This window comes from Halostagnicola kamekurae (assembly GCF_900116205.1).
Lineage (GTDB): Archaea > Halobacteriota > Halobacteria > Halobacteriales > Natrialbaceae > Halostagnicola > Halostagnicola kamekurae.
Window position 1 is genome coordinate 169,774 of sequence record NZ_FOZS01000003.1, and the last position, 230,686, is coordinate 400,459.

Annotated in this window: 196 protein-coding genes and 22 pseudogenes; 119 read left to right on the forward strand and 99 right to left on the reverse strand. The window is 60.1% G+C overall.

Features of this window, described 5'->3' with window-relative positions; all coding sequences use genetic code 11:
• Positions 1-191: 191 nt before the first annotated feature.
• Positions 192-959 carry an IclR family transcriptional regulator gene (locus BM348_RS14755; RefSeq protein ID WP_092905888.1) on the reverse strand — a complete coding sequence of 256 codons (768 nt, stop codon included), beginning with the start codon at positions 957-959 and terminating at the stop codon, positions 192-194.
• A gap of 350 nt (positions 960-1,309) precedes the next feature.
• Between BM348_RS14755 and BM348_RS14760 the strand changes: the two genes are divergently transcribed.
• Together BM348_RS14760 and BM348_RS14765 are read left to right on the forward strand one after the other, a co-directional pair.
• The gene (locus BM348_RS14760; protein ID WP_092905889.1) at positions 1,310-2,692 is read left to right on the forward strand and encodes an acetate--CoA ligase family protein; all 1,383 of its coding nucleotides are present in this window, start codon (positions 1,310-1,312) and stop codon (positions 2,690-2,692) included.
• Complete coding sequence (locus BM348_RS14765) at positions 2,685-3,395, forward strand: acetate--CoA ligase family protein (RefSeq protein ID WP_092905890.1); 711 nt, start codon at positions 2,685-2,687, stop codon at positions 3,393-3,395. The genes BM348_RS14760 and BM348_RS14765 overlap by 8 nt, the downstream gene beginning before the upstream one ends.
• A gap of 210 nt (positions 3,396-3,605) precedes the next feature.
• Here BM348_RS14765 and BM348_RS14770 read toward each other — a convergent pair whose 3' ends face one another.
• The 3 genes from BM348_RS14770 to BM348_RS14780 all read right to left on the reverse strand — a co-directional run bounded on the left by BM348_RS14770 (position 3,606) and on the right by BM348_RS14780 (position 6,053).
• Complete coding sequence (locus tag BM348_RS14770; protein ID WP_092906400.1) at positions 3,606-4,685, reverse strand: cupin domain-containing protein; 1,080 nt, start codon at positions 4,683-4,685, stop codon at positions 3,606-3,608.
• A 174-nt stretch (positions 4,686-4,859) separates the two neighbouring features.
• The gene (locus BM348_RS14775) at positions 4,860-5,042 is read right to left on the reverse strand and encodes a hypothetical protein (RefSeq protein ID WP_092905892.1); all 183 of its coding nucleotides are present in this window, start codon (positions 5,040-5,042) and stop codon (positions 4,860-4,862) included.
• Positions 5,043-5,177: 135 nt separating this feature from the next.
• Positions 5,178-6,053, reverse strand: a complete 876-nt coding sequence (locus BM348_RS14780) for a fumarylacetoacetate hydrolase family protein (protein ID WP_092905894.1) — start codon at positions 6,051-6,053, stop codon at positions 5,178-5,180.
• Between the two features lie 692 nt (positions 6,054-6,745).
• Here BM348_RS14780 and BM348_RS14785 point away from each other — a divergent pair.
• The gene (locus BM348_RS14785) at positions 6,746-8,248 is read left to right on the forward strand and encodes an aldehyde dehydrogenase family protein (protein WP_092905896.1); all 1,503 of its coding nucleotides are present in this window, start codon (positions 6,746-6,748) and stop codon (positions 8,246-8,248) included.
• Between the two features lie 161 nt (positions 8,249-8,409).
• Here the strand turns inward: BM348_RS14785 and BM348_RS14790 are convergent, their stop codons facing one another.
• From BM348_RS14790 to BM348_RS14810, 5 genes are all read right to left on the reverse strand, one after another.
• On the reverse strand, positions 8,410-9,780 hold the full coding sequence (locus tag BM348_RS14790; protein ID WP_092905899.1) for a CoA-binding protein: 1,371 nt from the start codon (positions 9,778-9,780) through the stop codon (positions 8,410-8,412).
• Between the two features lie 477 nt (positions 9,781-10,257).
• The gene (locus BM348_RS14795) at positions 10,258-11,235 is read right to left on the reverse strand and encodes a carbohydrate kinase family protein (protein ID WP_092905901.1); all 978 of its coding nucleotides are present in this window, start codon (positions 11,233-11,235) and stop codon (positions 10,258-10,260) included.
• Positions 11,236-11,325: 90 nt separating this feature from the next.
• Entirely contained in the window at positions 11,326-12,426 is a 1,101-nt protein-coding gene (locus BM348_RS14800; protein WP_092905903.1) for a Gfo/Idh/MocA family protein, read from the reverse strand.
• A 231-nt stretch (positions 12,427-12,657) separates the two neighbouring features.
• A complete protein-coding gene (locus BM348_RS14805) occupies positions 12,658-13,626 on the reverse strand; it encodes a sugar phosphate isomerase/epimerase family protein (protein ID WP_092905905.1) in 969 nt (322 codons plus the stop codon).
• 110 nt (positions 13,627-13,736) lie between these two features.
• Positions 13,737-14,384: a bifunctional 4-hydroxy-2-oxoglutarate aldolase/2-dehydro-3-deoxy-phosphogluconate aldolase gene (locus tag BM348_RS14810; protein WP_092905907.1), complete on the reverse strand. Its 648-nt coding sequence runs from the start codon at positions 14,382-14,384 to the stop codon at positions 13,737-13,739.
• A 200-nt stretch (positions 14,385-14,584) separates the two neighbouring features.
• On the opposite strand from BM348_RS14810, the gene BM348_RS14815 reads away from it, so the two are divergent.
• The 7 genes from BM348_RS14815 to BM348_RS14845 all read left to right on the forward strand — a co-directional run bounded on the left by BM348_RS14815 (position 14,585) and on the right by BM348_RS14845 (position 22,086).
• Positions 14,585-15,658, forward strand: a complete 1,074-nt coding sequence (locus BM348_RS14815) for a TrmB family transcriptional regulator (protein WP_092905909.1) — start codon at positions 14,585-14,587, stop codon at positions 15,656-15,658.
• A gap of 316 nt (positions 15,659-15,974) precedes the next feature.
• Positions 15,975-17,447 carry an extracellular solute-binding protein gene (locus BM348_RS14820; protein ID WP_092905912.1) on the forward strand — a complete coding sequence of 491 codons (1,473 nt, stop codon included), beginning with the start codon at positions 15,975-15,977 and terminating at the stop codon, positions 17,445-17,447.
• A gap of 2 nt (positions 17,448-17,449) precedes the next feature.
• On the forward strand, positions 17,450-18,466 hold the full coding sequence (locus BM348_RS14825) for a carbohydrate ABC transporter permease (protein ID WP_092905914.1): 1,017 nt from the start codon (positions 17,450-17,452) through the stop codon (positions 18,464-18,466).
• A 1-nt stretch (position 18,467) separates the two neighbouring features.
• A complete protein-coding gene (locus BM348_RS14830; protein WP_092905915.1) occupies positions 18,468-19,469 on the forward strand; it encodes a carbohydrate ABC transporter permease in 1,002 nt (333 codons plus the stop codon).
• Positions 19,470-19,493: 24 nt separating this feature from the next.
• A complete protein-coding gene (locus tag BM348_RS14835; RefSeq protein ID WP_092905918.1) occupies positions 19,494-20,690 on the forward strand; it encodes an ABC transporter ATP-binding protein in 1,197 nt (398 codons plus the stop codon).
• Positions 20,683-20,886 carry a hypothetical protein gene (locus BM348_RS14840; RefSeq protein WP_092905920.1) on the forward strand — a complete coding sequence of 68 codons (204 nt, stop codon included), beginning with the start codon at positions 20,683-20,685 and terminating at the stop codon, positions 20,884-20,886. Before BM348_RS14835 ends, BM348_RS14840 begins: the two co-directional genes overlap by 8 nt.
• A 90-nt stretch (positions 20,887-20,976) precedes the next feature.
• Positions 20,977-22,086 carry a Gfo/Idh/MocA family protein gene (locus BM348_RS14845; protein ID WP_092905923.1) on the forward strand — a complete coding sequence of 370 codons (1,110 nt, stop codon included), beginning with the start codon at positions 20,977-20,979 and terminating at the stop codon, positions 22,084-22,086.
• 151 nt (positions 22,087-22,237) lie between these two features.
• On the opposite strand, the gene BM348_RS14850 is transcribed toward BM348_RS14845, so the two are convergent.
• On the reverse strand, positions 22,238-22,978 hold the full coding sequence (locus BM348_RS14850) for a ThuA domain-containing protein (protein ID WP_092905925.1): 741 nt from the start codon (positions 22,976-22,978) through the stop codon (positions 22,238-22,240).
• Between the two features lie 153 nt (positions 22,979-23,131).
• Here BM348_RS14850 and BM348_RS14855 point away from each other — a divergent pair, with 153 nt between their 5' ends.
• Positions 23,132-24,133 (forward strand): Gfo/Idh/MocA family protein, encoded by a 1,002-nt coding sequence (locus BM348_RS14855; RefSeq protein WP_092905927.1) that lies wholly within the window; start codon positions 23,132-23,134, stop codon positions 24,131-24,133.
• Positions 24,134-24,817: 684 nt separating this feature from the next.
• Here BM348_RS14855 and BM348_RS14860 read toward each other — a convergent pair.
• From BM348_RS14860 to BM348_RS14890, 6 genes and pseudogenes are all read right to left on the reverse strand, one after another.
• Positions 24,818-25,140: pseudogene (locus BM348_RS14860) on the reverse strand (MATE family efflux transporter); the annotation flags it as partial.
• Positions 25,141-25,354: 214 nt separating this feature from the next.
• The gene (locus tag BM348_RS14870; RefSeq protein ID WP_092905931.1) at positions 25,355-25,711 is read right to left on the reverse strand and encodes a hypothetical protein; all 357 of its coding nucleotides are present in this window, start codon (positions 25,709-25,711) and stop codon (positions 25,355-25,357) included.
• 466 nt (positions 25,712-26,177) lie between these two features.
• Complete coding sequence (locus BM348_RS14875; RefSeq protein WP_092905932.1) at positions 26,178-26,606, reverse strand: universal stress protein; 429 nt, start codon at positions 26,604-26,606, stop codon at positions 26,178-26,180.
• Between the two features lie 223 nt (positions 26,607-26,829).
• Complete coding sequence (locus BM348_RS14880) at positions 26,830-27,873, reverse strand: zinc-dependent alcohol dehydrogenase (RefSeq protein ID WP_092905934.1); 1,044 nt, start codon at positions 27,871-27,873, stop codon at positions 26,830-26,832.
• 90 nt (positions 27,874-27,963) lie between these two features.
• On the reverse strand, positions 27,964-29,043 hold the full coding sequence (gene gfo6, locus BM348_RS14885) for a D-xylose 1-dehydrogenase Gfo6 (RefSeq protein WP_092905936.1): 1,080 nt from the start codon (positions 29,041-29,043) through the stop codon (positions 27,964-27,966).
• 743 nt (positions 29,044-29,786) lie between these two features.
• Positions 29,787-31,022 (reverse strand): mandelate racemase/muconate lactonizing enzyme family protein, encoded by a 1,236-nt coding sequence (locus tag BM348_RS14890; RefSeq protein ID WP_092905938.1) that lies wholly within the window; start codon positions 31,020-31,022, stop codon positions 29,787-29,789.
• 113 nt (positions 31,023-31,135) lie between these two features.
• On the opposite strand from BM348_RS14890, the gene BM348_RS22220 reads away from it, so the two are divergent.
• Entirely contained in the window at positions 31,136-31,522 is a 387-nt protein-coding gene (locus tag BM348_RS22220; protein ID WP_217642025.1) for a ThuA domain-containing protein, read from the forward strand.
• A gap of 49 nt (positions 31,523-31,571) precedes the next feature.
• A complete protein-coding gene (locus BM348_RS22225; protein ID WP_217642026.1) occupies positions 31,572-31,790 on the forward strand; it encodes a ThuA domain-containing protein in 219 nt (72 codons plus the stop codon).
• Between the two features lie 51 nt (positions 31,791-31,841).
• Here BM348_RS22225 and xacF read toward each other — a convergent pair whose 3' ends face one another.
• Positions 31,842-33,290, reverse strand: coding sequence for a 2,5-dioxovalerate dehydrogenase (xacF, locus tag BM348_RS14900; protein WP_092906402.1), 1,449 nt, complete (start codon positions 33,288-33,290; stop codon positions 31,842-31,844).
• Between the two features lie 232 nt (positions 33,291-33,522).
• Here xacF and BM348_RS14905 point away from each other — a divergent pair, with 232 nt between their 5' ends.
• The 6 genes and pseudogenes from BM348_RS14905 (at position 33,523) to BM348_RS22445 (ending at position 37,817) form a co-directional block, all read left to right on the forward strand.
• Positions 33,523-34,395, forward strand: a complete 873-nt coding sequence (locus BM348_RS14905) for a fumarylacetoacetate hydrolase family protein (protein ID WP_092905940.1) — start codon at positions 33,523-33,525, stop codon at positions 34,393-34,395.
• Positions 34,396-34,594: 199 nt separating this feature from the next.
• A complete protein-coding gene (locus BM348_RS14910) occupies positions 34,595-35,356 on the forward strand; it encodes an IclR family transcriptional regulator (protein WP_092905942.1) in 762 nt (253 codons plus the stop codon).
• A gap of 341 nt (positions 35,357-35,697) precedes the next feature.
• Positions 35,698-36,471 (forward strand): SDR family oxidoreductase, encoded by a 774-nt coding sequence (locus tag BM348_RS14915; RefSeq protein WP_092906404.1) that lies wholly within the window; start codon positions 35,698-35,700, stop codon positions 36,469-36,471.
• 314 nt (positions 36,472-36,785) lie between these two features.
• Positions 36,786-37,016 carry a hypothetical protein gene (locus tag BM348_RS21875; protein ID WP_245779505.1) on the forward strand — a complete coding sequence of 77 codons (231 nt, stop codon included), beginning with the start codon at positions 36,786-36,788 and terminating at the stop codon, positions 37,014-37,016.
• Positions 36,959-37,527: pseudogene (locus BM348_RS14920) on the forward strand (beta-L-arabinofuranosidase domain-containing protein); the annotation flags it as partial. The gene BM348_RS21875 and the pseudogene BM348_RS14920, both read left to right, overlap by 58 nt.
• Positions 37,527-37,817 (forward strand): family 4 glycosyl hydrolase, encoded by a 291-nt coding sequence (locus BM348_RS22445; protein ID WP_394328107.1) that lies wholly within the window; start codon positions 37,527-37,529, stop codon positions 37,815-37,817. The pseudogene BM348_RS14920 and the gene BM348_RS22445, both read left to right, overlap by 1 nt.
• Before the next feature lie 679 nt (positions 37,818-38,496).
• On the opposite strand, the gene BM348_RS14925 is transcribed toward BM348_RS22445, so the two are convergent.
• From BM348_RS14925 to BM348_RS14940, 4 genes are all read right to left on the reverse strand, one after another.
• A complete protein-coding gene (locus BM348_RS14925) occupies positions 38,497-38,871 on the reverse strand; it encodes a VOC family protein (protein WP_092905944.1) in 375 nt (124 codons plus the stop codon).
• A gap of 60 nt (positions 38,872-38,931) precedes the next feature.
• The gene (locus BM348_RS14930) at positions 38,932-40,254 is read right to left on the reverse strand and encodes a glycerate kinase type-2 family protein (RefSeq protein WP_092905946.1); all 1,323 of its coding nucleotides are present in this window, start codon (positions 40,252-40,254) and stop codon (positions 38,932-38,934) included.
• 187 nt (positions 40,255-40,441) lie between these two features.
• A complete protein-coding gene (locus tag BM348_RS14935) occupies positions 40,442-41,455 on the reverse strand; it encodes a Bug family tripartite tricarboxylate transporter substrate binding protein (RefSeq protein WP_092905948.1) in 1,014 nt (337 codons plus the stop codon).
• Between the two features lie 275 nt (positions 41,456-41,730).
• Positions 41,731-42,903, reverse strand: coding sequence for an MFS transporter (locus BM348_RS14940; protein WP_092905950.1), 1,173 nt, complete (start codon positions 42,901-42,903; stop codon positions 41,731-41,733).
• Between the two features lie 783 nt (positions 42,904-43,686).
• On the opposite strand from BM348_RS14940, the gene BM348_RS14945 reads away from it, so the two are divergent.
• The 5 genes from BM348_RS14945 (at position 43,687) to BM348_RS14960 (ending at position 49,875) form a co-directional block, all read left to right on the forward strand.
• A complete protein-coding gene (locus tag BM348_RS14945; protein ID WP_092905952.1) occupies positions 43,687-44,430 on the forward strand; it encodes a type I 3-dehydroquinate dehydratase in 744 nt (247 codons plus the stop codon).
• A gap of 1,221 nt (positions 44,431-45,651) precedes the next feature.
• Positions 45,652-46,929, forward strand: a complete 1,278-nt coding sequence (locus BM348_RS14950) for an orc1/cdc6 family replication initiation protein (RefSeq protein ID WP_092905954.1) — start codon at positions 45,652-45,654, stop codon at positions 46,927-46,929.
• Between the two features lie 294 nt (positions 46,930-47,223).
• Entirely contained in the window at positions 47,224-47,490 is a 267-nt protein-coding gene (locus tag BM348_RS20665) for a hypothetical protein (RefSeq protein WP_139231197.1), read from the forward strand.
• 326 nt (positions 47,491-47,816) lie between these two features.
• Positions 47,817-48,530: a ferredoxin--NADP reductase gene (locus BM348_RS14955; RefSeq protein ID WP_092905955.1), complete on the forward strand. Its 714-nt coding sequence runs from the start codon at positions 47,817-47,819 to the stop codon at positions 48,528-48,530.
• A gap of 343 nt (positions 48,531-48,873) precedes the next feature.
• The gene (locus BM348_RS14960; protein WP_092905957.1) at positions 48,874-49,875 is read left to right on the forward strand and encodes a calcium/sodium antiporter; all 1,002 of its coding nucleotides are present in this window, start codon (positions 48,874-48,876) and stop codon (positions 49,873-49,875) included.
• 187 nt (positions 49,876-50,062) lie between these two features.
• Here the strand turns inward: BM348_RS14960 and BM348_RS14965 are convergent, their stop codons facing one another.
• The 4 genes from BM348_RS14965 to BM348_RS14980 all read right to left on the reverse strand — a co-directional run bounded on the left by BM348_RS14965 (position 50,063) and on the right by BM348_RS14980 (position 55,172).
• Entirely contained in the window at positions 50,063-51,706 is a 1,644-nt protein-coding gene (locus BM348_RS14965) for a DUF2070 family protein (protein WP_092905959.1), read from the reverse strand.
• A 144-nt stretch (positions 51,707-51,850) separates the two neighbouring features.
• Positions 51,851-52,621, reverse strand: coding sequence for an ABC transporter permease (locus BM348_RS14970; protein WP_092905961.1), 771 nt, complete (start codon positions 52,619-52,621; stop codon positions 51,851-51,853).
• Positions 52,618-53,670, reverse strand: coding sequence for an ATP-binding cassette domain-containing protein (locus BM348_RS14975; RefSeq protein ID WP_092905963.1), 1,053 nt, complete (start codon positions 53,668-53,670; stop codon positions 52,618-52,620). The genes BM348_RS14970 and BM348_RS14975 overlap by 4 nt, the downstream gene beginning before the upstream one ends.
• Positions 53,671-53,849: 179 nt before the next feature.
• Positions 53,850-55,172, reverse strand: coding sequence for a dicarboxylate/amino acid:cation symporter (locus BM348_RS14980; protein WP_092905965.1), 1,323 nt, complete (start codon positions 55,170-55,172; stop codon positions 53,850-53,852).
• 701 nt (positions 55,173-55,873) lie between these two features.
• On the opposite strand from BM348_RS14980, the gene BM348_RS14985 reads away from it, so the two are divergent.
• The 4 genes and pseudogenes from BM348_RS14985 to BM348_RS15000 all read left to right on the forward strand — a co-directional run.
• Entirely contained in the window at positions 55,874-56,647 is a 774-nt protein-coding gene (locus BM348_RS14985; protein WP_092905967.1) for an IclR family transcriptional regulator, read from the forward strand.
• Positions 56,648-56,929: 282 nt separating this feature from the next.
• On the forward strand, positions 56,930-58,063 hold the full coding sequence (locus BM348_RS14990) for an amidohydrolase family protein (protein WP_092905969.1): 1,134 nt from the start codon (positions 56,930-56,932) through the stop codon (positions 58,061-58,063).
• Positions 58,064-58,067: 4 nt separating this feature from the next.
• Positions 58,068-58,433, forward strand: a complete 366-nt coding sequence (locus BM348_RS14995; protein ID WP_092905971.1) for a Rieske (2Fe-2S) protein — start codon at positions 58,068-58,070, stop codon at positions 58,431-58,433.
• 580 nt (positions 58,434-59,013) lie between these two features.
• A pseudogene (locus BM348_RS15000) lies at positions 59,014-59,327 on the forward strand (enolase C-terminal domain-like protein); the annotation flags it as partial.
• A gap of 726 nt (positions 59,328-60,053) precedes the next feature.
• Here BM348_RS15000 and BM348_RS15005 read toward each other — a convergent pair.
• A complete protein-coding gene (locus tag BM348_RS15005) occupies positions 60,054-61,430 on the reverse strand; it encodes a hemolysin family protein (RefSeq protein WP_092905973.1) in 1,377 nt (458 codons plus the stop codon).
• Between the two features lie 128 nt (positions 61,431-61,558).
• Between BM348_RS15005 and BM348_RS15010 the strand changes: the two genes are divergently transcribed.
• Positions 61,559-61,831 (forward strand): family 4 glycosyl hydrolase, encoded by a 273-nt coding sequence (locus tag BM348_RS15010; protein ID WP_139231198.1) that lies wholly within the window; start codon positions 61,559-61,561, stop codon positions 61,829-61,831.
• Here BM348_RS15010 and BM348_RS21880 read toward each other — a convergent pair.
• A pseudogene (locus tag BM348_RS21880) lies at positions 61,714-62,169 on the reverse strand (family 78 glycoside hydrolase catalytic domain); the annotation flags it as partial. The gene BM348_RS15010 and the pseudogene BM348_RS21880 overlap by 118 nt on opposite strands.
• Before the next feature lie 155 nt (positions 62,170-62,324).
• Positions 62,325-63,815 (reverse strand): annotated as a pseudogene (locus tag BM348_RS22300) (family 78 glycoside hydrolase catalytic domain); the annotation flags it as partial.
• Between the two features lie 608 nt (positions 63,816-64,423).
• Between BM348_RS22300 and rdfA the strand changes: the two are divergent.
• Together rdfA and BM348_RS15025 are read left to right on the forward strand one after the other, a co-directional pair.
• Positions 64,424-65,062, forward strand: coding sequence for a rod-determining factor RdfA (gene rdfA, locus BM348_RS15020; protein ID WP_092905976.1), 639 nt, complete (start codon positions 64,424-64,426; stop codon positions 65,060-65,062).
• Between the two features lie 102 nt (positions 65,063-65,164).
• Positions 65,165-67,135, forward strand: a complete 1,971-nt coding sequence (locus BM348_RS15025) for an archaea-specific SMC-related protein (protein ID WP_092905978.1) — start codon at positions 65,165-65,167, stop codon at positions 67,133-67,135.
• A gap of 323 nt (positions 67,136-67,458) precedes the next feature.
• Here BM348_RS15025 and BM348_RS15030 read toward each other — a convergent pair whose 3' ends face one another.
• Positions 67,459-67,752, reverse strand: a complete 294-nt coding sequence (locus BM348_RS15030; RefSeq protein WP_245779502.1) for an IclR family transcriptional regulator — start codon at positions 67,750-67,752, stop codon at positions 67,459-67,461.
• Positions 67,753-67,769: 17 nt separating this feature from the next.
• Here BM348_RS15030 and BM348_RS15035 point away from each other — a divergent pair.
• Positions 67,770-68,335, forward strand: a pseudogene (locus BM348_RS15035) (IS6 family transposase); the annotation flags it as partial.
• 507 nt (positions 68,336-68,842) lie between these two features.
• Here BM348_RS15035 and BM348_RS15040 read toward each other — a convergent pair.
• Entirely contained in the window at positions 68,843-69,118 is a 276-nt protein-coding gene (locus BM348_RS15040) for a DUF7513 family protein (RefSeq protein WP_092905980.1), read from the reverse strand.
• Positions 69,115-70,686, reverse strand: a complete 1,572-nt coding sequence (locus tag BM348_RS15045) for a Na+/H+ antiporter NhaC family protein (protein ID WP_092905982.1) — start codon at positions 70,684-70,686, stop codon at positions 69,115-69,117. Before BM348_RS15045 ends, BM348_RS15040 begins: the two co-directional genes overlap by 4 nt.
• A 259-nt stretch (positions 70,687-70,945) precedes the next feature.
• On the opposite strand from BM348_RS15045, the gene BM348_RS15050 reads away from it, so the two are divergent.
• Complete coding sequence (locus BM348_RS15050) at positions 70,946-72,010, forward strand: pyridoxal-phosphate-dependent aminotransferase family protein (RefSeq protein WP_092905984.1); 1,065 nt, start codon at positions 70,946-70,948, stop codon at positions 72,008-72,010.
• A gap of 32 nt (positions 72,011-72,042) precedes the next feature.
• On the opposite strand, the gene BM348_RS15055 is transcribed toward BM348_RS15050, so the two are convergent.
• A complete protein-coding gene (locus tag BM348_RS15055) occupies positions 72,043-73,152 on the reverse strand; it encodes an NADH:flavin oxidoreductase/NADH oxidase (protein WP_092905986.1) in 1,110 nt (369 codons plus the stop codon).
• 99 nt (positions 73,153-73,251) lie between these two features.
• Here BM348_RS15055 and BM348_RS15060 point away from each other — a divergent pair, with 99 nt between their 5' ends.
• From BM348_RS15060 to ppk1, 3 genes are all read left to right on the forward strand, one after another.
• Entirely contained in the window at positions 73,252-74,067 is an 816-nt protein-coding gene (locus BM348_RS15060; RefSeq protein WP_092905988.1) for a BtpA/SgcQ family protein, read from the forward strand.
• A gap of 139 nt (positions 74,068-74,206) precedes the next feature.
• On the forward strand, positions 74,207-74,896 hold the full coding sequence (locus BM348_RS15065; RefSeq protein WP_092905990.1) for a metallophosphoesterase family protein: 690 nt from the start codon (positions 74,207-74,209) through the stop codon (positions 74,894-74,896).
• Positions 74,893-77,490, forward strand: coding sequence for a polyphosphate kinase 1 (ppk1, locus tag BM348_RS15070; protein ID WP_245779479.1), 2,598 nt, complete (start codon positions 74,893-74,895; stop codon positions 77,488-77,490). The genes BM348_RS15065 and ppk1 overlap by 4 nt, the downstream gene beginning before the upstream one ends.
• Before the next feature lie 67 nt (positions 77,491-77,557).
• Here ppk1 and BM348_RS15075 read toward each other — a convergent pair whose 3' ends face one another.
• On the reverse strand, positions 77,558-78,520 hold the full coding sequence (locus tag BM348_RS15075) for a diacylglycerol/lipid kinase family protein (protein ID WP_092905992.1): 963 nt from the start codon (positions 78,518-78,520) through the stop codon (positions 77,558-77,560).
• Between the two features lie 53 nt (positions 78,521-78,573).
• Between BM348_RS15075 and BM348_RS15080 the strand changes: the two genes are divergently transcribed.
• Positions 78,574-79,287 (forward strand): PHP domain-containing protein, encoded by a 714-nt coding sequence (locus tag BM348_RS15080; protein WP_092905994.1) that lies wholly within the window; start codon positions 78,574-78,576, stop codon positions 79,285-79,287.
• A 62-nt stretch (positions 79,288-79,349) separates the two neighbouring features.
• Here BM348_RS15080 and BM348_RS15085 read toward each other — a convergent pair whose 3' ends face one another.
• Positions 79,350-79,841 (reverse strand): universal stress protein, encoded by a 492-nt coding sequence (locus tag BM348_RS15085; protein ID WP_092905996.1) that lies wholly within the window; start codon positions 79,839-79,841, stop codon positions 79,350-79,352.
• A 615-nt stretch (positions 79,842-80,456) separates the two neighbouring features.
• On the opposite strand from BM348_RS15085, the gene BM348_RS15090 reads away from it, so the two are divergent.
• The 5 genes from BM348_RS15090 (at position 80,457) to BM348_RS15110 (ending at position 85,746) form a co-directional block, all read left to right on the forward strand.
• A complete protein-coding gene (locus tag BM348_RS15090; RefSeq protein WP_092905998.1) occupies positions 80,457-81,218 on the forward strand; it encodes an enoyl-CoA hydratase/isomerase family protein in 762 nt (253 codons plus the stop codon).
• Positions 81,219-81,361: 143 nt separating this feature from the next.
• On the forward strand, positions 81,362-81,859 hold the full coding sequence (locus tag BM348_RS15095) for a hypothetical protein (RefSeq protein ID WP_092906000.1): 498 nt from the start codon (positions 81,362-81,364) through the stop codon (positions 81,857-81,859).
• Positions 81,856-83,373, forward strand: a complete 1,518-nt coding sequence (locus tag BM348_RS15100) for a UbiD family decarboxylase (RefSeq protein WP_092906002.1) — start codon at positions 81,856-81,858, stop codon at positions 83,371-83,373. Before BM348_RS15095 ends, BM348_RS15100 begins: the two co-directional genes overlap by 4 nt.
• A complete protein-coding gene (locus tag BM348_RS15105) occupies positions 83,370-84,797 on the forward strand; it encodes a UbiD family decarboxylase (RefSeq protein ID WP_092906004.1) in 1,428 nt (475 codons plus the stop codon). The genes BM348_RS15100 and BM348_RS15105 overlap by 4 nt, the downstream gene beginning before the upstream one ends.
• Positions 84,790-85,746: an MBL fold metallo-hydrolase gene (locus tag BM348_RS15110; protein ID WP_092906006.1), complete on the forward strand. Its 957-nt coding sequence runs from the start codon at positions 84,790-84,792 to the stop codon at positions 85,744-85,746. Before BM348_RS15105 ends, BM348_RS15110 begins: the two co-directional genes overlap by 8 nt.
• Before the next feature lie 34 nt (positions 85,747-85,780).
• On the opposite strand, the gene BM348_RS15115 is transcribed toward BM348_RS15110, so the two are convergent.
• From BM348_RS15115 to BM348_RS15140, 7 genes are all read right to left on the reverse strand, one after another.
• Entirely contained in the window at positions 85,781-86,632 is an 852-nt protein-coding gene (locus BM348_RS15115; protein WP_092906408.1) for an acyl-CoA thioesterase, read from the reverse strand.
• 195 nt (positions 86,633-86,827) lie between these two features.
• A complete protein-coding gene (locus BM348_RS15120) occupies positions 86,828-87,670 on the reverse strand; it encodes an enoyl-CoA hydratase/isomerase family protein (RefSeq protein WP_092906008.1) in 843 nt (280 codons plus the stop codon).
• A gap of 120 nt (positions 87,671-87,790) precedes the next feature.
• Positions 87,791-87,967 carry a PaaD-like zinc ribbon domain-containing protein gene (locus BM348_RS21435; protein WP_175507204.1) on the reverse strand — a complete coding sequence of 59 codons (177 nt, stop codon included), beginning with the start codon at positions 87,965-87,967 and terminating at the stop codon, positions 87,791-87,793.
• Positions 87,968-87,972: 5 nt separating this feature from the next.
• On the reverse strand, positions 87,973-88,737 hold the full coding sequence (locus BM348_RS15125) for a Phenylacetic acid catabolic protein (protein ID WP_092906010.1): 765 nt from the start codon (positions 88,735-88,737) through the stop codon (positions 87,973-87,975).
• Positions 88,730-88,939, reverse strand: a complete 210-nt coding sequence (locus BM348_RS15130) for a phenylacetic acid degradation PaaB family protein (RefSeq protein ID WP_092906012.1) — start codon at positions 88,937-88,939, stop codon at positions 88,730-88,732. The genes BM348_RS15125 and BM348_RS15130 overlap by 8 nt, the downstream gene beginning before the upstream one ends.
• 6 nt (positions 88,940-88,945) lie before the next feature.
• Positions 88,946-89,341 carry a metal-sulfur cluster assembly factor gene (locus tag BM348_RS15135; RefSeq protein ID WP_092906014.1) on the reverse strand — a complete coding sequence of 132 codons (396 nt, stop codon included), beginning with the start codon at positions 89,339-89,341 and terminating at the stop codon, positions 88,946-88,948.
• A gap of 2 nt (positions 89,342-89,343) precedes the next feature.
• A complete protein-coding gene (locus BM348_RS15140; RefSeq protein WP_092906016.1) occupies positions 89,344-90,264 on the reverse strand; it encodes a Phenylacetic acid catabolic protein in 921 nt (306 codons plus the stop codon).
• A gap of 241 nt (positions 90,265-90,505) precedes the next feature.
• Between BM348_RS15140 and BM348_RS15145 the strand changes: the two genes are divergently transcribed.
• Positions 90,506-91,003 carry a GNAT family N-acetyltransferase gene (locus BM348_RS15145; protein WP_092906018.1) on the forward strand — a complete coding sequence of 166 codons (498 nt, stop codon included), beginning with the start codon at positions 90,506-90,508 and terminating at the stop codon, positions 91,001-91,003.
• Between the two features lie 3 nt (positions 91,004-91,006).
• Complete coding sequence (locus BM348_RS15150) at positions 91,007-91,291, forward strand: 2Fe-2S iron-sulfur cluster-binding protein (RefSeq protein ID WP_092906020.1); 285 nt, start codon at positions 91,007-91,009, stop codon at positions 91,289-91,291.
• 827 nt (positions 91,292-92,118) lie between these two features.
• On the opposite strand, the gene BM348_RS15155 is transcribed toward BM348_RS15150, so the two are convergent.
• The 3 genes from BM348_RS15155 to BM348_RS15165 form a co-directional block, all read right to left on the reverse strand.
• A complete protein-coding gene (locus BM348_RS15155) occupies positions 92,119-93,771 on the reverse strand; it encodes an acyl-CoA synthetase (protein ID WP_092906022.1) in 1,653 nt (550 codons plus the stop codon).
• Positions 93,772-93,858: 87 nt separating this feature from the next.
• Positions 93,859-94,632 carry a CoA-transferase subunit beta gene (locus BM348_RS15160; RefSeq protein WP_092906024.1) on the reverse strand — a complete coding sequence of 258 codons (774 nt, stop codon included), beginning with the start codon at positions 94,630-94,632 and terminating at the stop codon, positions 93,859-93,861.
• On the reverse strand, positions 94,622-95,515 hold the full coding sequence (locus BM348_RS15165) for a CoA transferase subunit A (protein WP_092906026.1): 894 nt from the start codon (positions 95,513-95,515) through the stop codon (positions 94,622-94,624). Before BM348_RS15165 ends, BM348_RS15160 begins: the two co-directional genes overlap by 11 nt.
• A 110-nt stretch (positions 95,516-95,625) precedes the next feature.
• Between BM348_RS15165 and BM348_RS15170 the strand changes: the two genes are divergently transcribed.
• Genes BM348_RS15170 through BM348_RS15200 form a run of 7 tightly spaced genes read left to right on the forward strand, consistent with a single transcriptional unit; the run spans position 95,626 to position 101,843 of the window.
• Complete coding sequence (locus BM348_RS15170) at positions 95,626-96,888, forward strand: ABC transporter substrate-binding protein (protein WP_092906028.1); 1,263 nt, start codon at positions 95,626-95,628, stop codon at positions 96,886-96,888.
• A gap of 36 nt (positions 96,889-96,924) precedes the next feature.
• Positions 96,925-97,848, forward strand: a complete 924-nt coding sequence (locus BM348_RS15175; protein ID WP_245779480.1) for a branched-chain amino acid ABC transporter permease — start codon at positions 96,925-96,927, stop codon at positions 97,846-97,848.
• Positions 97,849-98,928, forward strand: a complete 1,080-nt coding sequence (locus tag BM348_RS15180; protein ID WP_092906030.1) for a branched-chain amino acid ABC transporter permease — start codon at positions 97,849-97,851, stop codon at positions 98,926-98,928.
• 2 nt (positions 98,929-98,930) lie between these two features.
• A complete protein-coding gene (locus BM348_RS15185) occupies positions 98,931-99,731 on the forward strand; it encodes an ABC transporter ATP-binding protein (RefSeq protein ID WP_092906032.1) in 801 nt (266 codons plus the stop codon).
• Positions 99,715-100,482, forward strand: a complete 768-nt coding sequence (locus BM348_RS15190; protein ID WP_175507205.1) for an ABC transporter ATP-binding protein — start codon at positions 99,715-99,717, stop codon at positions 100,480-100,482. The genes BM348_RS15185 and BM348_RS15190 overlap by 17 nt, the downstream gene beginning before the upstream one ends.
• 25 nt (positions 100,483-100,507) lie before the next feature.
• Positions 100,508-101,317, forward strand: a complete 810-nt coding sequence (locus BM348_RS15195) for an enoyl-CoA hydratase/isomerase family protein (RefSeq protein WP_092906036.1) — start codon at positions 100,508-100,510, stop codon at positions 101,315-101,317.
• Positions 101,318-101,369: 52 nt separating this feature from the next.
• A complete protein-coding gene (locus BM348_RS15200) occupies positions 101,370-101,843 on the forward strand; it encodes a VOC family protein (RefSeq protein ID WP_092906038.1) in 474 nt (157 codons plus the stop codon).
• 137 nt (positions 101,844-101,980) lie between these two features.
• Here BM348_RS15200 and BM348_RS15205 read toward each other — a convergent pair whose 3' ends face one another.
• The 5 genes from BM348_RS15205 to BM348_RS15225 form a co-directional block, all read right to left on the reverse strand.
• Positions 101,981-103,573, reverse strand: a complete 1,593-nt coding sequence (locus BM348_RS15205; protein ID WP_092906041.1) for a long-chain-fatty-acid--CoA ligase — start codon at positions 103,571-103,573, stop codon at positions 101,981-101,983.
• Between the two features lie 276 nt (positions 103,574-103,849).
• Positions 103,850-104,656 carry an enoyl-CoA hydratase/isomerase family protein gene (locus tag BM348_RS15210; protein ID WP_175507206.1) on the reverse strand — a complete coding sequence of 269 codons (807 nt, stop codon included), beginning with the start codon at positions 104,654-104,656 and terminating at the stop codon, positions 103,850-103,852.
• Positions 104,649-105,539, reverse strand: a complete 891-nt coding sequence (locus BM348_RS15215; RefSeq protein ID WP_092906045.1) for a 3-hydroxyacyl-CoA dehydrogenase family protein — start codon at positions 105,537-105,539, stop codon at positions 104,649-104,651. Before BM348_RS15215 ends, BM348_RS15210 begins: the two co-directional genes overlap by 8 nt.
• A 38-nt stretch (positions 105,540-105,577) precedes the next feature.
• Positions 105,578-106,993 (reverse strand): zinc ribbon domain-containing protein, encoded by a 1,416-nt coding sequence (locus BM348_RS15220; RefSeq protein WP_092906047.1) that lies wholly within the window; start codon positions 106,991-106,993, stop codon positions 105,578-105,580.
• A complete protein-coding gene (locus tag BM348_RS15225) occupies positions 106,990-108,168 on the reverse strand; it encodes a thiolase domain-containing protein (protein WP_092906412.1) in 1,179 nt (392 codons plus the stop codon). Before BM348_RS15225 ends, BM348_RS15220 begins: the two co-directional genes overlap by 4 nt.
• Before the next feature lie 208 nt (positions 108,169-108,376).
• Here BM348_RS15225 and BM348_RS15230 point away from each other — a divergent pair, with 208 nt between their 5' ends.
• Positions 108,377-109,828 (forward strand): aldehyde dehydrogenase family protein, encoded by a 1,452-nt coding sequence (locus BM348_RS15230; RefSeq protein WP_092906048.1) that lies wholly within the window; start codon positions 108,377-108,379, stop codon positions 109,826-109,828.
• 111 nt (positions 109,829-109,939) lie between these two features.
• Positions 109,940-111,100: an acyl-CoA dehydrogenase family protein gene (locus BM348_RS15235; RefSeq protein ID WP_092906050.1), complete on the forward strand. Its 1,161-nt coding sequence runs from the start codon at positions 109,940-109,942 to the stop codon at positions 111,098-111,100.
• A 397-nt stretch (positions 111,101-111,497) separates the two neighbouring features.
• Here BM348_RS15235 and BM348_RS15240 read toward each other — a convergent pair whose 3' ends face one another.
• A complete protein-coding gene (locus BM348_RS15240) occupies positions 111,498-112,826 on the reverse strand; it encodes a methyl-accepting chemotaxis protein (protein WP_092906052.1) in 1,329 nt (442 codons plus the stop codon).
• 575 nt (positions 112,827-113,401) lie between these two features.
• Here BM348_RS15240 and BM348_RS15245 point away from each other — a divergent pair.
• Positions 113,402-114,679, forward strand: coding sequence for a sodium:calcium antiporter (locus BM348_RS15245; protein ID WP_217642027.1), 1,278 nt, complete (start codon positions 113,402-113,404; stop codon positions 114,677-114,679).
• 70 nt (positions 114,680-114,749) lie between these two features.
• Here BM348_RS15245 and BM348_RS15250 read toward each other — a convergent pair whose 3' ends face one another.
• Positions 114,750-116,294 (reverse strand): TrkH family potassium uptake protein, encoded by a 1,545-nt coding sequence (locus BM348_RS15250; RefSeq protein ID WP_092906054.1) that lies wholly within the window; start codon positions 116,292-116,294, stop codon positions 114,750-114,752.
• Positions 116,294-117,625: a Trk system potassium transporter TrkA gene (trkA, locus tag BM348_RS15255; RefSeq protein ID WP_092906416.1), complete on the reverse strand. Its 1,332-nt coding sequence runs from the start codon at positions 117,623-117,625 to the stop codon at positions 116,294-116,296. The genes BM348_RS15250 and trkA overlap by 1 nt, the downstream gene beginning before the upstream one ends.
• A 600-nt stretch (positions 117,626-118,225) precedes the next feature.
• Here trkA and BM348_RS15260 point away from each other — a divergent pair.
• Entirely contained in the window at positions 118,226-118,471 is a 246-nt protein-coding gene (locus tag BM348_RS15260) for a PRC-barrel domain-containing protein (RefSeq protein ID WP_092906056.1), read from the forward strand.
• A 154-nt stretch (positions 118,472-118,625) separates the two neighbouring features.
• Positions 118,626-119,054 carry a TRAM domain-containing protein gene (locus BM348_RS15265; RefSeq protein WP_092906058.1) on the forward strand — a complete coding sequence of 143 codons (429 nt, stop codon included), beginning with the start codon at positions 118,626-118,628 and terminating at the stop codon, positions 119,052-119,054.
• Between the two features lie 611 nt (positions 119,055-119,665).
• On the opposite strand, the gene BM348_RS15270 is transcribed toward BM348_RS15265, so the two are convergent.
• Complete coding sequence (locus BM348_RS15270) at positions 119,666-120,430, reverse strand: IclR family transcriptional regulator (RefSeq protein WP_092906060.1); 765 nt, start codon at positions 120,428-120,430, stop codon at positions 119,666-119,668.
• Between the two features lie 270 nt (positions 120,431-120,700).
• Here BM348_RS15270 and BM348_RS15275 point away from each other — a divergent pair, with 270 nt between their 5' ends.
• Positions 120,701-121,846: an XdhC family protein gene (locus tag BM348_RS15275; RefSeq protein WP_092906062.1), complete on the forward strand. Its 1,146-nt coding sequence runs from the start codon at positions 120,701-120,703 to the stop codon at positions 121,844-121,846.
• On the opposite strand, the gene BM348_RS15280 is transcribed toward BM348_RS15275, so the two are convergent.
• Positions 121,816-122,427, reverse strand: a complete 612-nt coding sequence (locus BM348_RS15280; protein WP_092906064.1) for a nucleotidyltransferase family protein — start codon at positions 122,425-122,427, stop codon at positions 121,816-121,818. The two genes, BM348_RS15275 and BM348_RS15280, sit on opposite strands and share 31 nt — an antisense overlap.
• 2 nt (positions 122,428-122,429) lie before the next feature.
• Positions 122,430-123,860, reverse strand: coding sequence for a dihydroorotase (locus BM348_RS15285; protein WP_092906066.1), 1,431 nt, complete (start codon positions 123,858-123,860; stop codon positions 122,430-122,432).
• Positions 123,861-124,055: 195 nt separating this feature from the next.
• Here BM348_RS15285 and BM348_RS15290 point away from each other — a divergent pair, with 195 nt between their 5' ends.
• Both BM348_RS15290 and BM348_RS15295 read left to right on the forward strand, forming a co-directional pair.
• The gene (locus tag BM348_RS15290; RefSeq protein WP_092906068.1) at positions 124,056-124,562 is read left to right on the forward strand and encodes a (2Fe-2S)-binding protein; all 507 of its coding nucleotides are present in this window, start codon (positions 124,056-124,058) and stop codon (positions 124,560-124,562) included.
• A gap of 2 nt (positions 124,563-124,564) precedes the next feature.
• On the forward strand, positions 124,565-127,042 hold the full coding sequence (locus BM348_RS15295; RefSeq protein WP_092906071.1) for a xanthine dehydrogenase family protein molybdopterin-binding subunit: 2,478 nt from the start codon (positions 124,565-124,567) through the stop codon (positions 127,040-127,042).
• 207 nt (positions 127,043-127,249) lie between these two features.
• On the opposite strand, the gene BM348_RS15300 is transcribed toward BM348_RS15295, so the two are convergent.
• On the reverse strand, positions 127,250-127,741 hold the full coding sequence (locus tag BM348_RS15300) for a CoxG family protein (RefSeq protein ID WP_092906418.1): 492 nt from the start codon (positions 127,739-127,741) through the stop codon (positions 127,250-127,252).
• 78 nt (positions 127,742-127,819) lie between these two features.
• Positions 127,820-128,719 carry an FAD binding domain-containing protein gene (locus BM348_RS15305; protein WP_092906073.1) on the reverse strand — a complete coding sequence of 300 codons (900 nt, stop codon included), beginning with the start codon at positions 128,717-128,719 and terminating at the stop codon, positions 127,820-127,822.
• A 375-nt stretch (positions 128,720-129,094) separates the two neighbouring features.
• Here BM348_RS15305 and BM348_RS15310 point away from each other — a divergent pair, with 375 nt between their 5' ends.
• Positions 129,095-129,853: a cyclase family protein gene (locus tag BM348_RS15310; RefSeq protein ID WP_092906421.1), complete on the forward strand. Its 759-nt coding sequence runs from the start codon at positions 129,095-129,097 to the stop codon at positions 129,851-129,853.
• A gap of 59 nt (positions 129,854-129,912) precedes the next feature.
• Here the strand turns inward: BM348_RS15310 and BM348_RS15315 are convergent, their stop codons facing one another.
• Positions 129,913-131,211: a cytosine deaminase gene (locus tag BM348_RS15315; RefSeq protein ID WP_092906075.1), complete on the reverse strand. Its 1,299-nt coding sequence runs from the start codon at positions 131,209-131,211 to the stop codon at positions 129,913-129,915.
• A 153-nt stretch (positions 131,212-131,364) separates the two neighbouring features.
• Here BM348_RS15315 and codB point away from each other — a divergent pair, with 153 nt between their 5' ends.
• Positions 131,365-132,753: a cytosine permease gene (codB, locus tag BM348_RS15320; protein WP_092906077.1), complete on the forward strand. Its 1,389-nt coding sequence runs from the start codon at positions 131,365-131,367 to the stop codon at positions 132,751-132,753.
• 47 nt (positions 132,754-132,800) lie between these two features.
• On the opposite strand, the gene BM348_RS15325 is transcribed toward codB, so the two are convergent.
• Positions 132,801-133,226: a universal stress protein gene (locus tag BM348_RS15325; protein ID WP_092906079.1), complete on the reverse strand. Its 426-nt coding sequence runs from the start codon at positions 133,224-133,226 to the stop codon at positions 132,801-132,803.
• A 118-nt stretch (positions 133,227-133,344) separates the two neighbouring features.
• Here BM348_RS15325 and BM348_RS15330 point away from each other — a divergent pair, with 118 nt between their 5' ends.
• Complete coding sequence (locus BM348_RS15330; protein ID WP_217642028.1) at positions 133,345-134,388, forward strand: alcohol dehydrogenase catalytic domain-containing protein; 1,044 nt, start codon at positions 133,345-133,347, stop codon at positions 134,386-134,388.
• Between the two features lie 27 nt (positions 134,389-134,415).
• On the opposite strand, the gene BM348_RS15335 is transcribed toward BM348_RS15330, so the two are convergent.
• On the reverse strand, positions 134,416-135,783 hold the full coding sequence (locus tag BM348_RS15335; protein ID WP_092906425.1) for a uracil-xanthine permease family protein: 1,368 nt from the start codon (positions 135,781-135,783) through the stop codon (positions 134,416-134,418).
• A gap of 122 nt (positions 135,784-135,905) precedes the next feature.
• On the opposite strand from BM348_RS15335, the gene BM348_RS15340 reads away from it, so the two are divergent.
• A complete protein-coding gene (locus BM348_RS15340) occupies positions 135,906-137,069 on the forward strand; it encodes an MFS transporter (protein WP_092906081.1) in 1,164 nt (387 codons plus the stop codon).
• A 74-nt stretch (positions 137,070-137,143) separates the two neighbouring features.
• On the opposite strand, the gene BM348_RS15345 is transcribed toward BM348_RS15340, so the two are convergent.
• On the reverse strand, positions 137,144-139,030 hold the full coding sequence (locus BM348_RS15345; RefSeq protein ID WP_092906083.1) for a CocE/NonD family hydrolase: 1,887 nt from the start codon (positions 139,028-139,030) through the stop codon (positions 137,144-137,146).
• 438 nt (positions 139,031-139,468) lie between these two features.
• Between BM348_RS15345 and BM348_RS15350 the strand changes: the two genes are divergently transcribed.
• From BM348_RS15350 to BM348_RS15375, 6 genes are all read left to right on the forward strand, one after another.
• The gene (locus tag BM348_RS15350; RefSeq protein WP_092906084.1) at positions 139,469-141,040 is read left to right on the forward strand and encodes a uracil-xanthine permease family protein; all 1,572 of its coding nucleotides are present in this window, start codon (positions 139,469-139,471) and stop codon (positions 141,038-141,040) included.
• Positions 141,041-141,122: 82 nt separating this feature from the next.
• Positions 141,123-141,596, forward strand: coding sequence for a hypothetical protein (locus BM348_RS15355; RefSeq protein ID WP_092906086.1), 474 nt, complete (start codon positions 141,123-141,125; stop codon positions 141,594-141,596).
• Positions 141,597-141,640: 44 nt separating this feature from the next.
• Complete coding sequence (locus BM348_RS15360) at positions 141,641-142,852, forward strand: molybdopterin molybdotransferase MoeA (RefSeq protein WP_092906088.1); 1,212 nt, start codon at positions 141,641-141,643, stop codon at positions 142,850-142,852.
• 133 nt (positions 142,853-142,985) lie between these two features.
• The gene (locus BM348_RS15365; protein WP_092906090.1) at positions 142,986-144,191 is read left to right on the forward strand and encodes a CaiB/BaiF CoA transferase family protein; all 1,206 of its coding nucleotides are present in this window, start codon (positions 142,986-142,988) and stop codon (positions 144,189-144,191) included.
• Positions 144,192-144,195: 4 nt separating this feature from the next.
• On the forward strand, positions 144,196-145,335 hold the full coding sequence (locus BM348_RS15370) for a thiolase family protein (protein ID WP_092906092.1): 1,140 nt from the start codon (positions 144,196-144,198) through the stop codon (positions 145,333-145,335).
• A complete protein-coding gene (locus BM348_RS15375) occupies positions 145,332-145,694 on the forward strand; it encodes a Zn-ribbon domain-containing OB-fold protein (RefSeq protein ID WP_092906094.1) in 363 nt (120 codons plus the stop codon). The genes BM348_RS15370 and BM348_RS15375 overlap by 4 nt, the downstream gene beginning before the upstream one ends.
• Before the next feature lie 378 nt (positions 145,695-146,072).
• Here the strand turns inward: BM348_RS15375 and BM348_RS15380 are convergent, their stop codons facing one another.
• From BM348_RS15380 to BM348_RS15390, 3 genes and pseudogenes are all read right to left on the reverse strand, one after another.
• Positions 146,073-146,369 carry a MarR family transcriptional regulator gene (locus BM348_RS15380; protein WP_394328106.1) on the reverse strand — a complete coding sequence of 99 codons (297 nt, stop codon included), beginning with the start codon at positions 146,367-146,369 and terminating at the stop codon, positions 146,073-146,075.
• A 775-nt stretch (positions 146,370-147,144) separates the two neighbouring features.
• A pseudogene (locus tag BM348_RS15385) lies at positions 147,145-147,624 on the reverse strand (fumarylacetoacetate hydrolase family protein); the annotation flags it as partial.
• A gap of 258 nt (positions 147,625-147,882) precedes the next feature.
• Entirely contained in the window at positions 147,883-148,725 is an 843-nt protein-coding gene (locus tag BM348_RS15390) for a universal stress protein (RefSeq protein ID WP_245779482.1), read from the reverse strand.
• 796 nt (positions 148,726-149,521) lie between these two features.
• On the opposite strand from BM348_RS15390, the gene BM348_RS15395 reads away from it, so the two are divergent.
• Complete coding sequence (locus BM348_RS15395) at positions 149,522-149,806, forward strand: hypothetical protein (protein WP_092906098.1); 285 nt, start codon at positions 149,522-149,524, stop codon at positions 149,804-149,806.
• 97 nt (positions 149,807-149,903) lie between these two features.
• On the opposite strand, the gene BM348_RS15400 is transcribed toward BM348_RS15395, so the two are convergent.
• Together BM348_RS15400 and BM348_RS15405 are read right to left on the reverse strand one after the other, a co-directional pair.
• Positions 149,904-150,920 (reverse strand): lysylphosphatidylglycerol synthase transmembrane domain-containing protein, encoded by a 1,017-nt coding sequence (locus tag BM348_RS15400; protein WP_092906100.1) that lies wholly within the window; start codon positions 150,918-150,920, stop codon positions 149,904-149,906.
• A gap of 210 nt (positions 150,921-151,130) precedes the next feature.
• On the reverse strand, positions 151,131-151,688 hold the full coding sequence (locus tag BM348_RS15405; protein WP_092906429.1) for a class I SAM-dependent methyltransferase: 558 nt from the start codon (positions 151,686-151,688) through the stop codon (positions 151,131-151,133).
• A 1,878-nt stretch (positions 151,689-153,566) separates the two neighbouring features.
• Between BM348_RS15405 and BM348_RS15415 the strand changes: the two genes are divergently transcribed.
• The 6 genes from BM348_RS15415 to BM348_RS15445 all read left to right on the forward strand — a co-directional run bounded on the left by BM348_RS15415 (position 153,567) and on the right by BM348_RS15445 (position 161,434).
• The gene (locus BM348_RS15415) at positions 153,567-155,747 is read left to right on the forward strand and encodes a PQQ-dependent sugar dehydrogenase (protein ID WP_092906431.1); all 2,181 of its coding nucleotides are present in this window, start codon (positions 153,567-153,569) and stop codon (positions 155,745-155,747) included.
• A 382-nt stretch (positions 155,748-156,129) separates the two neighbouring features.
• Entirely contained in the window at positions 156,130-156,690 is a 561-nt protein-coding gene (locus BM348_RS15420) for a YqaA family protein (protein ID WP_175507207.1), read from the forward strand.
• 420 nt (positions 156,691-157,110) lie between these two features.
• Positions 157,111-157,656, forward strand: a complete 546-nt coding sequence (locus BM348_RS15425) for a DUF7344 domain-containing protein (protein WP_139231199.1) — start codon at positions 157,111-157,113, stop codon at positions 157,654-157,656.
• Positions 157,657-158,129: 473 nt separating this feature from the next.
• The gene (locus tag BM348_RS15430) at positions 158,130-158,534 is read left to right on the forward strand and encodes a cupredoxin domain-containing protein (protein ID WP_245779483.1); all 405 of its coding nucleotides are present in this window, start codon (positions 158,130-158,132) and stop codon (positions 158,532-158,534) included.
• 534 nt (positions 158,535-159,068) lie between these two features.
• Positions 159,069-159,599, forward strand: coding sequence for a pyridoxamine 5'-phosphate oxidase family protein (locus BM348_RS15440; protein WP_245779484.1), 531 nt, complete (start codon positions 159,069-159,071; stop codon positions 159,597-159,599).
• 749 nt (positions 159,600-160,348) lie between these two features.
• The gene (locus BM348_RS15445; RefSeq protein WP_092906110.1) at positions 160,349-161,434 is read left to right on the forward strand and encodes an NAD(P)/FAD-dependent oxidoreductase; all 1,086 of its coding nucleotides are present in this window, start codon (positions 160,349-160,351) and stop codon (positions 161,432-161,434) included.
• Between the two features lie 457 nt (positions 161,435-161,891).
• Here BM348_RS15445 and BM348_RS15450 read toward each other — a convergent pair whose 3' ends face one another.
• Positions 161,892-163,577: an NADH-quinone oxidoreductase subunit D gene (locus BM348_RS15450; RefSeq protein WP_092906112.1), complete on the reverse strand. Its 1,686-nt coding sequence runs from the start codon at positions 163,575-163,577 to the stop codon at positions 161,892-161,894.
• Positions 163,578-163,863: 286 nt separating this feature from the next.
• Here BM348_RS15450 and BM348_RS15455 point away from each other — a divergent pair, with 286 nt between their 5' ends.
• From BM348_RS15455 to BM348_RS21900, 7 genes and pseudogenes are all read left to right on the forward strand, one after another.
• Positions 163,864-166,092 (forward strand): PAS domain-containing sensor histidine kinase, encoded by a 2,229-nt coding sequence (locus tag BM348_RS15455; RefSeq protein ID WP_175507208.1) that lies wholly within the window; start codon positions 163,864-163,866, stop codon positions 166,090-166,092.
• Between the two features lie 412 nt (positions 166,093-166,504).
• Positions 166,505-166,660, forward strand: a pseudogene (locus tag BM348_RS21895) (DNA-binding protein); the annotation flags it as partial.
• 300 nt (positions 166,661-166,960) lie between these two features.
• Complete coding sequence (locus BM348_RS15460) at positions 166,961-168,103, forward strand: extracellular solute-binding protein (protein ID WP_092906437.1); 1,143 nt, start codon at positions 166,961-166,963, stop codon at positions 168,101-168,103.
• Between the two features lie 6 nt (positions 168,104-168,109).
• Positions 168,110-169,033 (forward strand): ABC transporter permease, encoded by a 924-nt coding sequence (locus BM348_RS15465; RefSeq protein ID WP_092906116.1) that lies wholly within the window; start codon positions 168,110-168,112, stop codon positions 169,031-169,033.
• 1 nt (position 169,034) lies between these two features.
• Positions 169,035-170,000: an ABC transporter permease gene (locus BM348_RS15470; RefSeq protein WP_092906118.1), complete on the forward strand. Its 966-nt coding sequence runs from the start codon at positions 169,035-169,037 to the stop codon at positions 169,998-170,000.
• A 141-nt stretch (positions 170,001-170,141) separates the two neighbouring features.
• Entirely contained in the window at positions 170,142-171,164 is a 1,023-nt protein-coding gene (locus BM348_RS15475; RefSeq protein WP_092906120.1) for an ABC transporter ATP-binding protein, read from the forward strand.
• A gap of 63 nt (positions 171,165-171,227) precedes the next feature.
• Positions 171,228-171,471: pseudogene (locus tag BM348_RS21900) on the forward strand (transcription initiation factor IIB family protein); the annotation flags it as partial.
• A gap of 183 nt (positions 171,472-171,654) precedes the next feature.
• Here the strand turns inward: BM348_RS21900 and BM348_RS15480 are convergent.
• Together BM348_RS15480 and BM348_RS21440 are read right to left on the reverse strand one after the other, a co-directional pair.
• A complete protein-coding gene (locus tag BM348_RS15480) occupies positions 171,655-172,281 on the reverse strand; it encodes an OsmC family protein (RefSeq protein WP_092906122.1) in 627 nt (208 codons plus the stop codon).
• Between the two features lie 142 nt (positions 172,282-172,423).
• On the reverse strand, positions 172,424-172,594 hold the full coding sequence (locus tag BM348_RS21440; RefSeq protein WP_175507209.1) for a DUF1059 domain-containing protein: 171 nt from the start codon (positions 172,592-172,594) through the stop codon (positions 172,424-172,426).
• Between the two features lie 97 nt (positions 172,595-172,691).
• Between BM348_RS21440 and BM348_RS15490 the strand changes: the two genes are divergently transcribed.
• The gene (locus tag BM348_RS15490; protein WP_092906126.1) at positions 172,692-173,465 is read left to right on the forward strand and encodes a hypothetical protein; all 774 of its coding nucleotides are present in this window, start codon (positions 172,692-172,694) and stop codon (positions 173,463-173,465) included.
• 95 nt (positions 173,466-173,560) lie between these two features.
• On the opposite strand, the pseudogene BM348_RS22305 reads toward BM348_RS15490, so the two are convergent.
• Together BM348_RS22305 and BM348_RS15495 are read right to left on the reverse strand one after the other, a co-directional pair.
• Positions 173,561-173,937 (reverse strand): annotated as a pseudogene (locus tag BM348_RS22305) (amino acid permease); the annotation flags it as partial.
• A 259-nt stretch (positions 173,938-174,196) separates the two neighbouring features.
• The gene (locus tag BM348_RS15495; RefSeq protein WP_092906439.1) at positions 174,197-174,553 is read right to left on the reverse strand and encodes a hypothetical protein; all 357 of its coding nucleotides are present in this window, start codon (positions 174,551-174,553) and stop codon (positions 174,197-174,199) included.
• Between the two features lie 237 nt (positions 174,554-174,790).
• Between BM348_RS15495 and BM348_RS15500 the strand changes: the two genes are divergently transcribed.
• Positions 174,791-175,468: a potassium channel family protein gene (locus tag BM348_RS15500; RefSeq protein ID WP_092906128.1), complete on the forward strand. Its 678-nt coding sequence runs from the start codon at positions 174,791-174,793 to the stop codon at positions 175,466-175,468.
• Between the two features lie 127 nt (positions 175,469-175,595).
• Positions 175,596-177,146: a TrkH family potassium uptake protein gene (locus BM348_RS15505; RefSeq protein WP_092906130.1), complete on the forward strand. Its 1,551-nt coding sequence runs from the start codon at positions 175,596-175,598 to the stop codon at positions 177,144-177,146.
• Between the two features lie 573 nt (positions 177,147-177,719).
• On the opposite strand, the gene BM348_RS15515 is transcribed toward BM348_RS15505, so the two are convergent.
• Positions 177,720-177,977 (reverse strand): HalOD1 output domain-containing protein, encoded by a 258-nt coding sequence (locus BM348_RS15515; RefSeq protein WP_092906134.1) that lies wholly within the window; start codon positions 177,975-177,977, stop codon positions 177,720-177,722.
• 120 nt (positions 177,978-178,097) lie between these two features.
• Between BM348_RS15515 and BM348_RS21910 the strand changes: the two genes are divergently transcribed.
• Positions 178,098-178,358 carry a winged helix-turn-helix domain-containing protein gene (locus BM348_RS21910; protein ID WP_092906136.1) on the forward strand — a complete coding sequence of 87 codons (261 nt, stop codon included), beginning with the start codon at positions 178,098-178,100 and terminating at the stop codon, positions 178,356-178,358.
• A gap of 1,040 nt (positions 178,359-179,398) precedes the next feature.
• On the opposite strand, the gene BM348_RS15530 is transcribed toward BM348_RS21910, so the two are convergent.
• A complete protein-coding gene (locus BM348_RS15530) occupies positions 179,399-180,571 on the reverse strand; it encodes an FAD-dependent oxidoreductase (RefSeq protein WP_092906138.1) in 1,173 nt (390 codons plus the stop codon).
• 176 nt (positions 180,572-180,747) lie between these two features.
• Here BM348_RS15530 and BM348_RS15535 point away from each other — a divergent pair, with 176 nt between their 5' ends.
• Positions 180,748-181,404 carry a helix-turn-helix domain-containing protein gene (locus tag BM348_RS15535; RefSeq protein WP_092906140.1) on the forward strand — a complete coding sequence of 219 codons (657 nt, stop codon included), beginning with the start codon at positions 180,748-180,750 and terminating at the stop codon, positions 181,402-181,404.
• 21 nt (positions 181,405-181,425) lie between these two features.
• On the opposite strand, the pseudogene BM348_RS15540 reads toward BM348_RS15535, so the two are convergent.
• A pseudogene (locus BM348_RS15540) lies at positions 181,426-182,104 on the reverse strand (IS6 family transposase).
• Positions 182,105-182,240: 136 nt separating this feature from the next.
• On the opposite strand from BM348_RS15540, the gene dhaK reads away from it, so the two are divergent.
• From dhaK to BM348_RS21925, 7 genes are all read left to right on the forward strand, one after another.
• Positions 182,241-183,230, forward strand: a complete 990-nt coding sequence (gene dhaK / locus BM348_RS15545) for a dihydroxyacetone kinase subunit DhaK (RefSeq protein ID WP_092906142.1) — start codon at positions 182,241-182,243, stop codon at positions 183,228-183,230.
• Between the two features lie 57 nt (positions 183,231-183,287).
• The gene (gene dhaL, locus BM348_RS15550; RefSeq protein WP_092906145.1) at positions 183,288-184,001 is read left to right on the forward strand and encodes a dihydroxyacetone kinase subunit DhaL; all 714 of its coding nucleotides are present in this window, start codon (positions 183,288-183,290) and stop codon (positions 183,999-184,001) included.
• A gap of 1 nt (position 184,002) precedes the next feature.
• The gene (gene dhaM, locus BM348_RS15555) at positions 184,003-184,389 is read left to right on the forward strand and encodes a dihydroxyacetone kinase phosphoryl donor subunit DhaM (RefSeq protein WP_092906147.1); all 387 of its coding nucleotides are present in this window, start codon (positions 184,003-184,005) and stop codon (positions 184,387-184,389) included.
• Positions 184,390-184,483: 94 nt separating this feature from the next.
• The gene (gene ptsH1, locus BM348_RS15560; RefSeq protein WP_092906149.1) at positions 184,484-184,768 is read left to right on the forward strand and encodes a phosphocarrier protein HPr; all 285 of its coding nucleotides are present in this window, start codon (positions 184,484-184,486) and stop codon (positions 184,766-184,768) included.
• The gene (locus BM348_RS21915; RefSeq protein WP_245779485.1) at positions 184,765-185,022 is read left to right on the forward strand and encodes a phosphoenolpyruvate-utilizing N-terminal domain-containing protein; all 258 of its coding nucleotides are present in this window, start codon (positions 184,765-184,767) and stop codon (positions 185,020-185,022) included. The genes ptsH1 and BM348_RS21915 overlap by 4 nt, the downstream gene beginning before the upstream one ends.
• A gap of 54 nt (positions 185,023-185,076) precedes the next feature.
• Positions 185,077-185,550 (forward strand): PEP-utilizing enzyme, encoded by a 474-nt coding sequence (locus BM348_RS21920; protein WP_245779486.1) that lies wholly within the window; start codon positions 185,077-185,079, stop codon positions 185,548-185,550.
• On the forward strand, positions 185,517-186,413 hold the full coding sequence (locus BM348_RS21925; protein ID WP_245779503.1) for a putative PEP-binding protein: 897 nt from the start codon (positions 185,517-185,519) through the stop codon (positions 186,411-186,413). The genes BM348_RS21920 and BM348_RS21925 overlap by 34 nt, the downstream gene beginning before the upstream one ends.
• A 289-nt stretch (positions 186,414-186,702) precedes the next feature.
• Here BM348_RS21925 and BM348_RS15575 read toward each other — a convergent pair.
• The 3 genes and pseudogenes from BM348_RS15575 to BM348_RS15585 form a co-directional block, all read right to left on the reverse strand.
• A pseudogene (locus tag BM348_RS15575) lies at positions 186,703-187,486 on the reverse strand (transposase).
• 522 nt (positions 187,487-188,008) lie between these two features.
• Complete coding sequence (locus BM348_RS15580; protein ID WP_092906151.1) at positions 188,009-188,644, reverse strand: IS6 family transposase; 636 nt, start codon at positions 188,642-188,644, stop codon at positions 188,009-188,011.
• A gap of 80 nt (positions 188,645-188,724) precedes the next feature.
• Positions 188,725-189,549, reverse strand: a pseudogene (locus BM348_RS15585) (IS5 family transposase).
• Positions 189,550-190,216: 667 nt separating this feature from the next.
• Here BM348_RS15585 and BM348_RS15590 point away from each other — a divergent pair.
• Together BM348_RS15590 and BM348_RS15595 are read left to right on the forward strand one after the other, a co-directional pair.
• Positions 190,217-190,423: a hypothetical protein gene (locus BM348_RS15590; RefSeq protein ID WP_139231201.1), complete on the forward strand. Its 207-nt coding sequence runs from the start codon at positions 190,217-190,219 to the stop codon at positions 190,421-190,423.
• Positions 190,424-190,591: 168 nt separating this feature from the next.
• Positions 190,592-191,682, forward strand: a pseudogene (locus BM348_RS15595) (tyrosine-type recombinase/integrase).
• A 769-nt stretch (positions 191,683-192,451) separates the two neighbouring features.
• On the opposite strand, the gene BM348_RS15600 reads toward BM348_RS15595, so the two are convergent.
• The 4 genes and pseudogenes from BM348_RS15600 to BM348_RS15615 all read right to left on the reverse strand — a co-directional run bounded on the left by BM348_RS15600 (position 192,452) and on the right by BM348_RS15615 (position 195,469).
• Positions 192,452-193,321 (reverse strand): SDR family NAD(P)-dependent oxidoreductase, encoded by an 870-nt coding sequence (locus BM348_RS15600; protein WP_092906155.1) that lies wholly within the window; start codon positions 193,319-193,321, stop codon positions 192,452-192,454.
• A 218-nt stretch (positions 193,322-193,539) separates the two neighbouring features.
• The gene (locus BM348_RS21685) at positions 193,540-193,758 is read right to left on the reverse strand and encodes a hypothetical protein (protein ID WP_092906157.1); all 219 of its coding nucleotides are present in this window, start codon (positions 193,756-193,758) and stop codon (positions 193,540-193,542) included.
• Between the two features lie 99 nt (positions 193,759-193,857).
• Positions 193,858-194,462 (reverse strand): annotated as a pseudogene (locus BM348_RS15610) (IS6 family transposase).
• 212 nt (positions 194,463-194,674) lie between these two features.
• Positions 194,675-195,469: an IclR family transcriptional regulator gene (locus BM348_RS15615; protein WP_092906159.1), complete on the reverse strand. Its 795-nt coding sequence runs from the start codon at positions 195,467-195,469 to the stop codon at positions 194,675-194,677.
• Between the two features lie 466 nt (positions 195,470-195,935).
• Between BM348_RS15615 and BM348_RS15620 the strand changes: the two genes are divergently transcribed.
• On the forward strand, positions 195,936-196,241 hold the full coding sequence (locus tag BM348_RS15620; protein WP_175507211.1) for a hypothetical protein: 306 nt from the start codon (positions 195,936-195,938) through the stop codon (positions 196,239-196,241).
• On the opposite strand, the gene BM348_RS15625 is transcribed toward BM348_RS15620, so the two are convergent.
• From BM348_RS15625 to BM348_RS15640, 4 genes and pseudogenes are all read right to left on the reverse strand, one after another.
• Positions 196,192-197,826, reverse strand: coding sequence for a long-chain fatty acid--CoA ligase (locus tag BM348_RS15625; protein WP_175507222.1), 1,635 nt, complete (start codon positions 197,824-197,826; stop codon positions 196,192-196,194). The genes BM348_RS15620 and BM348_RS15625 overlap by 50 nt on opposite strands.
• 2 nt (positions 197,827-197,828) lie before the next feature.
• Positions 197,829-198,332 (reverse strand): Zn-ribbon domain-containing OB-fold protein, encoded by a 504-nt coding sequence (locus BM348_RS15630; protein ID WP_092906163.1) that lies wholly within the window; start codon positions 198,330-198,332, stop codon positions 197,829-197,831.
• On the reverse strand, positions 198,329-199,522 hold the full coding sequence (locus BM348_RS15635) for a thiolase C-terminal domain-containing protein (protein WP_092906165.1): 1,194 nt from the start codon (positions 199,520-199,522) through the stop codon (positions 198,329-198,331). Before BM348_RS15635 ends, BM348_RS15630 begins: the two co-directional genes overlap by 4 nt.
• A pseudogene (locus BM348_RS15640) lies at positions 199,522-199,839 on the reverse strand (enoyl-CoA hydratase/isomerase family protein); the annotation flags it as partial. The pseudogene BM348_RS15640 and the gene BM348_RS15635, both read right to left, overlap by 1 nt.
• Before the next feature lie 246 nt (positions 199,840-200,085).
• Here BM348_RS15640 and BM348_RS22230 point away from each other — a divergent pair.
• From BM348_RS22230 to BM348_RS15660, 4 genes and pseudogenes are all read left to right on the forward strand, one after another.
• Positions 200,086-200,586 carry an SDR family NAD(P)-dependent oxidoreductase gene (locus BM348_RS22230; RefSeq protein WP_175507212.1) on the forward strand — a complete coding sequence of 167 codons (501 nt, stop codon included), beginning with the start codon at positions 200,086-200,088 and terminating at the stop codon, positions 200,584-200,586.
• Positions 200,562-200,990 (forward strand): SDR family NAD(P)-dependent oxidoreductase, encoded by a 429-nt coding sequence (locus BM348_RS22235; protein ID WP_175507213.1) that lies wholly within the window; start codon positions 200,562-200,564, stop codon positions 200,988-200,990. Before BM348_RS22230 ends, BM348_RS22235 begins: the two co-directional genes overlap by 25 nt.
• 203 nt (positions 200,991-201,193) lie before the next feature.
• The gene (locus BM348_RS15655; RefSeq protein ID WP_092906443.1) at positions 201,194-202,207 is read left to right on the forward strand and encodes an ABC transporter substrate-binding protein; all 1,014 of its coding nucleotides are present in this window, start codon (positions 201,194-201,196) and stop codon (positions 202,205-202,207) included.
• Positions 202,208-202,605: 398 nt separating this feature from the next.
• A pseudogene (locus BM348_RS15660) lies at positions 202,606-203,085 on the forward strand (ISH3 family transposase); the annotation flags it as partial.
• Positions 203,086-203,146: 61 nt separating this feature from the next.
• Here BM348_RS15660 and BM348_RS15665 read toward each other — a convergent pair.
• Positions 203,147-203,623, reverse strand: a pseudogene (locus BM348_RS15665) (transposase); the annotation flags it as partial.
• A gap of 69 nt (positions 203,624-203,692) precedes the next feature.
• Between BM348_RS15665 and BM348_RS15670 the strand changes: the two are divergent.
• Positions 203,693-204,523: pseudogene (locus BM348_RS15670) on the forward strand (IS5 family transposase).
• A 23-nt stretch (positions 204,524-204,546) separates the two neighbouring features.
• Here the strand turns inward: BM348_RS15670 and BM348_RS20685 are convergent.
• Positions 204,547-204,702: pseudogene (locus BM348_RS20685) on the reverse strand (IS1/IS1595 family N-terminal zinc-binding domain-containing protein); the annotation flags it as partial.
• A 211-nt stretch (positions 204,703-204,913) separates the two neighbouring features.
• On the opposite strand from BM348_RS20685, the gene BM348_RS15680 reads away from it, so the two are divergent.
• From BM348_RS15680 to BM348_RS15710, 8 genes are all read left to right on the forward strand, one after another.
• The gene (locus BM348_RS15680) at positions 204,914-205,693 is read left to right on the forward strand and encodes an SDR family NAD(P)-dependent oxidoreductase (RefSeq protein ID WP_092906171.1); all 780 of its coding nucleotides are present in this window, start codon (positions 204,914-204,916) and stop codon (positions 205,691-205,693) included.
• Positions 205,694-206,053: 360 nt separating this feature from the next.
• Positions 206,054-206,239: a hypothetical protein gene (locus tag BM348_RS20690; protein ID WP_139231202.1), complete on the forward strand. Its 186-nt coding sequence runs from the start codon at positions 206,054-206,056 to the stop codon at positions 206,237-206,239.
• A gap of 119 nt (positions 206,240-206,358) precedes the next feature.
• Positions 206,359-207,192 carry an ABC transporter ATP-binding protein gene (locus BM348_RS15685; RefSeq protein ID WP_245779487.1) on the forward strand — a complete coding sequence of 278 codons (834 nt, stop codon included), beginning with the start codon at positions 206,359-206,361 and terminating at the stop codon, positions 207,190-207,192.
• Between the two features lie 2 nt (positions 207,193-207,194).
• Positions 207,195-207,995: an ABC transporter permease gene (locus tag BM348_RS15690; protein ID WP_092906173.1), complete on the forward strand. Its 801-nt coding sequence runs from the start codon at positions 207,195-207,197 to the stop codon at positions 207,993-207,995.
• Entirely contained in the window at positions 207,986-208,765 is a 780-nt protein-coding gene (locus BM348_RS15695; protein WP_092906175.1) for an ABC transporter permease, read from the forward strand. The genes BM348_RS15690 and BM348_RS15695 overlap by 10 nt, the downstream gene beginning before the upstream one ends.
• 104 nt (positions 208,766-208,869) lie before the next feature.
• The gene (locus BM348_RS15700; protein ID WP_092906177.1) at positions 208,870-209,361 is read left to right on the forward strand and encodes a universal stress protein; all 492 of its coding nucleotides are present in this window, start codon (positions 208,870-208,872) and stop codon (positions 209,359-209,361) included.
• Positions 209,362-209,399: 38 nt separating this feature from the next.
• Positions 209,400-209,906: an LUD domain-containing protein gene (locus BM348_RS15705; protein WP_092906179.1), complete on the forward strand. Its 507-nt coding sequence runs from the start codon at positions 209,400-209,402 to the stop codon at positions 209,904-209,906.
• A complete protein-coding gene (locus tag BM348_RS15710) occupies positions 209,903-212,101 on the forward strand; it encodes an LUD domain-containing protein (RefSeq protein ID WP_092906181.1) in 2,199 nt (732 codons plus the stop codon). Before BM348_RS15705 ends, BM348_RS15710 begins: the two co-directional genes overlap by 4 nt.
• A 46-nt stretch (positions 212,102-212,147) precedes the next feature.
• Here BM348_RS15710 and BM348_RS15715 read toward each other — a convergent pair whose 3' ends face one another.
• The gene (locus BM348_RS15715; protein WP_245779488.1) at positions 212,148-213,212 is read right to left on the reverse strand and encodes a zinc-dependent alcohol dehydrogenase; all 1,065 of its coding nucleotides are present in this window, start codon (positions 213,210-213,212) and stop codon (positions 212,148-212,150) included.
• Between the two features lie 178 nt (positions 213,213-213,390).
• Entirely contained in the window at positions 213,391-214,362 is a 972-nt protein-coding gene (locus BM348_RS15720) for a quinone oxidoreductase family protein (RefSeq protein WP_092906183.1), read from the reverse strand.
• 116 nt (positions 214,363-214,478) lie between these two features.
• Here BM348_RS15720 and BM348_RS15725 point away from each other — a divergent pair, with 116 nt between their 5' ends.
• Positions 214,479-215,006, forward strand: a complete 528-nt coding sequence (locus tag BM348_RS15725; RefSeq protein WP_092906185.1) for a VOC family protein — start codon at positions 214,479-214,481, stop codon at positions 215,004-215,006.
• A 569-nt stretch (positions 215,007-215,575) separates the two neighbouring features.
• On the opposite strand, the gene BM348_RS15735 is transcribed toward BM348_RS15725, so the two are convergent.
• A complete protein-coding gene (locus BM348_RS15735) occupies positions 215,576-216,241 on the reverse strand; it encodes a helix-turn-helix domain-containing protein (protein WP_092906449.1) in 666 nt (221 codons plus the stop codon).
• Between the two features lie 203 nt (positions 216,242-216,444).
• On the opposite strand from BM348_RS15735, the gene BM348_RS15740 reads away from it, so the two are divergent.
• Positions 216,445-216,750, forward strand: a complete 306-nt coding sequence (locus tag BM348_RS15740; protein WP_092906189.1) for an AbrB/MazE/SpoVT family DNA-binding domain-containing protein — start codon at positions 216,445-216,447, stop codon at positions 216,748-216,750.
• Positions 216,747-217,184 (forward strand): PIN domain-containing protein, encoded by a 438-nt coding sequence (locus BM348_RS15745; protein ID WP_092906191.1) that lies wholly within the window; start codon positions 216,747-216,749, stop codon positions 217,182-217,184. The genes BM348_RS15740 and BM348_RS15745 overlap by 4 nt, the downstream gene beginning before the upstream one ends.
• Before the next feature lie 393 nt (positions 217,185-217,577).
• Here BM348_RS15745 and BM348_RS15750 read toward each other — a convergent pair whose 3' ends face one another.
• Positions 217,578-218,480 (reverse strand): DUF7351 domain-containing protein, encoded by a 903-nt coding sequence (locus BM348_RS15750; protein WP_092906193.1) that lies wholly within the window; start codon positions 218,478-218,480, stop codon positions 217,578-217,580.
• Positions 218,481-218,603: 123 nt separating this feature from the next.
• Here BM348_RS15750 and BM348_RS15755 point away from each other — a divergent pair, with 123 nt between their 5' ends.
• Positions 218,604-220,109: a M23 family metallopeptidase gene (locus BM348_RS15755; RefSeq protein WP_092906195.1), complete on the forward strand. Its 1,506-nt coding sequence runs from the start codon at positions 218,604-218,606 to the stop codon at positions 220,107-220,109.
• A 640-nt stretch (positions 220,110-220,749) separates the two neighbouring features.
• The gene (locus tag BM348_RS20695) at positions 220,750-221,001 is read left to right on the forward strand and encodes a hypothetical protein (RefSeq protein WP_139231203.1); all 252 of its coding nucleotides are present in this window, start codon (positions 220,750-220,752) and stop codon (positions 220,999-221,001) included.
• A 490-nt stretch (positions 221,002-221,491) separates the two neighbouring features.
• Here BM348_RS20695 and BM348_RS15765 read toward each other — a convergent pair whose 3' ends face one another.
• The 4 genes and pseudogenes from BM348_RS15765 to BM348_RS15780 all read right to left on the reverse strand — a co-directional run.
• Positions 221,492-222,403 (reverse strand): hypothetical protein, encoded by a 912-nt coding sequence (locus BM348_RS15765; protein WP_092906199.1) that lies wholly within the window; start codon positions 222,401-222,403, stop codon positions 221,492-221,494.
• Positions 222,404-222,751: 348 nt separating this feature from the next.
• Complete coding sequence (locus BM348_RS15770) at positions 222,752-223,300, reverse strand: ATP-binding cassette domain-containing protein (protein ID WP_175507214.1); 549 nt, start codon at positions 223,298-223,300, stop codon at positions 222,752-222,754.
• Between the two features lie 235 nt (positions 223,301-223,535).
• The gene (locus BM348_RS15775; RefSeq protein ID WP_092906203.1) at positions 223,536-224,315 is read right to left on the reverse strand and encodes a hypothetical protein; all 780 of its coding nucleotides are present in this window, start codon (positions 224,313-224,315) and stop codon (positions 223,536-223,538) included.
• A 217-nt stretch (positions 224,316-224,532) separates the two neighbouring features.
• Positions 224,533-225,004, reverse strand: a pseudogene (locus tag BM348_RS15780) (transposase); the annotation flags it as partial.
• A gap of 176 nt (positions 225,005-225,180) precedes the next feature.
• Between BM348_RS15780 and BM348_RS15785 the strand changes: the two are divergent.
• Together BM348_RS15785 and BM348_RS15790 are read left to right on the forward strand one after the other, a co-directional pair.
• A complete protein-coding gene (locus tag BM348_RS15785) occupies positions 225,181-225,546 on the forward strand; it encodes an ArsR/SmtB family transcription factor (protein ID WP_092906205.1) in 366 nt (121 codons plus the stop codon).
• A gap of 185 nt (positions 225,547-225,731) precedes the next feature.
• Complete coding sequence (locus BM348_RS15790) at positions 225,732-226,034, forward strand: ArsR/SmtB family transcription factor (RefSeq protein ID WP_245779489.1); 303 nt, start codon at positions 225,732-225,734, stop codon at positions 226,032-226,034.
• Positions 226,035-226,129: 95 nt separating this feature from the next.
• Here the strand turns inward: BM348_RS15790 and BM348_RS15795 are convergent.
• Positions 226,130-226,501 (reverse strand): annotated as a pseudogene (locus tag BM348_RS15795) (transposase); the annotation flags it as partial.
• Between the two features lie 222 nt (positions 226,502-226,723).
• On the opposite strand from BM348_RS15795, the gene BM348_RS15800 reads away from it, so the two are divergent.
• Entirely contained in the window at positions 226,724-227,308 is a 585-nt protein-coding gene (locus BM348_RS15800; protein WP_092906209.1) for a response regulator, read from the forward strand.
• A gap of 7 nt (positions 227,309-227,315) precedes the next feature.
• On the opposite strand, the gene BM348_RS15805 is transcribed toward BM348_RS15800, so the two are convergent.
• The 3 genes from BM348_RS15805 to BM348_RS15815 all read right to left on the reverse strand — a co-directional run bounded on the left by BM348_RS15805 (position 227,316) and on the right by BM348_RS15815 (position 230,574).
• Positions 227,316-228,938, reverse strand: a complete 1,623-nt coding sequence (locus BM348_RS15805) for a bacterio-opsin activator domain-containing protein (RefSeq protein ID WP_092906211.1) — start codon at positions 228,936-228,938, stop codon at positions 227,316-227,318.
• Positions 228,935-229,999, reverse strand: a complete 1,065-nt coding sequence (locus tag BM348_RS15810; RefSeq protein WP_245779491.1) for a sensor histidine kinase — start codon at positions 229,997-229,999, stop codon at positions 228,935-228,937. The genes BM348_RS15805 and BM348_RS15810 overlap by 4 nt, the downstream gene beginning before the upstream one ends.
• Positions 230,000-230,319: 320 nt before the next feature.
• Positions 230,320-230,574, reverse strand: coding sequence for a hypothetical protein (locus tag BM348_RS15815; RefSeq protein ID WP_217642030.1), 255 nt, complete (start codon positions 230,572-230,574; stop codon positions 230,320-230,322).
• Positions 230,575-230,686 lie beyond the last annotated feature (112 nt).

Genomic DNA, 230,686 nt, shown 5'->3' on the forward strand with positions numbered 1-230,686 from the left:
CCACTTTCTATCTATATTAATAATTTTCGTCCGCCGACGGGACATCGATCGATCGACAGTGCCGCCGGTAATCGACCAACAGTGCCGCCGGTGATCGCCCGACTATGCGAACGGGTCGGAGGTGGGAGAGCGAAACCGGATAGAACCGAACCCAAGGAGGAGAGAAACCGGATAGAATCAAATCCGAGGGATCAATCGTACGCGAGTCGGAGTTCGACGTCGTTGACCGCCTCCAGTAGCGGGTCTCGAAGCTGCGTGGCGCAGTACTCCTCGGTCAACCGACTCGCCGCACCCGCGATCGTGAGAGCACCGATGGGACGCCCCTCGAGAATAATCGGTGCCGCCATCGCGTGGACGCCCGTAAAGTCCTCTCGCTTGTTCCAGGCGATGCCGGTCTCCCTGACCTCCTCGAGGGCCGCCTCGAGTTCCTCGCGGTCGGTAATCGTGTTCTCGGTGTGGCTCGGGAGGTCGCGCTCGACGATGAGATCGTGGACGGTGTCGTCGGGCAGGTGCGCCAGGATCGCTTTCCCGCCGGACGTGGAGTGGAGGTGTTTCCACTGGCCGACCACCGAGTGGCTGTTGAAGGTGTTGTTGTTGACCGAGCCGTAGAGAAACATGACCCGGTCGTTCTCGCGGACGACCAGCCAGACCGCTTCCGCGGTCTCTTCGGCGAGCATGTCGATGCGATCCCTGGCGGCGTGGAACACGTCGTACTGGTTTCGAACGTCGATCCCGTCGCTGAAGAACTGCAGTCCCGCCCGGTAGATCCCGTCTTCGTTGACGACGTAGCCGCGTCGTTCGAGCGCGGTGAGATGTTTGTGGACCGTGCTCTTTGCGAGGTCGAGTTCGCGGGCGATTTCGGTGACACCCGCACGCCCTCTATCCTTGATAGTTTCGACGATAGCGAACAGCGTTGCATCCGATTTGACCGATTGGCTGTTTGAACCCCCTGTTGTCATTGATGAACGGTTGCTTGGGGAGTCTAATTAAGGTTGGTCATACACTGGGAAGCGACCGACAGCTACTCCGTTCAGAGCACGGGGTGACCCGAAAGGCGACCGCACGCGGGGCGTGTCACGTTCTACTCACTTCGGGTCCCAACGACTATCGAGCGCGTTTCGGGAGCGAAGAGCGATCCGACGGACACAGGTACTCGAGTAGCTGATCGGTCGTCCGGCAAACAGTGATGTGGCGGTTATTTGACTGGTAGGCTACTCGAGGCGATAACGACGGTGTCAGACAACGAGAGGGGTCTGCGAACGTCAGATCTAATGAAAAACACTATGCTACAGAGTATACAAGTCAGTTCATGGCTCTCGATAGTTTATTCGATCCCAATGGGATCGCCGTCGTCGGTGCCTCCGCGACGGAGGGCAAGATCGGTTACGAAGCGATGCGAAACGCCGTCGAGTACGACGGACCGGTGTATCCAGTCAATCCCTCGAGTTCCGGTACCGTGTTCGATCGCGAGTTCGTCCCGTCGGTCACGGAGATCGACGGCGACGTCGATCTCGTCCTGTCCTGCGTCCCGGGCCCGGTCGTCCCGGAGGTCATCGAGGAGTGTGGCGAGGCGGGGATCGGCGCGGCGGTGATTTTCTCCGGCGGGTTCGCGGAGGCCGGCGAGGACGGCGAGCGACTCCAGAACCGACTCGTCGAAGCGGCGGCGGAGAGTGACGTGCACCTGCTCGGCCCGAACACGAGCGGGTTCTTGCGGCCGGGATCGAACCTCCGCGCGACGTTCGCCACGGGGACCGAGGACGTTCCAGCCGGAAACGTTGCGATCATCGCCCAGAGCGGCGGGATCGCGTTCGCGACCGCGTTCCGGGCGGAGAACGACGGCCGGGGCGTCTCGGCGATGGTCGGGCTCGGGAACGCCGCGAACGTCGGCTTTCGGGAGGCCGTCGAGCACTTCGACGGGGACGAGGAGACCGACGCCATCGCGTTACACGTCGAGGGGACCGACGACGCTCGAGGGTTGCTCGAGACCTGCCGGTCGGCGTCGACGCCCGTCGTCACCTACAACGTGGGCGAACAGGACGTCGGCGACTTCGCCGAGTCCCACACCGGCTCGCTCACGGGCGATCACAAACTCTACGAGGCGGGGTTCGCACAGTACGGCGTTCCCACAGTGCGGTCGGTCGGCGAGCTCGTCGACGCCGGAATCGCGCTGGCGGATTGTCCGCGACCGTCGGGACCGAACGTCGGCGTCGTGACGGCCCAGGCGGGGCCGGGTATCGCGATCACGGACCGATTGAAAGCCGCGGGGGCGACCCTTCCCTCCCTGTCCGAGGAGACGCAGGCAGTCGTCGAGGACGTCCTTCCGGGAATCACCTTCTCGGAAAATCCAGTCGACACGGGCCGCCCGATGCCCGAGTTCGGCGAGGTCGTCGAGGCGGTCGCGCGCGACGAGAACGTCGATATCGTGCTGGTCTACGAGCTGTTCGAGGCCGGGCTCGGATTCCCGACCGACACGCTCGAGGGGCTCCCGGAGGCGACCGGGAAACCGATCGTCTTCGCGACGGGCGGATCGCGACGCGCGCTCGAGCCGGAGCTCGAGACTATGAACGCCTGTGGAATTCCGACCTACACAACGCCTGAACGGGGCGCAGATGCGGTCGCGGCGCTGGTTCGGTACGCGAAGCGTAATTCGAGGCCAGCGGCGAGCGCAAGCGAGGTGAGCGACGATGAGTGATCCGCTCGAGACGGCGACGAAAGCGGGACGAACGGCGCTCACCGAATCCGAGGCGAAAGCGGTGCTTTCAGCTCGTGGAATTGCCGTTCCGGACGGCGAGACCGCTCAAACGCCGGCGGAGGCGGTGGATGCCGCGGGTCGACTCGGCTACCCCGTCGTCGTCAAGATCGAATCGCCGAGCGTCCAACACAAGAGCGACTGGGGCGGCGGTATCGGTGTCGCCCTCGGACTCGAGGACGGGGACGCCGTCGAAGCGGCTGCCGCCGAAATACTCGAGACGGCCGAGGAGCGGGGGATAGAGGCGGCAGTCAGAGTCGAGTCCGCACTCGAGGTCGACGGCGGCATCGAGGTCATCGTCGGCGGAACCCGCGACCCGTCGTTCGGACCCACCGTCCTGGTCGGACTCGGGGGCGTCGCCGTCGAAGTCCTGGAGGATACGAGCCACCGACTCGCGCCGGTGACGACCGAGGAGGCGCTGGCGATGACGCGCGAGCTCGAGGCCTCGCCACTGCTTGACGGCTACCGCGGCGAACCGGCAATCGATCGGGACGCGGTCGCCGACGCGATACAGACTGTCGGCGAGTTCCTCGTCGACGAACCTTCTGTTTCGGAGGTCGAGGTGAACCCGCTGCTGGCGCGCGGCGACGACGCGCTCGCGCTCGACGCGCTGGTAACTCTGACGCCGGACGCCCGGAGCGAGTAGGGGTCGCGGAGACGGCGCTTCAGCGGTGGGAATCGCTCGAGGGCCGGCTTGCTGTGCGAAGTGGCGTCGAAAACATGGCCGAGCGACGGGTAGCGAACCTCGAGCGACGGATAACAAGTGCCGAGTGACGGATAGCACGTACCGAGCGGCGGGTATCGAACACTGGGCGGTGGATAGAATAGCAAGTGCCGAACGGCGAACGCAGGCTGTTCAGGCCTCGGCTTCGGTGTAGAAGTTGAACGCTTCGTACACCGGTCGATCCGACATGCCGAGCAGGATCGCTTCGTCGTCTGGTTCGTGGTGGTGTTTGGTTCCCGGCGGAACGACGAAGATGTCGCGTTCACTCCACTCGAGGGCCTCGCCGTCAACGTGGGTCGCACCCTCTCCTTCGATGACGAAGAAGACCTCGGTCGCGTTGTGGAAGTGGGCGTCCGTCGGCCCCTCGTTGAGCAGTTGCGAGCGGAACGACATCGTCGGGAACAGCGGCGGCGATCCGGAGTTGGGGTTGACGTACGCCATGCTGTAGCCGTCGTAGGGGTCGGGCGTATCGTTGTCGGCCCGCTGGCGCAGCGTTTCGTGGGTTTCGCGCCACTTGAACCGATACGGGGGCGTCGGGTCGGCGGTCCCCTCGAACGGACCCGGAATGGAGTCGTCTTTCGCCGCTTCGGTGGGACGGGCCCGACCGTACTGCGAATCCCAGTACCCCTGCGTCTTGGTGACCGGCTGTCGGTCGAGTTCGTGGTTTTCGAAGACGTTCCTGGCGTTCAACGAGTCGAGAATCAGCGGCAGATCGAGCACGTCGAGCCACGTCGCGGTTTCGTCGGAGTCGTTGACGTGATCGTGCCACTCCCACTGCGGCGTCGTGATCAGGTCGTTGTCGTGCATCGGGAACTCCTCACCCGCGACGACCGTCTTCATCTCCTCGTGGCCGTCGATCGTAAACCGCAACGCGTTCGCACCGTGTCGGTGTGCAGGTGCGGTTTCGCCCGGTGAAACCGTCTGGACGCCGACGTAGATCGTGTTCGAAATCGCGTTTTCCATCCCGGTGTTGATCGGGACCGTCACGCGTCGCTGAAAGCCCGGCGGCAGGTCGTCGATCGGAATGTCGTCCTCGATGTTGTCGATTGCGGTCTGGATGTCCTCCCACTTCCAGATATCCGGCTCGAGGTCGTCGTAGACGTTGCCCATCGTATCCTCGACCTCCCAGAGCGGCCGAAGGTTCTGTTCCTCGAGATGGCTCCGGGTGCTGGAGCTCAGCTCTACCTGTTCGTCGGGCTCTTGCTGTGCCATACTAGCGTGTTGCACAAGTATCACCATAAGTGTGTTGGAGAGCCGAACGAAAGCGAACGCGACGCCGTTAGACCGTTTGACGCCGTCGACGGTCGTCCCCGAGAACACAGTTTCCGCGGTCGGCACTGTGCTACACGAGCGAGCGACGACAAGCGGAATGGCCACCGATCCGCATCAGGGGTCGGCGGCCACCTGATCGTCGAAGACCTCCTGCGTTGGGAAGACCTCGCGACAGTCTTCACACACCATCTGCCGTTGGATCGCGTATTCCCAGAGCTTGCCGCCGCAGTTCAGACAATCGAAGTGCGCTTCGACGAACGGGTCGTTTTCGGCGTAGGGGTTCTCGAACTCTGCCATAGCTAACAGTGACGGAACCAATCCATAAGAGCATTGCCCATCGAAGTATCGCGAACCGGAGCGACCGAAAACGGATCGAAAAACGATTTGGAGACTGCTCGAAAACCGCTGGAAGACCGCTCGTTTCGTCCTCGATTACTGGCCGCCCTTCTCGACGTTGACGTCGGCGAAACGAGCGTCGCGTTCGGTCACGTCGACGGTCATCGAGCCGACGTTCTCGATTTCGGCGTCGATCGTGTCGCCGTCGGCGAGCGAGCTGACACCCTCCGGGGTTCCAGTCGTGATGACGTCGCCGGCCGAGATGGTCGCGCCGAGGGAGGCGTATTCGACGACGTCCGCGCACGTGTAGACCATATCGTTAGTGTTGTCGTCCTGGCGGGTCTCGCCGTTGAGTTGGAGTTCCATATCGAGGTTCTGCGGTTCGCCGACCTCGTCCGGCGTCGCGACGCACGGGCCGATGATGGTGAACGTGTCGTAGGACTTCCGGTTCGAGCGGTCCTGATCGCCGCGAACGGAGATGTCGAGCAGGATCGTGTATCCGAAGATGTTGTCCCACGCCTCGTCGGCGTCGACGTCTTTCACGTCCGAACCCATGATGAACGCGAGTTCGATCTCGTGGTCGACCCGCCGATCCGAGAACGGCAGTTCAATTCCGTCGTCGGGGCCGGCGATGCTCGAGGGCGCTTTGAGGAAGTAGCCCTTGTCTTCGATCGAGAACCACTCGTCGGTGGTGATGTCCTTGTCGCTGATCGCCTCCTCGATGTGGTTTTCGTAGTTCAGCGGGGCGGCGATGACTTTCTTCGGGTGTTCGACCGGCGATTCGACGTGGACGTCCTCGACGGAGTGATCCGCGTCCTCGTCTGCGTACTGGCTCGCGTCGTAGTCGCCCTCGATGTATTCGATCAGCGGGTCCTCGGACTCGAGGCCGAGGCGGTCTGTCAGATCGACGATGCCCGTCTGGTCGTCAGTGAGTACTCCGAGTCGGTCGCTATCGTATCGGACGAAGTGCATACCTACATCAACCGTAGGCGGCGTTATAAAACATCTCATTTGTGGACGCGAGACCAGAACAACCCCAGTAGCGGTGGACTCGACCGGCGGTGTACTGTCGGTGTCGGCAGTTACCCGATCGAAGAACATCGCCCGAGGCCGTTCTCTGGCAAGAAACGTAGGTTGTGGGATAGTCCCGCATACATTACATGCGTAAGACTGTAACGGAAGGTGAACTAGCGGAGGAATGTCGGGTTCTGGTCGATCTCCGCAGGGGCGAACTCTGGTTCGCTATTGGCGAACTGCCGAGACGGAGTCGGCATCGACAGTGGCGGCGAGTATCGAAAACGTGTGCCACCATGACACCTCCGAACGATTCGACGTGTGACTACAGAACCGAAAGACGAGAAGTCCATTCCTGGCCAGATCTATTTGATTCGGTTGTTACAAACGTTCGTTTGTATAGCTTGTAATATAGTAGACAGCACGAAGCCGAGTGGACTCGAGTTATCGACGATATAATAGGTGAGAGAGGTGCGATACGATGGAAGAAGTAGTTCCATGCCGAACGAGTAGCGCAATTCCGACGGTAATCTTACAACGGATTCGAGACGCGAGGAGGCTCCCAGAACCCCACGCCCGCTTGCAAATAGAGAGCAACACTCATGACTGGTACCCCAAAGTTTGATTACCTTCTCGACAAATTATACCGTATGGCTCAACAGAGTCAACCAGCGTACGACGTTGCGGGGGACTGGGAGAAACTCTACATAGACGGGGAGTGGACGACCGCTGCGAGCGGGGAGACGCTCACCGTTGAGGACCCGTCGACGCGCGAGGCGATCGCGGAAGTGCCGCGAGGATCGTCCGCCGACGTCGACGCGGCCTACGAAGCCGCTGCCGACGCACAGGACGAATGGGCGGCGACGCCGCCCGCCGAACGAGAGGAACTCGTCCAGAATCTCCTCGAGGCGCTCGAGGACCACAACGACGAAATTATCGAACTACTGAGCAAGGAGGCCGGCGGGTCCGCCGTCATGGGTGGCACGTCCGCCCACCTCGCCGAGGATCAGGTAGGCGAGGCGGCGACGCTGCCCCGGCGGATGAAAGGCGAGCACGCTCACTCGAACATTCCGGGCAAGGAGAACGTCGTCGAGCGCGAGCCCAAGGGCGTCGTGACGGTGATTTCGCCGTGGAACTTCCCGCTGAACCTCTCGATGCGAGCGGTCGCGCCGGCCGTCGCCGCGGGCAACACCGTCGTCCTCAAGCCCTCGACCAACACGCCGATCGTCGGCGGACTGCTCTTCGGTCGACTGTTCGAGGAGGCCGGCTTCCCAGACGGCGTGCTCAACGTGGTCACCGGACGCGGCTCGGAGATCGGTGACGACGTGGCGAGCCACCCCGAAAGCGACGTGGTCGCGTTCACGGGATCGACACCAGTTGGACGGGGCGTCGCGGCGGCCGCGGGCGAGAACCTCGCGGTCGCGGCGATGGAACTCGGCGGCAACAACGCCCACATCGTCACCGACGAGGCCGACCTCGATATGGCGATCGACGCCGCAACGTTCGGCAGTTTCGTCCACCAGGGCCAGGTCTGCATCTCGATCAACCGCCACCTCGTCCACGAGGACGTCTACGACGAGTACGTCGAGCGCCTCACCGAGCGGGCCGAATCGCTCCCCGTCGGCTCGGCCCACGATCCCGATACGATCGTCGGCCCGATCATCGACGAGTCCCAGCGCGAGGAGATGCTCGAGTACGTCGAAGAAACCATCGACGCGGGCGCGACCCTCGAGACGGGCGGCGAAACGGTCGAACTCGACGGCGTCGACGACAGTCTCGTCGTCGCGCCGACGGTGCTCTCTGACGTGACCAACGACATGTCCGCCGCCTGCTTCGAACACTTCGGCCCGATCGCCCCCGTGATCCCGTTCTCGGACGTCGACGAGGCGATCGAGCTGGCTAACAGCACGGAGTACGGCCTCTCGGGGTCGGTCCACGCCGGCGACGTCGGCACCGGCATGGAGATCGCCCAGCGACTGGAAACCGGCATGGTCCACGTCAACGACCAGCCGATCAACGACGAAGCACACGTCCCCTTCAGCGGCACGGGCGCGTCAGGAATGGGCGGGTACAACACCGACGACTTCCTCGGCGAAGTCACCGAGAAAAAGTGGATCTCTCTCCAGCACGAACCTCGAGAGTACCCCTTCTAACGACCGGATCCGACTTTTCTTGGTTTCCAGCCGGATAGCGTCCGTTTTCCCCCGATGCGTAACAGACCAAGTATTACTGAAGAACGTCGATAGATTCACAGCAATCCGATGCAGTTCTCGAGCAGACGCGATTGCAACCCTGTGTGTTCCGGATACTAGGGCTACTGGGAAGACGTAACTGATAGATCCGACTCCTCCCGTTCCTCCGAAATCGAGTCGACGAGCGCGGCGACGGCATCCGCGCCGCGTTGTGGCGACTGGAACGTCGGCACGCCGATGTCTTCCATCGCTCGGCGCTCTTCCTCGAGCGCGTGGTTCGGACCGGCGATAGTGAAAAGCACCGGTTTGTCGATGTCGTCGGTCAGCGACTCGAGTTCCTCGACGGGGTAGCCAAGCGAGTCCTCGTAAATCTCGTAGACGATGACGATGTCGACGTTCTCGTCGCGCGCGACCGCCTCGACGACCTCGCCGAACTCGGGCATCGGACGACCCGTGTCGACTGGGTTCTCGGTGTAGGTGATCCCCTGCAGGAGGTCGTCGACGGTCTCCTGTGTCGCGTCGGTGAGGTCAGGGAACTCGATACCCTCCTGTTTGAGCGCGTCGGCGACGATGATGCCGGGTCCCGCCTGAGCCGTCACGACGCCGACGTTCTGGCCGTCGGGAACCGGCGAGTCCGCGAGTGCGCGACTCGCGTCGATGAGTTCCGTCAGCGACGAGACCATCGTCACGCCGCGAGTCGAAAGCGCTCGTTCGTACGTTTCGTTATCGTGATCGGGCGCGGCCGTGTGAGACTGGACGAACTCACCCACGTCCGATTCGCCGACCTTGAACGCGACGATGGGCGTTTCGGCGTTCTCGCAGGCCTCGAGGAAGCCCTCGAAGTCCTCGGTGCCTTCGATGTGGAGCGCGATAGCGTCGGTGTTCGGATCCGCGTCGAGTTCGGGGATCAGTTCCGCGAAGCCGGTGTTCGCGCGGTTTCCGAGCCCGAACATCGCGGAGACGCCGTAGCCTTCACGCTCGAGTTGGAACGAGGCCGTGACGCCGACGCCGCCGCTCTGGGCAAGAATGCCGACGTTTCCGGACTCAACCTCCCGGATTCGGGGGACGAACGAGCCGTAGAGATCGAGATCGGGAAGAATGTATCCGGCCGTGTTCGGTCCCAGAAGGGTGATATCGTATTCATCCGCGAGGTCGGTGATCGTCCGCTCTAGCTGTTCGCCGTCGGCGTCGACCTCGGCGAACCCGCCCGCGAAGATGACCGCCGCGCCGATCCCCGCCTCGCCACACTCCTCGATGACCTCGGGCAGCACCGGACCCGGCACGCAACACAGCGCCAGGTCGGCCTCGACGTCGTGTACCGAGTCAACGAACTCGTAGCCGTAGACGGTGCCGGAACTCGAGGGGTTGACCGGATAGACGTCGCCGTCGTAGGATTCGATGTTCGTCATGGCGTCGTTGCCGAGCTTGCCGGGCGTTTTCGATGCGCCGATGACGGCGATGCCGTCGGGGTCGAAGAGATGGGAGAGGGACATACCCGTGTATTATCGAACAATGTAATATGCATTTGGATATCGCCGCTCAATGGGAAACTATGCGTGGTATTGTATTCCAAAATCTCTTTTTTGATACTAGTTTCGTTCGAGAAACAGATAGCGTTTCGATACGATTCTCACGGCTCCGGAAGGGATGGTTGATAGTTCTTTATATCCACAACACTAAATAGCATAGTATATTATAATCACGTATGAAAGTGACTACTAGAGATTATATGTCGATTCTTATCAAATAATATCTCTGAATCAGGCTCGAATATCGTATATTATTGGATTGATGTGATTAAAGGTTGAGTAGGAAGCCAGTTTCGGTTGAATCAATCGATATAGCGGTTATCAAACAGCGAAATAGATATTTGGAACGGTTTTAATATTGTTTCTTGATTGCAATACTAGGATCAATGCTCAAGTCTGGACGATTCCTGATACCGCCCCGCATTTCCATTCAGACCAGTATCACGAAATCTCGAGCGAGGACGATTCGCCGACGATCGATTCGACGGCCTCGAGACCCGGCAGCGCCGTCATCGCGCCCCTCGCCGTCGTCGTCGTGGCCGCGACGGCGTTGGCGAACGCGAGCGTCTCCCCGAGCCCCCGCCCGTCGTTCAATCCGGCGATCGCACCGGCAACGAACGCGTCGCCGGCACCGGTCGTGTCGACCACATCGACGTCATATCCGGGATGGCTCGCCGTCCCCGACCACGGCGCGTCGGCGGCGCCAGCGGCGATTCCGACGGCACCGTCGCCTCCCTTCGTAAGCAAGACCGTGTGCGGACCAGCATCGAGCGCGTCGCGGGCAAGCGCGTTCGCGGACGATCCCGCGAAGCCGAGTCGCTCGAGTTCGTCCCGAGTCGCCTTGAGCACGTCGACGTGAGAAAGCGCGGTGTGCGTGACGTGTCTGAACGTCTCGCCGTCCGGCCACAGTTCGGGTCTCGCGTTCGGGTCGAACGAGACGGTACAGCCGGCATCGGCCGCTCGCGCGAGCAGATCGAACATTGCGTCTCGAGCCGTGCCACTCGAGAGCGCGACGCCGCCGACGTGGACCCAGTCGACCGACTCGAGCGTCGAATCGGCCACGGTTCCCGACTCGAATCGCGTGTCCGCGGTGTTCTCCCGGTGGAACGAGAAGGATCGATCGCCGATCTCGTCGTGCGTGACGAACGCGAGGGTCGTCTTCGCGTCCGGGTCCCGCTCGATCAGGTCGTGCGAGATCCCGTACGCGTCGAGCGTCGAGGCGAGGTAGTCGCCGAACGGGTCTCGAGCGAGTCGGGTCCAGAAGAGCGGGGAAACTCCCAGACGGGACAGTCCGACGGCGACGTTCGCGGGCGCACCGCCCGGTCTGCGCTCGAACCCCTCGACGTCCGTCAGCGGGCCGGGCCGCTCGGGGAGAAAGTCGATGAGCGTCTCACCGGCGACGACCACTTCGGGTGCCATGGGGGAAGTTCTCGTGGCGGCGAGAAATGCATTTCGGACGGTTTCGGAGGGACTTCGAGCCGATCTGCGACCGAAAATCGGACGCCTTCCTTACTCGAGATCGACCCACTCGCCGCGCTCGTCGCTGTCTTGGATGGCCGCGAGCACGCGCTGGGCCGACAGTCCGTCTTCGAAACTGGGCTCGTACTCCCCGCCCGCCTCGACCGCCGAGAGGAACTCGTAGTTCTCGTGGACGAAGGTGTGTTCCCAGCCGAGGACGTGGCCCGGCGGCCACCAGTGCTCGAGGTACGGGTCGTCCTCGTCGGTCACGAGCACCGTCTCGTAGCCGCGATTACCCTCGAGACAGACCTCGAGTTCATTCAGGCGCTCGAGCGAGAAGCGCAGACTCCCCGCCGAACCCTCGATTTCGATGGTGTGATCGTTCTTGTGCCCGGTCGCGTAGCGAGTCGCCTCGAGCGTTCCCATCACGCCGCCCTCGAACTCGGCCTGTGCGGAGTAGGCGTCGTCGACGGTGACGGGACGAGTTTCGTCCGATCCCTCGACGGGGCGCTCGTCGACGAACGTGCGGAGGTGGCCGCTCAGGCGAGTGATGTCGCCGACGAGGAACTGGAGCAGGTCGACGGTGTGAGCACCAAGGTCGCCGAGCGCGCCCGAACCGGCCATCTCCTCGTCGTTTCGCCAGGACCACGGCGCGTCGGGGTCGACGAGCCAATCCTGCAGATAGCGGCCTCGAACGTGGCGTATCTCGCCGAGTTCGCCGGCCTCGATCAGTTCGTTGGCGTACTGGATCGCGGGGACGAACCGGTAGTTGAAGGCACAGCCCGCGGGAACGTCCGCGTCTCGGGCGGCCTCGGCCATCGACTCGGCCCCCTCGAGGGTCGGCGCGAGCGGTTTTTCACAGAAGACGGCCGTGCCGGCCTCGAGGGCCGCGATCGAGGGCTCGGGGTGGACGTGGTTCGGCCCGAGGTTGTAGAAGGCGTCGACCTCGTCGACGACCTCCCGCCAGTCGGTCGAAATCTCTTCGAACCCGAGCTGGTCGGCCGCGTCGGACAGCGCCGCTTCGTCGCGACCGACGAGGACGCTTCGTTCGATATCCGGTGCGTCGGGGAAAAACATCGGGAGGCGCGCCAGCGCGTTCGCGTGTGCTTTGCCCATGAACCGATAGCCGAGAACGCCGACCTCGAGTGTCATATCTCGGTATTAACAACAGGCGCAATTAATGTTTTCCCCGCACTGGCAATGCCGAAAGTGCCAGATACACCATCGGGGTAGCCAGTTCGGATAGCCAGCTACGCTGTCGAACGCCGCCATGCGCTGTCGGGACGCTCAAATACGCTGTCAGGACCCCAAATACGCGGTCTGTGACGCGGCCGCGGTCGACCCGAACGGGGAGAGCGACTTCGTTTTCCGGCCAGACACTCGTTACTCGGCCCAGTAGGCTTCACCGGGCTGTTCTCTGAAGACCGCGCGCTCGAGAAACGAGATCGCTTTCTCGAGTCCCTCCCGGGAACTCGTCAGCGAGTCCTCGTGTTCGATGCTCATCGTGCCGTCGTAGCCGACCATCCGAAGCGTCGAGACGATGTCCTTCCAGTGTGTCTCGTCGTGGCCGTAGCCGACCGACCGGAAGAGCCACGATCTGTTCTCCTCGTCGTCGTAGGGCGTCGTATCGAGGACCCCTTTCTCGCGGGCCTGTTGCTCGTAGATCCGCGTGTCTTTCGCGTGAACGTGATGGATGGCGTCCCGATCCCCGAGGTACCGGATCGCGTCCGCGATCTCGATCCCTTGCCAGTAGAGATGGGAGGGATCGAAGTTCGCACCGATCCGGTCGTTCGTCGCCTCGCGGAGTCTGAGCATCCCGTGGGGTTCGTACACCAGCATGTTCGGGTGCATCTCGATGGCCACGTCGACGCCGTGATCGTCCGCGAATTCGGCGAGGTCGCGCCAGTACTCGATGGCGACCTCCCACTGGTACTCGTGGGCGTCGGCGTGCTCGGACGGCCACGGCGCCGTGATCCAGTTGGGCACCTCGTCGTCCGGCCCCCCGGCGGGAAGTCCGGAGAAACCGGTGACGGCGTCGACGTCCAGCTGCGAGGCGAGCCGGATCGCTTCGCGAAGTTCCGTATCGGCCCGGTCCCCTGTTTCCTCGTCTGGATGGAGCGGATTGTTGTGGACCGCGAGCGCGCTGATCTCCATGTCGTAGCTCTCGAGCAGTTCCCGTACCGCCGACTGCCGATCGTCGTCGTCGAGGTGGGCGGACCGGTCAAGGTGGTGGTCGCCGGGATACCCCCCGACGCCGGGTTCGATCGCGTCGACGCCGAGGTCGGAGAGATACGCCAGCGCATCCTCGAGCGACTCGTCTGCCAGCGGCGGTGTGTGGACGCCAATTTGCATACACGTCGGCAGTCGCGGGCCGCGAAAATAAATGGTGGTGTTCGTTACCACGAGTGAGAGCGACGGTTCGAAAAGCGGGCAGCGAACGAGCGGAAAGCTGCGCCCGTCGATTACCGCGCGGCTTCGACGGCGTCGACGAACTCCGCGGCGGTCTCCTGGACTTGCTCCATATCACCGGCTTCGATCGCGTCGTAGTCGACGATGGCGCTGCCGGCCCCGACCGCAAGCGCGCCCGCGTCGAAGAACTCGGCGACGTTATCGGTCGAGACGCCGCCGGTCGGAACGATCGGGAGATTGCCGAGCGGCCCCTGCAGGGCGCTGATGTGACCCGGACCGACCGTGGTGGCCGGGAACATCTTCAGGATGTCCGCGCCCGCTTCGACGGCCGTGACGGCCTCGGTCGGCGTCATGACGCCCGGGACCGAGACGACGCCGTGGCGGTTGCAGGTCGTGATGACGTCGGGATTGACGTCCGGCGCGAGGACGAACTTCGCGCCGGCGTCGATCACTGACTGGGCCGTCGGCGCGTCGAGGACCGTCCCAGCGCCGACGACCGCGTCGGTGTCCGAGAGTTCCTCGTCGACCGCGGCGATCTTCTCGCGGGCGCGGTCGCCGTCCGCGGTGACCTCGATGCCGTTGACGCCGGCGTCGTGGATGGCTCGAGCGACCGGAACGATCTGGTCGGCGTCGATGCCACGAAGGACCGCGATCACACCGCTTTCGACCAGGCGATCCGTGACGGAGTCGTGATGTGCCATAGGAGGGCGTTTGCTCTGCCGCCGGTTAAAACCTACCGAGTCGATCGCCGATCGAACCGGAAGCGGTCTCGAGACGGCCGAAATTCGGTGAACGATCGTTATCAATTCGGCGCCGAATCGACGGTGACGACGGCAGTACGACCCGGGGCCGCGTTTCGACAAGTTCAGGTAGGGAAACCGAAATAGCGTACGTAGAGAGCATGAACGGAGACCAGTTAGCCGATACGCTCGAGGATGCGGGTCTGTCCCCGTATCAGGCGGACGCGTTCGTGACCCTGCTCGAACGCGGTTCGGCCTCGGCGACCGACATCGCGAAGGCGAGTTCGGTTCCCGACGCGCGCATCTACGACGTCTTGCGCGACCTCGAGGAGGACGGCTACATCGAAACGTACGAGCAGGACAGCCTCCACGCACGCGCCCACGACCCGAGCGACGTGCTCTCGGACCTTCGGTCGCGAGCGGACCAGTTCAACACCGCCGCGGACGAGATCGAGGAGCGGTGGAGTCGCCCGGCCCTAGAAGACCACAAGGTGAGCATCGTCAAACGTCTCGATACGGTGCTCGCGCGGACCGACGAACTGATCCGATCCGCCGAAGATCAGGTGAAAATCGCGGTAACGATCGGGCAGTTCGACGAACTCGCCGATGCGCTTGCGGCAGCCTACGAGCGGGGGGTCAACGTGAAAGTCTGTCTCTCCACGATGGACGAGGAGGCGTCGCTCCCGACGGACGAGGCGTTCGAAAGGACGTGTACGGAAGCCCGGTATCGCAAACTTCCCTCGCCGTTCGTCGCGCTGATCGACCGATCGTGGGCCTGTTTTTCCCCCCACGGGCGGAGTACGGATCAGTACAGCATTATCGTCAACGACCTCACCTACGCGTACGTCTTCCACTGGTACTTTCTCACGGGGCTCTGGGAGTTCCACGAAACTGTCTACTCCGAACGGCGCGACGGGGAGCCGATTACGTACGTCGACATGCGCCAGTGCGTTAGAGACATCGAGCCGCTGCTCGAGGACGGGGCCGCGATCGAGGCGACCGTCCACGGGTTCGAAACGGACACGGGCCGCGAGGTAACTCTCGAGGGAACGGTCACAGACGCGACGTACGCGGGGATCAACGCGGCGGACGAGCGGGAAACCACCATCTCACAGCTCGCGGGGAAAGTATCGATTACGCTCGAGACAGACGGGGGCACCTACACAGTCGGCGGCTGGTCGGCGCTGCTCGAGGACATCGAGGCGACTAGAATTACGATCGGTTCGCTCGAGTAACGCGTCTCGGTGAAAACTGGTTTGAAGGCTCGAGTAACGAGTCTCGATGGCAACGGGTTTGAAGCGGCAATTCGTGAGAGCGACAGGGCGGATTTCGGGGGTATCGTTTTTCGTCCCCGCATTCGAGACGGCGGCGCTTCGAGGACGAGGCGGTTCCTCTTCGAGAATTGGACGGTCCTTTTCGAGGACGAGACGGTCCCTAATCGACGAGACGACCCACCCTCGTAAGCGGCAGTTTTGACTATCTCACCCTCATTGACTACACCCGTTGTAACTAATCCAAAATTATAAATACACACAGTCGAGACATTCGTCTATGCCTGACAACGGCTCACAGGGAACGAGAACGGACGGCGCGGGCGTGTCGCGGCGAACAGTCCTCAACGCGGTGGGCACGGCAGGGGTGACCGGCGTCTCGGTCGGGCTCGCCGGCTGCATCTACGGCGGAAGCGGCGGCGCAGACGGCGTCGTCTGGGGGTTCGACCCGGACGCCGCCGAGGCCGTCGGCGACGAGATAGTCGACCTCTGTCACGAAAACGGGTTGAGCGAGGACATCGACGTCACGCTACAGCCGGGCGACAGCGACACGGGCGCCCGTCGAGATACGTACACGAACCTGTTACAGGCCCAGGAGACGGAGCCGGATCTCTTCCTGATGGACAACGGCTGGGTCAACACGTTCATCCAGCGCGACGACATCGCCAACCTCAGCGAAGAACTCGAGCAGTCCGAACTCGACCGGATCGACGAGGAGTACTTCGAGACATTCACCGAAACCGCCCGCGACCCGGAGAGCGGTGACCTGTACGGTGTACCGCTGTTTCCGGACTACGCGACGATGCAGTACCGCAAGGATTTCGCCAGGGAGGCGGGCTACGACGACGGCGATTTCGAGGAGTGGGCGACCGAGCCGATGACCTGGTCCGAGTGGGCCGATGTCACCGAAGACATCGTGGCAAACTCCGACGCCTCCTACGGGTTGGCCACGCAGTTCGACGTCTACGAGGGGACCGCCTGCTGTTCGTGGAACGAGGTCATGACTTCCTTTGGCGGCGCGTACTTCGGCGGCGAGGAGTACCTCTTCGGTCCGGTTGGCGACCGACCGATCACGGTCGACGAACCAGAGTTCATCGACGCGCTGCGCATGATGTACACCTTCGTCGCTACCGAGCGCGACGAGCACACGCTCGAGGAGTATCCGACCGGGCTCGCGACCCCGTCGATCACGTCGTGGATCGAAGAAGACGCGAGACAGGCGATCGCGAGTGGCGAGGCGGCCATGCAGCGAAACTGGCCGTACGCGATCGTCGACACGATCGAGAGCGACGAGAACGACGTCTCCGCCGAGGATTACGGCGCGATGCCGATTCCCTACGCTGTCTCCGAGGACGAGGCCGCCCAGCCGGGGGCGGGCGGGACGACGTCGGCACTCGGCGGCTGGCACGTCGTGCTCAACCCGTACTCCGAGCGGAAAGAAGACGCCCTCGAGGTCATGCGAATGACGATGGCAGACGACTTCAATCTGGGCCTGTTCGAGCTCTGGGGGTGGATCCCACCGAAACCCGGCCTGTTCGAAACGGAGCAAGCGACGGAGATCGAACCGATCGGCGACTACATGGAGACGCTCCGAGTCGCCGGTGAGAACGCGATGCCACGCCCCGCCACGACCGAGTGGACGAACCAGTCGGGCGTCATCGCCGAGGAAGTCAACCAGGCGGTCGCAGGCGAGAAGGCTCCGGAAGACGCCGCCGCCGATCTCCAGGAGAGTCTCGAGGAAACCGAATCCTAACGATGAGTACCGAAAACAAGTCGAGCGGCCCCGCTCGAGAATCGCGGCGATCAGGGCCGCTCGTGCGAACCGTGCGGTGGATGGAGAACCTCGGCGAAACGGGGTTCGCGTACTTCCTGTTGACGCCGGTGTTTCTCGTGCTCGGCGCGGTCGCCCTGTACCCGCTCTTGCGGACGTTCGAACTCTCCCTGTACGCGAACGTCCTCAGCGACGCCGAGTTCGTCGGCCTCGAGAACTACGCGGCGCTTCTCAGCGGCGAGGCCAGCGCGGAGTTGCCGGGGACCACGACGTTCCTTCCCGAAAACGTTCGGACGAGCGCCACGTTCCCGTTCGTCCACGTCGAGGGACTCCTTCGAAGCGCGCTCGTCGTGACACTGTTGTTTACCGTCGTGAGCGTTTTGTTCGAGACCATCATCGGCTTCGGACAGGCGCTGGTGCTGGACCAGGACTTCCGCGGTCGGCGCTGGGTCCGCGCGGCGATCATCATCCCGTGGGCGATTCCGATCGTTATCCAGGGCATGATCTTCTTTCTCATGTTCGATCCGACGGCCGGCTTTCTCACCGAATACCTCGGGCCGCTCGGGATCGTCGCACAGCAAAACACCTTGAACGATCCGACGAGTTCGCTACTGATCATCACGGTAGCCGACATCTGGAAGACGACGGCGTTCATGGCCCTGCTCATACTCGCCGGTCTCCAGAGCATCGACCGGAACCTCTACGAGGTCGCGAGGGTCGCCGGCGCGAGCCGCTGGCAGCAGTTCAAGCTGATCACGCTCCCGCTCGTGTTGCCCGCACTCGGGATCGCCGTCCTCTTTCGAACGATCAACGCGATGCGAGTCTACGGCCTCATCGACTCCGTGTCGGGCTGTTCGACGGTCCCGTCGCTCTCGTGTATGGTCGTCATGACGTTCAACACCAATCGAGGACTCGCGGCGGCCATCGCGTTCGTGACCGCGGCCGTCATCGGGCTGGTCGTCACCGTCGTCATCTACCAGCAGTACAAGGAGGGGATCTGAGATGGCGACGAGCGATACGTCGTCGACAGAGCAGACCGGCGGACCGCTCGAGCGCTGGGCCCAGAGCGTCCTCACGAACAAGGACAAACGCGACCGGCTGTACAAGCTGTTGTTCTACGTCGCAGCGGGCTTTTTCCTCGTGACGACGTTGTTCCCCTTTTACTGGCTCCTCGTCCTCGCGCTGACGCCCAACAGCCGGATCATCGCCGGCGACTGGGGCGTTTCGGTCCCGTTCGTCGGGACGGAGGTGCCGCTGCCGCACCCGCAGGGGTACAACGTCGGCGCGTTCGTCGAGGTGTTCCAGCAGGTGCCGTTCCATCTCTACGTGTTCAACAGCTTCGTGCTCGCGACGGTGACGACGATCATCGTCCTGCTCATCGCGAGTCTCGCGGGCTACGTCTTCGGTCGCCTCGAGTTCCCCGGGCGGGGGCCGCTGATGCTCGCCGTGCTCGTGGTCTCGTACTTCCCACCGGCGGCGTTTCTGGTGCCGCTTTTCGACGCGTTCCTCGGGAACGCGATCACGATTCCGTTCCTCGGGATCGAACTCTTCTCGCCGCCGCGGCTGGTGAACACGCCGGGATCGATGGTACTCCCATTTAGCGCGCTGTTCATGCCGCTCGCGATTTTCATCCTCACGACGTTCTACTCACAGATCCCCGACGGACTCGAGGACGCCGCACGAGTCGAAGGGACCACTCGACTGGGTGCACTGTTTCGGGTGATCATGCCACTCTCGGCCCCCGGAATCGCGACCGCGGCAGTGTTGACGTTCATCTCGGTCTACAACGAGTACTTCTTCAGTTCGATCATGTCGCTGCAGAACGAGCCCCAGCAGTGGTCGCCGCTTGTCGGGGGGATCCTGAGCTATCAGGATCAGTATACGACGGACTTCAACCTGATGGCGGCCGCGAGCATCATCGGCGTCATCCCCGTCGTCGTCATCGTCATCCTCGCACAGGAGCGAATCGTCAGCGGCCTCACCGCAGGGGCGCTCAAAGAGTAATCGAATCATGGTACGATAGCACATATGGCACGAGTCACACTACAGGACATCACGAAACGCTACGAGGACGTCGTCGCCGTCGACGAGATGAACCTCGAGATCGAAGACGGGGAGTTCGTCTGTCTCGTCGGCCCCTCCGGCTGTGGCAAGTCGACGACGATGGAATCGATCGCCGGGTTGACCACGCCGACCGACGGCACGATTCGGATCGGCGACACGGACGTCACGTCGCTCCCGCCGAAAGACCGCGGGGTCGCGATGGTCTTCCAGAACATCGCGCTGTTTCCCCACATGGACGTCTACGACAACATCTCGTTCGGGCTTCGTCTCCGTGACTACGAGACCGAAGAGATCGACGAGCGAGTCGAGCGGGCGACCGACATCGTCCAGCTCGAGGGTATGCTCGATCGGATGCCCGAGGAGATGTCGGGCGGCCAGCGCCAGCGCGTCGCCATCGCCCGGGCGATCGTTCGGGACCCGGCCGTCTTCCTCATGGACGAACCGCTCGCGAACTTGGACGCGAAGCTGCGCGTCCACATGCGAACCGAACTCCAGCGCTTACACCAGGAACTCGATACGACGATCGTCTACGTCACCCACGATCAGGCCGAGGCGATGACGATGTCGGATCGGATCGCCGTCATCAACGGCGGCAGACTCCAGCAGATCGACCCGCCGCTGGTCTGTTACAACGAGCCCGCGAACCTGTTCGTCGCCGGCTTCATCGGCTCGCCGTCGATGAACTTCCTCGAGGGGCGACTCACCGGGACGGGACTCGAGACCGACCACTTCGACCTCCGGCTCGATCCGGATCGGCTCCCCGGCGTGACAGACGGCGACGGCGTCACGGTGGGTATCAGGCCCGAAGACGTCTCGCTCGAGCGTGCCGAGCGGTCGCCTGAGACGCAATCGGCACCAATCGACGCGACGACGGACGTTCTCGAACCGATGGGCGACGAGATATTCGTCTACCTCGACCTCGACCGGACAGACGCAGAATCGAACGACGGCGGCATGGGCGGGTCGTCGAACCAGCTCCTGGTGAGCGTCGAACCGGACCTCGAGATAGACGCGAACGAAGCCGTGACCGTCACGCTCGATCGCTCGAAGGTGCACCTGTTCGACAGCGACTCAGGCGAGGCTCTCACGCACGGCATCGAAACGCTGCCGAGAGAGCGGAGCGAAAAACGCCAACAGCCAGCGGGTGAGGCCGATGAGTAGTCTGATCCCGATATTCTACTACGGGGGATTGCTCGTCCTGTTTTTCTTCTGGATCTACGGGATCGTCTCGTTCGCACGAGACGTGAAACGGCGAGTGATCCCGGGGATCGAACAGTATCGCCGCGGGCGACGACGGCTCGCCGAGGCGGACGAACAGGACCGAGAGCGCGAAGAAAACGAACGACAGCTCTACTGAGATCATGGACCGAAAAACAGGCCACGGAGTGACGAACCGAAGATCGAACCAGCAGCGAAGCCAGACGAAATCACCGCGATCTACCGACGAATGAACACACACTTCACACAGATACGAACCGGTATAGTCGGACTCGGAAACATCGGCGAGCATCACGCCCAGCGCCTCGAGGAACTCGACGTGTCGCTGGTCGGCGGCATGGACGTCGCCGCCCCCGCACGCGAGGAGTTCGCGAACCGACACGACGCGGCCGTCTACGAGGATCACCAGCGGCTCTACGACGACTGTGACGCGGTCATCATCACCACGCCGAACAAGTTCCACGAGGAGTACGCCGTCGACGCGCTCGAGGCGGGGCTGCACGTCCTCCTCGAGAAGCCCCTGGCACACAGCCTCGAGAGCGCAGAGCGGATCGCGGCCGCCGCGGCTGACGCCGACGGCAACTGCACGATTGGGTTCAACAATCGGTTTTTGAACGCCGTCGAGGTCATCGAGAGTCGACTGGACGAGGGAGAACTGGGTGAGATTACGCACGTCGAAGCCAACTACGTCCGGCGCCGCGGGATCCCCGGCCGCGGGTCCTGGTTCACCAACGAGGCGGTCTCCGGCGGGGGATCGCTCATCGATCTAGGCGTCCACGCGATCGACCTCGCGCTCTACCTGCTGGGCTATCCGCGGGTCGACGCGGTTTCCGGCGTGACCAGGTCCGAGTTCGGCGGACGATCCGACTACGCCTACCTACAGATGTGGGGCGACGACGTCGGTCCGGACGGGTTCGACGTCGACGATTCGACGAGCGCGTTCATCCGGTGTGCGGGGAATCGGACGATCAGTCTCGAAACCGCCTGGGCGACCAACCGACCGCCGACCCACGAGTTCGTCGTCCGCGGGACCGAAGCCGCCGCGTGTTTCGACCTGCTGGAAAACGACCTCTCGTTCTACTCCGTCCGATCCGACGGGGTCGACCAGTTCGAGGATACGGCGATTCAGACGCCCGAAAACGACACGCACGCGGACGAGCAGGAGGCGTTCTTCGACGCCATCGCGGCGGGGGAACCGGTCGAAGACAACGTTGAGCAGGCCCTGACCGTCCAGCGGGTCATCGACGCCATCTACCGCTCGAGCGAGAGCGGGTTACCGGTGACGCTGACCGAACCCGAGACGGCGACTCGAGCGGAGCCGCCGTCCCAACGACGGTAATGCTGTAACTAACGATCCAAGAAAATTTGAGCGGGCCGCCGGAGATCGGAACGGTCGGCTTACACAGCTGTGGCTGTAACATTTTATGACGAGATTTAATCACTATCGGTGCTACCTTCCGGGGCAAAGATGGCCAACAGGGGAGCGGGCGTTAGTGGACCGAGCGGTCGTCAGACGTATCGATCGACTCGATCGGATCGGCGTTGCCGAACGCCGGCACCGAATCACTACCGCTATCGAGCCAGGCGACTGCGTTGCGGAGCACTCGCCTGATCTCGGGCTGGTGGTAAACGGGATAGGTCTCGTGTCCCGGCCGGAAGTAGAAGATCCGTCCCGACCCGCGCGTGTAGCAACAGCCAGAGCGGAACACCTCACCGCCCTCGAACCAGGAGTTGAACACCAGCGTGTCCGGTTGGGGGATATCGAACCGCTCGCCGTACATCTCCGCCTCGGGAACCTCGACGTACTCGTCGATGCCGTCTGCGATCGGATGGCTCGGTTCGACGACCCAGAGGCGTTCGGTCTCCGCGGCCTCGCGCCACTTCAACGAACAGGTCGTTCCCATGAGCCGCTTGAAAATCTTCGAGTAGTGGCCCGAGTGTAAGACGAGCAGTCCCATCCCATCGAGCACGCGGTCGTGGACGCGGTCGACGACCTCGTCATCGACCTCGTCGTGAGCGGCGTGACCCCACCACGTGAGCACGTCCGTCTCCTCGAGGACGGTCTCCGTGAGTCCGTGGTCCGGTTCGTCGAGCGTCGCGGTCTCGACTTCGAAGTCGTCCGCGAGCGCGTCGGCGATTACCTCGTGGATCCCGTTGGGATAGACGTCCGCGACGGCGTCGCTCTCTCGCTCGTGACGGAACTCGTTCCAGACGGTAACGCGGGTAGCCATTACGGGAATTTCGGCAACGACGGGCAAATACGTTAGGCTTTCTCTCGTGTGAGACGGCGGCCGCGCCAGATTCACGCTGACGGAAGACACGGCGCGGTCGCACCTACCGAAAGCCCCGGAATCGTTTTTCAGGCTGGATCGCGACTACTGCGTATGGCAGACCCACTCCAAACTGGAATCATCGGCACCGGCGGCTGGGGAACCCACATCGCAGAACAGTTCCACGAACACTCGGACGCCGAGGTCGTTGCGCTCGCGGACGTCTCGTCGGAGAGTCGAACCCGGGCGGGAGAGACGCTCGAGGTATCCCCGTCACACCAGTACGAGAACCACCGGTCGATGCTCGAGCGCGAGGGGCTCGATGCCGTCCAGATCAGTTCACCCCACGAGTTCCACCACGAGCAGACGATAGCGGCGCTCGAGGAGGGCGTCCACGTCTTCTGTGAAAAACCGCTCACGCCGGGGCTCGAGCGAGCGTGCGATCTGGCGCGGAGAGTCGAGGAAAGCGATCGGGTACTGATGGTCGGCTACCAGCGCCACGTCAATCCGGCCTACGTCGCGATCCGAGAGACGATCGCAGCGGGCGATCTCGAACCGAAACTCGTGACCGCGGAGTTAACCCAGGACTGGGTCGAAACCGTCGCCGACAGCTGGCGGATGGACCCCGATCTCAGCGGCGGCGGCCAGCTCTACGATAGCGGGAGCCACCTGCTCGATGCCGTCATCTGGCTGCTCGACGACGTTCCGACGCGGGTGAGCGCGGAGATGGCGTTCCACGACGAACCGCCGGTGGACGTGCAGGCGGCGCTGTCGGTTCGATTCGAGCGCGGAACCGTCGCGAACATCACCGTCTCCGGCGACTCGCCCGACGTTACGGAACGGATCGCCGTCCGCGGCGACGGCGGCCGCTGTCTGCTCGAGGGGAGCGGCTGGACAGACCGGAACGTGACGATAACCGACTCGAGCGGCGACGTTCGACGGTCGGTCGCGGCGGGACTTTCGTCCTACGACAAGGTGGACGCCTTCGTCGAGTCAGTTAGAATAGGAACGGAACCGCCCGCAACGGCGACGGACGCACTTCGTGCGACAGCGCTCACGGAGGCGGCCTACGATTCGGCACGACGGGGCGAGCGCGTCTCCGTCGAACCGAACTGAGCCGTGGACGAATCAAAAATGGAATCCCGTTATAATAGGAGTCCCGTTACACACGACATCACGAACGGGCCTCATCCACGGCATTCTACAGTCGATTTCTTATTGGAGTGCCACGGGCCGATAACCGGCCTCAATCGACAAACCAACGAGTTTCAACCGATACACCTCTCGACTATTCGAGCCAGCCAGATCGACGATACGCGGCCAGAAGAAGGGGCTCAGTACTCGATCCTCTCGAAGGCCCGTGTGTCGATTCTCGTGTCGATCGAGAGCGGATTTGCGGTATCGCGATGTCGACAAATGGTTGTGTTCGTGTCCGCTCGAGTTCGGCGAAAATTTGACGTAATACTCGGGAAAAGACTTCTGTGGTATACAGCGGGCATCGGAGCCAGCGACACCGGCGTCGGAATCCCTAAATACCGAAGCCAGAGAGTCTGTGTATGGGACGGACGAGCTACCTGTCGTGTACGCTCGAGCCGTCAGTCGGCGCCGAGCCGCGGGACGAAACCGCACTGTTTACAGCACGACGGCTTGGTACCGACCGCAACAGGTTCAGCACACTGGGGGCAGACGAATTCCATGGACGGTCTATCAATCGACAAAACCTAAAATGTTACTACGACATTTGTCGAAGTCGGTCGGCGCGAATCGCTCGGAGTAGTTGATCCTCCTCGAGCGAACCCCTCAATCGTCGGCGATGCTCGCCTCCGGTCGAAACGCCTCGCTGATGGACTTCCACTTGTTCGTTCGGAATCGCCACTAGTTGATCACCGCGGGAACGATCTTTTCGGCCACGAACGAGAGATACAGTCCCCAGTAGCCCAGGCTCGTCGTCGCGCCGAGGGGCCCGCGGCAGCGGCCGTCACGCCCTGAAAGAGGACGGCGACGCAGGCGGCGTAGACGAGGTTGGTTGCGATGGGGACGGCGGCACTCGTCGGATCGTCGGCGAACAGAGTAACGATCTGATCGGCGAACAGGGCGATCACGACGGCAGAGACCGCGTACGTGGTTCCCACCGGGCCACCTGAAGACGGGCAAGTCAGCCTCGCGCAGGAAGTCGATCACCTCCGGGTCCGCTGTTCCGACGTGATCGGTCGGAGACAATCGGACCGTATCGATCACGAGATTCGCCGTCGATTCCGTCCGCAGACTGACGGCGAAGAGCGACTTAGCCGACGCCTCGAAATCGTCGGGTAACTCGAGTTCGAAGTCGGCGCTGTCCTACGATTTATCTACGGACACCGTGGTGTCGGCGAAGGTGGTCTCGAGACGGCCCGACGAGTCGACCTCGTGTATCGAGATCGCGGCCGTCGTCGGCGTCACAGCGCGTTGCCGTGAGCGATCCCTCGAACCGACGCGTCCGGTGAGTTGGCAGCGAACACCACTGCGCGATGCTGGCGGGGGCCTCGTCCGATCGTCGATCGACTCGATCGGATCGCCGGTATCGCTCGGCGCTATCTCGAGGCGCTGTGCGCGATCGCCGGCGATTCCGACGTCGGGGCTCGTGGTGACCTCGACGCCGTCGTCACCGACCGGGAACCACCAGAGCGCAGTCGCGCGGTGGTAGGCTTCGACCATTCGATCGCCGTCGAGATAGTCCCGCTCGGACGCGTACGCACGGATTCAGTCGGACTTCGTGTCGGGATTGTGGACGGCCGGTCGCCGTCGACGGCCGGGTCTCCAACTTGAAATTTCCAGTCGACGGAGGTCGGGTTGTGCAGAATCTGGGCCGAAAACGCGTTCTTCGCGTTTCGCCTCGAGTAGAGGTATTCGCCGAACTTCCCGAACAATTTCGGATCGATCGGGTCCGCATCGTTCCCACCGGGGTCGACGAGAACCGTCGCGTCGGCGAGCGCCGAGTCGTCTATGGGGTGGTGTGTTAGCAAGTCGTCAGACGCCATACCCACCATTTTTCGTCGCCAGTGTAAATTCATCTCCCCGGGTCGAGTGTCGAATCGTGCATCGAGCGTCGAATCACCTATAGAGGGGGAATCTTCGACGGTGGCGAATCGGACACAGGCGATTTCGAACGCGAACCACACTCTCAGGGCTCGACCATCACGGTGACGACCGGACGATCGGCATCGAGCAAGACGGACTGGGTGACGCTCCCGAACAGCGCTTTCCCGACTGGCGATCGCGGTCTGCCGCCGATAACGATGTATCTGGCATCGACGGCCGCTGCTCGATCGAGGATCTCTTCTGCGGGATCTCCCACGCGCCCGACCGGTTCGTACTCGTCGATCGCATCCGCCGCGACGTCGGCGACGACTTCCTCGGCGAGTTCCTGCGCTCTGTCGTCCGAAAGCGTGTCTCGCTCGTTTAGATATTGATTGACGAGATACGCGTGGTCGTCCGCCTCGTAGACGAGGAGCACCTCGAGCGGTTCGCCGAACCGTTCGGCGAGCGTCTGGGCTTCCGAGAGGACGCTACTCGAGCCGTTTTCCCCGTCGATGGCTGCCACGATAGTCATGGAACCCGCTATCACGTCGGTGGGTAAATAGGTTCGCGGGCGATTCACCGCGTGCAATCGACAGCCGCCAGAGCTGAAACTGTATACGGAATCGGTTCTGTACCGTGAGAGCCGCCTCAAGGTCAACGGGGCTACAATCGTAACAAACGGAGTCCACGGAAAATCGAACACGAAGGCGGTCAACGTCGGTTTCAACTGCTTTTGTCCTGGGAGAGTCGGCGACTCACGCTCTGAGCGCGCTCACGTCGAAGACCGGTTTGCAGGTCTCGCCCGCGACGAACGACTCGAAGGCCTCGTCGGCCTCGAGCAGTGAATACCGGTCGTCGAGGAACGTCTCGAGGTCGACGTCGCCGGATTCGATGAGTCGCAGCGAGCGCTCGAAATCCTCCCAGGTCGAGGCGTACGAACACTGCAGATCGATCTCGGAACGAACCAGCGGCGAGTACGCCATCGTGGTCTCGCCGGTCTGGCCGATCATGACGATCTGGCCGCCCTTGCGGACTTCCTCGACCGCCATCGGCAGACCGGAAGGGTGGCCCGTCGTATCGAAGACGACGTCGTAGCCCGCGCCGTCGGTCAACTCCTCGCGAACGCCAGCGAGATCGTCGGCTTCGACGTTGAGCGTCGGGAAGCCGAGTTCCTCGGCGAGTGGAAGGCGATAACTCGTGTCGCTGCCGACGCCGGCGACGACGACGTCCCCGCCCTGCGAGTCTGCGATCTGTGCCGTCAGCAGGCCGATCGGACCGGGGCCGGCAACGAGCACGCGATCGCCCGCGCCGACGCGAGAGTTCTGGATGACCGCTCTGGCGCCGATGCTCGTCGGTTCGACCAGCGCGGCGTGTTTCGGGTCGACGCCGTCCTGAACGTGCTGTAGCGCCGTCTCCGGAACCGCGATGTAGCCGGCGTAGGCTCCGTCGTGATCGACGCCGGTGATGACCGCGTTCTGACAGACGTTCTCCTCGCCCATCTTGCACTGGTAACACTCGCCACAGCCTCGGATCGGGCGTTCGACGACCCGATCGCCCACCTGGAATTCGGTGACGCCGTCGGCGGTTTCGACGACGGTTCCGGTGTACTCGTGACCGATGATCGTCGGCAGTTCCATCCGTTCGAACGCAGACTCGAACTCGTAGATCCCCGCGTCGCTGCCACAGAGACCCGCGTAATCGACTTCGATCAGCGCCTCGCCTGGCCCCGGATCGGGACGCTCCCGTTCGACGAGTTCCATGTGGCCGTGCTCTCGGCTCGTTTTCGCAAGTCCACGCATGCAGTTGAATGCCGGGCGAGAGGATATAATTCTATTGGACTCGAGACCGGACGCCGAGTCTCACCGCGCCAGAAGCGGGTCGGAACGGCGTTACTCGATCTCGACTCGTTCGTCGCGTTCGGCCGCCCGATGGACGGCCCGAATCGTCCGCATGTCCGCGAGTCCGTGTCGACCGTCCGGGAGGATCGGCGCGTCGCCGAGGACGCGGTCGGCGAAGTAATCGAACTCCTCGCGCATCTCCTCGACGGCGCCGTAGTCGACGTCCTCGATCTCGGCGCGGAGGCTGCCCGACGAGAGGTGAAGCGTCGCCTCGCCGTGGAAGGCCGGTGCGAGTTCGATCGATCCCTCGGTACCGATGATCTTGAGCTGCGTATCCGTCTGTGCGTGCTGGCTCGTCGTACAGACCAGCGGCAGATCGCCCTCGAGCGTGAGCGTGAACGTCGCGTTCTGGTCGGGGACGTCGTCGAAAGCGTCCGCAGACGAGGACATCCGGGCGGTGACGTCGATCGGATCGCGCTCGAGCAGGAATCGGGCCGTGTTGATCGGGTAAATTCCCAGATCCATCACCGACGTTCCGTAGCCGGTGACGTCGGAATCGAGCCGCCACTGGTCCGGATCGGGGTTCATCTCGAGGATCGGCTGGGTGTTGTTCCCGTAGACGTGGGTCGGCTCCCCGATGAAGCCGTCGTCGATGAGTTCCTTCGCTCTGCGGACGGCCGGCTCGGTGTGCATCCGGTAGGCCGTCATCAGCGGAATGTCGGCCGCTTCGGCCGCCTCGACGAGTCGCTCGGCTCGTTCGACGGTGGCCTCGAGGGGTTTCTCACAGAGGACGGCCTTCCCGAGTTCGGCGGCGGTCTCGACGTACTCGAGGTGGAACGCGTTGGGGGTCCCGACGTAGACCGCGTCGTAGGCGTCAACGCCGGCCCCGTCGTGGAAGTCGTCGTAGGTGAGCCCCCGTTCGATATCGTGTTCGTCGGCCAGACGGTCTGCTTTCTCCTGTGTCGAACTGACGAGGACGGTCGTTTCGCAGTGGGACGTCTGCTCGATGGCGGGGAGAACGACATCGACCGTCCACCAGCCGAGTCCGACGAGCGCAAATCGAAGGGTGCCGTCGACCCCGGTCTCCCAGTCGCGTTCTTCGAACCGGCCAAGCACGGTATTGGTTTCCATGGGGGAGCCGTTTCGACCGAGGCAAATAAAATCGTTCGGTGTGCTCGAGACGAGTCGAGGCCGAACGGTCCGCGATTGACGTGATCGCTAGTTGGGACGGCGGCAACCGGAATACTCGAAGGAACATTCTCAGTAACGGAGGTACTGTTCTTTTTCTCAAAATTCTACTGTCGAAAAGGAGAACGAAGATAGCGTTTCGAAAAACTTCCGAGGCACTGAAAATCGTAATCGTCCGATAAAAGCAGCCATTATTTACAATCATACATTCGTAATAATTTGGCTATTACTACCGACAGCCGGTCGTAATACGATTCCACAAACCAACAGTAACTCGTTGTATAGTCCCTTTATTCGTCGATTAAGCAGTTCGAGATGACCGAAGGGGTGTCAGATAGTCAACGGCTAACGCACTAAATTCTGTATATAATTGTAGGTGTTCTGTAATAGAGAATACCGTATTCTAAACCGGAGAGGAAAATCCAGTGGAAACACGAGTGACGAGCGAAATAAGAGTGCGGTTTCGAGAACAACCACTGGGCACGCAAGTCGCGGTGAAGTGGAGCCGATGGACACTCGTGGCTATCGCTCGAGTGAACGATCACCGGTGATGACAGCGGGCCACCGCGTACTCGAGTACCCCGTGCGTGCGTGAGTCTCGCCGCGACGAACTCGAGAACGTTCGATCGAAAATCAGTGTCCGGCGGCCGGTAATCGGCGATCAGCGAACGGCGAACGGATGGGGGTTACGCCTCGTCGAAGAGGGTCTCGCCCTCGACCATGTGTTCTTCGACCGCGTCGAGATCCAGCGTCAGTCCGAGGCCGGGTTTCTCGGGCACTTCCATGCGGCCGTCCTCGATCAGTCCGTCCTCCTCGACTAAGTCTTCCCACCAGCCCAGCTGGTAGGAGTGATACTCGAGCGCGAGGGAGTTCGGAATCGCCGCGGCGACCTGCGCGGACGCCATCGTGCCGATCGGCGAAGAGACGTTGTGCATCGCCACCGGGACGTAGTACAGGTCCGCGAGGTCGGCTATCTTTCTGGTCTCGCGCATGCCGCCCACGCGCGGGAGGTCCGGCGCGATGATATCGAGCGACTGGTTTTCGATAAGTCGGCGCTGTCCGTGGGTCCGGTAGACGTTCTCGCCGACGGTGATCGGCGTCGTCGTCGACTGGGTGACCTCCTGCTGGACGTCGTGGTTCTCCGGCGGGACCGGATCCTCGAGCCACCAGACGTCGTAGGCCTCGAGTTCGCGCGCGAGCCGCTTCGCCGATCCGGCGGTGAACGACCAGTGACAGTCGAAGGCGACGTCGGCCCGATCGCCGACGCGTTCGGTGACCTCGCGGACGATCTCGACTTTGTGGTCGATCTCGGGGCCGCGCAGGTGGCGGTTCGCCCGGTCCTTCTCGTGGCCCGAGGGAACGTCAAGGTCGAACTTGATCGCGTCGTAGCCGAGTTCTTCGACGACGCGTTCGCCCTCGTCCGCACAGGCGATGGGATTCGCCTCGTCTTCGGTGTGTAAGTCACAGTAGACCCGCACCTCGTCGCGGTACTTGCCGCCGACGAGTTGGTAGGCGGGCAACTCGAGGATCTTGCCGGCTACGTCGTGCAGCGCGATTTCGATGCCCGAGATCGCCGAGATGACCTTGCCCGAAATCGAGCCCTCGCCGGACATCTTCTGGATGAGATGTTCGTACAGTCGGTCGATGTCGAGCGGGTTCTCGCCGATCAGGAACGGGGCCATCCGTTCGATGATCGCATCGTCGCCGCCGCCCCAGTACGATTCGCCCGTGCCCACGAGACCCGCGTCGGTGTAGACGCGGACGAGAATCCAGGGGTAGTTCCCGTCAACCATCGTCGTCTGCACGTCGGTTATCTCGACATCACGCGGGCCTCTGTCGGCCGAAAGGTCCATCGTCTCGGCGGACAGGTCGCGCATCGTATACTCTGCGTTCGGATCGCGTAACGTCCGGTAGTTCGGCATACGTTACCCGTTTGCCTCTCATGGTATATCACGTTTGGCATGTCGGTTACGGGACGACGAGCGGGAAGTGATAGAACAGCTACAATAGATTGTAACCCCTGCGTGAAAAGGGGATGGTAATACACGAACCCAAAACCGTAGTTCTCGGCGGGAATCGGTTCCCGTTTCATCGAATCGAGCGACTCGGACCGGTCCTCGAGCGATCGCTGCGCGACCGCGGCATCGACGCGGAGGTAACCACCGATCGCGATGTTCTGCGCGCAGAACGAATCCGCGAGTACGACGCCGTCGTGGATATCACGACCGACAGCACGCTGAACGAGTCCCAGGAGTCCGGATTACGCTCGTTCGTCGAATCCGGTGGTGGTACGTCGGTATCCACGGCGCGGCGGACCTCACGACCACCACCGACGAACGGCTCGAGGAGGCGATCTCCGGGCTCCGCGAGCTCATCGGTGGGCACTTTCTCGGCCACCCCGAACAATCTGCGTTCGGCGTGAACGTCGTCGATAGCCCCACCCGATCACCGCCGATCTGGACGGGTTTACGGTGTGGGACGAACCCTACGTGCTCGAGTACGACGACGTGCGGGTGATCGCGCGCATGGATCATCCGGAAAACGGAGATATGCCGGTCCCGTGGGCCAAGTCGTTCGCCGACGGCCGTGTGTTCTACTGCTCGCTCGGACACGACCTTCCGGGGCTCAGAAACGACGGGGTTCAGAGGCTGCTCGAGCGGGGGATCCGCTGGGCCGCGAGAAACGAGTAATCGGAAGCGAGCGGCGGCAACCAATACGAAGAAAAGCAGCGGTTGAGATCCTTAGAACGTGTCGTAGACCGTCTTCTCGATCGTGTAGAAGTCGATTCCGGCGTCGCCCTGTTCGCGCCAGGTTTCGCTCGAGGACTGCTTGAACCCGCCGAACGGAACGTGCAGTTCGAGGCCGGTCGTCTTCGCGTTGATCTTGGCGACGCCCGCCTCGACTTCGCGAACGAACCGCTCGGCTTCCGTGTGGTCGTCCGTGACGATGCTCGCCGACAGGCCGTATTGGACGTCGTTGGCCGCCTCGACGCCCGCCTCGTAATCTTCGACTTCGATCACGGCGAGGACCGGACCGAAGACTTCCTCCTGTGCGATCTGGTAGTCGTTGTCGACGTCCGAGAAGACGGTCGGTTCGACGTAGTAGCCGTCCTCGAAGCGCTCGCCGTCGGGTTGGCCGCCGCCGGTCTCGAGGGTCGCCCCCTCCTGTTCTGCGACGTCGATGTACTCGAGGGTGCCCTCGAGTTCGCTCTCGGTCACCTGCGGGCCCATCTCGTACTCGTCGCCGGGACCGATTTCTATCGACTCAGCTTCGGCGACGACGGCGTCGACGAACTCGTCGTAGACGTCCGTGTGGACGATCGCACGGGAGCAGGCCGTACAGGCTTGGCCCGTAACGCCGAACGCGCCCGAGGCGACGATTTCGGCGGCCTCCTCGACGTCTGCACTGTCGGTGACGACCGTCGGATTCTTGCCGCCGAGTTCGGTCTGGACGCGCTTGCCGTCGTCGGTGGCCTTGTCGTAGACCATGTGACCGACTTCGCCGGAGCCGGTGAAGGATACCGCGTCGACGTCGTCGTGGGTGATGATCGCGTCGCCAACCGTGCTACCCGGACCGGTGACGACGTTCGCGACGCCGTCGGGGAGGCCGGCCTCGTCGAGGGCCTTGAACAACTCGAGCGCGACGCCCGGCGCGACCGACGCGGGGTTGAGCACGACGGCGTTGCCGGTCGCCAGCGCGGGTGCGAGCTTCCAGGCGGGGATCGCGATGGGATAGTTCCACGGCGTGATCAGCGCGGTGACGCCGACCGGTTCGTCGACGGTGTAGAGGTTCGTCCGCGGCCCGCTCGCGGATTTGACCGAGCCGCCGAGATCTCGGGTCTTCTCGGCGTAGTAATAGAAGATGTCGATCGCACGCTGGACTTCGCCGCCCGCTTCAGCGTGGGTTTTGCCCTCTTCACGAGTGAGTAGTTCGGTCAGTTCGTCCTTTCGGTCGGCCAGGATCGAACCGGCTTCCCGAAGGATCGCGCCGCGTTCGGGTGCCGGGGTGTTCGCCCACTCGGACTGGGCGGCCGCGGCGGCCTCAACGGCTGCGTTCGCGTCGTCGGTGCTCGACTGCTGATAGGTCGAGACGACCTCCGCGGGTGCGGATGGATCGGTCGTCTCGAAGGTGTCCGCCGTTTCTGTGTCGGTCCACGCGCCGCCTACGTAGTTTTGATAGCGTTCAGTCACGCGTGGCTCTTCGGGTTCTTCGTATACGGTTCTTATGATTTGGACATGATTCTCCGCCTCGAGTGTGAGTGCACGGGAGCGACGCCGACTGACGTGTCTGGTCCGGTGTTCGGGGAACGAGCCGGTATCGATGCCAATCGACACGACAACCGATGACGATCGACACGGCAATCGACGGTTGAAGGCGAGCACCAGACCTATTACGGATGCGACTAAAGGATCCGATACGCACATGCGATACCACCAGCTTCGCGAGGACGGAGCACCCCGCCTCGCGGTCGAAACGGCTGACGGAGTGTACGATCTCACTGCGGCGAAGTCGCGGTTGCGCTCGTTCGACGATCTGCTGTCTGCGGCCGACATCGCCGATCAGCCGATCGACGCGATCGCGGACCGACTCCTCGCGGACGCTGCAACGCTCTCGAGGGAGACGATCGACGAGCGGCGTTCCGGACCCCCGGTTTCGGCCGACGAAATCTGGGCGGCCGGCGTTACCTACCGGATCAGCGAGAAAGCGCGCCAGGCCGAAAGCTCGAAACCGGACATGTACATCGACGTCTACGAGAACGATCGACCGGAGATCTTCTTCAAGGCGACGCCGAACCGCACCGTCGGCCCCGACGAAGCGGTCGGCATTCGCGCCGACTCGGAGTGGGACGTGCCAGAGCCCGAACTCGGCATCGTCCTCGCCCGGGGCGAGATCGTCGGCTACACGGTCGGAAACGACATGAGTAGCCGATCGATTGAAGGAGAGAATCCTCTCTACCTGCCACAGGCGAAAGTGTACGATCGATGTTGCTCAATCGGGCCGTGCGTCCGGTCGGCCGATTCGATCGACGATCCGCACGATCTCGAGATGTGGATGACGATCACGCGCGACGGGGAGGTCCGGTACGACGAGTCGACGACCACGGCGCAGATGGTCCGGTCGGTCGAGGAACTGACCGAATACTTCGTCGCGCACAACGCCGTTCCCGACGTCGCCGTGTTACTAACCGGAACGTCGCTCGTCCCACAGGAGGGGTTCACGCTCCAGAAAGGCGACGTGGTCGAAATCGGGATCGAGGAGATCGGGACGCTCACGAACACAGTCGTCGAAGTCTGAGTTCTCGGAGACCGGTTCTCGAGCACCGAACCCGTTTTCGCTCGCCGATTCCACGAGCGACGGTGTCGCCACGGCACTCGAACGCACAGCGAGTCGCGAGCGCCAGTCGTTCCACCCTGAACGAACCAGGCCTCGAGATACGAAACGTGGTTTGCTATCAGAGAACAAATTATATGTAGGTCCGGTTTGATGTGAAGGTATGGCCGAATCGAACCATCCCGTTCGCACCGTCGGCAGAACCTTCGAGATTCTCGAGGTCATTCAAGAACTCGACGGTGCTGGCGTCTCGGAGATCGCAGAACGCGTCGACATCGGCAAGAGCGGCGTCCACAATCACCTCACGACGCTGACGAACTGCGAGTACGTCGACAAGGAAGGCGACGAGTACCACATCGGACTGGCGTTTCTCGGCCTCGGTGCCTACGCCAGGAACCGAACACCGATCTACGACACCGCACAGGGGCAGGCCGACAAACTCGCAGAGGAAACCGGCGAACTCGTCAACCTGCTCGTCGAAAAGAACGGCAGAGGGATTTACCTCTATCAGGCCAAAGGCGACAACGCGGTCGAACTCGACACGCACGAGGGGAAACGCGTCCCATTGCACTGTACGGGCCTCGGTAAAGCCATCCTCGGATACCGATCCGAATCGGAGGTAGAGCAGGTCATCGAAGAACACGGCCTCCCGAGAGAGACCCCACAGACGATCACGGATCGAGACGAACTCCACGACGAACTCGAGGAGATCCGCGAAAATCGGTACGCGATCGATCGGGAGGAACGACTCAACGGTCTGCGGTGTATCGCCGCGCCGATCACCGACGACGACGACCGGAGCGTGGCGGCCATCAGCGTCTCCTGTCCGGTCCACCGCGTCGGCGACGAACGGTTCTACGAGGACCTCCCCGAGACGGTCCTGGCGGCGGCGAACGTGATCGAACTCGAGCACAACTACTCCTGAACCGGGATCCCCATCGTAGTATCCGGTCGTACCAATGGGTGCGGTATCCGGTCGTATCGACGGCGGTAGTATCCGGGTTCGGCAGCGGGTCGCTGCGAGCGCTCGAACGACGTTCTGGCCACTGTTCGATGCGATCGATCGTCGCCTCCGTATGAACCGCTACACGTGCGTCAGTCATGCACTAATTTTACTCTTCCTCATAGCGATATGAATACTTCGGATCCCGGTCACTTCGCTGATCTGACTGGCGTCGATACAACAGGCGGTGACAACCGATGGAAAACGTCGGTCGACGGCAGGCGATGGAAACGTTGATGGTACAGCGCCAAAAGCGTGCGAACATGCAGGACTATTCACACGCGCCGGTTTCGGTCGCGGACAAGCGAGCGGTCATCGTCGGTGGTACGAGCGGGCTTGGACAGGCGATCGCGGTCGGTTTCGCAGCCGACGGCGCGGATGTCATCGCGACGAGTCGCAGCCAAGACGCGGTCGACGAAACCGCATCACTGCTCGAAGAACGGGGCGCAGATACTGCACGAGTGACCTGTGACGTGCTCGATCGAGACTCGCTCGAGAACGTCCGCGATGTCGCTCGAGAGACGTTCGGCGGCATCGATATCGTCGTCGCCTCGCAGGGGGCGATCTCGAGAGAGACGGTACTTGGAATCGAAGACGACGACTGGGAGTTCGTCACGGACGTTGCACTCGACGGCGTGCGGCGCGTGACGCAAGTGTTCGCGCCCGCGATGGACGACGGCGGGTCGATCATCAACATCTCCTCGCTGGCGGCGCGGCTCTCGATGGCGAACCTCCCGGCGTACTCCGCGGCCAAAGGCGGCGTCGAAGCCTTCACTCGAGCCTCGGCCAAGGAACTCGCACCTGAAGTTCGCGTCAACGCGATCGCGCCCGGGTTTTTCATCACACCACAGAACGCGGACACCTACGCCGAGGGGACCGAAAAACGCGAGAAGATCGACGACCGCACGCCGATGGGACGAGTCGGCGAGCGCGAAGAACTGATCGGGGCGGCGATCTATCTCTCGAGCGACGCGTCGTCGTTCGTCACGGGCGAAGTGCTCACCGTCGACGGCGGGTTCGCAGATAGCGCGTTCTGACGCTTCTCGATCCTACTTGAGGTATTGTTACCGGTCGAATGTCGACCGTAGTAGCCCACTAGTTCCGTACCCGTTGCGAGGGGGTGAGAAGTGGGAAACGTTACGGCAAACCATCGTGTTGCTCTGAGCCAATGGTAGACAGTTCCCGCGTGGAGTCAGTCGACCTGACCGACTATCGATCGACGATCAGTTCTAGAACGGCTGGATCGAGATGAACCGCGAGATCACACTCGAGTACCAGTACGAGCAACTCGAGCGGCTGTCTCGAGAACTTCCGTCGTGTCGCTTCCGGTGAGTCGAACGGATTCGAAGGGATGTGGTTCGCCGGCTCGAATGCGTACAAGTGGCTCGAGGCGGCCAGTTACGTGCTCGCGGGCGGAGATGTCGATTCCGACGCTTGGCTCGACGAAAGCCGTCGGAACGAACTCCGAGAACGAGTCGACGGCGTCATCGACCTCGGCGCGGTGCTCAGGAAGGTGACGGGTACATCAATACCTATTTCACTCTCGAGGAACCCGACGAGCGCTGGACGAACCTCAACATGATGCACGAACTCTACTGTGCGGGCCACCTTATCGAGGCGGCCGTCGCCCACTTTCGTGCGACGAGCGACTCGAGGTTACTCGACGTGGCGTCGCGGTTTGCCGACCACATCGACGCGCGGGTCGACGACGAATCGACGGTGCGCCGGGCCACCAAGAGATCGAACTGGCGCTGGTGAAACTCGCACGCGTTACCGACGAGCAACGCTACCTGACTCTCACAAAAACGTTCGTCGACCGGCGCGGGCGGAACGATCGGTTCGAACGGGAGTTTGAACGCGTCGAGTCGATCGCAAGGTACGCTCCCGAAGACGGCGACATCGCGACGGACGCCCGCGGCGCGTTCTACGAAGAAGACGAATACGACGGCTCGTACGCTCAGGCCCACGAGCCGTTTCGCGAACAAGAGACGGTCGAGGGGCACGCGGTTCGGACGATGTACTACTTCTCCTGGGTCGCGGACGTCGCCGCCGAAACCGGCGACAGAGAGTTGCTCGGGCGACTCGAGACGCTCTGGGAGAACATAACCAGCAGGCGAATGTACGTGACGGGCGGGATCGGCACGAGCGAACACGGCGAGCGTCGCCGAATGAATCTGAACGTCCCGAACGACGGCAGACGTATCACAACGTCCCCGACGACGCGCTCGTCGAAGTCCCCTATCCCGCAAACAGAACGGGCGTTCGCCCATACACAATCGGATACCTCCTGTCGCAGCTGGCAGCTCTCAACCGATCGAACGTCAACGGCCAATCGCTCGCCGTCGAAGCGGTACTCGAGCGAGACGAAAAACGGCTGCGATAGGCGGTGAAACTCGATCCGCTGACGAGTGCGGTCTGTTCGCTCGAGGAGATAGACGACCTGGTAGACGAGTTACTCGAGGCGAATGCAGCGTATCTCCCAGCATATAGCTAATCGTTTTTGAGAACGGTATTGTTTTATAAAAAATTTACTGTCACTATTTCAGAGCAGAGAGTTCTCCATAGGACAACGAGTTCAGTTACGTAAATCCGAGCACGGACCCACTGAAAACGGGTCGCTCGGACGATCACACTCGCCGGATGGGTCGAGACGAACGCTCAAGAGACGAATCGAGAAGAACTTCGACGAACAATTGTCCTGCCGTATCCACGGTCTCACTAGTAGTGATAGCACTTGAACCGGGTTTTAGTTACAATCGTAGGGATGTAATTCTAACTGTCGGGCGTCGCACTGATCGTCCGGATAGCAGACTGATTGGGAAAATCACGGGAAGGCAAAGTAGATCGGCAGTCTACGGGCGACTCAGCAGAGTTACCGTTCGAGCATCACACGACCGTACCAAACAGGCGAGAAACGTCGAATAGTGTCGGAGAAAGCCATAACGGAACAGTGCGAGTGGCCATACGGAATACACCTGAGATTCGACGGCCGAGCGGTGAACGGGAATAACGAACTGGATTCGTGGGAAACTTCGAAACCGGTAAGCAAGCCGTCCGCTCGACTACGATTGTTCGACCAGTTCGATAACGTAGCCGTCCGGATCTTCGATGAACGCAACGCGCGTGTCGACTGCATCGATGGTCGTCGGTTCAGTCACCACTGGACAGTCGGTTTCGTCCACGATCCTGTCTACCTCCTCGTCGACGTTCTCGACGCCGATTGCGAGGTGATCGATTCCGGAGGGATCGATCGGCTCCTCGCGGTTCTCGTCGTAGCGAAACTGGAGTTCACCGCCCGATCCGGTTCCGACGAAGTAGTTTCTGACATCGTCGCCTGGCCGCTTGAAATCCTTCGTGTGTTCGAATCCGAGCGATTCGTAGAAGGCTTTCGTCGCCTCAAGGTCCGACACTGCCATCGCGGTATGGAGTATTCCCATACCAGTACCGAATGTAACCAATCTACTTAAATGATCGTACTGCCGGCGAGGAGAGAACGGCTATTCGGTGACGAGCATGACGCGAAGATCGTTGACGTTCGTCCCCGTCTGTCCCGTGAAAAGCAGCGCGTTTCGGTCCTCGAGGTACGTGTACGCGTCGTTGTCGGCCAGCGCCGCGTGGGCCTCGATCCGGTCCGAAACCGTCTCGCTCGTAACGAGACTGCCCGCGGAGTCGGTCGGCCCGTCGATACCGTCCGTATCGGTCGCTGCCAGGACGACGTCCGACGGTAACTCGAGGGCCGCGCTCAACGCGAACTCTTGATTCGGGCCGCCGATGCCGTCGCCCGTGATCGTCACCGTCGTTTCGCCACCAGAGATGATGGCCGCGGGAGGAGACACCGGGTTTCCGGTGCGTCGAATCTCCTCGGCGATCGCGACGTGGGTCTTGGCGGCCGACTGGGTCTCCCCGCGCACGGACGTCGAGAGAATAACGGTCTCGAAGCCGGCCTCGTCGCAGACGTCCGCTGCGGCCGACGCTGCGGTGAAATTGTCCGCGAGAACCGACACCGAGACCGACTCGAATGCCGGGTCGCCGACGATCGGCGTCTCGTCTATCTCGCCGTTCGCGCCGGCGCGCAAGTGTTCGTCGACCGAGTCTGGCACGTCGACATCGTACGTCTGGAGGCCGCTCCGGGCGTCCTCGTAGGTTGTCTGATCCGGTGAAAGGGGGCCACTTGCGACCACAGAGGGATCGCCGGAGGTCACGTCGCTGAAGACGAGTCCGACGGCCGTCGCGGGCGCGAGTTCCCGTGCGAGTTGACCGCCTTTCAACGCGGAGACGTGCTTTCTGACCGTGTTGATCGTCGCGATGGGAGCCCCACTTCGCAAGAGCGCGTCCGTGAGCTTGCGAAGGTCCGACAGCGTGATCCCATCGACGGGGGCGGCAAGGAGGGCGCTGCCACCGCCGGTTATCGGCGCGAGGACGAGGGTGTCCTCGCCGCAGTCTCGAGCCTGTTCGATGAGTCGACCCGTCCCGTCGATGTTCGATTCGGTCGGCGTCGGGTGGTCGCCCTCGACCATCTCGATCGGGCCGGCCACGGCCGGATCGTCAGTGACGACGAGTCCACCAGCGAGGTGCTCGCCGAGTTCCACCGCCAGCGCACTGGCGACACGGCCCGCTGCGTTTCCGCCGCCGAGAACGCGAACCTCGTCGTAGTTCTTGAGATCGAACCGGTCCGAAGCGATCCGAAGTGTATCGTCGTCGACCGAGACCGTCTCGGAGATCACCGTCTGGGGATGGGCGGCGGTGATCCCGGCCTCGACGGCCTCGAGTGCTCGTTCGGCGGTCGGCGTTTCGGCCCGGACACGATGACGGTCGATCACGCTTCGTCGTAGGTGACACTGTGATATAAATTCTTGTTTCGCTTCTGTATCCGAAAACGAAGTTGCCTGTAAGAGCCGAATAGACCAGCGTCGATCACAAAACGGAGAATATCGTGCCTACCGTGATGGATCGGTACCCGGCGACAAGTCGAGCGAAAGAAATCGTCGAACGGTTCGACCGCGAGCGTTAAACCTGAATATCCAGTCTCTCAACAAGAGACCCGTAATATTCGTACTGTTCGTCGAGGTACTCTCGGAACTCCGAGGGACCGCGTTCGATTTTGGTAAAGTGATTGTCGTCGAGAAACGTCGAGAACTCCTCGTCGTCATAGACGGATTCGTAGACGCCGGCGATTTCTTCCTGGCGAGCTGTGGACATCCCGCCGGATCCGAAGTGGCCGAGCCAGGAACCGATCTGGATGTCGATCCCCTCGTCGACCATCGCCGGCGTATCCGGGAACGCGTCGAGTTGCTCGTCGTGCATCACACCCAGCGCGTCGAGTTCGCCCTCCGTGACCCGCGTTCGGACCTCCGGCGCACCGACGATGGTACAGTCGACTTCCTCGTCGGCAACCGCCGTAATCGCCGGATCGGCACCGTCGTGTGGAATGTAATCAAGTTCGATGTTCGCTTCAGCAGCGAAAGCAGCGCCGGCGAGGTGCCAGGACGAGCCGTTTCCAGACTGGGCCATCGAAACCTCACCTGGGTTATCAGCGGCGTAATCGACGAACTCCCCGAGCGAAGAAAAGTCGGAGTTTTCGTGGACGACGAGTGCCGCAGGCATCTCCGTGTACTGCATGATCGGCGTGATGTCATCCGGGCTCAGATCAGCCAGATCGAGGTGCTCATATAGCGTAATTTCGGGCGCCGCGACGCCAATCGTGTGTCCGCTATTGCCAGAATTTGCTGCCTCGTTCATACCGATCGAGCCGGATTCGCCCGTCTGGTTTGCGACGTTCCACGACACGTTGGTGTATGATTCGGCAGCCTCCGCGACTGCTCGACTCGTCCGGTCGGCACCACCGTCTTGCGCCCACGGGACGATTATCTCGATCTCTCGCGACGGCCACGCACTGGCTGACCGAAGTCGATTAAGACAACCAGCAGTCAGTGCGAGCCCGGATCCGCCGAGAGCTTTGATCGCGTTCCGACGGGTCAGTACACCGTTCCCACTTATATTGATACCGTGGGCGTCTACCATTATACTAGTGAATAATAGTCTGTTATTTTAAACCTTTCGAATAGAACTACGCTGCTTCCAGCGAGAAGAACGCAAACGGACCCGGTTCGGGAGCTCACTCGAGGGCAAGAACGGAAGCGAACAAGAATACCCTCGAGAGATGCCAATGTGACAGGACCAGTGTCGACCCATTAACTGTTGACCAAATCGAAACGGTCTGAAGACCAATACGACGCGAAAGACGCCGAGATCGACAGCGGAAAACGGATTGGTCGACCAACGTGTGGGCTACCGGATCAGTATCCGAGATCGAGTACGGAATTAGCAACGAGTAGGAGACAGACCACGGCGAGCAAAACTGCCAGAAAACCGATTGAAACGCCCCACCCGAATAGATCCGCAAGCAATCCGACGACGACGGAACCCGAGGCGGCGATCGTCATGTATACCGTTCTGAAGAGCCCGAATCCGAAGCTTCGCTCGGTTTCGGAGAGCCGATCCATCAACCGAGAGAAGACTGCTGCTCCCCATCCCATCCCGATTCCGAGCAGTAACGAGCCGACGACGAGCAGTGACAGTCTAGATCCCAGAACGAGGAGTCCGAAGCCAGCGATACCCGAAACCATACAGATGCCGATCGCGGGGTCGCGTCCGAACCGATCCGAAACGGCACCGACGCCGACCTGTAACACGCCCTGTGAAAGGAAGTACAGGCCGAACAAGATCCCCGCGACGGTCTTCGACAAGTCGTGATACTGGCCCAAAAACGCTGGCAAGAACGAGGCGATAGCCTGCCAGGTGAACTCCGTGATTATCGCGATCGTCCCCGTAAAGACAATCGGTGGCCGTGAGAGCAGCGTCCGTATCGGCTCGAGTCGAAACTGTTCGCGCATCGATCTATCGGGATTCGGTGGGTCGGTGGAACGAAGACGCCAGAACGCGAGGGCGAAAACGAGAAACGCGACGATCGCTGTGAGAAAGACGGCGGAGCGCCACCCATACCGAACGGCGACCCACGAGATGAGAATCGGCGTCGCCAGTCCCGCGAGCGGCGCACCGGAGTTGTGAATCCCGATTGCAGTACCGGTATCGTCGTAAATTCGGGTCAAAAGCGTTGTCGCCACGCTGTAGTGAAGTCCGGCGACGCCGCCGAGGAGCAGGACCCCGAGAACGAAGACGCCGAATCCCGGTGCGATTACGATGACGAGCGTCGTGACACCCGTTCCCGCGACCGAGAGTAGAATAACGAGCCGTTCGCCGTATCGGTCTGCGAGTATGCCACTAGGAAACTGCGTTAGCGCGTACGTGAGCCACATACACGTCAATGCAGCACCGATTAGTGTGCGAGAGACGTCGAATTCAGCCGCAATGTCGGTAACGACTGGACTTATCGCCAGTCGGCCGAACACCGTTACGAACAGTGCCAACGTACAGACGGCGAGAACTGTCTCACGGTATTTCCATCGCATCACTTACGTGCGATTTCGTGAGCAATGAGTAAACGTTTCGGAAATCTCTCGAGTCGGCACATACCACAAATCAATAGTATCGGTTTGGAATAACAATCCACAGAATTATGGTTTTATTTGCTCTAGTTTCGGAAAATAATCGTAGTTGATGAGAACTGTTCAGTGGTATACCTCAAGATAGCGTGTTCGAACTGCAGTTTGATTTGGTCTCTGGCACAACATTAATGTGGATTATCCACAATATATTAGAAGCAGATCACGAGTTTACATCCCAGGACTCTGGAGCTATGTGACCCCTTCGGTGCTGAGGCATAGCTTATTGGAGAGAGTGAACCATCTCATTTTCCCATATCTCAATCCCTCTCGTGTGTAAAATAGATCAATACCAAATTAGTTCCGGAGTATACCGATGATATATTATATTCATTCGACATCTGTGAAGAAATAGAATCGGTGAAATGGCAACCCACCGTCCGAGCACGTGCGTATCAAGTACTACCATTGCCCTACATACTATTGATTGTCCTTCACAATATACCTATTGCAGAATATTGATATTTATCTACTCAACTGCAGTGATTCTAATCACCTACATCCCCTGACGGTTTCGCCATTCCCAGAACGTGTCGGGTCTTTATGGGATGAGAAAAGCATTCCCGAGATGGTTCCGAGGCGATCACCGGAGATGATTACTAGAATAAGTCAGACCGAACACCCGAAATTGGGCGAGGGTAATTTAAATCGAATAGGAACATTTTATACCGTCGAGTGAGAAACCGTACCATGGACCGTGAGGAGTTCGCTCTTGCAGCGACTACGAATGATCTTACACGGGAGACAGAGGCTCGAGGGACGGCAGACGTTATCGAATTTCGAATGGACAAGGCCGACGAACCGCTCGCGCAACTCGAGGACTACGACGGTGAGTTACCGATCATCGCGACAAATCGGTCGCAGTGGTTCGGCGGCAACGCGATCGACCACGGGCGACTGGATCGATTGATGGAGGCGGCACGGTCTGATGCCGTCGAAATGGTCGATATCGAACTGGAAACCGCACGTGGCAAAGAGTGGGTTCTCGAGGAGTTTCGCGAAACGGATATCGACCTGATCATCTCGTTTCACGAGTTCGAGGAAACGCCGGATCAGTCGACGCTCGATGCGATCATCGAAGAGTGCGCCCGATATGGCGATATCGCGAAAGTCGCGACGTTCGCGAACGATCAGACGGACACGCTTCGAATGCTCACTGCGATCAATTCCGCGACGGAAAACGGGATTCAGATTGCCGGGATCTCGATGGGGGAGATCGGCAGTCACGTTCGCGTCCTCGGCCCGCTGTACGGTTCGAAACTTGGATACGCGCCGCTGGAAACCGACACGAGCGAATACGCACCTGGACAGATTTCGCTCCAGCGATTGCGGTCGCTCATTGAAGCGATAAAGCAGGGCGAAGCAGCGACGCAGATCATCGACGGCGTCGACGGAAAAACACCAGCATCACACGGATTTTCTCAGACGGACTAGTTTTCGGAAGAAGGATTCAGGATCTTTAGGGAGAGTGTAGTTCAGGGCATTTTTGAAGGAAGTTCGAGGCATTTTCGGAGGAAGTTCGAGATTTTTTAGGAGAGTAGTTCGGGCTTTGTCACTCGACCGGTGTGCTTCTTTGGAACTGTTGCTCTCAGAACGAACCGGGCCCACCGCTCGCCGTCGTCAGACACCACAATGTCCGCTGTTATTACCGAAGTCGGAAGCGAAATTTCGGGCGAACCGGAAGATTTGCGAGCAAAACCTGACGGAACGACAACAGCGGACACAGTGGTGTCAATCCGACGAAGACAACAGCGGACACAGTGGTGTTCGAACGGGGGTCGAAACACGTTTGTCGTACCTCGTGAACTCGATAGAACCACGAGAGAGAACCACGAATGCGATGACGATACGCTGTTAATTCTAGACTCGGAACGGACCGTTGAACTCAGAGCGTACGACACAGCCCCTGTAATCGAAAAGAGTTACGAAAGCTAAGGTGAAAGCGAAGCCGGATTCGAACGTGAATCGATCGTCTCGATGTCGACGCGATTCTGGACATTGATCTCGAGCTGCGGACTGTCGACAGACGAAGCGGGTTGCGTACCTAGAGATATTCGGATTGTGGTTTCGAAGTCGAGGGTATTCGGATGGGAGCTTCGAAACACACCACTGTGTCCGCTGTAGTGTGCTACTCGACTTTCAGAACAGCGGACATCGTGGTGTGGTGAGAAAGTACCTATCCTCCGATAGCGAGATCCGAAACTCCCACGACGGTGGCGAAGTAGAGATACGGCTCATACGAACCGGAGAACGGAGAAACGTTCACTGATGAAAGGACTGAGACCGATTCGGATTATTCTTAGATTGTTCGGAACACACCCACCCCACTTTGTCCGCTGTTCTCTCGAAATGGAGGGGTGGGATATGAGATAGTACGCCAACAGATTCTTTCCCATCACAAGAGGATTCATTTTGCTAATACACATCTACTACCAACTGATATAGTCCTAGTACGGACTAGCTAGTTACATTAGGTTATAAATCTTCTCCTCTTAATACTACTCCGAAACTCCACACCCACTCATCTTCACCGTTACAGCGGACATCATGGGGGGTGTGTGTCCCACCGATTAATATATAAAAGATAGAACAGCGGACACTCCGGACACGGTGGTTTTATAAACCATCGTGAGAATATATCATCTAAGAAAGCGAATGGGTCTGTTCGAACGCGACACGGAAATCTACAAAAACCGGGATGCACTGCGCGAGGACTATCAGCCCGAAGAACTCGTCGGACGGGACGAAGAGATTCAGATGTACCAGGCGTCACTCCAACCTGTTATCAACGGGGAGCAACCGAATAACGTCTTTCTCTACGGAAAGACTGGTGTCGGTAAAACGGCTGCAACCCGGTATCTCCTCTCGCATCTCGAGGAAGACGCGAACCAGTACGACGACATCGATCTCCACCTGACCTTTCTCAACTGCGACGGTCTGACGTCTTCGTATCAGATCGCGACGCGGCTGGTCAACGAACTCCGCGAGGAGACGAACCAGATCAGTACGACCGGGTATCCGCGGGCGACGGTCTACGAAATGCTGTGGGACGATCTCGACTCGATCGGTGGAACGAATTTGATCGTCTTAGACGAGGTCGACCACGTCGAAGACGATTCAATTCTGTACCAACTCCCGCGAGCGCGTGCAAACAACAATCTCACCGAAGCAAAGATCGGAATCATCGGCATCTCGAACGACTTTTCGTTCCGGGACGACCTCTCGCCGAAGGTCAAAAGCTCACTCTGTGAGCAGGAGATCCACTTTCCGGCCTACGACGCCGGCGATCTTCAGAAAATCCTCGAACAGCGGGCGGAGGTCGCGTTCCACGATGGGGTCATCGACGATGCGGTGATTCCGCTGTGTGCTGCCTACGGGGCGAAAGATGCGGGTGACGCCCGCCAGTCGATCGATCTGCTGATGAAAGCGGGCGATCTGGCTCGAGAGGAAGAGGTCGCCCAGGAGCAACAAGACGAGATCGTCATCACCGAAGAACACGTCGAGGCGGGTCGACACGACCTCGAGCGTGGTCGCATCGAGGAAGGGATCAACGGATTGACCCAGCACGGCCACCTCGTCCTCTATTCGCTGTTGACGTTACATCTCCAGAACGAGACCCCGATACGATCGCGCGACGTCCGACCTCGATACACCAATTTCGCCCAGCGGGCGGGACGCGACCCGCTGGTCCCTCGTCGCATGCGCGATCACCTCTCGGAGCTCGCGATGCTCGGACTCGTGTCCGTTACGGAGCGCAACGAGGGTCGCCGCGGTGGGACGTACCGCGAGTATACCCTCGATATGGACATCGAACTGATCCTCTCTGCCCTCGACGACGTGCTCGATGACGTCGGGATACACGACTCAGTTCAACGATATTTGACCGATAGCGAGTCACCCGATGGCGACACGTCGTTGTCGGAATTTCAGTAACGGGACTCCTTCGATTTCAGCAACGAGGCTTTTTCGTCCGAAAGCTTCACACGCGAGACCGTCTCCGATCAACACCAGTATGTCCGCAGTAATTCCACGGACTGCGGTACTCCCACGGACTGCAGTAACTCCTGTGGTGGAGATATACTGTGAAACAGACAGGGTGTCATAGAACAGTTCGCATGCCCTCTCTGTGACTACTCGAGGAACGGTAAGTAGAGATGAACTACTCACTGGCCGTTGAAAGTCATACAGAGCGGACAATTTTTCACGCTCCTTCTATTTCAATCCATTATGAACCGACCATCTGTCTTTTATGGGTTTTCAGCAATTCTGGGAATAGCAATTGGTGTGGACGGCTTTATTTCGGGAACAACGGATGGTTTTGGTATTTTTGTCATGTTGGTGTGCGGTGGTGGAGCCCTGCTTGTCATCACATCACTGTACAAGACATTCTCAACTGACCCATCAGAGTTCCAAGTGCCGTTCTACGCTATTCTTGTAATGGGTCTTTGCGCCCTCATGGCCCTTCTCAGCGTCGTTCTACAGGTCGCCGGTTGAATACTCAGAGTACTCCTATCATATTGGTTTAAAAATAAAATTGTTTTTCACTTCAGGATTGCGAGTGAAGAGTTCGCAGGTATAGTGAACAGATAATTCAGTTCGGATAGGACGAAAGGAACTCCATGTAGATTGCACTATTCTTCCTCTTGAAACACATTCAATACGAACTTACCAGATCGTTAACCCTAAATCTGTTCATCTGACTCTCGTTCTGTTCCTCCGACTCTAATTTTGTCCGTCTACCGACATCTCCAAACTATGGTTGTTACTCAGTCTCATACGGGCTATTTTTCCGTCTGATCTGTGTATATCGGTGTGGTCCGATGACGCGAACCGCCACTCTCGTCGACACGTACCGCCTCGCGCCGCAAGTGAAAGGGTTTCGACTCCGTATTTCCGGTGAATCCCTCGAGTTCGATCCCGGACAACACACGACGGTCCAGTTCGAGGCCGACGGCAAGGAGGTCGTGCGGCCCTACAGTCCCACGACCCTTCCCGGCACCGACGAGTTCGCACTCGCGATCAAGCGCTACGACGACGGCCTCGCATCTTCGTACATGCATAGCCGATCTCCGGGTGACGAAATCGAAATCGGGGAGTTCGAGGGAAACCTTTCTCTCGAGGATCCGGACCGCGATATCGCCCTGCTCGCGAGCGGAACCGGTCTCACGCCGCTGCTTTCGATCCTCAGACAGTACGCGCGTGTCGGGAGCGGCGACGCACACCTCGTCTTCGGCGAGCGGACAAGTGACTCGATCTTCCATCGGAGCACGTTAGAGGAGCTCGCGGCGACGTACGCCTCCGTCGAGACGACCTACACGCTCTCGGATCCGGAGTGGGACTGGCTCGACCGGACCGGCTACGTACAGGAGCACCTCGAGGACCTCTTCGACGATTTCGAGTCCCGGGACTTCTACGTCTGTGGCGTCCCCGGTATGGTCGTCGAGACGGAAGACGAGCTCCGCGACCTCGGTACGCCGGAGGAACGGATCCACAGCGAGGGGTGGGAAGACGACGCAGTCGCTGAGGATTCGTGAACCCACTCGCCTCGAAACACATGGCGTGAACCGCCTCGGGGTCAAGTGGTTCGAGACGCCAAAGGCGTCTCGTCACTAAGCGAGATCGGAGATCCCGCGAGGTCCGCGAACCCGAAGGGTTCGCTTGATCCCGAAAGACTTCGTCTTTCGGACGACTCCGAGGCACTCGGCTTGCTCCGCCTGTAGAGGCACCGCTCCAGTAGCCAAGGTGGGCGAGATTTTATCCAATTAGATGCTGAAAACTCTACTACTGTACTTCACTGGCCACTGCACAAACATAATGCGAATTCACTGACCATTGCACAAATATGTCGAGAACTACCCTTGCTGAGTACGAGACCGGATGATAGACGGCGGACTCGTTGCACTCGTCACGTTGGCTCTGAGCATCGTGGTCCTATGGATCGGTGCGGAGGTGTTCGTGTCCCACGCGGCCAGAGTGGCGCGGCGCTTCGGCCTCTCGGAGCTGGTCGTCGGCCTCACAGTGGTCGCGATGGGAACCTCGGCACCGGAGGCTGCCGTCAGTGTCGACGCCGCGCTCGCCGGAAACGGTGACATCGCGGTAGCGAACGTCGTCGGCTCGAACCTCTTTAACATCGGAATCGTGCTCGGCGGGATCGCGGCCATCGTCGGCGTTCGAAGCTCAGCTCGGATGGTCCGCCGAGACGGAACGGCGATGGTACTTTCGACGCTGCTGCTGTTGGCGGTCCTGTGGGACCTCCGGGTTACCCGTCTCGAAGGGGTCGCCCTGCTCGTTGCGTTCGTCGGCTATATCGCAATTCTGTTCGTCCGACCGGACGAATTGGAGGAAGATCCAATAAACGAACGGGGGGAGGGTTTGATGGACGAACCGGTAGAAGATTCGACGGACGAACCCGTGGAAGATCCAATGGACGAACGCGGGGCAACGTGGCGGACGGCTCTCCTTCTCGTCGGCGGGCTCGGCACCATCGTCGTCGGTGCACACTTCCTCGTGGAATCGGCAGTGGCCGTCGCCGAGTCGGCAGGCCTCTCCGAGTGGGTCATCGGGGAAACCATCGTCGCAGTCGGTACTTCCACCCCGGAGATCGTCGCTTCCGTTGCCGCCGCCCGGAAGGGAATGGGCGATATCTCCGCCGGCAACCTCATCGGGAGTAACGTCTTCAATGCGCTGTTCGTTCTGGGCGTCACGTCGACGCTCACGCCTATCGCAATCGCAGCGACCGCCATCGGAACCACGGTCTGGCTGCTTGGTCTCTCCGTGCTCACCGCTTTGCTGCTCGGAACGGACAGGAAGTTAGGGCGACTCGAGGGAGCGACGCTCATGGCGATCAACTTGGGCCGGTGGATACTCGACGTGGTGTAGTCACGGCCCCTCCATCAACCGACGCTTCTCGACCGAACGCGTTTCCCAACGAATTCGAACCAGCCAACCCGCTAACAGCGGACGCGGTGGTGTTCGAACGCCGGCAGTGACGCCCTCGAGCCCGTTTCCAGACGGTGAGAACAGACGACGGAGTACGACCGATACCATGATAGATTGCAGGCCGTTCTCAGAACACCAGTACTATCAGTAACAGATAGAACGCCGCGAGCGAGATGAGGATGAGCCTGATGATGATGTTCACGCTGAAAACGAGACCGCTGTAATCGAGCTTGAGCAACCGCACCGGGTCGGATTGCCGGTTCGTGAGGCCGATACGCGCATTCGAGACGTTCTCGGAGGCGTTTTGAATAACCCCCTCGACCACGTCCGTTTCGACTTCGTCCATGTTCGCGAGTTCGTACACCGACGCGTGGGTATCCGTCGAGAACAAAATCACTTCGTCGAACTCGTTCTCGAGTCGCTCGCGCAGCGCTCGCAGGTCGTCGGTGACGCCGTTCGTGTCGGTTCCGAAGACGAGGGTCGTCTGGGAGTCTACTTCTTCGACCAGCGCGACGACCGGATCCCCGTCGCAGTCGACGTCGAAACCGGCCTCGTACTCGTACGTGTCGAGACCGTCGAGCGTTTCGAGGAAATCGTCGAAGTATCGCTTGAGTCGCGCGGCTTCTTCGGTTCCGTACTGGATCTCCGTATCCATCTCCGCGTGAATGTGGTGGTTGTGCATGTCCACCAGCAACACGTCATCTCTCGAGACGTCTCCCATGAAGATGCCCGGGTGATAGTCGTCTATTCCCTCGGCTTCGAAGAAGACGATCTTCGAGTCGTCGACGGTGCGCCCGTAAAAACGGACGTCGTCGTAGTCTTTCGAATACAGCCTCGAGGCGCGGGCCGTTTTCTCGGGTTCTCCGACGGCTTCTAGTATCTTCGTAGCGTCGGCTGGGTCGGCGAGGTCCTCTTTGTGCGTACAGGGGACGTGGAGGAAGAATCCGGCTCCGGTTTCGTTCAGGCTCTCGATCACTTCCTGACTGAGCTCGCCGCCGCCGAACCCGCCGAGCGGACCGGGGTGAACCCAGGGGGCGGCGAGCGTGAGCGAACGGCCGTTGTCGACTTCCAACGTCTGAACGTCGGGTTTCGAGATGTAACCCAGATCCAACGCCGATCGTTCGCCTTTCAGGAGGCTCGAGGTGAGTTCGAACGCCGAAACGTTCGCGTTGCTTCCGATCAGGTAGTCGAACACTTTCAGGACGAGAACGAGAAACGCGACGACGCCGAGCAAGACACCGAAGTGGAGGAGGATCACGGAATCTTCGATACCGACGGCTCGTCCGATGAAGACCTGAAATACGCCGATCAACAGAAGCGGCTGGAGAATCGAAACTGGAATTATCCGTTTCAATCGCTCGTGACCGACCGAGACGGTCAGTACGAGTACGTTCGTGAGACTCACCGTAATCAGCGCCAGCCAGATGATCCGCCAGGCGTTCGAGCCGGTGTCGGCACCGGAGAGGATCAGCGCATAGACGAAGACGAACAGCTGATTCGTCAGGGCGAGGAAATAACTCCAGTGACGGGGGTAGTCCGGGAGCACGTGATAGAAGAGTTCGGCGGGGACGAACGAGGGGACGAAATAGACCGAGAGCGCGATGAGCGGGATGATTCCGGGGAGCAATTCGACCGGCGCGAACGTGTTGAACGACAGGTACGTCACCGCCGCGTACACGGGACTCAAAACGACCATCGCCGCGATCTGAACGGGAAGCGGTGGGAGACTGAAGACGATGTGCTTGAAGATGTCGACGTTGTCAGCGCCCATCGTTACTCACCCATCGGCGGTGCCCTGTTTGAGGCCATCGTACTGTGACCTTCGTCCCATCGGAAGTATCTCTTTCCGTTTCAAGTGAACCCCTCGAGTCGAGTTTCGGCCGACCCTCGAGTCTCGAACCGGATCTCGACTCCTTCACACGGCTTCGACGCGCTCGAAGAGATACGTCCCGACGGCGACCATGATACCCGAAGAGAGCACGAGCGCCCCGAAGTCGAGGGCGACCGGATACGTCGAGCTACCGACCAGCACCGCGCGCAAGCCGTCGACGCCGTAGGTCAGCGGATTGGCCAGCGCGAGCACCTGAACCGGCTCGGGGAAACTCGAGATGGGGTATATCGCGCCCGAGAGGAAAAAGAGCGGGAAGATGATGAATTGAACGACGAGGCCGAATCCCTCGCTGTCGCTGAACTGAGACGCGAGCGCCACGCCGAATCCGACGAAGGTGATCGCGATCAACACGAGAAAGACGACGGCGACCGGCAACGAGAGCGGGTTCGCGATCTCGAAGCCGAGCGGTATCGAGAGCAGGAGGATGAGGGTCGCCTGCACGAGCGCTGTCGTCGACCCGCCGGCGATTCGACCGAGGACGATAGAGGTGCGGCTTATCGGTGCGACCAGGATCTCCTTGAGAAAGCCGACGTCCTGGTCCGAAAGGATCGACAGACCGGCGAACGACGCACCGAACAACATCGTGAACCCGACCATTCCGGGGACGAGAAACTGGAGGTACTCGACGTCGTCGGGGAGGCCCGGAATAGCTGCTCCGTCGAATCCGAACGCCAGGAAGACGAGAAAGAGAAACGGCATCGCGATCGAGCCAATGATCCGAGACGGCGTGCGAACGAATCGTTTGAGATCGCGCAGCCAGAGCGCGTAGATTCCAAGGGGATCGACGACGTTCATTCGTCGTTCCCTCCGTGGACCGATTCGGACCGGCCGTCTACGGCACGCTGGTGTGGAGTTCCGTCACCGGTCGGTTCGATAATCTCCTCTCCAGAACGTTCGTGGGACGCTTCACGGGAGGCGATCGTATCGCCCGTCAACGAGAGGAACACCGTTTCCAGATTCGGCCGGTGAATGTCGACGGACGTGATCTGTGCGTCGACCTCGTCGGCCAGGTGAACGAGATCCGCGATCCGGTCTTCGCCGCGTTCGACCGTGACGTTGACGCCACTTTCAGTTCTCGTGTACTCGACGGCCCACGGCCGGTCCTCGAGGCGGTCGCGGAACGCCGACACCGATCCATCGACGGCAAGCGAGACGACGCTTCCGCCGAGATCCGCCTTGAGCGCTTCGGGCGAATCGATCGCGGCGATTTCGCCGTCGTCGACGATCGCGACGCGGTCACAGAGGTGTTCTGCCTCTTCAATATAGTGGGTGGTCAGAACGATCGAGACGCCGTCGTCCGCGTTCATCCGCTGGATGTATTCCCAGGTGTCCCGTCGGGTGCGAGCGTCGAGACCGGCGGTCGGCTCGTCGAGAAAGAGCACCGCAGGTTTGTGTAACAACCCGCGGCCGATCTCGAGTCGCCGTTTCATGCCGCCGGAGTACGTCCCGACGCGATCGTCTCGGACGTCCGTGAGTCCGACGAGCTCGAGCACCTCGTCGATCCGTGCCGTCCGTTCGCGTCGCCCCATTCCGTAGAGCCGGGCGTGGAAGGCGAGGTTCTCTTCGCCGGTGAGTTCCTCGTCGAGGGTCTGTTCCTGGAAGACGACCCCGATGCTGTTGCGAACGGCCCCCATCTCCGAACTGACGTCGTAGCCGTTTACCCTTGCAGTTCCCGTAGTCGGGCCCAGGAGGGTAACGAGCACGTTAATGAGAGTCGACTTGCCCGCGCCGTTCGGCCCGAGGAGACCGAACAGCTCCCCGTCGTCGACCGTAAACGAGAGGTCGTCGACAGCTGTCACGTCTCCGAACGTTCGGGTCAACTCGTCGACTTGTATCGCAGCCATGGGCGGGAAATTACGATTAACTACTCGGTCAGGACGTAAGAAAGCATTGAACAGCCAACTCGATTCGGGCACTTTGCGATCCGCGCCGCGTGAATACGTTCGATTAACGAATGCGAATTGACTACAAACTTGGATCGACGTACGAATCGACTGCGAATACGGATCGCACGCGGGTTCGGTCAATCGTCGTTCGTGGTACTGACCGGCTCCTCGCGCAATCCGCTGGCTCCGTCAGCCCAGACGCCGGCAGTGAGGTCGATCGCATCGTTCCACTTCGCGACCACCGTGGTCACTGCGAGGTCGCCCGCGATATTGTTCATCGTTCGGAGTCGATCGAGCAGCGGATCGATACCCGCGATCATTCCGATCACCTCGAGCGGCAGTCCGGCCTGGGTCAACACCGCGGACATCATGACCAGACTCGCGCTTGGGACGCCAGCGGTGCCGATACTTGCGAGCAGCGCCGTAAGCAGGATCGTCACCTGTTCGACAAGCGTCAGGGAGACGCCTGCGATGTTCGCAGCGAAGATGGCGACGATACCGAGGTACATCGACGTTCCGTCCATGTTGACGGTCGCACCGAGCGGCAGCGAAAAGCCGTACACCCGCTCTTTGATGCGGAGGTTTTCGTCCGCGTTCGACATGGTGACCGGCAGCGTCGCCGTCGACGAACGGATGCTGAGGGCGGTGATGAGCGCCTCTTTGGTGCCTCGGATAAAATCCAGCGGGGACTCGCCAACGGCCCCGCGAACGATTACGAGGAGGTAGACGAGCGTGATCTGGATCCCGACCGCGAGGACGAGCGTCAGCGAGAGCATGAGGTACGCTTCGATAACCGCGAGGCCGATTTCGCCGAACAGGGCCGCCATCAGCGCGAACACGCCGAGAACGCCGAACTCCATCACGCCCCAGACGATTTTGAACATCACCTCCGCGCCGGCGTCGACCACGTCGAAGATAGTCTCGATCCCGTTTCGAACGGCCGAATCGGGCTCGACTTCTTCTCGAACGATCGTCATCCCGAGACCGAAGATCAGCGTGAAAAAGATGATCGAGAGGATGTTCCCCTCCGCGAGCGCAGTCATCGGGTTCGCGGGAACGATCGCGAACAACTGATCGACGATCGACGGCGTCTGTTCGGTTTCGACCGAAGTCTCTTCGATCACCATCCCGGCGCCGGGATTTATCAGGTTGCTCACGGCGAGTCCGATTCCGATCGCGATAGCGGTCGTTATCAGGTACAGAACCGTGACCTGCCCGCCGATCTTCCCGAGATTCTTCGGAGACAGCTCTCTCGTCGCCATCAACAGCGTGAACACGATGATCGGGACGATGACCATCTCGAGCAATCGGATAAACAGGTCGCCGAGAGGCTGTAGCTCCGTCGCCGCCGGACCGACGGCCAACCCGACGATCGCACCGAGAACGAACGCCGCGCCGATCCGGTAGACGATCGGTACTGACCGATATCGTCGCCACACGGACGTGAATCTCTTTGCCATCTTTCAGTATCTGTATTTTTAGAAAGCTGTATAATGTTTTCGCTCCACTATCTGTATGGAATCCGTTTTGAATTTCGTTTCGAAGACAGACGAATGGTCGATGATTCATCGGCCACTCGGCCCCAGCGGAATCACAATTATCTATACCCTCTCAAATTGACAAACCCAAATATAAATAACATTTCTTATCGTTCTGGATGAAGTGACCACGAAACTCACGCTCGAGACAAATCCGAACTATTCGGTCAGCGAGTCGCCGGTAGTCGTTCCTATTTCGCTTGAAACGTGCTGTTCGTGCTTTTTCCGCGACGAAACGTCGATCTAGAAGACGATGTGAACCGTCAGCCGACTACTGTGGTTCGTTCGAGTGATAGAGGAGAAATACGCCGCATGGACTATATACCGCCGGACAAACGACACCCGAGATGATATTGGGTGCGATCTGAACGCGCTCGCTTCGTATCTCCGAAACAGACAATCAGCGCGCGATGTGTGTGGTGATCTAATTGTAACCGAATAATTGGCTATCAGACCATATATAGAACCCATCAGATTAATATTGCATATTGCGCCCGTAGAAACATTTCCTCGATCATCTATTTTCGAGCGAATGCCGTCGGTTCCTTTCGCTCGATCGGGTCAGGTGAACGGAATCCGATCGTCTCCAAAAGAATTTAGCTGGTCGTCTGCGTTTCGAGCGTATGACACCGGGCGACGGTCCAAATCGACGGGTTAAAACGACCGATACAGTCGTCGAAATCGTCGGCACGCTCCAGTCGATGAACAGTGCGACGCTGGCCGAACTGGCCGCCGAACTGCCCTACGCGAAGAGCACCATACACAGCCACCTCGCGACCCTTGAGAGCAACGAATACGTGGTCCAACGCGAGGACGAGTACGAACTCGGTCTCAAATTTCTCGAACACGGGATGTTCGTCAAAGACACGTACCAGATCTCGCGGATCGGCGCCCCGATTCTCGAGGATCTCGCCGAGGCGACCGGTGAAGTGGCCTGGACCATCGTCGAAGAGCACGGAAAGGCGGTCTACCTCGATAAGGCGATGGGCGACAACGCGGTGCAGACCCACGCGCGGGTCGGTGGTCGGGCGCGCTTGCACCACCTCGCGACCGGCAAGCTGATTCTCGCGTACCTCCCCGACGAGCGCGTCCGGGAGATTATCGACCGGCACGGCCTTCCCGAACTGACGCCACACACGATCACGGATCCGGCGGAGCTCCGGGAAGAACTCGAGCAAATCCGCGCGGACGGCATCGCACTCAACAACAAGGAAACGATCGATGGGGTGCGAGCGATCGGTGCGCCCGTACTGAACGACGGATCGATCGCAGGTGCACTCTGCGTGTCTGGCCCCGCGAACCGGCTCACGGTCGGGCGCTGTCACGACGAGATCAAACCGAAACTGCTCGAGGCCACGAACGAACTCGAACTCACGCTTCAGTATCCGCCGAACTGAGTCGCCATCGTCGATACGTCTCACTCGAGTGCGAACGCTCCCCATCGATCCGAGCTTCATTCGGTAACTCCGAACGCAGCGACCACACTATTACATGTATACGTCTGTAACGGACAGCGGACCCGCTCGACTGGCGTCTCGTTCTGGACCAGAGACTGTTTTATTTCTCTGCTGGGATTCGGTAATTCCGACCGAGAGCGCTCAAAGCAACCAATATCTCTGCTTTTAGCGATCGTAACCAACCACAAGCTTCATTATCGACGGTTAGATATAGCGATGTGTATGGAAACATCAGTCAAGCGCTTAGACGCCGACCGAGAGGTCCCGGCGGAGGCGTTCGACGACGAGATCGTCGACGTCGACTTCCACGTCAATCCGCTCGAGGACGAACTGCTGTCCTACGTCGAGGACGACCGGGCACTCGATAAGTTGACGACAGAGTTCGGTCCGACTCCGCTGATGGGCAAGTGGGACGCCGCCTACGGCATCAAAGAAGGACAGGAGGGGCTGTTCACGCAGGGCCGCGCGAAGTACGCCGAAGATGTCCACGAGGCCTGTGAGGGACTCGCCGTCGACGAACCCATCGTCAATCCGGGGATTAACAATCTGAACCATCAGCACCATCCCGTTCTGAAGAACGCCATCGCCCAGGCTGCGAACGATTACATGCTCGATCACTTCGCGGACGAGGGCGTCTCCACCTCGATGATGATTCCGAAGTGGGACACCGAGTACGCCGTCGACGAGATCGAACGCGTCGCAGACGAGGATAACATCGTGGCGGCCTACTCGTGGTTCGATCCGAAAATACCGTGGGGCAACGAGCAGTTCGACCCCGTCTTCGAAGCCCTCGTCGAACACGACCTCCCGCTGTTGCTCCACGGCTCGCTCGCGTACTGGCCCCAGCACTCCTACATCGGCGACGACATGCTGACGTGGACCGAGGTCCTCGGCTTCGACTGGCCGATCCACGCCATGGTAAACGTGGTCAATATGATCATGCGCGGCGTCTTCGACAAGTATCCGGACCTCGACGTCGTGATTCAGGAAGGCGGACACTGGTGGGTGCCGTTCCTCCGCTACCGGATGGACGAGTTCTACGAAATGCACCCCGAAGACATCCAGATCACGCCTCGCAAGATGGAGTCGGGCGGCACGTACCTCGAGCGAACGCCCAGCGAGTACCTCCGGGACAACATCTACCTCTGCACCCAACCGTTCGCGCTGCCGCGAAACGCGGGGGCCGCCGAGAATCTCCTCGACCTTTCGATGGCCGACGACATGTTCATCTACTCGAGCGACTGGCCCCACCAGACGCTCGACCCGCCGACGTGGTTCTACACGTCGCGGGCGTTCGACGACTACACGCGAGAGCAGATCCTCAGCGGAAACGCCAACAAAATACTCGATATCTAGAAATATGACTGATACAGATAATTTCACGAAAATAGCGGAAGTCGGCGACATCCCGGTCGGCGAGGGCGAAGGGTTCGATATTGGCGGCATCGAGATCGCGGTCTTCAACACCGGCGACGAGTACTACGCGATCAGCAACCGGTGCTCCCACCAGCACGCCCCGCTGTGTAACGCGGGCGACGAGAAGATCAATGCAGAAGACACCTGGACGGGTGAACGCGGTGGCGTCGATACGGAGGCCTGTACCGTCTCCTGTCCGTGGCACCTCTGGGAGTGGGACCTCGAGACGGGCGAACACGAGGCTTCGGGCCAGCGCATCGGCACGTTCGATTGCCGCGTCGAGGAGGACGACATTCTCGTCCGGATCTGAACGATCGACGCTTCCGAACGCAGATAGCTGACGCCGAAACTAGTTTCAGAAAACTAGTACGAGGCGAAAAAAGTACAAAACATGCCATTTAAGGCGGCGTTTTTCGTGCGACATCGTCTCGGTTCGCCGACGAGTCAGGATATCGGATGGCGAGCACCTCCCCGATCCGTGTCGACGCCCCGAGAGTACCACGACGGTCGCGTCTGCTCGAAATTCGCGGGAATCGTTCGCACTCGACGCGAAGTTCGTCGAGCGATCGAATTCGTCCGTGCCGTACGCAGATATCGTCGGTATCGTTGGTGTAAGCAAACGTAACACGTGTGTACCAATCATTCGGAACCGATCAGCACACAATTGATCGGGTCGCTCGGGAAATTATACGCTCTGGGTACCTCAGGTGCTCGATATGAGATCAGATGATCGGACCGGACGGATGGAAACGGGAAACGATTGCAACTCTCTTCTCAACAACCCAACTCATTAATTGAATTAATATTGCCACTAACAACTCTATTGGACTCCCATCATAAACCGTCGTTTGTATGCGCGTTCCCCGTCGAATGGTCGATAGCAAGGGTCTGCGACCAGCGAGCGGATGTATTCCTGCTGGGATTTCAAAGAGGTCTTCGAGAACGGCTCGGTCGACGTGATCCAGTCGGATCTCAGCCACGCCGGCGGGATTACGGAGGGCAAAAAGATCGTGGCGATGGCCGAAGCCTACGACGTTGCGATGGCTCCCACTGCCCGCTCGGGCCGATCACGTTCGCGTCGTGTCTGCAGGTCGACGCCTGCTCGCACAACGCGTTAATACAGGAGCAGAGTCTCAATACCCACTACAACGAGACCAGCGACGTCCTCGACTACCTAGCCGATCCATCCGTCTTCGAATACGACGTGGACGTTGACGGTGGAAACGGACGACGAAACTCGGAACGATTGTGCTGCCAAAACCGGATGATTGTGCCGATTCGATCGAGATACTCTCCCGATACTCGCTGATCTGTCCGCTATCACCGGAAGGAAAACTTCGAGCAACGAGGGCGGTGTATGCCGGGGAACACCCGCTTTTTCTGACGCATACCGACAATTCTCGAAGAGATCCGTTCGCTGATGCTGGACAGATTAGTCCCACTCCGTACCGGATGAGGCGCTGTATTACATAAATATGTATGTAAAACAATACTGAACGTCGTATAGTATCTACTCTCACTGTCAAATTCAGTGAATAGCGATATTCTGTCGGCACTTCTCGAGCCTGTCCGGTACCACCGGATTGATTGTGCGTTAGTTTACCACGGCATGACCGAGTGGAGTACATACTGTGCCGTACCGACTCGAACAGCGCTGCTCGGCACCTGTTCCGAGGGCGGGGACGCGGGTTCGCAACCAGTATTCTCCGGCGCTCTTGGAGCCAGTCGCCTGGTTCGAAATGTTGGCGATCGGTTCGTGCTATATATCAGCTAACAGTCATGCCTGCCGAATATCGACGTTTTCGATCCGCTCGAGTAGTCGCCGTTCGAACGCACAGAGACCGAACCGTCAGGCCACCGGAATCGGGACGAGGGTATCGAATCCACACCTTCGACACTGGACGTTCGCCCCTGCAGAAACCAGTCGAGATTAGCTCTCGGCTTCGCCGCTGACCGCCTCCTGTTCCGCGTCTCCGGCCGCTTCGGAGCCGTCTCCGGTCTCGTCGTCTTCGATCTTCCGTATCCGCGATCTCGTGATTCGCGTGTTTTCGACCTGTTCGATCCGGATCTCGATATCGTCGTGGACGAACACCTCGCCGTCTTCGACCAGTCGACCCGAGCGGTTGAAGATGAAGCCGGCGATCGTTTCGAACTCCTCGCCCTCGGGGAGTTCGATGTCGAGCGCCTCGTTTACCTCGTCGATGTTGACCTCGCCGCGAACGATGACGGTGTCGTCGTCGACGAACTCGACCGGGTGTTCTTCTTCTTCCTCGAGCAGTTCGCCGACGACCGCCTCGGTGATGTCCTCCGTCGTGAGGATTCCTTCGGTCGTCCCGAACTCGTCGAGTACGACGGCGAGGTGGACACGTTCGCTTTGCATTTCCCCGAGAAGTTCGTCGACGTTCTTGGATTCGGGGACGTGGAGGGTCGGTTGGACGAGATCCGTGAGTTCGACGTCACTTCCTTCGCCGTAGAGGTGTTCGCGGACCAGATCGCGGATGGAGACGACGCCGATGACGTTGTCCAGGCTCGCCTCGTAGACGGGCAGGCGCTCGTGGCCCGACTGCACGCAGGCCTGGATCGCCTCTTCGATCGACACGCTCTTCGCGATTGCTTCGACGTCGAGTCGCGGCGTCATCACCTCCTTGGCGATCGTGTTGTTGAACCGCAGGATGCGCTGGAGCATCTCCTTTTCGCCCTCCTCGAGGACGCCTTCCCGTTCGCCGGTCTCGATGATGTCTTGAATCTCGTCGCGGCTGACGTAGGAGTCCTCGATGGACGACTGGCCGCCGGTCACGCGGTTTACCAGTCGTGTGAGATAATCGAAGACGACGACCAGCGGAAAGAGCACCGCCTGCGATACCTTCAACGGGCTCGCAGTTTTAAGCGCCCAGGATTCCGTGTTCTCGACGGCGTATGACTTCGGCCCCGATTCTCCGAACAGCAACACGACCGCAGTCACGCCGAACGTGGAGACGAGAACGGCCGGACCGGGATCGAAGTAGAACCCGACCAGCGCAGTCGCTATCGACGACATCGCGATGTTGACCAGATTGTTCCCCACGAGGATCGTCACGAGCAGGCGGTGTGGATCGGCTTTCAACTCCGCGAGCGTTTGTGCTCCCTGCGCGCCTTCTTCTTGCAACGCGTCGATTCGGTGTCTGGCGAGCGAGAACATGGCGAGTTCCGACGAGGAGAAAAACGCCGAGAGACCGAGCAACACGAGGAGGGCGACGCTGCCAATAAGGGTCAACATATCCTGGTTGACCGAGATTCCTGCGACGAGGAGGTGTTGTATTGGTGTCATCGAGTTCGTTCGTCGTAGCTACTAACGCCGGCCAATTAAACATTGCTCACGACGTGGCCGGTTGCCGAGACGGCGCTACTGGTGCTCCAACGGTAACTATTTTATGCTCCATTCTCGGTACAGAACGTATGCATCAACTCGAGGAGCGGTCCTCATCGCAGTCCCAACAGTCGGTGAAAGTCGGGTATATCGGCGACGGCAGCCTCGGCTGGGCGCACACGCTCATCAACGACCTCCTGCAGTGTGACGACCTCGTCGGGTCGGTGGCGCTTTACGACGTCGACTACGATGCCACCCAGCAGAACGCCGAACTCGCGAATGGACTCGTCGATCGACCGGAGACGATCGGCGACTGGTTCGTAACGAGACCGGTCTCGTCGTCGACGTGGCGCTGCCCGTAGGTGGCGATCGCCCACACGATGGGGGCGGCGGTCTCGAGCGTCTGCCGGTCGCCCGTAACCCGATAGTACCGCCAGACCCACTCGGGAAACGAGATCGTAAAGTCTGGAATGTCGCGCTTGCCGTCGCCGTTCGGATAGATGGCGTTGAGTCGCCCCTCGCCCGCCCAGTAGCGGTAGTGCGAGCGGGCGAACTCTTCGATCGCGCGACGACTCAGCGTTCGCTCGCGAAACGCCCGCGTCGTCGTCTGGGACATATTGTACGCGTCGAGCAGGAACTGACCCTTCTCGCGGGTCGGCGTATCGATAAACTGTTCCTGGCTGCCGTACAGCGTGGAGTGGCGCGCGAGCTCGAAGACGGCGTCGACGGTGTCGTTCGACGATTCGAACGCCGCGGCCCGCTCGTCGGGACGCTAAATCGCGTCGCCAGCAGCCGAACTTGCTCCGGCTCGAGACGCTCGCCCGGATCGTCGATCTGGAGGTATCGAAATCCGAGGACGTTGAACGGTCGGAACCGGCACTCGCCGTCGCGCTGGACGTACTCGTAGCGCATGTCCGTCCACTGGGTGCCCTCGTCCGCCGAGACGGTTCCGTCATCCTCGAGCAGATAGCCCGCCCGAAACTCGACGCGGTGGCCGTCGACCCCCTCGGTGAAGTCGACTTCGAGAAGCCCGGGGTAGACGCGTCCGAAGTCGACGACGACGGTGCCGTCCTCGAGCTGATTCATCGACGCTGGTTCGACCGACGATCGAACGACGTCGGTGGACTGGGCGACGAGTCGCGTCCACGGCTCCGTCGGGTGGGTCCCGACGACCGCCGCTCGATCCCATCCACTCGTATCGAACCCCGGCTGTGTCCATCCGATCGGAGTCCGTCGTCCGTCGGTTCGCTCGACTGGTTCGGCAATTTCGTCGTTGCGCTGCGGCGCGTCTTCGAGCCACTCGGCCTCGCGTACGCGCCAGGATTCGTCGGTGCGGATCGTCCGCTCGGTGCCGTCGGTAAACTCAACGACGAGTTGGCAGACGAACCTCGGTTGGGCGGCCGGCCGCCCCTGTCCGGCACCGCTCCAGTGGGTCAGCGCGCCGACCGCGTTCGATCCGGTCGTGGGGGCCTCGGTGAGATCGACCGTCTTGTAGTACTGAAAATCCGGATACGAAAACGCCTGGCCGCGATCGATGGGTTCCCCGTTAACCGAGAGTCCGTACTGATGGCTGGCGGAGACGGACGCTCGAGCCCGTTCTATCGAACCATTGAGGGAGAATTCTCGCCGGAGATAGGTAAAATGCGGCTGCTCGCCGGCTTCATCCGACGGATGACGAATCCAGATGGCCTCCCAGTCCGCGGGCTCGAGCAATCCCATCTCCCACCGGGCCGGCTCGCTCCACGCGCTCGGCTCGCCGGATTCGTCCCACACCCGAATCGCCCAGTGGTACTCGGCTTCCACCTTGAGCGCGGCCCGTCGTAGGATACCGACGGACGATCGGTCGATCGCTTGCCGCTGTCCCAGATGCGCCGTGTCGGTTCTCGAGACGCGCCGGCGTCGAGGTGACGAGAACCCGGAACGCGGTTCCTCGCTCGCGTGAAGTGCTGGCAGCGCCGTACTCGATTTCGGACCTCTCCGGTTCAGTCCCCTCTCTCGTCTGTACCGCCTGTCAGTTTCTTCCCCGTTCGACCGCTTCGAATGTAGCGTGTCGGATTTCGGAACGCTGTGTTTACAGATACAATCATATATTCTTACTCGCTTTGTTGTAATCGAGCTGGCGACGCGTACCGTTCGGTGAGATGCGCCGAACGGACTCGGTACCAGCGGGGAAAACGCGACCGAACCGGGTCGTCGGTTCGAACTTGCCTCGGTCGAATCGCGATTCGGACTCCCGTTCGCTACAGTGAGGCTTCCGGTGATCGATGAATACTCGAGGATGCCGTACTCGCTCGCCTCGCGATACGCCCCTCGTCCGGCCGTGTCGGCGTTCAGGTCACCACGCATGCATCGGACGGATGGGCGGCTCGTCAGGACGGTCGGTTCTCATATCGATAGTTTATATTGTGAAACCACTTTTACTGTCATATCCGATCTACGAATCGATTGGCCTGTGTCTATAGCCACTAGCGTTCGGCCCTGAAGAACGGAGTTCCGTTCGTCAGCGGACGACGACTCGAGACGGGCACGAAACGCCGTGGTTCGTCTCGCCACTACTCTCGAGAACGTCGTTTCGGCTCGTATTGGTCCCGGATCGTCCCGACGAACTCGAGCTATTTGTTTACACAAATATGCGTGTAAACTACCTCTCACGGTCAGTATCGTGTTCGTTCGCGACTGCGCGCTCACCCTTGGAGTTCTGCTAATGGGTGGCCGGTCAGAACGATCGGCGACTGGCCGCGACCAGAAACGACTGGCGGCGGGCCCCACTCAGAGACGACGCTATCCGCGCTCGCGCTCGTTCGAACGGGTCCGTCATGTAGACAATATGTAAATTATCTTTTGCACGCCGCCCGCTACGTGGAATTCTCCGGCGAATCGCGCCAGAACGCACCGCCTCCCTTGTAACCGCCGAGGCAAAACATTTTTGCCGGTGACGCCCGACTGTTCGAATAGTGACTGAATCAAACTCAGCGACGGACTCGAATCGCTCCTGTGGCTGTAAACTCGGCCGAATCAGTAACGAGTACGGACTTTCGGGACTCGACGACGAACTCGTCGCGCTCTGGACGGGTGAAGCGGACGAACAGTACAGCACGCGAAAGTTAGCGACGTACGTGAACGAACTCGTCCTCGAGGCGGCCTTCGAGGAGGCCGGCGTCACCGCCAAGGAAGGCGAAGTCGAGAATACGTATCGGCTGCTCACCGACGACGACGTGACCAGCGGGACGCAAGTCCAGACGCGCAACGAACTCGAGCGCGACGGCGTCCCCGTCGAGCAGGTCGAGTCAGACTTCATCTCCCACCAGACCGTCTACAACCACCTCACCAAGTGCCTCGAGGCGTCCCTCGAGACGCCGAGCGACGAAGAGCGTCTCGAACGGAGCCGCGAAAAACTCGGCTCGCTCCAGAACCGAACGGCCGCGGTCACTGCAGATACAGTCGCTCACCTCGAGCGAAACGATATCGTCGATATCGGCGAGTACAACGTTTCCGTTGGCATCACCGTGACGTGTGAGGATTGCTTCGAAGAGTTCACCGTCAGAGAGCTCCTCGAAAATAGATCCTGTAGTTGTGGGGGGATAGACACGTAGGGGGGACGCCGGTGGCCAGCACCCCCCTTTCGACGGTTCGAAACAGTGAGACAGGCGACTGAAGTGGTAATACCTATGTGTAAGGAGAGAGAATGATGGGGTATGGAAAGTGAACTAGAGGCGAAAAAAGAGACAGTTCCGACGACTGCGACGTTGACTGTCGACAATATCGGCGGTATCGACACTGCGGAAGTTACCTTCCAGGAGGGCGTGACCGTCCTCTCGGGGCGCAACGCCACGAACCGAACGTCGCTTCTCCAGGCGGTCATGGCCGCACTTGGCAGCGATCAGGTAAGTCTCAAAGCCGACGCCGAGGAGGGACACGCCGAACTCGAGTTCGGCGACGAACGCTACCGCCGAAAGCTCACGCGCCAGAACGGGACCATCATCACCGACGGCGATCCGTATCTCGAAGATCCGGATATCGCAGACCTATTCGCATTCTTACTCGAATCGAACGAGGCGCGTCGCGCCGTCGCGCGCGGCGACGATCTGCGCGAACTCATCATGCGGCCGGTCGATACGGCCGCCATCCAGGCCGAGATCGAACAGTGCGAGCAGCGCAAACGATCGATCGACGAGCAACTCGAGGAGTTAGACGACCTCGAACAGCGCCTGCCCGACCTCGAAGCCAAGCGCAAACGCGTCACCGACGAGATCGAGGACCTCGAGGACGAACTCGCCGAAGCACAGGCGGAACTCGACGAGGCCAACGTCGACGTCGAGGAGCGCCGGGAAGAACAGTCCGAACTCGAGACCAAACTCGACGAACTCCGCGACACCCGCTCGGAACTCGAGCGCACACGGGACCGGATCGAGACCGAACGCGAGAGCATCGACGCCCTCGAAGACGAACGCGAGGAGGTCCAGCAGAAACTCGAGTCGCTGTCGGCCGGCGACGACGCCGACGTGAGCCGCCTGGAAGCCGAAATCGAAACGCTGCAGGAAGAAAAAGCGGAGCTTTCGAAGGAGATTTCCCAGCTCCAGAGCACCATCCAGTTCAACGAACAACTGCTCGAGGAGCCCGACTCCGTGCTCGTCGACGCGAACGAGCCGGCTGACGACGCAGACGACGGGGCGATCACCGATCAGTTGCTCGAGGACTCGGAGACGGTCACCTGCTGGACCTGTGGCTCCTCGGTGGCCCGCGAGCAGATCGAGACGACGATCGAACAGCTCCGGGACGCGCGGGAAGACCGAATCCAGGAGCGCACCGAGATCAACAATGACCTCGAAGAGCGCCGGGAAACGGTCTCGACCATCAACGAGAGCCGAAGCGAGTACCAGCGGACCCAGCGTCGCCTCGACTCGATCGACGACGAGATCGACTCCCGCAGCGAGACGATCGACGATCTGACCGACGAACGGGAGACACTCACCGACGAGATCGACGAACTCGAGACCGAAATCGACGAGCTCGAGACCGAAGACTACAGCGGCGTGCTCGACCAGCACAAGGAGGTAAACCAGCTCGAGTTCAAACTCGAGCGCAAAGAGCGCGAGCGCGACGAGATCGACGACGAGATCAGCTCGATCGAAGATCGCCTCGAGAACCGCGAGGACCTCGAGGAGCGCCGCGAGGACGTCACCGACGAACTGACGGATCTGCGGACGCGGATCGAACAGATCGAGGAGAACGCGGTCGGCGCGTTCAACGAACACATGGAGAACCTGCTCGACACCCTCGAGTACGGTAACCTCGACCGAATCTGGATCGCTCGGACGACCCGGGAGGCACGCGAGGGCCGCCGGAAGGTCACGAAGTCGTCGTTCGATCTCAAAATCGTGCGCAGCACCGACAGCGGGGCGGCCTACGAGGACTCGATCGAACACCTGAGCGAGAGCGAACGCGAGGTGACCGGACTCGTCTTCGCGCTCGCGGGCTATCTCGTCCACGACGTCTACGAGACGGTGCCGTTCATGCTGCTCGATTCGCTCGAGGCGATCGACTCAGATCGGATCGCCTCGGTCCTCGAGTACTTCGAGTCCTACGTGCCCTACCTCATCGTCGCGCTGCTCGAGGAGGACGCACAGGCCGTCGAAACCGAGCACGAACGGATCTCCGAAATCTAGGGGGCCGCTCCTCCCGACTCGAGGTAGTGAACGGAAACGAGTCTCGGATCGATCAATTCCGTAGTTTGCAACCGGTTTTGTTGCTCCGGAGTTTCGATTTTCGCTCGTCTCGATACAGTCGTCTCGGTCTCCGGATCAGCCACCAGATACCGTTTTTGAGATAGTGGTTCGGCTGGATTAGTCGGTAGTTGGAGAAGTGGATAGGTGGAATAGCGGTTTCGCTAGACTGAAACCTCGTCAATCTGTTCCAGACCGTTCACGAGACCGAAACTCGAGTGCGAACCCGATCGCGCGCCGATAGCCGTCCGGTGTGAGCGGAACGACTACGAGTACGTCATGTTCACTTCGATGACGTTCGCGGTGCTGAGGACGTTCTTCGGGATTTCCGCTTTGAAGATGTCGTCGTCGAATCTGTTCGTCGGACCCGAAACGCTGATTGCGCCGATGGGGCGGTCGTTCTCGTCACAGATGGGTGCGGCAACACAGCGCATGCCGATCACGCGCTCCTCGTCGTCGATCGCGTATCCGCGCTCGCGAATCTCCTCGAGTTGGTCTTTGAGCGCACTGCGGTCTGTAATCGTCTTGTCGGTCACTTCCGGGAGACCGAGACGGTCCATGATTTCGTCGACGGTCTTCGCTTCGAGAGACACAAGCGATTCTTCGCTTGGTCGGCGTTGAACGGTCTCACCAAGAGATCTGACACTTGACACATCGGATGGCTGAAGCGTTCCAGACCCGCCGACGTCCACGAGAGCAACGGTCTCGTGGGGCCCATCAGAACGCGATGCGTTCTGAGGACGGCGAAGCCGTCGCGGGTCGCCATTGGTGAAATACCTGTCAAGATCAACGGCGACTGGTATTGGGAATATAATACAATAAACGTAGTCTCACGGCTTATTCTCGATGTCGCAGTGTATGGACGACGAGCCACCGATCCTGCCGCTGCGTTCTTGCATCGAATAACCGAGAAACACAATCTCTCCGAGGCGGTGTTTCTCGCCGATGGCTACGGCTATCTGACTGCCCTCGCTCGATTCGGATTGAGCGGTCAGCTCGACTACGGTGATCGAAACCTGATCGAAAAATGGTTTTCAGACGTTCAAGACGCGAGTTGCCCGCTTCCATAACTCGTGGGTGGGCAGTCGGGCGAGCGTCAGCGAATAGCTTGAACAGCTTGTACACTATTATACCACACAATGACCGTATTAATCATTCAACAGACAAACGCCAGCCGAGGTGCTAAACGAGACAGTGCCGAGTCGAACCTTTGCGGTTCGGTTCTGAAACTTGCCTTCACTCGTAACGGTGTCCTGACTCAGAGATGAACGTGTAATTTTCGGGGAACTGCGCGCTCGAGAGGCTTAATTCGATTCTCCGCTCTTATGAAGATGATTGTTGATGAAGACCCGTCTTGCGATTCTCAGGTCATCCGACAGGAACAAAACATGAGACAAAGCCACTCACGAGATTGATTTTGTCTTCACTTCTGGTAGTCGAATTTGTATCAACAACCTCCTATGGAAGAGCGTCGATCCGTTCTCCGCGGCCTGAATCACTGGTTCTATCGTTACACGATAGAGTAATATTATTACAGATAAAATATATGTAACTCAAATCTCCATTTAAGTCTGTCGTCCGGGCGACCAAGCGAACCAGCGCTTCGGCGATCGAGGTTTCGTGTCACCGAGGATGCGATGTCGGCGTTCGCTACTGACTGTAGGAACTCTCGCCGGCGACCTCGAGGAACTCGCCGCGACCGGTCGCGGTCGACTCGTCGAACTCGGTGACGCGTGCGCGAACGCGTTTCTCGACGGTTTCGGGGCCCGCGTCCTCGACGACGAGGTGGGTGTCGCCGACGTAGGCGTGTCCGTCCCCGTCGCCGTTCGTCTCGGCGATGAACACGGAGATCTCGTCGCCGACGTCGAACGTCGGGGTCGTGCTCCGGAACTGCCACCCCGCGAGGTACTTGCTGAGGAGACTCATACTCGAGCCACCCCCGAACTCTCGCGGTCGGTGACGTACTCGCGTCCGAAGCCTGTTATCGCCGCGACGACGAACACCGCCACGAGCACCCAACCCTGAAAGACGAACGGAACGACGTCGATCGGCGTGACGAGCATCCCCTGTTCGAGCCAATCGTAAGTAGCCGGGAGCCCCTGCATCTCCGAGTAGCCGGCCAGTACGCCGCCTGACCAGGGGAAGATGTACCCGAGCGCGGCGGTCTGGCCGTCCAGGATGTTCGCCCGCCGGTAGCCGTTGAGGTTGAACCGCTCGCCGATTTTCGCGATGTACGGTCCGATCGCGATCTCGGCGGCCGTATTGATCGTGATGATGGCGTTTATGAGCGCCGCGGAGCCGACCATCGTCAGTTCGGCGTTGCGGACGTTCGTCGCCAGGTTGTCGATCGACCACTCGAGTATGGCGTCGAACGCGCCGCCGCGGATCATGATCTGGGCCGCCGCGATGATCAACAACACGAGGATCGCGAGTTCGAAGAACCCCGACGCGCCGGCGAGCAAACTGCCGGTGACGCCGACCGAATCCGGATCGTCGACGATCGTCAGGACGGGCAGCGCCGAGAGGGGTTCGGCGGCGGGTGCGTCCGGCGGCGCGTTGAACGTCACGATTTCGCCGACCGACATCAGGCCGAGCGCGAGGTTGGCGACGATGGCGGTGACGATCCCCCAGGAGATCGCCTCGACGATGTGGCGACCCGCGACGGCGGTCCCGATGACGACGGCCATCGAGATCACGTGAACCAGACCGATGGTCTCGCTCTCTTCGGCGAGTATCGCCGTCGCGTTCATGCCGATATCGAGGCCAGCCATCGACGATCCGGCCACGAGATAGCCGACGAACGCGACGACGGCAGCGATGAGGACGTACTTGAACCGGGAGGCGACGACGCCCCCGATGTCAGAATCCTGGGTGACCGCGCTCACGATCGTCGTGTCGCTGACGGGCGCGAGGTTGTCGCCGAAGATCGCACCGGAGAGGATCGCGCCGAACGTGAGGACGGGATTCGCACCGAGCAGCAGGCCGGCGGGGAAAAACAGCGTCACGAACGCGACTGTCGCCCCGTAGCCCGTTCCGATCCCCGTGGTGAACAGGGCTGCCAGGACGAACGTCACGGCGGGGAACAACGCGCCACTGATCCCGGTGATCTCGGCGAGCCAGACCAGTCCGCCGACGAAGCCTCCGTCCTGTAACAACTGCGCGAACATCCCGGCCCAGATCCACGCGACGATGGCGGTCACGGCGACCGGCTGGGTCATCCCCTCGAAGATGGTGTTCGCGTAGGACGCCCAGTCCCCGCGAACGAAGAACATCCCGGCGATGAGCCCGATCAGGATGCCGACGATCAGTCCCCCCTCGCTCGAGACCCGCCAGAGCGCGGTCTGGAAGATCGCCCAGACGATGAAAAACGCGATCGGAAACGCGCTCATTCCGCGGCCGCCGTAGAACGAGATTCGCGGTTCGTCCTCGTCGACCCCCTGTACGAACGAGTCTTCCGGGCTCTCGGCTGGCGAATCGTCATCGGTGTTGCTCACTGGTAATCACGATTCATAAGACTGAATCGCCATTGATAAGCTTTACCGAGGCATTTATTCGCTTGGTGTGTCATTTGATCTCCTTGCGGCGGCGGTCACGTCCGCCACGGGACGCACTCGACCCGCCGCATCCGCCACTTGATACACTCGATTCGCCCATCCGTCACTGGTCGCCCTTGCTCCGTCGCGCCCCGAGCCGGAACACGACCGACCCAGCGGGACCGCAACGTGCTAAAGGGAGCGCTTCGCATGCTTCCCTATGAGATTCACGCCGGGCCCGACGACAGTCCCGCCGTCGGTCAGGGACGCGATGGCGAGCGAACAACCGAACCCAGATATCGAATCCGCGTTCGCCGATCGGTACGACGCGACCTGTCGCAAGCTCGCAGAAATCTACGGAACCGCGAACGACGTCGTCGTTCTCGGCGGGGAAGGGATCCTCGGCCTCGAGGCGGCGATCACCTCCCTGGTCGCTCCCGGGGACCGGGTGCTCTGCGTTTCGAACGGGCTCTACGGCGACGGCTTCGCGGAGTTCGTCGATGCAGCCGACGGCGACGCGACGCTCGTTTCCGCGCCGTACGACGAGGCCTACGACGTAGCCGCCGTCGAAGAAGCGCTCGAGGACGCCGCTGAAGCCGGAGAGCCCTTCGAGGTCGCGACGATGGTTCACTGCGAGACGCCGACTGGAACGCTCAACGACCTCGAGCCGGTTCTCGACCTACTCTCGAAGCACGGCGTACTGAGCGTCGTCGACGCCGTCTCGTCGCTCGGGGGCACGCCGGTTCCGAGCGATCGCATCGACGTCTGTCTCGGGGCCTCCCAGAAGTGTTTCAGCGCGCCGCCGGGGCTGACGACGGCGGCGATCAGCGACCGCGCCTGGGACCGGATGGAATCGCGTGATCCCTCGTCGCTGTACACGAACTTCCTCCCCTGGCGGGACGTCTCCGACGGCTTTCCGTACACGCACCTGAGCGCGAACGTGGCCGCGCTCGAGACCGCGCTCGATCGGATCCTCGAGGAGGGCCTCGAACGCGTCTACGAGCGCCACGAGAGAGCCGCCGAACGGTGTCGCAAGCGAGGGGCCGAACTGGGGCTGTCGTGCTACGGCGATCCCGACCGACAGTCGCCGACCGTGACGGCGTTTCACCTGCCGGGGCAAGCGAAACGGATTCAACAGCGGGTTGCGGACGAATCTGACGTTGTTCTGTCGACCGGGCTCGGCGACCTCGCCGACGACATCCTTCGTCTCGGCCACATGGGCTACAACGCCGAGGTCGACAAAGTCGATCGAGCGATGGATGCGGTCGGAGCCGCCCTCGAGTAGGCAAAATCCGGCAACTTGCGGTTCGAAGGCCGCTATTCGCTCGGCCCAGAAACGGCGCGTCGGTACTGCACCGGCCACTTCGAATCGGCGTCTTCGGCTCCGAGTTCCGCCGCCGCGTGCACGCCAAAGTACGGGTCGCGCAGGAACTCCCGACCCACCAGGACGAGATCAGCACGTTCGTTTCGAACCAGCGCGTCGGCCTGCTCGGGTTCGGTGATGCCGCCGACCGCGCCGACGGCGATCTCATCGCCCCGCTCGGATTGGATCCGCTCGGCGAGCGGGACCTGGAAGTTCGGTCCGGCGGGAGCCTCCTGATCGGGGTGGATACCGCCCGAACTCACGTCGATCAGATCGACGCCGAGCGCGGCGAGGTCGCCCGCGAGTCGAACCGAGTCCTCGAGGTCCCACGACGGCCGGCCCTCGAGCCAATCGGTGCCGGAAATCCGAACGAACAGCGGTTTCTCGTCCGGCCAGACGGTATCGACCGCCCGAACGACCTCGCGAAGAAGTCGAGTCCGGTTCTCGAAGCTCCCGCCGTACTCGTCGTCGCGGCGGTTCGTCACCGGCGAGAGGAACTCGTGGAGTAGATAGCCGTGGGCCGCGTGGATCTCCGCGATTTCGAACCCAGCCTCGAGCGAGCGCGCTGCGGCCTCGCGGTAGGCATCGATCACGCCTTCTATCGCCGCCGTGTCGGCTTTTCGCATCGCTGGCGGTTCACCGCCGAAGTCGGGATAGGCGTCGGGGGAGGGCGACAGCGTTTCCCATCCGCCGTCTTCGGGGCGGATCGGACGGTTGCCCTCCCACGGACGGGACTTGCTGGCCTTGTGGCCAGCGTGCGCGAGCTGGATCCCCGGAATAGCCCCCTGTTCGCGGATAAATTCGGTCGTCGGAGCGAGCGCGTCGGCGTGCTCGTCGCTCCAGATACCCAGATCGTGCGGGGTAATTCGGCCCCGCGGTTCGACGGCCGTGGCTTCGGTCATGACGATTCCGGCCCCGCCGACGGCGCGGCTCCCGAGGTGAACGCGGTGCCACTCGGTCGCCAGCCCGTCTGGATCACAGGAGTATTGACACATCGGCGAGACGGCGATTCGGTTCGGCAGCTGATACCCATCCAGCGAGAGCGAGCTAAAGAGATCGGTCATCGATCCCGGCTACGGACCGCCGATGAAAAACCGTCCCGGAGGAGGATGTCCTTGCTGGCGGTGAGTGAGCTTTTTACTCACGGACCCACCAGAGCCACCATGGATTTTCTCGAGCGGTTCGACGCCGATCGACCGGTACTCGGAATGGTTCACCTTCCGGCGCTCCCCGGCTCGCCGGGATTCGACGGCGATCGGGGCGCGATTCGGTCTCGAGCGCTCGCAGACGCGACGGCGCTCGAGGCGGGCGGCGTCGACGGAATCGTCCTCGAGAACTTCGGCGACACGCCGTTCTACCCCGAGGACGTTCCCGACCACGTGATCGCGGAGATGACCGCTCAGACGGCCGCGGTGACGGCCACAGTCGACGTTCCCGTTGGCGTCAACGTGCTCAGAAACGACGCCGAAGCCGCGCTATCGATCGCCGCAGCGACGGGCGCGTCGTTCGTCCGCGTCAACGTCCACGTCGGTGCGGCCGCGACCGATCAGGGCATTCTCGAGGGGAACGCTCACGAAACCGTTCGACTTCGCGAGCGGATCGACGCCGACGTATCAATCCTCGCCGACGTCCACGTCAAACACGCAACCCCCGTCAGAGAGGCGTCGATCGAACGGGTCGCACTCGAGACGGCAGAACGCGGGCTGGCGGACGGGGTCATCGTCTCCGGGGCCGGAACGGGAGCCGAAACGCGCCTCGAGGACGTCGAACGGGTCGCAGAGACACTCGGAGCGCTCGAGAGCCCCGTTCCGGTTCTCGTCGGGAGCGGCGTTACGGGCGAGACCGTCGGCGACTGTTTCGACGCTGGCGCGAGCGGCGTGATCGTCGGCACCGCGCTCAAAGAGGGGGAGGTGACGACGAACCCCGTCTCGAGGGACCGAGTCGAAGCGGTCGTCGAGGCGGCTCGAGACGGCGCATAAATTCGGATTTTCTTCTATAGGGCGTACCGGTCTCGGAACTCGTGAGTGCTATCCAGCCGTACGAAATGATATATAGCCATATCTGAGACACATATAAACGGTTTATCACCAGTTTTCTGAATTTCCGAACGAACAACACGTGACCTCAACTGTCCGTTCGTTCGACGCGGTAGCGTTCGATCATCGGCGGATCGACCTCGAGAACTACGACGACGTCTACATCGTCGGCGACGTGCACGGCTGTCTCGAGGATCTCGAGACGTTGCTTTCGATCCTCGAGCTGGGCGAACGCGACCTCGCGATCTTCGTCGGCGATCTGGTGCGGAAAGGACCCGACAGTAAGGCAGTCCTCGAGCGGATCGACGCGTCGTCGAAGTTACTGTCCGTCCGCGGGAACAACGAACAGAAACTACTCGACGGAGACAAGTCGCTCTCGGACTTCGGCGAGCGCGAGCGCCGGATCATGGAATCGTTTCCGACGGCGATTTCCTGGGCGGACGGTCTCGTCGTTCACGGCGGCGTCGACCCGACCCGAGCGATTGGTGATCACTCCAGCGAGGATGTCCTGACCATGAGAGCGCCCGACGGAGACGGGTACGACGGGCCATTTTGGTTCGAGGAGTATGACGGGCCGCCACGTATCTTCTTCGGACACACCGTTCTCAGCGAGCCATTCGAGAGCGAATCGGCGGTAGGCCTCGACACCGGCTGTGTCTACGGCGGCAGCCTGACGGCGTACGACATCGGTCGGGACCGATTCGTCACCGTCGAATCGGCGGGACACGTGAACCGATCCGACGACAAAATCGTTGCGACCGACTGCCAATGACCGACGATTCCGAGACTGATGCGGGAGCGACCGACAGCGTGGAGACGGATCAAAGCAGCTTCGGTGACTCGAGTTTGGCGGAAGACGGCGAGAACGATCCACCGCTACGTGACGAATCGGAAGAAAGCGGCGAATCCGAGGAGTTCGTATCGAGCGACGAATCGGTTGGATTCGCCGAACGTGACGGGACTGCAGGAAAGGGACCGGCGGAAAATGGAGACGGGGAGAACGACCCCGAGAGAGACGGTCGCGAGGAAGACAGGTCCGAAGAAGACGGGTTAGCCACACCCAACGCCCAGTCCTCAGCCGATGGCTCATCACCGACCGATTCTCCATCATCTGTTGATGTCCCGTCATCGGATACCCAACTCTCGCTGGGTGACGGTCCACAGTCGGTCGACACGTCGTCATCGGTCGAGTTCCGTTCGATGGTATCCCGAGATCGCGATGGTCCCGACGATGCAACAACGTTACAGCAGCCGGACCCGAGCGGGTCGAACGAGGCCGAACCGGCGATAGACCTTTCGCAGCCGACTTACTACCTTAACCGCGAACTGAGCGAACTCGCGTTTCAGCGTCGTGTGCTCGAGGAGGCACTCGACGACGACAATCCCCTGCTGGAGCGGACGAAGTTTCTCGCGATACTCACGACGAATATGGACGAGTTCTTCCGGAAACGCGTCGGTGGACTCAAACAGCAGATCGCGGCCGGGATCGAAGAGGAGACGCCCGACGGGCGAACACCCATAGAGCAGTGGGAAGACGTTCTCGAAACCGCAGGGCCGATATTCGAACGGCAGAGTCGCTGTTACCGCGAGGAGATCCGCCCGGCGCTGTCGGCGGCCGGCGTTCGAATCGTCGAGTACGACGCGCTCGAGCCGACAGAACGCGAGACCATCCGGCAGTACTTTGAGAGTTCGGTTTTGCCGACTCTGACGCCGCTGACGTTCGATCCGGCTCACCCGTTCCCGTTCATCTCGAATCAAAGCCTCTCGCTGGCTATTCTCACCCGCGAACGCCCCGGCGAGGACCCGACGTTCTCCCGGGTGAAGATCCCGCGGAACCAGGTCAGGTTGATCCCTCTCGACGACGGCGACGACGATCGGTACGTCCTCCTCGAGGACGTCGTTCGCGCAAATTTGGACCTCCTCTTTCCCGACGTGGACGTGATCGAGACGACCCTCTTTCGCGTGACGCGAAACGCCGAGGTCGGCCGCAACGAGGCGGTCGCGGAGGATCTAATCGAGATGATAGAGGAGGTCCTCGAGGAACGGCGGTTCGCCACGGCGGTTCGCCTCGAGATCGAACGCGACGCGCCCGACGAAATCCTCGAGATCCTGACTCGCGAACTCGATCTCGACGATCGGGAGGTGTTCGAACTCGGGGGACCGCTAGACTATCGGGATTTCGCGGAACTGACGGATCTCGATCGAGACGACCTCACGGTCCCGGAGTGGACGCCCCAGCCACACCCGCGACTACACGAGTGCGATGACGGCGGGAACGTCTTCGACACGATTCGGGATCGCGACGTGCTCGTTCATCACCCCTACCATTCGTTCGAGGGCACCGTCCAGCGCTTTCTCGACGAGGCGGCGAACGATCCGGACGTGCTCGCGATCAAGGCGGCGATCTACCGGACCGCAAGCGACTCGCAGGTGATCGAAAGCCTCCTCGAGGCCGCACGGAACGGCAAGCAAGTCGCGGTGATGGTGGAGCTCAAGGCCAGGTTCGACGAGAAGAACAACCTCGAGTGGGCGAAGAAACTCGAGGAGGAGGGTATCCACGTCGCGTACGGAACGATGGGGTACAAGACCCACACGAAAACGTCGCTCGTAGTTCGCGAGGAGTCCGATAGCGTTCGGCTCTACTCTCACATCGGAACCGGGAACTATCACTCGGAAACCGCAAAGCAATACGAGGACCTCGGCCTGTTCACCGCCGACCGGGACGTCGGGCAGGACCTCGTGAAACTCTTCAACTACTTTACCGGCCACTCGATGCCGCGGGAGTACCGAAAACTGCTCGTCGCGCCCGGAAACATGCGCGATCGGTTCAGGAGTCTCATCCGGGCCGAGGCCCGCCGAGCGCGGGACGGGGACGACGCTCGGATCGTCGCCAAGATGAATCGCTTGGAGGATCCGGAACTCGTCCGGGAACTCTACAGGGCGTCGATGGCTGGGGTCGACATCGATCTCATCGTCCGTGATATCTGCCGCCTTCGACCGGGGTTGGCCGACGTCAGCGAGACGATCGACGTTCACAGTATCGTCGGCCGCTTTCTCGAGCACTCCCGAATCTTCTACTTCCAGTCGGCCGAGGAAACGCAGTACTACATCGGCTCTGCGGACTGGATGGCACGCAATCTCGATACCCGAGTCGAGGCGGTCGTACCGATCGACGATCCGGGACTCCAGTCGACGCTCGAATCGGTGCTCGAGACGCTCCTGACGGACGACCAGAACCGGTGGGTGATGCAAACGGATGGAACCTACCGACGCGCCGAGACCGCTTCCGACAGCACCGGCCACGACGTTCACGAGACGTTCATGCGCAAAGCACAGGGCAAAACCCACCGTGATGATCTTCCATGACGATCATGCCGCCGGAGAACGTCGAACTCTCGAGTACATACTCGACTAACGGATCCGTCGATTTGCCCTACGACTCGAGCAGCCCGCCGCTTTCGTCGGGATCCGGCTGATACCCCTCGCCGACGGCGATCTCGAGCGCCGTGGGTTCGACGTCGAGTTCCAGGCGTTCGGTTTCGAGCATCTCCCCGTCCAGGCTGTACTCGATCGCGTGTTCCCGGTGTTCGATCGTCAGCGACGGCGTCCGCCGGCGAACGATGTGGGTGCTGTCGCGATCGAATAGCCCCTCGAGGAACGCGCCGCCGAGCAGATCGGAGATCGCCGCGTCCTCGACGATCGTGACTTCGAACAGCCCGTCCTCTACGTCGGCCTGGGCCGTTCGAGAACTGGTGAACCGTCGACAGTTACCGACGAGGACGAAAAGCGCCTCTCCCTCCCACGCGCGCTTTTGCTCGCCGTCGGATCCGTCGACCGTCTCGACTCGGAGCGGCAGCGAGTCGAACTCCCGGGCCGACTCGAGCGTGTTCTTGACGTACGCGAGCACGCCCAGCGTGCGTTTGTTCTCGGAGGAGGTATCGCGACTCGCCTCGGCCGTCACGCCGCCGACGCAGGAGTTGACGAAGGCGCAGTCGTTGGCGATCCCGAGATCGATCGTCCGGAGGCGGCCCTGGTCGATCACTTCGAAGGCGTGTTCGATCCCTTCGATGCCGACGTTCGTCGCGAAGTTGTTGCCCGTCCCCGCGGGGACGACGCCGACGGTCGTCGACTCGAGCTCACCGGCGTCGACGACGCCGTTGACGACTCCGTTGACGGTTCCGTCGCCACCCGCCGCCGCCACCAGGTCGGCGCTCGAGGCCGCCTGACGGGCGAACCGCGTCGCATCCCCGGCTTCCGACGTCGTCCGGACCTCGAATCCGTAGTCGCTCGCCAGCGCGTCGACCGTATCGACGTGGTCCTGACTGCCGCTGACGGGGTTGAGTACGAGAACGCGCTCGCTTTCCTGTCGTTCGGCGGCGGGGCGATCCGATTGCATACTCTCGGCACACCGGCCAAGCAAAAAAGAGTCTGGCCGGCGTATGCACTCGCGTGTACACCGTCGATCTCCACTCGCACACCCGATTCTTTCACGATCGTCGCACACTCGGGGACCTGTTCGACCCGTTCGGCGCGCGAATTCTCGCGAAGCTGGCCCAACGGCGCGGCCTCGACGGGCTGGCGACGACCAACCACGATTACTACACGCCGCTCGAGCCGTCCGCGGAGGTCGAACTCCTGCCCGGAATCGAGATCACGACCGATCGCGGTCACGTCCTCGTGGTTGGTCCCGACCCCCCGTCGGAAACGAAACCGGGGGAGCTGACGCCGGCGGAGGCGGTCGAGCTGGCTCACGAGCGCGACTGCGCCGCGATCGTCGCACACCCGTTTCGAAACAGTACGATCCGCGAACTCGAGGACCTCCCGTTCGACGCCATCGAGGTCAACGGCAAACACCCCCGTTCCCGACCGCTCGTCGAGGAGCTGGCGGCCGACCGCGACCTCCCGCTGGTCGGCGGCAGCGACGCCCACTACCCCTTCGAAGTCGGACGGGCGTACACCGTGGTCGAGGCGGATCGACTTACGCCCGAGTCAGTCGTCGATGCGATCCGCGACGGCCGGGTAAGCGCACGCGTCTCTCACTCACGGCTCGACCGACTCCTGCGTCGGGCCTACAGGGCGATACACCGCCGAAAGCAGGTGATAGATCCGATTACGGATCCGACGCCGGGCGTCGGATCCCCGCCGGGCGAGCGAGAGTCGTGAGGGTTCGCTACTCGAGCCGCGATGCCGACGGGTGACTCGAGTCGAGCGGAGGCCGACGGCGCTTACTCTTGGTCCCGTACGAACGTCACCGGACAGGACGCGTTGAACATCACGGACTGGACTGCACTGCCGAAGAGCGCCTTGCCCGCGGGGGATCGGCTGCGACCGCCGATTATCACCCTGTCGGCGTCGACACTCTCGGCGATGTCGACGACGCCCTCTCCGCTCGTCCCCGGCGCGGCGCGGATGTCGACGTCGATCGACGCCGCTTCGAGACGATCGGTAATCGTTCTGACGACCGACATTCTGCCTGCCAACTCGTCGGGATCGACGTGATCGCTATCCGTACCGACGACCTGTTTGATGGTTTCGTTGTGCGAATCCTTATCGAAGATGTACGCGATGGTGACCTCGAACGCCATCGACTCGCTGAGATCGGTCACGGCATCCACGAGCGCTTCGACGCGGCTGTCATCGGAAGCCCGTACCCCGAGCACGACGCTGTCGATACTGATATCCTCCGTTTCAGCTAGATTGGATGAATCTCCGTTCATGGTATCGGTACCAATCCCCTCCGGGGATAAATAGGTGTTTATGCATTTACTACTATTATAGTTATAATCCACAAGATACCGTTCGAACGAGGGAAGGCGTCGACGGACAATCGGCACCTCGAGGCGGGCACCTGATAGCGCTCGAGACCCCGAACGAACCTCGTCTTCCAGCTACGACCGATCGGAGCGCTCGCGCGAGCGCGTCCGCCACACCGAGTTGCGTACTGCATCCCGGTGGCGCGGCCATTTGCGAAGATATCAGATAAATATCTATGTCATATATATTTCTAAATTCACTAAATATAATGCAGGCATCGGTATTGGTCTCAGGAAATGAACCGTTTGAGTGGATACACACGGAGCTCTCTGGAGAGCCAATTTCTCGAGAGCATTGTGTAGACCGAGAGTCTGGACTCCAGATTTCGGGCTATAACGGGAATACAGGCGATGATTCGGTAATATGTGGATACCCTATTCCGAAAATGGATCCGTTTCCGGAATATAAGTAAAAAATTTTATTGTTGTCTACTCATGTCAAGATAATATATTAATTGTCGGCGCTTTCGGCTGGTGTCGTCTAGGAAAATTTAACAGGCGGAACGGAGTTGCAACGGTATGGACGTCGAAGACAAGAAAGGGGTTCGGACGATCACGTTCGATCGGCCCGAGTCGCTGAACGCATTCACCGCGAACGCCGCGACGGAACTGGCTGATGCCATCGAAGCCGTCGATGCGACGGACTACGAGGCAATCGTTCTCACCGGCGAGGGCGACGCGTTCAGCGCCGGCGGCGACCTCGAGGCGATGGCAGAGCGCGACGAGACGCCGAAAGAGTCCGTCGACCGCGTCACCGAGACGCTCGGTCGAGTGGTCGAAGCGGCCCTCTCCTCCGAGTTACCGATCGTCGCGAGGGTCAACGGCGACGCCGTGGGTGCCGGGCTGGCGATAACCGCCATCAGCGACTTCGCCTACGCCGTCGAATCCGCCTCCTTCAGTTGCGCGTTCGTCCGCGTCGGACTCGTTCCCGATACGGGCGGCACCTTTCTCCTCCCGGAACTCGTCGGCCTTCGGACGGCGAAACGACTGGCGATGACGGGCGAGTTCATCTCCGCGACCGAGGCCCAGCGGATCGGACTCGTCAACGAAGCCGTGCCGGCCGAGGAGTTAGACGAGACGGTCGAGGATCTCCTCGAGACGCTTCGAAAGCGCCCGTCGACGACGATCGGGCTCACGAAGCGAGCGATCCACGAGAACATGAGTCGCGGGTGGCGAGACGCGCTCACCCACGAGATCCACACGCAGTCGCTTGCTTACGGCTCGCCGGAGCACGAAGAGGGCGTTCGAGCGTTTCTGGCCGACGAAGAACCAGATTATTGAGACGAACCTCTCGTCTCCTCGGTCCGACGGTGGCCAAACGCGTTGGAACTGTTGCGTAGACGAAACCGTATCAACGATCGTATCTGTTTAAAAAAATACGTAGGGTTTTTATTTGGCTGACTTACCAACATCTGATAGCGAGCATGGCAGGGAATTACGTCACGTCGGAGAACAACTTGCCCGAGGATCCGGTGGGGGAAGAGACTACCTTACAGATAAGTGATGAACGAACGAAAGAGATCTCGAGCGTTCGCGCCAGAATAGATAAAAACCCTGATAATCTAACGGATCCGGACACGTTAACGGTCGTCAAGGGACCACACGAGAACACCGAGGAGAAGTGGTACATCGACATCATCGAAACGGACGAGGGGGAGGACATCGACCTCGAACTGCTCGAGTCGACGACCAGAGCGCTCGAGGAGGAGTCGACGGTCATCAACACGCGATCGAAAGAGGTGAAAACATTGTTACAGTATCTCACGGAGAAGGGGGAGTTTCAGTCCGTTTCCGAGGCGAGTCGGACGATCATGTTACAGCACCTTTCGGAAAACTACCCGAACCTCGTTAGCGAGTACATCGACCTGAAAGTACAATCCGAACGCACGGACCTCGCCGAGGAATTATACGACCACGAATGACGACTGCCAGTCTCCGGACGTATTTACAGACGCTCGAATCGAGGGGAGACCTCCACCGGATCGACGATTCCGTCTCGTGGAACCTCGAGGCCAGCGCCGTCACGATGGCGTCGAACAAAGAGGACAGCGCGATTCCCCTGTTCGACGACGTCGACGCCGCGCGGCTCGTGGGCGATCCGTATCGGGGGACACAGGAACGGCCGTGGGAACGCATCGCCCTGGGGCTGGGACTGCCGCCGGACCTCTCGGCTCGCGAATACTACGAAGCCGTTATCGACCGGCTGAAAGATCCGCGCGACCCGGTGACCGTTTCGACCGACGACGCGCCGTGCAAGGAGGTGGTCGTCGACGGTGATGACGTCGACCTGCTCGAATTTCCCTGGCCGTACATCCACGGCGGCGACGGCGGGCGCTACTCGAACGTCCACACGCTTATCGCGCCCGATCCCGACTCCTCGTGGGTCGACTGGTCGAACCACCGCTCGATGATACACGACGGCGAGAACGCGAGCGTCCTGTTGCTCGCCGGCGAACAGACGCCGAACCTCTACTACTACAAGTACGAGCGCCGCGACGAGCCGATGCCGGTCGCCATCGCGGTCGGCGTCGAACCCGCCGTGCAGTACACCTCCGTCATGTGGATCCCGACGGGCCGAAGCGAAGCGGAGTTCGCGGGGGGATTGAAGCAGGCACCCGTCGAACTCGTCCCCGCCGAGACGAACGACCTCATGGTGCCGGCGTCCGCCGAACTGGTAATCGAGGGCGAAATCGTCCCCAACGAACGCCGAGACGAGGGACCGTTCGGCGACTACTTCGGGTATATGCACGGCCCGCGCCGATCGATGCCGCTGTTGCGAGTATCGTCGATAACCCACCGCGAGAACCCGATTATACCCTTTTGCGTCGAAGGAACGGGCGTCGGCTACTCCGAGAACTCCACAAGTTCGATGGAAGTCGGCTGTGTCGGACCCGACGCGACGCTCGGGCTCCGAGCGGCGGGTTTCGACGTCGAGAGCTGCGTTCCCTGGAAGTCGACGCCGCGGACCGTCTACGTCATCTCGACGGAGACCACGGACGCCGGCTACCTCCACGAGCTCGCGAACTTCATCTTCACGACCTGGGGGATGCTCCACGTCGATTTCTTCGTCTTCGTCGACGGCGACGTCGACCCGCTCGATCAGCGGGCGGTGCTCGAGGCGCTGGCGCTTCATGCCGATCCGGACACCGACTTTCACCAGTTCGGCGTCGAAACGATGCCGAAGGTCCCGCTGAACATCTACCAGACCCCGAACGAGAAGGGTAACGTCCAGACCGGCACGTCGAAGGCGAAATCGGCGAAGGCGTATATCGACGCCACGCGGTCCGAGACCGACGGCGACTCGACGAGGGGGGCAGGCGGGCCGTCTCGAGGCGACGACGCAGAAGCCGAGTACCGCGCGCGGAAGATACTCGAGCGCGCGGGAGTCGATACGGGAACCGCGTCGCCGCTCGACATGGAGGGGCTCGTTCGATGACGCTTCGAACGCACCTCGAACGCCTCGCGGACGCGGGCGAGCTGGTGACCATCGACGAGCAGGTCCACTGGGACGAGACTGCGGCTGCCGTCGGACGCGAGGCGATTCGATGCGGCGGTCCCGCGACGCTTTTCGACGAAACCCCGGAAACGGTACGATTCGCGAGCGGCGTCTACGGCGGTCCGAGCCAGTTCTCGAGCCGATCACACCATCCCGGACGGCGGGTCGCACAGGCGCTCGGGCTCGGCGCCGACTGTTCGTACGTGGAGTTGCTCGAGCACCTGTCCGGGCGCGAGACGGCCTCGCTCGAGGACCGACGAACCGAGCCGGCGGCGACCGACACCGACGACTCGGGAGACGTCCACGCCCTCGGCCTGCCGACGGTCGGAACCGAGCGGTACCCGCTCGTCTCGCTCGGCCTGCTCGCCGCTGAGAACGACGGGACGACGACCTGGGTGCCCATTCGCGGACAGGCCCTCCACAACGATCGACTCCGACTGTCGGTTCCCGAGGCATTCCTCGAGTGGTCTGAGCCGGAGTCGGGGGCGAGCGTGGTTCTCGGCGCGTCGGCCTGCTCGCTCGTCGCGGCGCTACAGGGCTGGACGCAGGATCGGACCGCGCCCGCGGTCCCCGAACGCGCCGCGGGACTGGCCGACGTATCGCTGTCGACCGTCGGTTCGCGGGTTGTGCCGGCCGACGCCGAGGTCCGAATCGACGGTGCGATCCGCGTCGTCGAGGCCGCACCGCGCGGACCGAGCGCCGCCTGGGAGCTGACGTGTGACACCGCGACCGTGGAGCTTCGGGTCGACGAAATCGTCACCCGCGAGTCGCCGATCGTTTCGTTCACGCCCGCAACCGGCCCGATGACGGACGATCTGCACCTGACGAGTCTCGTCGAGGCCGCCCAGCTATACAGGCGGGTCAACAACTACTGGGGTGTCTCGCCGGTCGAGTGGATCCAACTGCCCGTCGAGGCCAGCCTCGGGCTCTGTATCGTCTCGAGCGAGATCCTCTACGCCGGGTTCGAGTGGCAACTCGCGAACACGCTCTTTTCGTTCTCGAACGTATTCGACAAGGTCGTCGTGTTAGACGAGCAGGCCGACCCGACGAACCTCGCTCGAGCGGTCAACGACATGTGGGTGAAAGCGCACCCGGCGAACGACTGGACCTTCAGCGAGCCGAACGCGCCCGCAGCGACCGCGACGCGGTATCGTCGCGACGGCGAGACCGGCGCTCGGCTCTACGTCAACGCCACGTGGGACCCGCGCTGGGACGAAGAGTACATCGCGCCACGGGTAACCTTCGAGACGACGTTCTCGGAGAACGTCCTCGAGGCCCTAGACGAGCGCTGGGAAGCGCTCGGACTGGACGAACTGCTCGGTTCGCGGGACCAGACGGCGGTTTCGGAGCACTTCCATGAGTGAACGCGTTCGGATCGACGTCGGCGAGGGCTCGCCGGAAGGCGCGAACAGCGCCTATCTGCTACCCGACCGCGGCGTCCTCATCGACCCGGGACCGCCGACCGAACGGGCGTGGTCGAACCTGCTGGCTGGCATCGCAGATGCGGCGGCGTCGATCACCGACCTCGAGCACGTCCTCGTGACCCACTGGCACGTCGATCACGCGGGTCTCGCCCCCCGAATCGCCGAGCGAGCGAACGCCGAACTACACGTCCATCGCGCGGATTCGCCCCTGATCGGCGACTACGCGAGCGAGCGAGAGCGCCGCCTCGAGCGCGACGAGCGGACGCTCGCGCGCTGGGGCGTTCCCGAAGCGAGACGAACAACTGTACTGGACGGCGACACGCCGTCGCCGCTTCCCGATTCCTTCCCCGTCAGGGCACGTGACGACGGCGACGTGATCGCCGGCGTCGAAGTGGTTCACACGCCGGGGCACACGGGCGGCCACGCGTCGTTTCGTACCGCGGACGACCTCTACCTGGGCGATCTGCTGTTGCCGACGTACACGCCGAACGTCGGCGGGAGCGACACGCGCCTATCCGATCCGCTCGCGATGTATCTCTCGTCGCTGGACCGACTCGAGGACGCGCCCGATCGCGGCCGTCCGGGTCACGGAACGACGATCGAGATCGAGGCGGCCTGCAAGGAAGTCCGCGAGCATCACCGCGAGCGCGCTCGAGCGTGCTTTCGGGCGCTCGAGCCGACGGAGAGTGCCGCGAGCACGCCGTGGGCCGTCGCACGGGAGTTGTTCGGCGAAATGTCCGGCGTCCACGCGAAGTTCGGGGCGGGCGAAGCCGCCGCCCACCTCGAGCGGTTGGCCGCGCTCGACCTCGTTCGACCACTCGAGGGAGAGCCGGTCGAATACATCCGCGCCGTCGAGTCGTACCCCGACGAGATCGATCTATCCGCGTGATCCTCGCTGTGCTCGCGGGCCCGCGGTGGACCGATCAGGCCCCCTCGAGTAACTCGAGGGTTCGTTCGTCGAACGCGGTCGGCTCGCCCGCCTCGTCGAAACAGCCGTAGTCGGTCGTTCCCCGAATACTCGTCCGGCCGTCGCTCGAGAGCGTGTGCTCGACTCGAACCGTCTCCCGGTCGACGCCGATCACGTCGCACTCGACCTCGAGCGTCGACTGGAACCGAACCGGCGACTCGAACTCCCATCGCCAGTCGCGCATCCGAAACGGAACCCGACCGTCGTACAGATCGGCGACGTCCGCGCCGCGGCGCTCGACGTGTTCTTCTATCGCGATCGTGGCGAGACGCGGGTACTCCTCGAAGTACGCGAGCGTCGCTCCCTCGGCCAGCGGACTGCGGACTCGAGTCGTCGAGGAAAACGACGGGAGTGCGTCGGAATCCGTCTGGTCTGGTTCCCGACCCGGACCGACGGGCGGCGATCGAGAGACTTCCGACTCCTCGAAGGAGGCGCGTGCGGAGTCGGGAAGCGACAGCGCGCTTCCGTCGGGACCGATCGTGACGTGGGTCATCTGTGCGGTCGCCAGTGTGGCTCCGTCGTCGTCGACGACGTCGTACGTCAACTCGACGCTCGAGTCGCCGACGTTCGTCGGGGTCGCTTCGACGCCGATCGTGTCGCCGACCGCCGGATACCGGGCGACCGACGCCGTGTTCACGACGGGCGCGTACGGGATGCCGTCTTCCTCGAGAATGCCTTCGAACGAATCGTCGGCCGCGTTCGTGATCGCCTGCGTCGATATTAGCTGCCAGTCGAACAGCGTCGAACTGCTCACGAGCGGGCCTGCGAGTTCCCCGAACTGCACTCGGTGAGAGGTAATCGTTTGCACGGTCGGGATATCGGCGAGCACCGTTAGGAACGTGCAGGATTCGGTAATTTTCACCGCATCGAAGGAAGGCGTGGGGGATCGGATCTGACGCGGTCGTTCGATTCGATCCGACCGGGTTCACGGTGAACGCTGCGCTATCGGCCGATCGCGAATAGCGAGTGAAAAACGGTATCGAAACGGGGACGGGCTACCCGATTACTCGTCGGAGCCGGGTTCTTTGTCGCCGAGTTCGACGCCGAGGAAGTCCGGTTCGCGATCGTCGAGGAAGGCGTCGACGCCCTCTTTGGCGACATCGGAGCCGAGCAGACGGTTCTGCAGTTCGCGCTCGTGGGCGAGCGCGTCCGAAAGCGGCATCTCGAGGCCCTCGTTGACCGCGAGTTTGTTGTTGCCGACGGCGACGCTCGCTTTCGAGGCGATCAGCTCCGCGAACTCGAAGGCGGCATCTTCGATCTCGTCCGGCGGGTGAATCTCGTCGAAGATGCCCTTCTCGGTCGCTTCCTCCGGCGTGAGCGTCTCGCCGGTGAGCATCATTTCGAGCGCCTCCGAGCGGTCGATGTACCGCGGGAGCAATTGGGTGCCGGCCTCGCCCGCGATGAGTCCGAGGTGGATCTCGGGCATGCCGATGTTGTAGTTCTCGTCGTTGCCGACGTACCGGAAGTCACAGGCGAGCGCGAGCTCGAGCCCGCCGCCCATGCAGTGACCGTTGACCATCGCGATGAAGATGGTGTCTGTCGTCCGCATCTTCATGATGATCTCCTTGCTCGTCTGGCTCGCGTAGCCGACCTGTCGGCCCGAATCCTCCTGGAGGACCTGGATGTCGAATCCCGTCGAGAAGAACTTGTCGTTCGCACTCCCGAAGAGAACCGCGCGGACGTCCTCGTCGAATCGAACCGCCTCGACGGCCCGCTGGAGCTCCAACAGCACGTCGATGTCGTGTGCGTTCGCCGGCGGCCGATCCAGCCGGAGTGTGCCCACGTGGTCGGTTACTTCTGTGGTGAAATACTCCAGATCCAGCTCACTGAACGGTCGGAGTTGCATACAGGACACTCATTGGCGTCCACCTATAAGTAGCTTTCTTTCCAATGTGAAATTCAATAGAATTGAAATAATAAGATAGCTGGTGCTATGGGCGCGGGCAGTCTCTTCCCGACGCGGCGGTTACCGACCGGTTTCCGGATTCGCGCCGTCGTACTTGATCCGTTCGAACATCGTGTTGCAGCCGTTGCAGTAGTACTGCGTCTTCGAGATTTCGCTGCCGAACGCGGACTCCCGCTCCGTGTCCTCGCTCCCGCAGAACGGACACAACACGGTCGAATCGGAGACGTGATCGTTCATCGTCGTCAGTTCATCGTGTACAGCTGGTTTTTCTCGCCCCGGAGCTGCTCGACGTCCGTTTGGCTGATCGAGCCGGAGTCGGACCGTCGTCGCTTCTCGTCCCAATCCTCGAGAGCGGGTTCGTCCCACTCGACGCCCTCGAGCGAGACGTCGGTCCCCTCGAACAGGCGCTGGTAGTGGTCGATGTAGGCGTCACGAATGTCAGCGACCGACCGGTCGGTGAAGCCGGCGGTGTAGACGGGATCGGCTTCCTCGTCGTACTCCGACGGGCCGATGAGCGCGAGCGCCTGCGGTAACGTCGTCTCGAGGGTTTGCTGGACCGTTTCGGGATCCTCCTCGGCGAGCGTCTCGAGGCGGGCGTCGTGGTACTCGAGGTGGAAGTACTCGTCTTCGCCCATCTTGGTGAACATGCCGTCTAGATCCTCACGGTCGATCGCATCGATGAGGTACCACGCGGCGCGATCAGCAGGCGCGATCGAGGCGACGTACTCCGTCCAGTTCCCGTCGATCCGATCGAGACAGGCGGCGTTCGCGAACTCCTCGGGATCCCGCCCACCGTTTATCCACTCGAGGTCGCGTCCCTGTCCCTCGAGTTCGCGCGCGAGTTGGCGAACGTGACCGATCTCCTCCTGTGCCGCGCTCGCCCCGCCGATGTCGTCCTCGAGCGAGGGTCCGGAGAGGCTCCACTCGGCATAGCGGTGCCCCAGGAGGAGCTTCGTGTCGGAGATCGCCTGCACGTAGTCAACCGCGGGTTCTGGCCACTCACTCACCGGCGACCACCTCGCGTTCGGGCTGTTCGCCGCTGACCTCGTGGAGGTTCTCCTCGCGGACGACGGCCAGGTAATTCCAGTCTTCTTCGTCGAAGGTGTTGTAGGCGTACATCTGTGCAAGTTTGTCGCTCTGTGCGGTGACGGTACCGATGTGGAGGGTATCGTCACCCTGGTTTATTCGTGCGAATACTTCGTACTTCATCGGTGATTAGAGGCTGATACCGGACTCGCGCATCTTTTCGCGGACCGGTTCGGTGAGCATGTCCTTCGACCAGACGGGATCCCAGACGACCTCGACGTCGACCTCGTCGACGCCGTCGGTCAGCGATAGGCAGCTCTCGATGTCGTTCTGGATCATGTCGTAGGCGGGACAGCCCATACACGGGTAGGTCATTTCGACGGAGACGGTGCCGTCGGATTCCTCGACGTCGTAGATCATCCCCATCTCTACGAGGCTGACGGGAATGTGCGGATCCGGGATTTCGTCGATCATGTCCCAGAGTTCCCGCTCGAACGGCGTCGCGTCGGCGCGTCGGTTCTCGACGAACTTGCCGGCCAGATCGGTTCCGACGGAATCCGGTGCGTTTGCGCGTGCGCTCGACATTGTTACACCTCGAGCTCCACGGTTCCGGACTGGACCATGTTCACGTACTTGTCGTTGGCGGGCCCGCGCGAGCGCCACCGGTCCATGACGTCGGACCACGAAATCGGCTCGTCGAAGCGCCACTCCTTGTTGTCGGCGTCGAACGCCACCGGGAGCTCGTATTCGAGGACGTACTCGTCGCGCTCCTCGCTGTAGTGGGCGGGAACGTCGAGGTCGAGTTCGTTCATCAGCGGGAGCGTCCGAGAGAGCCAGTCCTGACGGAGTTCGTCGTTGGACTTGCCCTTGATGCGGTACTCGAGCTGGTCGTCGTGTTTTTTCTTGTCGTCGGGCATGCCGAACCACTCGACGCCCATCGGGAACATCCAGTCGATGGCCTCCTGCAGTCGGCGTTTGGTCTTCTCGCTGTTGTTCGCCAGTCGGCGCATCCACGTCTCGCCGTGACGAAGGTGGAACTGTTCTTCCTTGCTCACCTTTGTGAGCGCGCGCTTCCAGGGTGCGTAGGAGGTGTTCTCGTGGATGTCGCTGAGGAGCACGATCCCGGCGCGGTCGAAGATGCCGTGAGCCGTGACGAGCTCGGCGAAGTTCTCGATGTGCTGGTCGAACCCGTACGTGTTACGGAACTCGTGGGGCTCTCGCTCGTAGATGAGTTCGTGTCGGTCCTCGCCGAGGTCCTCGAGCAGCCGGTAGGCGATGTGACCGTGGCCGAGTTCGTCCTGGATGACGCTGATACACGAAGCGCGCGCGTCGAGCGACGGCGCGTTGAGCGACTGGTCGTAGTAGGCCGGCGCGCTCATGAGTTCGGTGTCGCCCGAGACGAGCAGGATCTGTTTGAGGGCTTTCTTGTACCCTGCGGTCATCTCGTCGGTCGATTCGATCATCTTCCCGTTCTGGAGTTCGTCCTTGAGTTGTGATTCCGTGGGCATAGCTCGTTTCGTCCGATTAGTAGTTGTCACCCCAGGGTTATAATTGTTTTCTGTATACGTCTGGCGTATTTACCGCCCGAATTGCCGATGGTATCAGTCGGACCGTTGACTTGACTATCGGAGCGGATTTGTGTCTGGACGGTAACACTACCGTTCGACGTCAGTACTCGAGACGAGACCACCACGTTTTTCGCCGATTCGAGCAGTGCCTTTTTTGGTAGTCCAACCCAGACAGTAGGACATGTCGTACGAGATACGCCACGCGAGCGTCGACGACGGCGAGGAACTGCTCGAACTCTGGCACGGGTTCACCGAACACCTCTCGAAATACGACGAGCGGTATCAGCACAAAGAAAGCGCCAACGACCGCTGGCTCCAGTACTTCGAGAGTCAGTTGCTCGATTCGAAGTACGGGACGGTCATCGTGGCCGAACACGAGGAGACGGGCGAACTCGTCGGCGTCCTCGAGGCGCGTATCATGGGGAACCATCCGATCTTCCGCCTCCAGAACCACGGCTACATCAACGGTCACTTCGTCGCCGAGGACCACCGCGGAAACGGCATCGGATCGGCGTTGCTATCGGAAGTCCACGAGTGGTTCGCAGACTCCTCGAAGGACGTCGATTTCTACCGCGTCGATACCATCGACGGCGACGCAGACTCACAGGAGTTCTACGAATCCGAGGCGTTCGACCCGGTCGAGCATGTCTACGAGAAATCGATCGACCAGGACCACTGAACCATGGTCGAGACTTACACAGTCGAGTTCATCGATGAGGGCCAGACGATCGAGGTACCGGCCAACAAGCCGGTGCTCGAGGCGGCCGAAGAGGCCGGCCTCGCACCCCCCTACCAGTGTCGGATGGGTGTCTGTGGCGTCTGCTGTGGCATGATCGTCGAGGACGGCGAAGTCGACCAGACCGAGGGGATGTTCCTCTCCGAGAGCGAAAAGGAGGAGGGCTACGCGCTGACCTGCATCGCGAAGCCGCGATCGAACTTGCGCATTCGAACCGACGAGAGCCCCTGACGAACTCGGGCGTTCGGTTGCTATTTCTACGGTTCGAGAGAATCGATTCGAAGTGTCCGTCCAGGGGACGGCCTGCGGTCCCGGGCCGAACCGCCTTGGCCACCTTCGCGTGTGCCAGGGAGCCGAGTACACGCCGCTGTCTCGAGAACGCTGCGACGCCGAGAAACGCGCTGACCGACCTTCGCGTGCGCGTCGAGCCGGACGGACAGTTCCGCCCCGAGAACGTATACGTTAGATGTATACGCCGTTGTCTGCGGCGTACGGGACTGTTCGGTCCCTTCTGGGTTCGTAGGTGACTGTCTCTCCACCGCTCGGTATCGGGCTCGAGTATTTTACGGTAATACGAATGTAATCCATTCCGGTGTGGAAATGCAATCGTCTTCGCAGGCGATGACACTCATTCGCATGCGTCGATTAGAGTCGGTTTGGCGGCTACTATCTCGCATATACGTCCTCCGTATACGGATGACGAATACGAAAAGTCCAAGCGCCGAATACGCGAGGTGCGGGGAGCGAATACGGCGATGCATGCAGGTTGAAGAGCCGATGCGCGCCGGCCGAAACGTTCGAGCGGCGTCTCGATGCCGAAACCTATCGCTCGAGTTCCGATTCTCACCACGCACGAAGCGATCCGGACGGAGCCGGCCCGCTGGAGTCGAACTGTCGGCGGTTCACGGATGGCGTAGAATTTCTCGCGGGCGGCGAAGTCTCCGCTCGAATCACACGGATGGCTCAATCGCAGCGCGAGTTCGGACCGAAGTGTCGTCAGTTACCGCAACGGGGCGAGCAGATTCGATCGGTATCGACGTCGACGGGCGGCGGGCAGATTACTGGCGCTCACGCTCGCGAAGTTCGGTTCGGCGAATCTTCCCGGTCTCCGTGCGCGGAAGCGTCTCCATGAACTCGACCGCACGCGGGTACTTGTACGGCGCGAGCGTGTTCTTGACGTGGTTCTGAATCTCCTCGACCAGCCCGTCAGAGGCCGACGCGTCGTCGGTCAGCACGACGAACGCCTTGACGATCTCGCCGCGTTCTTCGTGGGGACTTCCGGTCACGGCGACCTCCGAGACGGCGTCGTGTTCCTCGACGACGGCCTCGACTTCGGGGCCCGGAATGTTGTATCCACTCGAGATGATGAGGTCGTCGCTGCGGGATTTGTACTCGAGGCGCCCGTCCTCGCGCTGGACGAAGATGTCGCCCGGGATCGACCACCCGTCCTCGACGGCCTCGAGTTGCTTTTCGGGCCGGTTCCAGTACTCGATTCCCGTCGGGCCGCGGACTGCGAGCAGTCCGGCTTCGCCGCGGGGTACCTCCTCGCCCGTGTCGGGATCGATGATCTTGCACTCATAGCCCGGAACCGGGAAGCCGGTCGCACTGGGATCGATGTCGCCGTCGTGGCGGTGACTGATGAAGATGTGGAGCATCTCCGTGGTTCCGATGCCGTCAAGCAGCGGGATTCCGTACTCCTCTTGGAAGTTCTCGAAGGTGGTCGGCGTCAGCGGTTCCCCCGCGCTGAGGCCGACTCGAAGCGACGAGATATCGTACTCCGACGGCCCGTCGGGATACTGTGAAAGGATCTGATTGAACCCCGTCGGGATCGAACAGAGCACCGAGACCTCGTGCTCGTCGACCGCCTCGAGGAGGTCGCCGGGCGAGGCGTCTTCGACCAGACTCGTGGTCGCGCCGAACCGGAGCGGGAACGTGACGAGGTCGCCGTAGCCGTAGGCGAACGGAAGCGGGGGGTTGCCGCCGAAGACGTCTTCTTCCGTCGGCTCCAGACAGTATCGCGCGTACGAATCCGCGGTCGCCAGGACCTGTCTGTGGGTGTGGATCGCCCCCTTCGGTCGGCCCGTCGTCCCGCTCGTATAGAGCATGAGCGCCAGGTCGTCGCGGTCGGTCTCGTACGCCTCAAGGTCCTCGCTCCCGTCGTCGAGCATGTCGTCGTAGCTACGATAGCCGTGATCGACGCCGTTTCGCTCGGCGACGACGACGGTTTCGACGGTCTCGAGTTCGGGAAGCGCGTTCTCGACTTCCTCGAGGAGGTCGTCGTAGACGACGACGGTCGTCGCCTCGGCGTTGTTGATGATGTACTCGAGTTCCTTTGCCCGAAGCAGTTTCATCGACGGCAGCGCCACGGCGCCGATCTTCTGGGCCGCGAGACAGGAGACGATCGCCTCCGGCCGGTTCGGGAACCTGACGACGACGCGGTCGCCCGGTTCGACCCCCGACTCTCGGAGCGCGTTTCCGAATCGGTTAACGCGCGACTGTAACTCCTCGTAGGTGATCTCCCGGTCTTCGAAGCGTACCGCGACGTTGTTTCCGCGTCCCTCCCGAACGTGTCGGTCGACAAGTTCGTCGACCACATTCAACTGTTGAGGGTAGTGTGCCTCCGGTACCGGGTGGATGTAATCCGGCGTGTCACCATCGTCTGGTAGATACTCCGCTGGAACAGTTTCCTGCATGTACGAGTAGTTCATCATAGCTTAAAATGATATACCTAACGGTTTTTCTCTCGAGCGATCGGTTAGAATGTATGGGACTCGGCGACCGGAAACCGATCGGTTCGATCAGGTCCAGAATCCGTCCGGGTCGAAGGTTCGGATCAGCCCGAGCTCCTCGCCCGTCGGTTCCGGCGTCGTCGTCACCGGACCCTCGCCGACGTCCGCTGCCGTCTGGACCTCCCACGGGAAATCGGCGGCGACGGCCGCTTCGTCCGCGCCCGGATGGAGACTGCGGAGGTAGAGTTCGCCGTCGTCGTCGAAGCCGAACGTCGCCTTCGAGGTGACGAGCGCGCTCGGTCCGCCGCCCGACTCCGGGTGGGTGTTCCGTCCGGACCCATCGCTCGCGTGGCCTGGGCTGGTGACGTAGTGGACCGATTCCACGAACCGGCGCGGTTCGTGGGGCATCAGCAACACGGTCCGGTCGGCGAGACAGGCGATGTCGCAGGCACCGCCGCTGCCCGGGAGACGAATCTCCTGGTCGCCGCCCTGCACCCACGTGGTGTTCAGGTTGCCGTACCGGTCGACCTCCGCACCCCCCAGAAAGCCGACGTCGACGTCGCCGCGCTGGAGGCGGGACATGATGTCGATCATCCCCGTCGTCGACACCGCCCGATTCAGGTTCGGCAGATCACACATCGTGTGGATAAACCCGTCCGCGGGCGAATCCCGTACGACGCCGCTCTCGTAGACCGCCATCGAGTTCGGTGCGTGGGTGCTCACCGCGACCTGAAACGCGATCAGCGGCAACCGCATACCGACGAACGCGGTGTCGCCGTCCTCGATCTCGCTCGCCGCCGCGCTGACCATCAGTTCTCTGTCCGTGTACTCCTCACTGGCCATACTGCACCTCCGCGGAGACTGTCGGCTCGGTGATCTCGAGATCGCGTTCCACGAGCGTCTCGTACTCGGCCCGGCCGTCGACACCGTAGACCCACTTCTCGGCCCACTCCTCGAACGCTCCCTGAGTCTTCGTCTGTTCGCTGTACTCGAGGTAGTAGTCGTTGTCCCGGTTGTAGTAGCCGGCAACTGGCGAGGGATGCGCGCCGAACGGACACTCCGCGACCGCCGTCACCGCGTCTCGAGTGATACCGACCCTGCTCGGGTCGCTCTTGATTACGTCGGGGGAAACGATCTCCTCCGCGGTGACGAGGACGTTATCCGCGGCACCGACGGCGGGGTCGGTGATGCCCGTGTTTCCCCAGAGGTGTGCGTCCCCGTCGGGGCTGGCCCGCTGGGCGTGGACGATTGCCCAGTCAGGCTCGATGGCCGGAACGAGCGCCAGCCGGTCGCCGCCGAAGGGATCTTCCCCCTCGCGAAACAGTTCGCTTCGCTCGAAAATGTCGCTCCCGAGCAGCGACTTCGTCGGCAGGTAGGGCACGCCCATCGCTCCCGCCTGCAGCGCCAGCGCGATACTGAAGTTGGAGTGGTCCTCGACGCTGATCGCGTCGGTCTCGACGGCCTCTCTGAACCGGTAGCCCGTGCCGGCGCTGACGTTCCCGGCCCACGCGGCCCGAACGGCGGCGACCGCGTCCCCGCCGATCAGTTGATCGAACAGCAGGTCGCTGATCGGCCCGATCAGCGTGAGATCATCGATTCCCTGTCGGAGCAGTTCGTGTCCCGCCGCGAACGGAATCGCGTGCTCGAGCGCGAGTCCGGCCGCGATCGAACTTCCCGAATCGATTCGGGAGACGGCCTCCTCGAGCGTCGCTACGTCGTCCGTCATGTATCACCGAGTACCAAACGAGGGTAGTTAAATCCCCATCGTTGTGGCTACCCGCGGCGCAACCAACATCAACATAAGTTATATATACATGTGGTGTGCACACAAACCATATGTCTCGTAGAGACACGGATACACCTAGCAAGGGGGATAGTACCAATGATGCCAACGATCGAGGACCGACATCGACGCTCTCGCGTCGACAGTATCTTGCGGGAACCGCGGCGGCAGGCGTTGGGGCGACGTTGGCGGGGTGTACGGGTGGCTCGTCCGGACTCACCGTCGGCTACGCGCTTCCGTTTACGGGAACCTACGCGTACCTCGGCGAAAGTATCGTCAACGGATTCGAGATGTACCTCGAACAGCAAGACGGCGAAATCAACGGCGAGGAAGTCAACACCGTCCAACTCGACACGGAGGCCGATACCAACCGCGGCGTGGAGGTCACGCGACAGCTGCTCATCGAAGAGGGGGCGGATGCGATCGTGGGTCCGGTCTCGAGTGCCGTCGCCATCGCGATGATGGATATCATCGAAACGGAATCGAGTGCCATCTGGCTCAACGCGAACGCTGGTGACTACCGCGTCACGCAGGAAGGGTGCCTCGACTACCACTTCCGAACCTCGTTCAACGACTGGCAGACGAGCGCGCCGCTCGCCGAGTGGGTCTACGACAACGTCGCCGACAACGTCTCTCTGTCCTACGCGGATTATGCCTTCGGCCAGAATTCGAAGAATTTCTTCAGCGAAGCCTTCCAAGAGGCCGGCGGTGAAGTCGTCGAGGAAGTCGGCATCCCGCTGGGAACGAGCGACTACGCCCCGTATCTCGGCGACATCGAAGATTCGGGCGCTGACGCCATCTACTCGTTCTTCGCCGGCTCCGATGCCATCAACTACGTCGACGATCTCACCGACCTCGGCATTCACGAGGAGATGACCCAGACTGCGAGCGGGTTCATGTTCTCGGAGGATACGCTCCCCTCGCACGGAAGCGAGGCGGCGGGCATGTACTCGCTGCTCCACTACTCGTCGACGATCGAGAGCGAGCGGAATCAGACCTTCGTCGAGGCGTACAACGAACTCTACGACGCGTCCGCCAACGTCTACGCCTGCCAGGGATACGACTCGGGTCAGGCGTTCGGCGCGGCGATCGAGGAAGCCGGCGGCTCGGACCCGGACGACCTCGTCAGTGCCCTCTCCGGGATGGAACTCGAGAGCCCGCGCGGGGACTTCCAGTTCAACCCGGACACCCACGAGGCGATTCAGGACATGTACGTCCTCGAGGTCGTCGAGAGCGACGGCGAGAACGCAGTCGTAAACGAAGTGACCGATACGATCGAATCGGTCGAAGGACCGTCCTGGGGTTGCAGCCTGTGAGTCGAATGATCGACACGAACTCGCCCCACTGCGGGCATGTCAGACGACCGAACGCTCGAGACGAACGCACGCAACGGGGGCCAATCGCGAATGGTTGAGGCGTTCATCCGAGCGACGTTGCTCGGTCTCCAACTCGGCATGACGCTCGCGCTCATCGCCGCGGGGTTGACCCTGATCTTCGGCATGCTCGACGTGATCAACTTCGCGCACGGATCGTTGTTCATGCTGGGGGCGTACTTCGGAACGATCATCGCGGGCCAGTTCGGAAACTTCTGGCTGGCGCTGCTCGTCGCCCCGCTCCTGGTCGGCGTCATTGGCGCTGCCATCGAAATACTGTCGCTTCGACCGCTTTACGGTCGTAACCCGCTGTATCACATCCTGTTGACCTTCGGCATCGCGATCATGATACAGGGCGCGATCGTCCAGATCTGGGGCGCACAGTCCCGCCAGATGGCGACGCCCGAAATCCTCTCCGGATCGATTCCGGTCGGCCCGATCGAGTACCCGATCTACTGGCTGTTCGTGTTCGTCTTCAGTTCGGTGTTGGTCGGGGCGATCTGGCTCGCGATCGAACGGTCGAATCTGGGCATCCTGATGCGCGCGAGCGCTCACGATACGGAGATGGTCGACGCGCTCGGAATCGACGTCTCGAAGGTGTTCACCGGCGTCTTCGTCTTCGGCGCGATACTCGCCGGCGTCGCCGGGGTCCTCCTGAGTGGCACCCAGTCGGTCAACCCCGGTATGGGATTCAACGTCATCATCGAGGCGTTCATCATCGTCGTTATCGGTGGCCTCGGCAGCTTCCGCGGAGCGGTGTACAGCGCGTTGCTGATCGGGTTGGTGACCGCCTACGGGGCGCTGCTCGCGCCGACGCTGACGGACCTCATCTTGTTCGTGCTGATGGCACTCGTACTGATGGCGAAACCGAGCGGACTCTTCGGAACCACGGAGGCAGCATAAATGAAAGCAGTCACCCAATTCTTCGAGCGAAGTTCGCCTGCGAGCACGGGGAATCACCTCCTCTCGAGCCGGGGCCGACTCGCCCTGGTCGTCGCGATCGCCGTGCTCGCGGTCGCCGCACCGATCGTCGAACAGATCCACCCGTTCTGGTTGAATATCCTGGTTCGGATGCTGATATACGCGCTGTTCGCGCTAAGTCTCGACTTCGTGTTCGGCTACGCGGGGTTGCTCTCGTTCGGACACGCGGCCATGTTCGGCGCTGGCGGCTACGCGGCCGCGATCTTGCTCATCGACGGAACCTCCCACGCGTTCGTCGTGTTGCCCGCCGCCATTCTCACCGGCGTCGCTGTCGCGGCGCTCATCGGCTGGCTGAGCGTCCGCGCTCGGGGGATCTACTTCGCGATGCTGACGCTCGCGTTCGCGCAGATGTTCTACGTGATCGCGTTCACGGATCTCCCGGCGACGGTTCTCGGCCGCGAGTCGGTTACCGGCGGTGATAACGGCCTCTACGGAATCGGTATGTACGAACTGTTCGGGATCGACTTCACGTCGACGCTCATGTATTTCTACCTGACGCTCGCGCTCGTCGCGCTCTCGCTGGCGGTACTGGTCCGCCTCGCGAACTCCCCGTTCGGCCGCGTGTTACAGGGGATCCGCGAGAACGAAGAACGGATACAGTTCATTGGCTACGATGTCCGGCGATACAAGATCGCCGGCTTCGCCATAAGCGGCGGTTTCGCCGGCCTCGCCGGCGGCCTTTTCGTGCCGTTTCAGAGCGTCGCCCACCCCGGGAACCTCCACTGGATGGTCAGCGGCGAACTCATCGTCATGCTGCTGGTCGGCGGGATGGGAACCCTCTGGGGGCCGATGCTCGGCGCGGGATTGATCGTCCTGTTAGAGGAGCAACTCGCCGGCTTCGCGAGCTGGGAGGTCATTCTGGGATCGGTCTTCGTCGCCGTCGTCGTCTTCGCGCCGCGGGGACTGGCCGGCATCCTGATCTCGCTTCGAAACGATCCCGGCGGCGCGATCGACAACGTGAAGGGAGCGATTCGAAACTACGTCGAGGCGGTGAGAGGCTAACTATGACGACGAGTACGACAGATGCACACTCGAACACGACCGCGGATGGTATCGTCCTCGAGACAGAGGATCTGACGAAAACGTTCGGGACGTTGACGGCCGTCGAGGACGTCTCGCTCCGGGTCGAGTCCGGAACGATCACCTCGATCATCGGCCCGAACGGGGCGGGAAAGACGACGCTTTTCAACCTTTTTACCGGCAAACACGCCCCGACGGACGGAGAGATCTGGTTCCGCGGTTCCCCGATCGGCGGGCGGGAACCACACGACATTGTCTCGAGCGGCGTCGTTCGCTCGTTCCAGATCACGAACTTCTTCGACGAGCTCACGGCGCTCGAGAACGTCCGACTCGCGACGCAGGCGCGTCACACCGGCTTTCGACCCGGCGATTTCGTTCGCCACCACGGCGCTATCGGCGGGCCGATCGAGGAGGCAAACGAAATCCTAGAGCGGGTCCACCTCTCGGCGGTCGCAGACCGCCCGGCGGCGAACCTCTCCTACGGGCAGCGCCGCCACCTCGAGATCGCGATCTCGCTCGCTGCCGATCCGGAGCTGTTACTGATGGACGAACCCACGGCCGGAATGAGCCCCGAGGAGACCAGAGAGACGGTCGAGTTGATCAGGGAGATCGCAGACGACGTGACGCTGATACTCATCGAACACGACATGGACATCGTCATGGACATCTCCGATCGCATCGCGGTGATGAACAAGGGATCGTTGCTGGCACGGGGAACGCCGGCGGAGATCAAGCGAGACGACCGGGTCCAGGAGGCGTACCTCGGAGGTGGTGGCGGTGAGTAAGTCCGAACCGGAACCCAAGCGGCGCGCGGACGAGGACGGTGACACCCTGCTGTCGGTCGACTCGATCGATACGCACTACGGGGAGAGTCACATCCTGTTCGACCTCTCGCTGTCGATCGACCGCGGCGACATCGTCGCGCTGGTCGGCAGAAATGGGGCGGGCAAGACGACGACCCTGCGAAGCATCATGGGACTGACGCCCGTGACGAACGGGGAGATCACCAAGGGAGGCGAGCAGATTCATCGGCGCGAACCCCACGAGATTCGGAACCGCGGCATCTCGTGGATCCCGGAGGAACGGCGCGTCTTCACCGGCCTGACGGTCGAGGAGAACCTCCGGCTCGCGGCCCACAGCGGCGACGGCGCTCAGGCCGACCGGTTCGAGGAGATATACCGTCGGTTCCCGCGACTCGACGAGCGCCGCGGGCAGGACGCCGGCACCCTGAGCGGCGGCGAACAGCAGATGCTTGCCATTGCTCGAGCGCTGCTCGGACCCGAAACGGATCTGCTCCTGCTCGACGAACCGTCCGAGGGGCTGGCACCGCAGATCGTCGACGACGTGGCCGCGATCATCCGCGAACTCAACGAAGAGGGCGTGACGATCCTGCTCGTCGAGCAGAACGCCGAGATGGCCCTCGAGCTGGCCGACTACGCGTACGTCCTCGAGACCGGAGCGATCGTCCACGAATCGCCCGCCGCGGAGCTGGCGACAGATCGCGAGGCGATGGAATCGTATCTCGGAGTCAAATGACGGCGTCTTGCCGACGTGAGTAATCGTGAACACACAGACCGAACGCGTCCACGAATCCGTTCGCATCGAACGCCTCGAGACAGAGTCAGTCGCGCGACTCGTCCTCGAAACGAACCAGACGTCGCTGAACGTCTTTCACCCCTCGAGCGTCGAGGCGCTGGCGACCGCCGTCGAATCCCTCTCCGGGGAAGTCGACGCGCTCGTCCTCCATGGCGAGCCGGTGTTCTCGGCCGGGGCCGATCTCGGCGAGATCGAGCGGACTCCACAGGAGATGCGATCGGCCAAGATCGACACGATCGCCGCCGCCTCGAACCGGTTCATCCGATCGGTGCGGACCTTCCCCGCGCCGGTGATCGCGGCCGTTACCGGCGTCGCCGCGGGCGGCGGCCTCGGGTTCGTCCTCGCCTCGGACCTCGTCTACATGCACGAGGATGCAGTCCTCAACACGGGCTACGCTCGCGTGGGGCTCACCCCCGACAACGCGGCCCCGTTCTTCCTCGTCAAGACCGTCGGCCCGTACAAAGCCAGGGAGCTGTTCTTCGACACCGAGCCGATCACCGCGAGCGAGGCCGTCGAACTCCGGCTCGCCAACGAGTGCTTCGAGTGTCCCGAGTCGGCGTTTCTCGAGGCGGTCACCGAACGCGCGATCGAGTACGCCCACGGGCCCACGGAGACCTACGCTCGGACGAAGGTGCTCGTCGACTCCGTCTTCGAGGGCCGACTCGACTCGCACCTGGAAGAAGAACGCGCCGCGATCAAGCGAATGAGCGACTCTGACGTCTTCGACGAGGGGCTCTCGGCGTTCCTCGAGAGTCGAGAGCCCGACTGGGAGTGACGCCCTCGCGACGCGAATCGTTTTGTGGCCGGCGCTCCTCGGTGATACTGCCATGTCAGCACACGACGTTCCGATCCGCGTCGATCACGTCGGGATCGCCATCGAATCGATCGAGGACGGTGAACCGGTTCTCGAGGCGCTGGGATGCGAGAAACTCATCGAGGAGCCGGTCGACGAGGAGTTCAGGTGGGCCTACTACGAACTCGGCGGCGCCTCGCGGATCGAACTCATCGCGCCGATCGCAGACGACACCTTCCTGACGAACTACCTCGCGGAAAACGGACCGGGACTCCACCACGTCACGCTCGAGGTGGGCGATATCGAGGCGATGATCGAGTCGGTCGAACGGGCAGGACTGCAGGTCGTCGACCACACGGAACGCGAGGACTGGTCGGAGGCGTTCGTTTCGCCGGCGAACCCGACGGGGACGCTGTTTCAGCTCATGGAGTACCACGAGAGCTACGTCGAGAACAGAGACGGTCGGTCGAACCCCTGTATCGGGGGCGCTCGCGTCGGCCGCGATTGATCCGCTCGCGCGGCGGTTCCAATTCAACCGTGCGGCCGTCCCACTTCGATCGCCCGGCGGTCCCATTTTGATCGCCCGGCCCGCTCGATTCGGCCAGCGGATCGAATCCGTCCGCCCCCTAAGCGCGTTGGAGACGCCTAATTCACGTTCTCGTCGGTGTCGCTCCAGTGTTCTTCCCGCAGTTCGAACTTCTGGATCTTGCCGGTCGAGGTCTGGGGAAGCGACTTACGGAACTCCACCTGCGTGGGACATTTGTAGTGGGCGAGTCGTTCTCGAGTGAACTTGATGAGGTCGTCTTCGGTCAACTCGGAGTCGTCGTCGGTGACGACCAGCGCTTTCGGCGTCTCGCCCCACTTCTCGTGGGGGACGGCGATGACCGCGGCCACCCGAACCTCGGGGTGGTCGTAGATCGTATCCTGGACTTCGATCGAGGAGATGTTCTCGCCGCCGGAGATGATGATGTCTTTCTTCCGGTCGACGATCGTTATCATCCCGTTCTCGTCGATGGTCGCGATGTCGCCGGTGTGGAACCAGTCGTCGACGCGGTCGTGGAACGCGCGTTCGGTCTCCCCGGGCTTGTTCCAGTACCGATCGAGGACCTGATTGCCTCGAGCGACGACCTCGCCTTTGGTCGCGTCGTCCCGCGGCACGTCCTCGCCGTCCTCGTCGACGACGCGTATCTTCGTGTTCAGCGTGGCGAAGCCCGGCTTGTTGATGATGTCGTACTTGTCCCCGGCCTCGATCCTGCGCCTCGAGTTGCTGGTCGTGATGAGGGGACCGGTCTCGGTCGCGCCGTAGGCGTGGATGATCCGCCAGCCGAGTTCGTCCTCGGTTCGCCTGATCGTCTGTTTCGGTGGCGGACTCGCCGCGGTCTCGACGCGGACCGGCTTCTCGCCGCTGGTCGGCACGTCGGCTTCGTCGCGGTACTCGAGGAGCATGTTCAGGACCGTCGGCGCGCCGCCGAGGAACGAGACGTCGTGTTCGCGGATGCGCTCGAAGACCGTTCCGGGGTCGAAATCCCGCAGGATGACGTGGGTGCCGCCGATGCCGGTGAGCCCGTAGATGTGCCCCCAGCCGTTGATGTGGAACATCGGCGAGGTCCAGAGGATGGTATCGTCGTCCTCGAACTCGACGTGGTGGGCGTGGATCAGCGCGTGGTAGTGCTGGCTGCGGTGGGTGTGGACGACCCCTTTGGGGTCTCCGGTCGTCCCCGACGTGTAGAGGATCGTCGCGTCGTCGTCCTCCGAGAGGTCGACTGCGTCGGGCGCGGTCGCCGGGGAGTTCTCGAGGACGGTTTCGTAATCGTCCCAGTTACCCTCAACCGTGGTGGCGTCGTAGGCGATCCACGACCCGACGCCGCACTCGCCTTTGAGGTGCTCGAGTTTCCCCGCGTACTCGTAATCGGCGATGAGGACGGTCGGATCGCAGTCGTCGACCAGATAGTCGTACTCCTCGGGCTGGAGCCGGAAGTTCAATGGGACGAACAGCGCGCCGATCTGCATTGTCGCGTACAGCGTCTCGATGAAGTAGTGGGAGTTCGGCGAGAGCAACGCGACGCGGTCCCCCTTCTCGACGCCGCGCGCCCGCAGCGCGTTCGACAGTCGGTCGACCCGCTCGCCGAGTTCGGCGTACGTAAACGCCGTCCCATCGTCTGCGATGACACCGACCTCGTCGCCGAACAGCGTCACCGCTCGGTCCAGATAATCAGTCGTGAGTAGCGGCTGTTTCATGCGTCGAACAATGGCGTCTCACGTTGGTCTGTCGGTGCGATATCTTCCTGTGTTACCATACTCATTGGCATAGGTACTCATTCACAAACATGATAGTTCAGTCTTACGGTCCCAGCCGTCACTATCTACGAGTCACTCGCTGTCGCGATCCGAACTCTCTCGCTGTAACAACCCCAAAGAACGAGCGGCACGCGCTCGTTGGCGAGTGACGCTCTCGAGTTTCCCAGACGGCGTCCAAAAGACCCATCTCCCAGGCTGCCAGCTGACTGCTGATTCCTACTGGCCCGTAAACTCGGGGTCGCGCCCCTCGAGGAACGCGTCGATCCCCTCGTCCTTGTCGTCGGTCGCGAACAGTTGCACGAACAGTTCGGCCTCGTAGTCCAGTCCCTCCTCGAGCCCCATCCGGGAACTGGCCTTGACGGCGTTCTTGGCGAACTCGAGGGCGATCGGGCTCTTCGACGCCATCTTCCCGGCGAGGTCGTCCACCCGCTCGTCGAGGTCGTCCGTCTCGAGCACCTCGTCGACGAGACCGATCTCGCGGGCCTCTTCGGCGTCGATCAGCTCGCCGGAGAGAATCAGCCGCATCGCCTGTCCCTCGCCGACGAGGCGGGTGAGCCGCTGCGTGCCGCCGCCGCCGGGGATGATGCCGAGGTTGATCTCCGGCTGGCCGAGCTTCGAGCCGGCTTCGGCGATTCGTACGTCACAGGCCTGTGCGAGTTCGCAGCCGCCGCCGAGGGCGTGGCCGTTGATCCGGGCGATCACGGGAATCGACGCGTCGTCGACGGTCTCGTAGACTCGCGGGCGCTCGCTCGCCTCGCGCTGCTCGACGACGCCGCGCTCTCGAAACTCGGTCACGTCCGCGCCTGCTACGAACGATCCCGAACCATCGCCGCCGGTGAGGACGAGAACCCGGACGTCGTCGTCCCCATCGGCCGCCGCCACGGCGTCCTTGAGTTCGGTCCGAACCTGACCGTTGAGCGCGTTTCGGGCGTCCGGGCGCTCGATCGCGACCGTCGCGACCCGATCGGCGCGGGTGCCGACCTCGACCGACAGCAGGTCGTAGTCGTCTTCGAGTTCACTCATCGGCCTCACCCCAGTCGCCGCTCGTTCCGACGCGCTCGCCGTCCTCCCAGACGTAGAACCCCTCGCCCGATTTCTTCCCGAGGTTCCCCGCTCGAACCTTCCGGCGGAGCGTCTGGGGCGGCTTGAACCGCTCGCCGAGTTCCTCGCGGAGGTGTTCGGCGATGTGGAGCCGAACGTCGAGCCCGACGTGGTCGGTCAACTCGAGCGGTCCCATCGGATAGCCGTAGCCGATCTTCATCGCCTCGTCGATGTCCGCCGGGCTGGCGACGCCCTCCTCGACCATTCGGATCGCCTCGAGGCCGGTCGCGACGCCGAGGCGCGAGGACGCGAAGCCAGCGGTGTCCCGGACGACAACCGCCTCCTTCTCGAGGTCCTCGACGTACTCGACGGCGAACGATTCCGTGCGGTCGTCGGTCTGTTCGGCGACGACGATCTCGACCAGATCCATGATGTGCGGCGGATTGAAGAAGTGGAGGCCGATCGCTCGCTCCGGACGCTCGAGCGCGCTCGCCATCTCGGTCACCGACAGCGAAGAGGTGTTCGACGCGACGACCGTCTCCTCGTCCGCGGCGGCCTCGACGTCCGCGAAGACCTCCTGTTTCAGGTCCATGTCCTCGGGAACCGCCTCGACGACGAGGTCGGCGCCGTCGACAGCCGCCTCGAGGTCGGTCGTCCCCTCGATGCGCCCGAGCGTGGCTTCCATCTCGGCTTCGGTGACTTTGTCCCGGTCGACGCCGCCCTGCAGGTTGTCGCGGATGCCCTCGAGCCCGTCCTCGACGAACGCTTCTTCGACGTCCCTGAGAACGACATCGTGGCCCGCCATCGCGGAGACCTGCGCGATTCCGTGGCCCATACTTCCAGCTCCGAGTACCGTAATTTGCATACGAAATCAATCTCGAGTATCGATGAAAAACCTTCCTATCAATCAGTCGGTTCGAACTTCGCGCCGTACCGGGGAACCCCTTCCTGCGTGTAGATCCGCCGAATCGTCGCCGTAACGGTGTCACCGACCGAGACCGACTCGGGATCCGCGTCGGTGACCTGCGCGGGCAGTGTGATCGTCCCTTCCTCGGCCTCGAGCGCGACGATCGCGACCGCGTACGCGCCGTCGCGTTGCTGCTGTTCTGCGAACTCCGGCGGCGCGCCGCCCTGTCCGATCGCGGTCACGGCGCGAACGGTGCCGGTCCGGGGCGCTTCGAACTCGTCGAACTCGACGCGGGCGTGGCACTCCTGGCAGGCGCCCTCGGGCGGGAACGTCACGCCGCCGCACTCGGGACAGGACCCGGCCACGAGGCGGTAGCGCTGCTCGAGCGAGCCCTGCCAGTTCGGCAGGCTGACGTTCGCGCCGCCGCCGGAGACCTCGCCGTCGACGACGTAGCCGCGCTCGCGGAGGTAGGCGGCGTAGGAGATCGGCTCCGCCGCCTCGAGTTCCTCGAGGCCCGGCACCGAAAGGGTGCCCCGGAAGGCGAACGCGGCCGCGCTGCCCCCGCCGAAGAAGGCGGCGAGCGAGAGCCCGCTCCCGGCGTCCCCGCCATCGGAAAGCGCCGAGAGCAGTCCGATCGGAACGGTCGCGGCCCCCGCGTCGCCGATGCGGTCGGCGACGGTTCCCGCCGCCACGGCCTCGCCCGAAATCGGTAGGTCCCCCGCGGCGCGGTAGGGAAACGCGCCGTCCCGCTGGTGAATCGCCGCGCCGGTCGCCGTCTCCGGGTCGACCTCGAGCGAGTCCACCGCGCTGGTGACGGCCTCGCGGACCGCGTCGCGCTCGTAGGTCGTGATCCCGAGCGCGTCGACCGTCCGAGTCCCGCGCTCGCGGAACCGGACGCCCGGCGTCTCGTCGCTGTGCCAGGCGCTGTCTGCGATCTCGACCGCCGGATCGTCGCCGACGACGAACGCGGCGGCACCCGCACCGAACGGGTGGTCGGCATCGGCGGGCTCACCCTTGGGGCAATCGGCCGCGACGACGAGCGCCGTCCCGTCGGCGTCGAGCGCCCTCGAGAGCGCTTCGGCTCCGGCCGCGGTGTGCTGGGTGGCAGTCGCCGTCGTGACCTGTGCGGGGAGATCGAGCGCCCGCACCAATCGCGGAACGAAGTCGCCCTCGGCGAGCGGCGGCGTCGTCGTCGCGGCCGCCACAACGTCGATGGCCGACCGCTCTCGAGACGCGCTCTCGAGCGCCCGCTCGGCCGCTTCGACGGCCATCGTCAGCGTGTCCTCGTCGGCGGCGGGGACCGCCTTCTGCTCGACCCCGGAGGCGTGGCTCGTTCCCCACGCGGACTCGAGTTCGTCGCTCGAGAGGCGGTATCGGGGGACGTAGACCCCGGCGGCGACGATTCCGCTCATGCCGATCCCTCCGCGTCTTCTTTCTCGAAGATGTGGACGGTCGCCCCGCCCCCGCTTCCGCCGACGTTGTGCGTGAGGCCGTACTTCGGATCGTCGACCTGAACGTGTGCCTCGCCTCGGAGCTGGTCGAACGCCTCGACGATCTGGCCGGTGCCGGTCGCACCGATGGGGTGGCCCTTCGATTTCAGCCCGCCGCTGGTGTTCGTCGGCAACTCGCCGTCGGGATCGGTCACGCCCTCCCGGAGGAGTCTGCCGGCCTCGCCCCGGTCACAGAAGCCGAGGTCCTCGTAGGCGAGCAGTTCGGCGATGGCGAAACAGTCGTGGACCTCCGCGAAGTCGAGGTCGTCGGGGCCGATTCCGGCCGCCTCGTAAGCCGCTTCTCCCGCTCGCGTGCTCGCGGGGACCGACGTCAGCGAGCCGCGCTGGAAGAGCCCGACGCGGCCGCTCGAGGCCCCGCAGCCGGCGACGCGGATCGGCGTGTCGGCGTGCTCTCTCGCCACCTCCTCGCTCGCGACGAGCACGGCGCTCGCCCCGTCGGTCGTCGGACAGCAGTGATAGAGATTGAGCGGGTCCGCGACCGCCGGCGCGGAGACCGCGTCCTCGAGCGAACACTCGAACCCGAGGTGCGCTTTGGGGTTTTGCGCGCCGTTGGCGTGGTTTTTCACCGCGACGCGGCTCAGGTCCTCGACGGTCGTGTCGTACTCGTCCATGTGGGCGCTTGCCATCTGCGCGTAGACGCCCGCGAAGGTGGTCCCGCTCGTTCGCTCCCACTCGGTCTCGCCGCTGACGCCGAGCCACCAGCGGGTGTGATCGGAACTCGCGTCGGTCATCACTTCGTAGCCGCCCGCCAGCGCGACGTCGGCCATTCCCGACCGGATGGCCGTGACCGCCTGGCGGAACGCGTAGCCGCTCGCGGCGCAGGCGTTCTCGACGCGGCTCGTGGGGATCCCGTGGAGGCCGACGTGTTCGGTGACCGCGGGCCCCGAGAGCCCGATCTGTCGGCCGCCGACGCCGAGCGTTCCGAGGAAGGCCTCGTCGATCGACTCCGGTGAGAGTGGCGATTCCACGCTGTCCATCGCCGCGTCGAAGGCGTCGTCGAACAGCGACAGGTACGTTTCGTCCGGAAACGAGCCGAACGACGACTGACCCGCCCCGAGGACGTATGCATCTCGCATGGGTGGGGATAGCTGCCCCGGTCCCTTATAGATGACTCCCGATCGACGCGACGGCTCGTCCGCGGGCGCGGCCGAATCGAACGAACCGCGAGATCGCTTCGGCGACTCCGACATCCCTTCGGTGACTTCGATTGCGGTATCGGTTCGGAGCCGCACAGTTCGACGCGACCACACCCTTTTTATCGGATCGCACAGAAGGGCTATGCGTATGAGTTACAGCGGACCGACAGACCTGTTCATCGACGGCGAGTGGATCGACGCCGAAGACGGCGAGACGTTTTCGACCGAGGATCCGGCGACCGAAGAGACCTACGCGACCATCGCGCAGGCGGGAGCGGCCGACGTCGACAGCGCGGTTGCCGCGGCGTCCGACGCGGTCGAGCGCGACAGCGATTGGCGCTCGCTCGACCCGCGCGAACGCGGCCGACGGCTCGATGCCATGGCGGACGCCATCGAATCGATGTCCGACGAGATCATCCGCGTCGAGTCTCGAGACAACGGCAAGACGCCGTTCGAGGCCTCGCTGGACGTGGAGATGGTCGTCGACACCTTCCGGTACTACGCCGGCTGGGCCGACAAGATTCAGGGCGACGAGGTGCCCGTTCCCGGCGACCGGCTGAACTACACCGTTCGGGAGCCAGTAGGCGTGACGGGCCACGTCATCCCGTGGAACTATCCCTTCCAGCTCGCCGGGCGGAGCCTCGCACCCGCGCTGGCCTGCGGGAACACGGCCGTCCTCAAACCCTCGAGCACGACGCCGCTGTCGGCGCTGTACTACGCGGTCGCGGCCGAAGAGGCGGGCCTCCCCGACGGCGTGTTGAACGTCGTCCCCGGTCGCGGCTCCACCGCCGGAAACAGACTCGTCGAACACCCCGACGTCGACCACATCGCGTTCACGGGCAGCACCGGCGTCGGGAAGGGCGTCATGGAGCAGGCGTCCCAGAACGTGACCGGCGTGACCCTCGAGCTGGGTGGGAAGGGTCCGAACATCGTCTTCCCGGACGCCGACCTCGAGGCCGCCGCCGCGGGCTGTCACTACGGAATCTTCATGAACGCCGGCCAGATGTGCTGGGCGGGTTCGCGCCTGCTCGTCCACGAATCGGTCCACGACGAGGTCGTCGAGCAGGTCGTCGAACGCGCCGAAGCGACGCCGCTCGGGAGCGGTATCGACGACGACGGCCGAATGGGGCCGACGGTCAGCGAGAGCCAGCAGGAGGAGGTCCTCGAGTACATCGAGAGCGGGAAGGAAGAAGGCGCGACGGTCGCGACCGGCGGGGGCGTTCCCGCGGACAGAGACGTCGGTCACTTCGTCGAACCGACCGTGTTCACCGACGTGGAAAACGATATGACGATCGCTCGAGAGGAGATCTTCGGCCCGGTGCTTTCGGTCATCGAGTTTAGCGACCGCGAGGAGGCGATCGAGATCGCCAACGACTCGCCGTACGGCCTCATGGCCGGTATCTGGACGTCCGACCTGCAGACCGCCCACGGCGTGGCCGATTCGCTCGACTACGGCATGGTCAGCGTCAACGAGTATCCGGTCACCCAGCCCCAGACCCCCTTCGGCGGGTTCAAACAGAGCGGCCGCGGCCGCGAGCAGGGAACCGAAGCGATCCACGAGTACACCCAGACGAAGAACGTCAACGTGAACCTCGAGTGAGGTCGGTCTCGGGGCAACACCGGGAACGGGCGAGCGCCGGCGTCGGCCCGGCGCGGCGCTGAACCCGATTCTCGGGACTTTTATGGTGATGTGTCTCGCGTATTCGACCGTATGACTCTCATTGAGAACGTCCTCTCAGAGGAGCACCGAGAGATCCGGGATCGAGCGGCGAACTTCACCGCGGACGTCGTCGAACCGGAAGCCGAGCGAATCGAACGGACCGACGAGTTCCCGCGTGAGGTACTCGAGCAGGCGGGCGAACGCGGCATCCTCGGGATCTTGCTCCCGGAAGCCTACGGCGGGGAAGATTCCGATTTCCTCTCGTACTGTCTCGCGATCGAGCAGATCGCACAGGTCAGCGGGGCGGTCGCCGAGTCGATTCACGGCCACACCTTCGCGGCGCTGCCCATCGCGACCTTCGGCACCGAAGAACAGAAAGAGACGCATCTCGAGGCGATGGTACGCGGCGAATCGATCGGATCGATGTTGCTGACCGAACCCGACGCCGGCAGTTCACCGACCGAACTGTCGACCGTGGCGACGGAACGCGACGACGGCGACGGCTACCGGCTCAGCGGCGAGAAGTCCTTCGGGACCAACGCCGGCGTCGCGGACGTCCACCTCGTGGTCGCCCGCAAGCAGCCGACGCCGGAAGACGGCCACGGCGTGAGCGTCTTTCTGGCCCCCGGCGTCGACGAACGAGACGGATTCACCTTCGACCGCGTAGAGTTCATGGGCATGCGCGGGCACGTCACGGGCGACTCGACGCTCGAGGACGTGCCGGTCGACCGCTCGGCGCTCCTCGGCGAGGTCGGGCAGGGCTTTCGAATTGCCATGGGAACGATCGATATGGCTCGAACCGGACTCGGTGCGATCGGGACGGGAATCGCCACCGCGGCGTTCGAGGAAGCCCTCGAGTACGCCGGTGACCGCGAACAGGGCGGCAAAGCGGTCGGCGAGTACCAGGCGGTGCAGGTGCTCGTCGCCGAGATGGACGCCCGACTCGACGGCGCGCGCCACCTCGTCTACGACTCCGCGGCGTCGATCGCAGCCGACGACGCCAGTACGCGCCAGTCGAGCAAGGCGAAGTACGTCGCGAGCGACACCGCCGAGTTCGTCACCCGGAACGCAATTCAGGTCCACGGTGGGAAGGGCTACCAGACCGATCTCCCGCTCGAGCGCTACTACCGAGACGCCAAGATCCTGAGTATCATCGGCGGCACGACGGAGATTCAAAAGACGACCGTCGCGAGCGACGCCCTCGGTCTGTAACACAAACTCGGGGTCTGTGCCACACACCGACTGCTCTGTTTTCGGTCCGGGTCCGATGGACTCGATCAGGTCGTTCGACGAGCGATTCGGTTAGCGAACGCACTCGCTCGTTCGCCGTCCGACGCCTTATCGAAGGTGTATACGGGGACCGTATACAAACTCATCAATACGGGACGAGCGATCAGTTCTCGCGTCGGTGTGAGGGGCCGCTCCCTTCCAGACTGCCGGCTGTGTTCTCCCTCTTTACACGAATACCAGTGTAATTTATCGCGTGTTTTAGTCGATCGTTGTCGTGGTATACGTTACCTGTATACTCATCGCTCGATAGGCTCATCTGTGCGCTCTCGCTCTCGTCGACTCACCTCGAAGAACGCGCTCGAAGGAACCGGTCTTCGACTCACAGGTCCGACTCGAGTTCCCGAACGTCGTCACGGATCTCGCGCACCTTGGCGGCTTGCTGTTCGTTGGTGTCGGCGAGGGTTTCGATTTCGTCGGCGACGGCTTCGATCTGTTCGACGGAGGTGCCGAGCATCGTGGCGACCTCCTCGGCGGTGGCGGCCTGGTCGTCAGTGGCGTCGGCGATCTGTTCGATCCCGGTCGTCGCCTCGCCCACGGCGGATTTGATCTCCGATTGTTTTTCGTCGACGGCTCTGGCTCGCTCGATGGCGACGTCGACCCGGTCGATCGTCGTCTCGACGCTCTCGATCGTTTCGGTGGTGTTCTCGCGGACGTCGTCGACGATCTCCTCGATCGTTCCGACCTCCTCTTTGGACTGGTCGGCGAGCTCTTTGACCTCGTCGGCGACGACCGCGAAGCCCTCCGCGCCGGCATCGACCTGGGCGGCTTGAATGTTGGCGTTGACCGCCAGCAGATTGGTTTCATCGGCGATCTGGTCGATCACGTCGACGACTTTGTCGATTTCCCGCACGCGTTGCTCGAGTTCGTGGCTGGTCGCCGAAAGGTCGTCTGTCGCGTCGCGAACGTCGTCGATCATTGCGACGATCTCGCCCGTCGCTTCCTTCGATTCGTCTGCCAGCTCCGCGGCGAGTTCGCTCTGGCTGCTGACCTCCTCGGCGCTGGCGGAGATCTCCTCGACGGTCGCCGAGAGCGCCTCCATCTCGTTGCGCACGTCGACGAGGTTCTCGACCTGTTCTTCGGCCAGTTCGTCGACTTCCTCGGTCGTCTCCGCGTTCGTCTCGGCGGCCTCGAGTAATTCACCGACGGCTCCCTCGACGGTCTCGCTGATCGACTCCTGGATGCGCTCGAGTTCCTCGCGTTGCTCGACTAAATCGGTGACGCTGCTTACGTACTCGAACGCGCCGACCGACTCGCCGTTGGGGGTCAAAAGCGGGACCCCGGCCGCTCGGACGTGCCAGTTTTTCCCGTCCGTGTTTCCGGATCGGATTCGGTCCTCGCGAACCGGCTCGCCCGTGCGAGCGACCTTTTCGGCCAGCGTCTCTTCGACGCCTTCGGTTCCAACGACATCGATCGCTTGATTCCCGACCGCCTCGTCTCGAGTCGCGCCGATCAACTCGACGATCGAGTCGTTCCAGTGTGTGATCGTGCCCTCGTCGTTGACGACGACGACCGATTCGGGGAACTCTTCGACCAGTTGATCGAAGAGATTTCGCCAGAAGTCGCGTTCGGCCCGCAGTCGCTCGAGTTCGCCATCGGAGTCGCTACCGTCGAATTCTTCCGGAGCGAGCAACCGTTCGGTTTCTGACATTGATGCAAACGTATTCGGAGCCGAGTTTGAATAGCTTCCGGCCACCGTCACGAACCCCGTTGAGTGGGACCGTTCGCGTCCTCCTTTCACCTCGCGGTGTCTTCCCAGCACCGATCAATAAAATTATAAGTGATAACTCAATATCCGGTGTAATAGATGCGAATTCGTCGAGTGAAAGGAGAACGCTGTAACCGAAGAGTGTATCGAGGTGCGATGACGCGTTATTCTCACGAAAGGCAGGAAGAGGTCCCTTTGTAGGGGATTTCTACCCGGGGATACCAATTTGTCACACCTCAAATAGTAACTCGAGTGCTGGGATTCTTCAGGCCGACGATCTTATGTCAAACCACGTTAAAACGGCTACAGAGGACTCGAACGTCGACAGTTGCGGTTGAACTATCGTTGTCTTCCGCTTTGATTATCGGTTCCCGACTCGACGTAGATCTCCGTCTTATACTGGGTAATCACTTTTAAATCTATAAATCGTCCCGCTCTGGATACTGTGATTCCATCGGTCGGGGGTCGTGCATATAGCAGGGTCTAGCATTACGGTGACCCGTTCCGTTGACTCCCGTGTGAGGTCGCTGCGCTCGAGTCCGCTGGTCCCCGTCGCAATCGCTGTCGGCCTCGTCCTTCCGTGGCCGGTCGTCAGCGCGCTCGGCGTCCGTCCTGGTCTGATCGCGACGGTCGCCCTCTCCGGGACGTCGATCCTCGGGGCCGCCTTCCTGCTCGCCTGGGGGGCGGAGACGGCCGAGAAAGACGTCTCGAGGTCGTTCGCGATCGCCGTGTTGGCGGTGCTGGCCGTCGCGCCGGAGTACGCCGTCGACGCGCTCTACGCGTGGGAGGCCGGCGTCGCGCCGGGGAGCGGGGCCTCGCGACAGGCCGCCGATCTCGCGGTCGCGAACATGACCGGCGCGAACCGGATCCTCATCGGCATCGGCTGGTCGGGAACCGCCCTGTTCACCGTCTATCGTGCCAGGAAGAGCCGAGACCTCAACGTCGAACGCGCGGAAGGGTTTCTCGCGAGTCGTGTTCGACTCGATCGAGAACTCTCCCTCGAGATCGTCTTTCTGTTCGCGGCGACGGTGTACGCGTTTTTCATCCCGCTGACGAACTCGATCGCGATCCACGACATGGTGATTCTCGTGGGCCTTTACGTCCTCTACATCGCCTCCGCGATCAGAACGCCGGCCGTCGAACGGGGTCACACCGGCGTTCCGGCGTACTTCCAGTCGTTTCGGAAACGGCGGCGGATCGCGACCGTGATCGGACTCTTTGTCGTCGCCGGCGGCGTCATCTTCCTGGCGGTCGAACCCTTCGCTCATGGGCTCGAGGAAATCGGGCTGCAGTACGGCATTCCACCGTTTCTGATGATTCAGTGGGTCGCACCGCTTGCCAGCGAGACGCCCGAGTTCGTGATCGTCATCATGCTCGTGATGAAGGCCCGCTCGAGCGCGTCGTTCAACGCCCTCATCTCCTCGAAGCTCAATCAGTGGACGCTCCTCATCGGAACGCTCGTCGTCGTTTACAGCGTCTCGCTCGGGTACTACGGCGCGCTTCCGATGGGGCAGCGCCAGAGCGGCGAGATTTGGCTGACCGCGGCTCAGAGCTTCTTCGCGCTCGCGCTTCTCGTCGACCTGCGACTCAGCGCCCGCGAGGCGCTCGCCTTACTCGCGCTCTTTCTCGTACAGCTCTATCCCCCGTTTCACGAGTACGAGTGGTTGCTGGCGTTTACCGCGCTCTACCTCGTCCTCGGTACAGCTCTCCTGATTTACCGCCGGGAAGCCTGCCGCGAACTCGTCGAACTCGCAGTCGATCGCGTTCGGACGGCCACGACAACCGCGTCCCGGTAGCCGTTCTATCCCGACCGAATCGAGCCGTACGTGTACCGATCTGGCATCGACCGCCGCTCGAGCGCCTCGCTCACGACCGCCAGTACGCGGCCGTGAGCAAGACGAGCACCGGGAAGATCTCGAGGCGACCGATCCACATGTAGACGACCATGAGAAGTTTCGAAGTCACCGGAAACCCGTTGTAGCTTCCCATCGGCCCGACGACGCCGAACCCTGGCCCGATGTTTCCGAGCGTTGCGATGGACGCCGTCAGCAGATCGAGCGTGTGTGGATTGAACTCCGGCAGTCTGGATGCGTCCGCAGAGAGCAACAAGAACCCGACGAAAAACAGGCCCAAAAACAGGAGTGTGAACGCGTATATTCCTCTGATAGCGTCCTCGTCGAGGGGTTGGCCGTTCATCCGAACCGGTCGCACCGCCTCGGGATGAATGGTCGTAAACACTTCACGGCGAAGCGATTTGAGGATTACCAGCCATCGGAGAATTTTGATACCGCCGCCGGTCGACCCGGTCGATCCGCCGATAAACATTACGAACAGCAACAACGCCTTCGCGGAGTGCCCCCACTCGTTGAAGTCCATGTTCGCGAATCCCGTCGAGTTGGTCATCGAAGTGATCTGAAAGACCGAGTACCGAAGGGAGCGCTCGAAGTGGCCGCCGATCTGACCAGTCGGCGGGGTTTGTAAGGATGCGTCGAAAAAGAGGATCACCGTTCCGACGAGTGAGAACAGCGAGATGGCTCCGAGGTAGAATCGGAACTCGTTGTCGCGCAAGAGCTCCCATGGATCGCCCGAGATCACGTGCCACCAGAGTACGAAGTTGACGCCCGCGATAAACATGAACGGGACGATGAGCCACTGGACGGCCGGAGAGAAGGCCTCGATGCTCCGTGCCTCCGTCGAAAAGCCGCCGGTCGGAAGCGTCGAAAAACCGTGTGCGATCGCGTTGTACAGGTTCATCTCCGGCGCGAGTTCCGGTGCTACCACCGAGAGCGCGTATAACGATGCCATCAACAGGGCTGTAAATCCGATGTACGCGATCCACAGCACGCGAGCGGTCTCGGCGATGTGCGGTGTGAGTTTCGAAATACCCGGCCCGGGGGCTTCGGCCTCCATCAACTGTGCGCCGCCGACCGCCATCTGCGAGAGGATGGCGACGGCGAGGACGATGATACCCATGCCGCCGAGCCACTGGGTGGCCTGTCGCCACATCATGATCGCGCGGGAGTGAGTGTCGAACGAGATGTCGCCCATCACCGTCGCGCCCGTCGTGGTGAACCCGCTCATGCTCTCGAACAGGGCGTTGACGGGGTAGGCGACCGTCCCGTTTCCGGCGAGCACGTACGGAAGCGCTCCGAACATAGCCGCAAACAGCCACGTGAACGCGACGACGAAGAACGCCTCGCGGGCGCCCGGCTTCGGCTCGGAATCGAGTCGCCGTAACGCCACCCCGAACCCCGCGGTCAGGGCCATCGACGCGACGAACACCCACAGATCCTCGCCGCCGTACGCCAGCGCGACGAGTATCGGGACGACGAACGCGAGCGAGAGCAACGCCAACAGCGTCCCCACGAGGCTCAGGCCGGCCCGCCAGTCGACGCGGAGGTACCGACGCATTAGATCGCCTCGATTACCGCGTCGAGTACGTTCGAATCGACGAACAAGACGATGTGGTCGCCGGGTTCGATGACGGTCGTTCCCCTCGGCGTCACGATATCGCCGCCCCGAGAGATCGCGCCGATGACGACCCCGGCAGGGAGTTCCGCCATCGAATCCTGAATCGTCCGTCCGGTGAGGTCGCTATCCAGTTTGGCCTCGATTTCGATTACTTCGGCCCGGTCGTGTTCGAGCATCGCGACCTTCTCGGTGCGCGTCGTCCGCGTGAAGCGAACGATCTCTTCGGCCGTTTCCTCGCGGGGGTTGACGGCCACGTCGACGCCGACGGTCTCGAACAGCTCCGCGTACTCGAGGTTCTCGATGACGGCGACGGTCCGATCGATCCCGAGTCGCCGCGCCAGAAGCGACACGAGGAGGTTCTTCTCGTCGTTGCCCAGCGCCGCGATCACGATGTTCGCCTCGTCGACGTGCTCGCGCTCTAAGAACTCGACGTCCGTCGCGTCGCTCTCGAGGACGGTCGTCCCAGGCAGCGATTCCGCCGCCGCCCGCGCCCGGTCAGGGTCGTGCTCGATGAGACGCGGGTGGTAGCCGTGGCTCTCGAACTCTCGTGCGGCCTGAAAGCCGACTTCGCTGGCCCCGACGATGACGATCTCGTCCCTGTTTTTCCGCTCGCACGTCAGGTCGCGTGCGAAGTTCCGAACCGAGTCGTCGCTGCCGATGACGACGACGTAGTCGCCCGGCTGGATGATCGTCTCGCCGGTGGCGACGATCATCTCGTCGTCTCGGAAGACCGCAGCGAAGGTCAACGAGTCGTACCGATCAGCGTCTCGGATCGTCTGGTTGGCGATCGGGCTGTCGGCGTCGATTTCGAACTCCGCCATCTGGACCAGCCCGCCGATGAAGGCGTCGACGTCCTGGGCGGCCGGAAGCCCCGAAATGCGAAAGATCGTCTGTGCGGTCAGCAAATCGGTACAGACCATGAAGTCGACGTCGAAGCCGCCCTGTGACCCCTCCCAGGTCTCGAGCAGTGTTCGTCGCCTGACGCGAGCGATCGTAAATCCCTCAGTCGCGGTCTTTGCCGCGCCGCAGATGACGACGTTCGACTCGTCGCTGTCGGTACAGGCGATCACTAGATCCGCCCGCTCGATGTCCGCCTCCCGGAGCGTTTCGATCGTCGTTCCGTCGCCCTGTATCGTAAGCACGTCGTGGGAGTAAGTCAGTTCCTCGACGATGCGCTCGTCGCGGTCGATCACGATCACGTCGTGGTCGGCCTCTAAGTTCGCGGCGATCGATCTGCCGACCTCGCCCGCGCCGACGATCACGACCCGCATCTGATCACCCGAAACGGGGATCGATACCCGCTTCGAACGCGGTCTTGCGAACGAGAACTCGCCCGGGATACACTGCCTACTGAATCGGTCGCAATCCGACTCCTCCGCTTCGACCGTGACGCTTCGCTCCGTTTTCGTCCGATCGTCCAACGGCGCTCGACCGGCCGCGGAACCACCGCTTTTCCCCGCCGCGGCCTCGAGCGAACGGTTATCATACCGAGAATCAGATGGCTCGCAATGAAAAGCCTTCCGAGATGATTGTCGATTCAGCAAATTTTGCCCCTCGAGTGTCGGTATTCGAGCGTAGCGATCGGAGAGATTTCGCTTTGACTCATCGACTCCTGCTGTGGACTAGCTGCTGATAGATGTCGAGTATCGTAGTGGCGTGTTCCATTCGCCGGTGCAGTTTCACAGATCAGACGGAATTCGCCAGGTGTGTTTGAATATTGGGTATTGATCTAGGTGATCGTCGCATCTCATCTAACTACATGAGTCGTGTGAACGTGCCGGGCGAGGCTCTGTTTGGATGCCGTAGAAGGTCTGTTCACTGACAGATTAGCCCTCATTACATTTAATACGCTTCGCGGAAAATGAACGGGTATGGGAGAAATACTTGCCAGAAATCTCATAGATAAATCTATCGTCGGAACCGACGGCACGGACTTCGGAACCCTCGCGAACGTAACCATGGGACTCGAGTCCGCGGCCCTCCGGAACCTCATCGTCGATCCGAACGAGAACCTGTCCCTCCAATCGGTCGATTTCGAGCGAAACGAGGAGGGTCGGCTGCTGATTCCGATCGATCGCATCTCGACGCTGAACGATCAGATCGTCGTTCACCGCTGACCGGGCCAGTTGCGCTCTCGAGACCGCGTTTCGTCTCGGCGGCTCTGAGGAGTCGGTCGGTAGAATCTGCGAGCCGTGACCGGTCGAGTTCACAGTCGCTCACCGGAGGACTGAAGGGGCCGTCTCCCCGTTTCGTTGGTAGGGGAAGATATTCATGGACATTCCAGACGAGTTATTGTGTGTTTTCAGTGCAGAAGTTACGGAACAACAGGACTCCTACCGTATCGAGGTTCCGAAAAACGAAGTCGAGGTCGGCGACGTAACGACCGACGACGTCTACCGCGTCGCGTTGCTCGCCTCGGCCTCGAACGCCGACACGACGTCGTCAACGGGATCCGCGACGCAGTCCTCGCGGTCGTCGGACCGGGGCGGTCCCGAACCGCCCGTCGAGTCGGGCGAACAGCGAACCGTTGACATCGAGGACATCGGGGAGCAGGGCGACGGGATCGCCCGAATCGAACGCGGGTACGTCGTCATCGTTCCCGATGCAGAGAAAGGCGAGCGCGTCACTATCGAGATCGACGACGTGACGGAGACGGTCGCGTTCGCGGAGGTCGTTGACCGAAAGGAGTATTACGAGTAATCCGCGACTCGCGTTCCGTCGGTCGTGCCCAGTCTATTTATCGTTCCGAGAGAAGCAGATGGAATACCCGTTCTCCGAAGAGAGCCTTCTTGGTCCCCAGAATAGCACTACCGTTTCGAGCGATAGGTTTCCCTCCCGACGCCGAGTCGGTTTTGCTCGGAACCGTTTGAGTAGTGTTTAATAGATACAAAACCATAACTCGTCATTGATAGACAAAGATCCTATTCTCCTTGATTAGATGCTGAAAATTCGAGATTTGAAATATACACTGCTATATGACATCAAATAATTTAATCAAGCATTCTATCTGGTATTATATCTAATATTTTAGAATTACATCTATTATCCAGATGAATGTGTGCTAAATAGTCTATTCGAGCCATAACTTCCGATATGTGGCTCGTATTATAGTGCATATTTTCATCAATACCGATCCCGTCTATTTGTACTCTCTTTCGCTCGTCTCGAGAATCCGTCGGTTATCAGTACGAGATCTGATCGCGATCCGCACGTTCTATACATTCATATGTGTGTAAATCATTCGCCGGTTCGTCCGTCTGTCAGGCCCAATGTCTCTTGGCAGACACCATGCGTCCCACGATGTGGGACGATCAGGAGTGTTGGATGTTGAGTTCGATAATATTCGCGACGCCGAGCGCCTGATCGGGCAGTTCCTCCCGAAACCGCTCCCCCTGCATTCGATGCGTCGGACCGGCGACGCTAATCGCGCCGATCACGGTATTCGAACCGTCGAGAATCGGCGCGGCCACGCTTCGGAGCCCGTTCAACCGCTCTTCGTCGTCAAACGCGATCTTTCGCTCGCGTGCGACCTCGAGCTCCTCGAGCAGGCGGTCGCGGTCGGTGATCGTATTGTGCGTGATCGCGGCTAGCCCGTGGCGATCGATGATTTCCTCGACGCGCTCGTCGGGGAGAAACGCCATGATAACTTTTCCGAGCGCGGTACAGTGAAGCGGTATCCGGTCCCCGATGTGGGTGTCGATCCGCGCCGCCTCCGATCCGCGACCCCGGTAAATGAAGACACCGCGGCCGTGCTCTTCGGTCATCAGTCCCGAAATGTCACCAGTCTTTTCGGCGAGTTTGTCGACTTCGGAGCGTGCCACCTGATACAGTTTGTGCTGGTTGCGGGCGATCTCACCGGTCTGTAGGAACTTCAAGCCCGTTCGATACTCGTCGCCTCGCCGGACGATGTACTCCGCCGCCTCGAGCGTGTTCAGGTGGTTGTGGACGGTGCTCTTCGGGAGGTCGACGTGGCGGGCGAGCTCGGAGACGCCGGCGCCGTCGAGTTCGTTCAGGGCTTCCACGATGGTGAACGTTCGCTCGATGGCTTGAATGCCGCCGTTGTTTGGTTTTGTCATGGGAATACGCTACGTGCCGGTCCAACTTAAATGTTCAACATCGTAGAACGGGTCGCGCGTTTCTACGCTTCGTCCATCGCAGTTGCTCGCCGGTGTTTAGCGCATTCGATCAAAATTCGGCGTCGAGATCGACGAAATCACAGAAGCGCGTCAGACGACGAGAGACTCCTGTACGATCGTCTATACGCCAAATTCGCGAAGCGTTCAGTGATACGAGACGCATAATGTGATAGGATAACACATATACAGCTCGCACCCGTTCGATCGTGTATGACCGAACCAGACCCGTGGGGCGTGACCACCCTCGAACTCTTCGAGTTGCTCGAGGAGCGCCTCGACGGCCCGATCGAGCAGGCGGTCGCGACGGTCGTCGCTGTCGACGGCTCCGCGTATCGACGACCCGGCGCGAAGATGGTACTCGGCGACGACGGCTCGACGTACGGCGGAATCACGGCCGGCTGTCTCGAGGGCCCGCTTCGGGACGTGGCCACGGAAGTTATCTCGGAGCGGTCGTCGACGGTCGTCACCTTCGATCTCACCGATGACGACGACGGCTGGGGCCTCGGACTCGGCTGTGAGGGGATCGTCGACGTCCTGGTCGAACCGGTCGACGATCGCTGGATCGAGCCCGTCGAAGCCTACCACGGCGCTGATTCGTGCGCCCTCGTGACCGCCATCGGCGGGACGGCGGGGATTCCAATCGGGTCCAGAGCGGTCGTCGCTCCCGACGGCACCGTCGTGGAGATCGAGGGAGATCAGCTCCTTCCCGAGGACGTCACCGCGAGCATCGAGGAAACCGCACGAAAACGCGCCACAGAGGGGAACTGGTGTCGCCGAACCGTCGAGACCGAGGACGGAACCGTCGAGCTGTTCGTCGACGGAATCACGCCCGCGACGCGGCTGTTACTGTTCGGCGGCCAGCCCGACGTCCGGCCGGTCACGCGACTGGCTCGCATGGTCGGGTTGCACGTTACGGTCGCGACGGCGAGGGGCGGACAGGCCGACGAATCGTCGTTCCCGCGGGCTGACCGGGTCGTCGCGACCCACCCGACCGACGTCGCGGAACTGGTCGACGAGCGAACCCACGTCGTCGTCATGTCGCACAATTACCTCGACGATCGGCTCGCACTCGAGAGCTTGCTCGAGACCGAAACGCCGTTTATCGGTCTCATGGGTCCTCGAGAGCGGTTCGATCGGCTTCGGGACGACCTCGAAGCGGAGGGCGTTACGCTGTCGAGAACCGACCTCGATCGGATCGCTTCGCCCGTGGGACTGGACCTCGGTGGCGGCGAGCCGATCGAGATCGCGCTGAGTATCGTCTCGGAGGTGCTCGCGGTGAGCAACGAGAAAAGCGGCGGACGGCTTCGCAACCGGCGCGGACCGATTCACGACCGGCCAGTGTCACAGCCGGACTGACGGACGCTCCAGAGATCCGTTCGCGTGTCGACGTCGATGTGAATCCCCGGATCGTCGGTGGGAACCCGGCGGACCTCGATGTCGTCGAACAGCGCGCGACCGCCTGTGTCGCCCGCGAGCGACGCCAGTTCGTCGAACTGGTCGGCGTCGAACAGGACCGGATTCCCGCGCTCGCCGTCGACGGTCGGGACGACCGCGTCGCAGTCTTCGTCCGCTCGAGACGCGTCGACGAGCCGTCGAACCGTCTCCGGCTCGACACACGGCATATCTCCCGGAAGGAAGAGCACGGCGTCGGCGTCCGTGCCTCGCGCGTACTCCGCGCCCGCTCGAACGGAGCGGCTCTGGCCGCGATCGTACTCCTCGATCTGTACCGTCTCGTCGACGAACGGATCGACCGCGCGTCGGACGGCGGCTGCGTCGTGGCCGAGGGTGGCGACCGTCCGATCGACCGGGCTCTCGGCCATCGATCGAGCGGCGCGAGCGACGATCGGGTCGCCATCGACCCGCGCCAGCAGCTTGTTGCCGTCCTCGAACCGCGTGCCCAGTCCGGCCGCGAGCACGATGCCGACGAGTTCGGACATGGTTACTCGAGTGCGACGCCCTCCGGACCGCGCGGCAGGTACTCGCGTCCGCCCGGTTCGGCGAGCAACTCGCCGTCCTCGACGACGACCTCGCCGCCGACGATGGTGTGGGTCGGCAGCCCGGTGAGCTCGTCGCCGTGGAACGTCGAGTAGCGCGGCTCCATCGTGTGGTAGAAGTCGTCGTCGACGACCGCGCTCTTCTCAAGGTCGACGATGACCATGTCCGCGTCGGAGCCTTCCGCGATCGCGCCCTTACGCGGGTAGAGCCCCCAGCGCTTGGCGTTGTTGGTCGAGCAGACCTCGACGAGCCGTTCCATGCTGAGGCGGTTCTTGTTGACCCCCTCGCTCATCATGACCGGCAGGAAGTACTCGATGCCGTTGTTGTCGCCAGGGATCGCGTCCCAGATGTCGCCGTGTTTGCCCGTGTCCTTCTCCTTGAACTCGATTTTGTGCGGACAGTGGTCGGTCCCGACGTAGTCGACGACGCCGGTTCGAATGCCCTCCCAGAGGCGCTTTTTGCTCTCCTCGCCGCGAAGCGGCGGCGAAATCTTGCCCCAGATGCCCAGCTCCTCCTGCTCGTACGTGTGGCTGAGGAAGGCCGGAAGCGTCTCGGCGTGCAGGTTGACGCCTTTGTCCTGGAACCGTTCGACGACGTCGACGCCCTCGCCGGTGCTCATGTGGACGATGTAGGCCCGCGAGTCGGTGTACTCGGTCAGCCGCCCGATCTGATCGATCTGCATCGCCTCGGCGACGTTCGGCGAGGCTTCGGACCACGCCTCGAGGTCGTTGCGGCCCTCGGCCTGCAGTTCCTTGCGGCGTTCGATGGCGAGGTCCTCGTTCTCGGCGTGGAACATCACGACGCCGCCGGGAATCTCAGACACCTTGTCGAGCACGCGGTACGTTCGACCGGCGTCGGAGTGGTCGATGCCGAGTTCGGGCGAGGCGTGTTTGTACCAGTTGAAGAATACCTTGTACGACCGGACGCCGGCATCGGCCAGCGCCTCGATCTCCTCGACGTGGTGGTCCTGGTGGACGATCGCGTGGTAGCCGAAGTCGATGTAGGAGTTCTCCTCGCCCGCGCGCTTAAAGAAGTCCATGTCCGGCACGTAGGGCTCTTTCTGGAGCAGGAAGTTGACGACGGTCGTCACGCCGCCGTGGATCGCCCCGCGCGTCTCCGTTTCGAAGTCGTGCTCGAGTCCCTCGTGGTACTCGTATTCGTACCTCGAGAGGCCCCAGTGAACGTGGGGATCGATGAAGCCGGGGATAAGATAGTTCCCCTCAGCGTCGATCTCCCGATCCGCGTCTGGAAGGTTCGATTCGTCGCCGACGCCGACGATGACTCCGTCTTTCGCTACGACGCCGCCGCTGATCGTGCCGTTCGGCGTGACTACTCGCGCATTCGTCACTCGAAGGTCTCCGGTTGTGTCGACCATACGCATACACGTAGCTCATCATACTTGAGTGTACCCGATCCGGGGGAGAGTTTCGAGTTCACTCGATCGGTCAGGGAGTTTTCGAGCGGACCCGTTGGTCTGGGATTTTCGCGCGAAAGTCCGCCGAACTGGCACGAAATCATGCGTCGGCAACACAACGCTTATGCCTCGGTCACGGGATAGTGTAACTATCACATGAGTACCGATAGCACTGATGGAACCGACGGTCCCGTCTCTCAGGAGATCACGGTAACCGTCGACGGCGAAACGATAACCAGACAGGTCGAACCGCGACTGAAGCTCTCGGATTTCCTGCGCTACGAGTGCGATCGAAACGGCGTCCGCGTCGGCTGCGAGCACGGCGTCTGCGGCGCGTGTACGGTCCAGCAGGACGGGACGAGCGTCAAGAGCTGTCTCTCCTACGCCGTCCAGGCAGACGGCGCGGAGATTGAGACCGTCGAGGGACTCGACGACGACGGCTCGCTCCACCCCATTCAGGAGGCCTTCCACGAATCGCACGCGCTCCAGTGTGGCTTCTGTACGAGCGGGTTCGTCATGGCGACGAAGGAACTGTTAGAGGAGAACCCGGACCCGACTCGAGAGGAAATCGAGACCGGCTTGGCGGACAACATCTGTCGGTGTACCGGCTACCAGAACATCTACGAAGCGGTCGAACGCGCCGCAGAAAAGATGGAGGACTAAGCATGTCCAGTTCACACCCAACCGACGCCGGGACCGAGCCCGAAACCGAGTCCGAGTCGTTCACTGGTCAGGGCCTCCCGCGAGTCGAAGATCATCGAATCCTGACCGGCAACGCCGAGTTCATCCACGACATCACGCCGGAGAACTGCCTGCACATGGCGCTCGTGCGCAGCATGCACGCCCACGCGGAAATCGAGTCGATCGACACCGAAGAAGCCGAGGCACACCCCGACTGCGAACTCGTCTTGACTGCCGACGATCTCAAGGCCGAATACAACCCGATGCCGACCGGGATCGACAGCGTCGAAACCGAAGACGGCGTCACAGATCTGTTCGAATGGTCGCTGGCCGACGAGAAAGCCCGCTTCGTCGGCGAACCCGTCGCCGCGGTCGTCGCCTCGGATCGGTACGCCGCGGAGGACGTCGCTGACCTCGTCGACGTCGAGTACGACGCCGTCGAGGCGGTCGCGGACGGGATGGCCGCTCGAGAGGACGAGGTGGTCGTCCACGAAGACGTCGGAACGAACGTCGTCGATCACGAGCGCATCGAGTTCGGCGACCCGGCCGGCGCGTTCGAGGACGCCGACAACGTGGTCGAAGGCGAGTACTCGTGGGGGCGCATCTCCGGCGTTCCGCTCGAGACCGCGGGCGTCGTCTCGAGCTACGACGACGAGGGCGACTCGTTCGACATCGACTGCAACATCCAGTTGCACACCCTCGTCGACAACATGATCTACGAGACGCTGGGGTACGAGGAGGACGACGTTCGGGTCAACGTCCCGGCCGACGTCGGGGGAAGCTACGGAACCAAGATCGGCATCCACCGCTACTGCTGTCTGACCGCGATGGCGAGCCACCAGCTAGAGCGGCCCGTCAAGTTCGAGGAGGACCGCATCGAGAACCTCCAGGGCGGGGACATGCACTGCTCGGATCGGGAGTACGAGATGCGCATGGCCGTCGACGACGACGGCACGATCCGCGGGCTCGAGGTCTGGTTCGTCGACGACTTCGGCGCGTACCCGCGGTATCCGGTCAACCAGGTGCTCAAGCCGCTGTCGGTGGTCACCAACTCCTACGATATCGACGACGTGACCTACGAGTACGACCTCGTGCTGACGAACAAGACCTCACAGACGGCCTACCGCGGCTTCGGCGTCGACCCACACATCTACGCCCTCGAGATGTGTATCGACAAGGCAGCCCGCGCGATCGATATGGATCCGACGGCGTTCCGTCGGCACAACCTGATCCAGCCCGAGCAGATGCCCTACACCCTTCCCTCGAAGAACATCTACGACTCCGGGGACTACCCCGCGACCCTCGACCGGATCGAGGAGATCATCGAGGACGAACGCGACGGCGGCCTCCTCGACCCCGAGGTCGTCGAGGCCAAACGGAAGGAGGGTAAGTACCGCGGCGTCCAGCCGAGCGTCATTATCGAACCCGGCGTCAGCGGCTCCGACTGGACCGATCGCCAGCGAAGCGACCGCGAGGCGCTCGCGGACCGATCCCGCGACGACGTCGAGGAGCTCCCCGAGCACCTCCGTGCGACCCTCGAGAACGACGGCACGGTGACCGCGTATCTCGCGACCGACTCGTCCGGGCAGGGCCACCAGACGCTCGTCTCGCAACTGCTCGCGGACGAACTCGAGATCCTGCCCAGCGATATCGAGGTAGATTACCTCGACAGCATCGACGCGCCCACCGAGTACGGCAGCGCGGCCTCGCGGATGGCCGTGATGCTTTCGGGAGCGACCGTCGGACTCGCAGAGCGGTTCGTCCAGACCGCGACGGCGGTCGCGGCCGATCACTGGGGCGTCTCCGAGGCCGACGTCAGCTACCGCGACGGCGCGGTCGAACGGATCGACAGCGGCGACTCGCTCTCGCTCGCCGAACTTGCGGCGATCGACGACGACGGCGATCGTCGACTCACGCAGATCAGCTACAACTACGAACATCCCGCGACCGAGCACGAGGAGTTCGACGAGGCGTTCTCACGGAAGTTCCCGGTCTACCCGACGGCCGCCTTCGGCGCGAACGCGCCCATCGTCGAGGTCGATATCGAAACCGGCGAGGTCGACATCCTCACGTTCCACACGGTGCGTGACTGCGGAACGATGTTGAACCCGATGATCGTCGAGGGCCAGGCCCACGGCGGCATCGCACAGGGGATCGGCGCGTCGCTCCTCGAGGAGTTCGGCTACGAAGCGGACGGCCAGCCCCAGGCGATCACGCTCTTCGATTACCTGCTCCCGTCGATCGAGAACGTCCCGGAGATTCAGATGGAACACACCGAGACGCCGTCGCCGTACACCGAAACCGGCGCAAAAGGCGTCGGCGAGGGCGGCATGATCGACGCACCCGCGAGTATCGCCACCTCGATCAACGCGGCACTCGAGCCCCTCGGCATCGACGAACCGGCCGATCAGATTCCGGTCGCGCCGGATCACATCCGGAAGAACGTCCGCGAGCTCGAGTAACCGGGCGATAGGGGACTTCGAGTAATCGACCGTTCGGAACTTCGAGAACCGATTCGATCTCCGTTTTTGTCCGGCACACTCCCATCCCTGTTCGAGACGCGTCTGTAAACGTTCGCTGTCGGCGTACTCTCTCGACCCCGAGGCGGCGTAAACCCTCGAAAACCGGCGCAATTGAGGACTCCGCGGGTGAAAATCAGACTGCTTCGACTACGATTCGATTTCGACGTCCATGTTCTCGGTCGCGTCGGCCGGCGCTTCCTCGAGTTTGGATTCTGCTTCTCGCCCCTCCTCGATGATCGCCTGCATGTCCGAGAAGTACTTCTTGACCAGTCGGTTGGTCACGCTCTTTAACGCTCGGCTGCCGAGGCTAACGATCGTTCCCGAGACATCGGCTTTGGCCTCCCAGTCGACGACCGTTCCGCCGTCCTCCTGCTCGACTAACTCCATGGTCGCCGTCATCTCGAACTCGTTTCGCGGCGCCTGTCCGACCGCGGTCAGCTCGAGCACCTCGGGGTACTCGATGTTCGTCACGACCGCGTCGACCTCGAACTCTGGTTTGACGCTGCCGACGCCGACCGCCAGAACCGCGGTGATCTCGTGGGGGGACTCGAGGATCATCTCCTTGCAACCGGGCGCGGCCTCTGCGAGGATGTCCGGGTCGGTAAAGTAGGGCCACAGTTCTTCTCTCGACTGTTCCATCTCGTTTTCGCCAGTGAATTCTAACATGTGTGATTGGGTTGTTCGACGGTAGGTGGTTGGTAGGTGGTACGTGTCCGATTACGAATCCGACGCCGTGAGGGCGTCGTCGTAGGCCTGCTCGAGCGAGCGTTTGGCGTACTCGCCGGCGACCTCTTCCTTGTACTCTCGATCCGCGTGCATCTCGCCTTCGGGGGTGACCGAGCCGGTGACGATCTCGGCGACCTCTGCGAGGGCGTCTTCTGCGAGCGTCGTTCCTTCGAGGACCGATTCGGCGCCCTCGACGCGAAGCGGGACGTCCGCCGCGTTCGCGAGGGCGATTCGCGCGTCCTCGATGACGGGTTCGTCCGCGCTCGGATCGTCGACGCGAACCGACGTCGCCGCGCTGACCGTCGGGAACGTCTGGGCGGCCCGCTTGAGTTCGACGAACGCCATCCCCGTCCGCTCGGGCGGGAATGGCTCGGTCGGAACTGAGACGCTCTCGATGAGTTCCTCCTCACGGAGGTCGGTAAACATGTACGCGATGAAGAACTCGCTGACCGGGACCGTCCGAGTCCCCTCGAGCGAGCGGAGCGTGATCGAGCCGTCGAGCGCGAGCAACGCCGCCGGATAGTTGCCCGCCGGATCGGCCTCGCCGAGACTGCCGCCGACGGTGCCCTGATTTCGAACTGCTGGGCCCGCGATCTGTCCGGCCGCATCGGGGACCATTGGTAGCAGGTCCGCGAGCCGTTCGGAGCGCTCGAGGGTTCGATGGGTCGTCATCGCACCGATTCGAACCTCGCCGTCATCGGCTTCGACGTACGCGAGGTCGTCGACGCCATTGAGGTCGACGAGGTGGTCCGGCGTCGCGAGGCGATTGGCCATGACAATGCCGAGCGACTGGTTACCCGCCATCAACTCCGCGTCCTCGAGCTCTTCGAGGAGTTCGAGTGCCTCTTCGATCGTCTCCGGGCGGTGGTGTGTAAACGGTGCTGGTTTCATAGCCCCTCGAATCGATAATCGTTCCCGTCACGTGGTTCCCCTCGGATCCGCGGCCGTCCGCTCGATGCGAACCGGCGGGAGCGCCGGCGGGCCGGCGATTGGTGGGTAGATTCGAGTCCGTACTGGGCGGTGGTTCGTATAGTCATCTGTCGGTCACACGGATACCGTACAATTATTCCAACGGTACTAATAAGTGTTGTTGGCAGTTGGCATGCCCACATTTCCCAGGAGAGTGTCAGAGGGGCTGGCCGCTCGAGGTCGTTGCTATTCGTGTACGGGTCGCGTCTCGACCGCGAGTTCGCCGCGCACGTCTCGGTCCGAATCCGTTCTCCCGTTCACGTAGCTTTAAGTGGTGGGGCCGGCTACATTCAGATCATGCTAGACGGCTACGAGATGTACGATCTGACACAGCCATGGTCCCAGGACACGCCAGCCTGGCCCACGTACGACAACCCCAAGGTGTGGTACGAGAAGAGCCTCGACACCGAGAAAGTCAACGGACAGAAAATCGAGTTCATGAACCACACCGGGACGCACTTAGACGGCGAGAAGCACTTCGTCGCCAGCGGCCGGGACATCGAGCAGGTGGGTCTGGACGAACTCGTCGGCGACGCCGTCGTCGCGGACATCTCTGACAAGGTCGGCGACTACGACGTCTACACCAGCGAGATGATCGAAGACGTCTGTGACGTCCAGAAAGGCGACATCCTGTTCATCCACACCGGCTATCAGGAGTACGCCTGGCACAGGGAAAACGCCGATCCGGACCGATTCTTCAGCAAGCACCCCGGCCCGAACCAGGAGTTCGCCGACTGGTGTAAGGAGATGGAGATCAACTACCTGCTCCTCGATTGTGGCAGCGCGGACCACCCGATGAACACGGTCATCCGCGACATCCGTCCCGACCTCGCGTCGGAAGCCGAAGACGCCCTCGGCGTCGACGACCTCGACGAAATCTTCCCACCGGAGGGCTATCAGCTCATGCACAACGATCTGTTCCCGGAGGGAATCATCCACGTCGAGAACGCGCAGGTCCCCGAGGAACTGCTCAACGAGCGCGTCCAGATCGGGACCTTCCCGTGGCGCTTCCGCGGCGGCGAGTCGAGCGTTTGTCGCTGTGTCGCGTTCAAATAACCCACTGACCGCTTTTTCCACGTTTCACCGCGAGTAACTCACCGACCGCAAAACCGCACTCAGCGGTGGAAATCGACGTTGCGTTCGATATCGTTCCCGCCGTCGTCCTCGCGGCACACGCGAGCCTTCGCGGGTTCGGTGCGGGCGATTTCTCGGCCGTCCTTGAGCACCAGCGTTCGCGGCGCGCGCGTTCGAAGCGCGTTGAACGGGTCCGGCGCGTCGTAGACGACGAGCGAGCCAGGGGAGCCGACCGAAAGGCCGTAGTCGTCGCCGCCGAAGACCTCGGCGTTCGCCGTCGTGAGCATCTCCCAGAGCGGCCCGACGTCGTTCCGTCCGCTCATGTGGGCGTAGTGCAGGAGGACGAACGCCGCATCGAGCTGGTCGCCGCGCCCGTAGTGATACCACGGATCCATAACCGAGTCGTGACCGAGCCCGACGGTCACACCAGCCTCGAGTAACTCGTCGATGCGAGTGTGGCCGCGTCGGCGCGGGTAGTCGTCGTAGCGCCCCTGCAAGACCGCGTTGTCCGGCGGGTTGGTGATCACGCTGGCACCGCTTTCGGCCAGCAGCGAGATTACTTTAGCCGCGTACGCGTTGGAATAGGAGTGCATCGCCGTCGTGTGGCTCGCCGTGACGCGGTCGCCGATCTCCCGTTTGATCGACTCGCTCGCGAGCACTTCCGTGAATCTCGAGCCCGGATCGTCCGTCTCGTCGATGTGCATGTCGACCGGCCGGTCGTACCGCTCGGCGAGGTCCATCGCGAGTTCGACCGAGGCGACGCCGTCCTCGCGGGTGTGTTCGTTGTGCGGGATCGCGCCGACGAGGTCGGCACCCATCTCGAGGGACTCCCGAAGTAGATCCTCGTGGGAGTCGTCGGTGAATACGCCGTCCTGCGGGAAAGCGACGACCTGCAGGTCGACCAAGTCGGACACCTCCTCGCGCAGTTCGAGCAGGGCGCGAACGCCCGTCAGCGACTCCTCAGTCGTATCCGCGTGCGTCCGAACGCGGGTGATGCCGTTCGCCGCCATCCACTCGATGGCCCGCTCGGCCCTGTCTTTCACGTCGTCGGCCTCGAGCGTCTCCTTTCGGTCACCCCAGATGCCAATTCCCTCGGCGAGAGTTCCGGATTCGTTCCAGGTCGGCTCTCCGGCGGTGAGCGTCGCGTCGAGGTGGATGTGTGGTTCTGTCAGCGTCGGCGTCACGAGTCGACCGTCCGCGCCGTATCGCCGGTCTTCCGGCGCAATCGATGGGTCGATCGAACCGGCGTCCTCGAGTCGGGTGATCGTCCCGTTCTCGATGGCGATGTCGACCGCGGATCCCTCGAGCGTCGTCGCGTTGGTGATGAGCCACGTGGTCATGTCCCTACGACTGTCCCCCACCCCGATAATAGTTCCGTGGGTGCCAGGCTGGAACCACTTGGCGGAACAACATCTGTATAACGGAAATTTTGTGACGAAACCTTGGTCAGTTGTCCAAAACATTCATTATCTCGGCGTGACCTGTCGTGTACCATGGCAACACGCGACGATGACTTCGACTGGCGGCGTATCGTCTTCGGCGACGAGAACCTGCCCGACCCGGACTACCCGCTCGATCACGTTCCCAAGGACGAGCGAAAAGGACTGGTCAGCCTCTCGGCGGTCCTGCTCGGACTGGTCTTCTTCGCGGGGACGATGTGGGCGGGAGCGGAGGTCAGCGCGGCGATGGGGTTTCAGGAAATGCTCTCGGCGATGGTCGTCGGTCACATCATCCTCGGCGGGTACGTCGCGCTCCTCTGTGGAATCGCCGCGAGGGCCGGACTGACGACGGTCCTGCTGGCTCGATACTCCTTCGGGCGGATCGGCGCGAAGTGGGCCGACCTCCTACTCGGCGGGACCCAGGTCGGCTGGTTCGGTGTGACTATCCCGATGGTCGCGGTGCCGACGGCGACCTACCTGGGCCTCGAGAGCGCGACGATGCTCAGCGCGTTGATCGTCGTCTGGGGGCTGATGCACATGACGACCGCGTACTTCGGGTACGACGGCATGGAGAAACTGTCCTACGTCGCCGTCCCGTTCCTCGTGGTCGTCGGCGTCCTCTCGATCGTCCTCGCCGTCGGCGACGCGGGCGGCGTCGACGGTCTGCTGTCGCAAGTCGGCGGCGGCGGGATGTCGTTCGGCCTCGCGGTGACCATCGTCGTCGGGACGTTCATCAGCGCCGGCACGCAGGCGCCGAACTGGGCGCGCTTTGCAATCAACTCTCGAGTCGGGTTCTGGGCCGGACTGATCGCCTTCCTCGTCGGGAACAGCTTCCTCTTTTTAAGCGGCGCGGTCGGCGGGGCCGTCTACGACGTGACCCCGGCGGGTGACCTCTACGAGGTGCTCGTCGCCCAGGGGTTGGCGACCGTCGGCCTGATCGCGCTGATCTTGAACATCTGGACGACCAACGACAACGCGGCCTACGCGTTCAGCGTCGCCGGAGCGGAAGCCTTCGAGTTCGACCGGAAGCGTCCGTTCGTCATCGCCGGCTGTGTCGTCGGAATCGGTCTGGCCCTCGCTGGCGCGGATGGCTTGCTACTGCCGTGGCTCGAGTTGCTGGGGCAGTACGTCCCGCCGCTGGGCGCGATCATCATTGCCGACTTCATGCTCTGCTGGCGGGGATCGATTCCGCGAATGGACGACGTTCAGTTCACCCGTGTTCGGTGGACGAGCGTGCTCGCGTACGTCGGCGGCTGTCTCGTCGCAGTGTTGACCGCCGGATCGGTACTGCCAGGTCTGACGATCGCGCCACTGGTTCCCGGCGTGGCCGCGCTCAACGGAATGATCGCGGCGGCTATCGTATACGTCGTCGGCTACTACGCGCTCGAGAAACCCGGCGTGATTCCCTCCCACGACATCCCCGCGGACGCCGATCGGATCTGACCGACCGGGACCCGACGGCTGAATAAAACGACGTTTTTCGAACGGTTCTACCGTGCGATCAACACCGGCACCGGCGACCGCCGGGTAACCTTCTCCGCCACGCTGCCGAGCAGCACCCGCGCGAGGCCGTCTCGACCGTGGCTGCCGATGACAATCAGATCGTAGTCGCCGTCCTCCGCTCGAGAGACGATCAGCCGGTCGGGTCGTCCGCGTCCGCGTTCGGTCTCGATCTCGACGCCGAGTTCGTCGCCGCGCTCTCGAGCGGCCTCGAGAATCTCGTCCGATCGCTCGAGTTCGGCCTCGTCGTCCGGAACGTCCCCCGTCATCCCGGAGAACGTTCCCAGATCTCCCTGTCCGACTTCGACGACGTGTAGCGCAGTGAACTCCGCGTCGGGAAACGTCTCGATCGCGTACTCGAGGGTCTCGTCTGATCGGTCCGATCCGTCGACTGGAACCAGAATTCGGTTGGGCATAGTCGCTCTACGGACCGCAGCAATATTATACTTTCATCGACACTTAGGGGAGCGAGAATGAAGACGGACAGTCAGTCGTGGGATAGTGCTATTACCCCTGCGCACAATATCCGGCCGTATGAGCATGAAAGCCTGCGTTCTCGAGGAGTGGGGCGGCTCGCTCTCGGTCGAAACGGTGCCGGAACCAGAACCCGGGCCGGGCGAAGTGCGAATCGACGTTCGCGCCTGCGGCGTCACGAGAACGATCGAAAACGCGATTCAGGGCGGGCTCGCCGACGATCCCGCGCTCACCCCGCGGATTCCGGGCCACGAGTTCGCCGGTATCGTTGAAGCCGTCGGCGACGGCGTCGCCGGAGTGACGCCGGGGGATCGCGTCCTCGCGTACTTCTATCTCTCCTGTGGCGACTGTGAGGCGTGCCGGCGCGGCGAGACGAACCAGTGTCTGAACGTCGGGGGCTGGTACGGCGTGAACTGCGACGGCGCGTACGCCGAGAAGGCCATCGCACCGGCGACGAACGTCCTCCCGCTGCCCGACGGGGCGAGTTTCGCCGCGGGAGCCGTCGCCGCCGACGGCCTCGCGACGCCGCTCCACGTCTGTCGCCGGACCGGCATCGACGACACAGACACCGTCGTCGTCATCGGCGCCGCGGGACGGGTCGGCATCCACCTCTCGCAACTGGCCGCCCGGCGTGGCTCGCGGGTGCTCGCGGCGGACGTCGACGACGAACGCCTCGAGCACGTCGACCGCGTGACCGGCGGAACGGTGACCCCGATCGACGCCCGCGGCGACGGGTTCGCCGATCGGCTCCGCGCGGCCGCCCCGACCGACCGCGGCCCGACGGTCGTCGTCGACACCGTCGGCGATATCGAGACGCTCGAGGCGGCCTGGGACGCGCTGGGGATGGGCGGACAGGTCGTCACCCTGACGACCCACCACGATCGCTCGTTCGCGCCGCTTTTGAAGGAGTTCGTCGTGAAAGAGGGCGCGCTGCTCGGATCACGGTACGCGACGAAAGACGAGGTGGTCAGAGCCGGCGAACTGTTCGCCGCCGATCGGATCGACCCCATTATTTCCGAACGGATCGATCTCGAGGAGGTTCCCGCGGCCCACGAGCGAATCAGAAACGGCGAGAGCCACGGGATGATCGTGCTCGAGCCGTAGCCGAAATAGAAACCACTGCGCGTCCAGTTAGTCGGAACCCGCGGGGCGCGTCGATTCGCCGTCCAGCCCGCCGTCGCCCGGAAGAACCAGATTGAGCACGAGCGGCGTCACGCCGCCGACCAATAAGCCGGATCCGACCAGCACGCGTACGGACTCGGGTAGTTGCTCGAGCATCTCGGGCGTAATTTCGACGCCGACGCCGAGGACCACCGAGGCGGCAATGATCGTCAAGTTCCGGCGCTCGAGTTCCACGCGATCCGCGACGATTCGGAGGCCGATCGAGAAGATCATTCCGAACAGGACGACGGCGGCACCGCCGAGAACGGGGTCTGGCATCGCCGCGGCGACTGCGGCGACCTTCGGCACGAGTCCGAGGATCACGAGGAACACGCCACAGATCCCGACGACGAAGCGGCTGGCGACGCCGGTGAATCCGATGAGGCCGACGTTCTGTGAGAACGAGGTGTTGGGGAAGGCGTTGAACACGCCGGCGAGCATGCTCATGACCCCGTCCGCGACGATTCCACCGCTCGTTTCGTCGGTGGTGGCCCGCCGGTCGACCGTGCCGGTGGTCCCCTCGATGTCCCCGATCGTCTCGATCGAGGTGATGACGTAGGCGAACGCGGCGATGACGATGGCGCTCGGGTGGAACTCGACGCCGAACTGCAGCGGCGTCGGCGCTTCGATCCACGCCGCCTCGGCAACGCCAGAGAGGTCGAGCAGGCCGAGCGGGTAGGCGACGAGGTAGCCGACGACGACCGCGATCAGGATGCTCGAGATCGAGACGAACCCCTCGGTGTACTGGTTCAGACCGATCGCCAGAACGAACACGAGCCCGGCGAGCCCGAGGTTGGACAACGCGCCGAAGTCGGGTGATCCCACGCCGCCCGCGGAGTACTCCATGGCGACCGGGATCAGGGTGAGTCCGACGAGCATCACGACGATTCCCGTCACGAGCGGCGGGAATAACCGACGGAGGTCCTCGTAGAAGTACCCGATGACGATCTCGACCGGTGCGGCGACGATCACCGCCCCGAAGAGCGCGGCGACGCCGTAGGTGCTGCCGATGTTGATAAGCGGCGCGACGAAGATGGCGCTCGTTCCCATCACGATCGGAAGCCGCGCCCCGACCGGACCGATCGAGTAGACCTGGACGATCGTCGCGACTCCGGCGACCAGCAGCGCCATCTGGACGATGAACGTCGTTTCAGCGCCGTCGAGGCCGATCGCGCCGGCGATCACGAGCGGTAACGCGACCGTCGAGAGGAACATCGCCAGCAGGTGTTGCAATCCCAGCGGAATCGCCTCCGCGAGCGGCGGTTCGTCTTCGATACCGTACTCGATTAGCTGTTCGTCGGCGTCGGCCGACGATTGTTGGGTGTTACTGTCTACCATAAACATAGAGATAAAATTAGACGCGTATATAGTTTTCTTCGGACTATCCACACGTAGCGTCAGTTATTGGGCGATCACCGCCACCACAACGCATTTACTGTGGTAACGGATTGGACACGTCAATGGCAACTGCGACAGAGACGAGGGCCCGAAGCCGGTCGATTCCGTGGCGTGCCGTCGGCGCCGTCGGCGTCGGACTGTTCGGCCTCGGCCTCGCCGTCGGCTCGTACGGCGCGTACGTCACGCTGCTTATCGCGAGTGGCGTAGGGCCCGACGCGGCCGGCTTCGGAATGTCGCTGTTCCTGCTCGGACAACTCCTCGCCGTCGTTCCCGCGGATCGACTCACGCGAACGATGCGGGTCGAACGTGTCGGTGCCCTCGGTCTCGCGGGGGCCGGTATCGGCATCGCTATCGGAGCCAGCGTCACGCTCGAGACGACGTACCTCTCCCGTCTCTTGCTCGGGCTCGGACAGGGAACGGCGTTCGTCGCCGGCATGAAGTACGTCGGGCTACGGACCGCCGGGGCCGACACCGCGACGGCACAGGGGATGCTCGGCGCGCTGTTCACGCTCGGTCTCGCCGTCGCGCTCGCGGCGAGTCCACCTGCGGTCGACGCGCTCGGTCCGACCGCACCGGCGCTCGCCGCGGCCGCAAGCACGCTCCTCGGGGCCGCGTTGACCCTGCGATTGGCGCCGGTCACCGGAAACTCGATAACTCCCGTTCGGGCGTACATCGAGCCCTTCACGTCGGCCGACGGCCTCGCGCTCGGGCTTGGGAACATGGCGACGTTCGGCTTCCTGATGGTCGCCGCGACCTGGTACACCGATGTCCTCGCCGGCGTCGCCGTTCCGTCGGTCGTCATCCTCGTCGGTTTCGCGCTGGCGACGGTGCTGGGCCGTGGCCTCGGCGGGTGGCTGTCTCGAGGCCACGGCGAGCGGGCAACGGTGGCGGGATCGCTGCTCGGTCTCACGATCGTCCTCGGCGGGCTCGCGGCGTCGATCGCAGCAGATTCGGCGGTCGGAATCGCCGCCGGACTCGTCCTGACCGGCTTCGGCTTCGGGATTCCGTTCGGGCCGCTTTTCAGCCTCGCGTTCTCGGAACTGGCCGACGATCCGGGCGTGACGCTCTCGGGGATGTTACTCGTCGGAAACGCCGGAGCGCTCGCGTACCCGTGGCTCGTCGGCCGACTGCTCACCGCGACGGCGGGCTACGCAGCCGGCTTCGCGGCGATGGGGCTCTCGGTCGGTGCGATCTGGCTGCTCTGGGTTCGAACGATCGGGCACTGAGAGCGAATACTCGTGTGCCAACGGGAGTCCAATAGCACCGCGTTGCGGACAGAAACCGGAAGAAACTGGGGCGATTACCGCGGCTGGACGGGCAGTTCGATCTGGGTCGCGTACTCGCTGTCGTGGTGGACCGTGTTAGTCGCGACGTTGTACTCGCGGTCGCCGTAGAGCGGCCCGCCGGTGTTGTGGTTCACGTCGAAGCGCGGATAGTTAGACGAGGAGATGTCGAGTCGGATCCGGTGACCTTCTTCGAAGACGGTCGAGGTCGGGTACGGCTCCATCTCGAACGCGTAGACCTCGCCGGCCTCGAGGAAGTCCGGTTCGTCGCGGTAGCCGCGATACCGGCCGCGACAGATCGAGTCCGAGACGTTGACCGCGAAGCCGTTGGGGAAGTCCTCGCTCTCCGGATACTCGTCGATCAGCTTCGCCGTGAAGTCGGTGTCCGGCGCGTCGGTCGAGCCGTAGACGGTCACGCTGATCGGACCCGTCACTTCGACCGCCTCCTCGAGCGGCGGAGTGCGATAGACCAGCACGTCGCTTCGCTGCTCGAGCGGCCCGTAGGGTTCGTCGGCTCCGAGCGTGTCGGGTCGGGTCCGCTGGTCCATGCCGCCCCGGCCGGTGAGGTCCTGCAGTTTGCGCTGTGCGAGCGGGTACTCGAGGATGTTCTCCTCGCGTTGCTCATAGGTGATGTACGACGAGCAGTTGCCGCCGAGCGTCGGGACGGGGTCTTTGGGGTCGAACTCGTAGGTGGTCGAACTGTTCTCGACCGTCGGCTTCTCCGTCGAGAGCGTTCCGTCGCCGTGGACGTAATAGGTCTCGAACTCCGTGTCGGGTAGCGGCCACGCGGACCCCGAGCGCCACTCGCCGCCGTGGAAGAGGCGGTCGCCGGACCGGGAGCCGTCGCCGGTCCCCATCTCGAAGTACTGGACCGTCGGCTGGTCCGACCAGGTGTCTTCGCCCTTGAGGTAGTGATCGAAGAATCGCAGTCTGGTCTCCTGATAGTCCCGCAGCGCCGCCTCGCCGAACTCGAGTTCGCCAGAGTAGGACTTGTTCCAGGAGGGCAGCGGATAGCTATTCCAGCCGTGGGTCCAGGGCCCCATCAGCAGGTAGTGGTCGCTGTCCTTGCGCTCGGCCAGCGCCTCGAAGTTGTCGCAGGTCGCCTTCGTGTAGGAGTCGTACCACGCCCCCGAGTAGACGGTGGGCACGTCGGCCGACTCGTCGTAGAACGCCTCGAAGTTGAAGCCGGGTTCCTGCCAGAGCTCGTCGCTGGCGCTGCCCTGCGTCATGATGTCGAAGGCCCACTCCTCGTAGTCGGGGATATGTCGCAGCGGCGATTGCCCGCGCTGGATCGGGCCGTTCTCGAGCACCTCGCCGACGTCGACGTTGGCCAGACGCTGCTGGACATCCTCGTTCTCGAGCGCGCGTTTGGCGAAACCGCCGCCGAGGGTGAAGGCCCAGGCGAGCCAGCGCAGTTCGAACGCGCCGTTGTGTCGGAACGTCGCCTTGCGGCCGTTGGCCGCGCCCTGATTGACGAACATGGCCGCTAAGTGAGGGGGGTCCTGCGTCGCGAGCGCGCTCTGAACCCACGCGCCGTAGGAGGTGCCGAAAGTGCCGACCTGCCCGTCGCAGTAGGGTTGCTCGGCGAGCCACTCGACGGTGTCGTAGCCGTCCTCGGGTTCGTTCTTGAAGATGTAGTACTCGCCCTCGCTGTCGAAGCGGCCGCGACAGTCCTGTATCGCGACGACGTAGCCGCGTTCTGCGTACCACTCGCCGTGTCGCTCCATGCGGCCGCGTTTGCCGTAGGGCGTCCGATCGAGCAAAACCGGTTTCGGCTCGTCGATCGGGTCGCCCGTCTCCGGGTCTGCGGGGCGATAGACGTCCGTCGCGAGGTGTACCCCATCGCGCGTTTCGACCTGTACGTTCAACTCGGCGTGGACCGCGTACTCCGGATCGGATGCCATCACTCCCACAGAGACGGTCATCCTGTAAGAGTGTATCCCCATATGATCGGTTTCTGATACCGGCCCAGGCGGGTCGGTTTGCTATCTCGGGTCCGGGTTGGCCCGTCGAACGTATCCGTGATGGTGATCGATACCGGTAGCTCTGAGCCGCCGATGCCGGTAGTCTCGAGCCACCGATACCCACACCCGACGCGGTCACACTGTCGACTCACCGATGATCTGTCGCCATCGCCCGAGAAATCGAACAATCCGATAGATATTGATGCGTATCGTCTGTTCTTTTCGACCAATCGCGTTCGAAGTAGGTTGATTGAAACGACGCCGCTCCTCCCTGCCGGTAGATTTATATACGTACCGCGGGTTTTTGTCCCCATGTCTGTTCGAGTGTGTCATACTCTCGTACAGCACGCTCGGTGAAGAGCCGGGGACTGAGTTACAATGACGAAAAATACTGACAACTCAAACGGCATGGAGACGGACGGGGGTTCCGTCTCTCGAGAGGAAGCATCGTTCGTCGAATACGGCATCGAAGACAAACCGCCGCTTCTCGAGTCGATATTCCTTGGCGCACAGCACTATCTGACGATGGTCGGGGCGACGATCGCGATTCCGTTAGTGCTTGCTGGTCCGAGCGCGTTGGATATGCCTGGTCCTGAAACGGCACAGCTCGTGGGCACGTTCTTCGTCGTCTCCGGGATCGCTACGTTGTTGCAGACGACGGTCGGTAACAGATACCCGATCGTTCAGGGGGGGACGTTCGCCCTGTTGGCACCCGCGCTTGCAATCATCGCGACGTCCAGTGCCGGCTGGCAAGCGACGTTGCTCGAGTTACAGGGGGCAATCATCGCTGCAGCCACGGTACAGGTAGTTCTCGGATATATCGGGGCTCTCGGGTATCTCAAGCGGTACCTCTCGCCGGTCGTGATCGCGCCGGTGATCGTCCTCATCGGCCTCTCGTTGTTCAACACGGGAGACGTGACGACGACGAGTCAGAACTGGTGGCTGCTTGGGCTGGCGCTCTTCCTGATCATCCTGTTCTCGCAGTACCTAGATCAGTACAGCCGGTACGCGAAGCTGTTCCCGGTGTTGCTCGGTATCGCCGGTGCCTGGATCGTGGCTGCCGTCTTCTCCGCAACTGGAATATATGCGCCCAATACTGTCGGGTACGTTGATTTCAGTACCATAGCAAATGCCACCCTCATCCAGCCAATCACGCCGTTCCAGTGGGGGATGCCGCAGTTCACGGCGGCGTTCGCGGTCGGTATCTTCGCCGGCGTCATGGCATCGATGGTCGAAAGTCTCGGTGACTACTACGCCGTCGCCCGAATCGCCGGCGTCGGCGCGCCGAGCGAGAAACGCATCAACCACGGAATCGCCATGGAGGGGGTCGGAAACATCATCGCGGGTATCATGGGAACGGGCAACGGCTCGACCTCCTACGGTGAGAACATCGGCGCGATCGGGATCACCGGCGTCGCCTCGCGGTACGTCGTTCAGATCGGCGCGCTTGTCATGTTGGTCGTCGGATTCATCGGCTACTTCGGCCAGCTGGTCACGACGATTCCGGGTCCGATCGTCGGGGCGCTGTACATCGCCATGTTCGGACAGATCGCCGCGATCGGCCTCTCGAACCTGAAATACGTCGATCTGGACGCTTCACGAAACATCTTCATCATCGGTATCGCGCTGTTTCTCGGACTCGCGATCCCGACGTACATGGGTAACTTCGAAAGCGCAGCCCAGTTTCAGGAGATCGGCGCGAGCGCGGCCATCGTCGGTCCGCTGTTCAGCAACGACATTTTCGCCAACACGATTTTCGTCACCGGATCGACCACCATGGTCGTCGGCGGAACCATCGCGTTCATCCTCGACAACACGATCCGCGGGACGGCAGAAGAACGAGGCCTGAGCCAGTGGCAGGAACTCGCAGAAGACGACAGCGAGTTCGTCACCTTCTTCGAGCGGATCCGATCCGACGGCGAACCGAAACCCGTCGATCGAGCGGACTGACCGGCGGTAGGGAGCTGCGCTCGAGCGCGAATTTTTCCGTTCGAGGAAACCTTGATTAGGGTCGGTACCCCACTCTGGGTAGATGCCGAGTAGACAGGGCCTCGATCTCGAGCGCGGGGAACGACTCCACTATAGGGGCGGGCTTCGAAGCGCCGACGAGGTGGCCGTGACCGAAACGCGGCTGCTGGTCAAATCGGACGACGAACTGACGAGCGTTCCGTACACCAACGTCGAGTCGATCAACAACGAGTCCTTCGACTGGTTTCTCGCGATCATGAGCGCTGCACTGGTCGTTTTCGGGGCGTACTCGATGACGATGAACCCGCTCGTCGGAGCCGGATTCGTGGTCGCGGGCCTCTGGAGTATCCGCCGGAGTTACCGCCACCGGAATCGCGTTCGGATCCACACGCACAGCCAGCCCAAACCCGTCGAGATATTCCCGGAAGACGTCGAGGCGCTGTACGACGAACTCGAGCCAGCCATCGAGGCGGTTCGAGCGGAAGAAAGCGAGGACGGGGAAGACGAGACCGACTCCGAGGCGGCTCCCCAGTCGTAGCGGGGTCTCCAAACGCTTTTTCCGACGCCGGACGAGGGTGTACTATGAGCGACCCCGACGACCTTCTCTGGCGCTCCGAGGCCGCGAAACGCACGCTCGAGATCCGAGCCGAATTCCTCGAGTCCAGATCGAGCACGTCTCGTTCGATCGACGCTATCGCCGGCTCCCGTCTCGCCGAGCGGATCGACGCACCTGCTGACAAACCCGCAACCGACCGCGCGACGATGGACGGCTACGCGTTCGCGACGGCCGACGAGGGGCCGCTCGACGTGGTCTCGAACTCGAGCTATCCCGAGTCGGATCGGCCAGAGATTGTGCGAGGGGAGGCGATCGAAATCGCGACGGGCGCACCGCTTCCCGAGCGGGCGGATACGGTCGTCAAACGGGAAGACGTGGTCGTCGAGAACGGACGGATCGAGGCCCCGTCGCTCTCGGCGGGCACGTACGTCTACGAGCGCGGGTCGAACCTCGCGGCGGGCGACCGACTCTACGAGCGCGGGGACCGGCTCTCGGCGCTGGACGCCGTGTTGCTCCGCGATATCGGCTTCGAGACCGTCGAGGTACTCGAGCCGTTCTCCGTCGGGGTCCTCGCGACCGGCACCGAGATCCACGAGGGAAGCCACACCGATCTCGACTCGCCGATGCTGCAGAACCTCGTCCGCTCATGGGGTCACGATCCGGTCTACGAGGGATCGGTGCCCGACGAGGGAGACCGCGTCGCACGGCGGATCTCCGAACTCGCGCGCGAACACGACGTCGTCGTAACCACCGGCGGCACCAGCGTCGGCCCGAAGGACTACGTCGTCGACGCGCTCTCGAGTCTCGGGACGGTCGAATTTCATCGCGTCCGAATTCGCCCCGGCAAGCCCATCGCCGTCGCTCGGTTGCCCGACCATGACGCGCTGGCCGTCGCGATTCCGGGGAAACCGATCGGCGCGTACGTCAGCGCGACGCTCGTCGCCCGAGTGCTGTTCACCGGCGAGGAGGCCCTGCCGACGATAGAGCGGGAGTTCACTCACGACCTCGGACTCGGTCCCGAGGGATTCGAGTACGCGATTCCGGTCACCCTCGAGGGCGGGGCGGCAACACCGCTCGGGCACGTCGACTCCCCGCTCGAGGTCTACGAGGACACGTTCGACCCGAGCGTGCTCTCCTCGAGCACGCGGGCGGCGGCGGCCGACGGGTTCGTCTTGACGACGAGCGATATCGTGGCCGGCGAACGGGTATCGGTGGTTCGAACGCCCACGCTCGAGTAGCCGCGAGCGATCGTCGGCGACAGTCGAGTCGGTCGGGTCCCAAACGGTCACACGGGTAACCGAGATGGTGCCCTCGAGAGAGCACCTGATAGGAAGCTTTTTGCCCGGGCCGATCAGATTGTCATGATATCACATGACTGGCAGCGATCGCATTTTAGACGGCGTGAGAGTCCTCGATCTAACGACGTTCGTCACCGGCGGCTTCTGTTCGCTGATGCTGGCGAACCAGGGCGCGGAGGTCATCAAAGTCGAACGGCCGGAAGTGGGCGACGACAACCGCCACTCCGGTCCCCCGTTCGTCGACGGCGAGTCGCCGTACTTCTGGTCGGTCAACTACGGCAAGAAGAGCGTCGAACTCGACCTGAAAAGCGACGCGGGCCGGGAAGCGCTCTACGAACTCGCGAGCGAAGCGGACGTTTTCATCCAGAACTATCGACCGGGAACCGCCGAACGACTCGATGTCGACGAGGACGCGATCCGCGCGCACAACGACGACGTCATCTACTGTGCGATTTCGGCGTTCGGCCAGACCGGCCCCTGGCGCGAGCGTCCCGGCTACGACCTGCTGATTCAGGGGATGAGCGGCATCATGAGCGTCACCGGAGAAGCCGATGGCAAACCCGTGAAAGTCGGTCTCCCGATGACTGACCTCATCACCGCGATGTGGGCCGCGTTCGGGATTTCGAACGCGCTCTACCGCCGCCAGCGAACCGGCGAGGGTGAGTACATCGATCTCGGCATGCTCGACGCGGCGCTGCCGTGGCTGACGAAACAGGCCGGCAAGGTCTTCGCCGGCGAATCGCCCTCGCGGATGGGAACCAAAGATCCCGTCCTCGCGCCGTACCAGACCTTCGAGACGGCCGACGGCCACATCAACGTCGCCTGTCTCAACCAGAAGCTCTGGAAGGGGCTGTGTACGGCCCTCGAGCGCCCGGACCTCGTCGAGGACGAACGGTTCGAGACGAACGCCGACCGCGTCGAGCACATGGGCGAACTCGAGGCGGAACTCGAGGCGACGTTCCGCGAACTGACCACCGACGAGTGGATGGTCCTCCTCGTGGAGGAGGCCGGCATTCCCGCGGGGCCGGTTTTCGAGCCCGAGGACGCGCTCTACAACGAGCAGACCGACGCGCGCGATACCGTCACGTCCATCGAGGATCCTGACCGCGGCGAGATTCCCGTCGTCGAACACCCGCTCAAGTACGACCGCTCGAGCAGCGGGTTCGAGTCGCCGCCGCCGCAGTTGGGCGAACACAACCGCAGCGTCTTCGCGACGCTCGGCTACGACGAGGACGAACTGGACGAACTCGAAGCTCGCGGCGCGTTCGGCGGGGAGTGAGCCGATGGACGTCTTCATCAGCGGCGTCGGCATGGTTCCGTTCGAGAGCGAGAGCGGCTCAAGCACGCTCGACCTCGCCGAGCGGGTCGCCTGGAGCGCACTCGAGGACGCCGCCCTCGAACCCGCCGGCGTCGAGTCGGTCCACGTCGGAAACATGGCCGCCGAGGCGTTCGATCGGCGGACGGGGATCGAGAACGCCCTCTGCGGCGCGCTCGGAATCGACGGCGCGACGGCCGACCGGATCGAGAACACCAGCGCGAGCGGCGCGAGCGCACTCCTGCGCGGCGTCGATGCGATCCGGTCGGGGCGGTCGCGGACCGCGCTCGTCGTGGGCGTCGAGACGATGTCTGCGGTCGACCGGGAGGTCTCGACAGACGTCATCAGCAGCCTCGTCCACGACCGCGAGTACCAGCAGGGGATCACCCTGCCCTCGTTCGCCGGACTGGCGGCCGACGCCTACCTCGAGCGCTACGACGCCGATCGCGCAGGGCTCGCGGCGGTCGCAGTCAAGAACCACCGAAACGCTGCCGCGAACCCCTACGCGCAGTTCCGAAAGGAGATCACGATCGAGGAAGCCCTTGAGTCGCCGCCCGTCGCGGAGCCCCTTCGACTGTACGATTGCTGTCCGACGAGCGACGGGGCCGCCGCCGTCGTGCTCTCGGCCGAGGACGGCGACGTTCGGGTGTCCGGAATCGAGAGCGCGACCGGCACGCACGCCGTCGCGGAGCGGCCGGACCCCCTCGAGATCGAGAGCGTCTCTCGCGCCGGTTCCCGCGCTATGACGAGGGCCGGCGTCGCCCACGAGGACGTCGACGTCGCGTGTATCCACGACGCGTTCACGATCCTCGAGTTGCTCGAACTCGAGGAGCTCGGCTTCTACGACGCCGGTGAAGCCTGGAAGGCGACGATGGCCGGCGAAACGGATCGCGACGGCGTATTACCGGTCAATCCCGGCGGCGGGCTCAAGGCCCGCGGCCACCCCCTCGGCGCGACCGGTATTTCACAGGTGATCGAACTGGTCTGGCAACTCCGTGGCGACGCGCCCGGAGCGGATCGCCAGCTCGAGGGTCCCGAAACCGGGCTCGCGATCAACGTCGCTGGCTTCGGCAACAATTCGATCTGTACGATCGTGGAGCGCGCATGACCGAAACGAAATCCCCCCTCGCGGATGGCGAAAACATCGACCGAGCGTTCAAATGTACCGCGTGCTCGAACCACTGGTATTACACGCGGGCTCGCTGTGCCGAGTGCGGATCGACGTCGTTCGAGACGTATTCGCTCGGTACCGGGCGGGTGGTGGCGACGACGACCGTCCACGCCACGCCGCCGGGCGTCAGAGCGCCGAACCGGCTCGGACTGATCCAGTTCGACGACGATATCCGACTCGTCGCGCAGGTAGACGGCCCCGAGATTTCGGCCGGCGATTCGGTCGAGTTCGGCGACATCACCACGCTTCGATCCGGTGATTCACCCAGTGCCGGCCCGAGGGTCCGTCTCGAGTAGCAGGCGATCGTCGCGTCTCTCGCTCGTCGTTTGTTCCAATAGTGTCCGTACTGTCCAAGTGTCGTTCTGACGCTGATCTGACCTTCACTCATGAGGTGTGGGTGTGGTCAATCTACACCTCGAGCGATGAAACTGCTTTTGTTAGGTTTTCACCGAAAAAATAAATCCAGAACGTAATCAAACCAAGAGAATAAACTCGGATAACCGTGCCTGTCGGCGAAAAACGTAGATTGGGGTAATAAAGCTTTTCAGTTGGTTGTACGGGAACGTAGCGATCGGATCGGTGTCTCGTCGTTCGAAGACTGCGACAAAGAGAATTAGCTATGACTCGAGGTTAATTGTATCGAACACCCAAGACGGCTGTCGTTACTTTCGATATCACTGGCAGGCGTAGCCGTCCTCCGTGCGCTGTGCGAGATCTTGGTGTACGAGTGAGGTCAGAATCGGCAGTAGCGTCAGTTTCGGCAGGTCTAGCATCCGCTGGAGTTCAGTTGTCGTCGCCTCCTCTGTCACGAGGAGTGCCAGATAAACGAGTTTGGCCTTGGAGGATTCGAGCTCAGATACTCCTGTGAACGCCTGTTTGGGAACCGCTCTGTCGTGTGAAGCCGTAGACATCGTATCCAGCAAAATTGGCAACGGGTTGGTACATAAATCCACATTGACGTCCGTGTACACAATTCACGGTAGGTAGTACCAGGGAATATTCCTCGGTGCTATCCACGACAGTACCAACGGAGCGATGGATCGCAGAACCGCGCCGGTGTGAATAGGGCGACAACGGAAACGCCGCTCTGGTCTGGAACCGACACAGCAGTCATCGAGGATGCTGTCCCGCAGTGGCACGCTCCGTGATATCCTCGCTGTCTCTCAGTATCCCAGTGCTCGAATATCATTAGAACTATTTTTCCTAATACTTTCTACCTCGAGCTCTTTTTCTATCAATACTCGAGAAACAACCTCGTTCCGCGCTATCTTTCGAATAATAGTATAAAATAAAACTATTAGTCTTACTATCAGTGCAGGTTCTGGCTATAACTAAACAAAATAAAAACTGGGATGATTTGCGTTCGATGTCGCTGCATTCCCATATTTCTACTGACTCGCTGTTAGTCGATGCGTACTGCATACGACGGAATGTCCATCTGAACGGAGCGCACCGATTCGAATTAGAGCCCTGTCGAATCTCCTTCTTGGCCGATACTCCCAGAACGAGCCATCGGGAATGTACTTTTAATTTCAATCCGTTCACTCTTCTCGCTCCGAACGCTTCTACAGACCGAACCGCTTGAACCGTACTCGAGACCGTTCGCTTCCGCAGGGTTCGAGGTGACTCGAGTTCACTTTGACCGTGCTCGAACTCGAGTCCCGGTAACCGAATTCTACCCGCGAAAAAATCCGCGGCCGCCGTCTCTTCGCCTCAGTACGACGTGAACCGGTTTCGACTGGCGCCTCACTCCGAAACGACGCGGTTTCTGAGCGTCCCGATCCCCTCGATTTCGGCCTCACAGACCTGGCCCGGCTCGAGCAGATCCGCGGGTTCCCGGAAGATACCGACGCCGCCGGGCGTGCCCGTCGAGACGACGTCACCGGGCTCGAGCGTCATGTTCGCGCTGATAGACGCGATCAGTTCCGGCACGTCGAAGATGAATTGCTCGGTGTTCGAGGACTGTTTGGTCTCCCCGTCAACCCGCAGCGCGACGTCGACGGCGTTCGGATCGAACTCGGATCCAGTAACGAGCGTCGGTCCCATCGGCGAGAAGGTGTCGTAACTCTTGCCTCTGAAGAACTGGCCGTCAGAGAACTGCGCCGTTCGACCGCTCACGTCGTTGAGGACCGTGTAGCCGGCGACGTAGTCGTCGACCTCCGACTCCTCGAGGTGTTTGGCCCGTCGGCCCATCACGACGGCGAGTTCGACCTCGTAGTCGACCTCTCAGTCGGACCCACCCGCGTGGCTTTTGGGCAACCAGATACGGCTTTGGGCGGTTGAAGGATCCGACAGCTGTGTACGGGTGTTGACCGTTACTCGCGATCACGAGGACTCAACCGTTCCGAAATAGTACCAGAATTTTTCATTAACTGCAAACTACCGGGAGCAGTATTCCCGGATAGAAATGTAACGAAGTGTATGATAATTCGGTATTACCGCGGGGAAGAACACAACCGTTCCGTCTCGATCACAGGCATCCACTCAGGAGACAATCTCCGAGAGCTTCCGAACGGTCAGGACGGGAACCGGTGCCGTACGCAAGACTCGATCCGTCACGCTGCCGAGAAACGTCGGGTCGATGCCGCTTCGGCCATGCGTTCCCATGACGATCAGATCTATCGGCTCGGTTTCCGCGTACGTCGTGATTTCACGGTAAATCGTTCCCGTTGCGATCGCAGTCCGTACGTCGAGGTCGCCGTCCGCGACCCGCTCGGCCGCTTTCGCGAGCCCCGCTCGAGTGCGTTTCTCGAGCCGGTCTACGAGATCGTCCTCGTCCGACTCCATACCGTAGTTTTCGTCGGGGACGACCGACAGCAGATGGACTGTCGCGCCCGTTTCGGCAGCAATTTCGACACCTCGGTCGAGCGCCGCGGCTGCGTGCTCGCTGCCGTCGGTCGGGACGAGTACGTGCTCGTAGGGGTACCGCTTTCGAATGTCGTCGCTGGCGCGAACCACTAGTACGGGAACGGTCGCCGCGTGCACGACGGCCTCGGTCACGCGCCCCAGATCGACGCGTTTGACCGATTGGTGTCCGTGCGCTCCCATGACAATCAGCTCGATATCGTGGTCCGCTGCGTACTCGAGGATTCGATCTCGCGGAGTGCCGGACCGGACAACCGTACGCGCGGACCGTCCCCACTCGGCGACCTCTTCCCGTACGGCGTCCAGAATCCGGTCGGTCTCTCGAGACCGCGTGTCGCTCGAACGCTCGGCGCTCGAGTTCGAGTCGGTCTCTGGCTCGACGACCAGCACGTGAAGCGTCGTGTTAGTCGACGTGAGTCGAATCGCGAGTCTGAGAGCCGCGTTGGCGGGCCCGCCCCCCATCGGTCGGAACGAGTATCTGATCGGCCATACCGCGTAATTCGTGGTGCACGGATTTACAATTGTGCGCCCGCGGCGTTTGTTGGTGTCCCGCTCGAGTTGTCGGAGGCGTGGTCTGGAGCGATACGATACTTCGATGTTTCATATCTTACGCCCAGACTATTGTAAGGAAATCGTAACTGTCGCGGTCCGTTATCAGACGTTCGTCGGTGGGTAGAACACACGACTGTACAGACCGTTTTCCGACTGGTGTCTGTCATACTCTTTGCTCTGCTAGAAACTGCAGAACCTGTATACGAGCAAATTATATTGTATAAAAACTACAATATAGAAAAATACTATAAAACAAAATTTATGGAATTATAGGGGATTGAAGTAGTCGTAGGTAATCTAATTAACAAAAAACGCCCCAGATAAATGGTAAATAGCCGATATATGTCCTTCTATCTGTATTTTTAACCCTCCTTATCTTGAGTCACATTCTATCGTCCGATATTCGACGATATACCGGTCTAAAGTTCCTCTTATCTATGATGGCCTGAGAACTCCCCAAACAATATTGTATAGATAGTACACAATAGATGTAGGTGTTATATGATAGAATTCCTGCCATTGCTATCCTATAGGGGTACTTAGATTAGTATATGTTGTTCGTTACTCTTCGAGCACCCCTGTTGCTAACCCCCATCGAAAACCGGTACTCGTCGCTCTCGCTTCTCAAGCCGCCGCAGTGGTCGAGAATCGAGTTCCGGGAGGGTAGGCACGTATCTTTTTCGGCACGCACTCCGGATAGTCCAGTATGAACGATTTGTCCGATGAGGAGGTCCTCGTCTGGCTCGTCGAACGAACGTATTCCGACGACGAACAGAACCTGATCATCCTCGCGTACGCGACGCCGGACGGTAAACGGTATTACCGAAAGGAACGCGCGCTGACGTCGTTCACCGACGTCCGCGATACGACCGCAGCGGTGCGCGCCGACCCTGCGAACCTCGGTTCGGTCGACGACTCGAGCGTCCGAGAGCAGTACGCTGCTGAGGCCAGTCGAATGCGAGAGAGCCACGATCCAGACGATCTAATTTGACCGGCCGCCACGGGAAACGACTCGAGGGCTGCCCTCGTTCGTCTTTCGACGCCAACGGGGGCGAGTACCGGCGGCTGGAGGACGGGCCGACGAGCGTTCAACCGGCGCTCTCTCGGAGCCGCCAGCCCCGCAGATACGAGACGCAGATCCCCCCTGCGATCGCACTGAACGGGAGGGTGAGCGTCCGGACGAGAAGGACCGCCGCCGTCGCGACCGCACCCGGGACGCCGGTGACGACCACAAGCGCCCCGCCGAGCAACAGATCGTACGCGCCGAGGCTCCCCGGAATCGGCACGACGCTCGCGATCTGTGGCAGCGGGATGATGACGAGTATCGGGAGGAACACGCTGTCTGCACCCAACCCGACGAACGCGACCCAGAGCGCGGACGCGGTCAATAACTGTTCTACAACCGCGCCGACCCCGATGAGTGCGAGCAATCCGGGTCGCTCTCGAAACCCGACGATCCGGTGCCAGTATCGTTCGACTCCGGTCGCGACGAACTCGCGACCGTAGGGCTGGTCCCGATAGAGTCCGGACACTCGAGCGACGAGCGGCGTGAGGACGACGACGAGCCCCTTCGAGAGCGACGCTCGAGACCAGAGGATGACGCCCCCGAAGACCACCAGCCCGACGATCGAACCGCCGAGCGTGAGCAGGATCGGCGTCGCGTTCGGCACGTCGACGAGCAAGAACAGTCCGAGCACCGCGGAGAGGAGCACCTGCGTTGCGGATTTGATGTATTTGGCCGTCGATCGAACGCCGAGCGCCTCGGCGTAGCCCGTCTCCGTTTCGACGCTGAAAAACCGCGCCATGATCGGCTCCGAACTCACCGGCCCCGCCGGACTGAGCGTATCGAAGAAGTCGCCGGCGAGCGCGAACTGGACGCTCTTGGGCCAGGAAATCCCGTCGCCGAGTGGTTCGATCGACGCCCAGACGCCGATGCCGTCGGCGACCCCCTCGAGCATGACGAGCAGAGCGACGAGGCCGAGCGTCAACGGCCCGATAGTGGTCATCCGGGCGAGAACCGTCTCCGCCCCCACGGAGTAGAGATAGCCCGCCAGGATAGCACCGCCGGCGCAGACTCCCAGGAGAAATCGAACCGAGCGCCGCACGGGGTTAGTCCTCCTCGAGCGGCCGATCCGATGATCCGGATTCGGCGCGGTGGATACCGCTCGCCACTGCGCGTATTCGCTGTCCAGCGGCCCGTCGCTCGATCGTCCCCTGCATTACAACCACGAACGAACGGGCGTTAGCAGGGAGTGGAGGTTAACTTTTTGTTCTCAGCGAACCGCGTCCCGATTTCGTCGGTCCCGCCGCGCTCGTCACTCGAGTCTCGCGATCAGGAGGAACGTCTCCGGACGAACGGCTTCGTGCTCGACGTCGAAGCCGGCCGTCCGAAGGGCAGCGGCCGCTTCGTCGGCGCTGTATCGCTCCTCGAGAGGCGGGCCGTCCGCCCCGGTTCCCGTCGCCGTCCAGTCGACGACGAGTCGGCCGCCGGACCGGAGGACCCGTCGAATCTCGGCGAGCGCCTCGTCGCTCGCGAACTCGTGGTACGTCATCGTCGAGAACGCGGCATCGACCGCGCCGTCCTCGAGGGGCAGGTCGCTCACGTTGCTGGTCACGAGGTCGACGGTTTCGGGGACGCCTTTCTCCCGGTAGTACTCGTGCATCTCCGCTTGCACGTCGACCGCGTAGACGTGATCGGCGTGCGGCGCCACGTCGTCCGTGAAGAACCCGGTTCCGCTGCCGAGGTCGGCAACGGTGTCGTCCGGCGAGAGCGAGAGCGCCCACAGCAGTTCTTCGGCCGAGAGGAATCGGTATCGTCGGCCGGCCGTTTCGAGCGTCTCCGCGCGTTCGACGTCGAACGTGTGATAGCCCACGGTCAGCACCCCTCGAGACGTCCACTGTCGCCGTCGCTGTTTGTCGTGATCGTTCGCCTCACCGTTGTAGACGAAGATGTCTCGAGGCGAAATAGCGGCTGGCCGTTCGAACCGGACTGGCGACAATAGTGTGAAAGCGGCATATGTGCGGTACCATGTCCGCTCGAAAATCACTTCCGGCTACCGCCGCCCACTCGAGACCGTCGTTTCTCTCACGGGCAATCCGCTGATTCGTGTATCAGGAATCGAACGCAAGTACGCTCCCTTTCATCGGTATTTCGTCCTCCGGCTAGATGCGCTTTCTCGAATAGAGGAGCATGAAGATAGAACGATTACTGTCCTATGACAAATTCTGGGGATACGGCGAGGAAAATTAGCAAACTAGACAAGACAAAAATGCCTGTTATACGGAGTATACCGGCTGTTCGACGCTGATCCGTTGGAAGAGATTCGGCGATACCGGACAGAGCAGTCCCTGCTATCATGAAAAACAGCCACCGTCCCGAGGAAGATCCACCGACGATCTTCGAGTATACCAGGAGGCCCGAAAAAACGAGTGTACTACCAAACATTAGTGCTGCATGGTGGCGGCCAGATGGCTCAGTGAATAAGGATTCTTTGACATTGGAGAGCATGAAATGACATCTTATCTCGAGGTACAAATAGCGTTGGTAGAATCGCTGTCATAGCGTCGACGATCACCGGAAAACGGTGTCGACGTGAATTCGCCGCCACGAACGACCTGTTGGCAGATTCTGGTCGCAGCCCGAGGACGTCTCTCCCACCGGACCGGTGCAATCTGGTGGTGGGCGAGAGCTGGATATCAGTACGCGAGCCGCTGTCCACTGCCTCGAGGCTGGGAGCCGAAAATCCGTGAATCACCGCTTTCTGCGGGCATTCCCACTTAGTGGGGATCGGCGGTACCGTCTATACGAATTCGGCGTCTCGGTGTAAGTACCCGTGGGCGACGATGCCCTCCATCACCCCAACCCATCCCCAGTCAGCCTTCATCTCCACCCCCTCGTCCAACAGGCATCCCCCGGAATCCCACGGGCTTTTTACACTTCGAACGCTGCAGGCATTGAGTGCCCACTCCGAACGCCTTCTCGCGAGACGCGTCTGCAGTCACAGCTTGAGTATCAGTGAAACATCGTACACGACGAGTGTGAGCGGAATCGCGTACAAGAGGACGATGGCGAGAAAGCCACTCGCCATGATTACCGGATTGCTGCCTCCTATGCCCGTCTGGAGGAAGACGAGTACGACGAACCAGAGCACGACCAGTCCCGTGATCGATGGTTTTCCATTACTCGAGCAGAAATACGTGTCAGATTATACGAAAACGTTTCGATCGACTGGGGGGTCAGCGTTGGGTTCTAGCGTCTCAATGCAAAACGGGCGACCTCGAGTTGACTGAGGTCGGCGGCATGCCGGTTCCGACGCACGAAGCGTACAGAGTCCTGCTCAGAACCGACGCTCGCGTTCCCGGTTTCGTCCAGTCTCTCAAGCAACGAGAGATTTGCGGATTCGCGCCGCGGTCGACCAGTCTCGTTTACCCGATGACAAATATTTGAACTTCAGTCGGTTCGCCATTGGTTCTACCCTCGGATTCAGGAGTATCGGTTCTATTGCCAGCTGCAAGCGATGTTACTGTGACCCCTCCGACCACCAGAGGCAGTTGAGTCTATCTCCCGGCGTGTCCCAGTATTCGATCTGCGACTCGAGCAAATCGGTATTGACTCCGGTAAATCAGTGTTACTATTTCCCACGACAGCGGCCGAGAGACATTCATGATCGGCAACAGCCGATTGAGACCGGGAATTGGAGGGAACAGCCGTCGTCGTTATGCGACCGGTCGACGACGCATCTCGCGGAGACATGAGCAAACACAGTGACGATCGAGCTGCGTCCGATCCCGAACCGGTGGTACCGAACGATCGATGGCCGATCACGCGACGGCGGATCCTACAGGCGAGCGCGGTCGCGGGTGGTCTCGTCGCCCTCGGCGATACCGGTCTCGCACAGGAGACCCAGACGATCGAACTCGGCGGCGAGGTCAGCGGCTGGCAGGGGGTCGCTCCGTCCGAAATCGAGGGCGAAACCAATCCGACGCTCGAGCTCGAGGCGGGCACGACCTACGAGGTAATCTGGGAAAACCTCGACGGATTACCACACAACTTCGTCATCGTCGACGACGAGGGCACCGAACTCGAGCGAACTGACCTCCTGAGCGAGCAGGGGGCCACCCAGACCCTCGAGTTCGAAGCCTCGAGCGAGATGGCCGAATACTACTGTGAGCCCCACTCGGCGACGATGCGCGGGGAGATTTCGGTCGGCGATGAAGCCGAGGACACCGAAGAAGAGACGGCGGGTGGCGAGGCGACGCCGTTCTTCGAACCCGGCGTCGAAATCGGCCTGCAGACCGTCGCCGACGGGATGACCGCACCGACCGACTTCGACGCCCCCTCGGACGGCGACGAGCGCTATTACATCGCGGATCAACCCGGCCAGATCTGGCTCGTCGAGGGCGGTGAGCGCCAGAGCGAGCCGTTTCTCGATATCAGCGACCGACTCGTCGAACTCGGAACGTTCGCGGGCGAGTACGCCGATCCGAATCAGGCCTACGACGAACGCGGACTGCTCGGCATCGAGTTCCACCCCTCGTTCGCCGAGAACGGGCGCTTTTTCGTCCACTACAGCGCGCCGCCGAACGACGAGACGCCGGAGGGCTGGAGCCACGTCGAAGTCGTCTCCGAGTTCCGGGCCGATCCACCAGACTCGAGTCAGGCAGACCCCGACTCCGAGCGCGTTCTGATGGAGTTCCAGAAGCCACAGTACAACCACGACGCCGGGCCGATGGCGTTTGGTCCGGACGGGTACCTCTACGTCCCGATGGGTGACGGCGGCGGCGCGAACGACGACATGGAAGGGCACGTCGAGGACTGGTACGACGAGAACGCCGGCGGAAACGGCCAGGATGTCAGCGAAAACTTACTCGGCGGGGTTCACCGGATCGACGTCGACTGGGTGTGCGAGGACAGACCGTACGCCATCCCGGAGGACAACCCGCTGGTCGACGTCGAAGATGCCCTCCCCGAGTACTACGCCTGGGGACTCCGAAACCCCTTCGGCATCTCCTTCGACAGCGAGGGCCGACTGTTCGTCTCCGACGCGGGCCAGAACCTCTACGAGGAAGCGAACATCGTGGAAGCGGGGGGCAACTACGGCTGGAACGTCAAGGAGGGAACCCACTGCTTTAGCACCGAGAGCCCGAGCGACCCACCCGAGGACTGTCCGGATACGGCCCCCGACGAACCGCCGTACAACGGTCAGGAGCTACAGGACCCGATCGTCGAATATCCGCACGTCTATCAGGGACAGTCGGTCGGCATCACCATTATCGGCGGCCACGTCTACGAGAGCGATCTGATTCCGGATCTGGACGGCCAGTACGTCTTCGGCGACTGGACCTCGGACCCCGCCCGAGAGGAGCCCGCAGGGCGTATTCTTGCTGCCGCCGAACCCGGATCGGAAACCGCAGCAGGCGACGAGGCGACGACTGACACGGCTAACGGAGCGTCGGACAATGCGACCAACGAGGAACCAAATAACACGACTAGCGACGAGACGGCTGACGGGACTGAAGACGGCGGCGAGCAGACGAACGAGGTCGTCCCTCGAGACGAACTCTGGGAGATGACGGAGTTGCAGATCGCCGGTACCGAGGGCGGCTCGTTCCCCTATTTCGTCCGGCAGTTCGGCCAGGACGACGAGGGCAACGTGTTCGTCCTCGCCAATCGGGAGGGCGTCCCGGAGGGCGATACGGGCGTCGTGATGGAGTTCGTCCCGCCGGAAGAGGGCGAGGAACTCTCGATCCCGGACGCGAGCGAGGACGACCAAACCGGTACCGACGAGCAAGAACCGACGAACGAGTCAACGACGAACGAATCGGAGACGAACGAGACGCTCGACGACGCCCAGGATGACATCATCGAGGGCAACGAAAGCGACGGGAACGCTTCGACGAACGATTCGGCGCTCGAGAACTCGAGCGAATAACGATCCAGCGAACGGTTTCAGCGGTCCGACCCTCTTTTCTGGTGCTGTCTGTTCCACTCCGTACGCGACGTACCTACCCGGGAAACGGGACCGAAACGAACACCTGGAGATCGATCGAGAGCCGAACTCGCTTGACCGATGTCGAGAGACTGATTCGAACGACCTGCCGTCCGCATCGGGTGTATGGCCCACTTCTGCAAGAGTCGCGCTCGGATATTGTGTACACGAACTGACGACGAAACAGCAAAACACAAGATTCCTATGAGTGACCGGTGTTTGTTCGGACGTCGAACGACGCCACCCGAGCCAGCGATCAGGAAGGCACAACTTCAGGCCCCCGTGGGCCGTCGGGACACGACGAGATCCACACGCACGAAACCACATGCTAACGACAGTATCAGTACTCGCGTTCGAGGCCCCGATCGCCGCCGTGTTCGGCGGATTCGAATCGCTCGTTAAATCGGCGACAGGATGGTTCGGGATGGTGATTATCTTCGTCTACTCGTTTTTGATCGCGTTCGCGCTTCCGGGTCCGAGCGAGGTCGTTCTGGCCGCGCCGCTGGATCTCGGACTCCCCACGTGGGCTCACTTCTCGAGTATCATGCTCGTGAGTGCGACGGGCAAGGCCGTCGGCAGCGTCCTCGCCTTTCACATCGGACAGGAAGTCGTCAGTTCGGGGCCGATCACTCGATGGTTGCGAAACTCCCGGTGGGATGTCCTCGAGTGGTCGGAGAATCGCTCCGTGCAACTCGCACAGAAATACGGATACGCCGGCCTCGCGATGGCTCTCTCGGTCCCGTTTTTCCCCGATACGATTTCGATATACGCGTTTGCCGTCTTAGAGCGCAATTACACGAGATTCGCCATCGCAACTTTCCTCGGAAGCTTGGGCCGGCTGGTAGTGACGATCGGGTTTTTTGGCGTAGTGGCAGCGTTACTGTAGTTTCCCTTCCCCGCTTGTGACCGCCTCGATCTCTTGAGACGGGTGTTACAATTTCGACTGGAACTACTTCTACAGTCGGAGCAGGTTGAGTTCCCTCGGGATCGTCCGAAAGACGAAGTCTTTCGGGATCAAGCGAACCCTTTGGGTTCGCGGACCTCGCGGGATCTCCGATCCCGCTTAGTGACGAGACGCCTTTGGCGTCTCGAACCACTTGGCCCTGAGGTTTACAGATAAGCAAGGCGAGTGACTCGGAGCTTGCATCCGGAGACGATCAAAATAACATATAAAAATACACTAGTACTGTAGTCTTCGAATCGTACTCTGTTGGCTATTACCTACAAATATGGCTAAAAGAGGCCTAGAATGACCCAAACACATATATTCAATAAATACAGGTGATATATTTGGGGGCGACATTGAATGGAAAACACACCACTTTTCGAGGAAAGCACCATCATAGAGATGCTTGCAAATTCACGCCGACGGATATTTTTAGAAGCACTCGCATCCTATGACGATCCGGTTCCACTGAATCAGCTAGTAACTGATATAATGCGCCTCGAGGATGAGGAGTGGGACGATTCGAGTAAATACCGCAACAGCGTTCGTGTCTCACTTCGACAGAACCACCTCGAAGTCCTCGAAGCGAACGGACTTATTACGTACGATACGGCGGCAGATCGGATAATCCACGGCGAGGAGTTTCACCGGGTGGAAACCGTTTTACGTTCCCTCGAGGGAGCGACATCGATGGATCGATCTTCGACGGATCGATCTGATTCCTCACATGAGTTCGTTTATTCCGAAAGGACCGATTCAGAGAGCCAGAGTACCACGGACGAGCCTGCGCTTTCGGAGGGGTCCCCTCAGAGTGACGGCCTTCGTTTTTCGAACCGATTGCTGCTGATTCTTTGTTGTGCTCTTACAGCGACAATTGTTGTATTACTGTTATATATACTAATATAACTGGTGTTTTTAATATTCGACCCCTGCCACTATCTATAGCAGGCCACACGCCCATCAGCGGCGGGTTCGCCCGCGTGCTTTCCTAAAGCTGGTTTGACGAAGTCACGGAGATTGACTTTAATTTCCTCGGATTCACCCTTCTAACACGATGATCTCAACTGATTCGCCGCTATTCACGAGGGTAGTTTCTACACGCTGAAGCAGAGACCGACGACTAGATCAGACCGTTCAGCTTCGCATGAAACCAGCTCAGACGAAATACAGGAGAAAACCCACGGCTTTACAGTAGTTCCTTCGAATCAGCATCTACTGTTTGGCGGTGGGTCGCTCAATGGACGACGAGTCGTCTGAAGGGTTTTGATACCCATGCACTAGACGGGTTCCTACGTATCCGCATAGGATGCCAACCGCCACCAATGGTACACAACAACCGCGTATCCCGACGGCGACTGCTTACGGTAACAGGTGCTGCGATGTCCACCGCGTTGGTCGCGGGCTGCGGTGGTGGCGGCGGCAACGGTGGTAACGGCGGTAACGGGGGCGGTGGCGTCGAAATAGAACCCGGCACGCAGATCGAGTTCGATGGACAGACCGCCGCGTGGCTCGGTATCGCACCTGACTCGATAGCGGACATGGAGAATCCAACACTCATCCTTCAGGAGGGAGAGTCATACGAAATCGGCTGGACGACCGGTGACGGCGCCGAGCACAACATCGAAATCCGGAACGAAAACGACGAAGTAGTCGGCGATCTTGCGACGGAAGTCGTCACCGAACCCGAAGATCAGTGGCTCGAGTTCGACGCCAGTAGCGAGATGGCCACGTACATCTGTGAGGTCCATCCGACATCGATGGTTGGCGACATACAGGTCGAGTGATGGCGAGATCGCCACACGGCTTCGCGACGCTTCGGGAGAGAGTTCGGCGAGGCGTAGTTTCGCGAGCGCGGCCGACCGGATCAGTCGGTCGTGTGTATTCATAGCCGGGGACCGGCAGTCGTTCGTTGCGGCGGGGAGACGATCGTCGTCCCCGGCCGATCGAGCGGCTATCCCCAGATTGACGCGTTCCCCACGCAGTAGAACAACCCCACCCAGCCGAGAAAGAGTCCCGCAATTACGAGCAGAAAATTGTCGAAACAGGTTCCGACGATAGCACAATATCCGATACCGAACGTTAGCAGGATCAACGGATTCCCCATCAGAACGTGACACTGTCTCGTGACTTTCGGTTCCATGCGCCGTCGTATCACGAACGGCATAAATACCTATGTCAAATGAACGTGGTTTTCACCGGCGGGAGAACCTATCGTCGCAGTACGTCCAACAGACCGTGATAGCAGCGATTGGCTCTGTTGGTCCCTCTCCGGAGAAATTCCACGCGACCATTTCGGCCTCGGTTGCCGTGTTCGGTTTATGCCAGTCGGGACCGTACCTCGAGTCGAGATGATCGTCGACGAACTCGATACGTACGGGGTCGAACGGATGGACGACGAAGCGATCGAGCGGTTTCTCGCGATTCAGCACGTGGGGATTCTCGGCCTCGCTACGTCGGGCGCACCGTATCTCTTGCCGATGTCGTTCGGATACGACGGGGGAACGTCCCTCTACTTCTCATTTTTCGCAGGGAGCGAGAGTCGAAAATCGGATCTTGCCGACCGTTCAGATACGTGTAGCTTTCTCGTCTACAACGCCGAAACGATGTTTCACTGGCGAAGTGTCTTTCTCGAGGGAACGATTCGACGGCTTTCTGAGGCGGAATCGACAGCACTCACAGAGACACAGATCCCCGCGTGGCAGCCGGAACTGTTCCAGACGGCGGACGATCGGGATGAGACGAAGCTGTACGAACTCGAGGTCGCGGAGTGGACCGGGATCAGACACGCCGTTCGACCGCCGATGTATTACGAGCGGGTGGATCGAAATAGCACTGATGGAACCAATTGATCCCTCCCTCGCGGGCGCTGAAGTGCGCTCAGGGCACGAGCGATATTCGTTGATCGTCCTGCTCAGCCCAGTCTAGCCTTTCAGACGGAAAACGCCATCTGGACGTCCCACGCGATAATCGGGTTTCGGCGTTCTCGTCTACGGACGGTTCGACCCCGTGGGGCTCTCATCTCAACTATCTCAAAGGGACGACCGCCGTCGTGGACGGGACCATCGGCTACGTTCTCGGGGACGTCCTCGGTGCGTTGCCTGACTTGCTCTTCCCGTCGCGGCGGGGAATTTCATCTACATCACCAACTCCGATTTGATTCCCGAAAGCAAAAGTGGACGTAACGTGGTTCGATCCAGTCTCTACTTCTCGTGTTCTTTGTTGGTATCGCCTTCATGCTCGGAGTGCGGTTGGTACATCGTATGCTCGGCTAATTGCAGCAGTTTTTCTCGCTGGCCCGTACCAAACCGAACTCGTACTGTCAATAACGGAGATAATCTATGATCCAGAGCGCCAACTCGTGGAACCGACCGAGCAATTCGGTCAGGCGCAGCCGACCCTGTCTACGACCCTTGATGCCGATCCCTCGGTTGATTCGGATGACTACGTCCGCTGGGAGCGTAGATCTGCTTTCGAAGGGGATCGCCCTCGCGAGTGACCGCGATTGGGGTCGTCGTGCCGTTCGGAAATATCTGCGCTCTGGACAGCCGCATGTGCACGGCATACAGTCAACACCCTCGCCGTTGTAAGTCGAGGTCGAATGTCACCTAACACTTGTCCACAGTACGAGGTCGTCGTCGTTGGCGGCGGACCCGCCGGCCTGACCACCGCACTGTACACCACGCGTCTGGGCCACCAAACCGCCGTATTCGAGGGCGAGGGCGGCCGTCACGCGGCGGTCAACCACGTACACAATGTGTTGGGAATCTCACCGGACATCTCCGGTCGAGAACTTGCTTCCCATGCGCTCGAGCAGGTCGAAACGTATGGCGGAGATATCTACCTGGATATCGTCGAGAACATTGACACTGTCGAGGGCGACTACCCCTTCCGTCTCGAGGCCGCCCACGCGACGGTCGAATCGAAACGAGTCGTGCTAGCGACCGGGTTTCGCGATCACAGCCCCGATGTACCGGGGCTTCGAGAGTTCACCGGCCGCGGGTTGTACTACTGTCTACACTGTGATGCGTACGCACTCGGCGATGGCTCGGTGTACGTCCTCGGCCACGACGACGATGCGGCACACGCCGCGATGACGATGCTCAACTTCACCGAGGATGTCGACCTCCTGCTCGACGGACGTGACCCTCAGTGGGACGACGATACAGACGAACAGCTACGCGCTCACCCGATCGAGCGCGTCGAACCGAAGGTCGTCGAAACGTACACCGCCGACACGGACGATGACCGATTCGGCGGACTCACCTTCACTGACGGGACGGCTCGCGACTACCTCGGCGGGTTCGCGATGTACGGAATGACGTACAACACTCCGCTCGCCGAATCACTCGAGTGTGACCTGACGGACGACGGGGCAATCGACGTCGACGAGCGTCGCGAGACGAGCGTCGAGGGGGTGTACGCAGTGGGAGACGTTACTCACGGCCAAAATCAGACCCCGATCGCGATCGGCGACGGTGCGTATGCCGGGATCTCGATCCATAAGGATATACGACGGTTTCCGCTGTCTCTCGAGACGATCGACTCACTGAATGCCCCCGAATCAGGCACCTCGGACTCCCCGGTTACTGCCCCCGGAACCGGTCCCGAGCTTCGGGCGCGGATGCGACGAATGCAGGATCGAACGACCAACCCGGGCCTTCGCGGGCCGCCGCCGGATCGATGATCGAATCGCGTCGTCGAAAACCTGCTGTCGTCTCGCCCCATCGCTACACCATGTTCACTCCACCGATTCGGCCGTCGATACCACGAACAGAGACGGGTACACTCGCTGACGGAATTTCGTCTGTTGCGGTCGGAAACGGCTCGCGGGCGTTCATCGTCTTCCCCGGGTTCGGTGACGAGATGTTTTCAGGAACGTATCCGCCGTTTTCTGGGTGGGCGCTCTTACCCTACGTTTCGCGATACGTTTCTGAGTACACGATCTACGTTCTCAGCCGTCCCCGCGGGCTTCCGCCTGGATACGATGCAGAAAACGCAGCCAAAACGCATGCTCGAGCGCTCGAGTCGCTCCCCGAGTCGCACCTCCCCGCCGGCATGATCGGTATCTCGATGGGCGGTTTGATTGGACAGGAACTCGCCCGTCGACGCCGAACTTGCCGGGATCGCTGTCTGCAATCGTCTCACCGGTCGACGCTCCCGAGCACGATATCGAGACTTCCCAGGGAGGCTATCAGGTCGGCGACGTACTCCCCTTCAGCCATCTCCGGGAGCGCCGAGAGGTTGTGGAAACAGGGGCTTCGAATCTTGAACCGCGCCGGCGAGTTCGTTCCGTCCGAGCGGACGTACACCCCGAGTTCCCCCTTCGCGATTTCGACCGCACGGTAGGTTTCCGCATCAGCCGGCGGCTTGAGCGTTCGGGGAACGTTACTTTGGATGTCTCGTTCGCTCTCGGGCCACTCCTCGAGCAGATCGACGCACTGTTCGACGATCTTCGCCGATTCCTCGACTTCGTCCATGCGTACGAGGACGCGACTGTAGTTGTCACAGCCGTCCTCGGTGACGACGTTCCACTCGAGTTCGGGATAGTAACCGTACGGATCGTCCCGGCGAAGGTCGTAATCGATGCCCGATCCGCGCGCGACCGGCCCCGTACAGCCGTATTCTTTTGCGACAGCCGGTTCGAGGATTCCGGTGTCAACACAGCGGATCTGGAAGATTTCGTTCGTCGTGAGTAGATCCCTGTACTCCTGTAACTTTGCGGGTAATTCGTCGATGAAGTCGCGGATCTGATCGAAAAACTCATCGCGGGGCTCTGGGAGATCCCACGCAACACCGCCGAGTCGGAAGTAGTAGAACATCATTCGCTGGCCCGTGAGATCCTCCATGATGTCTTGAACTATTTCGCGGTCGCGAAACGCATATTGGAAGATGGCCGTGAAATCGCCGTAGACGTCGAGCGCGAACGTTCCGAGCGCCAGAAAGTGTCCGAGCATCCGCCCGAACTCGGTCGTCATCGTCCGCAACACTTGTGCGTACTCGGGAACCTCGATGTCCGCGAGATCCTCGATCGCCCGAGCGACGGCCCACTCGTTGGGAAGGTTGGCGGTGTAATCCCACCGATCGGCGTACGGGATGATCTGGTGACGGTAGGTCCCTTGTTGGCACATCTGCTCTTCGCAGCGGTGAAGATACCCAACGTCGGGGTCGACGTCCACGACCGTCTCGCCGTCGAGGGTCGTTTTCAGGTGCAAGACCCCGTGCGTCGCCGGATGGTGGGGGCCGATGTTGATGAACATCGTATCCGACTCGTCGTCGGTCAACTCGTGACGGGGCGAGCTCGTGTGCTGGGGAAGGGTGACTACCTGGGGCTTGTCCTGATCGTACCGCAGCGACAGCGGATGGCCCTGCCACGTCTCGGGTAAAAGGATCCGGCGCGGGTCCGGGTGCCCTTCGTAATCGATGCCGACGAGGTCGAACGCCTCGCGTTCGTGCCAGTCGGCGGTCCGAAACACGGGTTCGGCGGTCTGACAGACGGGAGCATCCTTCGGAAGACGGACCACGAGAGTGACCTCGTGGGTCCGCTCGTGATACTTTGTCAAGTGTATCAGGGATTCGTAACGGTCCTCATATTCCTGTGGAGTAATCAGCGACAGGTGGTCGAATCCCGCTTCATCCCTGAGTCTTTCGAGGACCTCCTGTACCGTGTCGGGTCTGATGATGAACGCAGGCGCGTTCTCGTGCTCATCCCGACCGATTGCGTCGTCCCCGAGGATATCCTCGAGGGCTCGCTCGTCGATCCGGTCGTCTCGCTGGTGATCGAATTCAGGCGGAATGCGCCCTGATTCGTGCTGTGGTTGTTCGCTCATGGAAGATCCTCCTTGATAGCGTCGATCGGCCGCTGTTCCTCACGTTCTACAGTTATGGGGCTGATGAGTGTTTTCGGGGGCAGAACGGACAGTCTCGGGCCTCGAACGGTTGCGGAAATATCAATATTCCGAATGTATTTCCCTCGAGAGACGTTCTAGAGGAGAAATCGCAAGAAAAGTAACACCGTCTGAGTACATTATTGAGAATTAAAATAAGGTACAGTGGCGGTACAAATTTAGAGCGGGTTTACAAGGGTTTATGACCTGTAAAAGCTACTACGGGCTAATGACAGACAGCCCAGATAGCACGGAATCAAACTTTTGGGCAGACACAAAGAGTGACGCGGTGCTCCGGCGATTTCAAGCTCTCGTCAACGTTATCGACGATGGAATATACCAGCTTGATTCTACAGGGAATTTTGTTGCGGTCAATGATTCGATCGTAGAGATAACAGGCTATAGCCGAGATAGATTGTTTGGCGCACACGTATCACTACTGTTGAATGAAACCGATGTTGGTCACATGAATAGTGTAATCCAGACCCGCCTCCAAACCGACGATTGGGACCCTCCTACGCTCGAGTTTGCAATTGAGACTGCAGACAGAGAGAAAAGATTGTGCGAATTGCGGTTTGATCTGTTACTAGAAGACGAGATCTATCGAGGAACTGTTGGTGTTCTTCGCGATATCAGTACTACCGCTAATCGTATTAAATGTGAGCAGAAACTAACTCAGTACGAAACCATCGTTGAGACCATAGAGGACGGTATCTACGTCCTTAACGAGGATTCTCGTTTTGTGGTTGTGAACCAAGCGTACGTCGAGATGACTGGATACTCGCGTGAAGAACTTTTGGGATCACACTGTTCGCTCGTGGTCGGGACTGACGTATCGACTAAAGCAGCAGAACAGTCGATGAATCTACTCGGGGCTGATGAGGATGCTGCGACTATCGAGGCCGATATCGTGCGAAGCGATGGAGCGGAAATACCCGCTGAGAGCAAGTTCACACCCATCATCTCCGACAACGGAGAATTCCGCGGCACTGTTGGAGTGGTACGTGACGTTTCCGAACGGAACGGGCGGGAGCAAGAATTGCAAAAATACGAGACGATTGTTGAAACCGTCGAGGATGGGATCTATGTTCTTGACGAAAATGGATATCTAACCATGGTGAACCAGTCTTTTGCAGATATGCTGGGGTACTCACCGAAAGAACTGGAGGGAGCACATGCAGCCGATATCGTGGACGAAGGGGTTCACCAGAGTGCAAAGGAGATAGAAGAAGAGATCGTCCAAGGGGATTCAGATAATCCGTCGCTGGAAGCAACAGTGAAAACTGCTGCCGGCGATCGAATCCCTACTGAAGCGACTTTTGCGGTTTTCCCATCCGAATCGAAAGAGCGTGAGCGTGTGGGCGTCGTTCGAGATATCACTGAACGGAAAGAAAGAGAACGGGCCTTAGAGGAAAGCGAACAACGGTATCGAACACTTATTGATCACTTCCCGGGAGCAGTTGGGCTCTACAACGAGGAGTTCGAATATACGGTGGCGGGCGGTGAATTGTTTGAAAGCCTCGAGATTTCGTATGATGAAGTAGTCGGTTCGACGATCTATGAACGATATCCAGACGATCTTGTAGAGCGAATTGAGCCATACTTCAAAGCCGTCTTTGATGGCGAATCAAACACGTTCGAGGAGCAGTACCATAATCGTGATTTTTGGGCGCATACCCTCCCCGTGAGAAACAGCGACTGCGACATATTCGCAGGAATGTTGATGGTGCAGGACATCACCGAGCGAAAAGAATACCAGCGCAAGATTGAAGAGTCAAACGAGCGACTAGAGCAATTTGCGTACGCTGCATCTCACGACTTACGAGAACCGCTTCGAATGATCACGAGTTACCTCCAGTTAGTCGACCGACGATATAGAGACAAACTTGACGAGGACGGGCGGGAATTCATCGAATTTGCTGTCGACGGGGCAGATCGGATGCAGGACATGATCGAAGGATTACTCAACTACTCTCGAGTTGAAAGACAGGGTAATTCTTTCGAATCGGTCGATCTTGATACGGTGTTTGAGAATGTAGTTGATGATCTGCAGGTGAAAATCGCTGAGAGCAATGCAGAGATATCCGCAGAGTCGTTACCGCGGGTACAGGGGGATGCTGGGCAGCTCCGACAGGTCTTCCAAAACCTTCTGAGCAATGCTATTACGTACAGTGGAACTGAGAAGCCACAAGTGTATGTTACCTCCGTGATAGATGATGAGGAAGTGATCGTGTCTGTCCGCGATGAAGGTGTTGGTATCAACGTCGATGATCAAAACCGAATCTTCGAAGTGTTTCAGCGTCTCCACACCCATGAGGAGTATTCAGGGACAGGGATCGGTCTCGCTCTCTGTGACCGAATAATTGAACGGCACGGGGGCGACATCTGGGTTGAATCAGAACCTGGGGAAGGCTCCACGTTTTCCTTTATGCTACCAACGACTTCTTCTGGACGGTAGCTGGCGAATTCATTTGACACCCTCCCCGCGCTGAAGCGCGAGGTTTTGCGCCTGCTCATCCCATAATGTCACGGTGTTCAGAACGGCACTCCTGCAGTCGAGCCCCTCCAGAATCTGCTTGAGAACAGCTTTAGCCAGTGACTAGCTATTCACTTTGATAGTGATTCTGGGTGACTCTCTGTTGGAATTCTACACTTATGGTAATAAATATCATTGGGGCCATAGGCTGAGTTCCAGTAAGCAACTATCACTGCCTTGCTTTGCTCTGGTGAATCGCCGTAGGGCGTTCGACAATACCTACTACATAGTGACACTGCGAATGAGTCCAACCGTTTCGCCAGCAGAGAGCCGGTGGAAACTGAAGCCAGAATTATCCAAGAGTAATGCATCGAGCAACCTGATATAGAGTTGAAAGTCGCCGCCGTTCCAGGCGACGGTCGAGATGGAGATCTAGGCGAAGGTGGATGCGAATCATCCATATGGGATCGCAAATACGGGCGATGGGCGGATGCACGGCGGCACCCTCGAGCGCGAAACGCGGATCAGGGCTCGAGAGGCAGAACTCGATACGGAGGAGAGTGTCAGTCACGGTTCAAGGTCCAACGGTTAGAAATCATACCATTAGTGATGCTTTAGGTCCATCAGTGTTATCTGCCTACTCTATACTGGGCGACCACTACCGTTTCAACCGGAACTGAATCGTATGCTACATTTGCGTGTTGCATTCAACAGCTACTTTATATAATATATCTAGTGTTTCACCAAGAGAATTGTGTCCAGTACTAGTACATATCATCCTATATTGGCATAGTCATCCACGTACCTAACATAGCAATTAATTAATGTTTTCCTTGCTGTGTGCCTGATGATGTCCGATGCAAACGGGATGACGCGGCGATCAGTACTCACAACCGGAGTTACTGCTGGCTCACTCGCATTAGCAGGGTGTATAGCTGGATTGACAGGAGGCGATGGCGAGACCTACACAGTCGGCTATGGCGAGTACGAAGAAGAGATCAACTCCTCTTCGTTTCCGGATGAATTGCAGGTTTACTGTGTCCAGACCGGGTGGATGAACTGGGGGGCTGTTATGGAGGCGTTTGAAGAGAAATATGATGTCGCGCTGTACGACGCACAGGGGTCTTCGGGCGAGGCGCTCGATGATATGCGCGCCAACGCCCAGAACCCGACGCACTCGGCGTACAACGGCGGCTACTCGTTCGGTCTGCAGGCGATGAACGACGATTTGACAACTGACTACAAGCCGGTTAACTGGGATATCGTCCCCGACGATCTGAAGACCCAAAACGGACACGTCACTGCGACGCGGCAGGTGACAACGTCAGTGACCTACCGGACGGATATCTACGAGAAACGGGGACTTGACGCTCCCGAAACCTGGGAGGATCTCAAACATCCGGACATCGCGAAGGATCTGGCCTTCACGCCGCCACACACGGCAAACGGTCAGGCCTCCGCGCTATCTGTCAACCGGGCCTACGGTGGCGACCTGAACAACCTCGACCCCGTCATCAAGTACCACGAAGATATCGCTGAACATGGCGCGGATTTCCGGCGCAACGTCGAGGGACCGATGACCGCCGGCGAGATATCCACGGTCGTCGAATACGACTACACCGGTCTCAACCTCAAGTACAACAACGACGAGTTCGACGAGGACCAGATCGACGTGGCGATCCTCGAGGGACCCGACGGTGAGCCGGGTGCGATGAACGTTCCCTACGGCTACGCCCTGTTGCGAAACGCGCCCAATCCCGAGGCGGCGAAGCTATTCATGGACTACGTCATGACCGATGAATGCCAAGAGCTGTTCTTCGACGCCTATGTCCGTCCGATTCGGGCGAGCGAACTCGATCAGCCAGACGAGTTCCCGGATCAATCGTCCTACGAGGCCGCGCAGTTCACGGTCGATCAGGAGACGCTCGTTGAGAACCAGACGGACATTCAGGAAGAGCTCGTCGACCGAACGCCGCTGCAGGGGGCCCAGTGACCGCGGATGTCCGTCCGGAAATCGGCAGCGGGGTCAATTCGGCGTGTCGCGACGCTTACCTCGACGACCGTTCGGCCGACGACCGAGCGCGAACGCGAACGGCGACGGATCGCACTGCTCTGTCTGCCCTTTTTCGTGCTCGCGCTCGTCGCGGGCTTTGCCCCGTTGGTAATGCTCGCCCGGATCAGTCTCGCCGAGGATACGATCTGGATGGAGGGGTGGTCGCTCGGGGCCTGGGAGACGCTCGCGACCACCGCCGAGTACCGAGTAGTCGCCTGGAACACGCTGTGGTTCGTCGCGCTCGCGACGGCGGTCAGCGTCGCGCTCGGCGTCGCCGTCGCACACGCTCTCGAGAAGTACGACCTCCCAGCCGAGAAAGCCATGGTCGCCGCGGTGTCGTTCCCAATCGCACTGCCGGGCATTATCGTCGCATACCTGATACTCGTCCTCCTGGGTCGACAGGGGCTGGTGACGAACGCGATCAGCGTCGCGACGGGCGGGGCGTCACTCGAACTCGCGACCGCGACCACAATCATCGGTCTCTTCCTCGGATTCGTCTACTCGCTGCTCCCGCGGGCGACCATGGTGTTGCGCGGAACCTACGCAGAGATCAACACGCAGGCCGAGGAGGCAGCGCGCACGCTCGGCGCGAGCCGATGGCAGACGTTCTATCACGTTACGCTCCCCGAAATCCGTCCGGGGATCGTGGCGGCCGCGATTCTGACGTTTCGCTCCGGGCTCGCAATCTTTGGAACCGTGTTGATCTTGCAGAGCCATCAGGTTATCACGCTTCAGATACACAACGAGATGAGCGTCGGCGCGTACAACCCGGACGTCGCGGCCGCCATCGGGATCGTCTACGTGGTCTTCATCGTCGCGTTCACGTTCATCGGGCTACGTTTCGTCGAAAACGATGCGGTGGAGATCTGAAATGACTGGGACCTCGAAACCGGACGAAAACGGCGACGGCCCGGCGGCGACGGACGGATCTGGATCCGTCGATCCGCGCGCAGACGGCGGCATCAGTGAGACGACAAGCACCACCGAGACGACTACCGCCGAAGTGGGGGCGCGATCCGGAACGGCGCTGTCGACGGTGGTCGGCCGGCCGATTCTGGTCGCCCTCGTCACGATCATCGTCGCGTTCCTGACCGGTCCCGTCCTCGTGACATTCGTCTCGTCGTTCGCACAGTCAGCGACCGGCGTCGTCCCTCGAGGGTTCGTTACGTTCGAGCACTGGCGACAGGTACTCGGCTTCGGCGATTTCGGCGTGCGAACGAACGCACTCCCGGGGCTTGCGTTCAGTCTTGCGGTCGCCACCGGCGGGATGGTCCTGAACGTGATCATCGGCGTTCCCGTCGCGTATGCGCTCGCACGATACGATTTCTTCGCGCGGAACTGGGTCAACACGTTCGCCATCCTGCCGCTTGTCCCGGGGTTGATACTCGGGATCGCGTTCGTTCAGACCTACCCGAACCACGGCCGATCGGCGCTGGGACTGATCGTGGGCTACTGTCTCCTCAAATCGCCGTACATGGTCCTGACGGTCCAGAGTTCGTTCCAGTCGATGGATCTGGTCCGCCTCGAGGAGAGCGCGCGATCGCTGGGCGCCTCGTGGCCGCGGACGTTTCTGACGATCATCGTTCCCCACGCCAAACGGGGGATCGTCGCCGGCTGTATCATCACCTGGACGCTCGCGGCCGCGGAGTTCAACTTCACGTACATGGTAGCGAGCGGTAGTCCAGACCCGTTCGCGATCTTCCTCTACCGGAACATCTCGAACGCGACGCACTTGCAATCGGCGGCCGCCGTCTCCGTTTACTTCGTGATCGTGGTGGCCGCGATACTCGTCCTCCAACTGCTTGGCAATAGAGGGTTCTCGACTGCACAACGATGACACAGAGATTCACTATCGAACGGAAATCGTACCGAATCGCTCGCTCGCTTTGGCCTGCCACCGGATCGAGTCAGCGCCTTTGGTCCGTTACTGGACCAAGTCTTTCACTCTGCCCGCCACGGCACTGGGAGGTATCCGACCGTGAGTGACGTCACCCTCGAGGCGCTGACGAAAACCTACGGCGACGAGGTGGCCGTCGACGGGATCGATCTGACGATCCGGGACGGCGAGATTCTCGGCATCGTCGGCCCCTCGGGCTGCGGGAAGACGACGACGCTGCGGACGATCGCCGGCTTCGAAACACCGACTCACGGCCGGGTGCTGTTCGATGGGGTCGACATCACCAACGTTCCGCCGGAGGAGCGAAACGCCGGGCTGGTCTTCCAGTCGTACGCCCTGTTCGATACCATGACCGTGCGCGAGAACGTCGCGTTCGGCCCGAAGATGCAGGGCGTCTCGAAAGAGAAACGACGCGATCGTGCCGACGAACTACTCGCCATGCTCGATATTGGGGAACTGGCCGATCGCCGTCCGGCGACGCTATCGGGCGGCCAACAGCAACGCGTTGGACTCGCACGGGCGCTCGCGATCGAACCCCACGTACTCCTCCTCGATGAGCCAATGACCGGCCTAGACGCGGAGCTCAAGGCGCGTCTTCGCGAGGAAATCGGCGATCTCCTCGCCGATCTCGAGGTGACTGCGCTCTACGTCACCCACGATCAGGAGGAGGCGATGGCAATGTGTGACCGGATCGCCGTCCTCAACGACGGCACTGTCGAACAGGTCGGGACGCCGGCGGAGATCTATCGCCACCCGACCAACGCCTTCGTCGCGAACTTCATCGGAAGTTCGACGCTGCTCGAGGGGAGCGCCGAAAACGGCCACATCGATCTTGGATACGCGCAACTCGGGATCGAGGCGCCCACGAGTGGGACCGTCACGCTCGCAGCACGCCCCAGAGCGTTCGATCTCGAGGGCACAGGCCCGATCAGTGCGAAGGTGACGAACGTCACTTACCTCGGCGACCGAACGCAACTGACAGCCACAGTACCAGACGGGACTCCTGTCACGCTATACGCCGACGGTGCGGAGCAGTACCAGTTGGGCGAGACGATCTCCCTCTCTATCGACGATTCCCGAGTCCAGATTCTCGGGAGCCAGTGACCCGGAGGACGCGGTACCATCGACGTAATCATCTACCACCGATATCTGCGAGCAAAGCGAGCGGTTCCCCGGCTCGCCTCGGAACTCGAGATGCCGGGTCAGATCCGGTATCGAGCCAGAGAGGTAGCTGAGCGGGCGGGCTCAGCAGGGAGGTGTTCGTCCGTCTGGATTCGCTGCTGCCTCTCTGTACAAAGCGGCCCCTGAAGACGGGTGGTATCTCACACAGTCGGCCATCGCGGAGGTTGCGAACGTTTCAGCAACAACAGTGTGGACCCATCAGGATGCACTAGATGAATTAGGTACGTAGTGGTCACGCTGTGGAATTTTCGGCTCTGTTGTTACATACCAGTTCGGGTCGAAATCTGGCCGGCTCCTGTCAAGAACCGCCTGCAAGATATAGAGCATGGATGCAGAAAATGGCCTCATTCGTTTCGAACAAAATGATGTAATCCGACCATTTATGCCTCTAAAAATAGATGTGATGTGACGATCAGTCTGCCGATTGTAGCTGGACGTTCGGCCTGTTTGGATGCTCGAGCGTCACGAGATTGTAGACCGGCGACCGCTTTGGGAACTCACGGATCATCGATTGCTCTGCGGTGGTTAGATCACCAGTCACGTTCACATCAATCTCGAGTTCGCCGTACATGTCGTGTGCTCTGTCGATATCGTGGATTCCGAACAGCATCCGAAGATCGACGGGAGCGCGGACGGTTGTCGTCACCTCTTCGACGTTCATTCCTTCGCGGATCGCGTTGTAGACAACCGTTCCGTTGATGCACGCGGTCAGTCCCGCAAGCGCCCCTTCGATGGCCTCGTAGCGATCGGTCGGCTCGACGTATGCCATCGCCTCCTCGAGTTCCGGCGGGAGACCGAACTCGAGAACGTGTTCACGGTCATCTCCCATCTCCTCGCCGCCGAGCGCCCAGTCCCCGATCGTTGCGGTCGTCCGGTTGGCGACCTCCTCGGTGACACCTGTGGCCCGGAATTCGAGCATTCCGTCTTCTGGATTTGCCTCGAGCCAATCGACGAATTCGAGGTGGCGGCCAGCATCGACACCGTGTTCGATCTCTCCTTTCCGCTGTGTTGCAGCGTCCTGTATTTCATCTGTAGTCATAGTCTCTCCCTCGTCTGTACGTAGGTCGCATTCGGTATTAAGATCGTATTATGGATCTCGGGAACAGTCCAGAGATCGGGACGCAACTTGGAGTGTCGCGGACTGTAGACCGGGATAAGATCAAATGAACGACCCTCCGACCTCAGAGCGCTTCGATATACGGTGCCACTTCTTCGTCGGATACGTCTCGTCCGTGTACGTCTTTCAGGTGGGATCGCGCAGCCTCATATATCGACTCTTCGAACTCGCTGTAGATGATCACATCGCAGTCTGCGACGTCGTGACACTCAAACCGATATCGTTCTGTGACCATGCGTACCATAGCAGCGTAAGAACCATGTACCTGCTGCCGACGAGTGGCATCCTCACTGGACTCCAAACATTTGTACGCTGGTCCCGTTAACTGGCACATGGTGGAAACAGCCGCCGTTATTTCTATCCTCGCCGGCGTCTTCACTGCCTTGTTCGCCGTCTTTCTCACGTTTTACCTGCGGAACCAGTGGCAGGAAATCCAGTCCCTTCGGGCAATGCAGACGGAACTCGAGCAGAACACCGAGCGGATACGAGACCTCTCCGAACTTCTCAGCGACGACTTACAGCGCCAGCAGATCGACCTCCCCGTCGAGGTTCCGCCCGGAACGAAAATCGAGATTCGATACGTCGTCTCCTTCCCCAGTTCCCTCTCGACGACCGCGTTCGAGCAGTTGAAACACTCCGGAATGTTCCTACGACTGTCGCCCGAAGTACGGGGGTCGCTGTTCGAGTTATACGATACTGTCGACCGAATCAATCGGCTGCGAGAGCACAGAGAGCGGATCCACTTCAACGACATCGGAAATGTCAACGTCGTCATCGACCCCTCCGAACTCAACGTCGAGCCGGGAATATCCATATCCGAGGATGATCTTCCGCCGGAGACCAGACAGCGACTGGCGGATCTCCGAGAGATGCGGAGAGCCATGAAAGGAGTGAACAGATCGATCCTACGACTCATTGCGTCGATCGCTTCCCCAGAGATGACCGCGGATCTCGGGCTGGAACCGTTCCTCGAGACTGGGCACGGCCCAGATCCACAGCGACAATCGCGACTCGAGTCGGTACACTCAAACGAGGTCGATCTCGAGGAGATGCGATCGGTCTTAACCGACATCGAGAAGAAATCGATCTGGTCCCGGTTTATGTAGGACTGTAGCGCATATTTTCGTCGGGTATGCAACCAGAGAGGAGCGGACAGATTCAACACTCATCGCATTCGCAACTGTACGTGGAACGGTAGTCTCGCAAATCGCGGGTGAATTTCGTTGAGCCAGTTTGTGACTATTTTGTCACGGCCCATCGCGACATTGATGCGAACCGACGCCAGGATAGAGGCGTTCGCGGACGACGCTGTTGCCAGCAGTGCGCCAACGGTCATCACTGCCGCTGCCCCGGCGGCGACTCCCCCGATTGGTCCCAGTGAGACGGAAATGCGACTTCGGCCGCCTGAGCGACTGGGCATCCTGACTGAGGTCGGGCCACGGAATTACGCCACGCAGGTCGTCACGAGTACCCCAGAGATGTCGTGACGATTGCGACACTGCCGATGATAGCGATTAGAAGATTTCGACCAGGATTCTGTACCTCTTTGGCCACGGCCGCGATTTTCGCATAGCCAAGCGCAGTAAAACACAGAGGCGAATGCAAGTCTCATCCAGTCACCCATGCCAGCTATTGACCCAACAAAATCAACCGGCGCATTATTCTCGAATTACTGAGCGATGCCTGAAATACATCTGCGATAACGATTGCTGCAGAGCTAACGTTTCGCCAAGAATGGTCTGACACTCAAGGAGGAAAGCAAATGAACCACGTGAGTCAGTGGATATGCATTCGAATCAAGGGATCCACCTCTGACGGTTACCTCGGTTAGGGTACTTCATTCATCTACAGATTTATCGCGGCCCAGTAGCACCCAATGTAACTCTTCTTTCCCATCGGGATGCTGTTCACGCGTGACGTGATAGGCGTACGGACCATGTGGACAGTCCTCGCAATCGTTCCCACAAGGTTGTCGTTTCACTACTTCTGTATACCCGGGATGCTCAGTTATTTCCACGATCTCCTCTCCCGGAAACGGTTCGATCTGTAGCAGAGGTGCATTGTGAGTGTGGAGTAACTCTTGGGCGTAAATGATCGTTTCTCGAAGATCGTGGATGTCCATCTCCTGTAAGGTTGCAGCGACATCGCCGGGGAGGTCGGTGGGTGGACTTGGCGTATCCGATGGATCACTCATGGTAGAAAGTTGGTGGTGATACCACATATATCTCAGGATGCTTGAAACAGGATATACCATGTGATTGAATGGTAAGAATGAAAGAGGGTTTTCGGACTCGTCTTCCTTAGAGGATGGGTTTTCCGTGACTGCCGTAAGACCGCGGGGTCAATCAAACCCCCAATCGAGACTTGAGGCCCGAATCCACTTCTTCCCAAAGCGGTATATTTTCATCGGAGACACGACAAAACCGAGACGATGTACATCATCGTCGTGGGTGCGGGTGATATCGGCATTCCGCTGATCGATATTGCGACCCGATCGGGGAACGAGGTCGTCGTTATCGAGAACGATCCCAAACGCGCGGATCACGCCGCTGGTGAGTATGATTGTTTGATCCTCAACGACGACGCCACGGCCCATGAGGCGCTCATCGATGCTGGGATTGGGAAAGCTGACGCCCTTATCAGCACGACTGACCGAGATGCGACCAATATCATGGTGTGTCTGCTTGCCCAGGAACACGATGTTCCCGCAATCGTCTCGGTCGTTCACGACCCCGAACATATGAACGTGTTCCGTCAGATCGGGGTCAACACAATGGAGAACCCGCAGGAACTCATTGCCGAATACCTGTATCGGTCAGTGGCACGCCCGGCAATCGTCGATTACATGCGAATCGGCGAGCAGGCGGAAGTGTTCGAAATCACGGTGAGCGAGAACGCACCAATCGCTGGAAAGACGATTCTCGAGGCAGCAGATGAGGAAATCCTCCCTGACGATGTTCTGATCGTTGCGATCGAACGCGAAGGGCAAGATCCACCACTGACCCCGCAGGGAGATACGAAGATCCACACTGACGATCTACTGACGGTCTATTCAGGGTTCGGTGCCACGGCCGAACTCACGGACGTATTCGGCCACCAGAAAGATTAGTCGAAATAACGCTCGAGTCGCCTCCCTTTCCACACGTCCCTGCCCGCTGTGGAAGTCACTGAGTCGCCGTAACCGAGGATGATTATTTCGACGTGTATATGCATCCCGAGGAGGCAGTTAGCGGTAGATGAACGGAGCGGTAGAAACAATCGGCCGGGACCTCGGGCGAATATTTGAGGCCCTCGCCGGGTTATTGTTCGTCTCAGTACTCGTGCCGCTCGTTTGGGGTGAGTACTGGACGATACCCGCGCTGTTGGTCTCCGGAACGCTTCCCTTTGTTATCGGCTACAGTTTGACATCGCGGTTCCAGGGTGCGGCTCAACCCGGGAAACTACACGGGATGATCATCGCCGCGATGGGGTGGTTCTGCGTTGCACTCTTTGGCTCGCTGCCGTTCCTCCTCATCTCGTGGACGGCTGAACTCGCGCCTGCAGTACTCGGAACGCCAGCACAATCGCCGACGCTCGCAGCGTTTACCAAGCCGCTCAATGCTGTGTTCGAGAGCATGAGCGGTTTTACTGGCACTGGATTGACGATGACGGACAACGAGGAAGTCTTGCCACGAACGCTGCAATGGTGGCGATCGTTCATCGAGTGGATCGGTGGTGTCGGTGTGATCGTCCTCACGACGGCGGTTCTCTCGCGGCCCGGCAGTGGTTCGCTGACCCTCTATGAAAGCGAGGCCCGTTCCGAACGAATCCATCCAAGTATCGTCTCGACCGTACAGACGATTTGGTGGATCTTCCTTCTATTTACGTTCGTCTCTATCTTACTGCTGTGGGCCGTTGGCATGCCGATCTGGGGGGCGATCAATCACGGGATGACGGGACTTTCGACCGGCGGATTTTCTATCATGGACAACTCGATCGCCACCTACGATAGCGCCGCCATCGACTTCGCACTCCTGCCGGTCATGCTGCTCGGCAGCATTGCGTTTCCGGTCCACTATCTCATCTTGCAAGGCGACCTTCGAAATCTCTATACAGACCTGCAGACGCGGTGGGTGTTCATCTACATGAGCGTTGGAACGATCGCACTCACCGGAATGATTTATGCGACTGGCACGTACGACACGCTGTTTTCGGCGTTTCGTTACGGCTCATTTCAGTTCGTTTCGGCGGCGACCTGCGCCGGCTTCCAGACCGCCGTCGACACGACTAACGTGGCCCTTGGCCGGTGGCCAGTTCAAGCGCAACTCACCGTCGTCTTCGGAATGATCGTTGGTGGCGCAGCTGGATCGACAGCCGGCGGAATCAAGCTAATTCGGTCGCTCACGTTGCTGAAGGGCATCCGTTTTCGCATCTCCGAGGTATTCTATCCCAACTCAGCCGTTCGGCGGTTGAAAATCAATGGGCGTCGTCTCGACGAGCAGGAAGTCCGTCAGGAGTTCGAAGAAGCAGCGATCATCGGCTTCCTCTGGTTTGTGTTCCTCGCCATCGGTACCTTTGTCCTCCTTCTCTCCCTTCCACAGGGTGAGTACGCCCTCGAGAACGTCATCTTTGAGGTTGCAAGCGCTCAGGGCAATGTCGGTCTCTCTGCTGGCATCACTGGCCCAGAATCGCTCCCGACACCCGGCAAGATCATGTTCCTGTTCAATATGTGGATTGGCCGTCTCGAAATCATCCCCGTGCTCGTTACGTTACGAACGGTTTTCGATCGCGGAGGGCTATACCAATGAAGATCGGTGACCTCCCGTATGTCGGCGATCCATTTGAGGGCGGGGCTGAAGATCAGGTGTTCGACTCACTATTACTTCTTGGCCCGGTTATTATCGTCCTGATCGCAGTCGACGGACGATCGCCGCTTACGACAACCGTTGCAGTCGCGTATCTCTTGAGTTTCGTTAGCTATGTCCTGTATCGGGGTTTTCACGGGTATTTGTAGATAACCTCACACCATATTGAGCGGAAAGCATACTATTTCTAGAGATGTTAGCAAAAACGCTTGAGTGGTCAGTGGAACGTTTGAATATACTGCTCTGTTGAATAGTGCCGAGTCATGGTTACAACGGCTCATACAGTGACTCTATGTTGATGAGAGCAAACAGTAGGATGTCAAGTGCTGTCCACAACGAAGAACGAGTGAACTGCTTCGGGGGTCAAGCCCCGAACTTCCATAGAACCTGATGACGAACTCGGAGGAACGTCCACCGAAGTATGTAACTCGAGTCCTGAGCAACCGTGCCTCTGGAACGAGGCGAACGAAGTTGTGGTGGGATCGCCTGAATGAATCAACACCGTTAGCGATGATTCTACTCCGACGCAGTCGCAGATTCACCGAGTAGGACGGTGACGGTATCCGGTGTCACAGCGATCCGAATGCCTTCAACAGTGAATCGGATTTCAATATCCCCGTTCGAGGAAGCACACACTTGCTCGAGTGCCTCGACATCAACGTAATCGTACAGCTGGTAGGAATCAGGATCGAGACCACATGCTTCCAGAGTGTCGACGATTTCGACGACGAGTTCTGTTGATCGTTCGTCCCCACTTGCCGGTGAGCGTTCCATTGAGTCAGTTTAAACGTAGAATTTGCGACCTTTAAACGTTTGTAGTCAATAATAGTAGCTATTAGATTCTATAGTTGACGGATCGCATCGCGGATAGTGTCGGCGCAAGCAGCAGTGAGTATGCGCTTTGATGCCGACTGGATGTCACGCGCCGATGATCGAATTCTCGAACATCTCGCTGATGACGGGCCTGATACGCCCAAAGAGATGGCTGACAGCGACCGTGTGCGCTTCTCTCGACAACACATCAATGCCCGGTGCAAGAAACTCGTCGGATATGGGCTTCTTCTCCACCTCGGAAACGGCGTCTATGAGATTACTCGTGACGGAGAACACTATCTCGCTGGCGACCTCGATGCTCGAGACCTCGAACTCGAGTAATACGATAGCTACCAGCATACTCCACGTACCCTATATAACAATACTAAAACGGGCTGTTCAACGGGCCGAGTCATCAAACGGTGGTCGAACCCAGTCAAAGACGTGACGGGGCGAGACGAAACGCCGAGCGGTTCCCTTGATGTTCCGGCGCTCGAAGTACTTGCACAGCGTGCAGCGACCCATCCACTTGTTTCTACCTGAGAGTTTCGGCCTGATGCAATTTCTCCGCGCGTCCTCGAGATCCAGTTAGACAGCACACAGTATCCTTCCGCAGTATGCGAAGCTCGAGTGAATATTCGATGGTTTGTCGGAGGCGGTTACATAGTCCACTATATCGAGATTCGTGAGGAGAAGGCCTGGCAATGCCGATGGGATCGACACCCGAAACCAGAGGCGCCTCGGAACCGCTCTCATTCACCACCAGATGCGTCCGCAGATATAGAGCAGTCGCACTCGAGTCTGACCATTGTTCGGATGTCCTCTTTGCCGTGTTGGAATGGATCGAAGACCGAGTCCAAGCGTTGCATTGCTAATTCGGTTACCATCTTTAAGCAGCGAGAGAATGTCGCCCCTTCCAGTAGTTTCCGATTCAGATTTCAGGGAGATCGTTGGAGCGAGGAGATCAATACCCAATGTGCGTTATCCAGCTGTAGATCTACATAGCTGTGAAGAACCCAAACGAGATCGACGCCTAATACGCGTAATGCTCTAGAAGGGCGGGGCGTGGGAGGGAAGGCAAATATATCATTAATTTTATAAGATTTGTAGGTTGTAGCTCTCACCCTGAGGGGTAATTGTATCGTGATCAGTACGACGCGTTCAGGGGCACAATCCCTGGCTGAGTTTCGATAGCGTCTATAGTGGCCCAGTCGTCGCGCTCGAGACATTGGTTAGATTCGCTCTCTACCTGATTCATGAGAGAAAACTGACTTCCACTTCAATATTCAGTGAATCGCGGAGTCGAAGTCTAAATTCGGTAACTGGTGGTCTATGGGTCGCTTCTTCACGACAGATTAATTTAATTCGAATATTTTTGTAGATTATATTTCTTCTGGGAGCGACGTCTGAGCTGCTCGGCGACGACGCGATCGACGGAAGACAGTGTCCGGAAGCAGCTTGACAACGAGATTGCGTGCCCGAGTGCCGACACGTGACTGCATCGTCCCGAACGTTCCGAGCCGGTGGGATTCAGACCGAATCCGGTCAGCTCTCGGTTTTCGTTCGGCTTCGAATGCATCGAACGCTATCGCGGGATCGTCGTGCGTGTCGAGCGCGTGGACCAACGCAAGCGCGTCCTCGATGGCCTGTGCTGCGCCCTGTCCTGCGAACGGTAGCATCCCGTGGGCTGCGTCTCCGGCGATGACGACCGATCCACGAGACCACGTCTCCAGGGCTGGGACGTCCTCGAGACCGGTGACGAAGACGTCGTCGGGATCGAGTGAGTCGACTACGGTAGGGATCGGCTCCGGATAGTCGGTGTATCGATCACGGAGTGTCGCTATCGTTTCCGCGGGAGTAGTCGAATCGGATGGTGTTGGGCCGGGTGCTGTGGCGAACCAGTAGAATCGATCCGTGTCGATCGGTGCTCCGCCAGTGTAGGTCCCGTTCCCCCAGACTTCGACTCCCTGTGTACGGTAGTCGTCGGGGAGGTCGACGGTGCTAACAGCTCGATAGACGATACTCTCCAGCGCCTGCAGTTCGATGTCCGCAGCGATTGCGTCACGAACTGCGGAGTTGATGCCGTCAGCCCCGATGAGGATATCCGGCTGAATTTGCGTGCCGTCGGTGAATCGAGCCGCTGGTGGGTCAGCCGTGGCAACAGCCTCACACGTCATTCCGGTGTGAACCTCGGTATCGAGCTCTTCGAGGAGTATTCGTTGGAGTTCAGCACGGTGGATTGCGACGAACCCATATCCAAACTGACTTCGCTCAACTTGATCAAGATCGAACCGAGTGAGAACGCGCCCGCTGGAGGAACGAATCAGACTGTCGCTGAGGGGGACCCCTGCAGTGCGGATACGTTCGGCGATTCCGAGCCGATTGAAAACGAGGAGTGCGTTGGTCTGTAGCAACAGTCCAGCGCCGATAGGCCGATATCCGGATGCGGCTTCATAGACCGTTGGTGTCCAGCCACGCTGTTCGAACGCGAGGGCTGTGGTGAGTCCACAGATACCGCCGCCGATAATCGCCACTTCGGGTGTCTCTTGTGCCATTAGTATCCCCGTCCTGAATCAGCTAGGGTGAGTTGGAAACCTCTTATCACGTGTAGGCTATCGAATCGGACAGTCATTTGCAGAGACGTCATATCTCTCGATTCGAGGAGAGCCACGAAATGCCGACTGGCGATTATTCACACGTTTTTATTAGGCGCTACGATTCATCGTACGCAATGCGGTATCTCACGGTCCATGTTCGTCCGACCGACGAGGGTACGTTCCATCCGCTTGCGAAGCAGCTCGTGGACGAGCCGTCGATCACTCGAGAAGCGATTCGTAGCGTCGAACTGCTAGCCGATGGGACCGTGCTATTATTCGCTGAAGGGAGCGGCGATCGGAATCGATACGAAGAGATCATGGAGAGTTCTGAATTCGTCATCGATTATCTCGTCTCGGGGGGAGACCAATGGCTAGCGGTCAGCCAGTTCGAACCGACCGACACAACGCGTCGGATGCTGGAACGCCAACGCGAGTCGGATCTCATCATCGAGACCCCGATTCATTTCAATGCTGACGGGTCGCTTCGAGTAACGTATCTGGGGAGCGATAAAGCGTTCCAGAAACTCGTCCAGAAAGACACGGAAGAACTCCCGATCACGTACGAGGTCACCGAAACAGGCGAATATGTTCCGGACGAAGCGGCATTCACACGGATCTTAACAATGCGCCAACGGGAAGTGCTTAAGACGGCCGTCGAGATGGGATACTATAGTGTACCTCGCGAATCGACGCTCGATGATGTGGCAGCAGTTGTAGGGATTGCGCCGACGACCGCTGGAGATCACCTCCGAAAAGTCGAAGAACGTGTTTTCGAGTCTCTCGTACGGTGATACCAATATACTAGGCACTGTCTAGTTCAGCACCTTCTCGGCTGGTGTACGGCCGTTCAGTGCTTGATTCGGTCGATCGTGGTTATAGCGGTGTCTGAACCGTCTGAGCCAGCGGCGTGGGCTGGCTGGACTGCCCCGCCAGAAGGACTGAAAGCAGTCGATCCGCATTGAGGCCGTCTGAAGCTACTTTTCGACGTGATTTCGGTCGCTGTAGTCGAGATGACCGCTCACTTCGTGGCGAGCAAGGGCAGTCAGATAGCTGCCAGCATCGACGAGAAATTCCGTTTCGTCGAGATCGTGTTTCTCGGTGAGCGGATGCGAGAATGCCGCCGCGGGGTTAATCTCGCGGCGGCTAAACACGTCGATTTCGAGCAGCAGCTTCGATTCTGTATCGATCGCAGCGTACAACCACTTTTTCTCGCCGTCGACCTCGATCTGTTTCTCGTCGACCGCGGACCCGCGACGACTGCGCCGTCGCAAGTCGCTCTGAGCCTCTGTGAGTTTGTGCGCCCAGTTCCAAATTGCGCCGTGAGAACGGTCAATACCGAGCAAATCAAGGACTGTGACAACCTCCCGAAGCGACAATCCCATCGAATGCGAGCGCACCCCGACACCCTAATGGGTGTCGGGGTGTGCTCGTTCTCCCAACCTCATCACAATCCACGTCTACGGACTCTCTGAGCAGGTTGGCGAGTTGCATGGTCACTTCTGGCCACCGCCTGCTCATTCCTCAAACCCTCATCTAGACAGTGCCCTCGATGGAAAGACGCCAGTTGAGGAGGTGCTGAACTAGACAGTGCCGTTTTATATACGTTCGAGGGATAAGCACGTATGGTATGAAGAAGCTTATCAATGATCCGGAAAACGTAGTAGACGAGATGCTCGACGGGATGGTCGCGGCGTACCCGGACCGACTGCGTCGACTGGACGGGACGAACGTACTCGTTCGAAATGACGCCCCCGTCGACGACAAGGTCGGGATCGTCAGCGGCGGTGGGAGCGGCCACGAGCCGACCCACGCCGGCTATCTCGGCAACGGGATGCTTGACGGCGCGGCGGCGGGGGAGGTGTTCACGTCGCCGACCGCCGACGAGATCAACGAGATGATTCAGGCCTGTGACGCCGGCGAGGGCGTTCTCTGCGTCGTCAAGAACTACGAAGGCGACGTGATGAACTTCGATACTGCCGCCGAGATGGCCGCAATGGAAGACGTCGACGTCGAGCAAGTCGTTGTCAACGACGACGTCGCCGTGGAGGACTCCACATACACGTCCGGTCGACGTGGCGTCTGTGGCACGATCTTCGTCCACAAGGTGGCGGGGGCGGCAGCGGAGCGCGGCGAGGACCTCGCCGAAGTACAGCGCGTCGCGGAAAAAGCCGTCGACAACGTTGGGACCATGGGGATGGCGCTCACCTCGTGTGTCACCCCGGAGAAGGGCGAGCCGACGTTCGATCTCGGTGACGACGAGATCGAACTCGGCATCGGTATCCACGGCGAACCCGGCGTCGAGCGCACCGACATGATGGACGCCGACGAGATCGCCACAGAGCTAACGACGGCGGTCCTCGAGGACGTCGAACCCGATGGGGAAGTCGCCACGATCGTCAACGGGATGGGCGGCACGCCGCTGTCGGAACTGTTCATCGTCAACAGGGCGGTACAGGACCACCTGGAAGACGAAAGCATAGAGACGTGGGGCACCTGGGTAGGGGAGTACATGACGTCGCTCGAGATGGCCGGCTGCTCGGTGACGGTCCTCGACCTCGACGATGAGCTCAAGGGTCTACTGAGCGACCCGGCGAATACGCCGGCGTTCACGGTGTGATCCCTCGGGCGATCTGGAGCCCAAAGGTCTTATTACTGAGTGAGTGTACCACGGATCATGGCTTCTCGAGAGACGGAGTGTGAAGCGATTCTGGAAGCGGTCGATCGGATCGCCGCCCGGATAGCGTCGGAGAAAAAGCACCTGACCGATCTCGACTCGGCAATCGGCGACGCCGACCACGGGGCGAACCTCGACCGAGGGTTCAAAGCCGTCGTCGAAACGCTCGAGCAGAAGGAGGACGCCGACGCGCAGGACCTAGTGAAGACGGTGGGGACGACGCTTATTTCCGAGGTTGGAGGGGCGTCAGGACCGCTGTACGGCGGCTCCTGTATGCACGCGAGTCAGGAACTCGAAGCGGGGATCACCGCCGAAACGACCGTCGCGTTCGCCGAGGCCTACCTCGAGAAGCTACAGGACAGGGGCGGCGCCGAGGTCGGCGACAAGACGATGGTCGACGCGCTGACGCCGGCGGTTCACACCTACAAGAAGTCGATCGAAGTGGACGATCTCCCCCCACTGGAGGCGTTGGCGAAAGCCGTCGACGCGGCCGAACGGGGCGTCGAGTACACTGTCCCGCTCAAAGCGTCCAAGGGCCGCGCCTCCTATCTCGGCTGGCGATCCGTCGGTCACCAGGATCCCGGCGCGACGAGCACGCTGCTGGTTCTGGAGGAACTGCTCGCCACCGCCGAAGAGTACCTCGACGGCGACGTCGACGTCGACGCCACGTCGCCGACAATCCCCGACGAGGAGCCGGAGGAGGTGGAGGAGTAACATGATCGGATTACTCGTCGTCTCTCACAGCGGGAACGCTGCGGAAGGGATCAGGGACATCGCCCTCGAGATGGGCGGCGACGACGCCCGGATCGAGGCCGTCGGCGGCGATCCCGACGGCGGTATCGGAACCTCGGTCGACGACATTAGCGCGGCGCTGGAGCGACTCGCCGACGAGACCGACGGCGTGGTCGTCCTCGTCGACCTCGGCAGCGCCGTCATGAACGCGGAGGTGGCTATCGAATCCATCGACGACGTCGAGTGCGTCGTGGTCGACGCGCCGGTTCTCGAGGGGACGCTCAACGCGGCCGTCGAGGCGTCGAGCCCGAACGCGACTCTCGACTCCGTCGAACGCGCCGCGGCCGAAGCGGTTGATCTCTTTGAGTAGGGAGAACCGCCGGAATGTGGTGCTGGTCGTCGGGAGTGAGGGACCGAAATCACCGGGAAAGTAAAGTCACACACCGGCCAAGATTCGCACTGGTATGGAGCGTATCGTAACAGTGGTCCCCGAGGCTGGCCTGCATGCCCGTCCAGCGTCCCGGTTCGTGCAGATGGCCAACCAGTACGACAGCGAGATCACGCTAGAACCGGTCGACGACGGGAAGTCCGTCAACGCACGGAGTATGCTCGCGGTCACGGGCCTGAACGTCGAGTCCGGGGAGGACGTCCGACTCGTCGCCGAGGGGGAAGACGCCGGGGCTGCGCTTGACGCGCTGGCCGAGGTCCTCTCGTCGCCCGAAGCCGGTGACGAGGAGACCGGTGAATGACCGAATTCGATGGCGTCGGCGTCACGCCGCGCACCGGACACGGGATCGCCCGCTGGCACGACAGGACGATCGACTTGGGTGAGCCCCCGGCGCCCGAGACCGTCGATCCGGGCGACGAACTGGCGATGTTCGAGCGAGCGCGCGACGTGGCGCGGGCGGCCCTCGAACGCGACCGGGACCGCGCCAGCGAGCGCGTCGGCGAGGCCGAAGCCGAAATCTTCGACGCACACATCCAGTTCCTCGACGACCCCTAGATCACCGACGGCGTCGAGTCGGCGATCGAAGACGGCCTGCCGGCGGCCCACGTCGTGCGGGAGACCTTCGACGGGTTCGTCGACCAGTTCGAAGGGATGGACGGGCGGATGGCCGAGCGCGCCGACGACCTGCAAGACGTCCGCGACAGGCTACTTCGCCTGCTGGTCGACGAGAGCGCCACGGAGCCGTCCCAGACCGATGGGCCGGACGCCGACGAGCGGATCGTCCTGCTGGCCGATCGACTGGCGCCCAGCGACACTGCCGATCTCGACCCGGACCGGATAGCGGGCCTCGTCACGAATGCCGGCGGGCGGACCTCTCACGCGGCCATCCTCGCGCGCTCGCTCGCTATCCCGGCGACCACGTGCTCGTCGACGGCGAGGACGGTCGAATCGTGGTCGATCCCGACGGCGAGGCGCTCGCGGCGACAGCGGAGTCAGGCCCCGAGATTCGCGAGGGGCCGGTCGAGACGACCGACGGGAAACATGTCGAGGTGGCCACGAACCTCGGCGGAACGGGCGGACTGACGCCGGCGGTCGAGAGCGGCGCCGACGGCGTCGGCCTGTTCCGCACGGAGTTCCTGTTTCTCGAATCGGGAGGCGCCCCCTACCGAGGACGAGCAGTACGACGCCGTGACCGACGTCCTCGACGCGTTTGCCGGCGACCGGGTCGTCTCCGAACGCTCGACATCGGCGGGGACAAGCCGGTCCCGTACTTGGAGCTGCCGGAGGCGTCCAACCCGGTCCTCGGCGAACGGGGAATCCGACTCTCGCTCGACCGGCATCGCCATCTCTTCGAGACCCAGCTCCGCGCACTCTTGCGCGCCGCGGCGTCCGAGCACGGCGACGGCCTGGCGGTGATGTTTCCACTGGTTTCGACGATCCCCGAACTCGAGGGGGCGCTAAAGGCGGTTGACAACGTCGCCGCAGACCTGGCCGACGAGGGGGTCGAGCACGCCAGGCCGGAACTGGGCGTCATGATCGAGACGCCTGCGGCCGTCCTGTGTGCGGATCAGGTCGCGGAGCGCGTCGAATTCCTCAGCATCGGTACGAACGACCTGACGCAGTACGTCATGGCCGTGGACCGTGAGAGCGAGGCGCTCGCCGACCTCAACGACCCGCTGCACCCGCCAGTTCTCCGGGCGATCCGCCGGACGGTAGAGGCGGGGCGCGCCGAGGATGCCTGGGTCGGGATGTGCGGCGAAATGGCCGGCGACCCGGACCTGACGGAGTTGCTCGTCGGCCTCGACCTCGACGAACTGAGCATGAGCGCGGTGACCGTCCCCGCTGTGAAGCGTCGGATCGAGGAAACCATCACCGACGACGCCGAGGATCTGGCCGAGCGAGCCCTCGAAGCCGAGACCCGCGACGAGGTTCGGTCGCTGCTTTGAGAAGCGGGAGGATCTCGACGTGCTCTGCTATGCGGTTGGAAAACATCCACGATAGGTCAAGAATCAGTACAACCTCGGAAAGTTCCTCTTCTTCTACCCGCTCACAGTTGGCGACGAACAGTGGTGTGCCGCGCTCGGAGTCGACGCACTCTACCTCCCCTGTGCGGTCCAAGAGTCGCAGAACGCCGTCGACTTGTCGTAGGGCGGTAAAAACCCAGAGCGGAGACTTCGTCCCGCGCGTGGATTTTGGAGAAGAGGGCCGTGGTGAATCGCCAGACGTAGCGTTATTTCACTGTTTCAGAGTTCGCTTGATGTTGTGAACCGCACACATCAAGACGAGTTCGCGAAATTCACCGTAGTCAGGTTCGCGCACGCACGGCGTCGCCGAGCGTGCGCTTGATCGTTGAGAAGACGGTCTCACACATCGGTCGTTGGCGGTATCGAGGCCCATCGATCCGCGCGTTATGCGCGTGATCGATGGGCCGGAACTCGCGATGTTTGATCAGCGGTCTCACACCCTCTTCGCGGAGGTTTTCGGTAAATCCATCCAATCGTAGCCTTTGTCGCCAGCCGAGCTGTGTGTCGTGGCGTTTTTCGGTCGTACAGTGAACGTGCAGAATGGCTTTGGTTTTTGTATCAACGAGAGCTGTTGCTTTGAGCGTCTGAACCCGGTAATTCGTCCGCCGGCAGTAGTGTTTGCTCGCGGTTTCGCGCTCGAAAAACGTCGCGTCGATGGCGGCGTGTCCGCTCGGCTCGCGCAACTGCGCCGACAGGCGCAGCAGCACGCGCCAGAGTGCTGTCTTAATCTTATCAAACCACTTGACTAGCGTGGAGTGGTCGGGGAGATCGGCCGGTCCAAGACCGATCTCCCCGAGAATATGTGGCATCTCGCTCAGCAAATCTAGTGCTTCTCGATACGATTTCTCTAGGTAAACCCGAAGACAATGCAGCGACACAAAAGCGTAATCGTCGAAGCCGCCACCCCCTTCGGGGGCAGCAACTTCGCCTCGGCCACCAACAGCATTTTGAGCTAACTGAACGACTTTGCTCGTGAAGCGGGAGATCTTCGACATAGAGCATCGGCGGTTTCCCGCTTCATCTTCCAGTTCTACCGGTCGAAGCCGACGCAGTATGACGATTCACCAGAGCCCTCGACTTCGAAGAAGTCCCTGATGATGAGTGGAATGGGCAGCCGATGTGGGAATGCCAGCGCTGTGAAGTGCCCCGATATAGACCGAAACTGGAAGGATTTCGGTAAGCAGGATGGCAACCTAAACCTACGATAGGTCTCTATGAATCGCTAGACAACAGTGGCTTCCGCCACTATATCCAGGTGGCTTGATCCGCTACTCGTGGACAATTCCGGCTACAACTTCCAGCGAATCCATCCTGGCGAAACGATTGAACTTATTTACAGGGGACGCTAAGACGGTATACCCTAATACCCTATGGCGATTGACCGGAGTCTTCGCTCATAATCATGCCTGAAACTGACTCAGACAGTTCAATCACTATACGTGCTTAATGACTAGCCAGATAGAACTCGATTCTACGAAAACCCTATATTAATATTGTTGGAGTGCTCGGCATCGTGTTTAGTTACGCGAATTCCACCAGACGGCAAAGGCTTGTAGCCACGTTTCGGCGGTCGCTGGATCGACGTGACCAAATATATTGCTAAATGAAGGAGTCCGGAGTTTTATTTCTTTAAAGACACGTTTGACAGTGTTCCGATTTCCATGTCGTTCGGGTCGAAATCGGATCCCGGCTCGTTGCAATGCAGCCGCTAGATGGTGTGCGTGATCGACGAGAAACACCGCGTCCTCGACGTCGTGTTTCTCACGAAGCTCTCGCAGAAACCGTTGCGTCAATGCCGCCGTAGTCGTCGTAAACAGCTGTAAATGCAGAAACTCGTTCGTCTCGGGATCGACAGCGGCGTACAGCCAGAACTGCTGGCCATTGATTCGGATCACCGTCTCGTCGAGCTCGACGTGATCCGGACTTGCGTTGCGAGCGGGCTGTAGATTTGCCTTCTGCACCCAGTCGTGAACAGCTTTCCGCGACCGTTTGACACCGAACTTCTCAAGCTCTGAGATGGTATTCGAAAACGATAATCCGCCAAGATGGAGTCGAATACCGAGCTTCATCAGCCGACGCGGTATCCGCTCTCGCTCTACAAAGTCTAGTTCGATCCAGTCGCTACAACTACTGAGGCGAGCAATTTTCGCCATAGACCAGCTGAAAATCACCTCGCCTCATTCTTCAGCCTTAACTAAACACGACCTGGTGAATCGCCAGACGTAGCGTGATTTCACTGTTTCAGAGACTGCTCGATGTTGTGAACCGCACACATCAGAACGAGTTCACGAAATTCACCGTACCAGGTTCGCGCACGCACGGCGTCGCCAAGCGTGCGCTTGATCGTCGAGAAGACAGTCTCACACATCTCTGGTTGCCGGTAGCGAGGTCCATCGATCCGCGCGTTGTGCGCGTGATCGATGGGCCGGAACTCACGATGCTTAATCAGCGGCCTCACACCCTCTTCGTGGAGTTCCTCGCGTAATTCCATCCAGTCGTAGCCTTTGTCGGCAGCGAGGCTGTGCAACTCGCCCGCCGCAACGCGGGCGAGTTGCCAGCCGAGTTGGGTGTCGTGACGGTTCTCAGTCGCAGAATGAACGTCCAGAACAGCCTGTGTCCCTGTATCGACGAGAGCGGTTGTTTTGAGCGTCTGGACGGGGTAATTTTCCGACGACAGTAGTGTTTGCTGGCGTTTTCGCGGTCGAAAAACGTCGCGTCCATCGCAGCATGACCAGATGGCTCGTGCAGCTGCGCCGATAGGCGCAGCAGCACTCGCCAGACAGCCATCTTGGTTCTGTCAAACCTCTTCACTACGTCGAATGATCAGGGAGATCGCCTTTCTGAAGCCAATCTCCGCCAGTATTTGTGGCGTTTCGCTCAAGAGGTTGAGCGCTTCGCGGTAGGATTTCTCTAGGTAAACCCGCAGACAATGCAGCGAAACGACGGCGTAGTCGGCGAATCCGCCGCCACCCTGCGGGGCGGCGGATTTGCCTCGGCCACCAACAGCACTTTTAGCTAACGTCACGACCTTTCCAGTGAACCGGGAAATTTTGGACATGAACCATCCGCCATTTCCCGCTTCAACTCCCTAGTTCTGACGGATCAAGTTAGCGCCGTCTTGTGATTTACCAGAGCTACTAGTTTAGTCTGAGTACCGTCGTTTTTGTATGCTAATGCCCTTAAAGTCATTGTCTCGGCTTCCTTCTTTCCACGTTATCGGGGCATCTTGTATTTCCTCGATGGAGATCGCGTCGAGATGATCCACTACACTCTGCAACAGGATTTGGGTAGATGATTTTAACGTTTACTATAGTTAGATGACTCTATACCTCACAGCATGTGGCGTACCAGTATGCGTTCCTATGGTCTCTCAGACCGAACAAAGGTGATATAGACGAAGGCCTGAGCGATAAGTACAGGATGCTAAGACAGCGTTAGCACACGACGCAATTGTCGGCGCGTTCAATGCGCCGACTTGCGTCAATGTTCGGCAGCTAAGGTCAAGCTTGGGAGGATGACCAAGCTGCAAGTGTTGGCTAAGGCCAACATATAACATAAGGGGATATTAGGACTTAAATATTTATGTTTATATACTATTATCTAAACATATATTTAAATAGATATTTGTCGAGTTATAAACTATGTTCGGCTCTGGCGAATCATAAGACTGCGCCGACTTGGTCCGTCAGAACCAGGGAGTTGAATTGGAAAATGGCGGATGCTTCATGTCCGAAATCTCCCGCTTCACTGGAAGGTTTGAATACATTGTCGCCGAGGCCGGGATCAACGAGACAAGGAGACGCAGTTTGTATACTTCGGACGTTCAAAGGTTCCGCAAATCACTCACGGGCACCTATCTCGATATGCTCAGCGACAAGTTCGATAATCAACTCAACAGCTCTGGTGAACCGCTAGACTACGGCAGCTTCTAGGACTATTTCCAGTGGCTCAGCCCGCTACGCTTGGACCATTCTGGCTACAACTTCCAGCAAATCCATGCTGGCGAAGCGATTGGATAATTCAAAGGAGCCCTAAGACAGTCTAACCTAACGCCCTTTGGTGATTCACAAGAGCCGGTCGACACTGTACCCCACGAGTGAATGTCTGAATCCACTGATCGACGGGCTGCTCGCGGGGGGACGACCGTCGAGGAGGCGGTTTCGCGCTATCTCGGTTCGCTCGACTCGGGTGTCTCCCGGTCAACAATGCGATCGCCGCTGACCGAATTCGCGGACTTCTGTGATCAAGAGGGCGTGCAGCAAGTCGATGCACTCGAAACGAATACGCTCCGGGAGTACGGGATGTACCTTCGCGAGCGTGCCATCGACCAAGAGCTGGCAGCGTCGACGGCGAACACATATTTCAACTACGTGCGCGCGTTTCTCTCTTGCGTCCGCGACGAACTGCTAGACACCAACCCAGCGAATACACAGCGTGCAGAAGAGTTTCTCCCCGAGGACAAAGGCGATCGCAACCGCCAGTTCTGGGATCCTGAAGACCGCCAGCAGCTCATTAACTACGTCACCGAACGTGTGGATATGGCGCTCGAGGGTACGATCGAAGTTTCTCGTGAGACCGCCTATCGCGACCGGGCGATCGTGGTTTTGCTCGTCGATGCCGGCGTCCATGGCGCCGAACTATTCCGGGATCCGCGTGATGACGATCGTGACGGTGTGACCTGGGGCGATGTCGATCCCGAGAATCACTCTCTCGAGGTGTTCGGGGAATCCGTCAGTATGAGCGCGTTGGGCTTCCATCGGCTGCTCGAGACGCACTCGAGCGGTATTGTCGCGTCGCTGAGCCGCCAACTGATGTCTGGCCGATTTTTCCAACTGGGCACGCTCCCTCGAAATATGCTGCATACCGTGAGGTGACTGGGGAAGACCCGGATGAGAATGTAGACATTGACGATGCGCTTCGAAATGTTGAGATTCCGCCGCCAGCACTCACGAAGGCCGGTGGTTGATCAGTGATGAAACGGCTCACACAGGAAGCTGGCATCGATCTCGAGGATGGCGACTATCTGAAACCCCATGGCGCGAGGCGGGCGCTTGGGGCTGAACTGTACGAGAAGGGTCATTCCGAACTTGCGCAGGCACTTCGACACAAATCCATCGAGATAACCCACAAGTCGTACTCCGACATTCAAGCTAAAGACGTTGCCGACGGGATTGATGAGGTGCGAGAATAAATAATACTTACAAACATGAATTTGTACACACACTGTCTATTTTAGCACTTCCTCGACCTTGACAGCTAAAATCCACTCTTTGCCGTAGGTTTCGAGGTGCGTCACGAACTCCTGGGAACAGTAGCTCATGTCGAAGAGATAGGTGTCTGTCGGGACACTTGTCTCGATAAGTTCATCGACAAGTTCGAGAGCTAACTCAACACGTCGCTATGCGTCTTTTTCGTAGAGTCTGAATCCGAGTGGATAAGTCGTTTTCTCGTCAGCATAGAGTGCGTAAATCAGACTCTGAACCCAGATATAGCCGTGGGCAGTATGTTCGTAGAATTTTCCGACGTTCGGTAATTGCTCCCCGGTTTTGTGGGTGACGGTGTCGTCGATGATGACGACATCGTCACTGGCTCCACTTCGTGTTGTTGGCCTATTGGAGAAACTCTAGACGTTCTTTGTTGAGTTGGTCTTGTCCCAGTCGTACTCGGTGAGGAACTTGTTCAGGGAACGCTCGCTTTTCGCAGGAAGAACGTGAGTCGAGATACCTTGGACGGTCTTGTTGCTGGCCGCAACAAGACCTGTCACGTACGCCTTGACGTGATGTTTCTACCTCGTTGAGAAACACGCAAACTGGACAATTGGCTCAGTACATGACGGGAACGACGTGATCCGGAGCATCAATGGTTCACATGCTCCCTATGCGCTCTATCAGCATAGGGTACGAAGTCAAGTAACTACACAGTGTCGACAAACTCAAAAGATTAATTATAAAAAATATAGGTTAGCGTGAGTCTCCGCCGAGCCCCAGTTCGTCGCGAAACGCGGACGTCAGACGGTCCGCCGTCCAGCCGGTCTCGTTTATCGCGGTCCGCTCGATTTCGGGCTCCGAGAGAACGCTGACGGAGTCGCCGACGGCGCGGATCGTCCGGCCGGTGATGCCGGTTGCGTCGTTGCTCATCAGTGCGGCGACAACCGGCGCGATTTTCTCCGGCGATTTCGACTCGTCCTCGAGGAGGTCTTCGGTCATTCGCGTGTACGCGATCGGCAACAGAGCATTCACCCTGACGTTCGAAGTTGCTAGTTCCTGTGCCGCCGTCCGCGTAAGTCCGAGGATTCCCGCCTTTGCCGCACCGTAGTTCGCCTGTCCAACATTCCCGAGCGCCGACGGACTCGTGACACTCACGAACGATCGCTCCGACGAGAGCCCGCCCTCGGTCTCCTCGTCGCGGTTGCGCCAGTGGCGAGCGAGGTTCCGAAGGAGCGAGAAGTGGCCGCGGAGGTGAACGTGGACCACGGTGTCCCACTCGTGATCGGTCATGTTCGTGAGATACGAGTCACGGAGAATACCGGCGTAATTGATCGCCCCATCGATTCGTCCGTACTCCGAGAGAGTATCCTCGATGAGCGTTTCCGTGTACTCGAGACTGGTTATGTCGCCGAAGTGAGCCATTGCCTCGCCGCCGTCAGCTTCGATTTCCTCGGCGGCCGTCGCGGCGGGCTCTTCCGCCGCTCCATCGCCCTCGAGGGACGTCCCGAGGTCGGTGATGATGACTGTCGCGCCGTTCGCAGCGAGTTCCGCCGCCGTGGCTCGACCGAGGTCACCGCCGCCGCCAGCGACGATGCACACTTTTCCGTCGAGAAATTCGTTCATCCGTACTATTCGGTATCTACCGGCGCTTATAAAAGGAATGGGTATCTCGAGACAGACTCGAAACGTTGTTGATTGTCACGTGTACTGGCGGCGAGGGATAAGTTTCGACGGGTCCAGCGGATTCCGAAGTTCAGTCGTCTTCAATCCGGACGAGATTGGTCTTGTATTCGGAGAGTTCGATTTCCTCGGTCGGGAGGATTGTTGGATCAACCGAACGTTCAGTTGCGCTCTGACCATGGTTGCAATATCGTCGATGAGTTCGTCCTCGGGACGATCAGTGTCGGAATCACGAGCGACCTTATCGGAATCGGCTCGTCGAATCGGACCTTTCCCTCGTGGGGCAACACAACTTTCATTTTTGGTGATGCTCCCTCGATTTCACTGACAACTTCGCGGACCCTCGCAGGGTAGATATTTTGAGCCTTGTAGATGAGCATGTCATTTGCACGGCCAATGATCTCGAACCGCGGGGATGTTCGCCCGCACGGCACTGTCTAGTTCAGCACCTCCTCAGCTGGTGTTCGTCCATTGAGTGCTTAATTCGGCCGATTGTGGTTATAATGGTGTCTGAAGCGTCTAAGCACCGGCGTGCACTAGCTGGACTGCCCCGCCAGAAGGAGTGAAAGCGATCGATCCGCATTGAGACAGTCTGAAACCACTTTTCGACGTGGTTTCGCTCGCTGTAGTTGACCGCTTAATTCGTGACGTGCGAGGGCAGTCAGATAGCCGCCAGCATCGACAAGAAACTCTATATCGTCGGTTTCGTGTTTCTCGATGAGTCGGTGCAGAAATGCCGCCGCGGGGTCGGTCCCGCGGCGGCTGTACACGTCAATTTCCAGCAGAAGCTTCGATTCTGTGTCGATTGCGGCGTACAACCACTTTTTCTCGCCGTCGACCTCGATCTGTTTCTCGTCGGCGGGTCGCTTTGTGCTTCTGAGAGTGTGTGTGTCCAGTTCCAAATTGCGCCGTGAGAACGGTCAATACCGAGTAATTCGAGCACTGCGACGACCTCTCGAATCGATAATCCCATCGAATGGAGACGCACCCCGAACACCCTGACGGGTGTCGGGGTGCGCTCGCTCTCCCAAACTTCATCACAGTCCACGTCTACGGCCTCTCTGAGCAGGTTGGCGAGTTGCATAAGCACTTCTCGCCACCACCTGCTCATTCTTCAAACCTTCATCTAGACAGTGCCCGTTTCAGTAATATGGCTCCTAAACAGTATTTGTCATATACAAATATAAACGTCTAATTCGTATTGAATGCTCCCCCAGATTTACGAACATATGGATGTAATAAGATTGTTCTATTAGTTGCCTATCTTTGGAATTACGATTCTCCTCATTTCAGTCGTTATTCGTTTCGGTCTTTTGAATGTATATTAATCTCTATCTCATTCGAAATTTCCTTTACCTTATTAGGGATCTTCTCATTAAATATTTGGCCAGTCCATGTAGCTGCTGACCCTGAAATACTGATTGCCCCAAGGACTTCCCCATTATTGTCCCGACAAATTGGTGCACCGACGGCTCGAATACCATGCATATGTTCCTGATCATTAACTGCATACCCCTGTTTTCGTACTAATTTAAGTTCATCTAGAAGTTGTTCACGATCTGTAATTGTTTGGGATGTCTGAGTTGGAAGACCGTGATCATCGAGGATTTGATGGACCTTTGGTTCAGGAAGTTGTGCAAGGATTGATTTTCCACCTGCAGTACAATGGATATGGTTCTGGAGATTTCCTCTTTTCTTGATGTGAAGGTCGAGACCAGCGGTATTTTCACCATATACTTCCTCTAATATCAACAGTCTATTATTGTATTCCTTCTGCAGGTGTACGCATCCGCCGACCTCATGAGCTACTGCTTCAATAATATCTTTCGAAGCCGAGTACAACTCTGTGCTATTTCGAACTCGAACTCCATATGGAATAAACATCGACCCGATTCGGTACTTTGTTCCTTCTTGTTCAATAAACCCGTAATCCTTTAGCGTCGCAAGATAGGTGTGAATACTCCCTGCGGAGAGAGGGACGACCGATTCGAGATCTGCTATCGTTGCTGGCCCCTCCATGCGGAGGTATTCGAGTATATCACCTGCTTGTTCGATCGATTTGACTTTTCTTCCTTCGCTTTTTGAAGTCATGTTGGTTGGTAACACTCACGCCCACATAGGTCTTTGGTATTGCCAAAAACTTTGTTTCGTTACTCGTGAAAAGTGAGGCGATGAAATATACGCGCCTATCTCGATTGTCAGAGATTGAATCAGACTCCCAACGAAAATTCAAAAGTACTCAACTGTGCATTTCAGACAACCGCACACTGCCGAAATCAATTGTACCTATGAGGGCAGCACTCTCATTATTTCCTGCTGTCGCCAGAGCTTTCGTCTACGAAATGGCGACACAGATCGCTGAATCTGAAGGACTGGAAGCGACTGAAAGCTCAGGAGGTTACAGAGGCGATGGTGAAGGGATTGACCGACTGGTGATTAAACCGCAGAAGTACAGCGAAGAGCGACTCTGCAAGAGACGGCCTCAACCGGTGATAGAAGCCGCCGGGAGAGATCGTCTCGTCAACTGTCAAGTTGTAGCTGCGTCTGAAGCCAGCGAGTGGCGCGAGACGATGGAGCGATCCGGGACTCCGAGCACACGCTCATGTACTTCCTCTCGGACGGCGAGTACCAGTGGAACCCCATCATGCTGTTCCCCACCCGCGACATCGGCGAGCGCTGGCTTCACGAGTTCTACAAGAACCACGGCAAAACCGTGATGAACGGGCGCACGTCGGTGATGACGAACGTCCTCGAGTTCGGCGCCAGCACCGACCTCTTCGACAACATCGACGCCGAAAACGGGAAACTGAAAGCTACTCCTCGACCGGCAGTGAGCCGTACCGCTCCTCGAACGACTCGGTGAGCGCGAGCTTGTCGAACTTCCCGGTCGACGTCTTCGGCACCTCGTCGACGAACTCGAAGCGGTCCGGCAGCCACCACTTCGGGAACTCCTCAAGGAGGTGCTCGCGGAGGTCATTGGCGGTTACGTCGACCTCCGCTACCACGTACGCCACAGGTCGTTCCTGCCACTTCTGGTGGGGGACACCGATAACGGTCGCTTCCGCCACGCGGCCGTGGCCGATGAGCGCGTTCTCCAGTTCGATCGAGGAGATCCACTCGCCACCGCTCTTGATGACGTCGTCGAGGCGGTCGACCACGTCGATGTAGCCGTACTCGTCGATGGTCGCGACGTCGCCGCTGCTGAAGTAGCCGTCCTCGGTCCACGACGTTTCGGTCGCCTCCGGACGGCTGTAGTACTCGCCAGCGAGCCACGGCGCGCGCGCCTGCACCTCGCCGGGCGTCTCACCGTCGTGGGGCACCGGGTCGCCGTTCTTGTCGCGCAGCCGAACCTTCACGCCCGGCGCGGGGACCCCCGCCTTCATCCGCAGGCGGTCCTGTTCGTCCTCCGGGAGCTGTTTCACTTCGGTCGTCATCAGCGTGTTCGCGAGGTGCGGGGACGCCTCCGTCATCCCGTAGCCCTGCCCGATGGGGGCCTCGTACACCTCGTCGAACTTCCGGATGAGCGATTCCGGCGGGGAGCTCCCGCCGATGAGCACGCTCTGGAGGGTGTCCAGCACCGCCGGCCCGAGCTCGTCGGACTCCTCGATGATGCGATCGACCTCCATCCACACCGTCGGGACGGCCGCCGCGATCGACACGTTCTCCTCCTCGATGATGGGTATCAGCTCGTCGGGGTCGGTGTGCTGGCCGGGCAGCACGATCTTCGCGCCCGTGAACGTCGTGGTGTACGGGAACCCCCAGCCGTTGACGTGGAACATCGGCACGACGGGAATCACCACGTCGGACTCGCTGACGCCGAAGACGTCCACGTGGCTGTGCATCATCGTGTGCAGGAACTGCCCGCGGTGGGTGTACTGGACGCCCTTCGGGAGCCCCGTTGTGCCCGAGGTGTAGCAGAGCGCGCTCTCCGTCTCCTCGTCGATGTCCGGCCAGTCGTAGTCCGTCTCGTAGCCCGCGATGAACGACTCGTAGTCCGTCACGGGTTCGAGGCTGGTCTCCGGGATGGCGTCCTCGTCACCGAGAACCACGTACTGCTCGATGGTGTCGAGTTCATCGGCGATGGGTTTGATGGTGTCGACGAACTGCGGGTCGAGGAAGAGGAGCCGGTCCCCGGCCTCGTTGATGATCTTCACGAGGTGGTGCTCGGGCAGCCGGTGGTTCACCATGTGGATGGAGCGCTCGCTGCACGACGGCCCGAAGTAGAGCTCGTAATGCCGGAAGTTGTTGAGCGCCATCACACCCGAGCGGTCCCCGGGTTCCATCCCGTAGTCGTCGAGGGCGTGCGCGAGCTGGCTGATGCGCTCGTAGGCGTCGCCGTACGTGTATCGGTGCGTGCTACCGTCGGGGAGCGCGGTGACGATCTCCTTGTGGTCGAAGAGGTCTCGCGCACGCTCCAGGAACGTCGTGATCGTCAGCTCGTAGTCCATCGTCATGCTGTCTCACCCTGTGGTTCGAACTGGTAAAATACCCGTTGCTGGTCCAGCCCGTCCTCGATCTCCGTGATCACCAGCGACACCGGGTCGCCGATGGAGAGGTCCTCGTACTTCGCACCGTCGATGCGCGCCGACAGCCGCACATCCGCGCCGTCGAGCTCCACGACGCCGGTGACGAACGGCGTCTCCATCCCGAGCGGGCCGCTCCCGCGGACCGTGGAGAATGCGAACAGCGTCCCCTCATGGGGCAGCGAGACGTACTCGAGGTCGTCGCTCGTGCACTCCGGGCAGATCACCCGGGGCGGAAAGTGGAGTTCCCCGCAGTTCTCGCACCGCGTCGTCGAGAGGTCGCCCTCGCGGAGACGGTCGTAGAACTCGTGGATGCGCGTGTGTTCGGCGTCCTGCAGGTCGTAGAAGTCCAGCAGGCGCGGTAGGTCGATGCGTTCCGGAATCGTGACGGTTCGCCGCGGCGGCTCGCCGCCTGCGTCTGTGTCTGTCATTGTGGGTCCCTCGCGAGCGTCATCACGCTGTGCACGGAGCCGCTCCCGCTGAGGTTGTGGATAAGTCCTGTCTCTGGACTGTCCGGCACCTGGCGGGCGGACTCCACCTCGCCCGTAAACTGCTTGTATACTTCCAGTGCCTGCGAGACGCCTGTCGCGCCGAGCGGGTGCCCGCAGCCGAGCAAGCCACCGCGGGGATTGACGGCGATGTCGCCGTCGAGTTCACTGCGGCCGTCCTCGACGAACTGGCCGCCCTCGCCCTTTTGTACCCAGCCGAGGTCCTCGTACTCGATGATCTCGCTGATGGAGAAGCAGTCATGAATCTCCGCGACGTCCAACTCCTCGACGGGGTCATCGATGCCCGCCTGCTCGTAGGCCTCCTCGGCGGCCACCGTGGCCTGCGGCCACCCGGACAGCGACGGGAGGTTGTTGATGGAGTTGCCCGACATCGTCGACTGCCCACTGCCCGTAACGTACGCCGCGGTGTCTGTGAGCTCGCGGGCCTTCTGTTCGCTGACGAGCAGGAGGCCGGCGGCGCCGTCCGTGATGCCGCTGCAGTCCAGCAGGCAGAGCGGCGGCGCGACTGGGTAGGAGTTCAGCACGTCGTCGATGTCGACCTCCTGCTGGAACTGCGCGTACGGGTTGTTCGCGGCGTGGCGCTTGTTCTTCACGCTCACCTGCGCGAGCTGCTCGCGCGTGGTGCCGTACTCGTGCATGTGGCGCTGCGCGAACATCGAGAAGAACGAGGGCGCGTTCAGGCCGTTCACGCCGTCGAACTCGCGGTCGAGCACGTTCGTCATGCTCGACTGCGTCTCCTCCATGTACGCGTCTCCGAGGTCCATCTTCTCGACGCCGAGGACGAGCGCGACGTCCAGCTGGCCGGCGGCGATGGCGAGCCACGCGTACCGCAGCGCGGCCTGTCCGCTCGCGCACGCCAGCTCCGTCCGTGCGATCATCTTGTCGGCGTTCACGCCCAGCAGTTCCGCCGCTAGCGGCGCGACGTGGCTCTGGAACGCGAACCGCTCGGGTTGGACCGCGCCGAGGAACAACCCCTCGACATCGTCCGGCCCGAGGCCGTCCACGTCGTCGAAGGTGGCCTTTCCGGCCTCCTGCACGAGGTCCTTCCACGTCGCCTCGCGCTTGCCCCAGTCTGCGTGTCCGCCGCCGACGATTGCAGCGTTCCGAGGCATCACTCGAACTCCGGCTCGCGGTCGTCTCTGAACGCTGTTACGCCCTCGACCATGTCCTCCGTGGTCGTGAGCAGGCCGAACGCCTGGTTCTCGGCGTCGAGGCCGGCCTGCAGGCTGGCGTCCTGTTCGTCGTCGATGACGCGCTTGGCGACTTTGAGCGCCGTCTTCGGGCCGTCCGCGAGGTCGCCGACGAACTCCTCGGCGGAGATCTGTTCGCCACGGAAGATCAGTTCCTTCGCGCAGCCCTCGCCGATGATGCGCGTGAGTCGCTGTGTGCCGCTGCCGCCCGGGATGAGCCCGAGGGTGATCTCGGGGGCGCAGAGCACGGTCACGTTCTCTATGTCAGTTGCTCCCATCGTAGAGATAGAAATTAAGACGGTTATTTAAACTAACGGTTACTCTGTTTCCTGATATGGGGTTTTAGTTAACTACTGATGCGTCCGGGGCTCGTCCCAAAGTTTTGCATGACCGGTCGTCGAAGCGGCGCGCATGCACGACGGAGTCGCTCGCAGCAGGTACGCACACGGCGCATCGACTGTCGAGGAACTGCGGGTGAAACGACGATGAGCGTCCTCAACGACCACGTGTGCATCGTCGGCGACGGCGGGAACAGCCTCGGCGAAGCGACCGCACGAGCGCTCGCCGACCACGGCGCAACAGTCGTCGTCAACGACCTCGGTACGTCCGTCCACGGCGAGGGGGGCGACCCCGAAGTGGCCGAACGGATCGTCGAATCCATCCGCGAGAACGGCGGCGACGCGACCGCCCACGCCGGCGACCTCACGGAGTTCGCGTACGCCGACAATCTCGTCGCCGACACCGTCGACGAGCACGGCCGCGTCGACAGCGTGCTGAACTTCGCGGGTATCCTCCGGGACGACATCAGCTACAAGCTCGACCCCGAAGACTGGCGCGAGGTCGTCCAGACGAACCTCACGGGCCAGTTCACGCTGCAGGCCGCCTGCCAGAACTGGCGGGAGCAGCTGGTAACGAGGGCTTCGACCGCCACCGCTCCTACCTCGCAGCGAGCGCGCACTCCGTGCGCGGCAACGTCGGGCAGGTGAACTACGCCGCCTCGAAGGCCGGAATCCAGGTGACGGTGCGCACCGTCTCCTCGGAGATGCACCGCCACGGCGTCCGCGTAAACGCGCTCGCGCCGAACGGCTACACGCAGATGACCGAGACCGTCCTTGGGGAACATCGCCCGTACACGCGCGAGCAGAATGCCGTCGTTGTCGTTGATGATGTCGACGTCGAGCTCGTAGCCGCACAGCATCTCCTCCCGATCGAGGAGAGTCGCCCAGTCTCGGGAACTGCGGCCGCGACGGTGATTTCCGCTGTCGTCACCGCCGCCGCCGAACGCCGTACAGCCGGCCAGCTCGCTCATTCCGAGCGCGCCCGCTGCGCTGACTGTCTTCAGGTACGACCGCCGCGTGAGGGATTTATCGAATCCGCCCCCGGAATCTAATGTGGGAACATTATGTTAAAATTCTCGGTTATATGGGGGGATATGTAAACTAGAACGCTAGTTAATGATAACAAGCACGAATCCACTCTCAGTATGGAGCAGAAGTATAACATACTTTTACTAACGGTAATAATACTACACCTTGGAAATCCCGGATGTTGGGAAAACTATTTATCATAAAAAGATCCTTGTTGAGTTGTAGCATGGTAGAATATACTCGGCGAGACGCATTAAAACGAGGTACCGCTCTGGGTGCAACTGTCGGACTATCGGGACTAGCAGGTTGCAGTGGCATCCTCGGTGGCGGCGGCAGTCAGGGGCTCCGATTCAATTTTACGGTTCCGATTGAGAATACTGGGTCACTGTTCGACATTCCGGAGATTCAAGATGAGCTCCCGAATGTCGGAGAAGAATACGAACTCAACGTCTCGCAAGATGGTGCCACAACAGATTCGGTAAACGCGTTAGCAGCCGGAGAAACAGATGTGGTCCTAGTCGCAAATGTTAGTTACGCAAATACTATTCTCGGGGAAGCAATTCCCGGGGGGTTAACGGCAATCGCGAGTGGGTTCGGTGATGCATATGAGGATAATTATGGGTTCACCGTGTATTCTCTCCCGGATTCGGATATCACCGAGCCAGAAGACCTAGAAGACGCTACACTCGCTGTCAACACTCTAGGTGGCGGGATCTACGCTGTTTGGATGCACCAACTACGGGAGGTTGGACTTAGTGAGAACGACGTCGAATTCGTCGAGCAGGGGTTTCCGACGTTTGCAGCGGGCCTGCGGGATGGGATATTCGATGCAGCGATTTTCCCCGCGTTGTTTGCACCAGAACCACGCTCCGAAGGCTTCACGGAAGTATTTCGTAGTCAGGACGTCCTCGACCCGTACCCGCACGCATTTCTCGCAACCGGGAATAATGTACTCGATAATAAGGAAGATAACGTGCGTGCCTTCCTTGACGACTATCAATCGCTGATCGACTATGCGTTCGATAACCGGGATGAGGTAGTCTCACTAGCCAGCGAGCACTTCGAGATCTCTGAAGAGACCGTTGATGCATTTTACCTCACGGAGAATGATTATTACCGAGGATCTGCCGAGATCAACATGGATGAACTCCAGTATGCAGTTGACCTGGTAAATGATGTTGATGTCATCGAGGAATCGTTCGACGTGACCGAATATGCCACAAATGAATACCTCCCGTAATTCATCGATTGTTACGGGGTAGCTGTACTGACTATACCGATTGGTATACGAACAACGCCGCCTAAACGCGGAGGTTGAACCGTTACGGAGAAGCCACCTTGCGGATACTCCTCCTAACAATTACTTTGTATGATGATGGACGAGTACGGACTAGGATAGAGCATCTTCACTTGAATATATTATTTTATATTTAGTATATTTAATAAAATAATGAAATCCCCTTCTCTAACTATGAATGAATTCAGGCGGAAGCGACTACGTGGATCGGTTCTGTACGTTTAACTCGGGGCGTGCTGTAGACAGCGTCAACGGCTGATACTGCCGATAACAGATTTCCTGTCGTGTACCGACCCGTTGGAGGAGTTTCAGTACTTCACAAAGCCGGTTAGTTAGAACGTCTGCTTGCTAATGGTGGGTCTAGAACCAAGCAAGCAGACGGTGAGATCCACAAGGACCACCTTCTTAACTTTCTCGTCAACCGACTTGACGAGGAAGTTCTGCTCTCCTTAGACAATAACGCTGAAATCACTGCTGAAGACATCTATGAGGTCCTCTACCATCTCCGGACGAAGTTCGAGCCGGAGCGGCTCGAACGAGTCACTAACACGCTCCTGCGAGAGAATCTCGATGAACTGCTCCCGAGAAGGTGGAGGTCTGGGCAGACCCCCCACCTGCGGCCCTACTACGGTGATGAAGACGACACGAATGGACTCTTCCACTCGGTCGCAAGGCGTGAAACCACTGCGTTCCACGTCTACACTACACTCTACGCGCGTGTGAAGAACAAACGCTACACGCTGGCGGTACGCCGTCTCGAAGACGGCGATACCGCCAGCAGTGTCCTCGCTGAGTTCCCCAGTATCCTCGACGGCCTTGACACCTAGTACGTGAGAGAAGTTTTGGAGCTGGAGAGAGATAATCGATACACAGTGAGCGGTAGTCCTCCTCAAGTGGTTCGTACGCCCGAAAGCCGTCAGTATAGACGGTTAACGACTCCTGCTGGCGGTTGGCCAACAGGAATCGAATCCGTGATTCAGTCGCGGCTTTCGCCGGGATCACGTGTCGTTCATCGATGCCACGATCTGCGAGAACAAACACAGGAGGTTTGTCCTCAGCGTAATGTTCCACGTCCGCGCGTGGACAGGCCACGCGAGCGCGACGGTTGGTCGCGCTCGCGGCCCTTGAGCCCCACTTTCACGTAGAATCCGTCGATCTCAATCGGATCTTTGAGGTGTAGCCGAGGCGCGTCCAGCGTTCGGAGAAAGCGCTGGACACGCCGGTAGATCTCTTGTAGGAAACGTCGATATCCACGCCTAACTGCCTGATACTCGTGTTGAAGCGGATGTAGGTGTAGACGGCGAGAAACGACTTTCTGAGCGCCATCGCTGAGTGTTCGAAGACGGTGCCGGTCGGTTCTATTGAATCCACCGACGGCGTCGAGGTAAGTCGTCAGAATGATTGAATTGAAGCGGAAGAGGAACCTTTGTGCGGAAGACTCTCTTCCGCTTCGTCAAACAGGCTATGTCGATCGCACGAAAACTTACTGATGCAGCGCTGATAGAGATCAGCCATCCTGCCGGCAACGAAGTTGCCGGCTGGAAGCACGCTGTCTTGCATTTTCCCCGGCTGCACATGGAAGCGACACTCGAAGAAGTCCTCGATTGGACCGAAGAGATGGAGCAGGTACGAGCCGCGCTCGCTCTCGAGCGCGGCGAGCTCCCCGGCCCATCCGCGCTCTGCAAGTCGTTTGATCGAGCACCGATGCAGATCTAGCGAGAGCTGCTCCGACTCTCGTCGGAGCTGCTCGACCACTCCAGTCACGCTGCTATCGATGCCACGTACTTTGACCGTCGACCGGCATCAACCCACTACCTCAAGCGCTGTGGCCGAGACGTATGGACGATACAAGCGACATGCCTCGTCGATACCGCGCAGGGCGCGGTTATCGACGTCCACTGCAGCACGAAGTGGCCGAACGGAACCAACATCGGGCCGCAGGTCGCCCGGCGCAACGCCGGCGACCTGCTCAGCCTCGCCGCCGACAAAGGTATAACGACATGAGCTTCCGCGAAGAACTCCGTTCCGAAGGCGTAAAACCACTGATCAAACATCGCGTCTCCGCATTCTACGATCACGCGCATAACGCGCGGATTGAGGATGAACGCTACAACCAGCGCTCGATCTGTGAAACCGCGAACTCGGTGATCAAGCGCTCGTACGGCTCCCCTGTCCGAGCGCGTTCCATGGTACCGCCAGTTCCGTGAAATCACTCTCGCAGCCGCGGTCTATAACGTCGAACAAGTCGTCAAGCAATGAATCTCGTCGCCCTCTGCGGATTCAATAGAGCCGTGCCGGCTGATCGTAAACGTGCGGTCGCAATCCTTACACAGATACCACTGAAACACTCGATAGCTGCCGTACCGAATCACAGATTCGCCACGGAAGCGCGGGCAATAGGCGCGACGCTTCGAGACGAACGTCTTGATTGGGAACATCGTTCGTCGGGTGACGTGATCGCGTCACCCTTGCCTGCTGTGACTTTTGACTACTGCTGGAACTGACCAACAACCCTCTACCCAAGAGCGTATATACTAAGCACGATTAACGATAACGTGTAGCACAATAGATGACGCAAAGCAAAATACACTCAGCTATTCACAATAGTGCACTTGGGTCTTGCTCGGTAAGTCAGCGGGGAGCAGAAGAATGACGGTTAAATACGATTTTACCGGTCAAACCGCAGTTGTGACTGGAGCAGCAGGGGGAATTGGCCGAGGAATCGCAGAACTGTTCGGTGAATGTGGGGCTTCCGTTGTGCTTGCCGATATCCAAGAGGAAAAGTTGCAAAAAACTATCAACGAACTCCGTGATAGAAATCACTCCGTATTGGGTGTGGAGTGCGATATTACTTCAGTGGAGGATGTCCGATCCCTCGTTCAGGAGACGCTCGATTCGTTCGGATCAATCGATATCTTAGTGAATAACGCAGGGATTTCATCACCAGGCGGTCTCATGGATGTCGATTTGGAACGATGGGGGAACATTATCGGGGTGAATCTCACCGGGACGTTCAATTGTACCCGGGAGGTAGCGCCAGTGATGATTGAACAGGGTGGCGGAAATATAGTAAATATATCCTCGATGGCTGGTAGAAATATCAGTCATTTTGGTGGGCCGGATTATACAGCTTCAAAATGGGGGATAATCGGTCTCACAAAACATACTGCATGGGATCTGAGCGAGTATGGAGTTCGGGCTAACGCGGTTTGCCCAGGACCAACACTTACTCCACTATCTGAACGCACTGCAACGGAGGAAGACCACCAAGAAGTGGAAGAGATGACCGCACTCGGTCGTTGGGGAACGCCTCAAGACCAGGCTAAGGCCGCCGCATTTTTGGTCTCAGATGCGGCATCCTTCATTACTGGGACGGTACTCGAAGTCGATGGAGGGGCGAGTCTGTCGAGCCGAGAAAAAAACAGTTGAATCCACCTGTCCTGAAGAGTTCCCTCTCACACTTCCGCAATCTGGAAGCTGGTCGACATCTACAGTCCACGATTCAGTACCACCCTTCCGATGTCTGACGTAGTTCGATTAGCGCTTGAGGGCAGTGTGTACGGCGCCTTTGAAAAGCCGATTAGGGAGAAAGACCGCGAATTCGCGGTGAAATATCGGAATGAGGAATTGAGTCCAACCAGGTACATTTGTATAACCTTCGGACCCGCTACTTGCTTACGAAGATGACGCCTGGTCAAACTATTTTTGGATTCTTTGCCGAGAGTACGTCTTCAAGTCACCTCCCCTCGAACAAGCTTTTTCTTTGTCTTGTGTGATGGTGTTTCCAGCGTGGCTGATAATGAGTACAACAACGCCCCGGAGAATGAGATTGAGTTTACTAGGCAGACCTATTTCCAAAAAGAGTTCTGGGAGAGGGTGAAATCACCCACATGCTTTAACTGTGATCCTATGTTATTTGAATATCAACCAAAACCCATCATTAACAATCCAGTATATTTATATGCCCTCATGTGAGTTTGAGTCATGGTGGCACTCGCCAGTGAACTTTCGTGAGAATCCAATTAGGAGATCAGAGCCGCTCGTTATATGATGGCTAAATAACTGGTACCCGTAATGACTGTATCACTTGAAGAATGAACATTCGTGCAAAGCGCAAAAATTCAACAACAGGTTACACAAACATGATAGAAGGCAAAGTCACGATCTCAGGCCTCGAAAAAGTCTACGATACTGGTGACGAACGAACGAAAGCAATCGACGACCTCTCGCTTGAGGTCCCTAGCGGTGAATTTCTAAGCGTTGTCGGACCTAGTGGTTGCGGGAAGAGTACATTATTGTACCTTATCGCGGGGTTCCTTGACGAGAGTGACGGGACAATCGCTGTTGATGGTAATGCCATTAATGGACCCGGGACGGACCGTGGCGTCGTCTTCCAGGACTATGCGTTATTCCCGTGGCGAACTGTGATGGGGAACGTCACGTACGGGCTCGAGCAAAAAGGGATAGATAAAGAGGAACGACAGACAACCGCTCAGCGATTCATTAATATGATGGATCTTGACGGATTTGAGGATAAATACCCAAAAGAGCTCTCGGGCGGGATGAAACAGCGTGTCTCGCTTGCTAGGACGTTAGCATACGACCCAAAAATCCTCTTAATGGACGAGCCATTTGGGGCGCTCGATCAGCCGCTCCGTGAATCGTTACAAGAGCATCTACTTGACATTTGGCGGGACGTCGAGAAAACTGTAATTTTCATCACGCACGACGTTGAGGAAGCTGTTTATCTCTCAGAGCAGGTTATGGTTATGACTCGTCATCCCGGAACCAAAAAGGAGATCTTCGATATCGACCTTGATCGGTCCGAAAGCCGTGAAGATGTTATCCTCTCCGAGGAATATACAGACATGAGAAAACAGGTATGGCAATCACTCCGTGAAGAAACCAACCCCAATACTGGAAACTAACCATGGCACACGCCACACTTCGAATTACGGAGTTAGGAAAGTCGCTCCCAGAACCTGTCCAGAAAACTGGCTGGTTCGTCTTTGAGTGGATACCAATCGCACTTGTCGCGGGATTTTGGGAGATAATAAGCGGGTCGTTTGTATCCAGCGAGATTCTACCCCCATTCTCAGAGGTGGTTCTGGCAACGTGGGAAATCATCGTAACTGGGCAGATACTGCCACATATCCAAGTTTCCCTCTTCCGGGTCACTGCTGGCCTCGGGATGAGTATCATAGTCGGTGTGCTACTCGGAATCGGTATGGCGAGGTTACAGAGTGTTGAGAACTTCTTCGAGGTGCCTCTGGCACTAATTTACCCTCTACCAAAGATCGCGCTTGTCCCCTTAGCGATTCTGTGGCTCGGAGTCGGGACAGCAACGTCCGTATTAATCGTATTCTTAGCTTGCCTACTGCCAATCGTGTTGAACAGCTACAACGCTGCGCAAAACGTCGATCAGAATTTAATTTGGTCAGTACAAATGATGGGAATGGACTCTTGGAAGATTCCTCTAAAAGTCGTGGTTCCCGCTACAATCCCGAGCATCCTAACTGGAATTCGCCAAGCGATCCCAATTGCATTTATCTCACTAGTCGGCGCGGAGCTTGTCGCGTCAAATAGGGGAGTTGGATTCGAAATCCTCCGGCATGGACAGATAGGAAACTACACTTCGATGTTCGCCGTTATTGTTGTAATCTCTCTCATCGCATTCTTCTCGGTGCGTGTGTATGAGTGGGGCGAACGGAGGTTGGTACAATGGACATAATCAGTAGCGATTCCATTAGCCGGGCTAATGTCATGGGCTTCGTAACGTCCATCTATTCGCTTGTACTCGTAATTGTGCTCTGGGAAATTATCGGGCAGTTCGGGTTAGTTTACTACTATTTCCTCCCTCCGATCTCGGATATCTTCCTGGAGTTATATGAGTTAACGGCCTCCGGTGTTATGGTACACCATGCATATCTGACCGTCAGGCGAGCGGTTATTGGGTTAGTAATTGCATGCACGCTAGGTGTTCTAGTTGGAGTATTAGCGGCTCGTGTTCGGGTTATGGCATGGTTCTGGAATCCGATCATTGAAATTGGATATCCCGTTCCGATAATCGCGTTAATTCCAGTGTTCCTCTTCTGGTTTGGATCCGGTGACTTCTCGAAGATTGTGCTTGTGATTATTGGCTGTTTCTGGCCAGTTGCGATTAACGCTCGTAACGCAACACGAGATATAGACAAGAACCTCATCTGGTCAGCACGAATGATGGGTACGTCCGACCGAGAACTAATCCGAAAAGTTGTCCTTCCAGCGGCAGCGCCCGGTATCATTTCCGGAATTCAGATTGCACTCCCGCTATCACTCATCATTACATTCGTCTTCGAGATGACAGCTGGAGGCGGCGGTCTGGGTTTCCTCGAAATATCCGGGGTCAGAGACTTCAACTCCGCTCAAACCTATGCGACACTCATCGTGATGATGGTTATTGGGTTTGCCTTTGACCGTGGGCTCGTGCTCACTCGCTCGCGAATCCTCCGGTGGACTTAATCGACTTTCTTTTTAGTCAAATAGACGATGATTTAGTTAGTGGTTTTTGCCGCGGATTCACTTTCGGGCGTATTCTTTTGTACCTGTGATATAATACTCAAATTATGACTATCGTCGCAGCAGTCGACGGGGAACAGATTCCTGACCGGGTCGCGGAAGTCGGCGCCGACCTCGCCGCGCAGTACGACGAGGAGCTGGTCGTCGTCCACGTGATGTCTCAGGACGCCTACGAGGAGCGCGCCGACAGCGGCTCCACCGCGAACTTCGGCTTCCCGACCGCGTCCGGGACTGACTACGGCGGCACCGAAGGCGACTCCTACCCGGTCGACCAGGCGAACCGGGACGCCGCGGGCGTCGCCGAGGACGTCACCGAGCAGACGCTCGAGGACCTCCCGGCGGACGCCCGCTACGTCGGGCGCGTCGGCGAAACTGTCGACAAGGTGCTCGGCGTCGTGGACTCCGTTGACGACCCGACGTATCTCGTGGTCGGCGGCCGGAAGCGCACGCCCGTCGGGAAGGCGGTCTTCGGGAGCGCCACCCAGTCGTTCCTCCTCAACGCCGAGATTCCAGTCGTGACCGTCATGACCGAGGAGTGACCGGTAGACATAAGCACGACGTGGGCCACGTACGGCACATGCGGATTGATACCACAGACCGGTTCGCGGACTCGCTGGACGCAGCCGACGTCTCGTGTACGCGCGTCGAGGCCGCGGGGTTCGCGGACGCGCTCGCCGATGTAGTCGAGCAACCGGCCGTCGGCGTCCCGCTGGGCATCGACGGAGTCTCGCTGGACGACACGGACGTGGAGACGACGCCGACTCCGCGCCACCTTCGAGAGGCCGAGACCGGCGTCACGCGCGTGTACGGCATCGTGAACCACGGGACCTTCGTGATTCAGGCCGACGAGGCGGGAGCGGAGCCGGTGAGCCTCTATCCCACTACGCACGTCGGCGTCGTCTGCGCCAGCGACCTCCACGAGGACGTCTGGGAGACGGCGTCGTGGCTCCACGGGGAGTTCGACGCTGGCCGGGATTCGGCGGTGCTCGCGACTGGCACCAGCGCCACGGCGGACATGGGCGAACTCGTCTCGGGCGTCCACGGCCCACAGAAGGTCCACGCGGTGGTGGTGACCGACCGATGAGTACGGACCGACAGCGCAAGGCGGCGAAGCTTCGACACCTCCTCGAGACCGAGGGCGACGCCGTCTTCGAGAACACGACGCACGTCAACGAGGGGCGCTACGAGACCAACCGCCACCGTGACGACATCGACGAACTGCGGGCGGAGGCGAGGGGAATCAAGGAGGACGCCATCGAGGCCCTTCCCGAACTCGTCGCGACGGTCCGGGAGTCCGTGGAGGCCAACGGCGGTGAGGTGTACCTCGCCGACGACGCTGCGGACGCGAACCGATACATCACCGAGGTCACCGAATCGAAGGGCGCCGAGACGCTCGCGAAGTCGAAGTCGATGACCACCGAGGAGATCGACGTCAACGACGTGCTCGAAGACGCGGGCGTCGACGTCACCGAAACCGACCTCGGCGAGTTCGTCGTGCAGGTCGCCAACGAGGCGCCCTCGCACCTCGTGGGGCCGGCGTTCCACAAGTCCACGGAGGACATCGCGAAACTGTTCGACGCGCACTTCGACCCCGAGGAGCCCCTGAAGACCGCCGAGGACCTCACGCAGTTCGCGCGAGACCACGTCGGCGAGAAGATCATGGACGCCGACGTGGGGATGACGGGCGCGAACTTCGTGTTCGCGGAGTCGGGCACCATCGCGCTCGTCACGAACGAGGGCAACGCCCGAAAGTGCGCAGTCACGCCGGACACCCACGTCGCGGTCGCGGGCGTCGAGAAGCTGATTCCGAGCGTCGACGACTTCCCGCCGTTCGCCGAGCTCATCGCGCGCGCCGCAGGCGGTCAGGACATCGCGACGTACCTCTCGTTGCTCTCCCCGCCCGTCGACTCGCCGGTCGTCGACTTCGACGAGCCGGACGAGCCCCTCGACCGGAGCACGGACGACCGGGAGTTCCACCTCGTGCTGCTGGACAACGGTCGCATGGAGATGCGCGAGGACGACGAACTGCGCGAGACGCTGTACTGTATCCGCTGCGGGGCGTGCGCGAACTCGTGTGCGAACTTCCAGCACGTCGGCGGCCACGCGTTCGGCGGCGAGACGTACACGGGCGGCATCGCGACTGGCTGGGAGGCCGGCGTCCACGGGATGGACTTGGCCGCGGAGTTCAACGACCTCTGTACGGGCTGCTCGCGCTGCGTCGATGCCTGCCCCGTGAACATCGACATCCCGTGGATCAACACCGTGGTGCGGGACCGAATCAACCGCGGCACCGACAGGGAGTTCGACTGGCTCGTGGAGGGCTTGACGCCGGACGCCGACCCTGGAGGCGTCGACCTCCAGAAGCGTCTGTTCGGGAACTTCGGGACGCTCGCGAAGCTCGGCTCTGCGACCGCGCCCGTCTCGAACTGGCTCGCCGACTGGGGGCCGTCGCGGGCGGTGATGGAGCGCGTCGCGGGCGTGGATCGCCGTCGGGATCTCCCCAAGTTCCGGCGCGAGACGCTCGTCGACTGGTTCGAGTCGCGGGAACCGCTCTCGTCGGCCGGCGACGCGGACCGCGAGGCTGTCCTCTACCCGGACGCGTACACCAACTACGTGCTCGTGGACCGCGGGAAGGCCGCCGTCCGGACGCTGGAAGCCCTCGGCGTGGACGTGACCGTCGCGCCGTGCCATGAGAGCGGGCGCGCGCCGCTCTCTCAGGGGATGATTTCGACGGCGCGCGAGAACGCCGAGCGCGTCGCCGACAGTCTCGGCCCCCACCTCGACGTCGGCCGCGACGTGGTGGTCGTCGAGCCTTCCGATCTTGCCGCGTTCCGTCGTGAGTACGACCACCTCCTTCCAGAGGGGCGCGCTGAACGGCTCGCGGCGAATAGCTACGAGGTCATGGAGTACGTCTACGGCCTCCTAGAGAACGGCGCCGACGAGGACGTGCTCGCCGCCGGCGGCGACGTGGCGTACCACAGCCACTGCCAGCAGCGCACGCTCGACGTCGACAAGTACACAGAGGCGGTCTTCGAGCGCCTCGGATACGACGTCGTGACCTCCGACGTGGAGTGCTGCGGGATGGCCGGGAGCTTCGGGTACAAGTCCGAGTACTACGAGCTCAGCGTCGACGTCGGGGAGACGCTCGTCGACCAGTTTGAAACACTCGACGTTGGCCGGCAAGATGTGGTTGCCAGCGGTGCGTCTTGTCAGGAACAAATCTCGTCACTGTCACCGCAAATTTCGACGCACCCTATCGAAGTTGTTTCACCACAGTAGCTACTTATCTGAGGATATGATTGGTTTTGTAAAAACTGAACCGATGTTATGGATTTAGTGTGATTTTGATGCCTACCCTATTATTCTCTGCAGCGAATGCCTCTTCAAAGTCTTCCAAGTCATAACTTGGGCCAACAACTGGTGACAGATCAATTTGTTCCGCTATTGCAATTGCTCGATGCCAGCTGGATTCTTTCCTTCCGAAGATGGTCTCAATCGAAATCCCATTATTGAGGAGGTGATTTAGATTCACAGGAACCGCGTCTTTGCCGTGGTATACCCCGATCTGAATGATTTCACCTCCTTTCTGGGTATGTTCTTCTGCGGTCTTTAGTGCTGACTCATGTCCCGATGCCTCAATAAACACGTCTACGGGCTTCTCAAGAGATTCTTCTTCGATATTTACGGTTTGTGTTGCGCCCATTTTTTTAGCGATTGGGAGACGGCGGTTTTCATCATCACTAGTACCAATCATAACCACTTCATTTGCTCCTCCAACAGACGCCGCTATTAACGCACTTAGTCCGACTGAGCCGGGACCAGTTACTGCAACTCGGTCTCCGGCCTCGAAGTCTGACCGTTCAACTGCGTGAACACCGATTGCTAATAATTCTAAGAAGGTCCCCTCATCATACGTTATTGAATCTGGAATTGTGTATAGGTTACTCGCAGGGACAGTTACATAATCGGCGAGTGCGCCATCATTATCGATATCTATCCCGATAGACTTCTGACCTGAAGGACCGTATCCCGATTTTTCGGTGCAGATATTCCAGTCTCCTTCCCGGCAATTTCGACAACGTCCACAGAATATACTTGGTTCGACAGCCACCCTATCGCCTGTCTGATAATTAGATACGTCACTTCCAAGAGCATCCACCTCACCTGCAAATTCATGGCCGAATACTTGTGGCAGATGTTCCTCGTAATGTTGGTAGCTAGGAACCCACTGATAGAGCGGGGCTTCTACACCTCCATCGATACCAACTGACTTCACGCGTAGCCGAACTTCATCGGGTTCTGGTTCCGGGATCGGTTTTTCTTGGAGTGTCATTCCTGGCTTGGGTTCCGTTTTTGCCAGAACCCGCATGTCTGAATTCTCTTCTCCCATAACGTGGATATTAAAATACAGGCATATATAATTATTGATAGGTGTCATTTCTCTGATGGGGATAACTTTACTGAGACCTATATATTACTAATAGTGATGGGATCTAATGAGATAGAACCATCAATTCGGAGATAGTCAAGTAGTTGATGTAGTCGTCTAATTTTGAAGTCCGTAGTGGTCAAGGCTCGACGACTATCTTTCCGACGATACTATCCTCTTGGAGGGCACGATAAGCCTTCTCTGCGGTGTCAAAATCATATACTCGATCGATTTCTACGCTAAGTTGGCCATTGGCGAGAAGCCGACTAATATATGTGAGTATTTTTCCGATATTAGGTAAGTCACGGTGTGTAACAAGGTTTGTTACACTCATCATATGGAGGTCAATCTCTTTTTGCCGTATCGAGGTGATGTCTGAGATGGTCATTTCTTTTCCCGCGATAACCACAATATCACCCTCCAAATTAAGCACGTCTATATTCGTATTAATATCTCTCTTCGGAAAGTGGTCTAATATAACATCAACTCCACCACATTCAGATTTGATTGCCTTTCCGAGATCGTCGCGTGTATAGTCGAAAGCGAAGTCCGCCCCGAACTCTCGTATCGTCGAGTAGTGCTTCGGTCGTGCAGTTGCTACTACTGAGGCGCCCATTAGACTCGCAATCTGTATCGCTATGTGGCCGACGCCACCATTTCCTCCATGGATAAGTACTGTCTCTCCGGGTTCAATATCTGCATGATTGATGAACGCACGCCAAGCAGTAACTCCGACGAGAGCAATTGCAGCTCCTTCTTTGAAACTCACCTCTTTTGGAAGTGGCGAGAGTAGATCTGTCGGAACGATCACGTAGTCAGCAAATGATCCGCCTGAGAAGCGTTCAGCATGAAGGCCTGTCGCGAATACTCGGTCACCGTTTTCATATGTGGTCACACCGTCTCCGACTGCTTTCACTCTGCCAGCCAAATCAGATCCTGTTGTCTTTGGATGGTTGGTTTGGCTTAAGTTACGAACCACGCCATCAACAGGATTGACGCTAGCTGCACGAGTTTTGACCAAGACTTCATTCGGGCCTGGCTCCGGTTGTTTGATCTCGTCAATTTGGAGGACACTTGGTGTACCGGATTTATGATAGCGGATTGCACGCATATTCTCATCCACGGTAGGCTGATACTTATAATTGAACACCTGTGTTATGTATTTCTCCGCATACCTTCCACATCCCGAATATTTATGAACTTCCGCGATTAGTGTTAGATAGTGGCATGGTAAACGCACGCTATACACACGTGACAATCGTCGCTGATGAACTAGAAGAGGCGGTTCAATTCTATGGAGATGTACTTGGAATGGATCAAATTCCGACCCCAAATTGGGATCTTCCAATTCAGTGGGTGGGTTGTGGTAATCTCCAACTTCATCTGGTCGAAACTGAGGCAAATATACCCGAATTCCACCATTTTGCGGTCCACGTAGACGACTTAGAGCACGTCTATGAGGCCGTCAAATCACACGATTCCGCTGAGTTTGAGGTCCTTGAACAATATGTGCATGGTGGCTATGAAGATGGGGATCCGCCTGTCTATTACTTACCAACCGGAACGGTCCAGATGTACATTCGTGATCCTACCGGGAACATGATCGAGGTTAATTATCCCGAGGTTGACGAACTTGATACGGAGATTATTACGAATCTGGTGGAGCGTGACGACGTGTCTGCTCCTGAACCAGGAGAACCATCGAGCGATATCTACGGTGAATGGGGGGTTCAACCACGGAAATCAGATGATTGAATTGATTAACTGATTTTTGTCACCTCCGTCGCGTACGTCATGGAGCGGACAGTGGCCCCGTCGCGTTCCAGGACGACTGAACTAACCCTATTAACTGTCGTTGCAGACTGTTTCTGGGCAGTGATTTACCCAGCCCAAACATCATGAACTTCAATGGATACATCCTCTTAATGGGCACTGTCTAGTTTCTTGACTTCGCACGTTAGACGAACTCTTCCCCAATGCGCTCGCTGGGCGCAACGAACTCACCAATGATCTTCCGCGAGACGGTTCACTCGCAGCCGGGCCGCTGTCCTCACGACAGCGGTTGCGGAACATGTGAACCGCCTCGGAGTCAAGTGGTTCGAGACGCCGAGGCGTCTCGTCACCCCGAGAATCAAGGGTTCCCGGACAACCTCGAGGCACTCGGCCTGCTTCGCTTGTATAACTCGCTGTCTGCGCTGATCACACTGACTTCGATGCTGTCGACGATCGTATAGTTGCCGTCGTCGAACGCGTCAGTCTTGATGGCACGATGTGTATCAATCAGTTTGGTTTGGCGTTCGGAAAGGTTCATAGGACATTGATTTTCAGTCCGCGGTCATTCGGTCGTGGTGGCTCGCATCGAGATCCATATCGTATTCCTCATCAATGATCTCTAACGCTGGTTCGTACGCCGGTCGATTATCCATCATTTGCTTGACCGCCTCACCCAACGGGATGACTGGGTTACCGTCGGTCCACGCTGTTTCAATGCCGCCTGCTGTGGGAAATAAGACATAGTAGATATTTCCCTCCATGTCGCTGGCATCGGGGCGTTCGTCGATCACGGTCTCGATTCCGTATTGTTCGAAGAAGGAAATCCAGCGGTCGACATCCTGGTCGTGAACATTGATGAACACGGGATAATCGTCGTGGCTGCGTGCGATCTGATAGCCGCCCTGTGTCCAGACGTAGGCCGCGTCGATCTCCGTGTACGCGAACTCCATCCCGGCAAAGTGAGGAATGAGATAGGCGTCCTCCTGCGAGAGACAGTCACGGCGGTACAATGCGCCCATCATCTCATCATAGTGACGGCGCATCTCATGGTCGACAATGTGAATTCCATCATCTGTATTAGCGATAAAGCCTGCATCAGCTAACCGCTCGATCCAATCGTATATCCACGAGTAGGAGATATCGACCTTATTCGCAATTCGGTTGATAGAATCCCCACGCTGGGCTGCTAAGACGACTTTCGCAGCGGTGGGATCCATGAACTCAGTCATCGACATGATACGCTTCTAGTTATCTCTATCGAGATAGCTATACAAAAGTGCTCTGCATGAACCCAGATAGATTCAAGAACCGAAACTCCTCGAGAAGTGGTACAGTCGAAAAGTGTGTGACTATTTTGAATGAACAAGGAGGCTTCCTCACCGATAGTTAGTAGTACTTAGAGAGTATAGTACAACATAATATGTCGAGTAGTACTCGAGACCCAGAAGTAGTACGCGTCTCACAGAAGGGGCAGGCAACGATCCCGAAGACGCTCCGAGAGAAGTTCGGGATCGACACCCCTGGAGAGGTATTCATTTACGAAGAGGACGAACGTATCATTGTCGAACCAGTTCCCTCACTCGAAGAGTTAGGCGGGATTCACGCCGATGCTGATCGCGAACGTGGCGAGGTGATCGACCAGGTTCGTGAACTGAAACAGGAGGAACGTCGGCGAGAAAATGCCCGTGCTGATCGACTTCGGCCGGCTGACTCGAGGGACGAATGAGTAACGAGTACGTCTTTGACACCGAAGCGATCATTGCATACCTCTATGACGAGCCGGGTCGGAGCGTCGTCGAAGAGTATCTTGGAGACGTTCGTGACGGGGCTGTCGAAGGGCTACTGGCAGAAACCAACGCTGGTGAAATACTGTATCTCATTGCTCGCTTCGAAGGAATTGACGACAAACCAACGACAGACTCACTTCGCACTGCCGATCGGGATCTCCGTGCGCTTGAGCGATGGGGAATTCAAATTACGCGAGCCGACTGGCGTCTTGCCGCCGAAGTAAAGGCAGATGGCCACATCTCGTTCGCGGACGCTCATGGCATTGCACTCGCCCACGAGACGGATGCGACACTTATCGCCGGTGCCGATGACGACTTCGAGACGCTCCCGATCGATGTCGATCTCGTTCGATTTCGCGAGAGTGGTGTCTAGGCCAGTCGAGTCTATCGGAGACCCAATCGGGTTCTCATGCTTTGGTGACATCCTCCTCGCCGTAAACGGCGAGGCTCCCCATGCATGGGGAATACCAGTCAGTCGTCACTGGGCAGCGGGTTCCAACTCTTCGTAGGACGTGAGCGTCATCTGCGAGGGTGTCTCGCTCGTCTTCGGCGTTGCACATCTCCCGGCAGCAGTCAGTATCACCAACGGACTGTCTCTCGCCGTTACCACTCGCATTCTGTTACTCAACGGGATCGCCGGAGCGTGTTCGGCTACTTATATTGGACCCGAGGGATACTCATTGCGATGACCGCTCATCTCACTGCGAACGTGGTCCTACACGTTGTCGCTCCGACCATATCGACTGTTTGACAGAGTGCTACAGCACTATTCAATGGCGACCGAACGGACTCTGAGTTCGTGACCAATAGTGATCTCGGCGACAGCCTCGTCGTACGTGATGCGGATCGTGGCGTGGAATGGGTCATCAGAACTGACTCGACCGGTTACGTTGGAAAGCACTTGCTCCGTGGCCCGCATACTACTCGACTCACTGAGCGGGATACCTAATTCGAGCAATGCGTTCGTCACCTGTGGTTCGAACTGGAGCGCACTGACGATATCGACAGTGACGAACCACGAACACGTCTGACAGGTCAGTTCCGCAGTGGGTGTCGATTCTCCATCAAGGCGGTCCCGCGGCATCGTTCCGTTGGTGATGCCAGCGCATGACGGGCATTGCCCCGTACGCGCCAGTCCGATGTGATGCATCATCCGGTCATAGAGTGCCTCGTAAATACTCTCTCCCTCGCGGACAGCGAGCCCGTTCTTCGGAAACCGATACGTTGCTCCCCAGAACAGGTCACACTCGGAGCACTCGACGGTCAGGAAACCCTGCTCGTACTTTCCCTGGAGTCCAGACGCACAGCTCGGACACGACTCATCTATATCGAAGTTGACCGGTATCGACTCTGTCGGTCGGTTCGCTATGACAGCCTCGTAAAGTGCGATAGCGCCCGCAGTCGGGACGTACCCTTCCTCAATTTCTTCGACGTAGACACCGCGGAGCTTTTCGAGGTGATAATTGAACTTTCCGCTGTCTTCCATATCTGTTGCTGCCATCAGTTCCGCGTACGAGAGCGTGCGCTGCTCCCGCACCTCCGAGCGTGAATCCGGATCGACCGGCGCATATCGCTCGAAAAACGCATGTAGAATAGCGAGTCTAATTTCATGGCCGAGCAACGCGAATGCCTCCTCCGATGCCGCTTCTCCTTGTCTACTGTTCGTCATACGGAACTGTTGAACAGTAGGGCCATTGAGTGCTCCCCTCCCGATGTGTGCGAGCTGTTCTTGTGAAGTTGTGTTCACAGAACGCTTACGACCAGGAACACCTACATATAGCGTAACGTTCGTATGTCGAATAAAGCTACGTTACCGCCTCTGGGTTCGCGTCTCCGCGAGCGAATCCAGTCCATTAGCCCGTTTTCCCTGACGCTGCTGGGACTCATCGGAATCCTCGGGAGTTGGTTCCCGTCACTGGAGATTCTCAAGCTGTTCCATGTGTTCTGGTTCTTCGCATTATGGCCGCTCGTGTCGATACTACTACGCGACAGCAAACAATCGCTCGGCTTCGACACTGACGACGAAGGGCCACGAGACTGGCTCGAAATGGACAGCGGATGGAGAGGGCACATCGCCTTTCTGCTCGGTATTCCACTGTCATTTTTCAATCCGCTTGTGTTTCGGCAGGACGCGATGCAACTCGTCGGGAGCCTCGTCGCTATCGGGAGACACCGTGGTTCCCTTCCCGAACCAGAAACGTACGACCAATCCACGAACTATCGGCTGCCCATCGAGGGGACGTGGACAGTCGTGAACGGGAGTCCGATTAAAGAGTACTCTCACTCATGGTTCCCGGCAACCCAGCGCTACGCCTACGACTTCGTGATTACTGATGAGGAGGGGCGGACCCGTCCCGCCGGCACAGATACGAGTATCGAGAACTACTACTGCTACAATCAACCAGTTGCCGCCCCTGCCGACGGCGTCGTCGTCGATGTCCACGACGGCGACCCAGAGCTTGGACGGGCTGGTGGGTTTTCTCACCCACTCAAACGAAGTATGACTGGGAACGCCGTCACGATCCGCCACGCAGAAGATGAGTACAGTTGTCTCGCCCATCTCGTCCCAGGCAGTATCGAGGTCGAACCTGACGACCACGTTACGCGCGGCGAGCAGATTGGCCGGTGTGGGCATTCCGGGAACTCTGCAGAGCCCCACCTTCACTTCCAGATCCAAGACCACCCGACGTTCGAAGTTTCGGCCGGGCTGCCCGTCCGGTTCGACAGTGTTGACGTGGACACGCCGGGTATAAATGTTGTTGAACAGACTGGCTGGACGGAACCGGACGGCTCTGGTCGCTACATTCACGCCGGCCAACGAGTCACGTCTACTGCTGACGATGGCCCCAATCGAATCGACGACGTAGTTGATCCTTCCGAGATGACGGCTTCCTGGGGACTCGGTCGTGTGCGGATGCTTGGCCGGATCGCTATCGGATTCTCCATCGGTGGCTTCGTCACCGTACTCGCGGGGTTTGTCGTACCGTCGCTACAGACAATTGCACTCGCGCTCGCAGGACTTACCGGTCTTGGCCTGGTGTATCAGGCTGGGCGAGGCCTCGTGGACGGTGGCCGAGTTCAGTTCGGGTCGTTCAGCACGGTTGGTGGTGTCGGCATGACGGCGGCAGTGGTCAGTGCAGTTGACGTTTTGGATATGCTTCCGGAACTGGGGGCATCTCCAGTCGGTACGGGAGTGTTCCTGACTGGATTTCTGTTGTACATTGCCGTCTGGGAACACGAGCGACGACATCTGCTTCGAGAGACTCTTCCGCCGGTCAGCGGGGTAACTGACGAATGAGAAGGGACAGAGACAGTGGTTGTCTCAGAGAGGGCCACACGGTCAGATGGCGACCCGAAAGCGTCCGTCGACGTACGTGCCAATGATGAACTGGACCGGAAGCCCTGAATTCCACTTTTTGATGGTGGTTTTTGGAGTGGTGATGATCGGACTCGGAGTACGTAGCTACTCTCACGGTCGCCTTTCGCAGTCCGGACTCACGTTTGTGCTCGTTGCATCCGTCGGTTGGATCGCCTACTCAATAGCCGACGCTGCAGCGTTTCTATCCCTACCAAACGCCATCTCCGGTCTGTTAACAGGGGTTCTGTCACTCTTGTTTATCGCGCTGTTTCTCTACTGGGGATACACGCAACGAGGTACAGAGGGCGATTAATTCTTCTCCCCATGGACTACTGTTTCCTCATAGAGGCCCTGCTATGGTCTCTCTCAACTTCGGTTCACCGATGGGTTCCACTGACGGAATTCGGAGTCGCAGCTGTAGCGACGGAACTCGATACTCTATCAGTAGATAGTAGCGCTATTTCTTTACGCAAAGGAATAGTTGGATATAAACCGATTGATTCGGCAACTACGTGTGCGAACGGAGTGTTATAATCTAAACTACAAAGCATTTTTGTGTATGTAATATAAATAATGGGTTATGATGACTTCACTGACCGAAGTCAAAAATATGTGGTCTACCACAACCGATTACAACTCCCCATGGCTAAAACTCTTCAGCGTTATTGCTACTGTTGTAGTGGGCTGGGCTATTTCATGGGAGCTGAGCGGAGCGTGGGAAGAGATGTTTGGATATTCATCTGTGATAACTGTACTCACAACGATTCTCGTCTTACTCACGCTCTACTTTTGTTTTAGCTACGTTATTACTCAAACGTCAAAACTAAATTGACATGTTCCGAAGCGGTGAGTACACGCTCTGTACTTGCCGTGAGTTTCACGCCTCACTCTGAGTAAAGAAACCGTATTACCAACTACTGCTATGGTAGCCGTATAGCCGGTATGCGAAATCAACCAAGAGCTTCCTCAGACACTGCCTCACAGAATCTCTCGTCAGTACGGTTCCACTGATGAGTTGTATACCTATAGAAGCCAGCAACAGGAATACTCAATCACCGACCATCGAGGTGTGAGTTCCCTGTGCGCCACTGAGGCGAGTCAAATATCGTAGACGTACCTGTCAATGATTCATTAGCTAAGAACAGCCCAGCAAGAAGAACGCTTGAAAAGAGTGTACCGCGAAAAGTGGCGAACTTGGTCCACCTGCCGATTAACCCAGCACTTACTACGAATCCACCGAGAGTGATTCGCCAGTTCATACCGATGGCCTTCCAGATTGCATCGCCGTGCTGGTTCAGTTGATATGCGTGAGTAGTAGCGTGTTAGCTCCGTATCCACTCCAGAAAGATGCCCGCATCTTGTACGAAGTGGTAGGCCCAATAGAGGAGCCAGCCGACGACCAGTATCCCCAGCGGAATGTAGAATTCGAACCAGAGACTCACGGCGACGACAAGCAGCCCCGTAATGAATGCTCCTTTCTGCAGGGCTCGTCGTTTGAGCCAGCGTCGGTGCTCGTCAAACCCGTTGTCGGAAAGCAATAGTGGCACGTCGTCGGTCCCGCGGAGGACTGGTTCACCCTGCTCAACGTGTATTTCACCGCTAATGCTCACTTCGTCACCCTCCAGCAGCGGACGCGCCTCTAGCAAATAGCGATCCAGATCAATCTCATCGTTGTGCCGCTGCACGTAGCCAGCAAACCGCTGGAACGAGCGGTGTTCGATACGGTCACGGAGATAGGTGTACCAAGAGTCCCAGAGATACACGGACAACCGGTCGTGCTTATTGACACCGCCGATCTCTAACTCCGCAAGTCGTTCGGCGTCGAGCGCGGTTCGGAGCCACGACGGATCGATACGAACCGTCTGACTGCCAGCGTCAACGCCGAACCGACCCCATTCGATACCTGAGGCGAACGTGTGCCAATGCTGGCGCTCCCAGCCCCAGTCTTCGATTGTGAGGTCACTATTGGTGTTGTCCGAGAACCGACTCTGCCAAAGATACGCACCAACAGGCCGGTCAGCATCTTCGACGGCCGCAGAAGCTGTTTCAACCGGCTCCTCAACCGTCAGTTCACCCGTGAGGGCGACTGTCTCACCGTCGACGATTGACGACGGCATGTCGGTATCTGACGGGAGAGATCGAAGTACGAGCAACGCAGTCAGCGTTCGATACCCATGGGCCAGGACGATAGTTACGAGGACCGCGATTATGAGGAGAACAATCGTGGGTGGCATGCGTGGATTGAGTTGAGACGCTTAAGGCTGTCTTAGTGGATGGGTTGGTTACCGATACTCCGTTTACCGATATTCAGTTGGGATGTCATTAGTCTGGCCCTGTTGGCTGTACAGCACCTGCAGCGGTGGGTACACGTGGGAAGGCCTTGCGTTACAGGGAGGCTTCATCACACACCGAGGATGGCGAACCGGTTGAATATTTTGAGAAACAGCGTTCACAAGAACTGGTACCACAACACATTATTTGTATGGTCCACATCCGAGAACACGGTTACGAGACGTTCTCAGCGTACCCGTCGAGATGGGTGAAGTAATTGAACACGTCAGCGTCCATTGGCAGGTGGGTGGTCATGAGGACGCTTTCCCGCGGTCGCGGAGCTTCGACAGCTGATGATGGACCTCGCGCACCATCGTGAGGTCGAGGGCGGCTGTGGGTTCATCGAGGATGTACAGCGGTGTCTCGACGCTCAGGGAGATGGCGAGCTCGAGTTTCCGGCGCATCCCGCCGGAGTACTGGTCCGCTCGGTCGTCGAGCTGGTCGTCAATGCCGAACGTTTCAACCAGCGTCCGCCACCGGTCGGTAAATGACGGGTTGGGTTGGTCGTAGAACGTGATATTCTCCCGTCCAGTCAACCTATTGAGACACAGAGCATCCTGAAGCAGAAAACTCGTCGTTCCGGGAATAGTAGCTGGTTCGTCTCCCGAAACTTCGACGGTGCCCTCGGAAGGGGACAGACCACCAGCGAGACAGGAGGCGAGTACGGATTTTCCCGTTCCGTTTGGGCCCAGCAAGACGACGACCTCACCAGAATCGACGGTCAGGTCGAGCTTATCAAATACGGCATCCCCGCTGAACGACTTTCCGAGGCCGTCGGCAGCGAGGGCGGGTTCGCTCATCGTCGGACCCCTGTCGTACAGCTGCCACCGCGTGAGAAGCACACCTAACACTGCCGCTCCGACACTGTAGACGACAAGCGGTACGAGACGACAGTGTTCCGTAGCGAAGCCGACGCTTGCAATGTTTTCGGTAGTGACGAGCTGAACTGCTATAGTGCGCGTCGCAAGCACGTTCGGGAGAACCCCAACCATCGATTCCTCGAGGACGACGCGACCTCCGCCTTCGCGTTAATAGTCAGATCGGCTCCAAGTCAACGTCGCTGGGCTCACCTTCCAGTTCGACCATAGCCAACCGGCCCTCCTGTGAGGTGCCGACGATTGTTAGCTCCTCGGAAGTGGTAGTTTCGTACTCTTGTTCAAGCGCATTGAGGTCGACATCGGTTTCCCCGCCGTACAGTTCGACCACCGTGAGCGCCAGCTGGTCATCACGGATCTCCTGGGTGACCGCACTGGTGAGAAAATCACTTTCGTCGGCTTCCTCGGCGACTGATGGCGCAGGAAGGTCACCGTAGCTAACGGTTGCGGTCGACAGTTGGGACATCAGATCCTCGTAAGCCCCCTCACGCTCGACGTAACGGTCCCGTTCGTCCACATAGGTGTCGATCGCGAGTTTCAGTTCCATCCTGTTGTCTGACTCAATACCGTAGGCACCACGACCAGCGAGCACGTAGTCAGTCGATTCTGCCAACAGAAACCCGCCGTCATCGGTGAACACTGTAAAATCACGGTACTCTCCCTCTTCGGAGAGACCGAGTCCGTTGGCGAGCGTAGCGCCATCTACGTTGCCCGATAGGATGACGAACTGATTCATCGTCAGCGAGTACTCGATGTCATCAACGGACAGCCGGTCGCCAAACATCGCCCCATAGTAAGATTCTAGTTCGGACGCGGACTTTGCATCGCTGTCGAGCAAGGTTGTTACGTCCGTATATCCGAATCCAGCACTCTCTACGTTGATCTCAGCGGGATTGAACATCCACTCTGTGTAGGCTGTTGTCTCCCCATCGAAGCTCACGCCTCCACCGTCGGATTCAGCCGTCCCCTCAGTGGAGGTGTTGTTCGTCGAATCGGATTGTGTTTCGTTCGAATCCGAGGTATCGGTTCCATCTCGGCTACAGCCTGCGAGACTCGTGATTCCGCCAACTGCTGCTCCCGTTTGCAACACAGATCGCCTTGATACCATGAATCGACTCCCCCTGTCCTCAGTATGAGTAGAGTGTCATAAAACAATTCTTGTACGAACCACGTCCGCGCGTTGACAGGCCACGCCCGCGCGACTCTGGTCGCGCCCGCGGCCTTTCTTCCCGGCAGAGCGTACACTTCGTCGATTTCGACCAGGCCAACAAGATTCGAGAGAAGGCGTATCGGGCGCTTCGCCAGAGATCTCGATGCGCCGGTCCATCATTTGTATGCCACTTCAATTTCGTACTGGAATTGTCTGAAACCCGTGTTAACCGGAGAAGCGTGTGAATTGAGAACAGCTACCGAAGGACGCAATCTTCGAGTGAACAAAGATCACGCCAGTCTTGTCGTTGAATATTCGGTCGTAATTCTCACAGAGATACCGTTGAAACTCTCCGTAGCTGCCGTTTCTGACCAGACGTCAGAACGGAAGCGATAACAGGTAACGCCGTCACGCCAGCGAACCGGTTCCAGCAGGTCTGCTGCGACCGATCCCGAACCAAACACATCTAGCGGAATCATTCGTGACGGGCACCGCGTTAGCGGTGTCCTTGTCCTCTTTGACTCTACAGCGACCACCCAGCAGTATCAACAATCTCCTATGCAAGAGCGTTGCCAATAACTAGTGTGATCCAACAGCGTCGTTGCAAATAGCAGCGCCATCCTACAGGGACCGTCAAGCCTACTCTCTGACTACGATGTCGAAATCAAAACTGACCCGTAATACGTCGCGGCTACGCGGGAAACGAGGATTTCAGTTCAAGAACGATGGTACAACAATCGATTCGGAGGCAGTGCTCGATCTGTTGAGTGACGACCATGCTCGGCGCATACTAGACAAACTTGATGGCAAGCCACTCTCTGCACGGGAGTTAGTAGAGCGGTTGGACAGTTCCCGAGCTACCGTCTATCGACGTCTGGATAGTCTCGAAGCCGCAGGTCTCGTCCGGACTTCGATGAGCGTCGAGGTGGACGGTCATCATCGACAGCAATACCATGTCGCAGTCAACCGACTCCGGCTCACCTTCGAGAGCAATGGCGTCACGGTCAAGGCGGGCGATTGAGCTACCGGATCCTCGAATTCAGCCTATCTCTGCATAGCTAGAGGACAGTGGTGGTGAAGATGCCAGATAGTAGTGGGATATTATACGGACGTTCAAACAGTAGTAATGATATACCGATGCCGACCACCAACTGTATACCTCAGTCTGTCACCGGCTCAGAGAACAGCGCGACCAGCGAGGAGCGCATGATTGAACTTGACGAACTCCTCACCGTGTTGGCCAAGGCGTACACGAACGACATTCTCGCAGCACTGGATAAAGGACCGATTCCTGCCCGCGAGATCGCCGAGATATCTGGTGCTTCTCGTCCGACAGTATATCGGCGTCTCAACCAGCTTGAAGCGGTCGGTGCCGTTGAGACGACGATGTCTATGCCGTCCAATGGACAGCAACGCAAGGAATTCCGACTTGTTATTGAGGAACTCGAGTTCTCGCCCGTGAGCGACAGGGGTGTTGTCGAGGATGTGGATTTCGTAGCTTCGAATTGAACAATTCGACGGTTGGGTAAATATCCGGACCGTTGACGACCTCCCGCGCCTGAAGACGCGGGAATCCCACGGCACTGCACCGCTGGATTGGGGTATTAGGGTTTGCAGTCTCCCACCACTGCCCGAGGTTGGAATCCTCGAGAGAGGTCATGAAGGTAGACTTCGGGCTGTGCCACCCAGCCGGTACTCCTATCCGCGTCCAAACTGGACGCAGACTCGGAGTTACTTTCGGTGATATCGAGACGGATGTTCTCCGCCCCGTTCACGTCAGCGTTGAGCGCCGCATCGCACGATTCACAGACGTACAGTCCACGTTCAACGCGTTGACTCTCGTCTTCTTGACCGCAGATACAACACGTCTTACTCGTATCGCGCTCAGACACTTCTACGACTTCGATACCCTCGACCTTCGCCTTGTACGAGAGAATCTTCGTGGAGCGATCGAACACCCAGCCGTGTCGGTCAAGCATCTCAGCCACTTGCGAGTGGTTGAGGATCTCGCTCGCTAGGTGCGGTGGAATTCCAGCATCCTGAACGCCTGTATAAGCACTTATTCAGCTGTCGTGATTGATTTGTTCGAGGAGTTTATATTCTTGAGATCGGATATCGATTATCGTCCCTTCTCTTACAGGTGTTAACCATCTACTCGTACCGGGATATTAGTACCGCCACACCCTACCGCCGGTAACATGGCCAGCGAGATGCGTGTGGAAAATCCTCGAGTCCTGATGGTCGACGACGAAAAGAAGGTAGCCGACGCGTATGCACTCCGTCTCGAAGGCGTCGGTGAAGTGACCGTCGCGTATGGAGGCGAGGAAGCGCTCACAGTCGTGGGCGAGCAGTTAACGCCAGACGTTGTCCTGCTTGATCGGCATATGCCCGGCCTCTCTGGTGACGAGGTGCTCGATCAGCTCCGGGGACGAGATCTCAAGACACGCGTCGTAATGGTGACGGCGATCGATCCGGGTCTGGATATCGTCGATATGCCGTTCGACGACTATCTCTCGAAGCCAGTCGACCGTGAGGATCTTCACGCCGCCGTTGACCAGCAGTGTCAGGTGCTCGCGTACGAACTTCTCGGCGAGTACTTCCGGCTAGAGTCGACGCGAGCGGTCATCGACGCCGAACTACCGGCCGGCGAGGTAGCGGCTGATGATCGACTCGCCGACATCGAGGCACGCCGTAACGATGTCAAACAGCGTGTTCTGAGACTGCTTCCGGAAACTGAGGAGTTACTTTCCGAGTTCTCGGGGATCGACCGCGAACGATACTGATTTCGGTTCACTGGTCGTTGGAGACAGTCGCCTCCCCACCTGTCGGATCTGACTCTGCACCATCAAAAAAAGACTTGACGAGTTTCTGCTCCGCACGCCGGAGGTGGTATAGCATCGTCGACCCGGCGATGTCGAGCGTTTCCGCCACTTCAGAAGAGGTGCTCCCTCGCGGTGACGCGAAGTAGTCCGACAGGTACGCAGTCCGGAGTACGGTCTGTTGCCTGTCGGTCAGCCGATCGTTGAGTCCATCTTGGAACGCCTCGACCGGTTCGGGTGTTTGGTTCGTCTCCTCTTTGGCGATGAGTTTCGTCTCCGAGACAGTTTCATCGACGACCTCGATCAGCCGCCGAACGTCGCCGTCAGACGGGAGTTCGGCGACGAGACGAGCCGATTCGGAATTGTATTCGCCACCCCTGATCGTCGCGCCCCATGCTGCAAGCGCGGTCACGGGCGTTTCATCGGTGACAGTGACCTGCAACAGTGGCTGTGTCTCCGACCGAATTTGTCGCACGTCGGTGACCGTTTGGTAGTCAGCCAGTAACTCGTCAAGGCATTCGATCGGTCCGTTCGCCGCAAGATAGCAGATGACGGCACCGTCACCACGGGGGACCGCACCGTCCAGCGACAGGGTTTGGTCCACATCTCGCGCGGCACCGACGAACGGGACTGTCTCGTCGCGGGCCTCGATAGTTACTTCGGTGACCGTGTCAGAGACCAGCAAGTTCTCCTGCCGGCCAGCCTTGATTGCGAACCCGGCGACGCTACCCAAGGTTTCGAGGGCGACACACTCCTGTTCGCTAAACCCGTCCTCTTGGCCGGAATACACCGTTACGACGCCGTAGACGGTCCCATGATACGCTAGCGGGACCGCAAGGCACGACCGGATGCCGTGGCCGAACGCCGCTCGACGGACGCCACGGGGGACAGTATCGTCCTCGGCAATCGTCTCAACGAGTTTCGTTTCGCCCGACGTGACAGCTTCCTGTCCGGGTAGAGTCCGCTCATCACCCAGACTCTCGTCGATTTGCTCTTGCAGGTCGGGGGCCTTGCCCGCTGAAGCAACCATCTGCAGACGTTCCGGGGAGAGCTCCCGGTCACCGACCCACGCAAACCGGTAGAGGTCGGTGCCACCCAGTCGCTCGCATACCGTCCGGGCGATGTCCGAGCGATCCGAGGCGCCGAGGACCTGCTGTAACACGGCTGCAACCAGCGAGTTGATGCGTTGGAGTCGATCGAGTCGGTGGTCAAGCCGATCGATAGCTTGCGTAGTCTCCTTTCTCGGTGTACAATTCCGAACGTACACGAGCGCACGCTCGTCGATTTGAACATCGATCGCGAGCCACTGATCGATCAGCGGGTAATACTCCTCGAACGATGCCGATGTCGGCTGAGCGTCGTCGAACGTTTCCCGCAGCGTCCCGGCGGCCGACTTCGGGAAGCTCTCACTGATTGTCGTACCACGCAGGGTAGCCGGATCGCCGTCCAGCAGCGTCGCGGCGGCGTCGTTGACGTCGAGAATCTTTCCGTCACTCGTCGTCTCGATGACCCCGATCGGGGCCTGTCGGAGGCGAGTGTCCATCGTCTTTGTAGCACTGTCGTCTAGCTCGGCGGCATCGTTCTGTTCAGTCATTCGTCTGTAACCGGTCGGAACTCAAATCGGGCGCCGCCGGACGATCCCTCCGTGATCGAAACTGTCCAGTCGTGTGCGCGAGCAATCCGCTCGACGATCGTCAGTCCGAGTCCAGTTCCTGCCTCGGCAGAGGAGTAGCCAGGATCGAAGACTCGTTCACGCTCGTCAGGTGCGATTCCGGGCCCGTCATCGGCGACGAAGAATCCGCCGTCGAGACTACCCACGAGGATACGAACCGACTCGTCAAGGTCCAGTCCTGCCTCAGCACTGGGTGAAGAATGGGAGTGTTGGGCGTCGTCCTGGCGAGTTTGCGAGCCGGGGCTCGTTGAACTGTGTTCCACGGCGTTTCGGAACAGATTCTCGAACAGTCGTTGCAGTCGATCGGCGTCGGCGTTGATTGGTGACAGATCGTCGTCGACATCGAGGGACGCAGCACCCGTATCGACAGTCTCCCAAGCGTTGGACGCCACGTCGCTGATGGTGACGGACTGTGACACGTCAATCGCGCGCTCCCCACGGGCGAGTGTGAGCGCATCTTGGATAATCCGTTCCATCCGATCGTGGGCGTCTCTGACTTGCTCGAAGTGCTCGTCCTCCCCCGTCTCTCTGGCAGCCAGAAGATGCGCGTTAGCGACATCAAGCGGATTCCGGAGATCGTGAGTGATGACGCTTGCGACGTGGTCAAGCCCTGAACTATCGGTATCTGTCGGCTTCATCTTGGTCACAAGGACGTGCCCATCGACTGTATCACTGCCGACCGTTCCGTCAGTCGCATCGCCGTCGAAGCTGCGAAGCCGAACGGGGCGCCGTTCGTTAGCGGAACTGCCGGCCGGCCGGACCCTAATTTCGGCGTCGATGGCATCCCCTTCGGCGAGCGCGGAACAGACCTCTTCGATCGCCGCCTCGTCGACCGCATGGTTCCGGAGCAGCCACTCACGGAGAATCGTACCGGTCGACGCTGCGTCGAACGTCGCGTCGAACGCATCGTTCGTCGCTGCAATCTGTGGCGTCCCGTCAACGACGGTGTAGCCGACGACCGGCTCTGGAACTGCATTGAGCACAACGGTACCAGGCTCACCCGTCCGAGTATTGTTCCGATGGTCAGTCACTTGGATCACCGGCTCCACGCCTTCGGGGCGACGCGCTCGGGACGGTCCATGCGACAACTCGCCTCGGCCGCTTGAACCAGCGTCTGCCGTGCTGCTGTCGAAGTCATACACTCACAGTTGTGATCCTTCACCCATAGACGCACCCTCTAGTAATACCGAAATCCGTTGTCAACTGCCTCGAGGTCAAGCCCCGAGGCCTGTCAGTGGACTCCCGCTCTAACCGAGTAATTCGGTAGGTCGAAATCAACCATTCGCGTTCACCGTCCCTGACCTCAGAGAACCACTCCGTTCTCGGATTCTTCGTCGCAGGAGGGGTCAACGTCTTTCTTCACGGCGACGTGGAGATAGCACGTACCATCTCGTTTATGGAGCGTTGCTTCGGCTTTCTCCCATTCATCCGTCCAATAGTCCTCGAACGGTGTCCCTTCATCGTTGACTGACGTGACGTATTCGGCAGTCACGCGCTTGTCTGTGGCGGAGAGGGATACATGGTCGTCGTTGTACGTGATGGTTCGACCGTTATACACGACAACACTCCCTCGGAGCTCGGACTTGCTGGCTCGATATCAGCTTGTCCTTCGACGGGATTAACGAACGCAGCAAACGGTGTTTCTACTCGTGAGATGTAGCGACGGTCGT

Excerpts from the sequence above, each read along its gene's own strand:
- BM348_RS15305 (WP_092906073.1), bottom strand. The coding sequence starts at position 128,719 with ATGAAACCAGCACCGTTTACACACCACCGCCCGGAGACGATCGAAGAG.
- BM348_RS22220 (WP_217642025.1), top strand. The coding sequence starts at position 31,136 with ATGGTAATACACGAACCCAAAACCGTAGTTCTCGGCGGGAATCGGTTC.
- BM348_RS15345 (WP_092906083.1), bottom strand. The coding sequence starts at position 139,030 with ATGGCATCCGATCCGGAGTACGCGGTCCACGCCGAGTTGAACGTACAG.
- BM348_RS15335 (WP_092906425.1), bottom strand. The coding sequence starts at position 135,783 with ATGGTAGACAGTAACACCCAACAATCGTCGGCCGACGCCGACGAACAG.
- BM348_RS15580 (WP_092906151.1), bottom strand. The coding sequence starts at position 188,644 with ATGGCGAAAATTGCTCGCCTCAGTAGTTGTAGCGACTGGATCGAACTA.
- BM348_RS14965 (WP_092905959.1), bottom strand. The coding sequence starts at position 51,706 with ATGGGCGCTGACAACGTCGACATCTTCAAGCACATCGTCTTCAGTCTC.
- BM348_RS14940 (WP_092905950.1), bottom strand. The coding sequence starts at position 42,903 with ATGCGATGGAAATACCGTGAGACAGTTCTCGCCGTCTGTACGTTGGCA.
- BM348_RS15210 (WP_175507206.1), bottom strand. The coding sequence starts at position 104,656 with ATGAGTGAACTCGAAGACGACTACGACCTGCTGTCGGTCGAGGTCGGC.
- BM348_RS15425 (WP_139231199.1), top strand. The coding sequence starts at position 157,111 with ATGGAAAACACACCACTTTTCGAGGAAAGCACCATCATAGAGATGCTT.
- BM348_RS14960 (WP_092905957.1), top strand. The coding sequence starts at position 48,874 with ATGATAGACGGCGGACTCGTTGCACTCGTCACGTTGGCTCTGAGCATC.
- BM348_RS14765 (WP_092905890.1), top strand. The coding sequence starts at position 2,685 with ATGAGTGATCCGCTCGAGACGGCGACGAAAGCGGGACGAACGGCGCTC.
- BM348_RS15130 (WP_092906012.1), bottom strand. The coding sequence starts at position 88,939 with ATGAAGTACGAAGTATTCGCACGAATAAACCAGGGTGACGATACCCTC.
- BM348_RS15010 (WP_139231198.1), top strand. The coding sequence starts at position 61,559 with ATGCATCAACTCGAGGAGCGGTCCTCATCGCAGTCCCAACAGTCGGTG.
- BM348_RS15350 (WP_092906084.1), top strand. The coding sequence starts at position 139,469 with ATGACGAAAAATACTGACAACTCAAACGGCATGGAGACGGACGGGGGT.
- BM348_RS15180 (WP_092906030.1), top strand. The coding sequence starts at position 97,849 with ATGAAAGCAGTCACCCAATTCTTCGAGCGAAGTTCGCCTGCGAGCACG.
- BM348_RS15075 (WP_092905992.1), bottom strand. The coding sequence starts at position 78,520 with ATGCAATCGGATCGCCCCGCCGCCGAACGACAGGAAAGCGAGCGCGTT.
- BM348_RS14835 (WP_092905918.1), top strand. The coding sequence starts at position 19,494 with ATGGCACGAGTCACACTACAGGACATCACGAAACGCTACGAGGACGTC.
- BM348_RS15230 (WP_092906048.1), top strand. The coding sequence starts at position 108,377 with ATGAGTTACAGCGGACCGACAGACCTGTTCATCGACGGCGAGTGGATC.
- BM348_RS21685 (WP_092906157.1), bottom strand. The coding sequence starts at position 193,758 with ATGCTCATCTACAAGGCTCAAAATATCTACCCTGCGAGGGTCCGCGAA.
- BM348_RS15735 (WP_092906449.1), bottom strand. The coding sequence starts at position 216,241 with ATGGATCCCACCGCTGCGAAAGTCGTCTTAGCAGCCCAGCGTGGGGAT.
- BM348_RS15505 (WP_092906130.1), top strand. The coding sequence starts at position 175,596 with ATGAACGGAGCGGTAGAAACAATCGGCCGGGACCTCGGGCGAATATTT.
- BM348_RS14815 (WP_092905909.1), top strand. The coding sequence starts at position 14,585 with ATGAACGGAGACCAGTTAGCCGATACGCTCGAGGATGCGGGTCTGTCC.
- BM348_RS15315 (WP_092906075.1), bottom strand. The coding sequence starts at position 131,211 with ATGACCACGTGGCTCATCACCAACGCGACGACGCTCGAGGGATCCGCG.
- BM348_RS14915 (WP_092906404.1), top strand. The coding sequence starts at position 35,698 with ATGCAGGACTATTCACACGCGCCGGTTTCGGTCGCGGACAAGCGAGCG.
- BM348_RS15265 (WP_092906058.1), top strand. The coding sequence starts at position 118,626 with ATGGACATTCCAGACGAGTTATTGTGTGTTTTCAGTGCAGAAGTTACG.
- BM348_RS15085 (WP_092905996.1), bottom strand. The coding sequence starts at position 79,841 with ATGAACGGAGATTCATCCAATCTAGCTGAAACGGAGGATATCAGTATC.
- BM348_RS15465 (WP_092906116.1), top strand. The coding sequence starts at position 168,110 with ATGTCCGTCCGGAAATCGGCAGCGGGGTCAATTCGGCGTGTCGCGACG.
- BM348_RS15150 (WP_092906020.1), top strand. The coding sequence starts at position 91,007 with ATGGTCGAGACTTACACAGTCGAGTTCATCGATGAGGGCCAGACGATC.
- BM348_RS15355 (WP_092906086.1), top strand. The coding sequence starts at position 141,123 with ATGCCGAGTAGACAGGGCCTCGATCTCGAGCGCGGGGAACGACTCCAC.
- BM348_RS15310 (WP_092906421.1), top strand. The coding sequence starts at position 129,095 with ATGCTAGACGGCTACGAGATGTACGATCTGACACAGCCATGGTCCCAG.
- BM348_RS15500 (WP_092906128.1), top strand. The coding sequence starts at position 174,791 with ATGTACATCATCGTCGTGGGTGCGGGTGATATCGGCATTCCGCTGATC.
- BM348_RS15260 (WP_092906056.1), top strand. The coding sequence starts at position 118,226 with ATGGGAGAAATACTTGCCAGAAATCTCATAGATAAATCTATCGTCGGA.
- BM348_RS14905 (WP_092905940.1), top strand. The coding sequence starts at position 33,523 with ATGCGATACCACCAGCTTCGCGAGGACGGAGCACCCCGCCTCGCGGTC.
- BM348_RS15095 (WP_092906000.1), top strand. The coding sequence starts at position 81,362 with ATGGCAGGGAATTACGTCACGTCGGAGAACAACTTGCCCGAGGATCCG.
- BM348_RS14990 (WP_092905969.1), top strand. The coding sequence starts at position 56,930 with ATGGAAACATCAGTCAAGCGCTTAGACGCCGACCGAGAGGTCCCGGCG.
- BM348_RS15725 (WP_092906185.1), top strand. The coding sequence starts at position 214,479 with ATGGTAAACGCACGCTATACACACGTGACAATCGTCGCTGATGAACTA.
- trkA (WP_092906416.1), bottom strand. The coding sequence starts at position 117,625 with ATGCGGGTCGTGATCGTCGGCGCGGGCGAGGTCGGCAGATCGATCGCC.
- BM348_RS15745 (WP_092906191.1), top strand. The coding sequence starts at position 216,747 with ATGAGTAACGAGTACGTCTTTGACACCGAAGCGATCATTGCATACCTC.
- BM348_RS15275 (WP_092906062.1), top strand. The coding sequence starts at position 120,701 with ATGACCGAACCAGACCCGTGGGGCGTGACCACCCTCGAACTCTTCGAG.
- BM348_RS15135 (WP_092906014.1), bottom strand. The coding sequence starts at position 89,341 with ATGTCGAGCGCACGCGCAAACGCACCGGATTCCGTCGGAACCGATCTG.
- BM348_RS15495 (WP_092906439.1), bottom strand. The coding sequence starts at position 174,553 with ATGAGTGATCCATCGGATACGCCAAGTCCACCCACCGACCTCCCCGGC.
- BM348_RS14975 (WP_092905963.1), bottom strand. The coding sequence starts at position 53,670 with ATGGCTGCGATACAAGTCGACGAGTTGACCCGAACGTTCGGAGACGTG.
- BM348_RS15805 (WP_092906211.1), bottom strand. The coding sequence starts at position 228,938 with ATGACTGAACAGAACGATGCCGCCGAGCTAGACGACAGTGCTACAAAG.
- BM348_RS14780 (WP_092905894.1), bottom strand. The coding sequence starts at position 6,053 with ATGCACTTCGTCCGATACGATAGCGACCGACTCGGAGTACTCACTGAC.
- BM348_RS14850 (WP_092905925.1), bottom strand. The coding sequence starts at position 22,978 with ATGGCTACCCGCGTTACCGTCTGGAACGAGTTCCGTCACGAGCGAGAG.
- BM348_RS21910 (WP_092906136.1), top strand. The coding sequence starts at position 178,098 with ATGCGCTTTGATGCCGACTGGATGTCACGCGCCGATGATCGAATTCTC.
- BM348_RS15615 (WP_092906159.1), bottom strand. The coding sequence starts at position 195,469 with ATGACTTCAAAAAGCGAAGGAAGAAAAGTCAAATCGATCGAACAAGCA.
- BM348_RS15220 (WP_092906047.1), bottom strand. The coding sequence starts at position 106,993 with ATGAGCGGAATCGTCGCCGCCGGGGTCTACGTCCCCCGATACCGCCTC.
- BM348_RS15710 (WP_092906181.1), top strand. The coding sequence starts at position 209,903 with ATGAGTACGGACCGACAGCGCAAGGCGGCGAAGCTTCGACACCTCCTC.
- BM348_RS15690 (WP_092906173.1), top strand. The coding sequence starts at position 207,195 with ATGGCACACGCCACACTTCGAATTACGGAGTTAGGAAAGTCGCTCCCA.
- BM348_RS15240 (WP_092906052.1), bottom strand. The coding sequence starts at position 112,826 with ATGTCAGAAACCGAACGGTTGCTCGCTCCGGAAGAATTCGACGGTAGC.
- BM348_RS14855 (WP_092905927.1), top strand. The coding sequence starts at position 23,132 with ATGGCAGACCCACTCCAAACTGGAATCATCGGCACCGGCGGCTGGGGA.
- BM348_RS15105 (WP_092906004.1), top strand. The coding sequence starts at position 83,370 with ATGACGCTTCGAACGCACCTCGAACGCCTCGCGGACGCGGGCGAGCTG.
- BM348_RS15090 (WP_092905998.1), top strand. The coding sequence starts at position 80,457 with ATGGACGTCGAAGACAAGAAAGGGGTTCGGACGATCACGTTCGATCGG.
- BM348_RS15295 (WP_092906071.1), top strand. The coding sequence starts at position 124,565 with ATGTCCAGTTCACACCCAACCGACGCCGGGACCGAGCCCGAAACCGAG.
- BM348_RS14985 (WP_092905967.1), top strand. The coding sequence starts at position 55,874 with ATGACACCGGGCGACGGTCCAAATCGACGGGTTAAAACGACCGATACA.
- BM348_RS14880 (WP_092905934.1), bottom strand. The coding sequence starts at position 27,873 with ATGCGTGGACTTGCGAAAACGAGCCGAGAGCACGGCCACATGGAACTC.
- BM348_RS15235 (WP_092906050.1), top strand. The coding sequence starts at position 109,940 with ATGACTCTCATTGAGAACGTCCTCTCAGAGGAGCACCGAGAGATCCGG.
- BM348_RS15200 (WP_092906038.1), top strand. The coding sequence starts at position 101,370 with ATGTCAGCACACGACGTTCCGATCCGCGTCGATCACGTCGGGATCGCC.
- BM348_RS14970 (WP_092905961.1), bottom strand. The coding sequence starts at position 52,621 with ATGAACGTCGTCGATCCCCTTGGAATCTACGCGCTCTGGCTGCGCGAT.
- BM348_RS14830 (WP_092905915.1), top strand. The coding sequence starts at position 18,468 with ATGGCGACGAGCGATACGTCGTCGACAGAGCAGACCGGCGGACCGCTC.
- BM348_RS15685 (WP_245779487.1), top strand. The coding sequence starts at position 206,359 with ATGAACATTCGTGCAAAGCGCAAAAATTCAACAACAGGTTACACAAAC.
- BM348_RS15325 (WP_092906079.1), bottom strand. The coding sequence starts at position 133,226 with ATGCCCAACCGAATTCTGGTTCCAGTCGACGGATCGGACCGATCAGAC.
- codB (WP_092906077.1), top strand. The coding sequence starts at position 131,365 with ATGGCAACACGCGACGATGACTTCGACTGGCGGCGTATCGTCTTCGGC.
- BM348_RS14950 (WP_092905954.1), top strand. The coding sequence starts at position 45,652 with ATGGGTCTGTTCGAACGCGACACGGAAATCTACAAAAACCGGGATGCA.
- BM348_RS15750 (WP_092906193.1), bottom strand. The coding sequence starts at position 218,480 with ATGACGAACAGTAGACAAGGAGAAGCGGCATCGGAGGAGGCATTCGCG.
- BM348_RS15720 (WP_092906183.1), bottom strand. The coding sequence starts at position 214,362 with ATGCGTGCAATCCGCTATCATAAATCCGGTACACCAAGTGTCCTCCAA.
- BM348_RS15600 (WP_092906155.1), bottom strand. The coding sequence starts at position 193,321 with ATGAACGAATTTCTCGACGGAAAAGTGTGCATCGTCGCTGGCGGCGGC.
- BM348_RS15715 (WP_245779488.1), bottom strand. The coding sequence starts at position 213,212 with ATGGGAGAAGAGAATTCAGACATGCGGGTTCTGGCAAAAACGGAACCC.
- BM348_RS20695 (WP_139231203.1), top strand. The coding sequence starts at position 220,750 with ATGATGACTTCACTGACCGAAGTCAAAAATATGTGGTCTACCACAACC.
- BM348_RS15470 (WP_092906118.1), top strand. The coding sequence starts at position 169,035 with ATGACTGGGACCTCGAAACCGGACGAAAACGGCGACGGCCCGGCGGCG.
- BM348_RS15330 (WP_217642028.1), top strand. The coding sequence starts at position 133,345 with ATGAGCATGAAAGCCTGCGTTCTCGAGGAGTGGGGCGGCTCGCTCTCG.
- BM348_RS15740 (WP_092906189.1), top strand. The coding sequence starts at position 216,445 with ATGTCGAGTAGTACTCGAGACCCAGAAGTAGTACGCGTCTCACAGAAG.
- BM348_RS15515 (WP_092906134.1), bottom strand. The coding sequence starts at position 177,977 with ATGGAACGCTCACCGGCAAGTGGGGACGAACGATCAACAGAACTCGTC.
- BM348_RS15215 (WP_092906045.1), bottom strand. The coding sequence starts at position 105,539 with ATGCAAATTACGGTACTCGGAGCTGGAAGTATGGGCCACGGAATCGCG.
- BM348_RS14760 (WP_092905889.1), top strand. The coding sequence starts at position 1,310 with ATGGCTCTCGATAGTTTATTCGATCCCAATGGGATCGCCGTCGTCGGT.
- BM348_RS14890 (WP_092905938.1), bottom strand. The coding sequence starts at position 31,022 with ATGCCGAACTACCGGACGTTACGCGATCCGAACGCAGAGTATACGATG.
- BM348_RS15480 (WP_092906122.1), bottom strand. The coding sequence starts at position 172,281 with ATGACTACAGATGAAATACAGGACGCTGCAACACAGCGGAAAGGAGAG.
- BM348_RS15165 (WP_092906026.1), bottom strand. The coding sequence starts at position 95,515 with ATGACGGACGACGTAGCGACGCTCGAGGAGGCCGTCTCCCGAATCGAT.
- BM348_RS15050 (WP_092905984.1), top strand. The coding sequence starts at position 70,946 with ATGAGATTCACGCCGGGCCCGACGACAGTCCCGCCGTCGGTCAGGGAC.
- BM348_RS15110 (WP_092906006.1), top strand. The coding sequence starts at position 84,790 with ATGAGTGAACGCGTTCGGATCGACGTCGGCGAGGGCTCGCCGGAAGGC.
- BM348_RS14805 (WP_092905905.1), bottom strand. The coding sequence starts at position 13,626 with ATGCAAATTGGCGTCCACACACCGCCGCTGGCAGACGAGTCGCTCGAG.
- BM348_RS21915 (WP_245779485.1), top strand. The coding sequence starts at position 184,765 with ATGACCGAATTCGATGGCGTCGGCGTCACGCCGCGCACCGGACACGGG.
- BM348_RS15285 (WP_092906066.1), bottom strand. The coding sequence starts at position 123,860 with ATGGTCGACACAACCGGAGACCTTCGAGTGACGAATGCGCGAGTAGTC.
- BM348_RS15025 (WP_092905978.1), top strand. The coding sequence starts at position 65,165 with ATGGAAAGTGAACTAGAGGCGAAAAAAGAGACAGTTCCGACGACTGCG.
- BM348_RS14825 (WP_092905914.1), top strand. The coding sequence starts at position 17,450 with ATGAGTACCGAAAACAAGTCGAGCGGCCCCGCTCGAGAATCGCGGCGA.
- BM348_RS15655 (WP_092906443.1), top strand. The coding sequence starts at position 201,194 with ATGGTAGAATATACTCGGCGAGACGCATTAAAACGAGGTACCGCTCTG.
- BM348_RS14910 (WP_092905942.1), top strand. The coding sequence starts at position 34,595 with ATGGCCGAATCGAACCATCCCGTTCGCACCGTCGGCAGAACCTTCGAG.
- BM348_RS21435 (WP_175507204.1), bottom strand. The coding sequence starts at position 87,967 with ATGAACGATCACGTCTCCGATTCGACCGTGTTGTGTCCGTTCTGCGGG.
- BM348_RS15175 (WP_245779480.1), top strand. The coding sequence starts at position 96,925 with ATGTCAGACGACCGAACGCTCGAGACGAACGCACGCAACGGGGGCCAA.
- dhaL (WP_092906145.1), top strand. The coding sequence starts at position 183,288 with ATGGCTTCTCGAGAGACGGAGTGTGAAGCGATTCTGGAAGCGGTCGAT.
- BM348_RS15040 (WP_092905980.1), bottom strand. The coding sequence starts at position 69,118 with ATGAGTCTCCTCAGCAAGTACCTCGCGGGGTGGCAGTTCCGGAGCACG.
- BM348_RS15155 (WP_092906022.1), bottom strand. The coding sequence starts at position 93,771 with ATGATGAACTACTCGTACATGCAGGAAACTGTTCCAGCGGAGTATCTA.
- BM348_RS14820 (WP_092905912.1), top strand. The coding sequence starts at position 15,975 with ATGCCTGACAACGGCTCACAGGGAACGAGAACGGACGGCGCGGGCGTG.
- BM348_RS15455 (WP_175507208.1), top strand. The coding sequence starts at position 163,864 with ATGACAGACAGCCCAGATAGCACGGAATCAAACTTTTGGGCAGACACA.
- BM348_RS15340 (WP_092906081.1), top strand. The coding sequence starts at position 135,906 with ATGGCAACTGCGACAGAGACGAGGGCCCGAAGCCGGTCGATTCCGTGG.
- BM348_RS15390 (WP_245779482.1), bottom strand. The coding sequence starts at position 148,725 with ATGGGGGGCGGGCCCGCCAACGCGGCTCTCAGACTCGCGATTCGACTC.
- BM348_RS15445 (WP_092906110.1), top strand. The coding sequence starts at position 160,349 with ATGTCACCTAACACTTGTCCACAGTACGAGGTCGTCGTCGTTGGCGGC.
- BM348_RS15535 (WP_092906140.1), top strand. The coding sequence starts at position 180,748 with ATGCGGTATCTCACGGTCCATGTTCGTCCGACCGACGAGGGTACGTTC.
- BM348_RS15530 (WP_092906138.1), bottom strand. The coding sequence starts at position 180,571 with ATGGCACAAGAGACACCCGAAGTGGCGATTATCGGCGGCGGTATCTGT.
- BM348_RS14935 (WP_092905948.1), bottom strand. The coding sequence starts at position 41,455 with ATGGTAGACGCCCACGGTATCAATATAAGTGGGAACGGTGTACTGACC.
- BM348_RS15205 (WP_092906041.1), bottom strand. The coding sequence starts at position 103,573 with ATGAAACAGCCGCTACTCACGACTGATTATCTGGACCGAGCGGTGACG.
- BM348_RS15140 (WP_092906016.1), bottom strand. The coding sequence starts at position 90,264 with ATGCCCACGGAATCACAACTCAAGGACGAACTCCAGAACGGGAAGATG.
- BM348_RS14810 (WP_092905907.1), bottom strand. The coding sequence starts at position 14,384 with ATGGCACATCACGACTCCGTCACGGATCGCCTGGTCGAAAGCGGTGTG.
- BM348_RS15145 (WP_092906018.1), top strand. The coding sequence starts at position 90,506 with ATGTCGTACGAGATACGCCACGCGAGCGTCGACGACGGCGAGGAACTG.
- BM348_RS14785 (WP_092905896.1), top strand. The coding sequence starts at position 6,746 with ATGGCTCAACAGAGTCAACCAGCGTACGACGTTGCGGGGGACTGGGAG.
- BM348_RS15225 (WP_092906412.1), bottom strand. The coding sequence starts at position 108,168 with ATGCGAGATGCATACGTCCTCGGGGCGGGTCAGTCGTCGTTCGGCTCG.
- BM348_RS14870 (WP_092905931.1), bottom strand. The coding sequence starts at position 25,711 with ATGGTCGAAGCCTACCACCGCGCGACTGCGCTCTGGTGGTTCCCGGTC.
- BM348_RS15375 (WP_092906094.1), top strand. The coding sequence starts at position 145,332 with ATGACCGAAACGAAATCCCCCCTCGCGGATGGCGAAAACATCGACCGA.
- BM348_RS15250 (WP_092906054.1), bottom strand. The coding sequence starts at position 116,294 with ATGCGTCGGTACCTCCGCGTCGACTGGCGGGCCGGCCTGAGCCTCGTG.
- BM348_RS15030 (WP_245779502.1), bottom strand. The coding sequence starts at position 67,752 with ATGGACCGTCTCGGTCTCCCGGAAGTGACCGACAAGACGATTACAGAC.
- BM348_RS22230 (WP_175507212.1), top strand. The coding sequence starts at position 200,086 with ATGAGCGTCCTCAACGACCACGTGTGCATCGTCGGCGACGGCGGGAAC.
- BM348_RS15450 (WP_092906112.1), bottom strand. The coding sequence starts at position 163,577 with ATGAGCGAACAACCACAGCACGAATCAGGGCGCATTCCGCCTGAATTC.
- BM348_RS14875 (WP_092905932.1), bottom strand. The coding sequence starts at position 26,606 with ATGACTATCGTGGCAGCCATCGACGGGGAAAACGGCTCGAGTAGCGTC.
- BM348_RS15365 (WP_092906090.1), top strand. The coding sequence starts at position 142,986 with ATGACTGGCAGCGATCGCATTTTAGACGGCGTGAGAGTCCTCGATCTA.
- BM348_RS15170 (WP_092906028.1), top strand. The coding sequence starts at position 95,626 with ATGTCTCGTAGAGACACGGATACACCTAGCAAGGGGGATAGTACCAAT.
- BM348_RS15630 (WP_092906163.1), bottom strand. The coding sequence starts at position 198,332 with ATGACAGACACAGACGCAGGCGGCGAGCCGCCGCGGCGAACCGTCACG.
- ptsH1 (WP_092906149.1), top strand. The coding sequence starts at position 184,484 with ATGGAGCGTATCGTAACAGTGGTCCCCGAGGCTGGCCTGCATGCCCGT.
- BM348_RS15360 (WP_092906088.1), top strand. The coding sequence starts at position 141,641 with ATGAGCGACCCCGACGACCTTCTCTGGCGCTCCGAGGCCGCGAAACGC.
- BM348_RS15695 (WP_092906175.1), top strand. The coding sequence starts at position 207,986 with ATGGACATAATCAGTAGCGATTCCATTAGCCGGGCTAATGTCATGGGC.
- gfo6 (WP_092905936.1), bottom strand. The coding sequence starts at position 29,043 with ATGGAAACCAATACCGTGCTTGGCCGGTTCGAAGAACGCGACTGGGAG.
- BM348_RS15120 (WP_092906008.1), bottom strand. The coding sequence starts at position 87,670 with ATGCAACTCCGACCGTTCAGTGAGCTGGATCTGGAGTATTTCACCACA.
- BM348_RS14845 (WP_092905923.1), top strand. The coding sequence starts at position 20,977 with ATGAACACACACTTCACACAGATACGAACCGGTATAGTCGGACTCGGA.
- BM348_RS14770 (WP_092906400.1), bottom strand. The coding sequence starts at position 4,685 with ATGGCACAGCAAGAGCCCGACGAACAGGTAGAGCTGAGCTCCAGCACC.
- BM348_RS15635 (WP_092906165.1), bottom strand. The coding sequence starts at position 199,522 with ATGCCTCGGAACGCTGCAATCGTCGGCGGCGGACACGCAGACTGGGGC.
- dhaK (WP_092906142.1), top strand. The coding sequence starts at position 182,241 with ATGAAGAAGCTTATCAATGATCCGGAAAACGTAGTAGACGAGATGCTC.
- BM348_RS15705 (WP_092906179.1), top strand. The coding sequence starts at position 209,400 with ATGCGGATTGATACCACAGACCGGTTCGCGGACTCGCTGGACGCAGCC.
- BM348_RS21875 (WP_245779505.1), top strand. The coding sequence starts at position 36,786 with ATGTGGTTCGCCGGCTCGAATGCGTACAAGTGGCTCGAGGCGGCCAGT.
- BM348_RS15790 (WP_245779489.1), top strand. The coding sequence starts at position 225,732 with ATGATTGAACTTGACGAACTCCTCACCGTGTTGGCCAAGGCGTACACG.
- BM348_RS15700 (WP_092906177.1), top strand. The coding sequence starts at position 208,870 with ATGACTATCGTCGCAGCAGTCGACGGGGAACAGATTCCTGACCGGGTC.
- BM348_RS15160 (WP_092906024.1), bottom strand. The coding sequence starts at position 94,632 with ATGGCCAGTGAGGAGTACACGGACAGAGAACTGATGGTCAGCGCGGCG.
- BM348_RS15755 (WP_092906195.1), top strand. The coding sequence starts at position 218,604 with ATGTCGAATAAAGCTACGTTACCGCCTCTGGGTTCGCGTCTCCGCGAG.
- BM348_RS14800 (WP_092905903.1), bottom strand. The coding sequence starts at position 12,426 with ATGACACTCGAGGTCGGCGTTCTCGGCTATCGGTTCATGGGCAAAGCA.
- BM348_RS15420 (WP_175507207.1), top strand. The coding sequence starts at position 156,130 with ATGCTAACGACAGTATCAGTACTCGCGTTCGAGGCCCCGATCGCCGCC.
- ppk1 (WP_245779479.1), top strand. The coding sequence starts at position 74,893 with ATGACCGACGATTCCGAGACTGATGCGGGAGCGACCGACAGCGTGGAG.
- BM348_RS14795 (WP_092905901.1), bottom strand. The coding sequence starts at position 11,235 with ATGGCACCCGAAGTGGTCGTCGCCGGTGAGACGCTCATCGACTTTCTC.
- BM348_RS15590 (WP_139231201.1), top strand. The coding sequence starts at position 190,217 with ATGTCCGAAATCTCCCGCTTCACTGGAAGGTTTGAATACATTGTCGCC.
- BM348_RS15625 (WP_175507222.1), bottom strand. The coding sequence starts at position 197,826 with ATGGACTACGAGCTGACGATCACGACGTTCCTGGAGCGTGCGCGAGAC.
- BM348_RS14925 (WP_092905944.1), bottom strand. The coding sequence starts at position 38,871 with ATGGGAATACTCCATACCGCGATGGCAGTGTCGGACCTTGAGGCGACG.
- BM348_RS14755 (WP_092905888.1), bottom strand. The coding sequence starts at position 959 with ATGACAACAGGGGGTTCAAACAGCCAATCGGTCAAATCGGATGCAACG.
- BM348_RS14775 (WP_092905892.1), bottom strand. The coding sequence starts at position 5,042 with ATGGCAGAGTTCGAGAACCCCTACGCCGAAAACGACCCGTTCGTCGAA.
- BM348_RS15290 (WP_092906068.1), top strand. The coding sequence starts at position 124,056 with ATGAGTACCGATAGCACTGATGGAACCGACGGTCCCGTCTCTCAGGAG.
- BM348_RS15440 (WP_245779484.1), top strand. The coding sequence starts at position 159,069 with ATGCCAGTCGGGACCGTACCTCGAGTCGAGATGATCGTCGACGAACTC.
- dhaM (WP_092906147.1), top strand. The coding sequence starts at position 184,003 with ATGATCGGATTACTCGTCGTCTCTCACAGCGGGAACGCTGCGGAAGGG.
- BM348_RS15370 (WP_092906092.1), top strand. The coding sequence starts at position 144,196 with ATGGACGTCTTCATCAGCGGCGTCGGCATGGTTCCGTTCGAGAGCGAG.
- BM348_RS14840 (WP_092905920.1), top strand. The coding sequence starts at position 20,683 with ATGAGTAGTCTGATCCCGATATTCTACTACGGGGGATTGCTCGTCCTG.
- BM348_RS15185 (WP_092906032.1), top strand. The coding sequence starts at position 98,931 with ATGACGACGAGTACGACAGATGCACACTCGAACACGACCGCGGATGGT.
- BM348_RS15800 (WP_092906209.1), top strand. The coding sequence starts at position 226,724 with ATGGCCAGCGAGATGCGTGTGGAAAATCCTCGAGTCCTGATGGTCGAC.
- BM348_RS15060 (WP_092905988.1), top strand. The coding sequence starts at position 73,252 with ATGGATTTTCTCGAGCGGTTCGACGCCGATCGACCGGTACTCGGAATG.
- BM348_RS14980 (WP_092905965.1), bottom strand. The coding sequence starts at position 55,172 with ATGGCAAAGAGATTCACGTCCGTGTGGCGACGATATCGGTCAGTACCG.
- BM348_RS15055 (WP_092905986.1), bottom strand. The coding sequence starts at position 73,152 with ATGACCGATCTCTTTAGCTCGCTCTCGCTGGATGGGTATCAGCTGCCG.
- BM348_RS15100 (WP_092906002.1), top strand. The coding sequence starts at position 81,856 with ATGACGACTGCCAGTCTCCGGACGTATTTACAGACGCTCGAATCGAGG.
- BM348_RS15765 (WP_092906199.1), bottom strand. The coding sequence starts at position 222,403 with ATGCCACCCACGATTGTTCTCCTCATAATCGCGGTCCTCGTAACTATC.
- BM348_RS15415 (WP_092906431.1), top strand. The coding sequence starts at position 153,567 with ATGAGCAAACACAGTGACGATCGAGCTGCGTCCGATCCCGAACCGGTG.
- BM348_RS15395 (WP_092906098.1), top strand. The coding sequence starts at position 149,522 with ATGAACGATTTGTCCGATGAGGAGGTCCTCGTCTGGCTCGTCGAACGA.
- BM348_RS20665 (WP_139231197.1), top strand. The coding sequence starts at position 47,224 with ATGAACCGACCATCTGTCTTTTATGGGTTTTCAGCAATTCTGGGAATA.
- BM348_RS15460 (WP_092906437.1), top strand. The coding sequence starts at position 166,961 with ATGTCCGATGCAAACGGGATGACGCGGCGATCAGTACTCACAACCGGA.
- BM348_RS14995 (WP_092905971.1), top strand. The coding sequence starts at position 58,068 with ATGACTGATACAGATAATTTCACGAAAATAGCGGAAGTCGGCGACATC.
- BM348_RS14790 (WP_092905899.1), bottom strand. The coding sequence starts at position 9,780 with ATGTCCCTCTCCCATCTCTTCGACCCCGACGGCATCGCCGTCATCGGC.
- BM348_RS15490 (WP_092906126.1), top strand. The coding sequence starts at position 172,692 with ATGGTGGAAACAGCCGCCGTTATTTCTATCCTCGCCGGCGTCTTCACT.
- BM348_RS15280 (WP_092906064.1), bottom strand. The coding sequence starts at position 122,427 with ATGTCCGAACTCGTCGGCATCGTGCTCGCGGCCGGACTGGGCACGCGG.
- BM348_RS15430 (WP_245779483.1), top strand. The coding sequence starts at position 158,130 with ATGTCCACCGCGTTGGTCGCGGGCTGCGGTGGTGGCGGCGGCAACGGT.
- BM348_RS15005 (WP_092905973.1), bottom strand. The coding sequence starts at position 61,430 with ATGACACCAATACAACACCTCCTCGTCGCAGGAATCTCGGTCAACCAG.
- BM348_RS15770 (WP_175507214.1), bottom strand. The coding sequence starts at position 223,300 with ATGAGCGAACCCGCCCTCGCTGCCGACGGCCTCGGAAAGTCGTTCAGC.
- BM348_RS14955 (WP_092905955.1), top strand. The coding sequence starts at position 47,817 with ATGACGCGAACCGCCACTCTCGTCGACACGTACCGCCTCGCGCCGCAA.
- BM348_RS21440 (WP_175507209.1), bottom strand. The coding sequence starts at position 172,594 with ATGGTCACAGAACGATATCGGTTTGAGTGTCACGACGTCGCAGACTGC.
- BM348_RS15270 (WP_092906060.1), bottom strand. The coding sequence starts at position 120,430 with ATGACAAAACCAAACAACGGCGGCATTCAAGCCATCGAGCGAACGTTC.
- BM348_RS15300 (WP_092906418.1), bottom strand. The coding sequence starts at position 127,741 with ATGGAACAGTCGAGAGAAGAACTGTGGCCCTACTTTACCGACCCGGAC.
- BM348_RS14945 (WP_092905952.1), top strand. The coding sequence starts at position 43,687 with ATGGACCGTGAGGAGTTCGCTCTTGCAGCGACTACGAATGATCTTACA.
- BM348_RS15785 (WP_092906205.1), top strand. The coding sequence starts at position 225,181 with ATGTCGAAATCAAAACTGACCCGTAATACGTCGCGGCTACGCGGGAAA.
- BM348_RS15680 (WP_092906171.1), top strand. The coding sequence starts at position 204,914 with ATGACGGTTAAATACGATTTTACCGGTCAAACCGCAGTTGTGACTGGA.